Raw genomic sequence first — 230,686 nt, forward strand, 5'->3', positions numbered from 1 at the left:
CAGGAATTCCGTATTGCTGAGCAGAATGGACAATTGGGATATTATGAGGTGTTACATCCTTCCTATGCCTGCTTCCATGAGGATGATAAGACCATGTCCAGCCTATGGACGGAATACGACTCCGATTTCGAGACGTTTTATAGTAACTATATGGAGGATCAAAAGCAATACGCAGGGAATCACGGAATTGTCGCAAAGACCGATCTCCCCGATAACAATTACATGGTCGGTATGTTGCCCTGGACGCAGTTTTCGAGCTATGCTGCCGGTGCCTTATGGCATCGGCAGAAATGCTAGGCATAGAGAGCAGGAACGATAGAATAAAGACCATATCACTGGTGGTACTGACGTCCGAATTATTAGGTAGTGTGAATCATTGTGCCGCACGTTCAAATCTGCGCAACTCAACATTTTTTGCAAGCACGGTTTTAGAAATACTTTCGACCAAAACGGCGGCGGTTCTCAGAACGCCGCCCTTGATTTCCCATGTATCTACATATTTTATTTTGCCCCACTTTACTACCCGTGTTTGAAGTTTACACAGAATCTGGGATACACCCCCTCAAATTTGGCGAGAGTAAGGCCGGCGCGCCCTTGCCGCTTCCAAAAAGCTACTGGATCTCTTGCTGTTCTTTTTCCGCCTGTAACTGCTTTTTCTTTTCCTGAAGCTCCTAAATTTTCTGATTGATATCCAAAATCTGCTCTTCAACCGACTTCCGTACTCTGCGTGGCATACGCATTTTCCCTCCGTATTAATACGCTTCTACCATAACTTTTTTCCCTTTAAAAGCAAGGCTTAGATCGGAGTAATGGTGCTATGATAAAAATAACAAGTTCCATGATATGAGCAAAACGCAACAATGATACCCATCACTTAAAAACATCCAACCATATCCATAAAATTACAAGTATTATTGCTCATAATTGGTAGTGATTGAGCTTACCAAATTTTCCTCCAAATAAAGTTGAGCGGAATAAGCTGCATTTGCACCATCCGACATAGCCGTCATGATTTGGTAAAGCTGCTTCTTTCTCAAATCACCCGCAACAAAAGCGCCCGGAATCTTCGTCGTACCATTTCTATCCGCACCGACATAGCCATCAGGAAGCAAAAGTTCTTTGGGGATAAGTTTTGTGCTTGGGTTCATGCCGATATCAATAAAAACTCCGTCGACGCGGATGTCGTTCTCCGCCCCGGTTTCAGAATCTTTCACCCGAATACGCTCCACCTCGTCAGTGCCCAACATTCGACAGATTTCCTGATGGTAAAGCACGGAAACATTTTGCCTTTCAAGAGTCTGCTTTCTCAAGGAATATATAGCCGACAGGTGCGCCCCGTGATAAACCAAGGAGACATGCCTGCAAATTTCGGAAAGCGCAGCTGTATCTCCCACCGCAGTACTTCCTCCGCCAATCACCGCGACATGTCGATTACGGAAAAAATTCCCGTCGCACGTTGCGCAATAAGAAACGCCCCGACCCGAAAATCCTTTTTCGCCTGGAATTTCCAGCTTTTTACGTTCGGAACCAAGTGCAAGAATCACGGCCTTTGCTTCATACTGATTTGACTTGTGTTGTAACAGTTTTCCGCTCTTCATTCAGACAAAATACGGTTGCTTCTTCCATGACCACCTTTACTCCCGATGCTTTCACATGGGATTCAAAATCAGCCGCGAGTTCCATACCGGAAATGTTTTTAAATCCGGGATAATTGTCGATTTTGTAGGTCATGGCCGCCTGCCCGCCAAGCGACATTTTCTCAATGACCAGCGTAAACAAACCGGCCCTGGAAGTGTAAATTGCCAACGTAAGCTTCCATTGTTTTAAAGATAAAAAAAAGCAACCACACAGATACTGCATGGTTGCTTTTTCTTATAAAAATCAAAGCATACTCTTAATGATTGGATCAAGCTCTTCCGGCGTGACCGTCGGCTCATATCTTCCCTTTACGATTCCGTCGCGACTGATCAGGAATTTCGTGAAATTCCATTTGACCTCGTCGCCTTCCAGATTTTCGGGATAATGTTCCTTTACTACGCTTTGAATTTTCCGTCCGCTTTCTTTTTCCAATTCAAAGCCTTTAAAGGGAGCAGCTTTGGTGAGGAATTTGAAAAGTGGATCGGCATTTTCCCCTCGCACATCAATTTTTGAAAACATTGGAAAAGTAACGCCGTAATTCAGTCTACAAAATGACGAAATTTCCTGATTGTTTCCCGGCTCCTGTGCAAGGAACTGATTGGATGGAAAGCCAAGGATCACGAAGCCACGGTCCCTATATGTCTGATAAAGTTTTTCAAGCCCATCATACTGAGGGGTAAATCCGCATTTGCTGGCTGTGTTCACGATCAGCACGATCTTCCCTTTATACTCGGAGAGCGATACTCTATTCCCTTTGATATCGTTCACCGCAAAATCATAGATACTCATGGTGGTTACTCCTTTCTAACTTAATTTCTAAATTTAATTTTTGAGATACCGAATTCTGGTGAGCCTTTCTCACGCCGAAATCCGTCATTGTCTTAAATGACCAGAGTCGGAGGAGCATAAACCCTCGTGGCCAGTTCGGAGTCAAGCAGATAAAGTCCTTTTGCATCTTTACCAAACAGGTCATACTTTTTAACGACGTCTTCAGTATTCTTTTCCTCTTCGCCTTGTTCCTTTACAAACCAGTCAAGGAACTGCATCGTGCGAAAGTCCTTCTGCTCATAGGCCACAGCATAAATACTATTGATCGATGCTGTAACTTTTTTCTCATGCTCAAATGCAGCGTTGGCCGGTTCACGGAAGTCTTTAAAAATTTTATTCGGTGCTTTTACATCCTGTAAAACGACCTTCTCGTTGTTATTCAACAAATATTTTACAAACAACATGGCATGGTCGCGCTCTTCCTGAGTCTGAACGTAAAACCAATTGCCAAAGCCGTTAAGGTTCTGGTCTGTATAATAGCTGTAAATATCCAAATAAAAGTACGCGGAATACCATTCCATATTAATCTGTTTATTCAATAGGGATACCAATTCTTGATTCAGCATTTTTATCGTCTCCTTTTGTATATGATACTTTGGTACAAAGTTAATTCAAGTAAGAGAAAAGCCGCCGTCCACAAGGATAAATTGACCGGTCGTATAGCTGCAGGCGTCCGATGAAAAAAACAAAATCGGTCCATTCAGCTCTCCCTTGTTGCCGGGTCTGGAAGCAGGACAAAGAGCGCTGTAAGTGTTTAAAAACTCCTGGTGTTTAAACAGTGTATCCTGCGTCATTTCTGAAAGGAAAAGACCGGGTCCCAGAGCGTTAACCGTAATGCCATACTGCGCATAGCTGGCCGCCATGCCTTTGGTCAACCCAACGACTGCCGCTTTGGATGCGTTATATACATGGCGAACCAACGCATCCGCCTTGTCTGCGAGAACCGCGTTGACCGAGGCGATATTGACGATTCTGCCGTATTTGCGCTTTTTCATCTGAGGAACAATATACTTGCTCATCAGATAGATGCCTTTAACGTTAATGTTCATGGAATTATCCCACTGTTGTGTGGTGAGAGATTCCACAGATCCTCCCTGAGCGACACCCGCGTCATTCAACAAAATATCGATTTTTTTATACTGGCTAAGCACGGTATCCACGGACGCTTTCACGCTCTCCTCGTCAGATACATCGCACACTACGGCAATTGCATGATGCCCCGCGTTGGCAATCTTTTTCGTCATGGCGTCCAGCTTTTCTTTTCTGCGCGCCAGTAACGCGACGTCGGCACCTGCTTCGGCATAAGCCATCGCGGCGTCGGCGCCGAGGCCGCTGGAAGCGCCGGTAACAACGGCAACTTTGCCGGATAAATCAAATAAATTTATTTTAAACACCTCGATTAGGCACTATAACTTTCGTTACAGTCTTCAGACTTTTATAGATCGAACCGTTACACTTAAAACTTATGATACATTTCCTTTTTTACACCGCAAACAGGACACTTCTCCGGCGCTTCATCCAAAACGGTGTTGCCGCAGACGGGGCAGACATAAATTGCTTTCAATTCAATATCCTTGCCCGCTTTCACCGCATCCAAAGCCTTTTGAAAGAGCTTTGCATGAAGTTTCTCCGCTTCCCATGCTCCGTGAAAAGAACGTTTCGCGCCAGCTTCGTTCTGAAACTCTGCCGTGTTCAGATAAACCGGATACATCTGTTCCACTTCATGCAGTTCGCCGTTGATTGCGCCCTGCAGGTTATCCGCCGTCTTGCCCATACCGAAAACGCCGCCTGCAGTCACCGTGGCATCTGCAGTGCCTCCGTCGATTTCACGGAAATGATTGGTTGCATGCACTTGCTCAGCATAAGCGATAGCCTTGAACAGTCTTGCCACATTCGGAAAACCTTCTTTTTCCGCCATATCTCCCCAGATCAGGTAACGCATATGTGCCATACTCTCACCGCCGTATGCGGAATGAAGGAAATCAGAAGTCATTGCATTTTTAACAGCCATTTTATAACCCTCCAATTTAAATATAGGATTTAATCAACTGATTCATAAAGTTGGGATCAGTTTTTCTGTCGAGCAAAGGAATACCTTGACTTAAAACCGCGTTTTTCTGATGATAGGTAGCCTTGTCTTCCCGATACAAAAGCCCGATCGGAATTCGGTCATCGAATTCCATCGCCTTCTGCATGGCAGTAATCTTGTTTTTGCAGTCATAAGATTCATCTAACTCATAGACACGCTGATTGTACCACGCGAAAGTATTGGTTTTGTTGAAACTGACACACGGCTGCAGAATATCGACCAAGGCATAACCGTTGTATTCGATCGCCTGTTTCATCAGGGATATCAGATGCTCTTTGTGACCTGTAAATGCGCGCGCAACAAACCCGGCGCCGCATGCGATGGCAAGAAGGACCGGATTGAGCGGCTCGTTAAAGTTTCCGTCAGTCTGAACTCCGGTTATCAATCCCATCATGGAAGTCGGCGATGCCTGGCCTTTTGTCAGTCCGTAGATCTGGTTATCGTGAACAAAATGCGTAATATCGACATTTCGGCGGATATTGTGAATAAAATGGTTTCCGCCTTCTCCATAAGAATCCCCGTCGCCGGTATCAACAATCACCGTCAATCTTTCATTTGCAATTTTGCTCGCTACGGCCGCGGGAAGAGAACGCCCGTGAAGGCCGCAAAATGCATTTGCGCTGATATACTGGGGCGTTTTCGCCGCCTGACCAATACCGGCAGCAATCAATACCTCGGAAGGGTCTTTGCCAAGCTGCTCAAGAGCGGTTTTCAGGCATTCCAAAATGGTAAAATTCCCGCAGCCCGGGCACCATGCCGTTTCATGAGTGCAAAACGTTTCCGCGTTCATTTTGTTTCCCCCTTCCGAATCCGTTCGGCAATCTCCTCGCCGGAAATCTGACGGCCATCGTATTTCAAGATACTACTCTCGCAGACAATGCCGGTTTCTTCGCGAATTAGGCCTGCCAGCTGGCCTGTCGCATTCTGCTCAACATTAATGATACGACGAGCTTTTGCCGCCTTTTCTTTGAGTAACCTCTGCGGCATAGGATAGACATCGCCGAACACAAGAGCGGCATAGCGGCCAACTTTATCGGCGTTCAGCAAGTGAACGGCTTCTTCCATTGGACCCCAGATGGAGCCCCAGCCAATCAAAAGTGTTTCGAAATTGTCGTCACCAATAAATTCCGGCTCCTGCAATTCCTGCTTCAGGCCTTCAAGCTTTTTCATGCGCTTGTCCATCATTTGGGTGCGGACTTCCGCTGATTCCGTAATCCAGCCGCGTTCGTCGTGTTCGTCACTATCGATTGCCACAAGATGTTCCGTTTTTCCCGGAATCAGTCGGGGAGATATGCCATTTTCAGTATACCGGTACCGAAGGTATTCGCCTTTTCCCGAGTACTCCGACTCCGGCTCAACCATTTGGATTTTCTTCGGATCAAATGGTGCGACGGTAGACGTGGCGTCACCAAGATACTGGTCACTCAGCAAAATAACAGGGATCTGGTATTTTTCCGCCAGATTAAAGGCCCGCATGGTCTGATAGAAAGCATCGGAAGGATTCCGCAACGCGATCACCATACGTGGGAACTCGCCCTGCGACGCTGAAATGACAAATTTCAGATCGCTCTGCTCCGTTCTTGTCGGGAGGCCGGTCACCGGCCCCGGACGCTGTACATCAATCACGACAAGAGGAATTTCTGCCATACCGGAAAGGCCGAGCGCTTCCACCATCAGGGAAAAACCGCCGCCGGACGTGCCTGTCATAGCACGAGCACCCGCATAGGAAGCTCCGATTGCCATATTGATCGCGGCAATTTCATCTTCCGCCTGCTCCACTACAATACCCGCTTCATCAGCTTTTGATGCAAGCGTCTCCATAATAACCGTGGAAGGAGACATCGGGTAAGCGGAATAAAACCGGAGACCCGCTGCGATGGCTCCAAGTGCAACCGCTTTGCTGCCGGAGATGAGCATTTGATCGTAATACTTCCCGTTCAGATGTGGAAAGCGCGTTTCCGTTGACTGGTAGCCTTCTTCTACTGCTTTGACATTGATATCGAGGTATTGCTGCTTTACAAATGTGCGAAGGACATCTCCGACATTATCAAGAGATTCTCCAAACAGCTTCAGGACGGCCCCCACCGCGATGCTTCCGGAAACCCGCGGATTGCCGAGAGTCTTTGCCATTGCGTCCATTTGCACGTGGATAAAGCGCGGATCGGATCCGGACAGTTTATCATCGCAGAGAATAAAGCCGTTATCTTTCAGTTGTTCCTTATGTAGTCTGATCGTTTCCTCGTCGAGGGCGACGATACCGTCGAGTCGATTGCTGTGCGAATGTACCGGCTCAATTCCGAAACGTATCAAAGAGAAATTATGGCCGCCTCGAACCCGCGACATAAAGTCCCTTGCTGTAAACACACTGTATCCGGAACGTTTCAGCAGCTTTTCAAGGATTGCCGCCGTGGTGTCAATCCCCTGACCGGCTGCTCCGCCAATCAATAAGTTATACATTAGAGCCTCCTTTCAGATATTTCTTTTTTAGAAGGGAGAGACTCTGCTCAGGCCGGATCTCTCATTTCACAGTTTAAAACTCAGCCTTCCAGAGGCCGTGCAGATTGCAGTACGCATAGACGGTGCCCGCCTTCACTTCAGCAAATTCCGCTTTTGGTTCCTCACCCGGCTTTAGATATTTCAGTTCTACTTTGTCGTCATCGACAAGTGCAATCCACTCGATGTGGTGCTCCGGCAGCATGGGATGCAGCGTGGAGCCAACAACGACATGAATCTTACCGTTTGCTTTGGTAACGACCGGAACATGCTTCTCTTTCGCTGCATCGGTCGAGTTGGCTTCCAATTTTGTCATGGCCTGACCGCAGCAGGTCAACGTCCCGCCGCCTTTTTTGATCAAGGCAACGATATTTCCGCACCTCTCGCAACGATAGAAATCGACGATAGACATTTTCAAGACTCCTTTTAATTATTTTTTATTGACCGGCTGTGATAGGCATACCGGCAATAATCCAAATTTGTTCAAAGAAGGAATTTTCGTTGGCATTTTGCCAATCGGTTAGTCCGGAATAATGCAGCCTTGTTCAAATTCAGCAGAACAGGCTGCTTCACTCGAATTGACGTAATCTTCTTCAGAAGTGAAATCTGTTTTCCAGAGACCGTGTAGGTTGCAGTACGCATAAATGGTGCCCGCCTCCACTTCGGCAAATTCCGCTTTCGGTTCTTCGCCCGGCTTCAGATATTTCAGTTCGACTTTGTCATCAGTGACAAGCGCAATCCACTCGATGTGATGCTCCGGCAGCATGGGATGCAGCGTGGATCCAACGACGACATGAATCTTACCGTTTACTTTGGTAACGACCGGAACATGCTTCTCTTTTGCTGCATCGGTCGAGTTGGCTTCCAGTTTTGTCATGGCCTGACCACAGCAGGTCAACGTCCCGCCACCCTTTTTGATCAGCGCAACAATATTCCCACATTTTTCGCAGCGATAAAAATCGACAATAGACATTTTTAAGACTCCTTTTTATTAAATTTATTTATGAACCCCGTTTCTAAAAACTTTACGATCAATAACCATGAATGTTATAAGTACACCATCCAGATTGTTGTTATGTATCTGCAAGCAACGCATTTCCTTAATTTGCCACACTATTGGCTTTAGCCTTGATAAATTCGGCGTCTCCCAAATAATACTTCTTCACGACTTTCCATTGTTCGTCAAACTCATAGACAAGTGGAACGCCGGTAGGAATGTTGACTTCCATAATTTCATCATTTGAAAGATTTTCTAACGTTTTAACCAAGGCCCTAATCGAGTGCCCGTGTGCTGTAATCAAAATCCGCTTTGCCGAAGCAGTGTTCCGGCATTCCGGGCTTCCGCTTTACCTTTTTCGGTTAAATCAACATCCGTCCAACCGGTGAACAGATCTTTTTGATTCCATTCGCTTTCCCCATGCCTCAGCAAAATAAGTTTCACAACTTCACGTCCTTCCTAAACGTTCTTCGCCCTGATTATAGTCCCAAGTTGTGCATAATACAACATATTCCCAATTTATTTCCCAAAATATTGTAAAATAAATTAAAAAGTCACGGCTTTAAATATGCATATCCTTTATTTTGACATTTTATAAGTTCTAAAACGCCGGATGGAACCGTCTTAACAAACGGTAACAGTTCTTCCCTTTGGATTTCAAATTTCTTTAAGGCATTGCCGCATGCAACAAAACTCACTCCGGCATCGGCAAGTCTCCGCATAATTTCCGTAAAATCCCCGTTTGCCGCCGTCCGATAAAACTCCACCGCTTTACTATTGGCGACAACTTCAACGCTTGAAGCCGTCCTATCAATATCGCGAATCAAGTTTTGCACGTTGGTTAGGAGAATATCCCATTTTGCTACTTCATCAATATGAAAAACAGCCTGAACTTTCATCATCGTTTGCAGTCCTTTCCGCTTTAAATACATATAGTAGGGACCCGGTATCCAACCGGGCTTCCTATCAAGTTTCATCGCTGAAAATACATCCATCGGAAAATTCAGCCGAACAGCACACTTCATTGGGAATGATATAATAATTATTATCTTTTTCTTTTACCCCTGTGCTTTTACTGCTGATTTTTTTAGAATTCGTTTTTTTCATCATGCAAGCCTCCCAGCATTGTGGAACTTTGAGTTCCAGTCATTTGACTTTTTATTATTCAAATTTTCATTTTCTTCATTAGTCTATTTTGTTTTCCACTTAAAGTGTACTAATTTTGTCCACTTATGTCAATACCACTTTCGTAGATTTTAAGTCTGATTTTTCTCTATTTATTATTCAACTTTAAACAAATATGAGGCCACCGCAATGCGATGGCCTCATATTTGTTTAACATTCCGTTATTTCACATTGATTTTACTATTCGAATTCGTCCAGCTGCAACAGCAGGCATACATCGACAAAGACGCTGACAATAATCAGAAAAGAAATAAGCCCCGTTATCTCCATTTAACTACTGTCATGATGACAGCCCCTGTGCAAAAGGCCGCCCGAAGATAAAACCGGATTCCTTCCACATAAACAGGAGAAGCACCATGCCCATCTTGATTTCCCGGTTATTGTAAGCCAACCTTTTTCGCAGCCGCATTCAATTACTTTAGATTATAAAATGACGTGATTCCCCTGTACAGAGCCGCGCTTCCAAGCTCGCGCTCAATCTGAAGAAGGCGGTTGTATTTGGCGACACGCTCGCTTCTTGACGGTGCTCCCGTCTTGATTTGCCCTGCGTTTACGGCGACGGCAAGATCGGCAATCGTAGTGTCTTCCGTTTCACCCGAACGGTGGGAAACCACGGCAGTGTAACCGGCCTGCTGCGCCATTCGGATGGCATCGAGGGTTTCGGTCAGCGTACCGATCTGGTTGAGCTTGATCAGGATGGAATTGGAAACACCCAGATTGATTCCCTTTTTCAACCGCTTTGTATTTGTGACAAATAAATCGTCACCAACAAGCTGCACTTTTTGGCCAAGTTTTTCCGTAAGTTTTTTCCATCCGTTCCAATCTTCCTCGGCAAGGCCATCCTCCAAAGAGACGATTGGATATTTTGCAATCAGCTTATCCCAAAAATCAATCAGTTCGTCAGCAGACATCCTTTTCTGCTTTTTTGTTAACAGATAGCTTCCATCCTTCTGGTACCATTCGCTTGACGCAGGATCCATGGCGATACGGAACTGTTCTCCCGGATGATAGCCGGCTTTTTCAATTCCTTCAAGAATTGCTTTCAGTGCGTCTTCATCGTCTTTCAGATTGGGAGCAAAACCTCCCTCATCGCCGACAGCCGTCGAAAGTCCGCGGTCCGAAAGCACTTTCTTGAGACTGTGAAACACTTCGGCGCACCAGCGCAGTCCCTCTGCAAACGATGGGGCTCCCACCGGCATGATCAGGAATTCCTGAATATCCACATTATTGGAGGCATGTGCTCCCCCGTTCAAGATATTCATCATCGGGACAGGCAACGTTCGCGCACCGCAGCCTCCGATATAGCGGTACAACGGAATTCCAAGAGAAGCGGAAGCCGCTTTCGCCGCGGCAAGAGAAACGGACAGAATAGCGTTCGCACCGAGTTTCGCTTTGTTCTCCGTACCATCCAGTTCCAGCATTGTGCTGTCAACCTCGCACTGCCGGCAGGCATCCATGCCCTTCACCGCGTGGAAAATAGCGGTATTCACATTTTCAACCGCTTTGAGGACGCCTTTTCCCTGATAACGCAGTTTATCCCCATCGCGCAGTTCAACAGCCTCAAATTCTCCTGTTGATGCTCCGGACGGGACGGCGGCGGTACCTGTTATCCCATTTAAAAGCGTTACCTCTGTTCGGATTGTTGGGTTTCCCCGTGAATCAAGGATTTCCATTGCCTCGATTTTTTCTATAGCGGAATCGTTTTTCATCGGTAGATCCTCCTTTATTATTTTTATGATTTTGCACTATTTTATTTAATCAACCCCACATGAATATGTCAAACCTGCACTTGACGAAGCAGTTTCAAGCAACTATACTGAAAATAAATAAAACCTATATTTTACATTTTTTAAAAGAACAGGAGGTACAATTATGAAAGACAGAACAGTAGGAGTATTTGTCGGGAGCCTGCGAAAAGCGTCTTACAGCCGTGCCATTGCCAATTTTGTTTCATCGCTGGCACCGGAAAACTTTAAAATGCGTATGATGGATTTATCCGGCTTACCCATGTACAATCAGGATTTGGACGATGAAGACAGGCCGCCGGAGGCATGGATAAAATTTCGTGAGGATGTTAAACCGCTTGACGGGTGCCTTTTTGTGACACCGGAATACAACCGTTCTTATCCGGCCGTTCTTAAAAACGCATTGGATGTCGGGTCACGGCCTTACGGTAAAAATGCTTGGGATGGAAAAGCCGGCGGCATTATCAGCGTATCGCCCGGCGGTCTGGGTGCTTTCGGCGCGAACCATCATCTCCGTCAGCCCATGGTTTTTCTGAACATTCTGCTTTTGCAGCAGCCGGAAGCCTATCTCGGCAATGTGACCTCTATCTTAAATGAAAATGGCCAGGTGACAAATGAGTCGACAAAACAATATCTAAAGCAGTACATGGACGCTTTCGTCAAATGGGTTGAATTGATTTCTGAAAAGCACTGATTAAAAGCACTGGCTTTTTTGTAGCAACAGCCCCGTCGTTTTCACCGGCGGGGCTGTTGTCATACATTGCCTGACTTATTGCATCAGTTCAAATGCGTCTTTTGCCGCTCCGCATTCCGGGCAAACAAAATCATCAGGAACATCTTCCCATTTTGTACCGGGAGCAATTCCCTGATCGGGGCATCCCTTTTCCTCATCATACACATATCCACAGACGGTGCATTGATACTTTTTCATAGCATTAACCTCCCTTTTTTACTGTATATAGAAACTAATTAAATTTTATCCTATCTTTGATGTTTGTCAACTGTTTTCGTGGTAAAATATAGTTATGTCTTATAAAATGACATAACTGCAGAAATATGAGCATTGCAATGCTTTGTAAAATATGGAAACGGAGCAGGTGATTGCATTTTGAAACTGTTTTCTGATGGAGCTCATTCCAAATCGACCTCAATCGATTTTTTTAAATACATAGGTCCTGGCTTACTTGTTACGGTGGGGTTTATTGACCCAGGCAACTGGGCTTCCAATATTGCGGCTGGCTCTGAGTATGGCTATGCGCTCCTTTGGATGGTTACTCTGTCCACTATTATGTTAATTGCTCTGCAGCATAACGCGGCGCACCTCGGCATTGTAACCGGAAAATGTCTTTCCGAAGCCGCGACGGACAACCTTCGGCCCTGGCTGAAAAACGCCATTCTTTTCACAGCTGTAATCGCAGCCATTTCCACAGCAATCGCCGAAATTCTCGGCGCAGCGATTGCACTTCAGATGCTTTTTCGAATACCGATTAAAATTGGTTCCATTCTTGTTCTTCTTACCGTTCTAATCCTTCAATTTACAAATTCCTACCGAAAAATTGAAAAAGTAATTATCGGGTTTGTGTCTCTGATTGGTCTCTCATTTCTTTTTGAAATCTGCATCGTACATATTGATTGGGGTGCTTCGGCCGTCGGGTGGATCACACCATCTTTTCCAAAGAACTCCATGCCGATTATTATGAGCGTTCTCGGAGCGGTGGTTATGCCGCATAACCTGTTTCTGCATTCCGAAGTAATCCAAAGTCGGCAATGGAATCTGCAGGACGAGAATGTGATTCAAAAGCAGTTGAAATATGAATTCTGTGATACGCTGTTTTCCATGTTGATCGGATGGGCGATTAACAGCGCCATGATTTTAATGGCGGCTGCAACCTTTTTCGTTCATAAAACCACCATTACAGATTTATCCCAAGCGGAATCAATGCTCACCCCTTTACTTGGGAATGCAGCGTCCCTTGTCTTTGCAATTGCCTTGCTGTTTGCTGGCCTTTCTTCCAGCATTACGGCAGGCATGGCAGGTGGGAGTATTTTCGCAGGTATCTTTGCAAAGCCTTATGATATTTCCGACAACCACACCAAAGCTGGAATTTTGATTACCATGGTACCTGCCGCACTGATTATATTTTTGATTGCCTCGCCGTTCGACGGTTTGATTTATTCTCAAATGCTTCTCAGCATACAACTCCCGATTACAATTTTTACTTTAATTTATCTCACTTCCTCGAAAAAAGTTATGGGAAAATACGCAAATTCGAAATGCAACAAAGTTTTGCTTTGGTGCATTTCACTGATCGTCTCATTCCTGAACATAGCACTTCTAGTCAGTTATTTTTAATCCATAACTCCGATGAAAAAAATTGGAATTATAAGCTGATGCCAAGGACATGTTTGACAACATACCCAACTGCAAAAGAAATAACGGCTACACCGATGCTGATGCCCGCCATACTCCAAAATCCCTTCCCAAAAGGTCTGTCCTTTGCAACCGAGATATAAAAATTAAAGCCGGCGATAATCATCAAGGCAATCAGAATCGTCACTGCAAGAGCCCAAAGGTATGCGCCCGCCGGAAAGATGAGATAGGGGAAAATCAGAAAAACGACTGTAATAAAGTAGGAAAGTCCAATGATTATCGTGGACTTGACCGCATTCTTGCTCTTGTCCTCCCTTGCCGATAAATATCCAGATCCTGCCATGGAAAGCGTAGCAGAGATTCCCGTAATCAGGCCTGCCATGGCAATGATCTTGGAATTTTGCATGGCCAGCGTGTAACCTGCAAGCGAGCCGGTCAATTCGACCAGAGCATCATTCATCCCCAGTATGATGTCTCCTATATAATGCAGGCGCTCTTCGTCAAGCAGGTTCATCAGGATTTTTTCGTGTTTTTCTTCATCCGCAAGGATTTGACTGACTTCCGGAATCTGATGAATTTCAGATCGATAAGAATTGATTCCTCTGCTTTCTCCGTATTCCAGCAACTTGATTATGAATGTATACCCCAATAGGTAACGAAAAAGCAGATACAGCCTGATTCGAAAGGAATTCGGTTTGAGCGAAACTATGTTTTAATTATTGATAGAAATATAATGACGAAAATTATTGAATTCTGTCATACAGGAAGGCTTAAGGATGCTTATATACGAAAACTTATTGGCGCTCTCCTATTTTGGGCTGAGTTCAACGATATTTCTATTACAGGGGGCTTAGCGCTTAATGAATATGCAGTTGGACAAAATAAAAAGAATAATGCCAGCATAGAAAACAACATTTTCCATAAATTGTTTAATCAATATTCACCTCAAATATGGCTTGATGTTTTTGAAGGCCGAATTGAAAACATTGAACCTATTAAGTTGAATGACATTCATGAATATTCTTTTGCATTTGAAAATGAACATTATTTAATGCATTTGTCAGAAATAATATATCTATTTAGACTTTATTTGAACAATACAATGGAAAATTGTCAAAAGATAGAAGCATACCTTTCATGGGTAGATGACAATCAACTGTTTTGCGCCTATTCGACTACTTACGCATGCGGGAGCGTTTTTGGATAGGGTAATTTACGGAATCAATTCCAAGTATATTAACACCACGGAGTATGAACGGCAGCACAGTCGTTTCCATTTTAATTCCCCCGGCATTGCCACGCATACTGATGCTTCCGCCATAGAATATTTGTGGAATGAGTGTAGATGCCACATTACCGCCAACCGTATCAAGCACATAATGGAACCGCTGTTTCCCCAAAGGTTTTAACTTCTCAGGTATCACATCTTCCGGGTACAAAACCTCTTTCGCACCAAGCGATAAAAGCAGCTCTTTCTCTTGTTTTTTACGGCTTAGTGTAGTGATTTTTGTGTAGCCGCTTTGCGATAAAAGCCGAATTGCACACTTCCCACGCCGCCAGAAGCTCCAGTTACCAAAATTTCAGGCTGTTCGGATTTCGTCATTCCCATATTTTCCAGAGCATCAATAGAAAGGGCAGCGGTAAAGCCTGCTGTGCCGATTACCATTGTGTCACGCAAAGAAAGTCCTTTTGGCAGTGGGACAATCCATTCTTCGGGAACTTGTACATACTCAGAAAAACCGCCAGTATGTGTCATGCCCATCTCCAAGCCAGTCACCAAAACCTCTTGGCCCACTTGAAATGCGTCTGTGTTGGAAGATACAATGGTTCCGCTAACATCAATTCCCGGTATCATCGGATAATTGCGAATAACCCCACCCTTAGCTTTCACCGCCAACAGTATGGTGTGTTGAATTGCCTTTGGAATCACGGAGAACTCACACCCAAACAAATTGGTGAACTGCTCGTGTTAGAAGCATCTTCTACCTCTGGTATTCTTGACCTTATGCAGAAAAATGATTTAATAAACCGCAGCATACATCCTGATAATAGGCGAGCAATTCTTGTTACTACAACAAAGAAAGCCGACGAATTACACCAACCAGTTGAAAAATTTGTTAAGGATATGAACCATCACTTTATGGCCAATCTTTCAGATGATGAAAAGGACTTGCTTTCAAAGGCTCTTATACACATCATTCAAATAAATAAGCCAGAAAAGCCCTTCCATTGAAGGAGTTATCTGTGATTAAATATATCCCGCAAGAGCCTATATTCATACTCCGGTGATGACCCCAGTCCGTGGTTTCCCAGTCCCAAAAAGGAGTATTGAGGACACCTGGATTTATGTGTCTTTATACAGCAACATACATTTCAAAGTGTGGTATTCTAATAGTCAAATGAGCTTCGTATTATGTTTATTATATGAAACTCAGATTAATTGAAAGATGTTTAAAAGCCAAATATTCTTACTTGAAATCTTTAAAAAATTCTACTGAGTCAGCGGTTGGCATATTTTCATAATTCTAACTTTTCTGGTGATTCCTTTATAACTCGAATTACTCGCGCCATCTAGGCCACGAAACTAAAATGTTTCGTGGCTCTTTTTGATGTGCCTATTTTAATTTTTGTGGGAATGCCTTTTTCAATTTATTTAATTTGAAAATATAAAAGTTTCGGTTTTAAAAATTTCGGACCAAAAAGATGAAACAAATTCAGTACTTGTCAATCATTGTTTAAAATCTGTATTCAAAGAAGCTCAAAACAGTTATTGAGCTGAAACTGAATTTTACCACATGCAATTTAAAGATTAAGATTTCTGGTTCTGTAATAGTCTTAATATAAAAATATAGAAACATTATCTAAAGAAAATTTGCTCGTGAAGTCGCCGACTTGATTGTTTCTACAGAAAAGGGAAATATCACGAACAAGGGTATCCTGAAGACATTTTTGCCCATACAAAAGAAAAACACACTAAACAAATTTTCGAAAGACATAAAAAATAGCCTTTTGAGAGGCAACCTAAAAAGTTGATTCTTTCAGGTGTCTCTTAAGAGGCTAGCTGGTATTATGCCCTTTTAGGGTTTAGCTGAATTCCCGATTTTCCGGAGACTTAATTTATCCAAATGATTGATGTAAAATTTCATTGCCGGTTATTTGTATTTTTTATCTTTTTTTCCCTGGATACCACCAATATAACAGCCACCCCAACGAGAGAGCTTATGCCAAGCACAATCCATAATACACTATCACTGTTATCTCCAGTTTTAGGACTATTGCCGGCCTCAGTGTTATTACTGGTCTCAGGTGATGACCCGTTGCTTATCGGCACAACCGGTTGCGTTGTAGTGCCCGCCGGCTCGCTTCCCGGTGCCGATGGCTCTGCCCCTGTGTCTCTTCCCAAGGAACAGACGAGAGGCGTTGTCAATCGTTGCTATGCCTAAAAGGTATGATTCAACACAGTGTTTTCCATCCCGCCGTTGCAGTTAATACTTTATGGGTTTAAAAAGTTATCTTCTGTTACCATTTTCGTCAAATACTTTACGTAATGCTCTCTCGGTCAATGCAACACAACCAAATAAAACGACGATTTGTAATATAAAAAGGCATGTGCCCAGTTTTTCTACAATTTGGGTATCTTCTTTAATTGCAAATAGCATAACAATAAGAGAAAACACAAGCATAATCCAGCCTGCAATACGCAACAACTTCCCGTCATGATGATGTGCAAACTCCCATGTATCGCGATTTTTCCTTGCCATAGATGTTTTATGTCCGTCGCTACCATTCATATCATCTGGAACTTTTTTTATGTACTTGTTTCCAAGGATAATCATAACGATTGGAAACAATAAATCCATAATCAAAGTAAAAATCCAAACACAACTAATCAATTTAATCCATCTCCGATTCTATTATGCTAACAGATTGCAGGCTTGTTGTAAAGTAGAGATCAATTCCTTTCACCTTTCAATCTTCCGTACAGAATCAGCTTAATTTAAAGCAATAACTGTTTATTTGCCGATTTTTCTTTCTTCAACATAAAGCTATAATACAATAGTGAATATAACCATTTCCTAGATACCAACCAATAGTAAGCAGACGAAGCCACTAAGAACTATAGCCAAAAGAATACCCATAACACCGCTGATTGAAATGAGCCAACCACCAAATCAGCAGGTTTGAAGTCGCGCATCACTGTCTTTTAACATTCAAGATGAGGAAATATTATCTCCGCTATTTTGTTTGTATTTTAGAATATAGTTAGCAATTACAATGTCGCAAATGCCACCCACTATGGCACTTATTTTGTAAAAATCAGGTATAACTTGTGCTTTTGTGAAGCAATAAACCGTGACCAATATCACAATACAAATAATTGAAAGAGTAACAATCGTTATCCAATTAGCGGTTTGATAGATCTTTTCATTTAGGCGATCCGTGAATTTTTTAAGAAACATAAATGACAGCCACAATAGAAGTGCAACGCCTATGATTACAATTGAGGAAATAAGGAGTTCAGTACGGCTTCCATAACGGTCTACATGCCCTGTAAAATTAAAATGTATTGGAATGTTTTCGGAAAATCCGGAAGAAGAATTCCAGTGATAATCAAAGGCAAAAAGGCAAGCACCCAATAGAAATCAATTTTTTCCGTTAAGGTGCATGATTTTTTTGAAATTGACTACCGGTATATTTTTCATTGTGCAAAATTGCACATAGGCTGTTCTTTCCACAGGGTCTTCCTCCCTTCGTTTTTTTGCCCAGAGCATTCAAACGATCGATAATCGAATTATAGCCATAACCATTGCTATACAGAGGCATTACCAATAAGTAACAATTAGCCACTCCATCTTTAGTTACCTAAAAGATGGAGTGGCATTTTTAATAAAGTAAGCAAATTGTGTAATTCGATTTTTAAATTATAATTATCAAAAAATCAATAGGTGAATGCATTTCCGGTCACCGCAATCATTGCCAGCAAAAGGGCTGCAACAAAGGACCCGACATAAACATTTTTGGTCTTCCTATAAAATGCAGTATTAAGTATGGAAGCAAATGTAAACTGAGGAACAATCGTGATTAACTTCATACTAAATACCAAAGAGTTTGGATGCCCTTGAGGGAATGGGCCAAATCCGTAGAAGAATGGCGGATAATGGTTAAACTTTAATCCCATATAATAGATCACTACGATGATTGTAAAGCCCGCTGCACCAATAAGCCAGCCAATCACGTATTGTTTCAAAACTCCCAGTTTGCTGTCATCGTCCGTTGAGAGCCCTGCAAAGCTAACGCTCGCCACATTTAAAATGCCAAATGAAACAAGAAGCAATAACAAATAGCCCAGAATGTAGGCAAGTCTGGCTGTCGTAATCGGCTTAATGGCGAATATCCAGAAGCGGAAGTCTATATTGAACAGAGAATAACAAGAATTCACAATTACATATATAGCAAAGACAATCGCAACCGCAAATCCTGCCGATTTTACAATCTGCTTCCAGTTCACATTATCATTTAAAATGCCGTAACTCTGCAAACTGCCACCATGCTTTTTACCATAAGCAAAATGCCAGATCAGGAACAACACCAAAATAATAGCTGCGTTGATCAAGGTGAGCCATACAAAATAATTACTCCAATCCATTGGGAAGAACTGATTGGACTTTATTGTTGTCAATGGCAGTCCTATGCTATATAACGTTATCATTGGAATCGCTATTAAAAGAATGATACCAACCCATTTTAAGGGCTTGTTCATCTTAACAGAAGACGTTTTTCCTTCGTATACCAACGAACCGAATAATTTTCCGGAGAAAAGCACATAGCCAAAGCTTACTGCAAAGCACAGTAATGCCAAAATTGCCAAAAGGTCAAAGCCCTCTTTAAACTGCCAAATTTGGCTTGTTGAGACCATATTCGTACCGGTTGGCATAGCTGATTCAAAAAAGCTAAGAAGGCAACTAACCGACTCCGAGCAAACTAGATTTCCGATATGGCTTGTGGTTGGAGTATAAATAACACGGGCATCTTTTTGATCAAAAGAACCGTATACCTGACCGGCAACAATGTCTTTATCCGTGTTAAAGAATTTCTTCATGAAATCTTGCTGCATTAATTCGCCGGTGTTATCCAGATGAGTGGAGAATATAATCATTTCATCATTTTTGCCATTTAAGTATCCAACACTGAACTTATAGTCTTCAGACTTGGTTTTCTTAAGTAAATCCAGGAAAGAGCCGGAACCCCAAGGCATAATCGCTTTGATGTGATCGGAATATTGCAGTGCGGCATTGGTAATATAGGATCCACCCATAGAATGGCCAATCAGCCCAATATTGTCCTGATCGACAAAATCGTAAGAAAGCAATTGCTTTAAGCTGGTTGACGCGCCGCCATCCATTGCAGTTGTCTTCGATTTATTCTCTTTGGAGCCTCCTGCTCCTGTTGCGATATTGCCTGTTACATAGTCAGAAAAGCCACTGCCATATTCATCAACGCTGAGTACGACATAACCTCTCCGCGCCAATTCTGAGCTGAAGTTTCCTACGCATTCAAGATTGTCTCCACCGCCGTGCATGTTGAGAATAGCCGGAGCACGCTTGTCTGCAGAAACACCGTTAGGGATAAACAACTGTGCTCTCAGCACATTCCCGTTACTATCCGGATAATAGATATTTCTTACAGAAACCGTACCGCATCCTGAATTAAAGTAAGACGCAATGGACATGAACAGAAATACAAAAATAAGAGAAACTACCATAACAATTTTGCTTTTGTTTTTGCCCTTCATTTTTCTCTCCTCCAATATAGTTTGAATTTTTTACAATTAAAATCTGCAATGGTTACTAAGTAAGTATTATATTCAATATTATAAAATCTCCTTTCCACAAACTAAAACACAATCTGGTACAGCAAGACTTTCATGCACAAAGGCAACAAGATAGTCCGCACATTGATATGAGTTTTAGCTCCGTAAAATATGAAATGCATTCTATTTCATTGCGTCGTAGATACCCTCAGTTTTATCATCACCGTTTACGGTTTCCGATAGACCTGCACCATAGGCTGATACGCTCAGCGCAACAAATCCGCGCCGTGCAAGATATGCCTAGAGCTGGAGCACTGCCGCTTTTTCTATTGAAAGACAATTTTTATACACCTGCAAAAACTGATTGAACCCCCTGACGTCTTCTGCATCGGGCAGAACTGTATTTTTTTCGCTGTTTTGAAAAACACGGGAGTCAAGGTATTCGCTTAGCGACTCGTTCTCCCCTCGTTCGAGACAAAATGCAGCTAGAACTGCCATTCCCCAAGGCCCGCCTTCTCCTGCCGTCTCCAGCACAGTCACAGGCGTATTGAGCGCCGTGGACATAATCCGCTGCCCGACACCAGGAGTTTTGAAAAATCCACCGTGCCCGGTAATACTTTCTATCCGAACATTTTCCTTCGAAAACAAAATATCCATTCCCAGCCGAAGCGTTGCGCAGGCCGAGTACAGCTGTGCCCGCATCAAGTTTGCCAGCGACCAATTCGCGTCCGGGCGTCTTACAAGCAACGGCCTGCCTTCATCCAAGCCAGCAATCGGCTCGCCTGAAAGATAATTGAAAGAAATCACGCCGCCACAGTCGGTGTCGCCTTTCAGCGCTTGATTATAAAGAAGATCATAGATATCGTGCTTGCTGATTGGCTTGCCAGTGCTTTCTGCGAACTCTCGGAACAGCGCCACCCACGCGTCAATGTCGCTGGTACAGTTGTTGCAGTGTACCATAGCCACGCTTTCGCCGGCCGGCGTCGTAACAAGGTCAATTTCGGGGTAAACATTTTTCAATGCTTTTTCCAAAACCACCATGCCAAAGACACTGGTTCCAGCACTGATGTTGCCCGTCTGCTTTTTGACACTGTTAGTAGCCACCATACCTGTTCCGGCATCACCCTCCGGTGGACAGAAAGGAATACCCGGCAAAAGTGTTCCCGTTGGATCGAGCAGTTTGGCACCTTCCGGTGTCAGCATTCCCGCCTTCTGTCCAGCTGTCAGCACTGTAGGCAGAATACCCTGGAGTCTCCACGGATATCCTTTTTCTGATACAAGACTGTCAAACTGCCGTGTCATTTTCGCATAATAATTGCAGGTGGAACTGTCAATCGGAAACATTCCGCTCGCATCGCCGACGCCAATCACCCGGCTGCCGGTCAGCCGCCAATGGATATATCCAGCCAGGGTAGTAAGATAATCAATTTGCGGGACATGCGATTCACCGTTCAACATAGCCTGATACAAATGGGCAATACACCACCGTTGAGGGATATTGTACTCAAACAAGCTGGTGAGCTGCTTTGCTGCCTCATCCGTAATCGTGTTGCGCCATGTGCGGAAAGGAACCATCAGCTCTTCCTTTTTATTGAAAACCATATACCCGTGCATCATTGCTGAAATTCCCATGGCACCGACAGATGTCAGCTTTCTGTTATATCGGTTCCATACATCTGACATAAGACCAGCAAAGCACTTTTGCAGGTTTTTCCAAATACTCTCGAGAGAATATGTCCACATCCCATCGACAAGCTGATTTTGCCAGTCCTGACTTCCTTCGGCAATCGTGTGAAAATGACTGTCTATGAGCGTTGCCTTGATTCGTGTGGACCCCAGTTCAATTCCCAGACAGGTTTGCCCGCCCTCCAGCTCACGTATTATCTGTTCTTTCTCATCCATTGGGATTCCTCCCCAGCGTATCTTGGCCATAATAGGCATGTTCACCGTGTTTTCTGAGGTAGTGTTTATCCAAAAGCTCCTGCTGCATAGCAGGCTGCGCACGATTTAGCAGAAGGTTCTGCCATGCCATACAGGCGACTTCCTCTAGCACAACCGCATTGTGTACTGCATTTTGGGGGTCAGTCCCCCAAGCGAACGGGCCGTGACTGTGAACTAAAACGGCAGGAATCTCTTCATAAGAGCGTTCCCGGAAGGTTTCCACGATCACGTTGCCGGTCTCCCACTCATACCGCCCTCCAATCTCTTTGGCCGTCATCTTTCTTGTACAAGGAATTTCCCCATAAAAATAGTCGCCGTGTGTTGTTCCAAGCGGCGGAACGCCCAGACCACTCTGCGCAAAAGTGGTAGCCCATCGGCTGTGGGTGTGAACAACGCCACCAATGTTAGGAAATTCCCGATAAAGTACCAAATGAGTATCCGTGTCCGACGATGGCTTGTATCGGCCCTCGACGGTTTCGCCGGTACGCAGGCTGACGACTACCATATCCTCCGGTTTCATTGTCTCGTACTCCACCCCGCTGGGCTTAATCACTATATAACCCGACTCCCTGTCGATTCCACTGACATTGCCCCAGGTGAATGTGACAAGACCGTATTTTTGTAGAAGGAGATTGGCTCGGCAGACCTTCTCCTTTAGTTCCTCTAACATTTTAGCCTCCAGGCGAGATCATTGAGGAACAGCTGCTGTTTTAATCCATCGACTGTTGAATCTTTCGTAATATGTACCATTTCAATTTCATTCATTTCTGCCCAGTCCGTCATCATCTCAGCGGTTGCGTCATAGCTGAGAACACTGTGGTGTGCCCCGCCTGCCATAATCCAAAGCTTTGCGCCGGTGCACAAATCGGGTTGTGCTTTCCACATAACACGGGCGACCGGAAGATTCGGCATATCAAAAGGCGGTTTAATGCATTCAATATCCTGAAGGATGAGTCGAAACCGATTACCCATATCCACCAGCGTCATTACAACAGCTTTCCCTGGATGGCCTTCAAAAACCAGACGGGCAGGTGGTTCGCGGTTGCCGATTCCCAACGGGTGTACTTCAATTCTCGGCTTCTGCGCCGCAACCGACGGACAAACCTCCAGCATATGTGCGCCGAGCGAATATTCCCTTCCCTTTTCAAGATTATATGTATAGTCCTCCATAAACGCGGTACCTCCGCCCATGCCGGCGGTCATCATTTTGACAATATACGTCATGGCACTAACTTTCCAGTCACCTTCTCCGCCATAGCCGTAACCGTCTGCCATCAAATTCTGGCTGGCAAGCCCGGGCAGCTGCTTCATTCCATAAAGGTCTTCAAAAGTGTTGCTGAAAGCATGGATGCTTTCCCGTTCGAACAGGCACCGCATGGCGATTTCTTCTTTGGCCTGATAGCGCACCGTATCAATGCTGTCCGTGGCCATTTCATAACGCTCGGCGTATTCTGCCATTTTTTTATCAATATCGGCTTCGCTTACCCGATCGATTTCCTCTGCCAGCTCGCCAACCGGCCAGGTGTTGACCTGCCATCCGAATTTGATTTGCGCCTCGACCTTGTCGCCTTCCGTAACCGCAACCTCGCGCATATTATCGCCAAAGCGCATTACTTTCAGTTCCCTTGAGGCTTTGTATCCGACAGCAGCGCGCATCCAAGTTTCAAGTTCTTTCAAAGGTTTTTCGTCCTGCCAATAGCCCATGACAACCTTGCGCGTCAGTCGCATTCTTGCGCTGATAAATCCATGCTCACGATCGCCGTGTGCCGCCTGGTTGAGATTCATGAAATCCATGTCCATTTCATCATTGGGAATAGACCGGTTATACTGTGTGGCAAAATGACAGTGAGGTTTTTGCAGTAGGCGAAAGCCCTCTATCCACATTTTGCTGGGGCTGAAGGTGTGACACCATGTAACGACACCACAGCAGCTATCATCCCAGTTGGCTTCTTTCATTAACCGAGTTGCTTCCGCAGGATCTTTCACCGTTCCTTTATAAATCAGAGGGAACGGCAGACGCTTTGTCATTTCTTCAGCCATTTCTTTCGCTCTCGCAGCTACTGTATCCAGAACAGTTTGTCCGTACAGAAATTGAGATCCGACGACAAACCAAAATGTTTTTTCGGTCTTTTCTTCCATATTATTACCTCCAAAAAAGATTTTGTTGTTTATAATAATTATAAATAGCAGTCCTATCCGTCTGTATTTCATAGACTAGCATTAATCTGAGCAATTTTCAATGCAAATTATAGTATCCATCACAAATTCATCGTTTATAACATACTATTCGCTATTTAATTATGCAAATTTTGATAATTTGTATTTATAAATTTAAGATTATAAAATTATTTGTATGTTGTGTGCCCTATATATTGTATTTTTTGCAAAGATAACTATAATTAATATAAATGAAAAGATACAGAAAGGTAGTGTGACTTCCATGGATTCGCAGAAGAAGTACATACAGCTTTATCATTCAATTGCCGATCGCATCAAAAAGGGTGATTTTTCTGTCGGAGATAAACTGCCGACCGAGCAAGATTTTGCCCAGGAATATGGTTTCAGCAGACAAACCGTTCGTCAGGCGCTCTCCAAGCTTGAGGCAGACAAAATCATCTACAAGATTCAGGGCAGTGGTTCCTTTATTTCAGATTCTGTCCTTTCGATAAAAAGGACCATGCGCATTGCGGTAATTACCACCTATATCAGCACCTATATTTTTCCTTCCATTCTCCGTGGGATCGAAACTGTGGCAACTTCCGCCGGTTATTCCATTCTGCTGAAAGCCACCAATAACAGCATTGCAAAAGAACACAGCATATTAGAGAATATTTCCGTTCATGATGTCGACGGAGTGATCGTAGAAGGAACAAAAACCGCGCTTCCAAATCCAAACCTGTCTTTCTACCGTTCACTCGCAGACAGCAATGTCCCCCTTGTTTTTGTCAACGGCTATTATCCTGAGCTTCTGGAAACAAAACGGCGCAACATTCTTTATGTTGTAACGGATGATTATCAGGGCAGTTACGACCTGACATCCGATCTCATCCGGAAAGGTCATACTTCTATCGGCGGCATTTTTAAAAGCGACGATATCCAAGGAATACGCCGTTTTTCCGGCTATATTGATGCTTTAGTCAACAATGATATTCCGGTAGACGACAATCATATTCTTTGGTTCAACACCGAGACGAAATTTGGGATTCGACAGCAGCTTTCCGACTCCTGCCTTCCAAAAGAATGCACAGCAATCGTGTGTTATAATGATGAAATCACTCTGCAGGCTCTGGAATCGATAAACTACCAAAATCAAACCGTCACGGCTCTTCGCTCTTTCGACGGCACCATATCTTCGCAACAGTGCAGTCTCAATTTTTTCTCTTTGCCGCATCCGAAGGAAGCACTGGGCCTGCTGGCAACCAAAAAGCTGATCCACCTCATAAACGGTGAAGATGAAAAAAGCGCCGTCCTTCCCTGGGAAGATAACTAATCCGTATTCCCATAAGTACAAAAATCTGTTGTTTCGAGCTGTATTATTTTGACAGAATTGAATTTCATAAACAGAATTTTAGGAGAGCGTGTTTATGATGCAGAACATTTGTCTGGGCAATGTGATGGTCAATTGGGACGATACGCAAAAGTTGTGAAATTTTTACGCGGGACTCCTCCTGTTTTCTGAGACATTTTAAATTTTCATAATAGGCAGCAGCAAACATGCACCTATAATTTCGCTTTTTCTGATGATTCCTTTATCACTCAAATTACTACACCATCTAGGCCACAAAGCCAAACTGTTTCGTGGCTCTTTTTGTGCCATCTATTTTATTTGTAGACTATAAAATAAAAAAGCGCAGCTGCGGAGAGAAAACTCTGTGGCTGCGCTTTCCTACTAAGCATTGACATCACTTTTCTTCAGAACTATATTTAGACTATAAATATTAAAAGGCTTTTCTGCTTTTAGCAGCATCTCATAAACTGAAATAAGTTTTACAGTTTATAATCGAGGGAAAAATGCAATTATACGATGCAGTTAATCTATGTAATAATTCCGAGTTAACTGAATGGGACATGATTCAGTATGTCAATTTCCTTGTCAATAAAAGCATGAAGTATTCCGTTGAAATACCATTTATGCCCTATAAAAAAGCATTTGAGATTGGAAAAGGATATTGCGTTCAACAAGCATTTTGTGTTCGTGATATATTACGTGAATTAGGCTATGATGTTCAGGCTGTCTACTGCCGGAAAGCATTTTTCAAGGATTCAGAAACCATATCCGGTCATACATGGTGTAGAGTATGTATTGATAACATAGAAAAAGATGTATGCCCATGTAATCCTAATAATCGCCCTGGTAAAGTAAACTTTGTTCCAATCTCACAAGTTAAGAAGTATAGCGGGCTAATTGTAGTGGGCGGATATCTTGGATCTATTCTCGTTTGTTTTAAGCGACTGCTGATCACAAAACTGAAAAGCAAATTTACAAAATAAATACACCTGTGATTACTTGTCAAGAACATCTTGAACATTTTTGTAAAACTAATAAATGATTCCCATTCTGTTTAATTAAAATAGTTGTTCATTTACATTCTGCAAAAAAATCAGAATAAATAGTTTAAAGTGAGGTGCAAAAAATGGACGAATCTAGCTATACTGAAATCATTAAAGATGAGTCGAATCGTGCTTTGTGGGAAGTTGAAAATGTCATTGCCTGTATTCCTGATGAGCTTTGGGACAAATGCTATTGCGAAATGCCTTTGTGGAAACACATCTACCACATGCTGCATTCATTGGATCAATGGTATATCAATCCGAGAGTGTATAATCAGCCCTCCTTCCACCAAAAAGATCTTAACAATCTTGATGTACAGAGTAATAAAAGGCTTAGCCGGGAAAAAATCGGTCATTATTTTGATTTCATTAAGAAAAAGATCATCGATTACGATGATACGCTGACTGATGATATTTTGCTGCAAAAACCGGATCAGTGCGAATGGACTCGCTTCACATTGATTTTAGCACAACATCGGCATCTGCATAGCCATATGGGAATATTAATGGGTTTTATCATTGAAGATACCAATATGTGGCCGAAAACACTTGGCTTAGAGCGACCAATTCCAAACGGTGATTTTGGTACATTCTTTTAGCTAACGTAGAAAGAACTATTCGAATTGCCAACCAACTTCACATAATGTTTATGATACTCTTTCATTGTATAATCAAATCAGACTATATGGAGTAGATGTATGAGTAGGAATTATGTTAGAATTATTTTTAAGATAGTCATTTTTTTATTTATCTTGCAATTGCTACGTATTGGAATAAAAAGTGTTTGTTTTCTTGTTGTTGATAGAACGTATTACTCTGATAGAATCGCTTCGCTTTTTGCAATGGTACTGCTATCGGCACTCATTTTGCTTGTTGCCAAATTTAGAAGAATAGATCTGTCTATTTTCCCAAAACACTTTGGGGCTGGTTATATAATCTTTACCGTAATCGCGTTTGCCTTGTTTGTCTCAACACCAATATTGACGAAAAACAATAGCACATCCGAAATCGTCCTGTTGATTTATTCTGCAATTGTGACACCGGTATTCGAAGAGTTAATCTTTAGAGGATTTGTTTGGAATAAGCTTAATACGTTGTTTAAGAAAGAGTGGATTACATATGTTATGTCAACCTTATTGTTTGCCGTTTGGCATTTCGGGTACATTGACACGATCGCTTTTCATGTGGAAACAGGACTGGCGAATGCTATCATATGGAAGGTTATTACGGGCTTTTGTTTCGGCATTGTTTTAGGGGCACTGCGTCTCAAAACTAAAAACTGTTATTCAACAATGCTTCTGCATGGAGTACTTAACATCTTTGGTAGATAAGATATTTGATGATCACAACAGCCAGCCTGAAGCTTTTCCCGAACTTCGCATCATGTTTAGTATCAACGCTAAAGCTTTTTCGTCCTTAGCCCCTGAGGTCACTAATCATAAAAACAGAACTTATATTATATTCGTAAATTGCAAGTGCAAGTTGGACACCCCCGGTAGAATGGTAGCGAGGGTTCATGCAGCGTAGACGCCGTCCAAGAAAGCATCAAAAAGCTCCTCCGGTGTCTGGTATCCAAGCCGCCTGCGTGGGCGCCCATTTAGCTCGTCAGCAAAGGTCAGGACCTGCGCCGGGGAGAACTTTTCAATGGAGGTTCCCTTGGGAATGAAGTCCCGCAGCAGGCCATTGTGGCGCTCGTTTACAGGGCGCTCCCATGACGAATACGGATGTGTAAAGTAAACCATTGTGCCCCACTGTTCAGTCTGAGCGAAGTTCTCAAACTCTGAGCCGTTATCGGCAGTGATGGTTTTGAAAACACTGCTGAAATGGTCGCCAAACTCGGCGTGAAGCGCCTGCATAGCGGCTTGTACATCCTCGCTGGTCTTTCCGGCAATCTGCATGGCAATGTAGTTGTCAGTCACTCTTTCAACGAGAGTAAATACAACCGCTTCTTTGCCGTTTCGTAGGCCAACGACAGTATCGGCTTCCCAGTGACCCGGCACAGTACGGGCAGTGACCTCATCGGGACGTTCCTCAATACTACGACCCTTGGGACGCTTGTTGATTCGGCTCTTTCCTCTGGTGTTACGGCGTTTCAGGGCATCCGGCACCTCAAACAGAGATAATGACAAGCCTCCAGCCCACAGTTCGTTGTAGAGAGTCTTAGTGCTCATCATCTCATTTTCCTTGAATAACATGTGAAGCCTTGCATAACCCACGCAGGCATCCAAAGACCAGCGATGCTCTCTGACCCGCTGCACGACCCAGTCGATGAAAGCAGTGCAGCTATCCACCTTATGGGGCTTATGGCACCGGCTCCTGTTTGACCTGTACACCGCCTGTCCTCGCTTTGCGGAATAGCCCGGCACTCGGCCTTTGTTGCTCTTGCGGGGCGGTGTGCCCCGACGCAGCTCGTTTCCTACAGTGCTTGGTGAGCAGTTAAGCTCTCTGGCGATTGCACGATTTGAGTAGCCAAGGCGGCGCAGCCGCTCAATTGCGCCTCTATCTTCTCGCTGTAAATGCTGTCCCGGCTTGCGTTCTGGCTCCACTGTGATATAATCTGGGCAGTCCATAGTGATTGTCCTCCTCTGGCAGTTTGAGTGTGTGATAACTCCATTCTACCATGTAGGAAAATCACTGTGGATTTTTCTGTTCAAGTGTCCAACTTCATTTTACAACCGACCCTTATATTATATTACAAAAATTTCAAATGAAATATAGAGGGTCAGTGTGAAAAATGTATTTTTAATTGGTGGAACAATGGGAGTGGGAAAAACCACTACCTGCCAAATTATTAAAAACAAACTGAATAACTGTGCTTTTTTGGATGGAGATTGGTGTTGGGATATGCACCCATTTCAAGTGACTGATGAAACGAAACAAATGGTAGTCGAGAATATTTGTTTTCTCCTAAACAACTTTATCAAATGTTCCGCCTACGAAAACATTGTGTTTTGCTGGGTGATGCATGAACAAAGTATTATCGACGATATTATTTCACGTCTTGATACGACGAACTGCAAAACCCATTCGATTTCTTTGGTATGCGATAAACAAGCATTGTTCTCGCATTTAAAAAAGGATGTAGATGCAGGTATTCGTACTGAAGATATAATTCGTAGGAGTATGGACCGTATGCCTTTATACGAAAATCTCAGCACGCATAAAGTGGACGTATCAAAAATTAATGCTGAACAAGCAGCTAATATTATTATTCAGAGCTGCTAAATACAATTTGGAATTCGCAGTTGATCGTATCCGATAAATAGCTAAGAAGGAAGTGATGGTATGCCACCAAAGAATCGTTTGTCCTCTGTGCAAGAATAAAACACAAATTGTACAGAGGTGTATTAAATGATGAGATTAGATAAACCAGCGTTTTCAAGTGAAACCATTAGAGCAATGGAGGATATGTCGTTTTTTACCCATTCGCTTATTTTTGATGACCTACTGATCGTTGCCCAAAGAGAAACAAACTGCTTCGTATTAAAGACGAATGATGGATTGATTATCATTGATGCTATTTGGCCGTCAAAAAAAGCTTTTGACGCTATCGTAGCTGCAATTAAAGATGTAGGATGGAATCCTGACACTATTAAAAAGCTGCTTCTAACACATGGCCATGTTGACCATACAGGATGTGGTAAATGGTTTGTTGAACAATATCATGTGGACACATACCTCTCCAAGGTGGATGATATTTTCTGGCAGGAACATCCGACAAAGCCAGACAGACCTGAAACATGGAAAGATTACGCTATTGATCATTATCTGCAAGATGGAGATACCGTAACATTAGGTGACAAGACAATATTTGTCTACAGCACGCCTGGTCATACCCCTGGCTGCCTGAGTTATATATTTCCCGTAAAAGAAAATGGAGAAAATCACATGGCAGCCCTATGGGGAGGTACTACGCCGCCTTGGAAAAAGGCCGAAGTGAAACAATACCTGAAATCATTGGATTACTTTGTTTGTGAGGCAATGAACAAACATGTGGATGTGGCATTAAGCAACCACACAGCAATTGATAACGGTCTAGAACGTATTGCGTACTCCAGAAAAAGATTAGCCTATATGCCTAACATTTATATCATTGGACTGGATGGATTTCAAAAATACTGTCAAGTTTTTCGTACGATGAGTTCAGAAAGATTATAATGCCATTTAAATCGTCTCCCTTCACTGTGTTCCATTTGAGTTTCACCGCATACCCGTCGATAGAGATTTTGTGAAGATACTCCGCCGATGTGGAAGATTTGTTCCGGGATCATGACCCGATATAGAATAAAATTGGGAAAGTCTTAACTGTCCTCATCGAAATCATGGATAAACCTATCATTCTTCATATGATGGAGCTTTAGCTGTAGAAAAGCAGCTCATTTCCCCCTAAGCAATTATAATTTTTACCAAAATTCAGTGTATCTTCGTCTTCAATGATGAAAAGGGTATATGAATCTTTCGTGCTACCATTAGCATGAATTTTATGTTTAAAGAAAAAGCTCTGTCATCTAAAAGACAAAGCAAAAAAATAAGGCACTGTTTTTCACAGTGCCCAAAGGATGCTGAATGACAAGCTCTGCAGGTATAACACCTGCAGAGCTTGTCATTTTTAAAATCTGCTGAACTTCTATCTATTCTTTTTTCCGAAACTCGAAAAAGCAACTGCACAGATACTGCATAGATACTTTTTCCTTATAAAAATCAAAGCATACTCTCAATGATCGGATCAAGCTCTTCCGGCGTCACAGTCGGCTCATATCTTCCCTTCACAATTCCGTCTTGTCCGATTAGAAATTTAGTGAAATTCCATTTGACCTCGTCACCTTCCAGATTTTCCGGGTAATGTTCTTTCACCACGCTATAAATTTTCTGTCCGCTTGCTTTCTTCAATTCAAAGCCTTTAAAGGGAGCAGCTTTGGTAAGAAATTTGAAAAGTGGATCGGCATTTTCTCCTCGCACATCAATTTTTGAAAACATTGGAAAAGTAACGCCGTAATTCAGTCTACAAAACGATGAAATTTCCTGATTGTTTCCCGGCTCCTGTGCAAGGAATTGATTGGATGGAAAGCCAAGGATCACAAATCCACGATCCTTATATTTCTGATAAAGTTTTTCCAGTCCATCATACTGAGGTGTGAATCCGCATTTGCTGGCTGTGTTCACAATTAACATAATCTTCCCTTTATAATCGGAGAGCGATACTCTATCCCCTTTGATATTGTTCACAGCAAAATCATAGATACTCATGGTGGTTACTCCTTCCTTACTTGATTTCTAAATTTAATTTTTTGAAATATGGCATTCAGTCGAACTTTCCATACTGCCAAAATGCGCTCTTGTCTTAAATGACCAGAGTCGGAGGAGCATAAACCCTCGTGGCCAGTTCCGAGTCAAGCAGATAAAGTCCCTTTGCATCTTTACCAAACAGGTCATACTTTTTAACGACGTCTTCCGTATTTTTTTCCTCTTCGCCTTGTTCCTTTACAAACCAGTCAAGAAACTGCATCGTGCGAAAGTCTTTCTGCTCATAGGCAACAGCATAAATGCTATTGATCGACGCCGTAACTTTTTTCTCATGCTCAAATGCAGCGTTGGCCGGCTCACGGAAATCTTTAAAAATTTTATCCGGTGCTTTTACATCCTGTAAAACGACCTTCTCGTTATTATTCAACAAATATTTTACAAACAACATGGCATGGTCGCGCTCTTCCTGAGTTTGGACGTAAAACCAATTGCCAAAACCGTTAAGGTTCTGGTCTGTATAATAGCTGTAAATATCCAGATAAAAGTATGCGGAATACCATTCCATATTTATCTGGTTATTCAATAGGGATACCAATTCTTGATTCAGCATTTTTATCGTCTCCTTCTTAATATATAATAGACAATGTTACAACACTGTACGAAGTTTCCCTTAACCTAAAAATTCATCAAAGAGAAAACTTACCATCTATAAGAATAAATTGATCAGTCATATAACTTACAAAGTAGCTGATGAAAAATAGAATCGATCAATTCTATTTTTCTCTACCGCCAAATCTCGATGCAATACAAAGACTCTTTAGAACTTATGATACATTTCCTTTTTTGCACCGCAAACAGGACATTTTTCCGGAGCTTCGTCCAGAATAGTATTTCCGCAGATCGGGCAAACATAGATTGCCTTCAACTCAATATCCTTGCCAGCTTTCACCGCATCCAAAGCCTTTTGAAAGAGTTCTGCGTGAAGCTTCTCCGCTTCCCACGCTCCGTGAAAGGAACGTTTTGCGCCAGTTTCATTCTGAAATTCCGCCGCATTCAAATAGACTGGATACATCTGTTCCACTTCATGCAGTTCGCCATTAATTGCACCCTGCAGGTTATCCACTGTTTTGCCTGTGCCGAAAACGCCACCGGCAGTTACCGTAGCATCTGCAGTACTCCCGCCGATTTCACGAAAATGATTGGTTGCATGTACCTGCTCGGCATAGGAGATTGCCTTAAACAGCCTTGCTACATTTGGAAATCCTTCTTTTTCTGCCATCTCCCCCCAGATCAGATAACGCATATGCGCCATGCTTTCACCGCCGTATGCGGAATGCAGAAAATCAGAAGTCATTGCATTTTTAACAGCCATTTTAAAAACCTCCAATAATTAGATTTAAATATAGGACTTGAACAGTTGATTCACATAGTTAAGGTCGTTTTTTCGACGAAATGTAGTCTTGTCTTTCCGATACAAAAGCTCAATCGGAATTCTATCGCCGAATTCCGTGCACTCCTGTATGACGGTGATTTTGTGGTCATAAGATTCATTCAGCTTGCAGACACACTAATTGTACCAAATGAAAGTGCCCGTTTTATTAAAACTGATGCATAACTGCAGAACATCGACCAACACATAACCTTTGTATTCGATTGCCTGTTTCACCAGTGATATCAAATGTTCTTTGTGACCTATAAATGCGTGTACAACAAATCCGGCACCGCACCCAATGGCAAGAAGAACCGGGTTAAACGGTTCGTTAAAGTTTCTGTCCGTCTGGACACCGGTTTTCAACCCCATCATGAAAGTCGGCGATGCTTGTCCTTTGATCAGCCCATAAATCTGGTTGTCATTGACAAAATGCATGATATTGACATTGCGGCGAATATTGTGGATGAAATGATTTCCGCTTTTTCCATATGAATTCCCATCGCCGGTATCAACAATAACAGTGAATCTCTCATTGGCAATTTTGGCCGTTACGGCCACAGGGAGAGAACATCTGTTACCGACAGCAATCAATACCTCCGAATGGCTTTTGCAGTTTAAAACTCAGCTTTCCAGAGGCCATGCAAATTGCAGTATGCATAGACGGTACCCGACTTCACTTCGTTAAACTCTGCTTTTGGCTCTTCGCCTGGCTTTAGATATTTCAGCTCTACTTTGTCATCAGCAACAAGTGCAATCCACTCAATGTGGTGCTCCGGTAGCATGGGATGCGGCGTGGAGCCAACGACGACATGAATTTTACCGTTTTCTTTGGAAACGACCGGAACATGTTTTTCCTTTGCTGCGTCAGTTGAGTTAGCCACAAGTTTTGTCATAGCCTGGTCACAGCAGGTAAGCGTTCCTCCGCCTTTTTTAATCAACGCAACAATATTCCCACATCTCTCACAACGATAGAAATCAACAATAGACATTTTTAAGACTCCTTTTCATTATCTTTTATTGACCGGATGCGATAGGCAATACCGGCAATAATCAAAATTTGTTCAAAGACATTTATCAACTGATTATTCCGGAATAATGCAGCCTTCCCTAAACTCTGCCGAGCAAGCTGCTTCATTCTCGATTACGAAATCCTCTTCAAATTCCACGTCTGCCTTCCAGAGGCCATGCAAATTGCAGTACGCATAGACGGTACCCGACTTCACTTCGTCAAACTCTGCTTTTGGCTCTTCGCCCGGCTTTAGATATTTCAGCTCTACTTTGTCATCAGAGACAAGCGCAATCCATTCGATGTAGTGCTCCGGCAGCATGGGATGCGGCGTGGAACCAACGACAACATGAATCTTACCGTTTTCTTTGGAAATAACCGGAACATGTTTTTCTTTTGCTGCGTCAGTTGAGTTGGCCACAAGTTTTGTCATAGCCTGGTCACAGCAGGTAAGCGTTCCTCCGCCTTTTTTAATTAAAGCAACAATATTTCCACATCTCTCACAACGATAAAAATCAACAATAGACATTTTTAAGACTCCTTTTTTTAAAATTTACTGTACCCCTTGTTTTTAAAATCATCCATATATTTCCTTTTTTGTTTTCCAAACAAAGTATACTGACTTTATTTAAATCAATCAAGCTAAATTTCATTAATTCTTAAGATTATTTTTTGTTTAGTTTTAAAATCATAACAAGAAAGGCCACCTCATTCACATCTGCCTAGGCACCGGGTGGCCAAATGTTCGTAAAATAAAGGTTTTTGGTGTCAGGCAAACGAATTATTATTAAAATCTTTAGGTTATAATTATTTCAGTGCTTAAGACTCAATGAGACTCAGAGATAACTTTTACCCATTTAGAGAACGCATCCATAAATTTTTTCAAGTACGTACGGGTCGATTCATCAACAAGTTCTCCTTTTTCATTCAAAAGAGAAGCCACTTTGCTGATATACATTTCCGGTTGCTGAAGAAGCAAAATATTCAGGAACACCATGGGTTGACGCAGATGGTGATTGGCTCCAAACGCTCCAAGACCGCCTGGAGATACACTGATGATGCCGCCCGGCTTTCCGCTCCAGACGTTATGCCCATATGGGCGGGAACCAACATCCAGTGCATTTTTCATTACGGCTGGAACAGAGCGATTATATTCTGGGGTTACAAAAAGGAACCCGTCGAGATCTGCCACTTCGTTACGGAACTTCTCATAAGATTCGGGTGGCTGCCCATCATCATCAAAGTCCTGATTGTACAGCGGAAGATTTCCAATATCGATGAAACGAAATTCAAGTTCCTCCGGTGAAAGCGATACAGCTGCCTTTGCAATAGAGCGGCTGTAAGAATCTCTGCGAAGGCTTCCCACAAAAATTCCAATCTTTTTCTTGTTCATAATTCATTCTCCTCATATAATAAATTTTGGATACAACTTTGAGTGTTTCCATTTAGTTCACTTATTTGTTTATCGGCAAACTTTATGATATTTTAACCTGCGAAAAGCTATCGAATTTGATATAGGCCACATTAGTGTGGGCAAAGAGGATCGGACGATTGTTAGCTCCTCACTGGTTCTATTCAAACAGGTAACAGGTCATAGATAGTGCCCCCCATCGTACACGAATCGTTAAACACCGTCAATCGATCATTTTCCTGCGACGCGCCTAACACATAGAGAAGCGGCGCAAAATGGTCCGGCGTATAAAATGCCATTTCTGCCGAACGCCCTGCTTTTTTGTAATCGATAACGTCTTTATAGTTTCTTTTTGTGACGCTGTTTTTGATATAAGAATCAAACTCCTGTGCCCACTGGTAACCGCCCTCCATATTCCAATTAACCTGAGAAAGATTATGGACGACATTACCGCTCCCTAAAATCATGATGCCCCTATTGCGAAGTTTCTTTATCTCTTTGCCAATTTCAAATTGAGTTTCAGCATCGGCGTCGGCATCGACACTCATCTGATAAACTGGAATATCGGCTTCCGGATACATATGGCAAAGCACAGACCAAGTACCATAATCGATTCCCCATGTGTTATCCACAGTTACCTGCCTACTAATCAGTTGAATTGTTTCATGCGCCCGTTCCATGTCGCCCGGTGGCTGATAAGCAACGCGGTACAAGGCTTCTGGAAAACCGTACATGTCGTAGATGACTTTGGGTCTTGGCGCATCGGTTATCTTCGTGCCATGTGTAAACCAGTGTGCTGAGATGGAAAGGATTCCCTCGGGCCGTTTCATCTCTTTGGCGACCTGAGTCCACATCGCCGTATAGGAATTGTTTTCTATGGCGTTCATTGGAGACCCATGCCCTATGAAAATCGCCGGCATTTTTTCAGCAATCGGCGCATTCTCCGAAACAAGATAAGAACCATCTTTTATAACCTTAATTCTGCCTTTGTTTCTTGCTTCATTCATAATGTTTCACTTTCTGCTTCGCTTTTCTATATTTTGATAATTTAATCTTAATATGCTATAATTAAATTGTAAAGTAGACAAATTTTTTATACATGATTTCATTTATTAGTCTTGCTTTATATTATAAAGTTACTGGAGAGCTGTTTTTATGAAAAAAAACGAAAGTTGTCTTCAATCAATCGTTGCAGTAATGGATATATTTGGGAACAAATGGTCATTCTTTATTATTCACGAACTTTGTTCTGGTCCAAAGCACTATAATCAGCTACGAAAAGAATTGCATATTAACACAAAATCCTTGTCGGATACACTTAAACATTTGGAAGAAAACGGCATAATAAGCCGATCTGTAACCCCGACGACACCGGTTACCGTTGAATATGATTTGACAGAAAAGGGACACGATTTTGACAGCGTACTCACTGCGATGTATGATTGGCGGAAAAAATGGTCGTGATGAGACGCTGTCCATTTATGTGGGCGGCAGTATGACAGCGTGCCAATGATTTCTCCGTCTGAGATTCACAGCGTCTGTTCATCAGATCATTTAGTGGACAGAAAAGGATTGATTTTTAAAAATAAAGGGAATAAACTGTTGTTGCACAACAACTTGAATAAACTCGTTATTGCACAAAAATTGCCCTACCCCGTCGAAGGAAAAGAGCAAAACAATATTCTGGTGTGCCTGCGAAGAAAATGGATATTCACCTTTTTATGATGAATCGCACAAAAAGACCGATTTCACGTGAAAAGTGTGTACTGGAAAAGTCGTCTTCTCCTATCTGTGATGAAACCCGTTATTTACTTTAAACAATTTTTTATTAGTTCCCCTTTCAGTTATTTCCTGATGAAATTGCAATGTCTAATATCATAATTTAAGGAGGTGTCCGATTTGATTAAACGAAAAATCATCAAGCAAATTCGTGGACAAAAAGCTGTAGATGGCGCTGGAGTCCATCTTGTTCGCGTGCTCGGTAATAACGATGTTAAGGATTTTGATCCGTTTCTAATGTTGGATTCGTTTGATTCTACCAACCCATCCGACTATCTCGCCGGATTTCCCATGCACCCACACAGAGGGATTGAAACCATTACGTACCTGATTTCCGGCAGAATCGATCATGAGGATTCTCTGGGAAATAAAGGCACAATTCACCCAGGAGAGTGCCAATGGATGACAGCAGGCAGTGGCATTTTACATCAGGAGATGCCAAAAGAATCAGGCAGAATGCTGGGATTTCAGCTATGGCTGAATCTTCCTCGAGAAGAAAAGATGGCAACGCCTGCTTATTGTAGCCTTACAAGAGATCTGATCCCCAGAATTAACAATGGAAAAGCGGAGATTGGGATTCTTTCCGGCCATTTTGGGGAAGCAGTCGGGATCACTCCGGCACATATTCCTGCAACGATTTATGATATTGCGCTTCCAATCGGTGAGGACATTACCATCCCAACAAAGGCGAATGAAACAGTGTTCGTTTTTCTCATTGAGGGGGATGCTGTTATAAATGAACAGAAAATATCATCAAAATCAGCGGTTCTATTCGGAAGCGGAGATAGTATCACCGTTTCGGCACAGCCACAATCTGGGCTGCGGTTTATTTTCTTTTCAGGAAAAGCACTTCATGAACCGATTGCGTGGGGCGGACCTATTGTAATGAATACTCAGGAAGAACTGATGACTGCATTCAGAGAGCTTCAAAATGATACCTTTATTAAGCACAGTTGATCTCAAAACTGACCTAAAAAATACTCTCACAAATCTGTTTTGATGATAATAAAAGATCATAGACCATAAAAAAGTTTCTACAGGATTAAGGATTATTCTTCAACCCTAGTAGAAACTTTTTTCGGTATAAAGTAACAGCTCTTGAAAAGTTGATTTTTTAATTGCTAGCGATCTTGTCTGTATGTAACGTAGTTTCTCAATTACATAACACTTTGTCCAATCCGAATATATTGCCGGACATACAGAAAACGCTCTCTGTTGGTCAGATCCCCTTTCGCTTGTGAACGAGGACACCCATTCGATTTTCTGGCGCGAATTGGTGGAGCAAAATCAATTAATGAAATGGAATTCTCGTTCTTTGGGTAGCTTTCTGCCCGCCTTTTGCCTATGCATGCTGTTTATCCTTTATACAATGCTGATCTGGCATATTGATGTGAAACCTATCGGACCAAATGGCTCTGCCGTGGGTTTTGCGTCGATCAATTGGTGGCTTTATTCAATTATTGACTATTTAGGGCTTGTGCCTATCGATATATGAAAACTTAGTTCAAATATATTTTGTTAGGAGAGTATTATATGGAATATAACGACACCGATAAGTTTTTTATGGATTTCTTGGATCATTATAATCAAGCCTTCTATGATAAAGACATAAACAAGCTCAAGAAGTTCTATGATTCTACTAATAATGTCCTCATCTATTTTGACAATCATAAGAACAATGATACCTATCGTTTGGATGAACATTTGCGCCTAATATCTGACTTCTTTGAGAATGGGAAAGCAACGGAGTCCGGAGGCGTAGAGCCCCTTATAATTGAAAATTTACATGTGTTTCATAAAACTGATTCAGCTTGTTTATGTTTTATAGCCAGATATAAAAGCTTCCCTACTCCTGCAATAAGAGCTACCATGTATTTAGAGTACATTGATAACAACTGAAAAATAGTGCATGTCCACTGTTCTTTTGAACCGGAAGAATAGCGAGTCAAGGACTGTGGTCATCAGCACAAGGGGATTGCCTGCAAGCCATTGGCAGTACTGGATTTATCCAAGTCCTATAATTTCACTCAAGAAAAGCGAAAGACCGGTGGTTCAAAATCATCGGTCTTTCGTTTTGCCTGTATTCATGCGGACTCGCGGGATGTAAATGCTGTACAGCTACTCGCGTCCAAAATCTCATCAACATTATTTATGGAAAATCATAACATGTAATGTGGAGAACAAGGTTACTTCATAATTTCTTATTAGTTAGGGGATAAAATATATGCCTAAAATAGATCAATATGATCTTAAACGTAGTCCACAGATTTCTCTACTCGGTACAGAAGAACAAACCGCAAATTTGCAGTTGACTCTAAGCACCGCCTCCACAGCAGGTGTTTTAACTGGTACTGTGACGTCTGGTGGCGAACCATTGCCCGGTGCTACTGTTAAGGTGTTTGATACAAATAACATTCCTTTCGCACACACCATAACCGGTCCATTAGGCCAGTATACAATTGCAAGTGTAGCCGCAGGCTCTTATCGGGTAACTGCTGCAAAGGCTGGTTATCTTACGCCAGATGTTGTTTCTGTATCAATCCTTGCCAATCGGCCGTCTACGTTAAATATAGCGCTTTCACCTAATCCGGATGCGATTTTAAATACCCTTTTCGGTAAAGTAATTCAATCCGCACCATTGGAGCCGATTGAAAATGCAATCGTCAATATTTATTCGGTTTCAGAAGATGTAAGGACTCTGGTTTCGACCACCACCACCAACAGTTCCGGCCAATATCTTGCTCCTTACCTTACCAATGGTGACTATGTTGCTATTGCCAACAAAGAGGGATACTTTCAAACTGAGAGCGCAATTCAAACTTTGGCAAACTCCGAGATAACTCCTTTAAACCTTTTCCTAATTCCAAATCCGGAAACAAATACAGGTACAATAAGCGGACTTATCACCAGCCAGACCACACTTCTTCCAATTGCAAATGCCACGGTAGCGCTTTACCAGATTGTTGGGACTACCGAGACAATTGTTCAGCTTACCAAAACGAACAGCGGTGGAAGATATTTGTTTGGTAACGTGGAGGAAGGCCAATATGTCATAAAATCTTTTGCTCAAATTAACGTTGTTTAAAGCAGGTACGATTATGACCATTATTGATGTCTTACAGCTTGAGAGATCTAAAGCTTTCACAGTCGAACCCAGGCAAGAAGTCTCTGTAGATTTGTCTCTGAAAAAAGTTCCTGCTGTACCTGACACCAAGCTGACAGGGCAAGTAATTGGACATTGTTTACCCATAGCAAGGGCAACCGTTAAAGTCCTCGACAGAAACAATCACCCAATTCATCACACCATAACAGATTCTCAGGGAAACTTTTCATTTTTAAAAGTGCTGCCGGCAGGGGATTATTATGTAATTGCCACTGCTGATCATTATAAAACATCTACAGAGTATCGAATTTCTTTAAAAATTGGCGAAGACCTCTCTATAATCATTGAACTCAAGCCGGATTGCCTTTTGAATTTAGGAACAATCTATGGCACAATCAGAGATAATACGGGAAATAAACTATCTGATGCAAAAGTCATTATACAAAGATATAATAACTCCGGAAAAATCGCAGCAATCACAACATCGAATACCGATGGTGAATATCTCGTATACGGATTAAAACCAGGAAAATACTGGATCTCAGCAATTAAGGATGGATATTCCTTTGATAAAAAAGCATCCTTTGATGTAAAGCCTAAAGATATTATCATTATGAATTTATTTCTATACGAGATTATTGCATGCAGAAACGGCACAATCAGCGGACAAATACTTTACAAAGAGCAACCAGTTTCACACGCTATTGTAGCTCTTTACCGCATAGTTGAAGGCAATCATACCCTGATACAGCTTAAAGAAGCAAATAGTGACGGTATCTATCTGTTTGCAGACATCACTCCCGGTGAGTATTTGATCAAAAGCAAACATGAAGGGTTAGAAAAAATAAATTCAGTGAACATTAATTAACAGTATTAGTAGGAAAGTCCATGCACAAACAAACATTATTTTTGGCTATCCCGTAATCATGGAATGTTCTTTAATAGAGCCCATTTTTTAACTTTTCACTGCCCATAATTCCTTGATACTACTCGATTTTTTGAATAATGCCATAAGAACACTCATACCATTGCAGAGTCGCCAAACTTGACGACTCTGTTTCCTTTTTCTCGCTTTTTGATTTATTCCCTAAATATGATGTAGGTGCTTCATTTCTAGCTCAAATTGATGATCAAAAGCCTTTCATCTCTGGATTTACAATAGTCAGCATAAGCTGCTTTTTTCTTTGCTAAAAGTGCCATGCATTCAGCCTGTAAGCTCTTGATGATGAAAAGTTTATGCGTTATCTTTGCTGATGTAAATTTCATTGGTAACATCGATAAATATATTTCCCTGCACTACAGGTAAAAATGATACAAATTAATTTGTTGACCTATAAAATTCACTATATGCTTATCATGCTATTTTGTTAGAAGATAGCTAAACCTCGCCACGATTGATTTTATTACAATTGCAACTGCTAAAATGATTAAGGCTGTTGTCGGTTCCTCAATGATTGGCAGTTTCCATTTGAATACTTGCGTTAAAAATGTAAGCATCGCAACAGTTCCAAATATATATCCAAGTATGCTCAATGGGCTGGCTGGAGCGACAGATATGAATTTTCCAACACTCATAGTGCACATCAACATTCCAACAATGCCCAAAATAATGACAGCCGATCTTGGACCTTGTAACCCGAAAAGTTTATATCGAGACAGTCCAAATATCGTAATTATCCCTGTAATTATGATCTCGAAAATCAGCAAAGATATATTTTTCATATTCGTTCCTTTCTGTTCAACCGAAACATATGTACAATGGAACTATCCATTATCCTTTCCGCTGTCCGGCAAAAAGAGTTCCAGTTCCCAGTCAATAAGCTCGATAGCCGTACCTTCTTTTGTCAAGTCAATTCCGGTATATCGCATAAATGCATCCGTTCGATAAAAAACCAGTTGTAAAAACGAGATCATCTCATAAGCAATCATTCGGCATTCTGTCTCGCTTCTTCTTGTACCAAAGTGATCTCTAATTTCCGGAAGTATAAGCTGTGGCAAAGTGATTTCATCTTCCAAAAGCAGATGTGGGACATATAACTTTGTGTAGCGCTGGTATTTAACAACAATATGACAAATTTCTATGAAGATATGCCTCAACCGCTCTTTCGGGGATTCCGATGGATTTCCAGAGGTCTGAAAGATACCAGCTGAAACATCCAAAATTCTAGATACAGCTTGAGAAGTAAGAGCCTCTTTTGAACCATAATAATAGTTGATCATGGCAAGGTTTACTCCTGCCCGGCTAGCTATCTGACGTGATGTAACTTTTTCTGGTTGTTCAGCTTCTTCCAGTAGTCCTATTGTTGCTTTTAGTAAAGCAGCCTTTTGATTTTCATCTTTCATTTCATTTCTCCAAAGTTAAACGTGTTTAATACATGTTTAATTATATACAGTTCAAATAGAATTGTCAAGAAAATTTTACTATATGCCATAGATCTGTTCCTATCTAAAATAGCATTAATCATCTATTAGCTGTTATTCTATTTTCTTAGCTTTATTGCTTTCTTATGTGCCCTACTCATTTGCACCAGGGTTATCCTCGACTCCGTACCCCCTCCCCACTTATAGCAAAGGTCTCGCCGCGGGCAATTACAAGGATCTGGAAAACATCGATTGCGGAATCAAGGGTAAACGTGATATAAAATGTTCTCTGGTAAACCAATAGCGGTTGATGCTATCGCTCCGAAAACAGTTTTCTGAGGCTCCAATTTCGGCGAAAGGCCAACTGGAATGAACACACCTTTTGCCATGATTTCAACACGCAAAGCTGTTTTTTACATCAGCATATTATTGTAACAAAAAAGCCAAGACCTGCAAACCACGACCCCGTCGTTACTATAATGTTCGGCTGTAATTATCATGCCTTTAATCAAAGCTTCAAATCATTCCAATATACCTTTAATGCTTTTCCAATAAAATTTGAAGCTCCCTTCCCATACATCTTATCGTTTGCTTCGATGAGTGCATTGTCCAATAAAAAGCCTTCCGTTAATAAATGCCAATCGTTATTCTTCAATCCATTTGTCTCTTCTTTCACTAAATCTACCCATTCCCCCACAATACATTGAATTTCATTTGAAGACACATCTTTTCTCAAATCTAATGTGAGTTTTTTCATTAACTCCGCCGTCTTTGCTATATAATCTCCGCTTATTAAATGATTCAAATTTTGAGCTTTTTTCGGTAACTCATTCAGATACTTTTTCATAGCTGCCGTATAATTATCGATGCTTCCGTAAAATTGAATAGCAGCTTTTGCCGCTCTTTCTTCATTTTCCTTGATCTTGTCTACTGTCTGATCAAACTTGTCCACGCTGCCCCATATTTTTACAATATCCTTCTCATGATTGTTTCTGAATCCTTTTAGCAAGCCAAAGTACTCACTCATGTCGAATTCTTTGAAGCTTATACTTTTTTCTCCTTTTATGAGCTTATTCAGCAAAGCCAAAAGGTCATTTAATCTGTCACGTTTTGCTTCGAGCAGCTTTTGCTGCCGAATAAAGGCATCATTTTTATCATATTGTGGGTCTTGCATGATTGCTTTGATGTCTTTTAATGGAAAGTGGAGTTCTCTAAAAAGCAATATTTGCTGCAAGATTTCTAAAGCAGCAGCATCGTATAATCTGTAGCCTGATACGGTTACTTTAGTCGGCTTAAACAATCCGATTTCATCGTAATATTGCAAAGTCCTTACACTAATTCCAGTCAGTTGCGATACTTGCTTTACAGTCTTCATGCTCTCCTCCTAAATATATAATTTTTCTTATTTTCTAAAGATTTTGGCACAGATATAATGTATTCTATTGTTATTTAATCTTAATAACTTTATTTAAAAAATTCATTTTATTCGTTTGGTGGGGAATCACGATTGATACACCATCATATTTTTTATCCTTTAAAATTTGAATGATCAGATTACAAGTTTCAATATCTACATTCGCAATGGGTTCATCCAGAATGATGATATCTTTATCATCCAACAACGCACGGATAAAAGCAATAATCTGTGACTGACCTCCTGATACACCGGAGGTGTTTTGACTGATTTCGGTATCAAGTCCCTTTGCCATTCGATCAATGTATTCACGTAAACCAAGGCTGTCAATTAGGCTTTGCACATCCTGCCGAGTCTTATTCTCATGGCCATACAAAATATTACTAAGAACAGTCCCACGAAACAAAAAATAGATAGAGATCACAATAGCTTTTGTTGCCAATCAAAACTTTGTCAAGTAAATTTTCTGTGAGGTATGGAATCGGAGTTGAAATTAAAGAGCTAACTGTAATTCCCAAAATTCCAATCAACAAAATAAATCGGTATTTTTTAAAAAACAGCTTAAGCTTTAATATGCTTTTCCATCTTCCCGTCATAATCAGTCCTTTTCATGGATTTTCTCCTTATTAGAATACACTATCACGCAACGTGAGTGTCAACCCCTTTTTCAAATTTCATGGAACGCCTTTAAAACATGGCGAAGTTATTCAACTTTAGCCCACAAGTCTTCGGCATTCCTGACTTTTTTAAATAAATGACTAAGAAAGACCTTGCACCATAAAAAATCCATGTGGCAAGATTTAAACCTGCTACACGGATTTTCTTTGTTAAATGATTTAATCTTTTAAAATCAGAACGTGAAATAGTAAATAAATTTATTTTAGTTACTTTTAAATTATAAGGATAAAAGCATAGTACTCGTGCTTAGTTCCGTTGTTTCTGTTATCAATCCGGAAATCAATCTGATCGGTGTTGTAGTCTGATGCAACAGGGGCCAAAAATTACAACGTAAATTTCACCACACCTTCGCCGATGATACTCATAAGAAGGCCAATTGCTATTGATAGGATAATGGAACATAGAATCTAAGGCAAGGACTCAGAATTACAAGATAATTAGTCATGAATATACGATTCATTTATAGCTCGAATTACCCGCACCATCTAGTCCACGAAATTAAAATGTTTCGTGGCTCTTTTTGTGTCATCTAAATGTGAACTGGAAAATAAAAAAAGTACAACCGTAGAGGAAAGGCTCTGCAGTTTCACTTTCTTACTTAAGTATTGACATCATTTTTCTATGGAACTATATTTAAACTATAAATGTTAAAACGCTTATTTTAGGAAAGAAAATTAATATCAAATTTAAAAGACACTCATGGTCCTGTTATTAAACTTGAGCCTACAAAAGGAAAAAATCGTCCAAAAGATAAAGATAAACCATGGAGAAAGGAGCACAGCGATACGGAAACTTCTTGTAAGTAAGCCAAAAAATCAGAATCACTTTCTATGTACAGTCTCAAGGTATTCTCACCTTGTATAATGGCATAAATACAAGTAAAGAGTCCCGTGACTGTAATACTTTATTGTCAAATAACAACATTTTAAATAATATGGAGGCCAGATGCAATGAACAATTTTGATTACCATATTCCAACCGACGTGTATTTTGGAAAAGGCCAAATCAACAAGCTTGGACAGAGGATGTCCTCTATTGCAAAGAAAGTACTTCTCGTCTATGGCGGTGGAAGTATCAAAAAAATAGGCCTGTATAATCAGATCATGGAACAGCTGAAACAAGCAGGAATCACGGTATTTGAACTTGCCGGTGTTGAACCTAATCCACGGATCCAGACCGTAAAAAAAGGAGTTGCAATCTGCAAACAGGAAGGCATTGAAGGCATTCTTGCGGCTGGCGGCGGCAGTACAATAGACTGTGCCAAAGTTGTTTCGGCAGGCGCCTGCTATGATGGGGACCCATGGGATCTCGTCCTAGACAGCAATAAAATCAAAAAAGTGCTTCCTATTGCCGCCATACTTACTCTAGCGGCCACTGGTTCCGAAATGGACGGTTTTGCAGTTATCTCGGATATGGATAAAAACGAAAAATGGGGTACCGGAAATGAATTAACGAAGCCGGTATTTTCAATTATGGACCCGCAGTACACGTTCAGCGTTTCCAAATATCAAACTGCTGCAGGATCTTCCGATATCATGAGTCATACTTTCGAAAACTATTTTAATAACACAAAAGGAGCTTTTCTCCAAGCACGCATCGCAGAAGGTATTCTTAAGACTGTCATAAAATATGCACCGATTGCAGTCGAACATCCTGATGACTATGAAGCTCGCGCAAATCTCATGTGGGCGTCCAGTTTGGCAATTAACGGTCTGATCAGTTATGGAGAAGGCACAGCATGGACTGTACATCCTATGGAGCATGAACTGAGCGCATTCTATGATATAACTCATGGTGCAGGGCTTGCCCTTTTGACTCCGTATTGGATGGAATATATTCTCAGTGAGAAAACTGTCGGCAAGTTTGCGGAATATGGTGTAAATGTGTGGGGGATTGATTCATCCAAAGAACCAATGGCTATCGCAAAGGAAGCTATCGCGAAAACCAGAGAGTTCTTTAACATGATTGGAATGCCTAGCCACCTCAAAGAACTTGGCATTGATCAGACTCACTTTGACATCATGTCTGAAAAGGCTGCCAATGGTGGACTTGCATATGGATTTGTGCCGCTTTCCAAAAAAGACGTTAAAAAAATATACACCATGGCTTTATAAGAATCAAAAAAATCTCCAGCCATTCTAAAGGACGGCTGGAGATTTTTTTATTGTTAATAACATTCAATTGTTGTTATGTTAAATGGTACAAATCGCGATAAAGTTTCGTACAAAGTGTTTCATTTTATGGAAGTTAAGAGTATTATTAACGCAATAAAGAACTGTTTTACAAGGAGAAAGTTATGCTAAAATATGAAGAAAAGCTTCATTTTGATAAATACTATAATAAATTGCAATCATCCAGCGTACTTCACAAAGTCATAAGTTTAGTTTGCGATGTTGCAGGATATATTGTACTTTATTATTTTATCAAATATATTTTCATCTCTTTACCAGATTTTCGTCCATGGAACAACTTTATGCCCTGGTTTTCTTTGGGCGGAGTATTATTTTCAAAAATTGATTTGATCTATTTTACATACGGACTGATTCTTATCTGTTATGGCACCATGAAGCTTTCAAAAATAACGATGGAGAATCATAGCGTAAGAAACGAAAAAAGTAATACCCCAGAAAGACTACTGGTAACCGGATATTATGCAAAAGTTCGTCATCCGATGTATGGGACTTTCATAATACTGCAAGCTGGTTTTATGCTTTCTCTGCGCTCTTTAGGCGGAATAATCATTGCATGCATTATTTTTGCCTTTCAATATGTGAATGCGGCTGTCGAAGAAAAGAGACTGCTCCTTCCCACTTTTGGTGAAGAATATAAAACTTATGTTCAGAATGTTGGGCGTATGCTTTTAACAAGGTTTGAAGTTGTAGCTCTTTCTTTAATTATGTTACTTAGTGCTGTTGGCTTCCTATTTTGAGCAAAGGAAGCAATTTGGATGACATTTTGAACACTTTGGCTAACAATATACAGTCAACAAATCGTTTGAAATATTTTAGGTGGTGAAAATATATGTATGAACGATTATTAGATAAAAATGTTTCCCCTTCTGAAGATTTTATCAAAAAGTATCTTGGAACAGAAAGCTATCATAATTTACTGGAACTTGAAAAATATCTTAATGCCCATTATGATTTAAAAAAAGAAATAAAATTTCCTTTTGGCAATAGCTATGGTTGGGGCTACAAATATAGTCACAAATCGAGCCATTTATGTTATGCTTTTTTTGAATCGGGAGCATTTACAATAACATTGCAACTTGGTGATTCCTGCGTCGCGGCTGTAAACAAGATACTGCCTGATTTATCAGCAAAGGCAAATGAGTTATGGAAAAATCGCTATCATTGCGGTAAACAGGGTGGCTGGATTCATTACAGAGTTATTAGTCCCGATGAACTAAGCGATATTTTTTCCTTGATTGCGGCAAAGAAGAAAGCAGCCAAGTAATTATCAAAATTTCAATACACATAGCAAAAAAGAAACGGCTGATCATTAATTTTATAAGGTAGTGGGTATTTTGGAAAATGCAAATCGACTTAATATTCTCTGGACAAACGCAGATATTCTGACCTCTGACAAAATGGTAATGATGTATGCGACAAACAGTATATTGGAACATTGGTGGGACGCAGTAACCGTCATTATCTGGGGTGCTACTGCTAAGTTAGTTGCAGAAAATGAGTTTATTCAGAACAAAATCAAAATTGCCCAAAATGTAGGTGTACATTTTTCAGCATGTAAGGCATGTGCAGAACAATTAGGGGTATATGATAAACTTGTTGATCTTGGCATAGATGTCCTCTATTGGGGCGAGGGATTGACGAATATTCTTAAGAATGAAGAAAAATTGATTACAATTTAATAAGTTATTATGACAAAGTCGGGAAAACATGGGATAAAGATTGAGCTTCGGATTATATTTAAACTCAGTAGCGAAAAAAAGATTTGATTATTCAATAATTCATACAGAAAGGTGACTATGATTTGGAACATAAAAGCATTCATTCTGAGAATGGAGATGTACACTACTGGATTCAGAGGAATAAAGACAGTGCTGCAAGATGTATTGTCTTTACACATGGTGTAACTGCCGACCATACCATGTTTGAAAAGCAGATTGATTATTTTGAACGCAAATATACGATAATTACATGGGATATTCCTTTACATGGATTGTCACGGCCATATCAAGATTTTACATATCGGCAAACTGCGATAGAGTTAAAAGCCATACTGGATAAAGAGAAAATTGACACCGCGATTCTGGTTGGAATGTCTTTGGGCGGATATCCATGTCAGATGTTTGCTACTTTGTTTCCAGACATGGTAGCAGGGTTTGTTGCACTGGATACAACCCCTTTTGGACTTGCGTACTACTCAAAAACCGATTTGTGGTGGTTAAAACGAGTTAAACCAATAGCAAAATTGTTTCCCGGTAATGTACTGCGCAAAAGTATGGCCAAATCAGTCTCAAAAACAAAATATTCGTATGAAAAGATGATGGAAATACTAAAATCATCTACAAAAGAACAGATCATTGAACAGATGGATATTGCTTATGGAAAATTTCCTACTGAAAACAGAGATGTGAATTTTTCCTTTCCTGTGTTGATATTGCTGGGTGAAAACGATCATACCGGAAAAGTAAAGCAATACTGTCAGGCGTGGGCAGCCAAAACCGGGTATCCGATGCATATTATCAAAAATGCCAAACATTTTTCAAATGGTGATAACTGCAACCAAGTCAATGCGGAAATCGAAACCTTCATTAACTCATTATAAAAACTCTGTTCGAACTTCGTAGTTTATTTATTAATTTCAATTTTTCAAACCTTAATAAAGACAATAACACTATTCATACAACAAGCGGACACCCATAAAAAATGGGTGTCCGCTTGTCTAAATTAGACTAAAATAATTTAGCGATTGATGTGCAAATGTCTCTTCCGGAAAATCAGGAAAAGCAATACCGCCGCTGATGAAATTACGGCAATCCATGTGAGAAATATCTGCGTACCGCTACCACCCGTTTTAGAATTGGATGCCGCAGAAGACAGCGTCTGAGAGGATAGCATACTTCTGGAAACGGATGTATCATCAAAGGACGAGCTGTTTTTAGAGGATGTGCCATACGGCGATGCAACCTCAGAAGATGAATCATTTGTTCTTGTAGCTTCGGGCAGATCACTTTGTTCTGCAAATGTTGTCATGATCGAACGGTCTTTTGGGACCTCTGAAGAAGTATATAATTTGCTGTTTCCGTCACCATTCGTCAAAACACCGCCTGACGATGTGCTGTCAGGAGATGAACTATTTGTCCTTGTGGCTCCGGGCAGATCGCTCTGTTTTGCAAATGTTACAATAATTGAATGGCTTTTTCCGACTTCTGAAAAAGTATATGATTTGCTGTTTCCATCACCACTCGTCAAAGCACTGTCATCAATCAATACGTCGTCTACGAAAACTTCGTCAACAGCACAGCCTTGGTCCGGGGTCAGGATATAAGTCTGGTTTTCGCCGGGATTAACAGCAGTTGAGCCGGAGGGCGATATACTGCCTCCGCTTCCCGCAGTAGCAAAAATTTTATAATGTGAATCGACATTTACTGTTATCGGAGGACTTGCAAAATCAGACAGATGATCACCGTTGACCTGCTCGGAAAAAAGCTTGAGTTTGTCTCTGCTGCTATCAAAATCGAGAGGAAGCGTAACTTGAACGGTACCTTCGGAGTCGACTGCATTCGGCACCGATTTTAGCCGCCCATAATAAATCAGTTTGCCGCTTTCGTCCATAATCATTGCACTGACATATTGGTTTGCTCCGGTCGTTGCGCCCGAATATCCAATAGAAACGGTGTCTCCGCCCCAACCACTTACGCTGTTTGTTTTAAGCGACAGCTGCTGCGTAGAATTCAAAAATGTAAATTTTAATGTGCCGGCAGCAGGAACTGGCTCTGAAAGTTTCGCTCCCGTTGTGTTTGATTTTCCTCCCACATCAGAAGAAATAAGAAAAACAGAAGATAAATCTAAAATGCATGCGGGCCGAATGTAATTGACGTTACTGTATTTATCTAAATTTATTGTATTTATATAGTCGATAATATCAACGCCCCAGCCAACTTCCGAACGAAGCCACCAGCCGGCACATCCCGTAGTATCTACAGGGATGACCCCATGAATGTTTATATATTCCATTTCGCTTAGCGGCCATAAATACTGATTTACCGCTTTGGGATGTATATCATCTAACGTGCGGCTTTTTATAAACTCTTTTTCACGACTGTCAAAACTGTTCAAAAGTTTAATCAGCCTGGACTGTAGATTGCTTCCGTTATAAGCGAGATTAGAGCCTCTTGGTGTTCCATCGTTATAATACAAATTTCGTCCATCGTCAAAGACTGTGGTTCCCTGCGTCTCTTTTGTCAGCAGCGTCATCGTTTCCTTTTCTGATACCACGCCATCGCCATTGTAGGCAATCACATACCACTCCCTGCCTCCAAATTCGACACTTGTGCATGTTGTATGATCACTTTTCATGATCGAAATAGCTGGCATACCCGATTGAACATACTCTGCGGCCTTGGCCGTAACAGGAAACAGTACCGGAATAGCCACCAAAAAGCAAATTACAAATGTCAGAATTACGATTTTTTTTATTTTGTATTTCATGGTTTATCATCCCTGCCAATTGTTATTAAATAGCTTCCCTACTGGTTTCTTTATCGCACTTTTTGCTCATGGATAACACAATCCATGATTTAAACTATAATAACATCCAATTGCTGGACACTAAATAATGTATTTTCAATTTTTGAAATTCAGTATATAATAATTTAAGATTATTTTTAAAACCAAATTCAGTGACTTTGTTTAGTGACTACAGATAGTATATTCTAATTCAAAATAAAAAGCAAGAAGGGATTTCATGCGAAAAGAAAAGATGACCGCCCGAAAAATTCAGGCAGCTGAATCTAAACAGAAAATATTCAAATGCGCCGACGAGCTTTTTCGCAAATATGGCTTTGAGGATGTGACCGTAGATGACATCATGGAAAAGGCAGGCATGTCAAAAGGGGCATTTTATGTTCATTTTTCTTCTAAAGACGCGTTGCTGACCTCCTATATTTCAGAATATGTCAATCAAGCAGACATGAGTTATGAAACAATCTTAAAATCTTCTTCCGATGATACTGCGGTCTCGGATATTTTACTTAAAATTGTTACGCAAATTGCCGACAATATTACGGAAAATGTCGGGTATGACCGAATCAAGATTGCCTATCGCATTCAGTTGGAAAAAACGGTCGATACCGATATGCTGCTCAACCATGATCGACAGATTTACCGAACGTTTAGCGCTCTAATTGGACGAGGAATGCAGAAGGGAGAATTCAGAACGAACATACCCGCAGAAATCGTTGCCGATCATCTGATCATGGCCATGCGGGGAGCCACTTATGAATGGTGCATCCGGTATCCTGATTTCAATTTAAAAAGTCATTTGCTCCAACATTTTCAAATACTTCTGTGCGGAATTAAAAAAAGGTAGCACTTTTGGTTTCAAGACATCTTTTTTATGTTCCATTCTAAGCCAACAATGCAGCGCTGGCTAATCAAGTTTTAGACATCAGTTTATGTCTAAAAGGACTCATAGAAGCATAACATGCACTTGTCCGACTTGCGTCAAGCAGGCTGCCACAGTAGAAAGCGGCAGCTCTTTGTTCTCTCATTTTTGGTACGGAGCCTATTTATTTTTTAATTCTTAAACTGCTTTTTTGTCGAGTTTCTTTAGGCCGGTATAAACTTAAAATACGGACAATCAACGAATTTTAGCAAAATATAAAACTTACCCATTAACAGGGTTCTTCCCACCAACCAAATGCAACACTTCCAAGAATTTTTTCGCTGTTCGTTTCTGGCGGGATACAGTTTACTAAAAAATTACCGCCTGGAGGACAGATAAACTTTCCGTCTTCCTCAGCCACAATCGTTGTTTCAGCAGGACAACGGCGTCCGTATATAGGCATTCCGGCTAAAGGCTCCGTATCAACGTTTTCCGCATACAGAAAACCAACTTTGGGTTTTGGCGGCGGACATAATGCCGTATTAGACGGACTTTGCATATTTGTTAGCTTTGCCGTTCCAGCAGTTATCGCATTTAACCAAACCTGAATGGAAAAAGGAATCTCACTGACATTGGTAACAGTAAAGACATTGACAAAAAGTAAAACCCCGGAATTCTTTGGGTTAAAAAGTCCTGCCCAAGCATACTTACCGTCGCCGAATTCTTCACGGCTACCACCGACAAAATACTTGCCCTGAATGGATTTGTATAATGACATCGCACATGCTGGCTTACAAGATGAAAAGTTAAACATGAATTTTCTCCTTTTTGTTACATAGTTAGCCATACCACATAATATTAACTATTTCGAAAACTGGTTCACCTGAATCGAAGACTTTTCATCCATACAGCTTTATGGGAAGTTATTAGCAAACTCAGAGAACTAACTTCTGGTACAAACTTCCTAATTTATCTACTTAATTTTACATACCATTATGTAGGCAGAATAAAGATAGAAGTGAATCATAAGATTGAGAGGATTGAAAACAGCCATGAAAATCACAGTCATAAATGGTACGCCGCAAAAAGGTGTTACATATCACATGAAGGAAATGTTTCTTGACCATCTAAGGGACGGAAATGAGATTACAGAGTTCTATCCTGAAGACATACCGCCCTTCTGCGTCGGATGTAAGACTTGTTTTCTTCGGGGAGAGCAACTATGCCCGCACACAGCGAAAACGATGCCAATCTGGGAAGCTATGCTGAAATCCGATCTATTGGTGTTTGCCTATCCTGTATATGCACTTAGAGCTCCAGCATCGATTAAATCACTGCTGGATCATCTCTGTGTCCATTGGATGGTTCACAGACCCGACACTCAAATGTTTTCCAAGACGGCGGTAATTCTCACAAACAGCGTTGGCGCTCCCAATGGCTCAGCGCAAAAGGATGTCAAGACGAGTCTTTCATGGATGGGCGTCTCCAACGTTTACACTTGCGGAGCCGGTATGATGGGCGATGTTATATGGGACAAAATTTCGGATGAACACGTCAAAATGCTGGAAAGAAAAACAGCCAAGATGTATGAAAAGATTAGGGACCTGAAGCCACAGCGTATGAAGTTACGAGAACGGGCTAAATTTTTCGTCTGCAAACAGATCCACAAAATGGCACTCAAAAGTGAAAATACGCCAAGCCTTGACAATCAGCATTATATAGATCACGGATGGATAAAAGCAAAGTAAGTACCAATATGAGTGAGGAATTATATAACTTGCAGCAAGAAAATCTAAATTTTCAAACAATCAGTGAGTTTAAATGGTGTATGAAAGCTCACGGAGAACTTGAATTCATGTGGAAAAATAAATTTTACAGCATTACACATCCTAATGGAAAAATCAGCATTTGCCAAGGGGATCATTATGCTGAAGCCTTTGATGCCGAAACTTCTGATGAGATTTTGGATTTTTTAATTGATGGCGTAAAGCTTCGCGACATTATTACAAAGGTAACGGTAATAGATAGAACGGTTTAAAATATTTTTTAAGTAGCAAATGATAGTTATAAATGGATGATTTATAACTCCAATCACCTCCATCACGCAAAAAACGGCATTACTTTCTTTAAGGAAGTAATGCCGTTTTTCTTATTTGTATGATTGATATAATCCCGTAAGAAAATAATCTGTTACGTAACAGGATAAAAATTTATAATTACGGCTTTTAGTTCTTCAGCTCCACCAGAGGTATAGATATGTTTCGCTGATGCAGTAAAACATATTGTGTCATCTGGATGAAGATCATAAGTTTTATTATTCACGGTAAGTTGTAAATTTCCTTCCAAAACCATAATATATTCTTGGCTTTTTTCCGAGTGTCCTATTGATGTATAGCTGTAACCTGCATCAAGTTCAATTTGAAAAAGCTCGAAATTTCGCTGAGGGTTATTGGGATAATAACAGAATATCCTATAATGTTTATCATCTCCCGTTTGCATAGCAATCTCTGATTTTTTCACAATAATAGTGTCATCTTCCCGTTGCTGGAGAAGCGCAGTATATGGAACTTTCAGACCATTTGCAATTTTCCAGATGGTATTTATTGTTGGATTAGTATCCCCTTTTTCAATTTGGGACAGCATCACCTTACTCACTTGGGAGAGTTCGGCAAGCTGTCCCAAACTGAAATTTCGTTCCAATCGCAGTTTTTTCAAATTTTGGGCAATTATTTGATTGACTTCCATTTTGTACTCCTAAAAGCATTGACAAGTATATTAAACGAACGTAAAATATAAATTACAAAATATATTTTACGATTGTTCAATGTTATAGTACAATATTGAAGCAGGGAGTTCAACAAAAAGATGGAAAAAAGCAAAAGAAAATCTTTTCAAAAGGCGTTTATATCGGCCTTTCCACATACAGTTCCCGTCTTAACAGGTTTTTTGATGTTAGGCATAGCCTACGGTGTTCTGATGCAAACAAAAGGTTACGGAACATTATGGGCAGTCCTAATGAGTGCAATCGCCTATTGCGGAAGTATGCAATTTGTTGCAATTACCCTTCTAACAGTCGCCTTTAACCCCTTTCAGGCATTTATGCTTAGTCTGATGGTCAATGCAAGACAATTATTTTATGGGATTTCGATGTTGGACAAATATAAAGGTCTGGGAAAAGCAAAATGTTTTCTGATCTATACTCTTTGCGATGAAACTTTTTCAATTTCTTCCAGTATAACATTGCCCGACGGAGTGAATCGAAAATATTTCTACCTGTCCATTTCACTTCTAAATTACAGTTATTGGGTACTTGGAACTGCCTTGGGCGGAATTGTGGGAAACTTTATCACCTTTAATACAAACGGTCTTGATTTCGTTTTAACCGCCTTATTCGTTGTTCTTTTTCTGGAACAAATGAAAAAGAAGGAAAACCGAATTTCCGGTTTCATTGGCCTTGCAGGAACAATCATTGGTTTAAGTCTATTTGGGGCTAATAATCTTGTAATACCATCTATGCTGATTATTCTGGCTATCCTGCTGGCAGGGAGGAAAAAGATATGTTGTTAACATCAACACAGACGTTTTTGATGATTATAGCGACTGCCTTGGGAGCGATTGTGACAAGGTTTACCCCATTTCTGCTATTCCCCGAAATGAAAGAGCCGCCCAAAGTGATTACATATTTAGGAAAAATTCTTCCGCCTGCTATGATGGGTCTCCTGGTCATCTATTGTTTAAGAAATGTTTCAGTACAAGATTCAGCGCACGGGATTCCGGAACTGATTTCAATTCTGGCTATTATAGCTCTGCAAAAATGGAAAAGCAATGCACTGTTAAGTATCGGAGTCGGAACCGCTCTATATATGTTCTTTGTACAAGTGGTATTTCATTAAGTCAAACTTTTCACACAAAGTACCAAGTAAACGTGCTCGAATTTTGCGTTGGTAAGTATGACTCCATGTAAAACTCTGGACAAGAGAAAGAAGTCTAACACAAATATTGATTTGTAAGGACGGAAACCGTTTTAAAAATGTGAAGATTGTTCACCATAAATATAATTTACGTTTTATTGTTCATTTTAATAACGTTAATAAATACCTAACTACGAAGCAATATAGATACATAAAACAATCCCCCAGTTATCCTTATTTTTTAGGACAGCTGGGGGATTTTATTGTTAATACGTCTTTCAGAGTGTTGTTAAACGATCGCCTTTGATTTCCTCGGCGCTCCATTTAATTAGTGCAAACTTGCCACCTGCATGTTTATCGACACGGTTAATCCATTCAATTTCATTTGCCGCCTTTGCTGCCAGCATAGGGTTCGTTGTGTTCGTACCATATAAAGACTGATTGATAATCCACCATTTAGCAAAAATATTCGCTCGTTTTAAATCTTCCTCTAAGCGAAGCGACTCATATACAGGGGTCGCTTCCGGCAAAGTTACAATCAAAACTTCGGTTTCATTAGATTTAAGCCTTGGAAGAAGTCGTCTCACTGACTCCGGAATTTCTCCTTTGGTCCGCTTAATTTCGTGGTTATAGCTTTGTGTGGATTCCAGCAACAATAAAGTGTGTCCGGTGGGCGCAGTGTCAATCACAACGACCTGATCGTCAGCTTTTTCCACGATCTCTGCAAAAGCACGGAACACAGCTATTTCTTGTGTGCAAGGAGAACGCAAATCTTCCTGTATATAAGCCATATCTTCATCACTCATCCCCGACTCGCGGGCTTTATTCAGCACTTCAGACTGGTATTTTTTCAGTTCTTTGCTTTCATCAATATGGCTCATAGAAATGCCACTTGTTTCGTCCAGCACAAGTTTTAAGTGTGCCGCTGGATCAGTCGTGGTCAAATGGACTTTTTTTCCGCGCTTTGCAAGACCCAGTGCCACTGCAGCGGCAACTGTAGTTTTTCCTACACCACCTTTGCCCATTGTGAAGATAACGCGCTTGCCCTCTGCCGCCAGCTCATCTATGATATTATCCAACGTAAAAACATGAGAAGCATTCAGTTTTTCCGTACATTTGGTCACATGGTCGGCATTCAACAAAGCACGAACATTTTCAAGCCCAGTCACATTATAAGCCCTCAGCGGCACCATGCTAAGCGGTAACGTCTTCAAACTTTCCGGCATCGCATTAAACGCCGCTTGCTGCTTTTCATACAAGCTGGAAGAAAGCGTGTCACTGTACTCTGTCAATACGCCGTTGACAACTAACATTTGATTACGAATTCCAAGTGTAGAAAGCTCACCAGCGGCCCGTTCAGCTTCTTTAAACGGAGCTGTTTCCGGACGCGTTACAAGAATTAATGTAGTCAGATTTCCATCGGCCAATGTTTCCACTGCCTGCTTATAAACTGCTTTTTTGCTTTCCAATCCGGAAAGCTGACCTAAGCAGGATGCACCATGTGTGCTTTCACTAATAAAATTACTCCATGCAGACGGGAGTTGAAGCATACGTAAAGTGTGGCCAGTAGGGGCAGTGTCAAAAATAATATGGTCGTATTCCTGCTGAATTTTTCCATCTGTAATAAAATTTGAAAATTCGTTGAATGCTGCAATCTCTACGGTACATGAGCCAGAAAGCTGTTCTTCCATATTAGTCAAAACCGCAGCCGGAAGCTTACCGCGGTAAGGAGCGATGACGCTTTCCCGATATTCGGCAGCAGCTTGTGTAGGATCCAGATTTGCTACAACCAAGTTCGGTACATCAGGGATCGGAGTTCCTTTGTTTGTCAATTCCATGGAAAAAACGTCTTGCAAATTTGAAGCAGGATCGGTACTAATTAGCAGTACCTTTTTCCCACTATCTGCCAGTGATACAGCTGTAGCGCAGGCCACGCTGGTTTTTCCTACCCCACCCTTACCCGTATAAAAAAGGTACTTTGTAAGTTTGATAGTTTGAGGATCAAAAATATTCATTTCAGCAACAGCCTCCCTTACAGCAGCAACCACCATTTCTTTTTGGATTTCCCGAAGATTTCCCCAGCAGATCAGAAGGCAGATTCAACCACTTTGTAAATTCTGCATTGGTAGGGTATCTTCCAGTCAGAATAATTTTTCCGTCCAATACAGCAATCGGTAAACCGTCCGGCCCTTTAGCGTTGATAAAGTCATTAACAACCTTATTGTTTACAAACTCCTTCGGAGCATTGTTGAGGTTAAAGCGTCCAATCGTTATGCCATGCTTTTTCAACGTTTCAATCACTGTAGAAATACGGAGCAGTTCCGGGTCAACCCCGACACCGCAAAGTCCGGTAGAACAGCACATGGCAGGTTCAAAAATTTGCATTGTTTTCATAAAAATACACTCCTTATTTATTTGTTTTAATTTCTTGGAAACCAATGTTGTGTTTTATTTGCTATCTTGACTAGTAAAAGCATGACTGGTACTTCTGTTAAAACGCCTACAGTAGTGGCAAGCGCAGCGGCAGAACTCGTTCCAAAAAGAGAGATTGCCACAGCGACAGATAATTCAAAGAAATTTGATGCACCAATCATTCCGGCCGGCGCAGAAATAGAATACGGCAGCTTCAAAAGCCAAGCTGCAAAATAAGCAATGAAAAAGATAAAAAATGTCTGAATAACCAGCGGCACAGCAATTAATACAATATGCAGCGGATTACGAATAATCGTTTCTCCTTGAAATGCGAATACCAATACCAGCGTTAGTAACAGCCCGATTGTTGTTACTCCATCGAATTTTTTAACAAATGTATTATTAAAATAGTCCAAGCCCTTTTTCCTGAGTACCAGTGTCCGGGTTAATACCCCGCCAACCAGAGGAATCACTACAAACAGCACCACTGATAAAAACAATGTATCCCAAGGCACCTCAACATCGGAAACGCCCAGCAGAAATTTCACAATTGGAACAAATGCTACTAAAATAATCAGGTCATTGGTTGCTACCTGCACCACTGTATAAGCTGGGTTCCCTTTCGTGAGCGTACTCCAAACAAATACCATCGCTGTACAGGGAGCCGCACCTAGCAATACAGCCCCCGCCAGATATTCCGTTGCAAGTTCCGGCGCAATAAACGCTTTAAAGACCACAAAGAAAAAGAAGGAAGCAATCGCATACATTGTAAAAGGCTTAATGAGCCAATTTGCAATCCATGTGACAAATAAACCTTTTGGATTTTTACCGATATCTTTAATGCTCTGAAAATCGACTTTCATCATCATAGGATAAATCATCAGCCAAATAAGGACTGCCATCGGAATCGATACCTTGGCATATTCAAATCTGTTGAGAAACGTCGGAATTATGGGAAAAAATTTTCCGATAAAAATTCCCACTGCCATACAAAAGATTACCCACAGCGACAAATACTTCTGAAAAAAACCAATCCCTGATTTTTCTGCAGTTTTCAAAATGACCACGCTCCTATCATATAGAAAATTTTCTATATTTCAACTATTTTTTTGTCGGTGTCTATTCCGTCATGGAACATGGCACCGACAATTGGCAACGCTGACAACATATTATTTATGCGTCACCGCTCTTTTTGATGGCATATACAGTCAGACGTTGAAGAAAATATATTCCCTAACTGTTTATAAAATGCTTGCAAGTTATCATTGTTAAGTGAATAGTTCATCCATTTCCCCTCTGGCCGTGCGTTTACAACACCAGCCTCTATTAACACTTTCATATCATGAGAAAGTGTTGGCTGAGTAATATGAAATTCCTCTAAAATCCTACAGGCACAAAGTTCCCCACAGGAAAGCATATCAACAATACGCAGTCGCTTCGGGTCTGCAAGGGCTTTTAAAACTTTTGTACTTTCAATATATTTTTGTTCCATTTTATGGCCTCACATAGAATATTTTCTATATATTAGTATATGCACCAATGAGAAAAAAATCAATACATTTTTTGAAATTTTTTTAAATGATAATGATATAGTGAATTTGTAACACTCTTGTCTAACGGATTACATCCCTAAAAAGGTTACAGCAAGATTGATCCTGATTGAGTAAAAGTATTCACTTTGCAGCTTGTTTTAGAGGTTTTTTACTCTCGTTACGAACAAGCTCAATAAAATAGGCAAAGTATACACTCATATTGGGTGTACGATCATCCCAATATGGACCGGTCAAACGTTCCGGATGAAATTGGGTCCCTATAATAAGTCCGGATTCATGCTCATATGCCTCGATAAGTCCTTCGGGGGAAAAAGCTGTTGCTTTTAATCCGCGGCCAAGTTTTCTGATTGCCTGATGATGGGTACTGTTCACGTTAAATTCTGTCCCGAACAGTTGTGAAAGTACCGGCCCCTCGCAGGCATGGACAGGGTGTCTTAATTGTGGATCCATATGATAAAGCCCCTTTTGAGCAACTAAATCCTGGTACAAATCGCCGCCAAGTAATACATTGATCAGCTGAAAGCCCCGACAAATAGTCAAAATTGGTTTTTTCCTTTTTAAAAATGCCGTAGCTAGCTTTACTTCAAAAGAATCGCGCAATGCGTTGACTTTTACCGTTTCATTCAGAATATCTTCACCATAGAGACTCGGAGATAAATCAGAGCCTCCAGTTAACATCAGTGCATCACAAAAATTCGCCATCTCCTCCGGGCAGTTTTCATTGCAAAGCAAAGGAAGTCCTCCTGCTTCAGCAATTGCATCGGGGTAACTTTTAGGGCTGGCAATCCAACGCATCGGACTGTTTTTTCTATAAATACCGTCTGTTGAAACACAAATTGAAGGATATGAGTTCATAATGATTACCTCTTTTTGACATATTTTTTGTTTTTCAATGCATAGAACTTAAATTGATTAAAAAATCATATTTTATGGCATGGCTCAATTTTAGTTTTTTGCAAAAAATCATTGACATCTATTCTTCTCTAGTTTACAATTTAGAGCTAATAACAACTAATAACGATGGCGTTGCGGGTATTTTCCTGTAGCGCCTTTTTATGTGTTCTTCTCCGCTGTTCTAAAATCAAAATAAAAAATCTTAAAATTTTATTTTAAGTGTTCTTCAAGTTGCAAAATCATTTTTTATGATTTAAAATCAAGATATGGAAACAATTTCAACAAATATATTTCAAAATCATTTAAAAAACCGGTATTTAATAACATTGGGCATAATAATTGTGTAGCAGGAATTAATATGTGCTTGCAGTTACAAACAATATTTATATAGTAGCAGAGTTTTTGTCCGAACGGAAATAGCATTTTTGCATAAAGTTATGTTGCTTTGAGTCTGCCGAAAAAGCTTCAAAAATGATAATGAGAAATTTCGAACTCAAGGGATTCCCCAAAAATTCAAAAGCGTCCTATCAAAAACATTTTTGAAAACTTTTAAGAACGAACTTGTAACGGAATCCGAGTACAAAAATGCTCGTTTTAAAAGCGTTAACTCATATAAAATGGTAATCATATTTCCAACTGTTTCGTAGGTAGGTGTTTATTTTGGATTTTATAAAATTGCAGTATTTTATCAGTACCGCACGCCATTTGAATTTTACGAAGGCCGCAGCTGAATGTCACGTGGCTCAAACAGTTATCAGTCGGCAAATTGCTAGTCTGGAGAAAGAACTTGGTGTTTCCCTGTTTTTCCGCAATAAGCATAAAGTAGAATTAACTCCTATCGGGTCTGATTTTTATCGCGATGCCGTCTACCTTGTTCAGTATCAAAAGTCCATGGTGGATCGACTGAATGGAAAGAAAAACAGTTGCAAGGGCTTTTTAAAAATTGGTGTCGGCCCCTATGAGGAAGAGCTTATTCAAAAACTTTTATTACGTTTTGTAGAAATTTACCCTGAAATTAGTGTAAGCTGCTGGATGTTCTCCTATGACGTTCTTCCGTTTCGATTCAATCGGGATCTAGTTGATGTCGCATTTACCACAAGCCATTGCGCTCGCTTATTTCAACCAGCTCAGATAAAAACGATATATCCTCCTCACTGGATACTAATGGGAAAAAAAGACTTGCCATTTTGGAGCGATCCAGATTCTAATATTCATTCAGAAAATGTAATTGTCCAAGAGGATATGGCAACCGATGCTTTTTTTCAACAATGTACCGTCTCAGGTTTCAATCCAAAGTGTTTTTTAAAGAGCAACTTCTACAACACGCAGCGTCTTATGGCAGATGCTGGTTGTGGACTTGCATTGATTCCAGAATATTGTCGTTTGTCAGAAGATGAACGCAGTGTTCCTCTTCCTATGAAGGGATACATCCCTGATTTTGTTGTCGCGCATAATCCCGAAAATCATAACCCTGCATTGATGGTTTTCTTAAACTATCTGCAGGAAGATGACTTTAGCACTTATCTTAATAGATAAAGGTATAAACAAGTTAAAACAATAAAAAAGGAACTTGTCCATGACATTCAGGACAAGTTCCTTTCTATTTTATATGAATAAACATAAAAAGTAAGCTCCATTCAAAATAAGAATAAGTTTATGTTAAAAAAGTGTTTCCGTTTTCATAAAAATTCTGTTAATCTTTCCATAGATCAATATAGGCTAGCAGTATCGATCTATGATCTATTTGGGATTTTTGGTCAATTGCATTTAGCGTACAGCCATTTGTAGACGCGCCTGCAAATCGGTTGTATAGAAAAAATTAAGCAAAACAAGGAGGATATCATGAAAGAGAAAGCCTTGCAAAAACCAAAGCAAAAGAAAGCAATGTCTAACTATACAATACTACTGATTATTATTGGATTTGTTTATATCCTTTCTATGCTAGTTCCATCCGGTTCCTTTCAGCGAGTAAATGGCAATGTCGATCCTTCAACTTTTACAATTACCCCAAAAATTATTCTTAATCCAATTGATGTTATACTCCAGACTCCTAAAACAGCGTTATCTGCTAGTGGTTCAACGATTATTGCTATGATCGTTGTAGGTGGTGCAATTGGTGTTATAACTGAAAATGGTGCATTAGACGTTGGTATCAATGTCTTAATGAAAAAGTTTAAAAACAAAGTTCTTATTATTATTCCTTTGTTGTTTGCTTACTTTGGCGCACTTGGTATGGTTGGCGTGATGACAGTTTTGCCCTTTATTCCACTGGGTATTGAACTCGCACGCCGTTTAAAAGTAGATAATATTTTTGCAGTTGCTGTACTAGCATTGGGTGCTTATGGTGGTTTTATGGCTTCTCCAATCAGCACGTTTTCCACTGCTGTTGCCCAGGATATTGCACATCTCCCCATTTTCTCAGGTGCAGGACTTCGTTTTACTCTCACCATCGTTCTATTGGCAACAATGGCTGCCTACCTGACATGGTATGCAGCTCGCGTCCGGAAGAATCCCGCTAACAGTGTACTGGAAAAAATTGATTTTGGTGATTCCGCACCCACTGAATTCACTGAAGAACACTTAAGTAAACGCCAAGCACTGTCTCTCGTATTATTCTTCTCAGGATTTATTCTGTTCTCTATCTGTGCTACAAAATTTAAGTTTGGTACCTCTCAGTTAGCTGGTATCATGTTACCTGTTGGCATACTGTGCGGTCTCGTATCTGGTTTCGATTTTGGCAAAACAATGAATGTCATGGTCAGAGGTGCAGCACGTCAGATGCCTTCTATGATGGTCATGATTTTGGCCGCAGGTATTACTACTATTTTGAGTTCGTCCGGCATTTTGGACTCAATCGTTTATTATCTTTCTCAAACACTGATTCATTTCAACAGTGGACTTGCTGCCGTGGCTATGTTTATTGTCAACTCTATTATCAATTTTGCTATTCCTTCCAGCAGTGCACAGGCCGCAACCGTCATGCCAATTATGACGCCTATGTCAGATGTAATCGGTGTCTCTCGCCAAGTCGCTGTTCTAGCCTATCAGCTTGGTGATGGATATACCAACCTGTTGAATCCTGCTAATGGTGCTTTGGCTGCTTGCTTAGCTTTAACACACACCAACTTCAAAGACTGGTTGAAATTAATTCTTCCTGTTTACGGAATCATGTTTGTTGAGTGCTGTGTTGCTTTGTTAATCGCCGTTGCGATTGGTTGGTGTTAATCGCCGTCACGATTGATATAATCATTCACATTCCAAATTTATTTTTTCAAAAACAGTCAGCCTGCTTTTTAGAGTTTAAACAATCCATTATAATTTAAAAAATACCGATACATGAAAGCATCTAAATTTGTGTGGCGCTGCTAGAGAAAGGCGATGTATATCATTAATGCAATCAGTAACACCTGATTCTTTGTGGCAAATGCAATCGATTGTTGCCCCGCACTTTTCGCCAAACGGTCGTTATCTTGCTTACGCCGCTCAACAATATAACAAAGAAAAAAGTATAACTTCTCCCTGCGTTCGGTTACGAAATACGGAAACCGGTGCTTCTGAAGATATAAATGCTCCCGGTATAAACTTAAGCTATTCCTGGACACCTGATAATAATCTAATGTATGTATTGCACCCAGATAAGCAAAGCACTATTTATAGGATCTGGAATCCATGCAACTATGAAACAAAAGATATAAAAGTAAGTACATTTTGTCATGGAAATAGTTTTTGGGGAAATGACAAGCTGGTAGTTTTTACGCGAATTGAAGACCAAAATGAAAAAGATAATCCGATTATTATTGAAAATTATCCATACACATTTAATGGAAAAGGTTGGATGTATGGGCAAGAAGAACGCTTAAGTTTCATTTCTCTAACCGATGGGACTATAACGCATATTACTCCAAAAGGATTTCGAATTGAGCAGACTGTGTGCTTTGGAAATAAGCTTCTGATTGTCGGGTATCGATCAAACTACGTAGGTCTCTCCAAACCTGGATTATACTGTTATGAAAACCCGAATCAAATCGAAGAGTGGATTGCGCCAGGCCGTTTCTACATTAGGCAGCTCTTCTGTTTAAAAGATCAAATTTATTTTGCCGGCAGTACCGGTGAAAAATATGGACGCTATGAGTACAGTGGTTTTTATCATTTTGATTTCCCTAAAAAAAGCATAGAGTTCTTTGCAGAATACGAGGCCAGTGTCGGTGTAAACACTGTAATGGCTGACAGCTTTCCGGATCCAGGTAAAAAGATATGCGTATCAGATGACATGCTCTACTTTATCAGTGCTATAAACAATCAAAGCGGAATTTGTCGGCTAAGTACGGATGGTACAATTACTCCATTTCTGAGCACGGCAGACTCCGTGGAATCTTTGGATGTTTCGCAAGGGCGCATTGCTTACTGTGGTACGAAAAATTTTCGCTCTGCAGAACTCTACCAAATCACCGAATCTGATGAAACTTGCCTTGCACAAGTAAAGCAGCTGTCGGAACAGTACCGCCTGTCTACCCCTGAAGAGATTACTTTTATTGACGCAGATGGTTTCAAAATTCATGGTTGGGTTCTGAAACCCGACAGTTTCCAGAAAGATAAATCGTACCCTGCGGTTCTATGTATTCATGGCGGGCCACGTTGTGCTTACGCCCCCATCTATTTACACGAATTACAATGTATTGCAGCTCAAGGCCGCTTTGTTCTTTATTGTAACCCGCGTGGCAGCGACACCTATGGAAATGAGTTTGGGAATATCAATGGGCGCTACGGAACGGTAGACATGAAAGATCTACTGCAATTTGTAGATGAAGCAATTAAACGTTATCCTCAAATCAATCCAGATCGTTTGGGGGTTAACGGAGGGTCTTATGGCGGTTTTATGGTTAATTGGCTAATTGGTCATAGCAATCGTTTTAAGGCAGCGGTATCACAGCGTTCCATTTCTAATTGGATTTCTCATGAAGCAATCAGTGATATTGGTATGGATTATGTGCGAGATCAGATGGGCGCAAGTCTTCTCGAGGACAATCGTGACCAGCTATGGGAATGTTCCCCGGTGCGTTTTGCCTGTAACGTTACAACACCAACCTTATTTATTCATGGTGATCAAGATATGCGCTGTTCCTTGGCTGAACCCCGGCAAATGTACTATGCTTTGTATCAGCGTCAGATTCCCACAAAGCTTCTAATTTTCAAGGGTGAAAATCATAATTTACTGCGGTCTGGGAAACCCCAAAATCGTATTCGTGCCTTAGAGGAAATTAATCAATGGTTTGAACGGTATCTTTAAAGAACCGAATTGAACAATTTGTAAAGGAGCAAGGCTTTTTGTATAAATTTATCCCTCACGGTGTCTGCTCTCATGAGATCACCTATGATATAGTGGACGGCGTCGTCCGTAATATTCATTTTATAGGCGGATGTGATGGAAATGCAAAGGGTATTTCTGCATTGGCTGAAGGACGTACCCCGGAAGAACTAATTGATCTTTTGCAAGATATTAAATGTAAATCGAAAGACACCTCTTGTCCTGCTCAATTAGCGAAAGCACTGGAGGAAACCTTGGAGCAAAAGAAAGAATAAAACGAAAGGACCCTATGAACCTATATGGAGCAAAATTCACCTACTTATAAAAAATATATCCAAATTTTAAAAGAAGAACTCATCCCCGCAATGGGTTGTACTGAACCAATTTCCATAGCCTATGGAGCTTCTTATGTCAGAGATTTACTGGAAGATCAACCAGACCGATTGGAGATTGAAGTAAGCGGCAATCTAATCAAGAATGCCAAAAGCGTAGTGGTGCCAAATACCAATGGAATGTGCGGTATTGCTGCAGCAGCCGTTGCCGGTGTAATTGCTGGTGTAACAGAAAAGAAGCTCGAAGTCATTAGTCACGTTTCTAAAGAGCAAAAAAAGCAAATTAAAGAATATTTGCAAACGAAAACGGTCCATGTATCACTCAAAAATACCCCATTGACTTTTGACTATCAGATTACCGCATGGAAAGGTAACCATTCAGCAGTGGTTCGTATTGCCAATTTTCATACAAATGTTGTATACGCAGCTCATGATAAAAAAGTCTTTATTGATCGGCCAATAAAAAATAATGCTAAATCAGGACTGACGGATCGAAGTATCCTGAATGTTCGGGACATTCTGGACTTTGCTAACACCGCGGATTTATCTGATCTAGCTGATTGCTTAGATCAGCAGATCGAATACAATTCTGCAATTTCTGCAGAGGGCTTGTCCGGCAATTACGGTACTGGAATCGGAAAACTTTTGCTTTCACGAAATGATGATTCGCTTGATATTCGTGCTCGAGCTGCAGCAGCTGCTGGAAGCGATGCACGTATGAATGGGTGTGAAATGCCAGTTGTAATTGTTTCCGGCAGCGGAAACCAAGGGATTACTGCCTCAGTTCCTGTCATTCAATATGCACTCGCACAATCAGCAAGTAAAGAACAGCTTTTGCGAGCCCTGGCTGTAGCTGACCTTATCACCATCCACCAGAAAACAAGTATCGGCCGACTATCAGCATTTTGCGGAGCTGTCAGTGCTGGAGCCGGTACTGCCGCAGGAATTTGTTATCTGAATGGAGGAGATTATGCTTTGATATCTGATACCATTATAAATACCTTAGCTGTATCTTCCGGAATGGTATGTGATGGTGCAAAATCGTCTTGTGCAGCAAAAATCGCATTAGCGGTTGAAGCAGGATTAACCGGATATCAGATGGCATTAAATCATCGCCGTTTTCCAGCAGGAGATGGCATGGTCGCTTCTGATTTGGAAACAACAATCCAAAATATCGGCGATCTCGCTCATGATGGTATGAAAGAAACTGATCGAGAAATTCTTCATATTATGACACACTAAAAAATAAAGTTCCCGACATCCTTGTCAAAAGCATGATGCCGGGACTTTTATTATTTATTTTAACTGTCGGAGAGGGAATTATACCAATGAAGCAGCGTTCAAATTTTATAATTGATTTAAGTCAAGGCCCTATTTTGAGCCAGCTTGTTTATTTTTCATTCCCGCTTCTTTTGGGTAATCTGTTTCAGCAACTTTATAATTCTATGGATTTTTTGATTGTCGGCCGAGTATGTGGAAGCACAGCACAGGCCGCAGTCAGTGCATCTACTTCCATCGTGAATTTGCTGATCAGTTTTACTCAAGGTTTTGCCGTTGGTGCTAGTATCGTAATTTCGCTTCATTTTGGAGCAAAATTATACGACCAAATGCGTCGCAGTATCCACACCGCAGTCGTTTTGGGAATAGGATTGGGTATAATTTCAACAACCATGGGCTTCGTATTTAGTCATCCTATTTTAACAATGATACAAACGCCGCCTGAAGCTTTGGAAGAAGCAACTGAATATTTTCAGATCATTTCCATAGGATTGTTCTTTATGGTTATGTATAACATGGGCAGTGGGATTTTCCGCTCCCTTGGTGACAACCGTCACCCTTTATACAGTTTAATTTTATCAGTAATTCTAAATACTGTTCTGGATTTAGTTTTTGTTGCAGGGTTTCATATGGGAGTTCGAGGCGCCGCCGTTGCAACGGTTATTGCACAGGGTGCAAGCGTAACCGGAGAATTTTGGGTGCTTTTCCACACCGACGAATCTTACCGCTTAAATTGGAATGAATTAAAAGTGGATAAAAAGCAACTTCGTGCAATCTTAAAGAACGCATTTCCAAGCGCTTTTCAAAACTGCATTATATCCTTATCAAACGTCGTTGTCCAGGCTAATATAAATCAATTTGGAGAACTGGCTATGGCGGGTTTTGGCTCGTATTCAAAGCTTGCTAGTTTTGCAGTGTTACCCGCTACTAGTATGTCTCTTTCACTAACAACGTTTGTTAGCCAGAACCGTGGGGCAAAACAATATGATCGCACCAAAAAAGGAGTGCATTATGGGCTAATACTGATTAGTGCAATTACCATGGGAATCGGCTTAGGAATGGTCGTATTTGGACGGCCTCTGGTTGGTTTGTTCAATCCTGATTCAGCCGTAATTGAGTATGGAATTATGATGTGCCAACGTGCAGGACCATTCCTGATTCTTTTGGGACTTTCTCATGCGTTGACTGGTGCTTTGCGTGGTGCTGGTTATGCAAAAATCCCTCTGTTTGTGCTCGCAATCAGTTGGTGCCTAATAAGGGTGATCTGGATCCTCGGATTGGGCCTTATTTGGAATGATATTCGAGTTGTTTATTGGGCGTATCCAGTCACCTGGTTATGCAGTACCGTCATTTTATTTATCTTTTACCACAAAATATATGGAGAAATGAAGTCAGATGAGAGCAGCACGGACAGTGAAGTGCCTTCGGGCAATATGCGCCATATCAAACATTTCATATCCTCGTTACAGCACCGCTCTTAAAGAAAACAGTATCTCACTAAATCCCCCCCGAAATAACCTCACCTACTAAGACATAAAATAAAAAGATTTCGGTACATCAGACGAAAAAGCGTCCATAGAATCGTGATTTTGTTAGCCCTATTTTATGGCACTTTTGCTGTTTTCCCTTTGATATAAAAGCTTTTTTATTCTCCTTAATAATCATCAAAGCACTTATTTGTAAACATCAGCTCTCTTCGCCATACTTTTTACAAATGAACTCAGAGTAAAAATTAAAATGATACTAAAAATCCGTATTTATCAATCTAATTAGATAGACCTTACTATTAAAAAATTAAGCGGACACTTCTTTAGTGCCCGCCATTTTTATATCTGTTACTAGACTGAATTTTTGAATTTACTTATTTACTGTCGCCACCTGATTTTGATATTTTTTTAATCGGAAAAAGAATTCCAGTTTCCAATTCTTCTGGTGATTTCACACTGTTTTCGTCTTTTAGATATCGTTCAATCGCAGGCCCACAGATTTTATATTCGGGATGATCAGTAACCCACGAGCACAAAGCGCTGTAAGCATAGTGGATTTCTTCATATGGCCCGACATATGTTGTAGCAGCGCAGAGTTGCGCCGGGATTTCACAGATATCAGGGCCCTCCCCTGCAACTTCAACCTGAGCTTCCACATCCATGTTTTCATAAGAAAATTCTTCTCCATGATAAAGTAACTGGGTTACGCCGACACGTTTTAGCCCGCGCTTTTGCATTTCCTGTTTCAACTCCTGAAACAGCCCATGAACTTCACCAATATTAATTTTCCTTCGAATACCAAAAACCCGCTGCGGCGAAGTCTCCATGATAATAACATCACATTTTTCCTGCATAAATTCCGATTCCTCCATTTTCATCAGATCATCTTCCATATGGCGGAGTGTTTTTCTCATATCATTCAGTTCTTCATAAGCTTTTAACACACGGCAGTGTATCTTCTGCGCTAAAGCTTCCCGCGAAAGTGGAAGCATATCCCGAATTTCGGAGAGAGAGAACCCATACTGCTTTAGGCTTTCAATCTTAAGTAAAGTTTTTAGCTGCTGTGCATCATAGTAACGGTATCCGTTTTCTTTGCCCATGTGAACAGGACAAAGCAGACCCATATTGTCGTAATAGCGCAGCATGCGAGAAGAAACATGAGACAGTTTTGAAAATTCGCCAATTGTAAGCATTTCGATCTCCTATAATTTTGTGAACCGGTTCATTGCTTACAGCATACACCTTAACACTGTGATAAGGTCAACAAGTTTTTTAATTTTTTTATTTTTCCCTTTTTTTGCGCCGTCAGCATGGAATGAAAACTCGTTCGCTACCGCTTATCTTGTTTATACTTATACGGCTTCAAAAACATAGGAATATTCAAGTATTATACTTATCTTATTGTACCCAATCATGCACTTACCATAAAATGTTCAATGATTTTTTTGAAAGAGGCACCAATCAGAAAAAGCAGAAAAGCATAGCACTTCCCTCAGAGCAATCGTTGAATTCTAACTACAGAGTCTGTTCTTATCAAAGTATATGCCAACCACCAAAAGTTTCGTTTCGATAAACAATTATTCATCACGATATTTCCGAGCATTCACACAACGTTTAACCCAATAAACCACACAAGTTATGATCATACAAATAGCCGTTACGATATGTCCTAGTGAATCGGAAAAGGTGCCATTTTTTAAAAGATATTCTTTTCCTATAAAAATTGAAAAGAGTGTTGATCCCAATATAAATAGACCTGCCAGTCCATAGATACTCAAAATAGTTTTTCCGATTGACGAATTTACATTTTCGTAGGCATCCTTTGTTATTAGCAGAATAAAGCAAACAGTGATCGGAATCCAAATTGAAATTAAAAACAGTGAAAATGAGTTGATCGAAACTCCGCACACATCTGTGAGAAGGTATGCAGCACAAGTGGTAATAATCGCAGTCAAAAACCCAACTTGAAATGCCTTTCCTCTATCGAGTATCTGTTTTTCGTCAAACTGACATTTGTTTCTCATCTAATTTTCCTCCCCAAAAAGCCCATCAAGCGATTCATCTAACACTTTGCAGATTGCGCGGCAGAGTTTAATTGTTGGATTATAGGTACCCTGCTCTATTGCATTCATAGTTTGCCTTGATATCCCTACAGCAGCAGCTAATTCGGTTTGCGTCATATCTTTTTTCGCACGTGCAACTTTTATCGATATATTCCTCGCCATATGCTCACCTCATTTCACATGATATAATATAGGTTACTTATTGTCAATTATATGTGACATATTTTAATGTAATTTACTGAAATATAAGAATTACTTTGTAAAATTGAAAACTGATATTGAGCAAAATTGCATGGATAAAAATTTAAAAGAAATCGTTTCACAGTTACTACTTAATTTGAATCGACGATTCATTCATAGCTCAACGTACCCTCATCAATAAAAGAAGCAACATGAAAGGTTTCAAAACCTGCATGTTGCTTCTTGAATAACTTATCGCAAATTATAAATTTATGTATTAGAGACTTTTCGCTCTTTTTTGCTTTCACTACGAACAAGCTCAATAAAATAGGCAAAGTATGGACTCATATTGGGCGTACGGTCATCCCAATAAGGGCCGGTCAAACGTTCCGGATGAAATTGAGTTCCTAAAATAAGTCCAGATTCATGTTCATATGCTTCGATAATTCCTTCTGAGGAAAAAGCAGTCGCTTTTAATCCGCGGCCAAGTTTTCTCACCGCTTGATGATGAGTACTGTTCACATTAAATTCTGTCCCGAACAGTTTTGCAAGTATGGACCCCTCACAGGCATGAACAGGGTGTCGTAATTGAGGATCAAAATGGCAAAGTCCCTTTTGAGCCACTAAATCCTGATACAAATCGCCGCCAAGCAATACATTAATTATCTGAAAGCCCCGACAAATCGCCATAATTGGTTTTTTTCTTTTTAAAAATGACGCAGCTAGCTTCATCTCAAAAGAATCACGCAACGCGTTGACTTTTACTGTTTCATTCAAAACATCCTCACCATAGAACATCGGAGATAAATCATCCCCTCCAATTAACAAAAGAGCATCACAAAAATCCGCCATCTCCTCTGGGCAGTTTTCGCTGCAAAGTAACGGAAGTCCACCCGCTTCAGCAATTGCATCGGGATAACTTTTCGGACTGGCAATCCAACGCAATGGGCTACCTTCCCGATAAATACCATCTGTCGAAACACAAATTGAAGGATATGAGTTCATAATGATTACCTCTTTTTACATATTTCAATATAAAAACTAATATTCAATAACATTGGTATGATTATTTTGTAACAGTAATTAGCGTGTACTTGCAGTCATAAATAATATTTAGTTGGTCATAAAATAAATTCTTAAGCACAAAACCAATAAAAAGCACGGAAATGGAGATAATTCCATAACCGTGCCTTTTGTTATTTTCCGCCTATCAATGCAGTACTCAACTTATTATTTTCTAAGGATTCTCTTCAGGGATTCAACATCCAATAGATTTACCGTCTCAAATTTTCCTTTATAAAAAACTGCCCAATTATTAAAAACGCAGGGCAATTCCTTCGCTTTCTGCAGCGTATCCACTTGAATAAAAGACGCGGAAACATTATTTGTTTCACAATACTGCTTAATCGTTTCAATCTTTTGATAGATATAAGGACATTGCATATCATAATAAATGGTCAAATCTTCACTCTGAATCTTTAGGGTTTTCGCATTTTGCGCAAACCTCGGCGTTGTCCCATCAAAAGAAAGTGCAAGAAGGTTATATCCACTGTTGGTCGTATCCACAATTTCAAAACCAAACTTTTTCGCAAAGGATTGGTCTGAAAGCCAGGCCTTTTGTTTAGCTGCTCCCAGCATGCAAACGCCGGATTTTCCCTTCTGTTTGGCATCAGCCAAACAATATTCCATCAGTGCTCTCCCATACCCTTTTCCCTTGTAACTGCCCAAGACCCATAGGCAATACAGATATTCATAATTATCACCGATAATGGGAACCCAAGCCGTTTCAAGAGGCGCATATTCAATAAAAACAGTCGCCTTGGCATTGAGCTTTCGAAAGACATGGCCTTCCTTAAGTCGCTCAGAAAGCCATTTCCGCTTTGCCTCAACACCCGGATGCAGCTTTTTGCTGCGGATAATACAGCATAAATGCTCACTCGCAAGGTTTTCTGGTGTTAAATTTAAAAAATCCATACTAAAGTTTTCCATTCTTTTCCTCACTGCAAAATTAATTTCGACCAATCTGACTGTTTAAATCCGGCAGAGCTTCCTTGTTTCACAGCTTGCTTTGAAACAGCAGTTTTCGTTTCCACTTAATCATAGTCCTGATGATTTCCACCTTATAAATATCATTCAGTTCCAAGATCCGTGCAAAGACTACTTTCGTATCACTGCACTGTTCATCCAAAGTATAGTCATATTCTATAATCTTTTCTTTTTAAGTGAAAATAAGCTCACTAGAACTCCTATCAGTACTACAAAAAATGCGGAACGGTCACTGACCGCTCCGCATTTGCACATTGTGACTGATTTAAAAGATCTGACCTGATAACTTCAGCTTTTCCTTTTGGGGAAACTTGGCGTCGAAATCTTCGGCTTCTTTTTCATCCACAAAATATCCCTCCGGATCTTTGTAGACACCTGAAACGCCGTTTAAAAAGCCAGGTTTCAGCTCACAGATCAAAAAATAAGGGACCTCGGCCTCACGCGGTTCGGCATAATAATGAATGCCCTTTGTACTTGCAACCGTAAAACCGGATTTGCCATAAAAGTTAATATTGCCGGTAATAGCAAGTGCCCCCACGCCTAACTTCCTGGCCTCATTCATGGAGTAGCGCAACAGAATAGTCCCATAGCCCTTGCGTTTACACTCTGGTGCAATGCTGATAGGTCCAAAGGTCATAATGGGAATGACTCTGCCATCATCAGCGCAAATTTCAGAACGAACATACATTATATGCCCAATCAGCTTTCCGTTCTGTTCCATCACAAAATCCAGCTCGGGGACAAAATCCGGTCTGCTGCGAAAAGTGTGCAAGACATAATGCTCCAAACACCCAGGACGGTAAACATTCCAAAACGCTTCGCGCGTCAGATTTTCGGCATTGTTATAATCGCTTTTGGTTTCCAAACGAATCGTGTACTTATTTTGCATAATTTTTCCTCCTAAAATTGATTGCTTTCAACTCTGGGAGGTTCGAGATATGTTCAGCAAACCTCCCGGTCAGCCGACAATCTCCAAGGTGTTGTTTTTCAAACAGCAGTCTCCTTAAATATTGTATTTGATAAAGCTTCTGCTCTAACACGGTTTATTATAGCGCCATAAAATTTAGAACGCAAGGGGTAATTATTATAATGAAGTATTTACGATTCAATTTATTTGTGCGATCAGCATATCCAATTGGGTTCGACCAGCGCAAGGGCTGTAACGCATCGGACCCGCGAGTCAGGATTCTGAAGAAGCAGCAAAAGAAAGCTCCTGCTGCTTCGCCTGACCGCACACAATGAGATTCATGGCGGAATTTGTTCTACTGTAATGTCGTCATAATAGTCAATTAATCATCTTCCCTCATGCTTCATTTCCCCTCACTTGATATAAAAATTTTAATGCGCTAAAGTGGAGTTTACAAAACAGAGCATCAAAAGCGAGGATTAAAATTTTTTGATGCTATATGATAATCGCAGGAAGGTGAAAAAATGGAATGGCTAAAGAATTTGAGCAAAGCCATCGACTACATCGAAAAGAACTTAGCCGGTAAGATTTCCTATGAAGAAGCTGCCAAAATCGCATGCTGCTCCACCTACTATTTCGAGCGGATATTTTCCTATGTAACTGGTATTTCGTTATCCGAATACATCAGGCGGCGGAGAATGACACAGGCGGCGTTTGACTTGCAGATGACAGACAGCAAAGTCCTTGATGTGGCACTCAAATACGGTTACACTTCCCCCACCTCTTTCAACCGTGCATTTCAGAGTGTGCATGGAATTTCCCCGATCTCTGCAAAAGCACAGGGAAGCGTATTGCATGCATATCCGCCTATTCGCTTTTCAGTCAAAATTACGGGAGGTAATGTTATGCCCTATCGGGTCGAAGAAAAAAAGGCCATGCGCATTGTAGGCATCCGTATTCCGCTCACATTAGATATGGAAGAAAACAAAAGAAACGTCCCGCCTTTCTGGGAAAAAGCATTAAAAAGCAGCCAATTTCTGGAAATCTGCCATCTGTCAAACCAGTCCCCACAAGGTGTGCTGGGAATTACCGCATGTCAAAGCCCCAACAAAATTTATTATTACATAGGGGCCGCAACCGATCAGCCTGTGCCAAAAGAAATGTTTGAGTATGAAATTCCGGCGGCGACATGGGTGATTTTTGAGAGCGACGGGTATTTTAAAGAATCCATTCAAAGCATTTTCAGGCGCTTTCTTACAGAGTGGCTTCCATTTTCAGGTTATACTTATGCAGAACTGCCGGATATTGAAGTCTATCCGATCAGCGAGGAAAGGCCACGGGCAGGGCACTCCGAAGTTTGGATTGCAGTAAAAAAAGAAAAGGAGAATTGAGAAAGTGGATTACCAGATTGAAATTAGAACTATTGAATCGGTTCGTGTTGCGTTCCTGCACTACAAAGGGATTGCCACCGAGGCAAATCAGTTTTTCCCTAGTGTTTTTAAGTCAATTCAGGGGAAATCAAACGGTGCGTCGTTTTTCTGCTACTATGTAATGAACCCAAAAACGAAAATAGGAGAAATGGATTTATGCGTACCAACTAAGGAAACTCCAATCGGCAATGGAATTGAAGTAAAAGAAGTCCCTTCTGTCAAGGCGGTATGCACCACGCATACCGGCCCATATGAAACCTTATCTCATGCTTATGAAGCAATCAGCCAATATGCCGCAGAGCATGAGCTGCAATTACAACCACCGTTCCGTGAGGTTTACATCAAAGGTCCCGGAATGTTTTTGAAAGGGAACCCAAATAAGTACATCACAGAAATTCAGTTTCCGATCAGGGAGGATTAAAATGATCGCTATCAGCGTTAAAGACCTTGTAAAAAAATATAAGAACGGAGTACAGGCGTTGGATGGCCTTACTTTGACGGTGAATGAAGGCGAAATTTTTTCTCTGCTGGGACCAAACGGCGCAGGAAAATCGACTCTTATCAACATACTGACCACTTTTCTGTGTCCTACATCCGGCAGCGTGATTCTATTGGGAAAAGATGCAACCCATGAGGCGGCTGCAATCCGCACACAAATTTCTTGCGTGGCGCAGCGCACTTCCATTGATTCACACCTGTCTCTTACGGAAAACATGATGTTTCAAAGCAGACTTTATCGGATACCGAAGTCGGAAGCGCAAAAGCACATGAAATCGTTAATTTCTCACTTTGGTTTGGAACGGTATTTAAAATATCCGGTTTCGTCTTACTCCGGCGGAGTAAAACGGAGGCTTGATATTGCGCTTAATATGATGTCTAAGCCAAAAATCCTGTTTTTGGACGAACCGACTGTCGGCATGGATATTAGGTCCCGCATGGCAATGTGGGATATGGTAAAGAAAATCAGAAACGACTTTGGCACTACGATTTTTTTAACAACTCACTATCTGGAAGAAGCCAATCAACTAAGCGATACCATCTGCATCATGAAAAGCGGAAAAGAGGTTATAGAGGGTTCTCCGAATACTCTTCGAGAGTACTTACGTCAGGATATGCTGACAATCAACTTTCCATCGAAAGAAGAAGCCAAAAACTGTTTTGGCCCATTAAAAAGCGTGATCAAATTGAAAGAATCGGATTTGCGCCATGATAAAATTATCACCAGTCTAAAAAATGGTCACGTGGATTTGGAAAAAGCAAACCGGTGGTTGCTTAATCATGATATTCCTTTCCTTGGTATTGAAATCACGCAGCCCACTCTGGAAGACGTTTTTATCAGGTTAACCGGTGAAGAGATGTAAAGGAGGCCAGTTGATGGACGTTTTAACTTTACTTAAACGAGATATAAAGTGGCGTTTCCACAACGCCTTCACGATCGTGATTACCATTTTACAGCCTATGCTTTGGCTGGTTTTATACAGTGCTGTCGCCGGACAAGCGATGCAGGGCATTGGAATTCAAAACTATACGGCTTTTATTCTCCCCGGACTGATTCTATTGGTATGCTTCGGAACTTGCAGCAGCAGCGGCATTATGAATTACCTTATGAAAACAGACGGTAGTTTCTACCGGATACTGATTGCTCCAGTTCAAAGAAGTTCGATCGTTCTTGGTCAGGTATTGGAAGCGGTATTATGTACCTTTCTTGAAGTCGCCATTATGTGCGTTGTCAGCCTGTTTTTCTCGGTAAAAATCGCTTCGGGATTTTCTGGACTGCTTATCATTATTTTGCTTGTCTTTTTGACGGCTTTCTTTATGGCAGGATTAACTTATGCAATCAGTCTTTGCCTTCCCAATGAATTCCTTTATGAAACCGTAATGAATGCGATTGTTTTGCCGATCTTTTTTCTCAGCACAGCGCTATTTCCAGAAGATAAATTATCCGGTGGACTTAAAATTGCAGTCAATCTGAACCCGTTTACTCACGTAATCAATGTCTTACGGGATCTAATCTTACAGGGAAATATTGTTATCCATGATGTAATTTTAGCCATTCTTTTACTTGCCATTCTGTGCCTGATCAGCTTTTCATGGGCATTGCACAGATTAAAAAAAGAGACAAGTCTATAGTGCAAACAATCTTCTCAGCAGAAAAGGGTCACTGTTATGGCGGTAAATGTTCAGAAAGCACGGGCTGAAGAATCTTTTCCAATTTTTTCTTGTCTATCTTTTTGAGAAGAAGGGGGCCAACAAAAGCACCGCAAATTGTACCGATCGTCAACAGCCCTACGAGTTGCCAATCGATACTTCCTATCCCAAGATGTGTGATAAAACCAGTAACTGCTATGCCAAATAGCACAAGCACTGAAGTTCCTACAGCTTCAAGGGCCTGACATCCAAGGATCATAAGTCCTGCGATAATAGGACCGCCTCCGCTAAGACCAACAAGTCCAGACATAATTCCACCAAGCAGACCAAAACAAACGGCTTTTATAGTGTTGGATCTCTTATGGAGCTGACTGACATCCTCGCTATTTTCCTTTTTGTGCTTATTCTTTATGCATGAGACAAGCATTTGTACTGCCAGTAACAACAGAATAATTCCGGTCAATTTATTATATAGGTTCTGCGGCAGAAACCCTGAACATAGGGAACCTACAATAGACCCAACCACACCGCCAATTAACATCGTAAGTCCAAAGCGCCAGTTTACATTTCCAGCCTTCCGCAACCAATTACGATTATGTACATATTCCACCTCTGTTATTTCGCTGCAAAAGCATATGATCTTCTGACTTTATATTTCTTCTCGCTTTTGCTCGCATTAAAGACTACCATTATTTTTATAAAGATAGTGTTAAGATCCATAAAGGCAGTATTAATACTTTATAAAGACCGGACAAAACTGATTTTTTATTGGCCTTGAACCGCCTTTTTTCAGTAAAAGACCGACAATCAAAAATTGTCGGTCTTTTACTTTGCTTATCTTTATGAAAATTTGAACGAACAACCACCTATGCTCAAAATATAACCACTTATTCAAAAATATTGGAATTTAAATCATACATTCATTATACTAGAAACGTACGAAAGCGGTGAGCAGATGGAAATAGAAATTAAAGTAGATAACTCCTGCAAAGAACCTAAAATCATCGTTATGACAAATGAGGTAACAGAGGAAATCAATAATCTCGTTAAGAGGATTTCGCAAGTAGCACCACAAATGATGATTGGATTTCGAGAAGGTGGTGCTGAGATCATAGAACAGGAAAAAATCAGCCGAATCTATGCTGAAAATGGAAAGGTCTTTGCCATTGCAGATGGGAATACGTATACCCTGCGATTGCGCTTGTATGAGCTCGAGGAACGACTAAACAAAAACTACTTCGTCCGAATTTCAAATTCGGAAATTATTAATTTGAAAAAGGTCAAGAATTTTGATCTTCGTTTGACTGGCACCATTTGTGTGAAGTTAGACGATGGTACCGTTACCTACGTATCACGTCGATTTGTCACCAAAATCAAACAGATACTTGGAATATGAGGTGAATAAAATGAAGAAAAAAACGAAATTTGCTCTTTCTTGCTTTCTCGGTGCAACGCTCGGTTTAACAATTGCTGTGATTATAACAATCATCATTTCAGTAACTCTTCATGATGGCAAATATTATGCAGTTCCCCCGGAATTAATCAGTACTTGTGGGAACGAAATAAATGCTGTAATAATTCAAACAATTCTTTCGCTGTTTTATGGAGCCGTATGGGGTGGAGCCTCTTGGATTTGGAGTATTGACCACTGGAGCATTCTGCGGCAAACCATTACACATTTGGTTGTCTGTTCAACAGCAACTCTTCCAATTGCATATTTCGCCTACTGGATGCCTCATAATGTCAAAGGGATTTTGATCTATTTTGGTATTTTCTTTGTCATCTATCTGATTATTTGGATTTTTCAGTATTTAAGTACGAAAAAACGATTACAACAGATAAATGAGAAGCTTCATAACAATTATGACAAGAAACACGAAATCTGACAGTCATTTGATCTCTTTAATTTTTAACGTAAATACTACTCTCGATCTACTTTTAATGAAACCTTAATTTTACTAGGTTCGTGTCATAACGCTCACACTGCTGGCAAAGCCGTCCAATTTGACGGCTTTGCTTTTTCTCGGCTTTTTTTCATTTATTTTTTAAGTTCACTTTTTGGCAAATAGAATAATACAAAGGCTACAATGACAGGTCATCCGATTTAATCGATAGAGGGGTAAGTAAGCCCAGCTTGATCTGCTTCTAGATTTAACGAATCATTAATCTGTATCCATTTTTTGTGATATACTCATATTACAATGAAAAATAAAGTCATTTAGAAGGGTCTGATGATATGAAACTAGCCATTGTCACTGCTCCATGCAAAGTTATTTTGGATAGAGACTGCATGGAGTACTAATCTATCCGGGTAACTTTGCGCCTTTTCATTTTAAATTAAGGAGTAAAGTACCATGAAAAATAAAATTTTGATGCTAGGATTTTCTGAAACGGATATCACGCCATCTAAACCGATAGAAACCATAGGCTTTGGCCGCGCAGATGAGCTGTCCCGCGGCATCCTGCATCCGCTTTCGGCACAGGTAGCCGTATGGCAGCTAGGTGAAGAACGATGCTGTGTCGTTACCATCGATCACATTGGTTTTTCAAAACAGCATGCAAATACTCTGCGGGATGAAATGGCAAAAGTTTTGTGCATTTCCCGCGAAAAAATCATGCTTTGCTTTTCTCACTGCCATTGTGCACCGAATGAAAGCGCTTCACCGGAGTATTACCGCTCCGTATGTGACCGTGTAAAAGATGCTGCCGCCTTAGCCCTACAGGACATGGCTCCCGTAAATGCCGTATGGGGAAATGCTTTTACCAATATCGGGCTAAATCGGCGCAAGGACTGTAATGCACTGGATAGGCGGATCGGAATTCTAAAGATCTGTGATTCCAGAAGTGGTAAGCTAAAGCTTCTGCTGCTTCGTTTGACCGCGCATAATAGTGTACTGAAAGCAGATAACTACCTGATTTCCCCAGATTATTTCGGTACTGTCCGGGATGCTCTGAGGAAAGAATTCGGATGTCCGATCATGGTAACCCAAGGGGCATCTGGAAATATTGCACCGCGATACTTTAAATCTGCTATCAATCCGCCTGATGCTAATGATGAACGCTTTATTCGCTCAGATACAGCACTTGAAGACATGGCAAAAACTGTACTGTACGACATAAAACCCGTTGTCATGTCCCTATGTCCACAAAAAATTGATCAGCTTTCCATGTACTCGCGTCAGATCGAATTGAAAGCTGATGTGCCGTCTTATCCGCGTGCCATGGAAATCGCAGACGAAGCCCAAAAGTATTGCGGCATTGACGGTACGGATTGGCTAAAGCAAGTACAGCATTTGCTCCAAAATGATATTCATCAGCAAACGGAGAAAATCGAAGTGCAATACTTTTCCCTCGGAAACGGCTGTCTATGCGGCGTTGCAAACGAGATCATGGTGGAATTTGCTCTGCGTGTTTCAGAATTTCTCCATAACGATTTCTTTTATTTCGGCGGCTATACAAACGGCTGCACCGGCTATTTCCCGACGGAAGAGGAATTCGACAAGGGCGGCTATGAGGTTTACTGGTCCATGCTGATTTATTATGTGTACCATGGCCGAGTGTTTCCCCTTCGCCGTGATTCGGCATCTGAGCTAATCCGATTTGTTACAGAGAACGCCCCCAATATTTAGCACTTTTTTGCGTAATAAGAAACGAGCAGCCTTTACGGGTTGCTCGTTTTTGTTTCACGCTCTATGCAAACTAAAAAAATTTATAGAACCTGCCAAAATAAGATTTAAAAGCATTATAATAAAAACATAAAAAACAAATGATTGAGTCTCTGTAAAACACCGAATAACGAAGTACTTAAATTTGAATTCTACAAATATAAAGGAGAGATTCCTATGATACTAACCGTTGACGAAGATGCAAATCAGTTTAAAAGCCTAAGTGAATTTAAAAGTTGTATGTCAAGAGGCGGAGATGTGGAATTTGAGTGGAAAGGAATCGACTACACTCTCAGTTCAGTCTGGCCGAACGACAAAATGAAATTTTCGATTGGACCGTGCACTCGCGTAGAAAAAGACTGTACCGTTTACGATACCGTCGATGAGCTTTTAGAATACAAAGTGGGCGGCGACAAACTGCGGGATATTATTACGCAGGCAGAAATTATTGACAGGACATTATAACAAAATCCATACAACCTCATTTTTTTGCATTGGGTAAAATTCTCTTCTTCCTTTTTTCTTATAGAAATAGATGTAGTATCAACTAGATATATGATACTACATCTATTTTTCATATCAATATCTTTTAAATCTCTTGACAAGTATCAAGAATTAAACTATAGTGAACATTGTTCATATAAATAAGTTGGAGTGATGATATGGCAAAAATAATTCCGAATGCCCGTGAGCACATCTTAAGTACAGCAAAGGCTATCATAAACACACAGGGCATTGATGCATTAAACATGCGCAGTGTATCCCATGGCTGTGGGATTGCCCTTGGAACCATTTACAACTACTTTCCAACCAAGGCTGATCTTTTGGTGGAATTGATGGCCTCTTACTGGGACGAGTTTTTGATAAAAGTTGAGGACTTTTTACAGGAGGAGCACGACTTTTACACCGCGTTACGCTGCATTTTTAATTTGCAGTCTCAGTATGTGAACGCTTTCCGAGTTGAGTGGCTTGTCCCATCCTTTTATCAAACCCCCGAAGGTGTTCAGAAGGGTGTTACATTAGAGCAACGTTACTTACAAAGATTTGCACAGCAAATTGAATCTCTTATCTCTAAAGCGCATAAGGCAGGCTATATTTCCCCAAAAAGGAGTGAACAAGATACTGCACAATTTATTCTATTCAATTTGGTATCACTTTCTCGGCAGCATACGATTTCTTACGATTTATTTGAAGATTTTTTAAGAGAACTGCTATAAAACAGGAGGATTTTTTATATTGATTCTGTCAATCATCTGCATGTGTCTGGCGCTCCTCTTTTACTCCGTAGGTGTTTGGGGCGAAAAGATTCAGCATCGACTTAAGGCATGGCATCTCGTTATGTTTTGGGTCGGTTTAGTGTTCGATACAACTGGTACAACTATCATGAGCAAGATAGCAAAAAATGGTTTTGTATTAAATTTTCATGGTATTGTAGGTCTTCTTGCTATTTTACTCATGATTTTTCATGCATTTTGGGCTACTACTGTTCTGAAACGAGGCAACAAGAAAAGCTTACAAAATTTCCACAAGTTTAGCATCATCGTATGGGTCATATGGCTTATCCCTTTCTTCTCCGGCATGATTTTTGCCATGTTGAAATAAAGGGGGCTCACAAAAAACAGGTATTCGACTATTTTGACTCAGTTGTAATGTCTTGCTTATGATTTTATGGCTTAATCCATTTTTTATGGTATACTTAATTAAGATTAATGAACTTGTCTTAAAAGGGTGGAAATATTGGCGAATAATCATATAGAAAAATGTTTGACCAGTGGAAAAATCACATCATCAATGTTGCGTTTTGCAGTTCCCATGATTGTTGGGGATCTATTACAGCAATTATACAACATTGTGGACACATTGATCGTTGGACAATTTGTGGGCAAGAATGCGCTCGCAGCAGTAGGCTCATCGTATACTCTTATGACGTTTTTAACTTCCATCATGATGGGGATGTGTATGGGCAGCGGTACTGTTTTTTCTATTAATTTCGGAAAAAACAATGCAGAGCGCCTCAAAAAAAGTATTTACACCTCTTTTTTATTGATTTTAGCATGTACAGCAGTTCTGAACCTTGCCGTGTTTTTGCTGATTGATCCAATTATGCATTTTCTTCGAATTCCTTTAGAAGTATATACTTTGACAAGAAGTTATCTTTGGATTATTTTTTGGGGAATCGGTGCCACCTTTTTTTACAACTTTTATGCCTCACTTTTACGCTCCATAGGGAATTCTGTTACCCCTCTCGTTTTTCTCGGCATTTCGGCAACTCTAAATATTGGCTTGGATTTACTATTGGTCCTTACTTTTCAATGGGGTGTTGCAGGTGCTGCAATTGCAACTGTAATTTCACAAATTGTATCCGGTGTGGGAATTATGATATATACCCTAATTTTCTATCCGGAATTTCATATCCACAAAAACGAGAAATTTTCAGAACCTGGTCTGCTAAAAGAGATCACTCATTTTTCGTTTATGACTTGTATCCAACAATCCATCATGAACTTTGGAATTTTGATGGTTCAAGGGTTAATTAACAGCTTTGGAGTCATCGTAATGGCAGCATTTGCGGCAGCCGTAAAAATCGATTCTTTTGCTTATATGCCGTTACAAGATTTTGGAAACGCTTTCTCGATCTTTATTGCACAAAACTATGGAGCAAAACAATCAAAACGCATTAAGCAGGGAATTCGAAGTGCATTTATTATAACTGTACTATTTAGTATATCTGTCAGTGCTATTGTCTGTATTTTTGCAAAACCGCTCCTGCTGATTTTTGTACAACCACAAGAAACAAACATTTTATCGATCGGGATGCAGTATTTGTGGATTGAGGGCGCCTGCTATTTTGGTATTGGTTTTCTATTTTTGTTTTATGGACTATATCGGGCACTGCGAAAACCAGGCATGTCGGTCATACTGACAATTATCTCTCTTGGAACTCGTGTTACGCTCGCATACCTATTGTCTGCGATCCCTCAAATTGGGATCATTGGAATATGGGTATCGGTACCCATAGGATGGTTTTTAGCAGATCTCGTTGGAACGTTCTACTATCACAAATTAAAAAGCAGACAACAAAAGGAGCAGAACGTTTTGATAAGCTGATTATTTGTTATGAAACTGGACAAGTTTTAATTGAACCTCAAAAGCGGAGATGTCAAATTGGCATCTCCGCTTTTCTAATATACGCTCCATAACCATAAAAAGTAAAAGTACAGAATCAATCCGAATCATACCGCAAAATCATTCCCCATAAAGGAATTGGAAACTTCCTTTTGCCGATGATAATCCATTTTCCAACAAATCCGCCAAAGCAATTTCCTTATTTTTTAATTGCTGCGGTGTCCATATAAAAATCCCCTGATCGTACAAAAAGCAGTAGACCGATACGATAATCTCAGCTGTTTCCTGCGGCTTATCACAACAAAATAATCTTTCCTTCACTCCTTGCCGAATAATATCTGCTACAATTGGCGAAAGAGACAGCAATATTTTGGCAAGCGATTTTTGATGAATGGCTGCATTCTGTTGTTGATGCAGATAAGCATCCACAGCCGGTGAACTAACTGAGCTGCGATAACTTTGAAACAGTAGTTTGAGTTTTAAAATAGCGTCACCCCTACTCTCATGAACCAGTTCTTCACATTTTTGAATGACTTGTCCGTATTCACGTTCAACTAGTGCATCAAATATTTCATCCTTCGATTGAAAATAATAATAGATACTTCCCTTGCCGATTCCTGCCCTTTTTGCAATATCACTAACAGAACAAGCTGCACCTTTCTCTTTTTCCAGCAGGTCCAGCATCGCATCTAATATAAGGTTCCTTTTATCCATTTCATCACCTTCTAATAATAGTATACCGCAAAAACGGGTTATTGACCAGCGGTCGAAAAAATAGTATAATTCTATTATTCGACCGGTGGTCGAATAATAAGACAAAAGAAAAAGGGATAAATATGGACATCTTTTTATTAGTACTGCTCATCATAACCGTTATAAGTTTTCTGGTTTGCCTAGTTTCAATTGCTCAAATTATCATTCGGCGGCGAAAGAAAAGGCCATCGGATACAGCAACCGCTCGTCTTAAGAAAAGTGCCAGATTTTTTTCAGGCTTAGCCCTATTAACGGCTATCCTTGTCCTGTTAAGTCAGTTTACAGCTCATACGCCGTCAATCATGGATCAACAAGGTAATATGCTGAATGGTAGTATCGCTGAACTCCAGAAAGTTGAGCTAAACGGGCACCAGGAATGGATCAGCATCCGTGGAAAAGACTGCCATAACCCAGTTCTTTTATTTTTAGCTGGTGGCCCGGGAGGGTCGCAGATGGCAGCAACGCGCAATGAACTTTCGGGGCTTGAAGAAAATTTTGTCGTCGTAAACTGGGATCAGCCAGGCAGTGGCAAATCATATTCTGCTGTTCCAAATGATAAAATTACGGCTGATACCTATGTAGACGATGGCCTTGCTCTCACTGATTTTTTGCGTCAACGTTTTGAAACTGAAAAGATCTATCTCATGGGAGAATCTTGGGGTAGCGTGCTTGGGATTCTTCTTGCTAGCACATCTCCGGAAAAATATCATGCATTTATTGGTACCGGTCAAATGGTTGATTTTAAAGAAACCGAAATAACAGATTATAAAAAAGCAATGGAGCTTGCAAAAGCAAACAATGATCAAAAAATCATAAATCAGCTCACTTCTAATGGAATGCCCCCTTATTATGGACAAGATATTACCTGGAAATCGGCTGCATACCTAAATTATTTATCTAACTATATGACAAATAATCCAGAAATTACGAATGGAGGCTATCACACACTTAGAGATATGTTTTCGCCGGAATATAGCATAATCGATTCCGTTAATTACTTGAGAGGAATCATTGATACTTTTAATTCAGTATATCCACAGCTTTATGATATTGATTTGCGAAAAAGCCATACAAAGTTGGATATACCAGCTTATTTTTTCATTGGGAGGCACGACGTCAATGCTCCGATACAACTGACTCAGGAATATTATGACTTATTGGAGGCTCCTAAAAAAGGACTCGTATGGTTTGAGCATTCGGGTCATGATCCATGGATAAACGAAAGTGAACTTTTTGTAAAGCAAACGAATCGGGTCTTTCTTGAGAATCCGTAATTTCATAACCATTATTTTTTAGAAAACCATGCATTTTCGCCTAGCCTTTTTTATTTCATGAATAAGAATAAAATTATTTAAAATCCAACCATATTAAGATTGAGCCATGATGGAAAAATCCACTATGGCTTTTTCTATATTATTAGCGTTAACAAGGAGCACAAATAAAAAGCATTTCTCCTTCATTAACAAAAGATTTATTTTTATAACGATAATTTATTGTATAGATAACGTTATAATATTGTATTTATTAACGGTATGAGATATACTGACCTCATTAGATGGAAGAAGGGTTAAAAATGAAACCGGAAAAAATAAAGATGTCAGATATTGCAAAGGCGCTTAATATCTCTACAATTTCCGTCAGCAGAGCACTCGCTGGTCAAAGTGGAGTCAGCGACGAACTAAGGAATACAATTCTGCTTAAAGCAAGCGAAATGGGTTATCTAAAGTCAAAGGACCCAGCAAATTACAAAATTCTTGTGCTCCACCAAAAGCCATTCATTCAGGATAACAGCAACTACAGCCATATGCTGCAGGGAATTAAAAAAGCTCTGCAGAAGGTTGGCTGCAAATATGATACGGAATTTGCAGATAAAGAATGTCAAACCAACCTTATTCTGCCCAATAAAATCGAGTGGGGTTCCCATTATGACGGCGTACTTTATATTGGAAATTTCGAGCGTTCCTATGTCGATTTTCTTTCACAAAAAATTAGAAACCATGTGTATTACACAGGGGATTCCTTTTCAAACGATTCCGACAGCGTCTGGTACAATTTTAGTCACGGAGCGTATAAACAATGCGAATATCTGGTGCAGAATGGACATAGACGGATTGGATATGCTGGAAATACGAAGAGCTATGCAGGCAAAGAAAAGCTTCTAGGCATCATTTCGAATTTGGAAAAGCATGGCTTGCCCGTCAAAAACGAGTTTTTTATCAGCACAGATGAAATTTTTGAAGAAAAAATATGTGAATTAATCCGCAAGGATGAACATCCTTCCGCAGTCATCTGTCAATGGGATTTTACCGCCATTAAATTGATGCATTATCTGCATGAAAAAGGAATTCAAGTACCCAATGACATTTCGATTGTCGGCAGCGGTAATACAGAGATGACATCGGTTTGTATCCCGGCGCTCACCACATTGGAACTGCATATTGATTATGCCTGCGAAACAGCCGTTGACCTTCTTTTAAAACGGCTCCAAAAGCCAGAAAAGCCGTCTGAACACATCCAAATTGATAATACACTGGTCGAACGTGATTCCGTAAAAGCACTCCGATAACTATTTGCACGCGTCCAATAAGACTAAGGAGATTTTTAATGCAAAAGGATATTTTATTTAAATTTTTTAAAGATCATAAGTTTTCCTATATGATCGGTATCTTTTTCATGCTGTTGTCTTCCTATATTCAAACCCTCTTCCCGAAGGTGCTTGGCAATACCGTTGATATTCTCAAAAGCAGTGATTTTGATCGAAATGCCGTCTACACCAATCTCCGTTATATCCTTCTTATTGCCGCCGGAACCTTTGCAACTACCTATGTCTGGCGCAATCTGGTCATCGGTAATGCACGAAAACTAGAGTGCTATCTGCGCGAAAAGCTGTTTGACCATTTTGAGTCTCTGTCTTCCGAATTTTATAACCACAGGAAAACCGGTGACCTAATTGCTTATGCGATTAATGATATCAACGCTGTTCGAATGACTTTTGGACCAGCTACCTCCATGTCGATCAACGGCATTGTCGTATGTATGATCTCGATTTATTCCATGTCGAATGCCATAAACTGGCAGCTGACTTTGCTTTCCTTGTTACCTGTACCGGTCATGGTCTATGTCATGTACACGATCGGGAAAATGGTCAAAAAACGTTTTCGGCATGTGCAGGAAACATTCTCAGAAATTTCTGACCGCGTGAATGAAAACATCAACGGGATTCGCGTTATTAAAGCTTATGTTCAGGAAGACGGTGAAGTTGCAAGGTTTCAAAGTTTAAACAATCAAATGGTCGAAGCAAATCTGAGCATGGTAAAAGCTTCGGCTTTTTTATCCCCTCTCATCGAACTATGTTTTACAGTTAGCTTTGTGTTCAATCTTATCTGGGGCGGAAATATGGTTTTAAATGGCAATATCTCGCTTGGCGATTTTGTCGCTTTCAACGGCTATCTCGCAATGATTTTGGCACCCGTTCTTTCCATTGGCAGAGTGATTACCATTATCCAGCGAGGCATGGCTTCTTTGAGCAGACTCAATGATATTATGAGCATAAAACCAGATATTAAGGACGAAGGTAAAATTGAAAAAGTCCCACAAAACGCTTCCATTGAGATTTGCAATCTTACTTTTGTCTATCCAAAAGCGGACAAAGCGTCGCTTCATGACATCAGCTTAACTGTACCAAATGGTCGATCGCTCGGCATTATTGGAAAGACAGGTTCCGGAAAAAGTACACTGATCAATTTGCTCTTGAAAATGTATAACGTTCCAAACGGGACAATCTTCTTAGGAGGAGAAGATATCAACGAATTTAAGCTTTCTGCACTTCGTGATGGATTTGGCCTTGTGCCACAGGATAATTTTCTTTTCAATGCTTCTATTGCGGATAACATCCGATTTTTTAAGGATATTTATACTGATGAGCAGATCATACAGGCAGCACGAGACAGTTGTATCTACCAAAATATTATGGATTTGCCAAACGGATTCGAAACGATTTTGGGCGAGCGCGGAGTCAATTTATCAGGCGGACAGAAACAACGAATTTCAATTGCCAGGGCCCTGCTAAAAAATCCGGAAATTCTGATTCTAGATGATGCACTTTCCGCCGTAGATACGGTTACTGAATCGGAAATCCTGTCAAATCTCCGCCGAGTACGGCAAGGAAAAACGACAATTATAATCGCGAGCCGGATTTCAGCCGTCATGGATGCCGATGAAATTATTGTGCTCGATCAAGGTGAAATTTGCGAGAGAGGAACGCATGAGCAGCTGCTCGCTAAAGGAGGCACTTATCATGAAATCTACCAATACCAGTTCGGCAAAAACAGCCCAGCGGATTTCTGTGCCTCATAAAGCCAAAACATTCAAAAGGCTTTTAGCACTCAATCTTCCATATTGGAAGCAAATTCTGCTTGCTTTTGCCTGTGTATTGCTCGTAAACGGTGCTATGCTTGCCAAACCATATATTTTAAAAATTGTCATCGACGATTTCTTAACACAACACATTGAACAACATGGGTTTTATTCTCTCACCGGAATGGGCTCCTTATATTTTATTGTGGTAGCACTCAGCGGCTTTTTTAGTATTGCACAAGTGAATTTGATCAACAAATCCGGGCAGGAAATCATGCGAAATCTACGCAGTCGGGTGTTTAAAACCATTCAGCTTCTTCCTTTACGATACCTTGATCAGGCATCATCCGGAAGCCTGATTACTCGTGCCACCAACGACGTTGAAGCACTAAGTGAACTTTACACTGACGTGCTCATCAGTCTTTTTCAGGATGCTTTTTTAATTCTCGGCATCATTGGTGCGATGTTGGTCATGGATGTTCAACTCACGCTCGTTTCCTTCTGTGTAATCCCCGTGATGTTTACCGTTATTTTTCTGCTTCGAAAAAAGATCAAGGAAAATTTTCGAAAAATTAAAAGTCTGATCGGCCACATCAACGGTTTTATGGCCGAAAATATTTCCGGAATGAAGCTGATTCAAATTTTTCACGGAGAAAAAGAGAAAAAAAGGCAATTTACAAAATTAAACGATGAATACTATAAAGTTACATCGTTTCAAGTTTGGATGAATAGTTTTTTAAAACCGGCCTCACTTGTTTTTCAAAATCTGGCGGTTGCCATTCTTATCTGGTATGGCATGGACAAGATTGCAGGCGGGACGTTGCAAATTGGCGTTCTCTATGCCTTTACAACCTATATCAAACAGTTTTTCGACCCAATTTCCGACCTTGCCGACAATTATACCAATATTCAATCTGCCTTTGTATCGGCAGACCGCATTTTTGAGCTTCTCGACCAAGAAGAAAATCTCGAAAACCTCGACGAAGGTCTTTCCATGGAACATATCGGCGGAGATATTGAATTCAACCATGTCTGGTTTTCGTACAATGATCGGGACTGGGTTTTAAAGGATATCAGCTTTACCATTAAGAAGGGACAAACAGCTGCTTTCGTTGGACAGACAGGCGCTGGCAAGACGACAATCATCAGTCTTGTAAGCGGCTTTTATAAAATTCAGAAGGGCGAAATTTTGATCGATGGAGTCAACATCAATGACATCAAGAAGCGGGATTTAAGAAAAAACATCGCTGTTGTGCTGCAGGATGTATTCTTGTTTTCTGAAACAATCGCAAAAAATATTTCTCTGAACGACAATATCGATATAGTTCAAATTCAAGAAGCCGTTAAGGTTTCGCATGCTGATGATTTTATAAACAGCCTGCCCGGCAAAATGAACGAACCCGTTATGGAACGAGGAAATACGCTTTCCGCAGGCCAGCGGCAGTTGATTTCCTTCGCACGGGCAATTGCCCACGATCCATCGATTATCGTACTCGACGAAGCTACCGCCAATATTGACACAAAAACGGAAGTCCTCATCCAACGTGCCATCGTAGATATTGCCCAAAATCGTACCATGCTAATTATTGCGCACCGACTTTCCACGATACGCGACGCTGACCAAATTATTGTGTTAAAACAGGGCAAAATCGTAGAAGCAGGAGACCATGCTGAACTAATGAAAAAGGCCGGCTATTATAAAAGCATGGTTATGGAAGGAATCAACAAGGGTGATAACCTGATCGATTGACTAAACCTCTTTTCATTTTAATTTAGTTTTTCCTCTTTAATAATATATAGCATCGTCGCGTACATATAGGTAAGAATGAACAGCTGAGTGCACTATGCTGATCCGTAAACCTCTAAAATTTTTCCAACATTTTTTATCATAAACTGTAATTCAATTTGTTAACTTACCATTTTATATTTGGTTCACAATAAAAGTGAGCAATTGAAACTTTCGACAATTTATGCTATTCTTTTTATACTGATAAATGTTGATATAATAGGAAGGAGTGCACAATCGGATGGATCTTTCCATAGAGATCAAACAAAAACAAACACTTACCCCGCAGATGATTGAAACCATGAAAATTCTGCAGATGAATGTACAAGATCTTTCTGAATATCTGGAAAAAGCTGCACTCGAAAACCCAGTTTTTGATATAGAATCTTCTGAAAACACACCGCCGGATTCTCAGGAACAAGAAATTCAAAAAAAAATAGAATGGCTGGATCGTACCTCCCCAATTAAAAATTCATACAAAGAGAAAAGCAGTTGGGAACCATCTAATCCATTCGCAGAAGAGCGAAAATTTCAAAATAGTGAAAACGATTTTCCGCGGGATCTTTTTTTTCAGCTGCGTCTTTCCGATTATTCAAAGCCGATAGCGCACGGAATCAAAGAAATTATATTGAATCTGGCTCCTAATGGATATCTGGATGAACCGATCGAACAAGTTGCCAAACGGATCGGAATTTCGAAAGCGGAAATTGATCAGGCTTTAAAAGTCGTTCAATCTCTGGAACCTGCCGGAATTGGCGCACGATCTCTCTCAGAATGTTTGTGTCTGCAATTAAAGCGCCAAAAAAAAGGTGGACTGCCATTGCTGATTGCTGAGCATTATTTAAAAGAAGTTGGCGAGGGACATTTCCACCGCATTATGAAAGAAACACACGCTTCTCCCACCCAAATTCAGGAAGCCTGTTCTATTATTCGTTCCTTAAATCCAAAGCCCTGTTCTAATTATGGGCAGGAAGAAGAAACGCAGTATATTACCCCCGACCTCTTTGTGCTTTGCCAAGATGATAAATTAAGAGTATCTCTCAATGACAACCGCCTACCCTCTCTGCACATCAGCGGTTACTATCAAAAGCTTCTGCAAAAAACAGATGATTCACAGGTAAAATCCTATCTTTCCGGAAAATTCAAGCAGGCACAGTGGCTTGTCCAAAGTATTTCTCAACGTCGGGAAACACTGCTTTCCTGCACCTCTTGTCTCGTACAGGAACAGCAGGATTTTTTTCTCAAAGGCAGCTATCTCAAACCTTTGTCTTTACAGGACATCTCTCAGAAACTCGGAATTCATGAATCAACTGTAAGTCGTGCAATCAAAGGAAAATATCTTCAATGCGATCGTGGAACATATCCCTTATCTTACTTTTTCTCCCATCGATTAAAAGGAGCGGAACAGGAGCAAGATACCTCTTCGGCACAAGCAAAAGCGCTTTTAAAAAAGCTAATTCAAGAGGAAGATAAGAAGAAGCCGCTCTCCGACCAAAAACTATCCCAACTCCTTGGAGCACAAAAAATTACATTATCCAGAAGAACGGTCGCAAAATATCGAGAAGAATTAGAGATTCTTCCCGCTTCCGGCCGCCGAAGATATTAAAAAGACACGGAAGGTATTTAAATACCTTCCGTGTCTTTTTATTTTTCTTTGTGATTATTGCGGGATGGAATTTCATATTCACGAATCTTATATTGCAAATATCTGCGTGAGATTCCCAAATACTCGGCTGCTTTTTCCCGACGGTTTTGGCATGCCGCAAGTGCTTCCAATATCTTTTCTTTGCTTGAACCACCCACTTGCTTTTTTGGTTTTATCTCTTTTTCCGGTTGTATCATGATCGGAACCGCCGGCGCTGTTCTTAAAATCCCATGTGGAATACTGCTAATTTCCCTTGTAGCGCAGGGAGTCATTACAACCATCCGCTCCACAAAATTACGAATTTCACGAACATTCCCCGGCCATTGGTACTGACAAACTTCCTCCAGCACTTCATCAGAAAAACTCTTCTGTAAATTATATTTCTGACAAAAATAATGAAGAAAATGGAGGCAAAGCGGTACGATATCTTCTTTTCTGTTGCGAACGGGCGGAATGATCAACGGAATCACATGAATTCGATAATAAAGATCCTCTCGAAAAGTACCGTTATGCACCATTTCCGAAAGGTTTCCATTTGTTGCAGCAATCAATCGAAAATCAACTTTCTTGGACTTAATTGCTCCAATTCTCTGGATGCTCTTTTCTTCGATCATACGAAGAACTTTTCCCTGAATACTCATCGGCAAAGAATTGATTTCGTCTAGAAAAAGGGTACCGCCGTCGGCCGCCTCTACCAATCCAGTTTTTCCTTCTCGATTCGCCCCCGTAAAGCTGCCCTTTTCATAACCAAACAGCTCTGCTTCAATCAAATTCTCCGGGAAAGCCGCACAGTTTACCGCAATCAACGGTTTATCTTTGCGTTTACTGTGCTCATGAATATAATGTGCAATCACTTCTTTGCCGCTGCCTGACTCTCCATAGAGCAGTACCGTAGAATCCAGCGGCGCTACACTGTCTGCAACGGAAAGCAGCTGCTGAAACTCCGGACTTTTTGCCACAATACAAGTTTTTTCGGTTGTTTTTGGTTTCAGGGTCGTATCATTCAAAATTTTATTTTGTTCCCAAAGGGTATGATGCAAATTCTCAAAATCCTGCACGTCCTGCATCAGCATAACCACATATTTAATATTTCCATGTCCATCAAAGATCGGGGTCCCCGTTACAATTCGCACTCGAGTAGCTCCGTCTACTTTCTGAAAGTCCTGATAATACTGAAGGCGGCTAACTCTTCTCTTATACCGGCAGACGAGGTCAAAAACGCAAACATCGATCACTTTTGTAAAGTCATGAACATTCATTTTTAGATATTCTCGTCTCGGAATATTTCTCCAGTTTACCATCATCGTATTCATAAAAATAAAATTGCCTACAGAATCATAAATTGCAATTCCAGCATCAATATTATCCAATACTTCGGTCAACGACAGTTGCTCAAAAAGGCTTCCAAAAGAAAAAGATTCCTGCAAATTATTCCACCTCCTGAGCGCTTAATTTGTTATTATCTTATCATAAAAATGAGCCATATGAAAGAGTTAAATCAGCTATTTTTCATAAAACAGCAATTATCCGAACTCGATATGTTCCTTTTAACAGAAACTACCAAATTCGGATAACTTGTTGTCTTTTATAAAAGTAAAATTTTGTCAGATCATTTCACTAAATGTCTGAATTCTAGTGCGAATCTGCTCATAGCTGGTATTTTGCTGATCAATTTCGATTGTCAGATAAGGATACCCTGCTTCCCTCAAGTCGGCTTCAAAATACGGCTGATCATATTCCTCAGGATCGCAAAACTTCATCATACAAGTGACGACTCCCCCTGCCCCATTTTCCTTGCAAAGATTTACCAGCATTTTGCCGCGCGGTTTGTTGTCTTCATAAATCAGACTGCATCCGTGACGGCCATTCCACTGCAAAGCCAGGCGTTTTAATCCACCGCCGCCTTTTTCCGGTGTATCCGTACGGTACTGCCGCATTTCCTGTGCAAGATCATCGCCGACAACTGCGATGTGATTTTCCGTAAAGATGTCAAGCAGTTCATCCGGTTCGCAGGTAATTCCCGTAAGGATCACTTTTTTTCCGGTAAACTGATAAACAGGCAGTCTTTTAAGTTCTTCTACAATCTCACGGACAATCGCAGTATGCTCGCTCTTCTCATAGAAGAAGGCACTCTTCATCACTGCATGGCGCACTTTCGGTGTCACAATATCCAAATGGTCATTTGCAACCTTTGCAAATTCACGCATCACAGCATTATGCTCATTATAAATTGCGATCGTCTCTGCAAGCGCTTTTTCGTTCATCATTTTTCCGGTGATGGTCATAAGCATCGTCAATACGTTTTCATACTCGCTGATCAAATACTCAACACTGGCCGGTGATTTCCGATTCTGAGGATAAACAATCGGGATCATTGGAATAGAAGGAACTCCGAAACGCCAGTTCTGCGTCATGCAGCGAAAAGTATCACACAAAACCGGGATAATCACTGCAGAAAGTCCCTGATAGGCGCCGGAAAGTCCCAACTCCATATTGGACTGCATAATCGGGCAAGCAAACGGCGGCAAATAGCTCTTTGCCAGCTTTAATTGTGTCTGGCCGCCCCAAAGTCCTATCGGAATCATGCCGGAAGCATGAATCAGTTCTTCTGGTGTATAAACTGGGAAACAACCAACGACCTTTTTCCCCTGTTTCAGATAATAATCAAGGCGTGCGCGGGGATTTTTACAAGCCTCCTGCAAGAAAGCAATATTGCTCTTTAAATCAGCCATTCACTTTTGCCTCCTTATTTTGTTTCATAACTTCCACAAGCCCTTGAATACGCGTTTCGAATTGGGCTTCACTATAATTTCGATAGTCTGCCTGATCTCCGTCAAAAGAAGTGAATGGGATTCCCGCCTGTGCGGAAATTTGGCGCTGAACCTCCATCATCTGACAATCCATAACCTTGCAGCTACGGTTCACATGATAAATAGTGCCTTCGCAGTCAAATTTCTTGAGTGCTTCCATCCGGCGGGCAATCATAGTCGTCGCATTATCGCCGTTCGTTGAAGCAAAGCAGTAGGCACGAGCCATCCCGTCAAGGTCTTCGTATTCGATCGCCCATGCTTTTCCGTAACTAGAAGCCACCATATTGATTCCGTACTGCTTGAGCGTATGCAGGTTGTGACGCAAATAAGGCCAGCAGGCAATTCCATCCCAAGAAATACGATATTCTTCCTTCACAGGATAAGTAGAGTTTCCTTCCTTAATATGTTCTTCAATTTCCTTATTGAGCTGTTCCAGAACCGCTGTAGAAGAGGTCTTACCACGGTTACAAACCATTGCGGACATGTAGTTGAAAAGCTCAAAGCCGCTCAGCGGTGCCGGCTTACGATCCATGAGATTGTTTGCACGCTCCCAAAGATAACTGTTTCTCTGAGAAATCTTCATGACCTCTTTAAAGCGCTCATCATCCCATGTCTTTCCGGTAAAGGCACAAAGATCCTTAATCAGCTGATCAATCTGCGCACGCACATAGCGCACACGGGTCTCGGTTACATAATCATAGGGATTATAACAAGTATCAATAAAGAAAATCGGAATGTTCATCTGATAAGCAAGATTTTCATACCACTTTGTCAGCTGATTGCAGATATTATTTGTCAAAAGCAGAAAATCCGGTTTTACCATTTTTCCACCATCCGGAAGTTCCACTTCGCTCTCATGATTAAGGACAGAAGCATAAGCGAGATTTACTTTTGCATAGGCACAAAGGTCATTGGAATACCCCAAAGGGCCTTCACATTCCTGCAAAAACGGGTCCGCCTGATGACGGGCAGCAATTCCTGCCGAATGATTTTCTGGATAAAGAACATTTAATCCCAGTGTTTCTGCAATTTCCTGTGGAAAAATAGAAGCAGACCATCCAACCTTTTCCCCGCGCTCTTTTGCAAGTCTAGCGTTTTCAAATAACGCCGTTGTCTGCTCATTCAGCATCTGCATTGATTTTGGTTTTGGACGTTTGGGCTTTTGGGCGGGAGCTGCCGCTGCATTCACCTGAGTCGTTCCATTTTCAATCATATTACCTGACCTTCTCCTTCGTAAATTTTTCCCATGCCAAAATTGCGGCGCCGATGGCTCCGGCGGACTGACACAGGGGGTGTACTAAAACAGGGCATTCCATTTCACGCTCCATTGCGTGGACAACCCCGATATTTAACGCAACACCGCCGCTCATGGCAACATCTGGTGTTTTTCCAATGCGCAGAGCCATTCCAGCAACGCGCTTTGCAACCGATTCATGAATTCCCGCAGCAATATCTTCCAACGGAATATCCGAAGAGAGTTTCGAGATTACTTCTGATTCAGCAAAAACGGTACAAGTATTACTGATGCTGGCTGGGTGATTGGATTTTTCAGACAGAGGCCCAAGATCATTGATATCAACATTTAAAATCTTCGCCATCACATCTAAAAACCTGCCGGTGCCGGCGGCACATTTATCATTCATCTAAAACTGTATGAGGCGTCCCTTATCATCAATTCGCAGCGCTTTTGCATCCTGTCCGCCGATATCAATCACCGTACGGACAGTCGGCAAAAGATAATGAATTCCCTTCGCATGACAGCTCAATTCACTGATTTGTTCATCCGCATAATCACATTTCATGCGGCCATAACCGGTGACAATTGTATAACTGATCTCTTCCGGAGAGATGGAAGCTTCCTCAAAGACTTGTTCTTTTGCTTCCTTTGGCCCAATTGTTCCGGTCCCCAGTGAGATCACCTGATGTGCAATGATTTCTTTTCCATCTTTTAAAATAACCGCTTTACTGGAAGTAGAGCCGATATCGATTCCAAAAGTATACATGTGGAAATTCTGGCCCCTTTCGTTAAGCCTTCGTTAAATTACTTCTCCAGCTTCCTGCATTTTTTTAACTTCTTCTTCTGTGTACCCATTTTCTTTTAAGACTTCATCCGTATCACAGCCGATCTTTCCAGAAGTTTTGCAAGGAATATTAGCCGGATCGATAGAACTAAAATGTACCGGACCATTTGTAAATACGGTCTTTACACCGTCCGAATACTCATGAAAATAAGTATAATGATTTGCGACCACCTGCGGATCATAAGGCACGTCTTTCATATGACGGACAGGCTCATGGGGCAAATCATGTTCGTCTAAAAGCTTATGCCAATATTCTACCGGATGTTTTTTAAACGTCTCATCAAAAATCGTTGTGAGATCTTTTCTGCTCTCTTTTGTGTAAAATTCGGCAATGGTAGAAAAGCGCGGATCCTTTGCAAGTTCCGGTCTTTCAATTACTTCACAAAGTTCGGGAAAACGACGATAATCTATGACTGCAAGATAAATCCATTCCCCGTCTGCACACTTGTAGGCATTGCTGGTCGCATGACTGCAGTCATAATGATCTCGTGGGAATACCCTTCCGTTAAATGCATTCAGCAGTCCTGTAGTCAACATGAAAATGCCCGCCTGCAGCAAAGAGACATCCACTTTTTCGCCCGCTCCGGTCTTGGATTTTTTGTAAAGAGCTGCGGAAATTCCAGCAGCAAGTGCCACTGCCACACTATGATCGCCAACTCCGGCAACCGTCATCAGAGGGGGACCTCCGGCAGGTGCTAAATCTCCTAAAAATCCGCTGCGGGAACAAAATGCAGTATAGTCATAACCAGGACGGTCTTTTTCCGGACCTTCTGAACCATATCCAAGAACGGAAGCATGGATCAATCCCGGATACTGATCTTTTAGCTGCTCATGGGTCAGCCCCATTCCCTTTAATGCCTGCACACGATAATTTGTCAAAAACACATCTGCTGTTGATAAAAGTTTATGAAATGCCTTCATTCCTTCTTTTGTACGCATATTGAGGCATACAAAACGTTTATTGATGTTCTGCTCATCAAAATGGGGATTTGCTACTTCTGTGCAAGGAGAAAGGGAAGTGCCTGCCTGTTTTCTCCATGTATCACCATTCGGAGATTCCACTTTAATAACATCTGCACCCCATTCGGCCAAAATTCGGCTTGTCATCGGGCCTGCCAGCATCGTGGAAAGTTCTATCACTTTTACGCCTTCCAATGGTCTCATAATAAATTTCCTCCTTTGATTCAAATTAAATCTTGTCAGCAGCCTTTAAAATTCGGGGAACGTTTTTCAAGGAATGCTGCTGTTCCTTCTTTGCGGTCTTCGGTACTAAATGCTACCGTTTGTGCCAGACGTTCAATCATCAGTCCGGTATTGATATCGGTTTCGCTTCCCATATTGATTGCGATTTTTCCCATTGTAATTGCAACAGGGCCTTTTGCCATGATCTTTTTTGCCATTTTTTCGGCCGCCACCATCAAAGACTCGCGATCATCTTCCGTTACCTCATTGACGAGTCCAATCGAATGTGCTTCCTCTGCGCCAATAATTCGTCCGGTAAAGATCAATTCCTTTGCTCTTCCGATACCGATAAGACGCGTTAAACGCTGTGTACCGCCCGCTCCCGGGATAATACTCAGATTCACTTCCGGCTGACCAAATTTTGAACGTTTTGTTGCAATTCTCAAATCACATGCCATTGCAAGCTCACAGCCACCGCCCAAAGCATAGCCATTGACTGCGCAAATGACAGGTTTATAAAGATCTTCCAAATCCTTTAATGCGATAGAAGAAGTTCCCTGCAGCATCTTCAAATAAGCGCGGTCATGGATTTCTTTAATATCTGCGCCGCTTGCAAGTGCTTTGTCTCCGGCACCGCTGACAATAACAACCTTTACCTCATCATCTTCCCGCGCACACTGCACTGCTGTGCGGATATCATTCCACATAGCCGGTGTCAGTGCGTTCCTCATCTCTGGACGATTCAAAGTAAGATACAGAATTCCCTCACGATTTTCATAAAGAATGTTTTCGAACTTCATCAGATAATCCCCGCTTTCTTCATTTCGTCTACTTTTGCGGCATCCCAACCTAAATACTCCTCATAGACTTCATGATTGTGCTGCCCCAAAGTAGGCGGAGCAATATGATTTGTCCGGTATCCGGAACCCATTTTAATGGGCGTTCCCATTGTCGGAATTTTTCCAAGCACCGGGTCGTCAATCTCAAAGACGACCCCTTTTTCATCTACATAATCATCATTCGCAAGATCAGCCGGCGACAGGAGCGGCCCATTTGGGACCCCAGCTTTCTCAACCATATCCAATGCTTCTGCTCTCGTCTTATCTTTCAACCACTCTGAAACAATTGCGTCTAATTTTTCCACATTCTGAACCCGTAGGGTGTTATTCGCAAACTCCGGTGAATGCAGCCGCTCATCCCCGATCAGCTCCGAAAGCTTCTCAAACATCTTCTGACTGGCAGCTGCAATATAGATATAGCTGTCCTTTGTCTTATAAAGATTGCACGGCGCTACCGTAGGTCTGCGATTGCCAGTACGCTCCGTTGTTTTTCCTGTGAGCCGATATTCCGGGATTCTCCATTCCAAGCCACAGATCAAAGCATCGGTAATTGCAATATCGACCAACTGTCCTTTTCCGGTACGCTCTCTGCCAAGCAATGCAATTGAGATTCCGAGTGCCGCCTGATATCCGCCAATATAATCCCCGATAATCGTCCCGATCTTTTGTGGATGACCATCCGGATCTCCCGTACAGTCCATCAGTCCGGACATTGACTGCATCACCATATCCAGCGCTTTCTTATCTTTATAGCGTCCGTAAAGTCCGAAGCCACTGATATAACAAGCAATTATTTTTGGATTTCTTTCCTTGATTTTTTCATAGGTCAGACCACATTTTTCCAAAAACGCAACACGGTAATTTGTCAGAAACACATCGGATTTTTCAATCATTTTTAAAATTGTTTCTAACCCTTCCGGTTTTGTAATATCCAAGGTAACCGATCTTTTATCACGATTAAAAACTCTGTAATAAAGACTTTCTCCTTTATAAAAAGGCCCGTTTGTCCTGGTAACATCCCCTACTCCGGCTCGTTCAACATGAATGACATCCGCACCCCATTCACCAAGGATCTGTCCTGCGACCGGACCTGCCACCCAATGGGTCAGTTCGACCACACGAATTCCTTCAAGATTCATACTCAAAATTTGTACTGCTCCTTTCGATCTGCAAATTTCATAACTTCCACTCATTGAAACAAGCAAAAAGCATGCCAATATTCTTTATCACGACAAAATTTTATTTTTGCTTTTTAAAAAAGCCGAATACTTTTCATCTTTTTGGAAAAGTGTTCGGCTAAAAATTTTATTCAAATTACAACTGCAAATCTTATCTTATAAAGATATTTTTTCTAAATCCTAACGTCTTCCTTTTTCGTTCTCTTTTATTGATTGCTCTGTAAAAAAATTTTTAATGTTTTTTATGGCTATTTTTATCAAGCTCTAAAAAGGCGAAAAATCTCTTCATAAAATGTGCATACTTCACTTTTTATGTGAAGCGTGCACGTTGCACATTTCACATTTTATATTTTTATACAATTGTTTTTTAAAATATTGTGTATTTTAACGAATGTTCTTTTTAAAAAAGTGCACAATTATTTTTTAAATTTTTGTATAGTGTAAAAATTTATCTTCCAGGTTTTTTCTAAAAAGCCGCTGTTTTCCCGGATTCTTTCAAAAAACAAATCTTTTTTCTCCCTTTTTCGCAATAATTGGCACGGATATTGCTTGTTCTGTTTAGTGACGTGACCAATTAAGCAGTGATTCGAAAATCCATATTTTTATTTTCTGAAGGGAGTCATCAATAAATGGAAAAAGAAAACGTTTATATCATGGGAGCCGTCCGTACAGCAATCGGTAAATACGGTGGATCTCTCAAAAGTGTTCCTGCTCATCAAATGGGAGCCGCCATTATTAAGGAAGTTTTAAAACGTGCAAATGTTACAGGTGATATGGTCGACGGTGTTGTTTTAGGAGAGGTTCGTCAAAGCACCGAGGCTTCTAATATTGCAAGATGTGCTGCTTTGGAAGCTGGTCTTCCGGAAACAGTCCCTGGATTCACCGTAAATCGGTTGTGTGCTTCTGCAATGCAGGCCATTTACAGCGGCAGTCTTCTCATCTGGCATGGCGATGCAGATGTAATGATTACCGGCGGCACCGAAAACATGAGCCGCGCACCCCATTATCTTAGAAATGAACGCTGGGGAAACGGTCCTCTTACCCTTATTGATTCCAATATTGAGGGCGGCACAACCGACCAGCCTTACAGTATTTATGGTAGCGATCTCAGCATGCCAAAAACTGCTGAAAACGTCGCAGAGCAGTTCCACATCTCCCGTGAGGAGCAGGATAAATTCTCTGTAGAAAGCCAGCGTCGTGCAGCCGTCGCAATTGAAAAGGGATACTTTAAGGATGAAATTCTTCCGCTGGAAATTAAAGAAAAGAAACGTACTTTCATCTTTGATACCGATGAATTCCCCCGCCCTGGAACTACAATGGAAATTCTTTCGAAGCTTCGTCCAATTGTAAAGCCAGACGGAACAGTTACTGCAGGCAACTCCTGCGGACGTAACGATGGTGCAGCTGCTCTGGTTCTTATGTCCGAAAAGAAAGTAAAAGAAACCGGCCTCAAGCCGCTCGCAAGAATCGTTGATATTACAGGTGCTGCGCTTGATCCTAAAATCATGGGATATGGACCGGTCATTTCCACCCGCAAAATCATGAAACGTACCGGCATGACAGTCGATCAGTTTGATCAGATAGAGCTTAACGAAGCATTCGCTTCTCAGTCAGTCGCCTGCATCCGCGATTTGGGACTTGATCCTGAAAAAGTAAATATCAACGGCGGTGCAATTGCTCTTGGTCATCCGCTCGGCTGCACCGGTGCCCGTTTGATTGTCACCCTGCTGCACAACCTGCAGAGAACCAATGGCCGTTATGGTCTTGCTACTCTCTGCATCGGCGGCGGACAGTCCATGGCAACCATCATCGAAAGACTTTAATGAAAGAATATATTAAAAAATAGTGAGGTGTATCCATATGACTATTGATCAGATAAAAACAGTGGTTGTAATTGGTGCAGGCGCCATGGGGCAGCAGATTGCTATGAATACTGCTCTCAATGGACGTGCAAAAAATTATAAGATTATTATCTGTGATTCCTTCCCAAGTGCTGTAGAAAAAGCACAAAAATGGGCCGCAGAATATCTGAAAGGCCGCGTTGCAAAATGTCGTATCACTCAGGAAGAGTGTGATCAAATCAGCGAAAATCTTTCCTTCTCCAATGATGTGAATGCTTCTGCAGCAAAAGCAGATTTCATCATTGAAGCCATCATCGAAGATTTGAAGATTAAGCGCGAACTTTTCCAGAGAATCAGCAAGCTCTGCAAACCCGACACTATTATCGGTACCAACAGTTCCAACATGGTTAGTTCCAAATTTGCCGATGTTACCACCAATCCGGAACGTCTTTTAAATGTTCATTATTTCAATCCCGCTTTGGTCATGAAGCTGGTAGAAATTGTTCGCGGACCACATACTTCTGAAAATACCATTCAAACTGCAAAGGCCTTCGCAGCAAGCACCGGAAAATCTCCGATTATCATTAACAAAGAAATTCCTGGATTTGTTGCAAACCGTATCAACGCAGCTGTTACCCATGAAGCCTGCTCTCTTTTAGAAAAAGGAATTGCTTCTGTTGAAGACATTGACACTGCCTGCGAAAAAGGACTCAACTACCCGATGGGGCCCTTTAAACTGATGGATTTGACCGGCATTGATGTCAACTATTATGTCCGCCGCGATCGCTACGCCGAGAGCGGAGACGAATACGATAAGCCCAGCCCGCTTGTCGTTGAAAAGTTCAAAAAAGGTGAGTTTGGAAGAAAAACCGGAAAAGGCTGGTATGATTACACAAACCAATCAAAAAAATAATTTTATTTTGCAAAAAGGAATTATAATAGTTCCTTATTTACGCTAAGATAAAATGATTTTTAGAATATTCACTTGATAAACTGCCATTCCCAAGATGCTCAAAATGATTCTCATATGATAAGTGCAAAGAAATTCGGACCATCTTTTCTTACATATGAAACATTTTCGCTGTAGACACATTAAAAGCTTAGAATTCAATTTTCAGAATCAAATTGCAATTAATGAATCTCTTATCAACTCCAAAAGTGCTTTTATTAAAAATGCAACAATAAAAATTAATTCCCCATTTTATGAGAGGTGAATGTAAATGGCATCAAGTACTATTGCAATCATTATCACTGTCATTACAATGATCATTTTTATGATCGACAAATTACCTATGAGTGTAACTGCCTGCCTTTGTGCATTGGCAATGGGCATTGCGCTCCCTGAGATGAAACTGTCTCAAATTTATTCCGGATTCGGCGGCAGCTCTATTGTCATGGTTGCCGGCATGATGATTGTCGGCGACGCACTATTTCAAACCGGCATTGCACAACGTCTGGGCGCCAAAATCGGCAAGTTGAAAATTGCTCAGAATGAAAAATGGTTTATCGTTTTGATTGTTATCATTTGCACGATTATGTCCGCATTTATGAGCAACTCCGGCTGTATTGCCATGTGGATGCCGATTATTGCAGCTGTCGCTGCCGGCTCCAACGGAAAAATCCGTTCCAAGATGGTGATTATGCCTGCCGGTATCGCCTGCATCGTCGGCGGCGGTTCCACTCTGACTGGTTCTGTTTCTCAGGTAACTGCAAACTCTATCTTGATGGGAACTGCTGGCTATGAAGCTGGAATGGGCGTCTTTGATATGACCCGTGTCATGTGGTCAGTCTGTATCGTTCAAGTCCTTTTCTGGGCTACTATTGGCTATCCAATTTTGAAAAAAGTTCTCAAACCAGAAAGCCCAGATTTTGACAAAGGCAATTCCTTTGCAGAAGCTTCTGCTAGTCTCGATATGAGCGAGTTTAACAAGATTCCAAAATGGAAGGGAACCATGTCTCTTGTTGTCATGGCGTTTTGTGTTATTGCCTTTATTCTGAGCGGATTTAAGCCTTTCAATAAATATTTGGATATTGCAGATATTGCTATGATTGGCTCTATGATTTTGTTTGTCACAAGAACAATTTCTGTTAAAAAAACACTTGCCAGCATGGATTGGAACATTCTAATTATGGTTGGCGCAATTACCGCTTTAGGTACTGGCCTTGATGTTTCCGGCGGCGGCAAAGTTATTGCAGATGCAATTCTTGGTCTGTTTGGTGGAGCATCTGCTTCTGTCACAATCCTTATGGTAGTTCTAGTCGTTCTCTCCAGTGTCCTTACAAACTTTATGCAGAACGGCGGTGTTGCCGCAATGCTGACTCCTATTTATATTTCTTTGGCTCTAAGCCTTGGAATTAGTCCACTCCCGTTCGTTATTGCAATCGGCATCACCACGAACCTTGCAATCTGCACTCCTATCGGTACTGCTGTGAACATGCAGATCCTGCCGGCAGGCTACAAGTTCAGCGATTATGTAAAGATTGGCGGACCGCTCTTCATTATCATGGTTGCTATGGTTGCCGTTCTTTGTCCTCTGATTTTATTCTAATCTTTCTCCTGATTCTGAAAATAGAAAAAATATTTTTCGAAATTTGTGTCTATAAAAACTCTTTGATTATGTCTTACTGACCGATTAGAAAATCTAAAAGTCCTCACTTTAGCACCTTACACTTCTTTAGCTTTGTTCTCCTCCTACCACAAAAGGGTACAACTGAACGTGTAAAAATTTGATTTTACTTTTTAGAATGGTCAGTGTTTTGTTTTTATTTCTCTCCCTAAAGCAAATGCCATTTTTGCACAATGAAGTGCAAGAATGGCATTTGCTATGTCCTTTTTTACCTCTTATAAGAAATGAAGTCTGCGGCATCAAAATTTGATTCTGCAGACTTCATTTCTTTATTTTGTTTCAAAGGGATCACTTTAACATCTAAAGGCTTTCTAATAAACAAAACAGGATAAAGCAATCACCCCTTATCCCTCTATTAGATCATTCCCATGAGCTTGTAATTCAAAGTGCCTTAATCATGATTATCACAAACAACCAGCGAGTAAAAGCATGGTGTAGCCCCTCTCCTATGTATTCTTATGGGATTCAAAAAAGTGCTATTTGTCTTGCAATACTGATTTACCCAAAACGATCTTACTATGCCTTTAAAATTCATGACACTGTGAACTTCTACTCAAAAACTCGTTGTTCTATTTTTTGAGTTGTTTTTGTCTTTTTAAGCTTTTTTAAGCCTTGACCAATACCATATTTTCTGCGTTATTGGTGTCATAAAAATTCCACAAAACTTTTCAATATTAAAAAAATCCCTTCGGAAATTTTTCCGAAGGGATTTCATGTTTATAAAAGCAAAACGCTCAGAGCAGCTCGATAATGGCCATCTCTGCGGCATCGCCGCGGCGAGGTCCGAGTTTTGTGATCCGGCAATATCCGCCGTTACGCTCCGCATACTTTGGAGCGATCTCGGTGAACAATTTATTCACGACATCCTCCTTGGTCACGAAACCTAATACGAGACGCCGATTATGAAGATTATCTTCCTTGGCGACCGTGATCATTTTTTCTGCCATGGCGCGAACGTCTTTGGCACGGGAGACTGTCGTCTCGATCTTTCCATTTTCTAACAGAAAGGTCACCATTGCGCGCAGCATAGCTGTTCTGCTATCAGTAGCTCTTCCGAGCTTTCTGGTTCCTGGCATCGATTATCACTCCTTTGACACTGTCTAGGGATAAGGACCCTTATTCGTCGTCCTTACGCAGATTGAAACCTAGAGAAGCCATCTTCCAGACGACTTCTTCCAGAGATTTACGTCCGAGGTTGCGCACCTTCATCATGTCCTCTTCGGACTTATTGATCAGGTCGCCGACGGTGTTGATGCCCGCACGCTTCAGGCAATTAAAGGAACGGACGGACAAATCCAATTCCTCGATCGTCATCTCCAGAATCTTCTCTTTGCCCTTATCGTCCTTTTCCACCATGATCTCTGTATTGCTGCCACTGTCGGACAGATTTACAAATAAATTCAGGTGTTCCGTCAGGACTTTTGCGGCCAGAGAAATTGCTTCCTGAGCGCCGATAACGCCGTTGGTCCACACTTCAAGGGTCAGTTTATCGAAATCGATGCTCTGCCCCACACGGGTGGGCTCTACGTTAAAGTTCACCTTAGAAACAGGGGTATAAATAGAATCTACCGGCAATTCGCCGATTGCAATATTCGTCATATTCTGCTTATTCCGCTCTGCAGGCACATAGCCGCGGCCATGATCCAGCGTCAACTCCATCTGAAGTTTAGCGCCTTCTCCCAGAGTAGCAATATGCAGTTCCGGATTCAAAATCTCTACTTCACTGTCACATTTAATAGAATCGGCAGTTACTTCGCAGGGACCTTCTGCAGAAATCTCAACAGTTTTGGATCCATCGCAATGCAGCTTCGCAGTCAAATTCTTGATATTCAGCACGATTTCTGTAACGTCTTCTTTAATGCCCGGAATTGTGGAAAACTCATGAACAACTCCATCAATTTTAATTGACGTACATGCCACACCCGGCAGTGAAGACAAAAGCACTCGCCGAAGGCTATTGCCCAAGGTGGTACCGAAGCCGCGCTCTAACGGCTCTACAACAAATCTGCCATAGGTGCCGTCTTCTTTTAGCTCTTCCGTTTGAATTTTGGGCTTTTCAATCTCGATCATTAGCAACCTCCTTAAGACTCTAGCGGGAAAACTCTGCTATCGTAATACATCCTTCCAGAGGAAACGGATTATTTGGAGTAGAACTCGACGATAAGAGTTTCATCAACAGGAAGGTCGATTTCTTCTCTTGTCGGTTTTGCGATGATCTTTCCGGAGAAATTCTCATTGTTTTTCTCCAACCACTTTGGTGCCGGACGAGAAGCATTATCTTCCAGGTTTGCCTTGATCTTTTCACTCTGACGGCTCTTCTCCTGAATGGAAATTGCATCGCCAGGTTTTACCAGATAAGACGGAATATCTACACGGTGACCATTCACCTGAAAATGACCATGAACGACCAGCTGACGGGCTTCTGCACGGGAATTAGCCCAGCCAAGACGATAGATCACGTTATCAAGGCGAGTCTCCAACAGAGAAAGCATGTTTTCACCGGCTTTACCCTGCATCTTAGTAGCCATCTCATAATAATTGTGGAACTGGCTCTCTAAAACGCCATAATAACGACGGGTTGCCTGCTTTGCACGCAGCTGCATGCCATATTCACTGGTCTTATGGCGGCCCTGACCATGCTGGCCAGGAGCGTAGTTACGGCGATTGATTGCACATTTATCCGTATAGCAGCGCTGGCCTTTCAGAAAAAGCTTTTGGCCCTCTCTGCGGCAAAGCTTGCACACGGAATCGGTATATCTAGCCATGGTATGATTGCACCTCCTGTATTGGTTTTGTTACTAGACGCGTCTTCTTTTCGGCGGACGGCATCCATTATGCGGAATGGGGGTCACGTCTTTGATCATAGTGACCTCAAGTCCGGCGTTCTGAAGCGCACGGATTGCAGCCTCACGACCAGAGCCCGGTCCTTTAACAAAAACCTCTACTGCCTTCATTCCATGTTCCATTGCTGCTTTTGCGGCAGTCTCTGCTGCGGTCTGTGCTGCAAAAGGAGTGGATTTTCTGGAGCCGCGGAAACCCAGTTCTCCGGAGCTGGCCCAAGAAACCGCATTGCCCTGCGGATCGGTAATCGTCACAATTGTATTGTTGAACGTGGACTGAATATGAACACAACCGTGATCAATATTTTTGCGCTCACGGCGTCTGCGAGTCGCTGCAACTTTTTTTGCTGTTGCTTTATTTGCTGCCATCGTTAAAATCCCTCCTTACTTTTTCTTGTTCGCCATGGTCTTGCGGGGACCTTTGCGTGTTCTTGCATTGGTCTTGGAACGCTGACCGCGCACCGGCAAACCTTTGCAGTGACGCTGGCCACGGTAGGAACCAATTTCGATCAAGCGTTTGATGTCAAACGCAACGTCGCGGCGAAGATCGCCTTCCACGCGGCAGTTATGATCAATGTATTCTCTAAGCTTGGCTGCGTCGTCTTCCGTCAGATCGCGGACACGCAAATCGGGGTTCACACCGGTCGCCTTGCAAATATCAGAAGCGGTTTTGCGGCCGATTCCAAAAATGTAAGTCAGGGCGATTTCCACACGCTTATCTCTAGGCAAGTCGATACCTGCTATACGAGCCATACTGGTTGCACCTCCATATTTGATAGAAGCGTCATCTGAGACCGATTTCTAGTCTCTTAGCCCTGACGCTGTTTATGCTTCGGATTTTCGCAAATCACCATTACTTTACCTTTACGTTTGATGATTTTGCATTTTTCACACATTTTTTTGACTGAAGGTCTTACTTTCATCTGGGTAACCTCCCTTTATGCGAAAGTATATCGGTTTCCTTGGCGTCACTTTTATTTTGTACGCCATGTGATCCGGCCCTGTGTAAGATCATAAGGAGACAGTTCGAGAGTCACCTTATCCCCGGGCAGAATACGAATAAAATTCATTCGTAATTTTCCGGAAATATGGGCCAGAATAATGTGGTGGTTCTGTAGTTCCACCTTGAACATCGCGTTCGGTAGGGCTTCCACCACAACGCCTTCGGTTTCAATTACGTCCTGTTTTGACATGAGAGTTAAGCCTCCTCTTTCGATGAGCCGGCACTTTGAAATTTTCTTAATGCCGTCCGGATGGAACGATTCGTCTTCAGCGCTTCCTCTGGGAGGATCGTGCTGGTTGGAAAAAAGTGGATCCTTTTTTTCTTTTTAGGTTTTTCCAACGGACGGCGTTTTCCATCGCACAAAAAAGCGAAGGAGCCATCTATGGAAAGAATCGTACAGAATGTGTCCCGATCATGTCCTGCGGCAGACCGAACCACCATACCTCGCTTGAGCTCCATTCACGGCCTCCTCAGCGATCGGCCACGGTCAAAATTACCGGGCCGTCTGGAGTGATCGCGATTGAATTCTCAAAGTGAGCTGCCAGTTTCCCATCCGCCGTCACGGTAGTCCATCCATCGTCGAGAGTCTTTACCTTGTAAGTACCCTCTGTTATCATGGGCTCAATCGCAATGGTCATGCCCGGCAGCAAGCGTACGCCTCTTCCTGGCGTACCGTAATTTGGGACACTGGGATCTTCATGCATCTTCGCGCCTACTCCGTGGCCGACGAAATCGCGTACCACCGAGTAACCGCGAGCTTCAGCATACCGCTGTACTGCACTGCCCACATCACCCAGCCGATGATTCGGCTGAGCTGCCTTAATACCTTCAAAAAGGCTTTCGCGGGTTGTGTCCATTAGACGCTGGGCTTCCTCACTGACTTTTCCACAAGGAAAAGTCCATGCGTTATCGCCCACATAGCCTTCCAGGGTAGCGCCAACATCAATGGAGACGATGTCGCCTTCCCGGATGATCTGCTTTTTGCTCGGTATGCCATGGATAACTACCTGATTTACTGAAATACAGCAGGTTGCTGGAAATCCGCCGTATCCGAGAAATGTTGGCTCTGCGCCTTCACTCTCAATATACTTTTGGGCTGCGCGGTCAATCTCCCAGGTAGAAACACCCGGCTCGACTACCTCTCCAGCAATCTTCAAGGCGTTGGCCGCTACACGGCCAGCTCTTTTCATAAATTGAAGTTCACGGTTTGTTTTTAATATAATCATTCATTACGCCTCGATCGCCTGTAAAGTCAGTTTTGTGGTATCAGCCACATCTTCCTGACCATCTACGGTATAGAGCTTTCCCTGACGCTTATAGTAACCTTTTAAAGGCTCGGTCTGCTCATGATATACCTTCAGACGTGCTTTAACTGTTTCAGGCAGGTCATCCTTACGCTGAACAAGGGTGCCGCCGCACTTGTCACATTTTTCTTCCACTTTGGGAGGATTATAGAGCAAGTGGTAGCTGGCGCCGCAGCTTTCGCAGACACGGCGTCCGGACATACGCTTGACGATTTTATCGTCAGAGACTTCAAGAGCGATCACACGATCAATCTTGACGCCCATATTGTCCAGAGCCTCGGCCTGAGGGATTGTACGTGGAAAGCCATCCAGCACAAAACCGTTCGCACAGTCTGGCTGTGCAATCCGATCTTTTACAATGCCGATTACGACTTCATCTGGTACAAGGGCACCGGAATCCATATAGGATTTCGCTTTTAAGCCCATCTCAGTACCGCTTTTCAGCGCTTCGCGGATCATATTGCCTGTAGAAATTGCGGGAATATTTAAATGCGCACAAACGGCTTCAGCCTGTGTGCCCTTTCCCGCGCCCGGAGCTCCTAAAAAAATCAACTTCATTTTAATGCGCCTCCTCTATCAATCCAAAAAGCCTTTATAATGACGCATCATCATCTGGCTCTCAAGCTGTTTGACAGTCTCCAGTGCAACACCGACCATAATGATAATGGAAGTGCCGCCCATAGAAAGATTCTGCATTCCCGCAACATTACCAAAAATAATTGGCAGCAGTGCGATAATAGACAGATAAAGAGACCCGATCATGGTAATTTTTGACAGAATCCGGGAAATATAATCAGATGTCGGCTTGCCGGGACGAATTCCCGGAATTGTGCCGTTATTCTGACGGAGATTGTTTGCCATCTCGATTGGATTGTACTGCATCGCTGTATAGAAAAAGCCAAACAGCATAATCAAAAGGAAATACAAAACGCAGTAGAGCAATCCCGTACTACGGAATGCACTGACAAAGCTCGCCCAAAAACCGGTTGCATTACTTCCCATAAACAGCTGAATTGTGCTGGGAATGGAAAGAATCACGCTGGCAAAAATGATTGGCATAACGCCGCCCAAGCCAACTTTAATCGGCAAATGGCTGCTTTGACCACCGTATTGTTTCCGTCCAACCACACGTTTTGCGTACTGGATCGGAATGCGGCGCTCTGATTCGTTCATAAAAGAGATCAGCCAGATAACGCCAAGGAAGAGTACCACAAAGAGCGGAACGGTAAAGAAATACTTACCGGAATTTGTGGGGTCTTCCGATGCGATACTCAAATACTGACCCAGGGTGTTGATCGTATGGGGCAGACGAGCTACGATGCCGGCAAACAGTAAAATAGAAATACCATTGCCAACGCCAAACTGGTTAATCTGCTCGCCCATCCACATCATCAGTGCCGTACCGGCGGTAAAGCAAAGCACGATAACGAAACCGACAAAAATTCCGGTGCCGCCTTGCGTGTATTTTACAATAGAACCACCGTTGCCACTATTGCGAAGGAACATATAATATGCAAGGCCCTGAATCAGACCAAGAATCACTGCCAAATAACGGACAATGGTTTCTAGGCGTTTACGGCCTTCTTCCCCCTCTTTTGCCATACGTTCAAGAGCAGGAATTGCAATCGTCAACAGTTGGATAATAATCTGGCTGTTAATATACGGTGTAACACTCATCGCAAACAGGGTTGCTTGTGAAAAAGCACCGCCGGACAACATATCCAAATATCCAAGTGCTGTTCCGCTGCCGGTTCCGGCAACAGAATCCATAACAGCTTTTAACTGTGCTGCATCCAGAAAAGGTACCGGAATAACGGCGCCTAAGCGGAAAACGATAATCACCAGCACTGTAAAAAGCATCTTTTTGCGAAGTTCAGGAATTTTCCAGGCGTTCTTAATTGTTTTAAACAATTAGATCACCTCAGCCTTCCCACCTGCCGCTTCGATTTTTTCTTTTGCGGACTTGGAATAGCCATTCACCGATACATTCAGCTTCTTTGTCACATTTCCGTTTGCAAGAACTTTCACACCATCAGCAGCCGTCTTAATGATGCCTGCCTTAATCAATGCCTGTGCATCAATCACAGCGTTATCTTCAAACTTTTTGTCCAAAGTACCAACATTGACGGTGACAATTTCTTTTGCAAAAATATTGTTGAATCCACGCTTTGGGATCCGGCGCTGCAAAGGCATTTGTCCGCCTTCAAAGCCGGCTCTCTGGCTGAATCCAGCACGGGCTTTCTGACCTTTTTGACCTTTGCCAGAAGTTTTACCCCAACCGGAACCATGACCACGACCGATCCTCTTCGGATTTTTTGTAGAGCCCGGTACTGCTGTCAGATCATGCAATTTCATAATACTCGCACCTCCTTTTAGTTAAGCGTTCTTTACCTCGATGAGGTGGATAATTTTGGCCACCTTGCCTTTGGTCTGCACATTATCGGGCTGCACAGTGCTGTCGCCGATTTTGCGAAGGCCTAGGGACTGGGCGGTAGCGATCTGGTCTTTCTGAGAACCAATCAGGCTCTTGACCAGTCTAATATTTAAGTTAGCCATCTAAAACGCCCTCCCTTAAAGAATCTCTTTCACGGAACGGCCACGAACCGCAGCCACTTCTTCGGCGGTGCGCAGTTTGCACAGACCATCCAATGTTGCACGGACTACGTTGCAGGGATTATTAGAGCGCAGTGCCTTGGTACGAATATCACGAATTCCAACAGCCTCGATCACAGAACGGACCGGACCGCCGGCAATTACGCCGGTACCAGGGGCAGCCGGTTTCATCAAAACGCGGCCTGCACCGAATTCTCCAATAATCTCGTGCGGAATTGTAGAACCACGCAGAGAAATCTTTTTCAGGTTTTTCTTAGCGTCCTCAATGCCCTTGCGGATTGCATCCGGAACTTCGCCGGACTTACCGATTCCAAAACCGACAGTGCCTTTCCCGTCGCCCACTACTACGAGTGCAGCAAACTTAAAAATACGGCCGCCTTTTACAGTTTTGGAAACACGGTTGATGGCAACTACATGCTCTTTAAACTCGTCGTCTTTTTTTCTTGAGTCGAATCTAGCCAATCGTCTTTCCTCCTTCTTAGAACTTGAGGCCGCCCTCGCGGGCGCCGTCGGCCAGTTCTTTGACACGGCCGTGGAACAGGTATCCGCCGCGGTCGAACTTGACCTCAGTGATGTTCTTCTCTGCAGCACGCTTAGCGATCAGTTCACCGACTTTGCGTGCAGCCTCTTTGTTGCTGCCTTTGCTTTCAAATTCCTTATCCAGCGAAGATGCAGCACACAATGTTACACCTTTTACGTCGTCGATAATCTGGGCGTAGATGTTATTGGCAGAGCGGAACACGTTCAGGCGGGGGCACTCTGCTGTGCCGGAAATTTTGCTGCGCACGCGGACATGGCGGTGCAGTCTTGCGGCATTTCTATCAGCCTTATTCACCATTGGTATTCACTCCTTATTTACTTCTTAGCGCCCTTGCCGGCCTTGCCTTCCTTATGGCGGACATGCTCACCGACATAGCGGATACCCTTGCCCTTATAAGGCTCAGGCAGACGTTTTTCACGAACTTCGGCGGCAAACTGGCCAACTTGCTGCTTATCAGCGCCAAGGATCGTAATTTTGTTTGCAGAGGGAACTTCGATGGTAATTCCATCAACCTCCGGAACAATCACCTGATGGCTGTATCCGAGGTTCATTACCAGATTCTTGCCCTGCTTTTGTACACGATAGCCAACACCGTTGACTTCGAGTTCCTTTTTAAAGCCTTCCGTTACACCAACTACCATATTGTGGAGCAGGGTACGGGTAAGACCATGCAGAGCTTTGTTCTCTTTTTCGTCGTTTGGACGGGTAACGATCAGCTCGTTCCCCTCTACGGAAATAGCCATATTCGGGTGGAAGCTATGCGTCAGCGTGCCCTTAGGCCCTTTTACCGTAACAACACTGCCGTCAACTTTTACATCAACGCCAGTGGGAATATTTATGGGTTTTCTTCCAATTCGCGACATTTCTTTACCACCCTTCTTTACCAGATAAATGCAAGAACTTCGCCGCCGACATTCTCTTTGCGGGCCTGACGGTCAGTCATAACGCCCTTGCTGGTAGAGATGATGGCAACACCAAGGCCTTTCATAACCTTAGGCAGTTCTTCTGCATTGGAATAGATGCGCAGGCCGGGTTTGCTCACACGCTTGAGGCCCATGATAACAGGCCGCTTGCCTTCGCCATATTTCAGGATCACTTTGATCATGCCCTGTTTTCCGTCTTCTGCGACGCTGTAGCTCTTGATATAGCCCTCGTCCTCGAGGATATGGCAGATTGCCTTCTTCATATTAGAAGCAGGAATCTCAACAGTATCATGCTTTGCAGAGCTTGCGTTACGAATCCGGGTGAGCAGGTCAGCGATTGTATCTGTAATCTGCATACCGTTTCCTCCTTTGCTTTACCAGCTCGCCTTTTTCACGCCCGGGATCTCGCCTTTATAAGCGAGTTCACGGAAGCAAATACGGCAAATTCCGAACTTGCGAAGGTAGGCGTGCGGCCGCCCGCAGATCTTACAGCGGTTATATTCCCGGGAAGAATACTTCGCCGGACGGCGCTGCTTGACTTTCATGGATGTTTTGGCCACAAGAATCCCTCCTTATCTCTCAAACGGGGCGCCCATCAACTCTAAGAGTTGGCGGGCTTCCTCGTCGTTCTTTGCGGTAGTGACAAAGGTAATGTCCATGCCGCGTACTTTATCGATCTTGTCATACTCGATCTCCGGGAAGATCAGCTGTTCTTTAACGCCCATATTGTAATTGCCGCGGCCGTCAAAAGAATTGGGGTTAATCCCGCGAAAATCACGTACGCGGGGCAACGCCACATTAAAAAGACGATCCATAAACTCATACATACGGTCGCCGCGCAGTGTTACGCGTACGCCAATCGGCATTCCGGCACGGAGCTTAAAGTTTGCAACGCTCTTTTTAGCCTTGCGAACCTGAGGCTTCTGACCGGTAATTGCGGAGATATCTGTGGTGATGGAATCAATTGCCTTGGAATTTTCCTTGGCCTCACCTGCACCAACATTAATGACAATTTTATTCAGTTTCGGAATCTGCATCACGCTCTTATAACCGAATTTCTTCATCAGAGCTGGTGCGACTTCGGCTTTATAAGTCTCTTTGAGTCTAGCCATGATTGTGTGAAACCTCCCTTACAGCGTTTCGCCGCATTTTTTGCAGACGCGCTCAGAGACGTGCTTGACGCCACCGTTTGGCTTCTGCTCGTCATGGACCTTATGGCCTACGCGGGTCAGCTTTTTGCAGTGGGGGCACACAATCTGAACTTTGCTTGCATAAATAGCGCCCTCGGCTTTAACAATGCCGCCCTCTTCTCCAGCACGGCGGGGTTTCACGTGCTTGGTGACCATGTTGAGTTTCTCAACAATGACCTTGCCCTCTTTGGGGCTAACTGCCATGACCTTGCCCTGCTTGCCGGCATCGCGACCGCTGAGAATTGCAACGGTGTCACCGGTCTTTACATGCATTTTATTTTCCATTGTGACACCTCCTTATAGTACTTCGGGAGCAAGACTCAAAATCTTCATATAGTCCTTGTCGCGCAGTTCTCTTGCGACTGGCCCAAAGATACGAGTGCCCCTGGGGTTTTTATCGTCTTTGATCAAGACTGCAGCGTTTTCATCAAAACGGATGTAGCTGCCGTCATCACGGCGAACTCCGGAAGCCGTGCGAACCACAACTGCCTTAACGACTTCGCCTTTTTTTACAGTTCCGCCTGGTGCAGCTCTTTTTACAGAAGCTACGATGACGTCACCGATATTTGCATACCTTCTGCCCGTACCGCCCAGAACGCGGATGCACATAATCTGCTTCGCGCCGGTGTTGTCGGCAACGTTGAGGTAAGTCTGCTGCTGAATCACAGTGCGTTCCTCCTTTGCTTGGGCGAATTACTTCGCTTTTTCAATAATCTCAACAAGACGCCATCTCTTATCTTTACTCAAGGGACGGGTCTCCATAACACGCACGCGGTCACCGACGTTGCATTCATTGTTCTCGTCATGTGCCTTCAATTTAACGGTACGTTTAATGATCTTGCCATACAGGGGATGTTTTACGCTGTCTTGGACTGCTACAACGATGGTCTTGTCCATCTTGTCGCTGACAACCTTACCAACCTCTACTTTACGATAATTTCTTTCGCTCACGATGGTACCTCCTTCCGTCAGACGTTCGCGTTGTCTTTCAGCTCATTGGCGCGCAAAACAGTCTTTACGCGGGCAATGTCCTTTTTGACAGCGGAGATACGCATCGGGTTGTCGAGTTGGTTAATCGCAAGTTGAAAGCGGAGGTTAAAGAGTTCTTCCTTAAGGTCCTTGAGCTTACTCTGAAGCTCTTCGTTTGTCATTTCACGCACTTCGGATGCCTTCATTATTGCTCAACCTCCTCTTCCTTCTTAACGATCTTTGTCTTAATTGGCAGCTTACTGGCAGCAAGGCGCATAGCCTCTTTTGCTGTATCTTCAGAAACACCGCCGATTTCGAACATAACGCGGCCCGGCTTTACTACAGCTACCCAATATTCCGGAGAACCTTTGCCGGAACCCATTCGAGTTTCTGCTGGTTTCTGGGTAATTGGTTTATCAGGGAAAATTTTAATCCAAACCTGACCGAAACGTTTGCAGTAACGAGTCATTGCGACACGAGCTGCTTCGATCTGGTTGGAGGTGATCCATGCGGGCTCCAAAGCCTGAAGACCGTAATCACCATAAGTGACCTTATTGCCGCGATACGCCTTGCCGGTCATACGGCCACGGTGTACACGGCGATATTTAACGCGCTTAGGCAACAGCATTATTTACTGCCTCCTTCCCGGCGGGGCGGACGGGCGGCGCTGCGGTTATCATGCAGAACCTCGCCCCGGTAAATCCAAACTTTTACACCGATACGGCCATAAGTTGTGGCAGCCTCGGCAAAACCATAATCAATATCCGCGCGCAGAGTCTGCAGCGGAATTGTGCCATCATGATACTGCTCTTTACGAGCAATTTCTGCACCGCCCAAACGACCGGAGCACATGGTTTTGATTCCTTTTGCTCCCATCTTCATTGCGCGGCCGATGCACTGCTTCATTGCGCGGCGGAAGGAAATTCTCTTTTCCAGCTGCTGTGCAATGTTTTCAGCGACGAGCTGTGCGTCCAAGTCGGGGTTCTTAACCTCGATGATATTGATCGACACAGGCTTTCCAAGATCTTTTTCACACTGCTGGCGGAGTTTCTCAATCTCTGATCCCGCTTTGCCGATAACCATGCCCGGCTTTGCGCAGTGAATATGAATGCGAACCTTGGAAGCGTCACGTTCAATTTCAATCTTCGGGACACCGGCAGCATAAAGCTGTTTCTTCAGCTTGCGGCGCAGCTTGTAATCTTCAACCAGCGTATCGCCAAAAACATCGTCTCTGGCGTACCAGCGAGAGTCCCAATCTTTGATAACACCCACACGGAGACCATGTGGATTCACTTTCTGACCCATTTCTATACCTCCTCTGCCTTATTCTTTTTCCTTAAGCACCATGGTTACGTGCGAGGATCTTTTGAGAACCCGATATGCACGACCCTGTGCCCGCGGACGAATGCGCTTGAGGATCGGGCCAGGACATGCGTAGCACTCTGCCACGTAAAGTCTGGAGACGTCCATATTATGGTTATTTTCAGCATTCGCCATGGCCGACTTCAAGAGTTTTACAAGATACTCGGAAGCGGCCTTGGGGGTATTCTGAAGGATAGCCATTGCAAGATCCACTGGCTTATTGCGGATTAAATCCAGCACAATGGACATTTTGCGGGGAGAGATACGGGCGTAATTAAGATAAGCCCTTGCTTCCATGTGATACACTCCTTTCGGCCGTTATTTACCCGGCACTGTGGTGGTTTTTGAGCCGGAATGACCCTTGAAGGTGCGAGTAGGTGCGAACTCGCCAAGGCGATGTCCTACCATATCTTCAGTGATATATACCGGCACGTGTTTGCGGCCGTCATGGACGGCGATTGTATGACCGACAAAGTCGGGGAAAATCTGAGAAGAACGGCTCCAGGTCTTAACAATCTTCTTTTCGCCCTTCTCGTTCATCTCCTGAATCCTTTTCAACAGCACAGGCTGAACATAAGGACCCTTTTTTAAGCTTCTGCCCATATGAATAGCTCCTTTCTGTTTGCCTTATTTGCCGTTTCTGCGCTTCACGATAAATTTATCGGAGCGGTTGTGAGGTTTGCGGGTCTTAAGACCAAGAGCAGGTTTGCCCCAAGGGGTCATTGGGCCAGGATGGCCAACAGGCGCTTTACCTTCGCCGCCGCCGTGCGGATGATCATTCGGGTTCATAACAGAACCACGGACGGTCGGGCGCCAGCCCATATGACGTGTGCGTCCTGCTTTGCCGATCTTGACGTTTTCATGGTCAATATTGCTGACCTGGCCAATGGTCGCCATGCAGGCATCGGGGACATTTCTGAGTTCTCCGGAAGGCAGACGCAAAAGCGCCATGCCGTTTTCCTTCGCCATCAGCTGTGCCATGATACCGGCTGAACGGGCCATCTGTGCGCCCTTACCGGGATAAAGCTCAACGTTGTGGACAAAGGTACCGGATGGGATATTAGCGAGCGGCAATGCGTTGCCGGGCTTAATATCGGAACTTGCACCTGCGACAACTTTATCGCCGACCTTTAGGCCGTTTGGTGCAATGATATAACTTTTTTCACCGTCTTCATACTGAATCAAAGCAATAAAAGCAGAGCGGTTTGGATCATACTCCAGAGCCTGTACGGTTGCTGGCATATCTACCTTCTGGCGTTTAAAATCAATGATACGGTACTTCTGACGGTTGCCGCCGCCGCGATGGCGAACGGTAATTCTTCCGTAACTATTACGGCCGGACTGATGGCTCTGGGAATCCAGCAGACTCTTTTCAGGAGCCTTTTTGGTAAGCCCGGAATAGTCCGTGACGCTCATATTGCGTCGTGAAGCCGTAGTAGGTTTATAACTTTTAATAGACATTTCGGTTTCACACTCCTCATGATGGCTTTGCGGGGTTTGTCACTCCCCATACGTTGCCGGAAAGTTTCCTTAACGGTATTTTCTTGTAAGGAAGCTCTCCTTACATCATGCCCTCGAAGAATTCGATCGTCTTGCTGTCTTGGGTCAAAGTGACGACTGCTTTCTTCCAAGAGGCGGTATATCCTTCGGTGCGGCCCTGGCGACGCAGGTGGCCACGCACGTGCAGAGTGTTGACCTTGCTGACCTTTACGCCAAAGGCTTCTTCCACAGCGCGCTTGACATCGATTTTAGTGGCCTTGTCTGCCACCTGGAAGGTGTAGACCTTATTTCCGATTCCCTGCATTGCTTTTTCAGTGATGATAGGGCGGATAATAATTTCGTGTGCGGTCATTATGCGTACACCTCCTCGATCTGTGCTACGGCATCCTTCAGGACAATAAATTTGTCCGCATTGAGGATATCGTAAACATTCAGGGTATTTACCATTGCGGTTTTTACTCCCGGAAGGTTATTCGCAGAAGCAATTACCTTTTCGTCCTTTTCGGGGAGAACGATCAGAGCCTTTTTATCCGCTCCCAAAGCCTTGAGCATCTCAGCGATGGCCTTGGTCTTGAAATCATCCAGAGTAATTGCGGACAGAACGATCATCTCGTCATCCTTTACCTTGCTGGAGAACGCGGATTTAAGTGCCAGACGTTTCACCTTCTTGTTGAGGGTGTAACTGTAGTCGCGCGGCTTTGGTGCAAAAACAATGCCGCCGTGCGTCCACTGAGGCGCCCGGGTGGAACCCTGACGGGCGTGGCCCGTGCCTTTTTGTTTCCAGGGCTTTCTGCCACCGCCGGAAACCTCGCTGCGGGTCAGCGCAGACTGTGTGCCCTGGCGCTGATTGGCCAGATAATTCTTTACAATGTCATGCATTACGCTGACATTCGGCTCAATGCCGAAAATGGCGTCGGAAAGGTCGATTTTCTCTACTTCCTTGCCGGTCATATCAAGTACTGCTACTGTAGGCATTTCGGTTCCTCCTTTCCTTACGCTTTCACTTTAACGCTGTCATGAATGACAACGATACCGCCATTCGGGCCCGGAACGGCGCCCTTGATAGCGATCAGATTGTTTTCTGCATCGACTTTGGCGACCGTCAGATTCTGTACAGTGGTCGTCTCAGCGCCCATATGGCCAGACATATGCTTGCCTGGGAATACACGGGACGGATCGGAGCAGCAGCCATTGGAACCGGCGTGACGTGCTACCGGGCCGGTGCCATGGGATTCCTTCAGGCGGTGCAGGTTCCAGCGCTTGATGCCGCCGGCCCAGCCCTTGCCTTTGCTGGTGCCCTGTACGTCGACCTTATCTCCGGCAGCGAAAACGTCTGCCTTTACAAGATCGCCGACTTTCAAAGCATCAGCATCGTCCATGCGAAACTCGCGAAGGACTTTTTTCGGAGCGACGTCTGCTTTTTCGAAGTGGCCCTTCATAGGCTTTGTGAGGCGCTGTGCCTTCATTTCGCCATAGCCGAGCTGAACACTCTGGTAGCCGTCGTTCTCTACGGTCTTTTTCTGAGCAACCACGCAAGGGCCTGCTTCAATGACCGTAACGGGAATTACATTTCCCTTTTCGTCGAAAATCTGCGTCATGCCGATTTTCTTGCCAATGATACCTTTTTTCATTGTTCGGATTACCTCCTATGGTTATTGGTTGGCGTTTCTGCCAACATGACCTCGACGCTGGTCGGTTGAAAAATTACTTATAACAGAATCCTGTTACAGTTTAATTTCGATCTCAACACCGGCGGGGAGTTCCAGACCCATCATAGCTTCAACAGTCTTGTTGGAAGGTCTGAGGATGTCGATCAGTCTCTTGTGGGTACGCATTTCAAACTGTTCGCGGCTGTCCTTATACTTATGAACAGCACGCAGAATCGTGATGATCTGCTTTTCGGTCGGCAGCGGGACAGGACCGCTTACGCGGGCGCCTGTACGTTTTGCGGTCTGAACGATCTTTTCACAAGACTGATCGACCAGCTGATGATCGTACCCTTTAATTCTGATCCGGATTTTTTCTTTGACTGCCACTAAAATCGCCTCCTTATTGTAGTTGGCGGACTAGAAAGGCCTTTTTGGCGGAATTTTTCCTACAATGTTCCGGGTGTTTCATCTCGGCCCATTGAAAAACCGGATCTCCCTTTTGGGGCGACCCGGGTCTTGGCAAAAATATCCTGAACAGGAAAAAGTCGCACAAGTACTCTTTCGCTGCACACAATCTTTTCTCGCCCGGTTTAAAATCGGACATACTCCACGGAAAAACCGGCTTAATATAAGCCGCAACCTCCCGCTTCAACGCATATCTGTCGCAGTCGTGCTTGATTATAATACCATAAACAGATTAGGAATGCAAGAATTTCTTTTGTAATAAACAGAAAAATTTAAAGTCTCTTTTTGTTCATTATGCTAGCTCTTCTTTTGGCACTGCTTCTCCCGATATTTTGCAGACTTTGCCTTGGAGGCAGCTGTTGCTGCAGTCCAGCCGCAAACGGTTGCTGCTAATCTTCCAACCGAAATTGGCCCTATTGCGCCGATCGCTGCCGCACCTTTCGGATTTCCCTTTCGGTCATGCAGAATCATTGTAATCCCTTTTGCCTTAGTGCCTGCAATTTGATTACATCCCGATTTTCTGGCAAATGCCGTCCCGACGGCAGCAGCACCTGCAAAAAAAGAAATCTTTCTCCATGTTTTCGCTTTCATAAAATTCTTCCGTCCTTTCCTTTTAATATAGAAAAAATCAGACGAAGATCATTCTTTTCCTAGAATACCCAATTTTTTAGAAAACAACAAGTCTTTCCAAATAAAAATCCGGAAAATTCCGGGTTTTCCCGAAAAATTCCGGATCTGATTTTTTAATACTGACGTCCCCAATAAACCATATGAGTTGCAGGCTTTCCACAGCAGACACAGGTATCGGCTACATGTTCTTCTTCAAATGGAATGCAGCGGGACTTAACGCCGCCGGTTTCATCCTTCAGCTTTTCTTCACAGGCCGCATCTCCGCACCACATTGCTTTGATAAATCCAGGTTTATTTTTGGCAATTTCCAAAAATTCCTCGTGATTATGCGCCACAAATGTTTTAGCGTTCAAATTTGCGAGGGCCTGCTCATACATCTGATCATGTACCTTCTGCAACTGCTCATTGACAGACTCCAAAAGGGTTCCGAGCGGTGTAAAAATCTTTTCGCGGTCCGTTCTGCGCACAAGAACACATTGGTCCTTCTCGATATCCTTCGGCCCGATTTCAAGCCGCAGCGGAACACCCTTCATCTCATATTGGGCAAATTTCCAACCGGGAGACTGCTCAGAATCGTCCAGCTTGACCCGGACTCCAGCTTTTTTGAGCTCTTCAAAAAGTGCATTCGCTTTTTCGAGGACCCCTGGCTTATGCTGTGCAACAGGCACAATAACGACCTGAATCGGAGCGATTGCCGGCGGAAGTTTTAAGCCGCTGTCATCGCCGTGAACCATAATAATCGCACCAATCATTCTGGTGGAAACACCCCAGCTCGTCTGATAGGGATGCTGTAATGTATTGTCACGCCCTGTAAAGGTGATTCCAAAACTCTTTGCGAATCCATCTCCAAAATAATGGCTGGTACCGCCCTGCAGAGCAACGCCATTGTGCATCATCGGTTCGATCGTATAAGTGGCTTCCGCTCCGGCAAACTTTTCTTTCTCCGTTTTCTGTCCGGTCACTGCTGGAATTGCGAGAGAATCACGATAAAAATCCTCATAGCAATGCAGCATCCGCATGGTCTCTTCCTTAGCTTCTTCCGGCGTCTCATGCATCGTATGGCCTTCCTGCCACAAAAATTCACTGCTGCGCAGGAAAGGACGGGTCGTTTTTTCCCAGCGGACAACGCTGCACCACTGATTATAAAGTTTCGGCAGATCTCTCCAGGAATGAATCACTTTCTGATAATGCTCGCAGAAAAGCACTTCGCTGGTGGGACGCACACAAAGGCGTTCTTCCAGCTTTTCTCCGCCGCCCTGCGTAACCCACGCAACTTCGGGCGCAAATCCTTTTACATGTTCCTTTTCCTTATTCAAAAGACTCTCCGGAATAAACATGGGCATATAAACATTTTCATGTCCCAGCTCTTTGAATCTTTTATCCAAAATCTTCTGGATATTCTCCCAGATTGCATATCCGTAAGGTTCAATCACCATACAGCCCTTTACGCTGGAATAATCCATCAGCTCCGCTTTTTTGACGATATCCGTATACCAACGGGTAAAATCCTCATCCATGGGAGTGATTGCTTCCACAAATTTTTTGTCTGCCATAGTTTCTTGACGCTCCTCAGTTCTTTTTTTCTTTTCCGAATTTCGAAAGCACCATAATCAAAAGATACAGCAGCATCATAACGATCAAAATGCCAAGCATCCCTAATCCCATCATTTTAAAGCTTCCGAAAAGGTCGGATTCATGAACAATTCCCAAAACGCTCTGGAAATCTGCCAACATTGTTAACATTTCTATTTTACACCCCCAATAAGTTCCCTGCAAGACTTAAAATGATTCCGCCTGCAACAACCGATCCAATTTGTCCTGCTACATTTGCGCCGACTGCGTGCATCAGCAAATGATTGGTAGGATCTTCTTTCAAAGCCATCTTCTGAATCACGCGCGAGCTCATTGGAAACGCCGAAATTCCGGCGCCGCCTACCATTGGGTTGACTTTTTTACCTTCCGGCAGGAAAATATTCAGAAGCTTTGCAAAAAGGACTCCGCCGATCGTATCGAAAATAAAAGCAAAAAGTCCCAACCCCATAATCAGCAATGTTCCAAAAGTTAGGAACTGCTCCGCCTGCATCTGGAACGCGATTGTAATTCCGAGAAAGATCGTAATCAAATTGGTAAGCGGTCCTTCTGCAGTCTCTTTTAAAGAATCCAACTTATGACATTCCCGAATCAGATTTCCGAACATCAAAAAGCCCACCAAAGCAACCGAATCCGGTGCAATCAGTCCCGCAACAACCGTCACACAAATTGGAAAAAGAATTCTTGTCAGTCTGCTGACCTGCTTCGGATGATAGGGCATCCGGATCTTGCGTTCTTTTTCCGTCGTGACGAGCCGAATCGCAAAAGGCTGAATAATTGGTACCAATGCCATATAGCTATAAGCGGCTACCGAAATGGCACCGATATAATTACTATTAAGTGTTTTTGCAACAAAGATCGAAGTCGGACCATCCGCTGCACCGATCACGCCGGCCGACAACGCGTCTTTTAACGGAAACCCCAAAAGGACTGCCAAAACAACGGTCATAAAGATCCCGAACTGCGCCGCACCGCTGAAAAGCAGCATCCGCGGGTTGGAAAGCAGAGGTCCAAAATCGATCATTGCTCCGATTCCAACAAACAAAAGCAGCGGCATTGCCTCGCTGGCACGAATGCCGACATCATAAAGCCATTGAATAATCCCGGAGTTCCCCAAGACACCGGAATACGGCAGATTCACCAGAATTGCACCAAATCCCATTGGAAGCAGCAAAGCCGGCTCAAAATCCTTTTTAATGGCAAGCCAGATCAAAACGCCGCCGATTATCCACATGATGAATTGTTGTGGAGTAACACTGAGAATCCCCTTGACTAAAAATGAAAAATCTCCCACAAAAATCTACGCTCCTTTTCTTGCTCATAAAGGGAACGATAAACAAAAAAGACTTTTCGGAAAAAGCTGCCCACTGCAATCTTGGACAGTCTCCGAAAAGTCTTGTTACCGATATCGGCACGCATTGCCAGATCTTTTAAAAGATCGTGATGTTGACAAATGCGTTTTCAACTACTCCCTTTTTGTGACTGTTTTCAGTATAGCGATGACTTTCGGAAATGTCAATTCTTATTTTATCCCAAATAAAATTTTTTTCTTCGTAATAAAACAAAATATTGAATGATTTTACAAAGATTCTATTGCACAGTTTTGTGCAGCAGATTACAATAAAAGCAATCTGCAAAAAGAAGAGGGAATTTTATTTGTTTAAATTGGAACAAGTACGCTATAAAACTATTCTCGACATTCCGAATTTTACATTTGACCGACAGATTACCTGCATTGTGGGACCTTCCGGCAGCGGGAAGACTACCCTTCTGCGGCTGCTCAACAAAATGTATCTGCCAACTGCCGGCAATATTTTTTATAACCAAACATCACTCATCGAGATTGACGCTGTAAAGCTGCGTCGAAAAGTCGTCATGCTCGGTCAAACTCCAATCCTTTATCCCGGTACAATTGAAGACAACCTTCAAATCGGACGTCGTTTCTCCGAAGATGAGGACGCCCCACGCAATCTTCTACAGGGCGCATTAGAAAAAGTAGGGCTGCCAAAGTCGCTCAGTGACTCCTGCAATAAGCTTTCCGGCGGAGAAAAACAGCGCCTCTGTATGGCGCGCATCCTTTTAATGAATGCTGAAACTTATCTGATGGATGAACCCTCTGCAGCACTCGACCCTGAGATGGAATATCAAATGACCAAAAATCTGGCAGAATTTGTACGAGAAAAAGGACGCCAGCTCATTTTGATTACCCACTCAAACCAGGTTTCCTCTATGTTCTCAGAAGATATCGTCACATTGGAAAGCGGAAAAATAAAAGAGGGAGAAAGTTTATGAACGCTATCATGGATCTGCCAATCTGGAACCTTGCAATCGCATATGTTTTTGTTCTTCTACTGCTTGTCCTCTCTAAAACGCGGGGGATTGGAAGAGAAAAGTTTATCCTCACTGCCACCGTGCGCATGACTGTTCAGCTGACACTGATGGGATTCATTTTGATGTACGTTTTTGATCATCCAAGCTGGTGGCTAACCAGTCTTATGCTTTGCGTTATGCTAGCATTTGCAATTCGAACCGCCTGCCGCCGAGTTTCCAAAGACCTGCCAAAAGCTTTGCGGCGGCTAATTGGCATCTGCTTAATTTCTTCCTATATTGTTACAGCACTTGTTTTTCTGTTGGCAGTATTACGGGTGACCCCGTGGTTTAATCCACAATACTGTATCCCAATTTCCGGCATGATTATCGGTAATGCTATGACGGGGCTCGCACTCGGTGCAAATAAGCTAAAAAGTGGGATTGAAGAAAACCGAGAAATCATTGAAAACTCTCTGATGTTGGGGTCCACTCCAAAAGCGGCAACTCACAAGATCGTCAATGATGCCTTTGACAGTGCAATCCTTCCCAATATGACGAATATGCTCACGATGGGTATTGTCTCTTTGCCGGGTATGATGACCGGACAAATTCTCTCCGGTACTTTTCCGATGACCGCTATCAAGTACCAAATTGGAATTATGCTGGCAATTTTAGGATGTACCGCACTTGCGAGCGTTCTGCTCGTCACCATCGGATATCAGGCATTCTTTACAAAAGATGCCGCTCTCAAAGACCCAACTTAAATCTTTTGAAAACGGCAAGCTGAATGGTATCCTGTTTTAACCAATCAAATAGCACCAGATTGGAATTGTGATCATCGATAGCAGAGTAGAAAGCACCACACACTTTGTTGCAAACGGTGCATCACTGTGATAGCGCGCTGCAAAAATAGCAGCCGTAGCGCCCGCAGGCATACCAACCATGATTACGCAAACACCGGCAGCTGCATGTTCCAACCCGCAGGCAGTGCTGAGTCCGAACGCAACCATCGGCAGCAGTACAAGACGCAGAAGGCTGATAAAGAGCGTTGATTTATTGACAATGGTGGAGAATTTTACATCGGCAAGAATGGTCCCTACGATCATCATAGTAATTGCAGAATTGCAGTTTCCGATACTTTTAATCGTCAAAGTCATAAACTCCGGCAGCTGCACCTTGGTCACCATGATCAGCAATCCTATGTAAACAGCGACTAAACACGGATGAGTCAGCACATTTCGAATGACTTTTTTGCGGTCTGTAGTTTCCCCGGAAACAAAATAAGAAGTACCGACTGACCAAATCACCATACGCTGTGGAATCAGAAAAATAGAAGAATAAAGCAATCCAATGTTCCCATAAATTCCTTCGGCTACCGGATTCCCTAAAAATGCTCCGTTTGAAACAATCGTGCAGTATTGAAGGACTTTTTTCTGCTGCTCATTAAAACGGTTAAAAAGGAAATGATTGAGGATAATACCGACAAACTGCATCAGTACACTGACAAGAAGAATCCACCAGCAAGCCTGCATTTCAGCCGTGTCAAAATCCACCAGACAAGATTTAATGGTATTACACGGGATAATTACATCCATACAAAGATCTGTTAGACAACGAGTTCCGTTATCATCTATGATTCCCTTTTTCTTAAGGAACAATCCAAGCAGAATCATCAGGAACAACGACCCTTGCAGACTGAATAATTGACCGATATCCACCCACGCATCTCCCTTTTCTATCCAATAAAGTTTCTTTATGTATTCAAAATATATAATGATATATAATATGAATAATTCTAACATAAAGGAAGTGTGTGAAGCAATCTTTTCCCTTGGTTTTTTACAATAAAAATAAAAGGGCCGCAAAACCATAATAAATATGGTCCTGCGGCTCTTTTTATTTCGTCATCTTATCAAACACTCTTAAAAGTTCATCAATTTTAGCTTCCGGGTCACCACTTTCAAAAGCTTCTCTTACACATCCGCGCATATGTGCACGAATAATCTCTTTATTGGCTTTTTGCAGGATCGCCGTTACAGCCAACAGTTGATTGGAAATATCAATGCAGTAACGGTCTTCATCCACCATCTTCTGTACACCCTGCAACTGCCCCATTGCGGTCTTTAAGAGACGATTGATTATCTTTGGATCTGCCTGCATCAGTCAGCCTCTACTTTTCCGGGCTCGTACCCTGCTTCTTTAACCGCTTCCTGCAAAGCCGTATCCGCGACTTCTTCCTTTAGGGTTAAAACGGCATTTTTATTTTCTAAGCTAACCTCTGCCTTTTCTACTCCCGGTACCTTTTCCAGTGCTTCTTTTACATGTGCCTGGCAATGCGCACACATCATACCTTCTACTGCAATTACTTTTTTCATTTCGACTTGCTCTCCTTTATTTGTTTTTTCAAAATCCTTGGAAATGGATTTTTCGACTGCTGTTTGTTTAACCAAATTGGTCTGTTCTTTGGGGTGGAAAAAGCGTAAGCGCAAAGCATTACTTACTACACATACGCTGCTGAGGCTCATGGCTGCCGCTCCGAACATCGGATTTAAAGTCCAGCCGAGTAATGAATAAAACACCCCTGCTGCGAGCGGAATTCCAATGGCATTATAAAAGAACGCCCAAAACAGGTTCATATGAATATTGCGGATCACCGCACGGGAAAGATCAATCGCGGTGACGGCATCCATCAAATCACTTTTCATGAGAACAACATCGGCGCTTTCAATTGCAATATCCGTTCCTGCACCGATTGCAATTCCAACATCAGCACGAGCAAGTGCCGGCGCATCGTTGATTCCATCGCCTACCATGGCGACTTTTCTTCCTTCCTCTTGCAGTTTGCGAATTTCGCGCTCTTTGTCTTGCGGCAGCACCTCCGCCACCGCCTGATCAATTCCAAGACTCTTTCGTACAGCCTCTGCTGTCTTCCGATGATCGCCAGTCAGCATTACAACCTTAAGTCCCATTTGCTGCACCGTGTGAATTGCCTCACGACTATTCTCTTTGGGAAGATCGGCTGCCGCGATTAATCCTAGCAACTGACCGTTTTGGGCAAAATAGAGCGGCGTCTTTCCTTGTGCTGCAAAAGCTTCCGCTTTTGGCTTTAGATTCTCACAAGAAACACCTTCTCCTTCTAAGAAATCCGACGTTCCTGCAAGACAGTCAATCCCATTGAGCCGTGCGCGCAGTCCTCTGCCTGGAACTGCCTCAAACGTTTCCGGCGAGGTCAGTGAAATTTTCTGCTCTTCTGCCTTTCTTAGAATTGCCTGTGCCAGAGGATGCTCACTGCTTTGTTCCAAAGAAGCTGCTAATTTTAGGAATTCGTCTTCCGATAAACTTTGCTCCAAATCCACTAAGAGGTCCGTAATTTCCGGTTTTCCTCTGGTAATCGTTCCTGTCTTATCGAGAACGACGGTATCCACCGAATGTGCATGTTCCAGCGCCTCAGCATTTTTATAGAGAACCCCAAGCTGTGCGCCACGTCCGGTTCCCACCATAATTGCCACCGGCGTTGCCAGTCCTAACGCACAGGGGCAAGAAATGACCAGTACCGCAATTCCGATAGAAAGTGCAAACTCCGGTGTCTGTCCGGAAAGCAGCCAAAAGAATGCCGCAACGATTGCAATTAAAATTACCACTGGCACAAAGACAGCACTGATTCGATCTGCTAATTTGGCGATCGGCGCTTTGGAACTGCCTGCTTCCTCTACTAAATGAATAATCTGACTAAGTGTTGTATCTTCTCCTACACGGGTCGCACGAAAAATCAATCGTCCGGAGCCGTTTACCGAAGCGGCAATCAAAGAATCCCCCGGATGTTTTTCTACCGGAATACTTTCTCCGGTTAGAGCACTCTGATCAACAGCCGAAGTTCCTTCTGTAATTTCACCATCTACCGGAATTCTCGCTCCAGGCTTAACAATCAACAGGTCCCCTTCTTTCACCTGTTCCAACGGAATGATTTTTTCTTTTCCGTTTTCAAAAAGAATAGCTGTCTGCGGACGCAAGTCCATCAATTTTTCTACGGCTTCTCCCGTTTTTCCGCGAGAGCGGGTCTCCAAATATTTTCCCAGCGTAATTAATGTTAAAATAGTTCCCGCCGATTCAAAATAGAGGTCCATATGATACCGCATCACAAGAGCGCTATCGGAAACTCCAAGACCATATCCCATTCGGCAGATTGCAAAAATACCATACACCACAGCCGCCGTACTGCCTACTGCAATGAGCGTATCCATATTCGGCGCGCGGTGCCATAGGGAACGAAATCCCCGCTGATAATAAACCCTATTTAAATACATGATCGGCAATGTAAGAAAGAGCTGTGTCATGCCGTAGCTGATCGAATTTTCGTATCCATTTAAAAAGCCCGGCAGCGGAAGTCCAGCCATATGCCCCATAGAAAGATAAAACAGCGGAACAAAAAACACAAAAGACCACAAAAGCCGATGCTTCATTTCTTTTAACTCAGAAGCAGAACGTTCTTTGATAGACTCCTGTGGCCTTTCTTTTTTCTCCCCATTTTTTACAATCGGAGAAGCTCCATATCCACCCTTTTCCACTGCTTCACAAATCGTTTTGTCATTAAGTTCCTGCTCTTTATAAGTGACCTCCATTCTGCCGGAAAGAAGATTCACATTGCATTTTTCTACTCCCGGGAGCTTGCTGACTGCCTTTTCCACATGCGCTTGACAAGCAGCACAGGTCATTCCAGTAACGTCAAATGTCTGTTTCATTGGTTCCTCCAAATTTTATTAAGCAAGTTTATCCCCCACCCACGGGGGGTGTATTATTATTATACTAATATTGTTTTAAAAATCAACCCTTTGTCATAAAGTTTTTGCATTTCCGTATAAAAAAGCCTGCCGAAGATTTTTATTCAGCAGGTCTTCTTTTATTTATGATTCCCGACATTTAAAAATACATCCGCAAAAAGGCGGAAGATCCACCAAAAGGCATTGTCGCATACCGCGTCGGCAGGAAGATTTTGTGAGATTTTTATGGCCATTTCCATTATAGCGAAATTCGTCTGTTGTAAAAATTTCTTCGTAATCTCCCTGTTCTTCAACAGGAAGAGCATAATCTACCGCCGGACGATCTGAAAAATTCAAAGCAATATAGAGCTTTTCATGAGATTTTCCGTTTACACTTTTGCGCGAATAAGAAAAAATACAGCGGCAGGCATTTGTTAGATCTGCCCAATGAAATCCATCCGGATTAAAATCACTTGATGAAAGAGACGGATGGCTGATATAAAATTTTTGAAGATCTCGGAAAAAATGATGAAATGCGTCATGCTTAGGATAGGTGAGCAAGTTCCAACCAAGTTCTGCATTTTCATCCCATTCTTTAAACTCAGCCAGTTCACAGCCCATAAAGGTGAGCTTTTTCCCAGGATGGGTAAAAAGATAAAGATAGAGAAGCCGAAGCTGCGGAAATTTATTTTCATAGCTTCCATAGATCTTATCAATGATCGTTTTCTTTCCATGGACTACTTCATCATGAGAAAACGGCAGCAAAAAAATATCCTGATAAAAATAACTGATCGAAAAAGTAATCCGCTCCGCAAAATTTTTGCGTTCTGCCGGTGTTTTCATCATGTAATCGAACGTATCGTTCATAAAGCCCAGATCCCATTTATAATCAAATCCGAGTCCCCCATAAACTACGGGAGCCGTCACTTTCGGAAAATTTGAAGAATCCTCTGCAATCAAAAGACAATCCGGATGGCGCTGCTGCATTTCATAATTCGTATTCTTTAAAAACCAAACGCCAGCTTCATTAACACCATGGTCTTCTTGTCCGTTCTGATAAAGCATTCTGGAAACCGCATCATATCGAATCCCGTCAAAATGGAAAACAGTCAGCCAAAAATCAACTGCCGATTTTAAAAAGCTAAGCACATGCGATTTCGTAAAATCAAAAAAGATGGTCCCCCACTCACTGCAGCGCAAATCTTTATTTTCACTCTCGTAAAGATAAGTACCGTCATACTGATGAAGCGCATAAAAATCACTGACAAAATGTGCGGGCACAAAATCCATCAGAACCCCAAGTCCTGCCTGATGACACTGATCAACGAGCTTCATAAGCTGCTGCGGTGTTCCATAGCGGGAAGTTGCGCTGTAATATCCGGTCACCTGATATCCCCAACTTGCATCCAGCGGATATTCAGTCAACGGCAAAAATTCCAAATGGGTGTATCCCTGTTCTTTTGCATAAGGAATCAAGATTTCTGCTAATTCGTCATAATTGTAAAACCGCTCGTCCCCTTTTTTCCCAGTCTTGATTTTCCAAGACCCAGCATGGACTTCATAAATAGAAAGCGGTGCATTATAATATTTTTCCGTCTGTTTCCGCTTTTTTAGCCATTCTTCGTCCTGCCATTTATAGTTTTTTAAATCACAGACAATCGACGCTGTGTTTGGTCGCACCTCACTTTGAAAAGCAAATGGATCAATTCGGTCATATATTTTTCCATCCTGTGTCTCGATTTGATATTTATACATCTGCTTTTCTTTGGCACAATGAGAAAAAAGGCTCCAAAAGCCATAGGAATCCCGCTCCATTAAAATCGGATTCCAATCAGTACATTCTGACAAAAGAGAAACACTCTTTGCACCTGGTGCAAATACTGTAAAGCGAACTCCTTCTTGCCCCTTTTCGTTAACAAGATGTGCACCTAAAGTTCGATAGGCGTCGCAGCTTTCTCCCCGCAGATATTGTTTCAAAGATTCTTTTTCCAATTTTCGGCGCCCCCTTCTTTTTCTTTATCATAACATGCCCGAAAAAAAAGTAAAGCAAATATTTCTACTCAAGAATTTTAAGAAAGACAATACTTTTCCACTGCCTTTGCAACCCCGTCTTCATCATTGGAAAGCGTAACATCATTCGCTACTTCCAATACCGGTTTTTGAGCATTTTTCATTGCGACCCCTAATCCAGCATACTCGATCATTGAAACGTCATTAAATCCATCCCCACAAGCCATCAGTTTCTCACGGTCCCACCCAAGATGGTTTAAAAGTGCCTGAAGGGCTTTTGCTTTATTTCCTCCCAACGGCATAAATTCCATATAATATGGATCGCTTCGATAAACGCTGCACTGCGAAAATTCCTTTTGTGCTTTTGAGATCAATTTTTGAATGACCGGTGGATCTGCCGCCATCAAAAATTTATAGATTGGAAACTGAATTGCAGCCGAAAGCTCTTTACATTCTTTAATCTTCATATGATTGACAGAAGCATCAAACCGTGCATAACGACTTTCCGACTGTTGTGTGATAAGCTGATCTTCGTGATAAACCACCATCGTCACATCATTTTCGACGCCAAAGGCACAAAGCTTTGGAATTAAGTTTTGTGGCAGAAATTCCTCATAAAGATTTTCGCCTGTAGCGCAATCATAAATCCGTCCTCCATTACAGGCAGCAACATATCCACCAAACTGCGGCAGCTTTAAAAGATCTGCAATGGGCCTAACCCCCGGCACCGGTCTTCCGGAAGTAAGCGCAATTCTAACTCCTGCCTCTTGCGCACGCAGAAGAACCTTTTTCGTATAATCCGTCACCTTTTTTTCGGTAGTCATAAGTGTCCCATCTAAATCCAGTGCCAACAATCGATACCGCATAATCTTCTCCTTTTCATTTCTTCTTTCATCTTACAGAATTTATTTCTTCTATGCAATGGAATCATTTCACGAAGGATTCTTTTCTGTGGATTGATTTTTGTGCAAAACTGAAATCCTTTTTCAAAAGTTTGCAGGAAAATTTCTTCTATGTTATAATTGCAAAGATTCTTATTCTTATAAAAAGGAGACGACCAGAAATGCCGCAAAAGCCTCTTTATCATGCCGTAATTCTGGACTTTGACGGCACTGTCTGCGCAACCGGAGAGGGAATTATTTATTCTGTAAAACAGGTACTGAGCACCATGGGATATCCGATTCCATCCCCTGTTGTTCTTCAAAAGTTTATTGGGCCGCCCCCAGTATACAGCTATATGACATTCTGCGGTATGCCAAAAGCAGAAGCAGAAAAGGCACTCCTTCTTTTCCGAAAGATTTACAATGAAGAAGGCTGGCATCGCACAAAAGCTTATCCTAACATGGATGATCTGCTGAAAGATCTCGATCGTTGTGGTGTTAAGATCTGCACTGCCAGCAGCAAGCCAATTCGTCAAATTGAAAGACTTCTACAAAAATTTCATCTGAGACAATATTTCTGCGGAATCGAAGGAGTAGATGAAACAAACGAAACGAAACGTGGTGCGGACAAGCCTACTCTGATTCGCGATGCAATGGCTTGTTGTGGAGTTACAGATCCTCAAAAGGCTGTGATGATCGGCGACACGCACTTTGATGTAGAAGGTGCAAAAGAAGTGGGAATTCCTTTTATTGGTGCTGCTTATGGGTATGGGGGAAGAAAAGAGCTCTTAGACGCCGGCGCCTCTGTACTTGCAGATTCTGTAAAAGCACTTTACCCGCTTCTCTTTTCAGACAACGTTTAAAATTATAATTTTTTGCTTTCAAAATAAATTCTCATACAAAAAAGGTCCAGCTTTCGCTGGACCTTTTTATTATTACTTTTTTATCAAAACTATCCAAACTTCTTCTTGCTCTCATCAGAAACGGTAAAATAAGGGTTGTCATTCAAAGCCTGCATCAAAATTGGCAATGTCTCATGCATACAATATCCATGCGTAGGGTCAAGCGTTCCATCCAATGCCTTAAAGGTATATCCTTCTCCCTGCGCCTCTGGAATAACTCGTTTCAGCGCCTCTATTGTCGCGTCTTTTCCATCGATATTATGCATTAAAATAATATTGCAATCCTTATGAATAGCCCTCATTATATTAGTGTAAAGCGTATCGGCATTTTGAGCTATATCAGCATTCGCATCACCAGAACTGCCATCCCAATCATAATAGATAAATCCACGGCGAATCATTTCCTTAATAATCTTCTGCCGTGTCTCGTTCAACTTACCGCCACCATCACTGCCACCTGGGAACCGAAAGAATCGCGGAGCTACCCCAGTAACGGATTTAATTTTTTCATACATTTGGTTAAAATCATCAAGGTATGCTTCTACTGAAGAATAAATGTTCGCATAGATATGGCTGTACGAATGGATTCCGACCGCATGTCCTTTTTCAACACAGGTTTTCATTAGGTCTTGATAGCCATTCGTAAGCGGCTGAGCAGTATCAAAAAAAGTAACCTTTGCTTGATATTGATCCAATACATCCAGCAGCGGCTGTGTCAGCACGCTGGGACCATCATCAAAAGTCAGGTAGACTGTTTTTGATTCCGGAGCTTTCAGCTTTCCACCATTCAGCGGCATTTGGGCATAAAGATCCGGATATAAAGCCTCATAGCCTGTCAGATTATCTCCCGCAGCAATTTTACCATCTTTTCCTTCAACAGCAGCTGCCGTCTGTATGGTACCATCGGAAGAAGACAATTGTGTTTCAGAAACAGAAACATTTCCACTATCAACACTTGCTACACCATTTTCTCCATTAGGCTGTACGAGTTTATTGATAGCCAAAACGATCCCAATAACTGCAACTATAATTACCACACAAACAACAACAATGACTGTCCTACGGATTAGCAATTTTTTCCGTCTGCGGCCATGGTAATCATGCTGCACTTTGCTTACCATTAAAAGTCCTCCTAAAAATTTGCTAAAAAGTTCTTTTGTAAAATAATTCCTTTTTTAAAGTATAGCCTCTTTTTTGACATGTTTCTACAATCGTATCAAAATTGTATCTATTTTTACACATGAATTCGCGGCCGGTACCGATGAATTTCTTTTTCTGCCACATATCCCACTTTTCCGCGTCCATTTTCAGCTGGTTCAAAAATAATATCAAAAAGGTTTAAAGACCTGACGAACTGTGTCAGTTTTTTAAAGCCATAATTGCGGGAATCAAAGTCCGGATAACGACGGGCGAGCATATTGCCAATATCACTGATCGGCAAACGTCCATCCTCATCTGATGCATCTCTTACCATAGAAAGGATTGCCGCCGCAATCACTTCTTTAGAAGTTACCTCAGCTACTGGCTGTATCTTCGGTGTATTTGCAGAATCATCTCCGTCATCCGTTGCTTCCTGCGCCAAAACCTCCAAATAGCGAAAGCGGTTACAGGCTGCAATAAAGGGTGCCGGTGTTTTCTTTTCTCCCATCCCGATTACTTCCATCCCGCCTTCCCGCAAACGAGAAGCAAGACGAGTAAAATCGCTGTCACTGCTGACAAGACAAAATCCTTCTATATTACCGGAATACAAAATATCCATGGCATCAATGATCATCGCTGAATCCGTGGCATTCTTTCCTGTTGTATAACCATACTGCTGAATCGGCGTAATGGAATAGCTGAGAAGAACACTCTTCCAGGAACCGAGTGAAGGTTTCGTCCAGTCCCCGTAAATTCTTTTATAAGTAGCAATCCCACTATTGGTCACTTCGTCTAAGATATAACGAATATATTTTTCAGATACATTATCAGCATCAATTAATACTGCAAATCGATTTTCCTGGTTCATAATTTCCTTTCTTTGTTATAACAAATTTTTATCTTAATCGTAATTTTCTATTTTTTATTCTTTTTCTTTTAGAAACATTTGGAAAGCACTTGGTAACGCAAATTTTCGGCTGCGTTCATTCGGCGAAGCCCATACCATCATTCCGCAAGTTTGTTCCACAATGATACGGTAGGCAGTCATATGCCATTCCACATGAGTAAAAATATGCTTTGCAGAACCGATCAGAGAAATTCGCAAAGGCTCAACTCCCCATGCACGAGTGGCCTCGATTGCTTCCTCCTGCGTAAGAGTTCCCGGAACATTAGGCAACTCCCACAACCCAGCCAAAAGCCCTTTTGACGGGCGGCGCAAAAGTCCGATTTTATCGTCCCGCTCCAGCAAAAAGACCGTCTTTTCTTCGATTTTGCGCGGTTTCTTCGGCGACTTAAAGGGTAACAATCCTGTTTTCCCCTGCTTTAGTGCCCCACAAATCTTTTTTACCGGACAAATTTCACATTTAGGCAACCCATTAGGAACACAAACAATCGCTCCAAGCTCCATCAACGCCTGATTATAAATACCGCTTTTTTCTCCCGGCATAAATTTTCCCAATGTGTCTTCCCAATCTCTTTTTACTGCTAAATCCGCAATATCCCGCTCATCTGCGCAAATACGGGAAAGCACCCGCAGGACATTGCCATCTACAGCCGGCACTGGTTGACAAAATGCAATTGAAGCAATTGCTCCCGCCGTATAAGAGCCTATTCCCGGCAGATCTAAAAGGCTTTCATATTGCTGCGGCAATTCTCCGTTATAATCTTCCACAATTCTAATCGCGGCTTTTTGAAGGTTACGAACACGACTATAATATCCCAACCCTTCCCAAAGTTTCAGCAACTGATCTTCTTGTACTTTGGCAAGATCATAAACGGTAGGAAGTTCTTTCATAAACCGGATAAAATAATTTTTTACTGCCTCAACACGAGTCTGTTGAAGCATAATTTCACTGACCCAAACGCGATAAGGGGTGATTTCATGGCGCCATGGAAGGTCTCTGGCATTTTTTCCAAACCACGGCAATAAAATCTGTGGCAAAGATTCTATAATTGCATCTTTTGATTTTCTTTCTTCTAAATCCATCCCGGATCGTTTTTCTTCTGAACGATTCATTCTTCTCCTGTTCCCGTCTGTTTTTTAGAAAGGCGCTGCGTACGAATATTGACAAAAAGGCGCATCGTGGAAGAAACTAAAAGCACCCCAATTGCGAGCGAACCTGCAATCCCTAAAGTGTGCATTCCTGTCTCTAAGAATAAGTTTGTATTTCCTGAAATTGCATACTCCATTGTTTGATAGATTCCGCTTCCCGGCACCATCGGCAGCATAGAAATAATCAAGAATCCGGTAACCGGACATTTATTTATGCGCGCCATGAGTTCAGCATATGCCGAAAATGCAACTGTTCCAAAGAAATACTGTAGAAGATCATTGTGAATCGGCTGAAAAAGCAAAAAAACGAACCATCCAAGTGTTCCGCCAAGCGCCGCAAAGAACATATTCTTCCCTTTTAAATGGACTCGATAACAATAAGCAAAGCACATAATAAAGCTATAAAGACAAGGGAGATAATCCATCATGTTGCCTCCTTATAGAAATCTGAAAAAAGCAAGCACTGCACCGGTTCCCAAAGCAATCGCTGTAGCGACCAATAAGCTTTCTACCAAGCGAAGCGTCCCGGAAAGATAATCCCGCGACAGCAAATCCCGCATAAAACTGGTAATGGCAATCCCCGGAACCAGATTCATAATAGCTCCCATAATGATCTTATCCAGATCAAGCTGCGGCAAAATCTGCAGCGCCAAAACCGCTACCAAGGCACTTACCGCACTGGCAATCAGGTTAGCAAAAAAGGAGTTTGCACGATATTTTTCAAAAACAAAAAGCACCCACTGCATGCAAATTCCTGCAACCCCGCTTATAATGGCATCTACAAAATTGCCTCCAAAAAAGAGCGTACTGGCGGAAGCAAGCCCAATAAATCCCAGCATCTGAATTTTATAAGGAAACGCCGGCGTTTCTTCAATCTCTTTAAGCTCTTCCTGCACAGTCTCTAAAGACGGTGTAGTTTCACAAGTCTTACGGCACAGATCATTGAGTTTCTCAACTTTATCCATATCCGTCGTGTAATCATTAATTCTTAAAATCCGCGTAACCGCTTGCCCTTCCGAGTCCTGCAAAGTCACATTAATACAACTCGTCAAGACAAATAAATCGCACTGTGAAACATGATAAGCCTTAAAAAACCGAGACATAGATTCTTCTACCCGATAAATTTCTGCCCCATTTTGCAGAAGCTGGCGCCCTAAATTGCTGCCAACCAAGATCAAAGAATTATAATCAATCTGTTCCACACTCTCTCAGCCCTTTTCTCACATATGCAGTCTTCTATGAAGTTCAGCCAACATCTCTCGACCACGAAAAATCAAAAGTGCCGTCAATAAAACCAAATTCATACAAACGCTTAGCACTGTCGGAAGCGCTACCATTACAAGTCCCATCAGAAGAGAAACAAACATTGCAATATTTAAAAGTAATACCAGGCAAAGATAAATCAAAAAGCTTCCAGGCGCTATACCAAAGATACGTGCTGTTACTGTTAAAGTTGCCATCACCGCCATACAAAGAATCGGTACGGCATAATTAAGGCTCCAACGGTTCCAGCCGGTTGCAAAATCCCATAGTACACACAGAGCAGAAATCAAAAAAAGTTCCCAAACAAAGGTCTTAAAAATGTTTCTTCTTTTATACATGACCAAAACCAGATTTAGCCAAAAGCAGCCAATTCCAGCAATCACAAAGAGAGACCATTTTCCGGATTTCGGAAGCAGAAAATTAACGGCTACACTAACGATTCCAATTGTAATTGTGCACAGAAGCAAGATTCGAAAGAACAGGCTGTTCTTCTGATAAGTTCCCAGCACAAAAGGAAATGGATTTTCGCTGCCTTCCCCTTTCAGAAGGCCTTGACATAACGGACATCTCTCCAGATTTCCACGCACTTTTAGATTGCATCGTTCACAGTATTTCATAATTCCTCCTGCGAAAACGGGACAGCTGCAATTGTTACAGGAAGACCCATACCAGCCAAAGTCCGAAAGAAATTTTTTTGAATATTTGTATTGCGCAATGATGAAGTAAATGTCATTGTCAGAACATTCTTAAAAGAACACAAACAAAGCTGCAATCCATCTTTACTTGCAAAAACATCAAACATTTTTACATGAGAAGCTGCTTTTTCGGGTAAGTCGATCGGCCCTAAATTGGAAATATCGGCGGTCTCGTTCTTACTTGCAACTTGATATCCAAGTCTCATAAAAAAATTTTTCACTGGCAAAATTGTTATTCTGGTAATCGGATTTTGCAGAATCGTCATAAATTGATTCACTCGATAGATCATTTCATCTTCTGAAAGGCCTTTTTTAAACTGTTCTTTTAAAGGGCCTAAAATTTCTTCCACATTCCCATTTTCGGAAGAAAAATCATATCGGACATTCATCAAACTGAAAAAATTCCGTGCGCTTTCCGAGGGAAAATAATGTCTCAAATTGATTGGGACCGAAAGGACTACCGGCCTTTTCTTATCTTTATGAGACATTTCCATTCCAATCGCATTCATCAAAATCGATGCAAGCATGACTGTCAAACTTACTTTTTTCTCTTTGCAGCAAAAAAGCATCTGATCAAGAGGTACTGTTCCCTCAATAACAGAAAAACGATTATCCGGATTTTTCCCTCCGCGGAGCTGATATGCTTTGGGTGCTTTGGGTGGCTTTTGACTGCACTGTTTTCCATAATATTTTTGAAAACTATCTGCCGCCTGCTCAAATCGGCTGGCGTCATATCCCAGATTCGGGATTTCTTCAATATCCTGATATCTCAGATAAAGATAACAAGTCACCAAACTGCGGAAAAATTGAAGAGCACCTGTTCCATCCGTCAGGACATGGTATACTTCCAAATTGATCCGGTTGTGATAATAAGTAACTTCAAATAAAAGCTTTCGCACATCCCGATCATAAATCGGCGAACAAGGGGCTTTGGTTTCCGGCTGAACTTTGGGCTTTAAAGAGCTACTCTCTAGAAAATACCAGAAAAGCCCTCTTTTAAGCACGGAGCCCCACAGTGGGAATTCCTCCAGCGTTTGATCAACTGCTTTTTGCAGAAAATCCGGCTCTACCGGATCCATCAATTCACAGGCAAAGCGAAAAACATTTGGGTCCCGCTTACTGCTGATACATGGAAAAATTCTTGCAGCCTTATCTAATTTTACCCATTGTGTCTGTTTTATCTTCATGGCTGATTCCTTCATTCAAAAAGCGGTTAATGTACTGATAGGATAATTTTTTCTGCTGCAAATATCCTGCGTTTGAAAAAAAGCCATGCAGTCCTTCCGGAATCCGATGAACTTCTGCAAGGTTTCCGGCTTTTAAAAGTGCTGCGCCATACGCTTCTCCTTCGTCCCGAAGCGGATCCAGTTCCGCCGATAGGATCAAGGTATCCGGCTGATTGGAAAAATTCGATTCCAAAAGCGGAGCAAAATAAGGATCTTTTAAATCTTCATCACTGCTCTTATAAAGTTCCAAATAATCATCCACTTGTTTCGCAGTTAAAAGGTTTCCGGTTCCATTCTCTCTGACAGAATCAAAAGGAGAGGTTTCAGGGTGGTGATCATTATAAAGACTTGGATAAAGTAAAATTTGTTTTTGAAACTGAAATTCTCCTAAATCCCTTGCCTTTAAGGAAACTGCAGCTGCTAAATTTCCTCCCGCCGAATCTCCCATTAATACGACTGAATCCTGCTGTGCATGAAAAAAGCTTGCTCGGTGAAAGACCTCTTTCGCTGCTAGATAGCAATCATCCAAGCCCGCCGGAAACCGATATTCCGGCGCCAATCGATAATCAACACTAATCACCCGAAATCCGGTCATTCTAGAAAGCTCAATACAAGTTTCCTGATAGCTTTCGATATCTCCGGTTATCCAGCCGCCCCCATGAAAAAAGAGCAACGTGTTCGGAGTAAGACGATCTTTCTCTGACTCAAAGACACGCGCTGGAACTTCTCTTTTTCCACCTGTAAAATAATAATTCCATGGTTTATAAACGGGATCGACCAACTGGATTCCTTTTACTTTTTCCAGACGCCGAACAATTCGATAAGTCTTTTTTATATCATAATCAGGCTTTGACAGCGCACGAATTGCCGCACGCATCAATTTTGGAATCGCCATGGAAAAGTTCCTCTCTTTCCGAGATTTTACTGATGGCGATGCAGAGGCTGATCATTCGGTCTGGATCTGAGCGGCTTCGGCAAATATTTTTCCAACTCAGGTCTACAAGAATGTTTTCCGGATGACTTAACAACTGCCCGGCCATTTTTATTAAATCTGATGTTTCTGGGAGTCTCCGTCTTTTCAAATGAATGAATTTCTTCTCGATTTTTCTGCCGTCCATTTTGATTCTGCGGTACTTTTTTCTGATCAATTTTTTTGGAAAAAGCTTGTTTTGGATTTTTCTCTAAGCTCTTTTTCTGTTTTAAAAAACCTTTTTGCGATTTCAAACCTTTTTCAGATTTTTCCATTCTAGTTTTTCCGCTTGTCGTAGAAGAATGCTTTTTTTCAAACTTTTTCGATTCTCCAGGTTCTCTGCGTCTTCTGGCTTCCTGTGCAGCTTTTCTATGCAGTTCCTGTCTTTGACGCAACTCTGCTTTTGTAAGCGGTGTTAAATTCTGCATGGGCCATGGATGATTGCTCACCTCCGGCACCTGCTGACGAATCAACTTGAGGATCTGCCGAAAATCTGCTTTCTCATCGATATCACAAAAAGAAATTGCTGAACCGCTGTGTCCCGCACGAGCAGTTCTTCCAATCCGATGAACATAAGTCTCCGGGACCTCTGGAATATCATAATTAATAACGTGAGTCAACTCATCGATATCAATCCCTCGAGCCGCAATATCAGTTGCCACCAATACCCGTACTCTATGGTTTTTAAACTGACTCAGTGCCATCTGACGAGCGCTTTGGCTTTTATTTCCGTGAATTGCCGCTGCCGAAATTTTTGCCCTTGTTAAAAACTTTACGATTTTATCCGCACCATGCTTTGTACGTGAAAACACAAGTGCAGACTTAATTTCCGGATTTTTCAAAAGATAAATCAGTAGATTTTCCTTATTTTGCTTATCCACATAATAAACGCTCTGATTTACTTGTTCTACGGTCGTTGCAGGAGGAGCCACCTCAATTTTAACGGGATCAACCAGGATTTCATTGACTAATCCCAAAATTTCCTTTGGAAGCGTTGCAGAAAACATTAGATTCTGCCGATGCTCCGGAAGTTGTGCAATTACCCTTTTTACATCATAAATAAAGCCCATATCCAGCATACGGTCAGCTTCGTCCAAAACAAAAATTTCTATATGAGAAAGATCAATATATCCCTGATGAAATAAATCATTCAGACGTCCGGGCGTCGCCACCAGGATATCTACGCCTCTTTTTAAAGCTTCCACTTGCGGTGCTTGTCCAACACCGCCAAAGACCACAGCACTTTTAAGAAAAAGCCCTTTGCCGTAATCCTGCAGGTTTTGAAAAATCTGAATGGCCAATTCTCGTGTAGGAGTTAAGATCAGGCATCTGATGCTCCCGCCCTTTTCCTGCTCTAGTAAATGCAGAATTGGGACTGCAAAAGCTGCCGTTTTTCCGGTTCCCGTTTGTGCACAGCCAAATAGATCGCGATGCTTTAATACCTCTGGAATTGCTTTTTGCTGTATTGGAGATGGGCTTACATATCCGATTTGCTCCAAGTTTTTTAAAATAACAGGATTGATTGAAAAATCTGTAAAAGTCATAAATAAATTCTCTTTCCCAAATGATAAAAATTGTTTTTTGTAAAATAATCGATTATTTTATTATAACATGACAAGTGCTTAATTACAATTCAAAAGGTTTTCTCAAGTATTATACCAATTTAAAATACCATCATTACAGATGATAAAAAAATCCATCGTCCTTTAAGACGATGGATTTTGGCTCCCCAAGTTGGACTCGAACCAACGACCCTGCGATTAACAGTCGCATGCTCTACCGGCTGAGCTATTGAGGAATATTAATGTTGGCACTTACCTATTTTCCCGGGCCGTTACCAGCCAAGTATCTTCGGCGCAAATGAGCTTAACTTCTGTGTTCGGAATGGGAACAGGTGGACCCTCATCGCTGTCTGCACCAACAAACTCAAATACAAAAAATTGTATTGGTTGCATTTTTAGTCTATATAAAAAATAAGAAATATTCAAATGGTGACCCGTGCGGGATTCGAACCCACGTTAACGGCGTGAGAGGCCGCTGTCTTAGCCACTTGACCAACGGGCCATAACAACATTTCGCCGCCGGGAAACTCATTTGCCTTCTAACGAAACAGCCTTATTACTATATCAAATTATTGCTTCTTTGTCAAGCACTTTTTTAGCAAAATAAAAAGATAACGGTATTTACAAAAAATGCAGCCTATAAAGTCAAACCAAAATTATCCAAATATTCATATAGTTCCTATTAAATCGGATTGAAGATCTTGATCTTTTTAAATGGAAGCACAAAAAAGAAGGTCGCAGATATATTTTTACCTGCGATCTTCCTTTTTATAAAATTAAGGGAGAAAAATATTATTAAAAAATTTAAAAACAAAACTGAATGATAACTTTATGAAATTAGTCGCCGAGGATTTTCTACCATCATTTGAAATAGTTCTTTTTGACTTAGTCCTTCCTGTAGAAGCAGCCGTGCATACTGTTCCATTCCTTCATCAAAATAGGGGGACTTCGGTTGGCCAAAATCCGTTGAAAGAATTACATTTTCGCAGCCAACCGCATAAATTTGCCGTACAATCTCTTCAATTGGCGTTCGATGCCAATAGGTTGAAAGATAGCTATGTTCCACTATTGCACCCATCCGTACCGCTTCGCGCTGCTCTTCCACAGTATACTGATCGGCAGGATTATCTGCATGGGTCAAAACTATCTGTACTTTTTTGGGGACGGCTTCCCGTACCAATGCCATCCCTTCCGGAGCCCCAATATGACCCGTCCCTACAACCATATGATATTGCGCTGCAATGTCTAAAACATCTATGGCTGCAGGCACAAGGTTTCCTTTTTCATCAAGAATTGATAAAAATCCAGAAAGGTCGGATTCAGGCTCGCCCTGATGATGAAACTTTTGATAGGAAAGTGCTTCCAGGGTCGGAAACCATACAAATTTTCCGCCCATCTGAGCCGCACGTTCCACCGCATAAGGATTGATCCCTCCCGCATAGCGATTCAGAACAATTCCCCCAACAATTTGAAGCTGCGGAAACTGCTGCCTTAAAAGCGCCGCGCGTGCCGATGTATCGCCAAAATGGCATTTTATGGCGCCGCCCTTCATTCCGCAATCGCACATTCTTTGGGCCAATTCCAGATCTGTACATTTTCTCGGCACCACATCAGGAGCCGTATGAACGTGCAGATCATAGATACCCTTGATAAGCTCATTCATAAAAAGCATTTCCTCTCACAACTAATAAGGCATAAAAATCGGGATAAGAATTACAACCACAAGATAAGTAATCAATACCATTGGAATTCCAATCTTAACAAAATCGGAGAATTTATAGCGTGTCCATCCAACTGTCATCATATTTTGTGGAGCTGCAAAAGGAGTCGCATACGAGGCTGCTCCAGCTAGTGTAATGACCATTGCTACAGCGTAAGGACTTACGTTAATGGACTGTGCAATCGAAAATCCGATCGGTAAGAACAGAAGAATGGTAGGAATATTTGACATAACCTGTGTCAGCAGAGCGGCCGCAAAGAAAATAACGGTGGTAATCATAAAAGTATTTGGATGCTCGCCAAGAATATTCAGAATCATCTTAGCCATAGCATCGCCGGCACCGCTGTTCTGTACACCGGTAGAAATTGCTGTAAGGGATCCCACCAAAACGAGGCAGTTCCAGTCGATTGCATGGATAGCATCTTTGACAGACATACATTTGGTTCCGACAACCACTAAAGCACCCACAACAGCCGCAATATGCATTGGTACATTTTTAGGATTCATTGCAATCACGACCAGCACGCACAGCATGGTAACGCTGGCAATAACTGCTTTCTTTTTATTAAGCTCTTTCTTTTCCGTATCGGCAAATTCAGGAATATAGCCGGTATCAGGAATGAATTTTGAGCCAATGAACGTAAAGTAAAGAGTTCCAAGAATGCAAACTGCAATACCAAATGGTGTAATTGTAAAAAATCCAAAAGGCTGATAGCCCATTTGACTCATAACACTAGCAGCAGAAGCGTTAGATCCTACACCCACGAGTGTAAGGAAGCCGCCAAACTGTGCACCAAAAAGCAATGCTAACAAGGATCTTGAAGGACCAACTCCGGCAGAAATACACATTGCCGTCACCAGCGGAGCCATAGCGACCATGACTCCAATATTGCTGCAGACACCACTAATGAGACAAGAGACAATTAAAGTTGCAAGAATAATATTTCGCTCGTTTTTTCCGGTAATCTTAACCATTTTTTGTCCGATTACATCTGTAATGCCGGTATGAAAAAGTGAAGATCCTAAAACCATCATACCAGCTAACAAAATAATAGTGGTACTATTATAACCGGTAAAAACATCAGTAATTTTGATAATTCCAGTATAAGCAAAAGCAAGAGAAGCACCGATAGCAGTAACAACAATGGGAACTGGTTCCCATATAAACAGGACAATCGTAATTGCCAAAATAATCAAGGCAATTATCGGTTGACTCATTACAACCCACTCCTTTTTATCATTTTTATTCCAATATCAAATTTTTCTTCCAATATCAAAAGCTTTTACTCTAAGCTAAAAATTTCAGGGACGATAGATCTCATCGATAATATCAAAGCCCTTTTCTTCAAGACTTTTTTCCACCCAGGCACGGTTAGCAGTACCATTTTTGGCTGCAATCAGTTTCTTTTCGTCAGCTTCCTGGAATTTTTGTGCATCTTTCAGAACAACAGCTGCATCTTTTCTTGGAATGACGATCACACCATCCGGATCAGCAAGAATAATGTCTCCAGGGTTTACACTGATTTCACCGCAGGAGATAGGAACATTGATTTCACCCGGTCCCTCTTTATAAGGACCTCCTGGGGTAGTACCGGTACAATAAACGGGGAAATCCCAATTTCCGATTTCATCAATATCGCGAATAGGGCCATCGAGGATAATTCCGGCAACCTTTTTAGTCTCTTTCAAATAAGCCATCATGACTTCGCCCATCAATGCACGGGTGGAATCCTCTTCATTTGATACGACCAGCACATCCCCTTCGTTACAGAAATTCAAGGCAGCGTGAAGAGTAAGGTTATCACCTGCACGGCATTTAACCGTATAAGCAGGTCCCACCATCATTTGTGCTTTCGGTTTGCTTACCAGCTTGATGCGTGGATTCATGGCACAGCTGCGTCCCATCACATCTGCTGTATTAGAGGCCGGAACTGATTTAAACTGATTCATAATTTCAGGATCGGGCATCTCACGTTTTAGATAAATCCTTTTTCCAACAGGCATTTTTAAGCTCCTCCCTATTATTTCACACGGATTGTTTCAATAATTTCTTTCCATCCGGAAGGTTTCTTGTCCACATAGCGCTTTGCAAAGTCATATTCCTCAAGATCCTGCAAACGTTGTTTTGTGGCTTTTGTCATATCAGAGCTGAGATTTGCTTCGCCCAACATGGCAATAGATCCCTTCAATTCCGCGGCACGCCGAGTGCAGTGAAGAGCTGAACCAGTAACAAGACGGTCAAGATGGCTTGTAAATGGAATTCCATCCATGGATTTTGAAATAGAAGCGATTACTTCTTCGGATACTCCATAGGCATCAGCTGCCTGAAGCATCTCGATCATTAATCCTGCAATTCCTTTCATGTAAATACTGCGCACCAGTTTAATGGCGGACGCCGCCCCGGCCTTTTCTCCAGCCAACGTAATCTTCATACCATAAGGCGTCATAAGTTTTTTAAATTCTTCTGCTCCATTTCCACTGGCAGTAATCGGAACCCGATGCTGATCTTTTGGCAAAGAGCCCAACATTGCGGCATCCGTAAAAAGAACACCTGTATTCTTGACCTGTTCCCAGATTGCCTGCTTTATAGAAGGTGTTGAAGCACTCACATCCACATAAAGCTGACCCGGACGAAGGACACTTTCGACATCTTTACATACATCCATCGTAAAAGAAGAAGGAACTGCTGCAAAAATCAGGTCTGCCCACTGTGCGATTTCTTTGTTGGAAGACACTAAAGTAACTCCTGCTGCTTCTGCACGGGTATGCACCTGTTTTCCCATAACACTGTCATTCATCATAGCATCGGTGGCCCTAATCCCTTTTAGTCCTTCTTTGTTTAATCCAAAAGAGATATTATAGGCGGCCTCTCCATAGCCAATAAAACCGATCTTCATAGAAACCCTCCAAATAGGAATTTTGTCAACAGCCGCGCGACTTGCATATCTGACAGTTACATGTTAATATAAGAGTTAGTACAAATCAAACAGGATATTTTTAAAAAATTCACAAATAATTTTTGTGGAGGAAAACAATATGGATCTTACAAGTCTCTTTTATTTTTCAGAGCTCACAAAGGATCTTAACATGACGCATACCGCAAATCGGCTATTTATTTCTCAGCAAACACTGAGTAATCATATCCAGCGTTTAGAAGATTTCTATGGTGTAAAACTGTTTAATCGTAAGCCAAAACTCACGCTGACCTGCGCAGGCGAATTTGTGCTGGCCTTTGCGAATGTTGTTAATAAAGAACAAACAAATCTAAAAGATATTCTTTCTGATATCAAACAGGAAGAGCGCGGCGTGCTACGTTTTGGTGCCAGTACGCTGCGGATGAATGCATGCTTACCAAATATTCTTCCGAAATTTTCCGCCAGATATCCAAACGTAGAAATTCGGATTACGGATACAATTTCCTCAAAACTTGAGCCCATGGTTCTAGATGGAGAACTAGATTTTGCGATTGTTTTATCGGAAGAAGAAAATTCCAAACTGCTCAATTGGGATCTGATGACTGATCAAATTTACCTCTGCGTAGCTGATTCGCTTTTACAGCAGTATTATAAAGACGAAGCAAACTCACTGAAAGCGGCAGCACTTCACGGAGCCAATATCAGCGATTTTTCGAAGCTGCCATTCTGCATCCTTTCGAATCGAATGGGGCGTAAAATTAAGGAATGCTTTGATAACGCGGGCGTAATGCCAAAAGTATATATGACGAGTTCTTATACGCAGATCAGTTCTATTATTTGCTTTAAAAAACTGGCAGCCTGCTTTGCTTCGCAAATGTGCCTTGTGAATCAACGGAAAGACATTCCAGAAGACATTAATATTTTTCCAGTCTACTGTCAAAGCGAGCCATTAAACCAACACCTATCTCTGATTCGGCATAAAGAGCGGTATTTGTCACATCCCTCAAAATATTTTCTAGAGCTTTTATTTCAATATTTCTCTGAAATTGAACAAATTCATATGAATCGAATTGTTTAATATTTGAAAGCATATAAAATTTAGCCTATCTGTAAAAGCAGATAGGCTAAAAAAGTCCCCGCTGACTTTAATCAGCGGGGAAATAAAATATCAACTTAAAAAAGAAAAACCGGGCAGCCAAGCTGGCAGCCCGGAAGTAGTTTGGTGCACCATCAGGGACTCGAACCCGGGACACCCTGATTAAGAGTCAGGTGCTCTACCAACTGAGCTAATGGTGCATAAAACATGCACATTTTGTACACTGAAAACTGAATAAAGGTAAGTAGAAGAGAGAAAGAGCGCGGACCAAAGAAGGTTAATGGTCAAGCCCTCGACCTATTAGTACTGCCAAGCTACATACGTTACCGTACTTACACACGCAGCCTATCAACCTTGTAGTCTACAAGGGGTCTTACTGACTTACGCCATGGGATATCTAATCTTGGAGTCGGCTTCACGCTTAGATGCTTTCAGCGTTTATCCGATCCGCACATAGTTGCCCAGCTGTGCCATTGGCATGACAACTGGTGCGCCAGCGGTGCGTCCATCCCGGTCCTCTCGTACTAAGGACAGCTCTCCGCAAATATCCTGCGCCCACGACAGATAGGGACCGAACTGTCTCACGACGTTCTGAACCCAGCTCGCGTACCACTTTAATCGGCGAACAGCCGAACCCTTGGGACCGAATACAGCCCCAGGATGTGATGAGCCGACATCGAGGTGCCAAACCTCCCCGTCGATGTGGACTCTTGGGGGAGATCAGCCTGTTATCCCCAGGGTAGCTTTTATCCGTTGAGCGACGGCAATTCCACTCTCATACCGCCGGATCACTAACTCCAACTTTCGTTACTGCTCGGACCGTCATCCTCGCAGTTAGGCTCGCTTTTGCGTTTACACTCGAGAGCACGGTTTCCGTCCGTGCTGAGCGAACCTTTGAGCGCCTCCGTTACTCTTTTGGAGGCGACCGCCCCAGTCAAACTGCCCGTCTAACAATGTCCCCCGGCCGGATTCACGGCCGCAGGTTAGAATTTCAGCAACTTAAGGGTGGTATCCCAAGGGTGACTCCACTCCGGCTAGCGCCGGGGTTTCCAAGTCTCCCACCTATCCTGTACATAAATTACCGAAACCCAATATTAAACTACAGTAAAGCTCCATGGGGTCTTTCCGTCTTGTCGCGGGTAACCGGCATCTTCACCGGTACTACAATTTCGCCGGGCGGGTAATTGAGACAGTGCCCAGATCGTTACACCTTTCGTGCGGGTCGGAACTTACCCGACAAGGAATTTCGCTACCTTAGGACCGTTATAGTTACGGCCGCCGTTTACTGGGGCTTCAATTCAATGCTTGCACATCTCCTCTTAACCTTCCAGCACCGGGCAGGTGTCAGCTCCTATACGTCATCTTACGATTTGGCAGAAACCTGTGTTTTTGCTAAACAGTCGCCTGGGCCTATTCACTGTGGCCACATCTCTGTGGCGTCCCTTATTCCGAAGTTACGGGACCAATTTGCCGAGTTCCTTAACTACCCTTCTCCCGTTGGCCTTAGAATTCTCTTCCTGTCTACCTGTGTCGGTTTGCGGTACGGGCGCCTAAGATATACAATAAGCTTTTCTCGCCCTCGTCTAAGCATGCTTCCCTACTCTAATTTCGGTCCCTTACGCCCGGGTCAACCAACGCCCGGGTCATGCCCTTTCAAGGTGTCACTTATCTTAAATCTTTTGGCGGCTACGGAATATCCACCGTATGTGCATCGGCTACGCCTTTCGGCCTCACCTTAGCTCCCGGCTTACTTGGAGCGGACGAACCTTCCTCCAAAAACCTTAGACTTTCGGCCAATATGATTCTCACACATTTCGCGCTACTCATTCCGGCATTCTCACTTCTATACAGTCCACCATCGCTTCCGCTATGATTTCACCCCGTATAGAACGCTCTCCTACCATGCATTTCTGCATCCCAAGCTTCGGTACACGATTTAGCCCCGTTAAATTTTCGGCGCAGGGTCACTCGACCAGTGAGCTATTACGCACTCTTTTAATGTATGGCTGCTTCTGAGCCAACATCCTGGTTGTCTGTGCAACCCCACATCCTTTTCCACTTAACCGTGTTTTGGGACCTTAGCTGTGGGTCTGGGCTGTTTCCCTTTTGACAATGAAACTTATCTCACACTGTCTGACTCCCGTACATCAATTATCCGGCATTCTGAGTTTGATAGGTTTTGGTAACCTTTCGGTCCCTAGACCATTCAGTGCTTTACCTCCGGTAATCTAATACAAGGCTAGCCCTAAAGCTATTTCGGAGAGAACCAGCTATCTCCGAGTTCGATTGGAATTTCTCCGCTACCCACACCTCATCCGCTACCATTTCAACGGGAGTCGGTTCGGTCCTCCATGGAGTTTTACCTCCACTTCAACCTGGACATGGGTAGGTCACCCGGTTTCGGGTCGAATATAACTGACTTCTTACGCCCTATTCAGACTTGCTCTCGCTGCGGCTCCAGACCTGAAGTCCTTAACCTTGCCAGTCACATTCACTCGCCGGACCATTCTACAAAAGGTACCCGATCACCCTTTGACGGGCTTTCGGTGCTTGTAAGCACAAGGTTTCAGGTTCTTTTTCACTCCCCTTCCGGGGTCCTTTTCACCTTTCCTTCACAGTACTCTTCACTATCGGTCACTGGGTAGTATTTAGGCTTGGAGGGTGGTCCCCCCGTATTCCCACCGGGTTTCTCGTGTCCGGCGGTACTCTGGATACAGCTTGGTGTTTCACCTTTTCACTTACGCGGCTCTCACGCTCTCTGGCCAGCCTTCCCAGGCTGTTCTGTTAAAGTTCCACATCCATTATGCTGTCCGAACCCCAAAGGGATTACTCCCTTCGGTTTGGCCTCTTCCGCGTTCGCTCGCCACTACTTGCGGAATCTCATTTGATGTCTCTTCCTCGCCCTACTTAGATGTTTCAGTTCAGGCGGTTCCCCTCCCGACGCTATGAATTTACGTCGGGATGACTGGACATGTCTCCAGCCGGATTGCTCCATTCGGATATTTCCGGATCAATGCCTACTTACGGCTCCCCGAAACTTTTCGCAGTTTGTTACGTCCTTCATCGGCTCCCAGTGCCAAGGCATTCCCCTTGCGCTCTTTGTAGCTTGACCATGTGTTCTTCTTTGGTTCTCAGCTGACGATGATCTCTCATCGTTGCTTAATGAAATTGTAGATTTGATAATAATTTCTAACAATGATTTCTCATTGTTGCGTTCAATATCTGCTTCTACTTCTTTATTCAGTTTTCAATGTACAACTTGCACCTTTCGGTGCTGGTGGGCTTAAGTGGACTCGAACCACCGACCTCACGCTTATCAGGCGTGCGCTCTAACCGGCTGAGCTATAAGCCCATGTTTCCGGCTTCCGGTTCTCACCGTCTGCCCATCTTTTCTTTTGGCCCCTTTCGGAGCCTTGGTGGAGATAAACGGGATCGAACCGTTGACCTCCTGCTTGCAAAGCAGGCGCTCTCCCAGCTGAGCTATACCCCCATAACTGGTGGCTGTTACCCTTCCACCTTCTGAAGTCCTTTTGCAAGGCCTTCAAAATTAAACAACGATTAGAGACTCAGGAAACCTGACCTTGGAATGTCGTTAAATGCTTCCATTTAACTGTTCTCCATAGAAAGGAGGTGATCCAGCCGCACCTTCCGATACGGCTACCTTGTTACGACTTCACCCCAGTCGCCAATCCTACCTTCGGCAGCGTCCTCATTGCTGTTAGACTACTGACTTCGGGTATTACCGGCTCCCATGGTGTGACGGGCGGTGTGTACAAGGCCCGGGAACGTATTCACCGCGGCATGCTGATCCGCGATTACTAGCAATTCCATCTTCATGTAGGCGAGTTGCAGCCTACAATCCGAACTGAGACCGTTTTTAGAGTTTTGCTCCACCTCGCGGGCTTGCTTCTCTCTGTTAACGACCATTGTAGTACGTGTGTAGCCCAGGTCATAAGGGGCATGATGATTTGACGTCGTCCCCACCTTCCTCCGTTTTGTCAACGGCAGTCCTGCTAGAGTGCTCTTGCGTAGCAACTAACAGTAAGGGTTGCGCTCGTTGCGGGACTTAACCCAACATCTCACGACACGAGCTGACGACAACCATGCACCACCTGTCTTACCGTTCCCCGAAGGGCACGCCCTAATCTCTTAGGGTTTCGATAGATGTCAAGACCTGGTAAGGTTCTTCGCGTTGCTTCGAATTAAACCACATACTCCACTGCTTGTGCGGGCCCCCGTCAATTCCTTTGAGTTTCAACCTTGCGGTCGTACTCCCCAGGTGGATTACTTATTGTGTTAACTCCGGCACGGAAGGGGTCAGACCCCCCACACCTAGTAATCATCGTTTACGGCATGGACTACCAGGGTATCTAATCCTGTTTGCTACCCATGCTTTCGTGCTTCAGCGTCAGTTAAAGCCCAGTAGGCCGCCTTCGCCACTGGTGTTCCTCCCGATCTCTACGCATTTCACCGCTACACCGGGAATTCCACCTACCTCTACTTCACTCAAGTCCCACAGTTTCAATTGCAGGCTATGGGTTAAGCCCATAGTTTTCACAACTGACTTGCAGAACCGCCTACGCACCCTTTACACCCAGTAAATCCGGACAACGCTTGCTCCCTACGTATTACCGCGGCTGCTGGCACGTAGTTAGCCGGAGCTTCCTCTTTAGCTACCGTCATTATCGTCACTAAAGACAGAAGTTTACAATCCGAAGACCTTCTTCCTTCACGCGGCGTTGCTGCATCAGGGTTTCCCCCATTGTGCAATATCCCCCACTGCTGCCTCCCGTAGGAGTCTGGGCCGTGTCTCAGTCCCAATGTGGCCGTTCAACCTCTCAGTCCGGCTACCGATCGTCGCCATGGTGGGCTGTTATCTCACCATCTAGCTAATCGGACGCGAGTCCATCTTTCAGCGGATTGCTCCTTTGATTCCCTCTCCATGCGAAGAGAAAATGTTATGCGGTATTAGCGTCCGTTTCCAGACGTTATCCCCCTCTGAAAGGCAGGTTCCTCACGCGTTACTCACCCGTCCGCCACTAAACTTATCGGATTCCATCCGAAAACTTCATCCTTTAAGTTTCGTTCGACTTGCATGTGTTAGGCACGCCGCCAGCGTTCGTCCTGAGCCAGGATCAAACTCTCTAAAATATTTTATCAAAACGCTTCCGCGCTCTAATCGTATTTCAGAGCTTTCGTTAGCTCATTTCAAAACACTTGCGTGTTTTTCTTTTGTCCGTTTTTTACGAGTTTTTCTTCTCGTTCCGTTCCAATCCCTCTCGGAATCTTTCCGGGTCCCTTTGTCTCTTTTCGTTGTTTAATTTTCAAGGTCCTGCGCCGTCATATTGCACAAAGCTTGTTTTCAAAACTCATCATATTTCGTAGGAGTGTTTGAATTTTTTCGCTCCGTTTTTCGACGGCTTTATTATAATATCATTTTAGTTACTGATTGTCAACAACTTTTTTCATCTTTTTGCAAATTTTATTTCGCCTCTACATGTATGGATCTTTTATATTTAAAAGCACCAGATTCTGTCGCCTTACCCAAGCATCTGCCGTAATTCAGTCAGAATCTTCTTTTCTCTTCTAGAAACCTGCACCTGTGTCATCCCGAGTCTTTGCGCTGTTTGATTTTGTGTCTGATCCTGAAAATAACGAAACCAGACTAATTTTCGATCATTTGCAGGCAAATCTTTTAATGCTTCGCGAAGAGACATAGACTCTGTAATCCGTTCTTCTTCCGACTCAGTCGGTAAATCCAGTTGTCCCTCTTCATCGTTTTCTTCTGTTAAAGAAAGCGGCATTTGGCCTGCGCAGAGAGCTTCGGCTGCTTCTTCTGAAGAAACCCCCAATCCGGCTGCGACTTCGCTTACAGTCGGCTGCCGGCCTTCTTTTACTGCAAATGAGCTGCTCCAACGATTTGCTTTACAGGCAAGGCTCTGCAATGTTCTCCCCATCTTAACAGTATTGCCCTCTCGAAAGAGCTTTTTCATCTCGCCTAAAATAACCGGTACAGCATAAGTTGAAAAGCAGCAGCCACGATTCTCATCAAAGCGATCGGCAGCCTTTACCAATCCTTCACATCCAGCCTGAACAAGATCATCATAATCTGCGCCGCGCCCGAGAAATCGTCTGGCACAGGCATGAACCAGCCCGATATTTTCTTGGGTGGCCTTTTCTCTATCCATGGTGACGCGGACGGGGTGAAAAATCTTTTTCCATAACGACAGTTGTGCCTTTTCCGACCTTGCTGCGCACTTTTAAACGATCGGTAAAACTTTGCATAACTGCAAACCCCAGCCCCGCACGTTCCTCTCCGCCGGTCGTAAACATTGGTTCCATTGCCTGTTTCACATCTTCGATTCCACAGCCGTGATCTTTGATTTTAACCTGGATCGTGTGTTCCCCATAAATCATGCAATCTATGTAGACCATTCCGATCGTATTCCGATACCCGTGTACAATGCAGTTCGTTACAGCTTCTGAAACTGCTGTCCGCAGATCACACAGCTCGTCCACAGTCGGGTCAAGCTGCGAAGCAAAAGCTGCAACTGCAGTACGGGCAAATGCCTCATTGCTGCTAGCGCTTAAAAAGCGCAGGTGCATTTCATTCGTCGGTTTCATTTTCTACACTCACTCCTTCTTCAATATCACATAGTTCTGACAATCCTGCCAGAGAAACAATTCGTTTTAGCTTTTCGGGCACATTTCGAATGGTAACGCGTCCTTTCCATAAATTCATCAGACGGCACCTTCCCAAAATCAGTCCTACCCCCGAACTATCCATAAAGCTAACCCCGGAAAAATCCAAGATCAAACGTCTCGGGCGAATATGTTCCGCCGCTTCATCGATTTCTTCCCGAAGCTTTCTGGCACAATGATGGTCAATTTCCCCATCCAAAAGTGCAGTAAGCTCGTCCTTTTTTAATTTTAGATCGACGCTCAAAAGAAGGCCTCCTTCATAAAAAATTCCTTATTCAAAAGAATAAAGAATTTCCGATGCAAAATTACGGGAACTAGGTCGAACCTCTACTATTAAGAAAACAAAAAAAGAAGAGTACCATTTTTATAATGATACTCTCATAAAAACTTTTCTAATATTACAGCATTGCGCAATCTAAAGAATTACGCCCGAGCAAGTCCAAATTAAAAGGCGTTGTTTGATACACAAAATAGTTAAGCCAATTTGTATAGAGAAGCTGCCCAGTAGCGCGCCATTTATCGATTGGCTTTTTAGAAGGATCGTTATCCGGATAATAATGTTTCGGCATAGAAATCGGCAGACCACGGCTGACATCTCGAAAATATTCCTCTCCGAGAGTACCGACATCATATTCCGAATGTCCCATTACAAAAAATTGCCGGCCCTCTTGATCCCCGACAATGTGGACCCCGGCTTCTTCCGAGACAGACATCAGCTTTAGTTCTGGAACTTTCCGAATATCTTCTGCCGTCACTTCGCTGTGTCGGGAATGTGGGACCCAATACTCATCATCAAATCCGCGGAACAGTCTTGACTTTTTTGTCAGTGCATGATGTTTAAAAACGCCGAATAGCTTTTCCGGCAGAATATGTTTTGGGACCCCATAATGATAATAAAGCGCCGCCTGTGCTCCCCAACAAATATGGAAAGTGGAATGGACATGTGTGGTTGTCCAATCAAAGATTTTGCACAGTTCTGGCCAGTACTCCACCTCTTCATAATCGATCAGTTCTACCGGTGCACCCGTTATAATACAGCCGTCATAGTGACTCTCTTCGATCTCATCAAACGTTTTGTAAAAAGCCAACAGATGATCTTCCGGCGTATTCTTGCTCTTATGAGAAGCCATTTGTACCAAATCGACTTCAATCTGCAAAGGCGTATTTGCCATACAGCGTAAAATCTGTGTTTCTGTTGTAATTTTAATCGGCATCAGGTTCACCAGCGCAATCCGCAAAGGCCTGATATCCTGATGCAGTGCCCGACGTTCGGTCATCACGAAAATATGCTCACCCTGCAAGACACTCCTTGCCGGTAAGTCATCCGGAATTTTAATCGGCATGCTCTACCATTTCCTTCTTTTTTTATTGCTGTGTCTGTAGAGAAAGCAGTTTCTGTTTCAATTCTCCCTCAATCTTACCCAGCTCCTGCTCTGCAGCAGCTCTCTTCTCATGGCCGTCTTTCTGAATCTGCATGACCTCATCCAGTGTTGTAATGAGCTGTTCATTTGTATGCTGCAGCGTCTCCATATCTACAATGCCCCGCTCGCTTTCTTTAGCAGTATTAATAGAGGCCATTTTAAGCGTATCCGCATTTTTCCTGAGTAACTCATTTGTCATGTCTGTTACCTCACGCTGAGCCTTTGCAGCCTGCTGTGAATGTTCCACTCCCAAAGCAAGCACCATCTGGCTCTTCCAAAGTGGGATGGTATTGACCAGCGTTGACTGAATTTTCTCGCTCATCAAAAGATCATTATTCTGTACCAGACGAATCTGCGGTGCCATCTGAATTGAAATTGTGCGCGTCAGTTCCAGATCATACAGCTTTTTTTCAAAGCGATTGCACATGCTGGCAAGATCATTGACTGCTTGAGCATCTTCCGGAAGATTTGATGCTTCTGCTTTTTTCTGCAAAGCAGGCAGCTGCTGCGTCTGCACCTCTTGAAGCTTTTTCTTGCCGGCTAAAATATACATGGTCAGCTCTTTAAAATAGACCTTATTGAGATCATACATCTTATCCAGCATAGCAATATCTTTGAGCATAGTTACCTGATGGCCTTCCAACGCAGATGAAATCTGATCAACGTTGGTTTCTGCCTTAGCATAGCGTGCTTTTAATGCATTAATTTTATTACCGCTGCGTTTAAAGAATCCCATGATCCCTTTTTCATTGTCTTCAACCTGAAAATTCTTGAGTTCACAGACAACTCCGGAAAGCATATCTCCAACTTCTCCGAGATCTTTTGTTTTTACTGAATTTAGAGCGGTTTCCGAAAAATCCGCGACCTTTTTCTGTGCTCCGGAACCATACTGTAAAATAATATTGGAATTTGTCAGTTCAATTTTCTTCGAAAAATCATCCACCATTTTCTGCTCATCCGGTGTCAGATTCATCTTTTCTATGTCTTCCGGTTTCTGGGTAAGTTCGGAAGGCGTTACTGTCTCCAAAGTAGGTGCCGCCGGTGCCTCTTGCGCTCCATCGAGTACCAAAGTCGGCATTTCTGTTTTTTCATTACTCATAAGATCTTTCCTCCTTATTTTCTCTTTACAGCTTTAGTTCCGGTTCTTTCTGTGTTTCTTCTTTTTTAAAATCCTTGCCGGTCAGCCCTGCTTGAGCCAGCATGGTCTCCAAGGCAGAAATGTCGGTTGCCACATCCAATGCATCGTCCTGGAAAAGTGTATCCAACAAATTTTCAAATGCAGTATTAATCGTATCCATCGTTTGTTCAATCTCTTTTTTTGCCTGCAGAATATTTTCTCCCTGCACAGGCTGACAGTCAAATTCTTGATAGGCGTTGACCAATTTTAAAGTGGTCGGCAAATAATATTGCATAAAGCGCCGGATCTCCGGCAGCTTTTTGGGATGCTCCTCTACATAATCAAAAATCTTTTTGCAGACTTCTTCCAAACGATCGAGCTTGCGGCTGATCTCTTCTCCGGGAATTTTATCATTTGCCTCCCGAATAGCCGTGATATATTGACTTCCTTCTGCTTTTGCCTGCGCAAGTGCAGCTGCAGCCGGGTCAGAACGCAGGCGTTCCTCCTCTGCCTCACGTTCCTTGCGCGCTTTTTCCGCCTGCAGATAGCTTTGGTAAGTTTCATCACCCAGCATAAAGGTTGTTCCCTGCTCATCCAAATGGCCGTCTGGGAAAATTCCTTTTGCCATCATTTTTTTAAGATCCTTTGTTACATATTCGGGCGCTTTATGAATTCCATCCGCCAACTGTTTAATTGAACAAAAAGAGCCCCCTTGCATCAGCGCTCGATATTTTCGATACCGCCTGACTCTTCTGAGAAGAGAAGTCCCTTTTCCAAAAAGAAAAGCTCCAACAGCAGACAAAATATAAAGAATAACACCGCCAACTGCAAAGACAGAAGCAGCAATCATTCCCATGCCGGTCATTACTGAGCCGACGATTGCCGTCACCAGGCAGGGAATTCCCACTGCCAATCCTGTTCCCAGCAGCACACCTCCCGAAACTTTTCCAGGAATCATCTCCGATTTAGTTTTTGCTGAACGATAAGGGCGATAATAGGGGGGATAATTCGAAGAGGGCTTTTGATAAGGTGGGGGTGGATAGGCAGACTGATTCTTCTGATGATTGCCAGACATAGAATCACGCACATCTGCTTCTACATCAGCGGTAACATCTCGAACTGTATTACGCACTGTATTGCCAAGATTTTCAAAATTACCGGTACGCATAGCATCCCGAACGGCATGACTAATATCACGACCGATATTGCGATTTCGATGCATTCCCATTATACCCTCCAAAAATACTTAATCAAATTTATTATATCGTATTTTTAAAAAAATGACAATAAAATGCCTTTGAAAATTTGTCCATTTTTATAAAAACAAAATTCACCAAACAATCACTTAAAGTTTACCCAGATTTTACATTTCTCTAAACTAATGCACACATAAAAAGGGTATTCTTAAAATGTTCTTAGGGAAAGAAACCTGTTGATGATAATAAGACTCTTGTGAAAGGGTTTCACATAAATTCACTCTTTTTCATATTTCTCCTTAAAAGCAGGAGCGTGGTTTTTTACCGCGCTCCTGCTTTTACTATTAAGCAAACTTTACTATATACTGCTTTACTATTCCGCAGTTAGAATTTAGGATTGATTTTTGTTTTGAAGGTTTGTTATAATAATAGCATATAGAAAAAGAAAGAGGTGTGAACAAATGTCAGATTCAGCAATCACTAAGCGAGCGTTAGCATCTGCCATGAAAAGCCTGATGGAAAAAATGCCTTTTTCAAAAATCAGCGTCGGCGATATTTGTGAGCACTGCAGCATGAACCGAAAAAGCTTTTATTACCATTTTCGAGATAAATACGATTTGGTAAACTGGATTTTTTACACGGAATTTGTGGGTGCCGTTCATGATAAAAACTACGATGATGGCTGGTCTTTAATTGAAGATATCTGTGATTACTTCTACAAAAACCGCCATTTTTATATGAATGCCCTCGAAGTAACGGGACAAAACTGCTTTCACGATTATTTTCAATCTTTGTTACGGCCGATCGTTTTAAATTATCTGTGGGAAATGATTGATAGCTCTGAAGATTCGGAATTTTTTGCTGTGTTCTTCTCGGACGCCTTTCTCTGCGCAATCGAACGATGGCTTCTTGCAAAAGAATGTATGCGACCGGAAAAATTTGTCTCTCTTCTAAAATCCTCTATGAGCAGCGTCGCACGCAAAATTGTCTCTGATATGGAAGAAGGACCTCACCCTAAAGATCAAACAGATTTAAAATCTCTACATAAAATAAATGGCCCTGAAAATCTCTAATCAGATTTTCAAAGCCATTTTTATTTTATCAAATATTTGCAGTCTCTTGCATGTTTCCGCCCAAAATCTGCTGTAAAAGGGTCCCACACGAATACAGCCCTAAATTTCGTGTCCCATTTTTATCGTACAAAGTTACTTGTCCAGAAGGGGAAAAATGCAAAGAACAGGTATCAGGGGAAAACGCCTGATCAATCGTGATCATATCCATAGAAAATTCCACCGGAATGATGGGATAGTCCTGATAAAAGCGTGTCTTTCTAATATAGCTCCAAACTTCTTTTCTTTCTTCTTGACTGCAGCCTTTTTCTGCGGCCAAAAAAGCCATAGCAGCTCCGGAAGAAGAAATTTCTTTTAGCCATGTGCCTGTTTCAATTTCTGAAACTTGATCACTTGAATATAGGTGGTATGCTCCCACTAACATTTTATTTTCCACTAAATATTTGGCTGTCTCGATGGAATTCGGACAATCTCCGCGCACAAAAATCATCACATTATGCATTTGCCCAAATCGTTCCTGTGCTTCCTTCCCCTTTTGAGGTTCTATAAAAATTAAAAAAGCACAATCCGGCTCCGATTCAACTAATTGAGAGATTTCCTCTAACTGTTCATCACAGCTAAAAAAGAAATATGTGTAGGCTCCCCATGTCTTACCTTGCTCAATAATCTCATAGCTTTGCTCAATTGGGAAAGAAGCATCCCCTTCTTTCATGCAGAAGCACATCGACCATGGTACATGAAATCCATATTTCTCTTCTGCCTGGCGCATCTTTTTAGATCCATTGGCACAGCCGTTATAGCCTAAATTCATTCCGAATGTAAGTAGTGTCTCGTGATCTACATAATATACTAAATTTTTCACCAAAAGATAATAAGCACTGTCTTCGTTTTCTAACATAGACTGTACAATTTGAAAAAAGTTTTTCTGAAATTCGCCTTTCGAAAATCCATGCGCGATTTCTACCAAGTTACGAATGGTACGTTCCGGATCTTTCTCTAAATCATTCAGCGCTTTTCTAACTGTAGTCTCAACGATCATGCGCAGTACTCCCTTAGACTGCTTCATCGGGACCCCGCCTCCCCTTATATCTGCCCGTTCTCATCAATTCAAAAATGACTATTTCTATCATACGTTTTTATTTAGTATGAAGGAAGAGACAATTTTTTTATTTTGTCCAAAAAATATCTTTAAAATGAAAATTACTGTTCACCTTTTGGACTATCAGATAACTCCTCCTCTGATTTTTGCTTTTCTCTTCTTTTTCTGTGAGAATTCAAAAGCTCTGGAAGTGTTTTATCTTCTTTTTTGGGAATATAAAATCCCTCTCCGTTAATTTGTCCCACATCTCCGATAATCATAAACGCATTTTTGTCCAATTCCCGAACGATATCTGTCACCTTATAAACTTCTGTCCGGCTTACCGCGCATAAAAGAGTCATTTGCTCTTGTTCACTGTACGCTCCGCGAGAATGAATTTCGGTAACTCCCCTGTCTAATTCATGTAAAACTCTTTTGGCGATCTCGTCACTTCCTTTGGACATAATAAAAATCAGTTTGCCCGCACGCCCGTCACTGCCATAAAGCAATGCATCAATTACACGGGTCGAAACAAAGACGGTGATCGCTGCATAGAGCGCACTCTCAAGGCTCTGATAAACAATTGCAGAAACCAAAATAACCACGCCGTCTATCGCCATCATCAAATTTCCGATGCTCAAATGGCGAAAATGGCGGGCTAAAAGCTTTGCAATCATATCCGTACCACCGGTTGTACCGCCTCGTCCTAAAACAAGAGAAAGTGAAATCCCCTCCAATACCCCTCCATAAATCGCTGCGAGAAGCGGATTTCCATAATAAGGCGGTATGACAAATCCAATTAAGTCAATTGCAATAGACGAACACAAGGTTGCAAAAATTGTCCTGGAAACCAGCTTATATCCAATTTCAAAAATGCCCCAGATAAAAACGGGCAAATTAAGCAACATGGTCATCGCACCTATCGGCGTGCCAAATATATAATTCAGCATCGTAGAAACACCAGTCAGTCCGCCGGGAGCGATCTCATTTGGCGCTGTAAAGACACGCACGCTGATTGAATAAATAACGCCACTCAATATAAAAAAGATCATGTTTTTTGAAGTATTCAGCAATTTTTCAGTATGTTCCGAACGGCTCACCCTAATCTCCTCCTTTGAAAAAGTCTCTTTACAAGGATTTCCCTACTCTCCTAAAAAATCCTATGGCTTTTTATTTTTATGGTTCAGAGCTGTTTGAAAAAAAGATTCATAGTGCCTAGAAAAAGCACTGCCTTCTTCCCAAAGGAATGTAAAATCATGTGCAATAGAAAAATCTTTAATGGGAATCTTTTTTAGGGTTCCTCTCTGCAGTTCTTCTTCAACTGCCCGCTCGAATAAAAAGGTAATCCCACAACCTCGTTCCGTTAGATGTTTTAAAGCATCCAAATTATTAATTTCCATTTGAGAATGGAAATCCGATATCTGAAGATTTCGGCGCTGCAAACATCTATCTAGAAGTCTTCGGCTGCCAGAACTCTGTTCTCTCAATAAAAGACGTTCTTCCAAAAGATCTTCTAAATAGCAAAAAGAGCCACGCAAAGGATAATCAGCTGCACAAACTCCGATAAAAGGTTCTCTGCTATAAACTCTTGTTTCATATTCATTCTGTGGAACAAGTCCCTCTACAAAAGCAAAATTAATTTCCTTCGCGTCAAGTTTTTTTAACAATTCCTGTGTATTTGCTATAATCAACTGAATCTGCATAGATGGGTTGTCCTGCAAAAAATCCGCAATGATATTCGGAAGCAAATAGATACCAATTGTCAAAGTTGCTCCAATTACGATATGCTCTTTGTTCTTTTTCATTCGCTGAAGAGTCATACGCAGCATAGAATCATGATGTTTCATAGTCAATGCAACAGAACGAACAGCTTGTCCGGCAGGTGTCAAAACCCATTTTTTGTCTTGTAAATCAAACAATTTCATTCCATACTCTTGTTCCAGAGTATGAATGTGATAGGAAACCGCCGGCTGGGTAATATTTAATCTCTGTGCCGCTTTTGTGTAATTCATAAATTCGCAGACTGTTAGAAAAGTCTCTATCCGAATATCCAGCATTTTAGCGCCCCCTATTGTCTATATAAATTATCTTTATAGTCCCATAAATATTTGTTATTTTATTTTTATAGAAAAAAGTGATAAACTAATTCTACTAGTCTATAACATCTCATGATGAGAAAAAAACCGCATAGAAGCCACCTAAGCGACCTTCCATGCGGTTCCAAGTTTGGAGCTACTGATCGGACTCGAACCGATGACCTGCTGATTACGAATCAGCTACTCTACCAACTGAGCCACAGTAGCATGCATAAGACTAAATTAGTATAGCGGAATTTTTGCCCTTCGTCAAGTCCTTCCTTATCAGAAAAAATTCGTCTGGCTAAATTCCTTTTAAAGAAAGGGGAATTATATTGCCCACCAACCACTATCTCGGCCATTTTTCTGTGACTCTCCGCCAGCTTCGCCGTGAAAACGGATTTACGCAGGAACAGATGGCACACGTCTTAGAAATAGACCGAAGCACCTACACTTATTATGAAACCGGAAAAACTTCGCCCAGCATTCATATGCTAAATCAGATTTCGCGAATTTTAAATGTTCCGCTGTCAGCATTTTTGGACTCTGAGTCCATTCCTCCACAGGTAGCAGATTCCGGCAGTCAAAAACCATTTGCAAAAGAAGAAATCAAAAAAATAACAGAACTTTCGTCTGAAGAAAGAGAGCTCATTGCGCTGTATCGGATCTCTTCTACAAAACAACAAAAAGAAATTTTAAAGGTTGCACAATCCTCATCAAAATTCTCTTCAAAAAAGGAAAGTTAACTTCTCATTTTCGTTGCGTATTCCCTTGTCTTTGTGCTAAAATAGGAATGGAACGGGGGGATGAGCCCAATGCCTTATGATGCCTTTACGGCCGGGATAGAACCCGGTGGACTGAGAAGTCAGGAAGAAATTCGAATTCTTTTATGCTATTTGCTAACTTCGGTCAATTCTCCGCTTTCTCAGCAGGAAATATTAGAAAGCCTTCAAGGGGCCGGGCTTGCAAATTATTTTGAACTGAATGACGCTCTGTCCGGTCTGACTGAAAAAGGAATTTTGCTTCGTGATAAAGCCGGAAATTACTCTGCAGGGTCTTCTGCAGTCGGCATTGCACGTCAGCTCGATACTGCTTTACCAACAGCAGTACGGGAAAAAGCAGTGGCTGCTGCTACAGAACTTTTAGCATTTGCCCGCAATGAACGAGAAAATAAAGTAGAAGTTCACAAGCTCGAAAAAGGTTATGAAGTTTGCTGCCATATTTCGGGAGGAACTTCCGACCTGATGAGTTTTACCCTTCTCCTTGCTGATCACCGACAAGCCGAAATGGTGAAGCGCAATTTTCACCGCTCTCCAGAACGAGTCTATCGCATGCTTTTGGCTCTTGTTTCCGGTGATACAGATTTAGCTTCTGACTTATTGAAAAAATAAACATAAAACGGCGCCCAAAGGATTTTACAATTCTTTGAGCGCCGTTTTTTAATCCTCTCTCTATCTTTCTATTTAGAGCGCAGACATCCGCTTGCACATTATACGCTAGATGATCCTATAAAAGTTCTTCACATGGTTTAAATTCCAAAGATCAGCTGCAACAGCAATAAAGTAATAACGCCCGGAAAACTTGCAAAAGCACTTACCCCGATTACAACTGGTGAAAGCGGGAGGGTCACCCCGGTCATCATTCCGGTTAGATTCACGACCGCCAGCGCAAGTATTCCCCAAATTGCATTGATAAACGCACGCAGCAAAGGTTTTTTTGCATTTCCCCATTCCAGCAGAAGCGCTGCCACTAGAATGGAACCAATTAAAGTCATTAAAAAAATCAATGTCCCATACCCCCCTCTCTTTTACATAGATATGCAGGGTATGGGACATACTTTCTTATTTTTTTAAAAAGAAATCAAGCTGGAACAAAATCGATTCTTCCACTGGAAATATCCGCAGCAGCAGCTTTTACACGAATTGGATCTCCGATAGACAGCTTTTCATGTGTTGTTACATCTACTTGAGAAACCATTCCGTCAAATTCAAAATGTTTTCCTTCAAAGCTGATACTGGGGACAAAGCCTTCTACCGTATTAGGTAATTCTACAAAGATTCCCCTCATCGTGCAGCCGCTGATAATTCCATCAAACTCTTCTCCAAGATGCTGCTTCATATATTCTGCAGCATAACAGTCATCTGCATCGCGTTCGCTGGTCATTGCTTTAATTTCCATCCTACTGGACTGTTTAGCAGAAGCTGCCGCAAAATCGCTGTATTTCTTTACGATCATATCATGGTCTTCGCCACTCAGAAAAGCCGTTAAAATGCGATGGATTGATGTATCCGGATAGCGGCGGATCGGTGAAGTAAAGTGGCAGTAATCTGCTAAAGCCAAGCCAAAATGTCCTAATGGAGAGACATCGTATCTCGCTTTTGCCATTGTACGCAGCAGCTGATGGGAAACAATCTTTTCGGCCGGAGTTCCTTCGGCCTGTTCCATAATTGCCGCAAAATCTTTCGTTGTTACATCGCCTGTATGCTTGAGGCTCTTTGCAGAAAGGCCTAAAGCTCCTACTAATTCTGCCAGAGTATCAATGCGGTCAGGGTCCGGCTGCTCATGTACACGATACACAAACGGAAGCTTCTTTGCTTTCGCCAATTTTGCAGCCGCCTGATTCGCAGCAATCATGAGCTGTTCAATCATTCTCTCAGAAGTGCCGCTGTGGCGGGGCATAACATCAATACAAAGGCCATTTTTATCTAATACAAATTCAGATTCACTGGTATCTAAGTCAAAGTTGCCGGCACGCTTTGCACGTTCTCTCAAAATATCCGCAAGTTCCCGACAACATTCAAGGCTTTCTTTGACCGGTGCATACTTTTCTTCTAAAGCTTCATCGGCAGTTCCATCAAAAATGGCATTGACTTCTGTATAAACACCGCGCACCTTGCTGTCGATTACCGATTTATGGAACTCATAATGAACCATTTCTCCTTCGGGATTGATATCCATAACCGCCGAAAAAGTGAGTTTATCGGTTCCCGCATTCAGTGAACAGACTCCATTACTGATTTCTTCCGGCAGCATGGGAACCACCCGATCAGGCAGATAAACGCTGGTTGCACGCAGTGCAGCTTCTTTATCAAGTGCAGAGCCTTCGCGCACATAATGAGAAACGTCTGCAATATGCACTCCTAAACGATATCCTCCCGGAATTTTTATACAGGAAACAGCATCATCCAAATCTTTTGCGCTGGCGCTGTCAATCGTACAAATCGGCCAATCACGAAAATCAGAACGTCCAGAAAGCTCTTCCGGCGTAATTTTCCGATTTTTCATGGCCAATGCTTCCTTTTTCACTTCTTCCGGAAAGGGAATCCGAACAGAATTCTGGTCTAAAATCGAATCCGCACAAATCTTTGCACAGTCTGCGCTACCATATATCTTTGTAACCTTCGCCATAAAACGGGAAGAATGCGGCAGACGGCGGATAATCGTCTGCACTTTATCGCCGATTTTCGCACCACTGTGGAAGAAGTCTTCAATAGGCACGTGAAAACGAATCGCTGCGTCAGGATTCAGTTCTGCAGAGATTTCTCCCTGTACAATGGAACCGTTCACAACAGGTTCTGCCTTCTCCGTAATCTTCATCACTTCGCAGCTAGGTCCTTTTATGGACTGCTTGATATTTCCAAGTTCTACATGATCGCCCAAAAATGCGTCATGCAGATCTTCTGCGCGCAGGAACATATCGTCTCCGCCATCGTCCGGACGCGCAAAAGCAAAGCCTCTCGAAAGAGAAACAATCGTTGCTGGAATATTCTGCTGCTCCTCTTGATGACGAAGCGACAAGATATGGTTCCGATTTACGCTGACCAAATCGTCATGCCGAAGCTGAGTAACTGCCTGATAAAAAATCTTGCTGTATTTTTCTGTGATTCCCATCTGCCGCATCAGATCACGGGAAGCGATTCCGCCGGAAGTATCCTTCAGATACTTTAAGATTTCATTTTTAATATCATCGATCATATTATTCCTCCAAGACAGGATTTTTCCTGTTTGTACGCAGCATCTCATTGCCGGACCCTGCGCTTTTTATCTATTCTACCCCAATTGTATACATAAAAAGCCCCGCTTTCCATAAGCGGGGCTTTTATTTTTTCTTAACCCTTATAGAAATACATAGTTGCATTAATCGCAATTACCACGATAAAAAATCCAACCGCGATAATTTTTGTCCAGCGTGCGAGGAACACATCTACCGTTCGAGCGCGATTTCTACTAAGGAATGTATCTGCTCCGCCATTGATAACTCCTGTATTCTGATCATGTCCTTCCTGCAGAAGAACCACAAAAATAATTGCAACAGAAAATACCAATAAAACGATCCCGAAAGCGATCTCAAATCCAGTCATAATGATCCTCCGACTTCATATCTTCATTTTAAAATAAAGCAATTTTAATACTGAATGACTCAGTTATAGTTTATAATACCATAATGTTTTTTACTTTGCAAGTCTTTCTATCATTTTACCGATTTTCTTAAAAGTAAATGATTTTTGTATAGACTGTGCTCCTGAGACAAATACTACGGATACGACCCAATTGTTTTTTCGCGTTTGCACGATAGGGCCGGAGCCGCAGAACTGTGATCCTCCACTTTTCTGCGGCTCATTTTATTTTTAAAAGGTCAGTTGTTCCCCTGAAAGTTCTTCTTTTGAAGACAGACTACCGATTGCCGGAATTGTTTTTCGATAGCGCTGCGGATTTTTTAGGACTCCAGAAGACTCTACAAAGACTTCCGCTTTCTGCAGTTTAGCACTGCGGCGCAGCGTTATCACCTGCACCCCCTGCGTTGACCGGGTCGTCTTTACCGGGACTGCACCAGTATGCACCAAAAGCATCCTTCCCTGCGTAGAAGTCAGGAGAATTTCAATATCTTCCGGCAAACAGAACATTTTAACGAGCGGAGATTTATCACTATAGGCATTAACCAGTTTTTTGCGGTTCGTTTTCGTCTCATAAGAAGAAAGCTCTACTTTTGCAGCTTTTCCATTTCCAAAGAAAAATACCAAAGTTCCCTGATAATCTTTTGTAGCGACCATAAAAATGGCATTTTCCCCTTCATCCATTTGCAGCTTAGCAGGAATATAGTCGCCCAAAACGCTGGCTTTTGTATCAGAAAAGTCGTTGGTCCTCGCTTTATACACCTGACACCGATCCGTAAAGAACAAAAGATCGCTATTATTGGTTGATTCTATATGTTCGAGAACGGCATCTCCCTCTTTTAACTTTTGGTCGTTACTCATTCGCAAGGACTGTGGAGTGATCTTTTTAAAGTACCCATCCTTTGTAAAAAACAGATTGACTGGATAATCCGGAATTTCTTCCTCTTCCGACTCCTCTTCAATCTGATCGGCATAAAGCAGAATACTGCGCCGAGGCTGGCCGTATAAATCGGCAACATTTTTTAGTTCCTTAATAATGACCGCTTTAATTCTATGATCACTGTCAAGGATTGCATTCAATTCAGCAATTTGTTTTTGAAGTTCGCCGATTTCGTCCGTTCTCTTAAGAATAAATTCCCTATTGAGATGACGAAGTTTAATTTCTGCTACATATTCGGCCTGCGTCTCATCAATGCCGAATCCAATCATCAAATTAGGGACAACTTCGCTCTCTTCTTCTGTCTCGCGAACAATCTTAATTGCTTTGTCAATATCAAGCAAAATCGCTTGCAAGCCCATCAGCAAATGAAGCTTATCCATTTTTTTCTGCAGGTCGTACTCCGTGCGGCGGCGTACGCAATTGATACGGAACTTTGTCCATGCGTCTAAGATCTCGCCGACCCCCATCACTTTTGGGGCACCATCTACCAGAATATTAAAATTGCAGGAGAAACTGTCCTCCAAAGGCGTCATGTGAAAGAGCTTTGTCATCAGCTTTGTCGGATCAGTCCCTCTTTTGAGATCAATTGTAATTTTTAATCCGGCAAGACCTGTTTCATCTCGGATATCCGAAATCTCTTTTGCTTTTCCCTGTTTCACAAGGTCAATTACCTTTTCAACAATCGCCTCAACAGTCGTTGTTGGCGGAATCTGTGTAATATCAATGCAGTTGGCGGTTTTATCATAACTATAGCGGGAGCGAACCCGGATACTTCCGCGCCCCGTACGATAAACTTCTTTCATCTGTTCTCGATCATAAAGGATCTGTCCGCCGCCTGTAAAATCCGGTGCCTGCAAAGTTGACAAAATATCATGATTCGGATTCTGAATTCGTGCGATTGTCGTTTCGCAGACTTCCTTTAAATTAAAGGAACAAACATTACTTGCCATACCAACAGCAATTCCGGTATTTGCATTAACCAAAACAGATGGAAATCTTGCCGGCAGTAAAGTCGGTTCTTCCATCGTATTATCATAGTTTGGTACAAAATCGACCGTATCTTTATCAATATCACTGAAAAGTTCCGCACAGATCGGTGCAAGCTTTGCCTCAGTATATCGGGAAGCCGCCCATGCCATATCTCTGGAATAAAATTTTCCGAAGTTTCCCTTTGACTCCACATACGGGTGAAGCAAAGCTTCATAGCCGCGGGATAAACGCACCATGGTATCATAAATTGCTGCATCGCCATGCGGATTGAGCTTCATCGTTTCTCCAACGATGTTGGCACTCTTCGTTAGGGAGCCTGTTAAAAGCCCCTTTTTATACATGGTATAAAGCAGTTTCCGGTGGCTGGGCTTAAACCCATCGATTTCTGGAATTGCACGAGACATAATTACACTGATCGCATATGGCATATAATTTTTTTCCAGCGTATCTACAATCGGTTGTTCCTGCACCTGTCCGGCGCCTTCAATAACACCATGCATCGCTGATTTTACCGCCGCAGCTGCTCTCCTTTTTTTTGGCATTCTCTATATCCTCCTTTCTAAAAAAATTTCCGATTAAGAAACATCTGCGTCCTGCATATATTCTGCCCCATGAGTCGCAATATGTTTTTTTCTTCCCGAAAGGTTATCTCCTAAAAGCAAATTAAAGACTTCGTCCGTCTTTTTAGCATCAGTAGGCATAACTTTAATCAGCCTTCTGGTCTTGGGGTTCATTGTCGTCAGGTTCATCATATCCGGCTCATTTTCTCCCAATCCTTTACTGCGCTGCAATGTAAATTTTTGCCCGGCAAGTCTCTTTGCAATGCGGTCCTTTTCGGGATCATCATAAGCAAAATACGTCTCGTCCTTACAGCGAATCTCATAAAGGGGGGATTCTGCAATAAAAACTTTTCCAGCAGTAATAAGCTGTGGAGTCAGACGATAGAGCATCGTCAAAATCAAGGTGCGAATTTGGAATCCATCCACATCTGCATCGGTACAGAGAATAATCTTATTCCAACGTAGGTTGTCCATTTCAAAAGAAGAAATTTCTTTGTTTGCTTTGGATTTTACCTGTACTCCACAGCCAAGCACTTTAATCAAATCCGTAATAATATCACTTTTGAAAATTTTATCATAGTCCGCCTTAAGGCAGTTCAAAATTTTGCCGCGAATCGGCATGATCGCCTGAAAATCCGGATCGCGCGCTTGTTTGCAGGCACCCAAAGCGGAATCACCTTCCACAATAAAAATCTCACGCTCTGAAACATCTTTGCTGCGGCAATCAACGAATTTTGCAACCCGATTGGTTAAATCCATCGTGGAAGTCAGCCGCTTTTTAAGATTTAAACGTGTCTTTTCTGCGTCTTCTCTGCTGCGCTTATTGATCAGAACCTGATTGGAAATTTTTTCTGCATCCAGTGGATTTTCAATAAAATAGATTTCCAGCTGATGACGCAGCATTTCCGTCATAGCCTCTTGGATTCCCTTGTTGGTAATTGCCTTTTTCGTCTGATTTTCGTAAGACGTCCGATTGGAAAAAGAAGAAATACAAAGGATCAAACAGTCCTCTACATCTTGAAATGCGATGCGGCTCTCATTCTTATTGTATTTGTTATTTTGTTTTAAATAAGCATCAATCTGATAAACAAAAGCATTATGCGCCGCTTTGTCGGGTGCGCCGCCATGTTCCAGCCAACTGGAATTGTGGTAATATTCCAGCAATTTGTTTCGGTTGGAAAAAGTAACCGCTACATTAATTTTTACTTTGTATTCCGGTTTATCGGCACGATCCCGAACTTTTTTCTCTGTTTGCCAGAACTGCACCGCAGTAAGGGCATCGTCGCCGGCAACTTCCTTTACATGGTCGGCAATTCCGTTTTCATACTGAAATTCCTCGGTTTCAAAGCCGTTTTCCGACTGATTCTTTAAAATAAACCGGATTCCGTCATTGACGATTGCCTGACGTTTTAAAATATCCTGGTAGTATTCTACCGGCACTGCAATATCAGTAAAGACCTGCAGATCAGGCTTCCAATGAATCTTTGTTCCACTTTTTGATTTAGAAGGCTCCTGGTGAAGTCCGCCGACGTTTTCGCCATGTTCAAAATGAAGCGTATATTTGGTTTCACCCGTATGAATTTCCACATCCATATATTCGCTGGAATACTGTGTTGCACAAAGGCCAAGACCGTTTAGCCCCAAAGAATATTCATAGCTCGAATCCGCATCATTATTATATTTTCCGCCCGCATACATTTCGCAGAAAACGAGCTCCCAGTTATAGCGCTGTTCCTTATGGTTAAAATCCACGGGGATTCCACGGCCATGGTCTTCCACCTCAACAGAATCGTCCTCATAACGGGTCACCGTAATCTCACGGCCATATCCCTCACGAGCTTCATCAATTGAATTCGATAAAATTTCAAAAATCGAATGTTCGCACCCTTCGATCCCATCAGAGCCAAAAATGACCGCGGGGCGTAGACGTACGCGGTCGGCTCCCTTGAGCATCGAGATGCTTTCGTTATTATAAGCTGCTTTTCTCGCCATTTTTCCTCCTTTTTCCCTTTTTAAACGGGGAATCCCTGAAATTTTTTCCAACGGGAATTTTTCAAAAAAAGAAGGAGAATGATTTTGTTCATTCCCCTTTCAAATTATTCAGCTGAGGGGTTCTGAGGAGAATCCGGTTTTTGATCACTCGAATTTTCCTGTGCATTTTCCGATTCAGAATCCGCTTTTGAAGTTTCTTCAGAAGATTTTTCCGACTCTTGTTCCGGTTTCTGAGGAGTTTCCCCATCCGGCGGCAAAGCATTCGTATCCTCTGTAGGAAGGGCCTGCATTTTTCCTTCCATTACTAAGCGGAACTCTTCTCCGCTCATCTTTTCATGTTTAAACAGAAACGCTGCGACATCATGCAGCTGATCGAGATGCTGTTCCAAAATTTCATGTGTTCTGGTGTAAGCATCGTTCATAATACTGCGAATCTCTTTATCGATCGCCGATGCAGTCGCTTCGGAATAATCCCGAATATGACCCATATCCCGGCCAAGGAACGGTTCGCCCTGATCCTGCCCATAGGTAATGGGACCCAAAGCTTCCGTCATTCCATACTTCGTGATCATAGCACGTGCAAGTTTTGTCGCACGTTCAATATCATTAGAAGCGCCAGTGGAAATATCATCCAGCGTAATTGCTTCTGCAACACGGCCGCCCAAAAGTACGACCAGATCTTCCTTCATTTCTTTCTTTGTCTTGTAGGAACGATCTTCTGTCGGAACCGACATCGTATAGCCACCGGCCATTCCACGCGGAATAATGGAAATCTGATGAACCGGATCCTGCGTCGGGCAATAATAGGTTGCCACCGCATGACCGCCTTCATGATAAGCTGTCAGTTTCTTTTCTTTATCACTCATGATATGGCTCTTCTTTTCCGTGCCCATCATGACCTTAATTGTAGCCTCTTCGATCTCTAACATCGTAATTGCTTTGAGACCTTTCCTAGCGGAAAGCAGAGCGGCTTCGTTCAAAAGGTTTTCCAAATCTGCGCCGGTAAATCCAGCTGTTGAACCTGCAATCGTTTTCAGATCCACATCCGGCGCCAAAGGTTTTCCGCGGGCGTGAACATGAAGGATTGCCTCTCTGCCTTTAATATCCGGATATCCAACCGTCACCTGACGGTCAAAACGACCCGGACGCATCAAAGCCGGATCCAGAATATCCGGGCGGTTCGTCGCCGCAATCATAATGACGCCTTCATTTGCACCGAAGCCGTCCATCTCGACCAACAACTGATTCAGAGTCTGTTCGCGTTCATCGTGTCCGCCGCCAAGTCCGGCGCCACGCTGACGACCGACCGCATCAATTTCATCAATAAAGATAATGCAGGGACTGTTTTTCTTCGCCTGTTCGAACAAATCACGTACACGTGATGCACCAACACCGACAAACATCTCAACAAAATCAGAACCGGAAATTGAGAAAAATGGAACGCCCGCTTCCCCAGCGACTGCCCGTGCCAGCAATGTTTTACCGGTACCGGGAGGGCCCACTAGCAAAACTCCTTTCGGAATTCTTGCGCCCAGTTCATTATATTTCTGAGGATTCTTAAGGAACTCTACAATTTCAGAAAGCTCTTCTTTTTCCTCATCGGCACCGGCAACATCTGCGAAAGTTGTCTTTCTCTTTTCGTCAGACATCTTTTTAACCTTAGCTTTGCCGAAATTCATCTGTTTGCCCGGTTCGCCCATTCCGGCACTGAGTTTTCTAAAGAAGAAATAGTAGATGACAGCCATGCCGACAATTGCGATCAGCATTGGCGCCAAAGTAGAGAGCCAGCTTACCTCACGGGCACGGATATGCTTCTCCACCATAGGAGCATCCGTATGATCCGCATTGTATTTTTCAACCATCGGATCAATTTTCTGATAAAAAGTAATGACATTCGCTACTACATAATTGATGGTTGTATTGTCTTTGTCGTTGAGCTTCAATACCAGTTGACCGGTACCGTAATCCAACGAATATTCCTCTACCTGCTCCGATTTAAAGTATCCAATAATATCTGAATAATCATATGTTTTCGTCGTATTATTTCCATAAACGGAAGCGATTACAATCATCAGAATAATCGGGATACAAACCACAAGGATCAGGTTGCGCATGCCCTTTTTATTATTCAAGTTTTAATCAACTCCTTAACCACCGTATACTTTCGGCTTTAAAATGCCCACAAAAGGAAGATTACGATATTTTTGAGCATAGTCAAGTCCATATCCTACAATAAATTCATCCGGAACGATTCCGCCCACATAATCAGCCTGTACATTTACGGTTCGGCGTTCCGGTTTATCAAATAACGTGCAAAGCTTAATGCTGTTCGGTTTACGGTCACGCATCATCTCTAAAATATAAGACAATGTCATCCCGCTGTCAAGGATATCTTCAACAACCAAAAGGTCATATCCTTCCAGATTGATATCAAGGTCCTTTGTGATTTTGACAACGCCGGAGGTTTTGGTGCCTGAACCATAACTGGAAACCGACATAAAATCGACTTCACAGGGTACCGTAATCGCACGCATCAGGTCTGCCATAAATACGACAGAACCTTTTAAAACACTTACCAAAAGTAAATTCTTGTCCTGGTAATCCTCACTGATCTGTTTGCCGACTCTCTGTACAATTTTCTGAAGATCTTCTTCACTATACAAAACTTTCTCGATATCATCCATCATATTCTGACTCATAAACCGTTCTCCTTTATGATAATCATCGCATTTTGCCGGTCAAACCCCGGCCGCGCGGATTCGGAAGCTCCAAGGCCTTCGGCCCAGAGAATTTCCCCTTCTCGTTCCAGCAAAATGGAATTTTCCCGCAGATAAGGCGGAATATGTGCTTCATTCATCATTCGGCGCAGCGGTTTTGAAATTCCTCTTCCAGCCGGGCGAAAACGATCGCCCTCCAACCGGGTCCTTACTACAGTATTCTTGCTAATTGTAGCATAATTCAGCAAATTAAAAAAGAACAAATTATGAAATTTCGAATCATTTTTCAGTTCTTTTTGAGAAATTTTCCGCACCAAAAGTCGTCTTCCATCCGGAAGAACCGTTTCAGGAAAAGACAAAGGAATAGAAAACCTTTGTTTTTTAGGTACTCCAAAAAACAGGATACCCTGCTGAACCTCTGCATGAAGTCCTAAAGTCAGTGTGATTTTCCCACCTTGCCCAAGGAGCAGATCCAAATTCAAAAGATGATCGGCAGAAAGTTCTCCTGCACCATTCTTTTTCGCAGCCAAAAAAAGTGCGCGCAGCCGCACGGGTCGAGGCTGTTTCATCAAGCTGGAAGTCTCCCAGCCGGGCCCATGCGCCGCTTGTTCTAAAGAACTTTTTGCCATTTCAAAAAGGCAATCATCATCTTCCCGCAGGCGAAAAGCAGCTCCTGAAATTGCAGTTTCCACCTTTGGATTTAACGTTTTTAAAACTGGAATCACTTGCTGACGAATTTTATTGCGGGAAAAATCGAGATCCCCATTTGTTTCATCCTCACAATAGGACAAATGATACCAATTACAATACGCTTCAATTTCTTTTCTTGTCAAGCACAAAAACGGCCGCACAATCCTCTCGTGAACTGGAGAAATTCCCGAAAGGCCTCTCGCTCCGGCTCCGCGGCAAAGATGCATCAAAACCGTTTCCGCCTGATCCGAAGCCGTATGCGCAGTTGCGATAGCGACCGCACCATTTTCTTCCGCTAAGTGTCTAAAAAACGTATAACGGACATATCGACCGCATGCTTCCAGGCCCTCTTTGCGTTTTTTAGAAAGGCCCGCCACATCTTCATGCAAAACGCGGCAGGGAATTCCCCATTTTTGGCAGCATTCCTTTACAAAAGCTTCATCGTGATCGGCGTTTTCCCCACGCAGTCCATGATTAACATGCGCTGCAATTAAAGAAAGATTCCACTTTTCTGCGTGATTATTTAAAAAATGCAGCAATGCAGTCGAATCCGCTCCTCCTGAAATACCCACAATGACAGTCCCGCCTTTGGAAAACATTTTTTCCGAAATCACCAACTGCTCGGCTTTTTGCTCAATAAGCAAAATCTCCGCTTTTTGAGCGGAGATCAAATCATCATTCATTGCGCACTACCTCCTGCGCGGTAAAGCGCATAAATTCGCCCTGCCAATGCAGAGGAACCGCGCGCGTCTCACCATGACGGTTCTTTGCAACAATACATTCGCCGCTGTTAACATCACTGTCAGGATCGGGAGCTTCAGCATTCTCCTGATTGGCATAATACGCTTCGCGATACAAAAATAGAACAATATCAGCATCCTGTTCAATGGAGCCGGAATCACGCAGATCGGACAGCATCGGCCGATGATCAGTTCGTTTTTCACTGTCACGAGAGAGCTGCGACAGGCAGATAACCGGAACATTGAGTTCCTTTGCCATAATTTTAAGATTTCGGGTAATCTGTGAAATCTCCTGTACTCGGTTATCAATGTGCTTTCCGCCGGACATCAGCTGCAAATAGTCGATGATAACCAGATCAACATCCCGCAGACGACGAAGTTTAGACTTCATTTCGGAAACGGTAATGCCTGCATTATCATCAAAATACATCTGGGTCTTATTGAGAATATCTCCGGCTTCAATAATTCGCACCCATTCATCGTCCGCCAGTTTACCGGTACGCAATTTTACGCCTCCGACCATAGCTTCGGTAGAAAGCAATCGGGAGACCAACTGTTCTTTTGTCATTTCCAAAGAGAAAAAAGCAACTCTTTTTTGACATTTTACTGCCGCGTTACGCGCAATATTAAGTGCAAAGCTGGTTTTGCCCATGCCAGGTCTTGCCGCCAAAAGGATCAGATCGGTTCGGTTGAGCCCGGTAATGGTATCATCCAGCGATTTGATGCCGGTTGGAATCGCACGAAACTGATCTTTATCAGGAGAATTGAGCAAGTCCAGACGATCAAAGGTCTGCATGAGGATTTCACTAATTTTCTGAAGTCCCTGCATATTTTTGCCCTGCCGAATATCAAAAATGCGCTGTTCCGCAGCATCCAGCAAAGTATCTGAATCGGCAATACCAGCCCCCGCCTCTTCCAAAATTTCTCTCGCTGCAATAATCAGAGAGCGAACATCATATTTATCCCGGATAATCTTCGCATAGCTCTCCACATTATTGACGGAAGGCACCAGCTCCATCATCTGCAAAAGATAAGTCTTACCATCCGCCTCATCAAAATTCTCTGTCGTTTTAAGCTTTTCAAGCACCGTTACAAAGTCAATCGACTGCCCTAAAGAAGCCATGTCGAGCATAGCCCCATAAATCAGGGCATTATTAGATTGATAAAAATATTCCGGCTTCGGGAGAAAATCCATCACTCGGTCAAGGCAGGAAGAATCCAGCAGAATCGCACCGAGAACAGACTGTTCTGCTTCGGGACTAAACGGTAGATTCAGCCCATTATAGGAATTTGCAGTCTCTGCCATAGAAATTCTCCCTTTCTCGTATGGAATAAAAGCGACCGCAAACGAAAAGTTCGTCCGCGATCACCTCAGTATCACTTTTGTTTAAGCTTCCGATACAACAACATAAATCTTTGCAGAGACCCCATTATAAAGTTTGATCTCGCAATTATAAGTGCCAAAAGCTTTAATCTCTGTATCGAGGACAATCTTCCTCTTATCAGCAGTTACATTATAATCTTTCTGAAGCTTTTCTGCAATTTCTTTTGCAGTAACCGAACCAAAAAGCCTGCCGCCCTGGCCAGCTTTCGCAGTGATCTTTATGCTTTTTCCATTTAAAAGTTTTGCCGCTGCTTCTGCATTTTCTGTTTCTACCGCAATCTTGTGAGCTTTAGAAGCTTCCGCATTGCGAATTTCATTCATTGCCTCTGCATTTGCCTCTTTCGCTAATTTATGGGGGAAAAGATAATTGCGGGCATAACCGTCGCTTACATTTACGAGTTCCCCTTTTTTTCCGTGAGATTTTATATCTGCCAACAAAACAACCTTCATCAAAAAGCCCTCCTATTTTTTCTGAATCGTTCCGCGGCCGATCCCGGCACGCAAAATTTCTATTAGCTGGCTGCGTACTTGTTCCACCGTTGCATCTTTGATTTGGGCTCCTGCCATGGTAAGGTGACCGCCGCCGCCCATTGCCTCCATCACAAGCTGAACATTCATGTCCCCCATACTACGGGCAGAAACATTCATGACTCCGTCTGAAGGATAGATTACAAATGAAGCCATTACGCCTTCAATCGTCAAAAGCTCATCCGCCGCCTGAGCCGAAGCAATTTTAAGATTTGGCAGTTCCTGCTCCGTATAAGCAACTGCACAGCCATCCAAAAGGTCTGCGCTGGAAACGATCCGATACTTTGTTTTATATGTATCAAAGCTGTCGGAAAATAACCGTTTTACCGTTACCGTATCCGCACCACGTCGGCGCAGATAAGCTGCAGCTTCAAAAGTACGCACCCCTGTTTTGAGAGAAAAGCTCTTGGTATCCAGCATGATGCCTGCCAAAAGTGCTTCCGCCTCTGTGCGGGTCAACACATTCTCCCCAATATACTGTACGAGTTCCGCTACCATTTCAGATGTCGAGCTGGCATATGGTTCATGATAAAAGACCACAGCATTTTCGATATGCTTTACCATCAGGCGGTGATGGTCGATAACCACCACTTTAGAAACCGCCTTCAGTAGTTCGGGACTTTCAACAAATTCCTGACTATGGGTATCCATTACAACCAAAAGAGTACGGGGAGAAACTAATGCCAATGCATCATTCGGGGAAAGGAAGCAGTCCCCTTCTCCATCATCGTTCATCTTTTGAATCAGCGGACCTGCAAGGGTCTGCGCTTCATTAACAACGACGTATGCAGGTCTCTGCAATGCGCGGGTAATGGCACTCCATAATCCGATCGATGAACCGATTGCGTCCAGATCACTAAACTTATGCCCCATAATCAGCACCGTATCGCTTTGTCTGATCCGATCAGAAAGTGTTGCAGCAATTACGCGGGTACGCACCTTATCGTGCTTTTCCACTCCTTTGGAAAGTCCTCCAAAGAATTCATAAGAATCATCTTTCTGTTTTACCGCAACCTGATCGCCGCCACGCCCCAATGCCATATCCAACGCACGGCGAGCCCATTCTTCACTGGCCTGCTGAGAGTTGGCGCCTCTGCCAATTCCAATCGAAACAGTAGCACTCCGGTGATCCGCCGACTTAATATTACGGATCGTATCGAGAATCTGAAAACGATGTTCCATTGCCTCTCGAATATGCATTTCATCGCTTAAAATCAAATAACGCCCATTATTGACACGATAAGAAAATCCACCCATGCTCTGTGCCCAGTTAAAAAGCACATTTTCGACTTCGGAAGCAATTCGGTTATCTTCCGAAGAAGTGATATCTCTCGCTAGCTCTTCCCGATTATCAAAGTATGCAAGGCACACCACCGGATGACGATCCACATATTCTCTGTTGATTTCCTTATAGTAAGTATCATCAATAAAATAAAGCAGGCAGCCCAATTTTGTCTTTGCAGCAAACACGGTATACTGACGTTGATCGATTGTCACATCTGTTCCTGCATTTTTGAGAATCTGCTCCAGAGTATGGGGATAAATAAAGCGCAGAACATTTTCACCCCGGCATTCTTTATGCGGACTGATCGTATTGACAAACGCATCATTTACCCAAACAACATCTCCTGCCGGTCCTGAAAGTGCCACCGGCATTGTAAACTGCTGCAATGCCGACGTTTCATTCAGTGAAAGCACTTTTTCCGCCGCTTTTACAGAAGTTCCCACATAGCTGCGAAAATAGAAGTTAGAGATTAGTACCACCATAACAGCGACGACCGCCAACCCCATCTCTATCGCGAATACTGCGCGGTTCCATGGGAAAGAGAAGCAGGCCATAACCAACATGATGACCGCCAAGACCAAATAAATCGGCGAAGATACCCATACTCTGTGTTTCATAATTCTTTCCTTACCTCTTTTTGCAGACCTTATTTAAGGAAAAGGTCAAACCTCCATAATTACCGGCAAAATCATTGGGCTGCGGCGGGTACGGTCATACAGCAAATGGGAAAGAGCATCCTTAATATGCGTTTTAAGTGTTCCCCAGTCCCGAATACCATTTCCGGCACAATTTTCAAGTACTGAATAAACAAGATCTTTTGCATCATCCATCAGGGATTCATTTTCTCTGACATAAACGAACCCTCTCGAAACAACGTCCGGCCCGGCTACTACATGTCCACTGTCGGCGGAAATTGTACAAACAACAACAATCAGTCCATCTTCAGCCAAATGTTTACGGTCACGCAGGACAATACTTCCTACATCCCCTACGCCAAGCCCATCTACAAGGACGCGTCCTGCGGGGACCGGTGCCAGTTTTTTCATATAGTTTTGGTTGATTTCCACAACATCGCCGATATCCGCAATACACACTTCCTGCGGCGTTTTCCCCATAGAATAGGCAAGGCGCGCATGCTTCTGCAGCATTTTCTGCTCCCCATGCACCGGAATAAAATATTTCGGTTTGACAATGCCCTGCATTAATTTGAGCTCTTCCTGGCAGGCATGACCGGAAACATGAATCTCATACATGGACTCATAAACGACTTCGCAGCCACGTTTCATCAATTCATCGATCACATTTCCGACTGATTTTTCATTGCCGGGAATTGGGCGCGCAGAAATAATGATAAAGTCCCCAGGCCCTACTTCCACCTTGCGGTGGTCGGCAAATGCCATACGGGATAAAGCGCTCATAGGCTCGCCTTGACTGCCGGTTGTAATCAAAACAATCTGCTCCGGCGGATATTTTTTAATCAAATCAATATCGATTAAAACACCTTCCGGCACATGGAGATAGCCTTTTTCCACGCCAATTCCCATCACATTCAGCATACTGCGTCCGGAAAGCGCCACTTTACGGCCATATTTTACCGCACAATCAATAATCTGCTGTACTCTGCCGATATTACTTGCAAAAGTGGCCACAATAATCCGACTTTTGCCCGCACGGCGAAACAGGTTCTCAAAAGAAGTCGCAATTCGGCTTTCCGTCTGCGTAAAACCGGGACGTTCCGCATTGGTAGAATCAGCAAGCAGTGCAAGGACGCCCTCCTTACCAAGCTGTGCAAAACGACCAAGATCGATCATGTCCCCCCAAGTCGGTGTACAGTCGATTTTAAAGTCACCCGTATGGACAACCGTTCCCGCGGGAGAGTGAATTGCAAGTCCTACGGCATCTGGAATTGAATGATTAACGTGAATAAACTCCACTTCCATACAGCCGAGCTTTACCCGGTCTCCGGGCTTTGTTTCATGCATTTTTACTTTATTATTAAGGCCTTGTTCTTTTAATTTTCCTTCGATTAAGGCCAGTGTCAAACGTGTTGCATAAATCGGCAGATTTACCTTCTTGAGTAAATAAGGAAATCCCCCGATATGATCTTCATGTCCGTGCGTTACGACAATTCCCCGGATCTTATCTGCATTGCGCTCCACGAACGTAAAATCCGGAAGGACCAAATCGACGCCCAGCATATCATCATCAGGGAACGCCATCCCACAGTCTACGATCATCATGTCATCGCCGCACTCAAAAAGGGTAAAGTTTTTACCAACCTCATTGAGTCCACCAAGAAAATACACCTTAATAGAAGGTTTCACTGCACGATTCGTGCGTGGCCTTCTGCTGCGCTGTGTATTCTGTTTTGTGTTTTGATTTTGCACATTCTTTGGCTTTTGTGCAGCTTCCGGTGCTCGATGCTCCGAAGGAACAGTTCCCTGTCCATTCACAACCGGTTCAATCTTTTTCTGTGCCGGTCTGCGCGGACGGCGATAATGATATTGCTTTGCTGCCTGATCTTTCGTGGGCGTCTCTGCCTTTTTTGGCGTCTCCGTCTTCGGAGCAGACAGAACAACTCCTCCCCCTAAAAACTGGTCCGCAGGCTTTGCCTGTGCATCCACCTTCCCATAAAGGGGAGTTTGCTTTTGCATATTCTTTTTTTCAATCACAGAAGAAACCTCCATTTGGAGCCTATTTTTTCCTGCATCCGGTGCCAAGAAAAAACAAAGTGCTCCCTATCTTTAATTTTTATAAAATAAAAACGCTTACAAAAAAATCCACTTTTATCAAAGAGGATTTGATATCAAGTTTTAGACAAAATTTCCTTATTTCTCACACAAAATACAATTAAGCCGAACACGTATATCGAAACTATTGTACATGGATTCTAAAACGGTGTCAAGCTGTCGCATTTCTCTTTTTCGAGTATTCCCACAAAACGGGAAAAGTAATCGATTTAATTTGGAATCCATGTTATAATAAAAAAATAAAATTTATGTTTTGATTTATGTTTTGCTAATATTTTGAAAGGAACCTCTTATCTTATGAAAGAAGTCATGATTTTTACAGACGGTGCCTGTTCCGGCAATCCCGGCCCCGGAGGTTGGGGTGCCATCCTTTCTTATAATGGAAAGACAAAAGAGCTCTCCGGCGGTGCAGCTCAAACGACCAATAATCGTATGGAACTGACCGGCGTAATTGAAGCGCTCCACTGTTTAAAAGAGCCTTGTCTTGTAACTCTGACAAGTGACAGCCGATACGTCTGCGATGGAATCAATAAGGGGTGGGCACGTTCTTGGAAGCGGAACGGCTGGCGTAAATCCGATAAAAAGCCGGCTCTCAACGCTGACCTTTGGGAACAGCTTTTGCAGCTTTTAGAGCACCACAAGGTTACTTTCTGCTGGGTAAAAGGACATGCTGGCCATCCGGAAAATGAGCGCTGCGATCAACTGGCAGTTGCACAATCTGTTAAATACCGTTCTCAAAAGGAATAAAGTCAAAAAAATATAGAAAAATACTAAAAAGATGAAATATTTTTCGTCTTTTTTTATTTTTATTTTATATTTCTATTATTTTAGTAGGTTTTTTTGAAAAAGCCCTTGAAATGTACACTAAAATGGTGTACATTAATCTCGTAAAGAATTCAAGTTAGATCTGCAGAAGCAATTCTGCTCAATTTTAAAATGAAGAAGGTAGAAACATGGACAGACTAATTTACGTAGATAATTCCGCAACGACACCGGTTTCTCCTGAGGCTTTAAAAGCCATGGAGCCGTATTTTATTGAAGGATTCGGCAACGCTTCCAGCCTGTATTCCGTAGGCCGCAAGGCAAAGAAAGCTCTGGAAGAGGCTCGTGCATCCATTGCCGCATGCTTTAACGCAGAGCCCGATGAAATTTATTTCACTTCCGGCGGAAGCGAAGCAGACAACTGGGCCATCAAAGGAGTTGCTCACCTGATGGCCAAAAAAGGGAAAAAGCATATTATCACCAGTAAATTTGAGCATCATGCAGTTCTTCATACCTGCGCCGTCCTGGAAAAGGAAGGATTCGAAGTCACCTATTTGAATGTGCATCACAACGGGATTGTGCGCCCGGAAGAGCTGGAAGCAGCCATTCGTCCAGATACCGCCCTTGTCACAATTATGTATGCGAATAACGAGATCGGCACAATTCAGCCGATTCCCGAAATCGGCGCGATCTGCAAAAAGCATGGTGTCCTTTTCCACACGGATGCCGTACAGGCTGCAGGAAATATTCATATCGATGTAAAAGAACAGAATATTGACATGCTCTCCATTTCAGCACATAAATTCCATGGTCCAAAGGGTGTCGGTGCTCTTTATATTAGAAAAGGAATTATTCTGCCGAACTTGATTGAAGGCGGCGCACAGGAAAAAGGGCATCGTGCCGGTACAGAAAATGTTGCTGGAATCGTTGGAATGAGCGTAGCACTCAAGAATGCCTGCGACCATATCGACGAAAAGGCTGTTCGTCTCTCCAAGATGCGTGACCGTTTGATTGACGGTCTGCTCAAAATTGAGCGCAGCCACATCAATGGAGATCGTGAGCACCGGCTGCCCGGCAATGTAAACATGTGCTTTGAAGGTGTCGAAGGAGAAAGCCTTCTGCTGCAGCTTGATCTGCGAGGCGTCTGTGCTTCTTCCGGTTCTGCCTGCACTTCCGGGAGTCTGGATCCGAGCCATGTACTTCTTTCGATCGGTCTTCCGCATGAGATTGCGCATGGCTCTCTGAGAATTTCTCTCGGCGACCAGAATACCGAAGAAGACGTTGATTTTCTACTCCAAGAAATCCCCCAGATTGTCAGCTATCTGCGCAGCTTCTCTCCTCTATGGGAAGAAATGAAAGAAGGAAAAGTACATTTTCCGATCAATTACGATTAATAAAATTATTAGATAAAGTTTCGGTTTACTAAAAATATTTCTAAACGAATTTTAGGAGGAATCAATATGGCATACAGTGAGAAAGTAATGGATCATTTTGCACATCCACGCAATGTTGGCGAAATTCCAGACGCAAACGGTATCGGTGAAGTAGGCAATCCCCGCTGCGGCGATATCATGCGGATGTATATTAAAGTAGAAAACGATGTTATTACCGATGTGAAATTCAAGACCTTTGGTTGTGGAGCAGCAATCGCTACCAGTAGCATGGCAACAGAACTGATCAAAGGAAAAAGCATTGGGGACGCGTTGAAGCTAACAAACAAGGCAGTTATGGAAGCTCTGGATGGACTTCCGCCGGTCAAGGTACACTGTTCTGTTCTCGCGGAGCAAGCAATTAAAGCAGCCGTCAGCGACTACTATAAGCGCAAGGGAGTAGACCCGACCCCATTCGTCGGTGAAATTCCGGAATGCGAGTCCTGTGCTTGTCCGACTTCGGTCCCAACAAAATAACTTAAAAATTAAAAAGCAGCCAATCAGTATCAAAAAACTGATTGGCTGCTTTTTGTTAGCCATACTCATTCTTTGGGCAGTTCCGCTGCTTATCTAAAAAGGAGAACACAGGCAACCACCAAAAATGCAATTCCTGCTCCGCCGCAAATCAGTGCCGAAAGCCGGTAATTTTCTTTTGTTTTTAGCTCTTCCCGCTCTTTTTCCGAAGCCGAAAAATAGGTCAGTGACCACAGCGGTCCTTTTTCCCTTGCGCACATTCCTGCAAAGATCAACAAAACTGCCGCAAGAACCATTAAAATAATTCCGAGCGCCATTTTTAACTTCCCTTCCTTTAAGGTTTCGGATTCTGCTTCCGATAGCAAAAATAAGAATAGACGACCGGGGAAATTAACAAAATTCCCTCACCAACAAACGCCGCTATTTTCCAAAAGGCAGGTAAAAAAGCTGAAAAAATCATCAAAAAACCAGCACAGAAAAAGGCCTTTCCACCAAAACGATGCGTACAATACCAAACCTCTTCATTTGCAAGTGTCCACGGCGTGCGGATGCCGCAAAACCAGTTAGCACGAAATTTTGGCATCAAATTTCCCAAAATGACAAATAAGCATCCTGCAATCAGCATAACAGCTGTTCCCATATCGAATTTCACGCCGCGACACCATAAGATCACATAAATTTCCATCATCAGCATAAACAGGCAAAGTACTAATTGGAGGATGTTATATTGCCGTCCAAATTTTTGATAATTTTCCTTTTTAGGATCAATCTTTGGCAGTATCCGAAGAAAAATCAAAAGTGCCAACATAAGAAGTGGATAAAAAAAGATGGCCCATTTTCCATCTGTTGAATCTACTTCTCCTGTAATACCCCAGTGCATGGGGATCTGTTGGGGCAGGCTGGGGTAAGAAACAGCCGCTATTATGAAACCGATTAAAACAATACTAATCAGTCCAAAAATATCTTTCTCAAAAATTCGTTTCACTTTTTCTCTCCCGTAAATTTGGTTACCCACGCCATCAATTCTTCAAAGACACTTAGATTTAATTCATAATAAACAAATTTTCCTTCTTTTTTATCCCGAACCAAATCAGCCTCTTTTAAAATTGCAAGGTGATGTGAAACCGTAGCGCCTGTCAGATCAAAATGATTTCCAATATCACCAGCTGACCGGCTGCCACTTTTCAACAGCTCCAAAATGTCTCGCCGAGTGGGATCCGACAGCGCTTTAAATATTTTTTGAAACGCCATATTAGACCCTCTCTTTCTAATCATTTAGATAGCCATCTAATAATCAGTATATCAATTTTTGTATAAAAGTCAAGAATGCGCACTCAAATAATCCTGTAAGATAATCGTTGCAGCAACGGCATCAACAACTGCTTTTCGCTTTTTTCCCCGTACATTTGTATCGATAAGATAAGTATGAGCCACCATTGTTGTACACCGTTCATCCTGCAAATGAACAGGAACCGAAATTTGCTTTGAAAGTTTCTGAGCAAAATCTCGTGCGTTCTGAGCGCTTTCGCCCTCTGTCCCATCCATGTTTTTCGGAAGGCCGACCACAACGGCACCGGCACCGGTTTTTTCCACCTGTTCTGCAACTTGAATCAGAAGTTTATCCCAGTTATAAGACGGCAGCACCATCAGAGGAGAAGCTAAGATCTCTCCTTCGTCACAGATCGCAAGGCCTGTGCGGGCATGTCCCAAATCGACTGCAAGAATCTTCATGACGGTTCCTCCATCTGATTTTCTTTTTTCCACCAACCCTGATGTGCAAAGACAGAAACTTCCGGAGTCAAATGAGAAGCATCATTTAAAAGCACAATTTTGGGAAGAGCTTTCGGGGAGGTAAACTTCAAAACGCTGACGGCCGTATTATCGCACCAATCCACATCGTTGATCTGCTCTAGCTTTTTTCCCATTGCATGGCAAAGAAGATTACGGATTGCGCAGCCATGAGAAACGACTGCAATGGTTTTTCCTTGATTTTTATCCACAATGTCTTCCATTGCCTGCCAAGTTCTATCATAAACCTGCCGCATGGTTTCGCCATGAGGCGCCGCAAATTCCCACGGTGTCTGATACCACTCTTGGTTCTGCTGCGGAAAATTCTTGGAAAAATCATTCCATTTGGTTCCTTCACAGTCGCCTCCGTTAATTTCTTCCAAGCGGGGATCTGTCTGAATTTTGAGCTTATGATACCGACCGACAGCCTCTGCTGTACAGTAAGCACGTTTTAGAGGACTCGAATAAATGGCATCCAGCGGCAGATTGCGGCAGCGAATACTAAGCAGATCGAGCTGTACTCTTCCATTTCCGCTGACATCACAGTCTGTATGCCCCTGAAAAGTACCATTCGTATTGCCCTGTGCCTCGCAGTGCCGAATTAGATAAACTGTTGTCACCATGGCTGCACCTTCCCGGTCAGCTCACTGATATTAGAAATTCCGTTTTTACTGAGATATTGTTCGAGTCCTTCCAAAATCTTTATGGGCGCATAAGGATCATGAAACAAAATTGTTCCAATCTGAACCGCGGATGCACCTGCAAGGAACATCTCGACCACATCCTGCCAGGAAGTGATTCCTCCTAGGCCGATTACCGGAATTTTCACTCGAGAAGCCACCTCAAAGACCATTCGCACCGCGATCGGAAAAACAGCCGGGCCGCTTAATCCTCCGGTATTATTGTGCAGAATCGGACGACGGGTCTTTAAATCGATCCGCATTCCGGTAAGGGTGTTGATCAAAGAAATTGCATCAGCGCCGCTTGACTCTGCTGCTGCAGCGATATCTGCAATATTTGAGACGTTAGGTGAAAGCTTTACGATCAGCGGCTTTTTGCAAAACGCTCGCACCGCTTTTGTAATTTTCTCTACACTTTCGCAGGAAGTTCCAAAAGCTGCTCCGCCTTCTTTAACGTTCGGACAGGAAATATTGAGCTCGATCAAATCGACTTCCGTTTGGGAAAGACGCTGTGCCATTTGACAATAATCGTCCACTGTACTCCCCGCAATATTTGCAATGATAACGGTTCCCTGCTGCCTGATCCATGGCAGATCTTCCCGAATAAAATGCTCTACGCCCGGATTCTGAAGTCCGACGGAATTAAGGATTCCGCTGGGCGTTTCCGCAATTCTCGGGGGTAAATTTCCCGCACGTTCCTTTAACGTAAGCCCTTTACAGGAAATTCCTCCAAACGTTTTTAACGGATAAAACTCTGCAAATTCCCGCCCGAACCCGAAAGTGCCGGAAGCTGCAATCAGAGGATTTTCAAAATCAATCCCCGCAATGTTTACATGCAGACGTTCACTCACAGAACCACCTCCTCTGAGGAAAAGACCGGCCCATCTTTACAGACATGACCATAATAGCTTTCTCCGTTTGCTCTCTTAAGCTGGACTGCACAACCAAGACATGCACCTATTCCGCAAGCCATGCGTTCTTCCAAAGAAATCCAGCATGGCTTGTTCATTTGTTTACATAATTCTGATACTGCTTTCAGCATTGGTTTTGGGCCACAAGCATAACAAATATCAAACGAAGTTTCCTTCAAAAAATCAGCAGCAAACCCATGATGACCAAAGCTGCCGTCATCTGTTGCAATTTTGACAGTGCTCCCTGCGGCGGCAAACTCCTTTTCCAGAATCACTGCTTCTTTAGAGCGGAACCCCAAAGCGGCTGTCCCGTTTTTTCCGTATTTCTGTGCAAGTCCCAAAAGTGGAGGAACTCCGATTCCGCCCCCAACGAAGATGGCTTTTTTCTGAAGATCTTCCACCGGAAATCCATTCCCCAACGGAGCCAAAAAGTCGAGCGTATCCCCTACTTGAAAACGGGAAAGGAGTTGGGTCCCTTCTCCACGGATCTGAAAAACGAAGCGCAAAAGGCCATTCTCGGCACTGCAAATTGAGATTGGCCGGCGCAGAATTTTATTCGGCACCAAAATATTTGCAAACTGTCCTGGTTTTACCATAGGGACCAATGTTGGAGCCTTTACGGTAAAATCAAAAATGTCCTGTGTCAGTACTTCTTTCCGAATAACGGTCCCATGCCAAACATCATACTTCATGCTTTGATTTCTCCGATCTGAGAAAGGATATCCTCTTTCATGCGCATCGCTTCCCGTGCCGCTGCTTTTGCAAAATATTGTTCTTCTGCACTGGTCTGCTGCCATGCAGTCATAATGCTTCTGGAAGCGTTGACGATCGCTCCAAGCCCTTTTTCGTCAAAAGCAGGTGCAACGTCTTTGGCCCCGCCGCCTTGCGCACCATATCCCGGGACAAGGAAAAAGGTATGGGGAAGTTTTTTGCGCAGTTCTGAAAGCTGCGCAGGATAAGTCGCGCCCACAACGCCGCCAACTCTGCTATAACCATACTTTCCAATCGTTTCAGCACCCCATTTTTCACAGAGCGTTCCAACTGTCAAATAGAGGGTCTTCCCTGTTTCCAGTTTTTGATCCTGCAACTCACCAGAGGAAGGATTACTGGTTTTAATCAGGACAAAGACGTCACGATCACGCTCCTCACAGACCGACAGAAGTGGCTTGATTCCGTCCGCACCCAAATAGGGGTTCACTGTCAAAGCGTCGCTGTCAAAGGCTGGAACCAATTCTCCCTCTACCCCGACAACCCCAAGATGTGCTTTTGCATACGCTTCCATGGTTGTTCCGATATCATTCCTTTTTCCGTCTGTAATAACAAACAAACCTTTTCCCTGCGCATATCGAATGGTCTCATAAAGTGCTCTCATTCCCTGCCAGCCATATTGTTCATAATAGGCACACTGAGGCTTGACCGCCGGAACAATCGGAGAAATTGCATCAATCAATCCGCGATTAAACTGCAGAATTGCATCTGCCGCTCCCTCTAAATTCTTTCCGTATTTGGAAAAAGAGGCAACTTTAATAAAATCCGGAATATAGCTCAATTTAGGATCAAGCCCTGCTACCGTCGGATTTTGTTTTGCAACGATTGCGTCGATCAGTCTATCCATTATTATCGCTCCTTTGAATTTTCCGATTTCGGGAAAAATAATTTCTTATGAATTTATAAATACACATTTTCCATTCAAAAAAGTACACTGTACCTTTCCAAAAAGCGTTTTTCCTTTAAATACCGCATTTCGGCTTTTCCCGTGCAGGAAATTCGGATCTACCTGCCAGCAAAAATCCGGATCGAAAAGGGTCAGGTCGGCAGGCGCTCCAACTGCCAGAGTCCCCGCAGGCAAATGCAGAATTTTTGCCGGAATCGTACTCATCTTCTCCAAAAGCTGCATCATGGAAAGAAATCCCGGTCTCACAAGATAAGTGATCCCGGCTGCAAGACTCGTTTCCATCCCGACCGCTCCATTGGGCGCCTTTAAAAAGTCCGCTTTCTCCTGCGGAGTATGTGGTGCATGATCGGTTGCAATGACTGCAATTGTTCCATCTTGCAACCCCTTTATAATTGCCAGACGGTCCTTTTCTGTTCGAAGCGGCGGACTCATCCGCGCATCTGCATCTTTTTTTAGGAGTTCCTCCTCGGTCAGTGCAAAATAATGCGGTGCCGTTTCGCAGGTAACGGGAATTCCCCTTCTTTGATAATCCCGAATCAGAGAAACGCTCTCCTTGGTACTGACATGACAGATATGCACACCGACTTCATAAGCAGCTGCCAGTGCTAATTCCCTTGCAGTTCCACAGTCTTCTGCTGCACGTGGGATTCCCGGAACGCCCAGTTCTTTTGAAACAGTCCCCTCATTGATTTTCCCATTTTTCGTAACATCGAGATCTTCACAATGTGCTAAAATAGGGACTCTGAGCTTTTTAGCCTCCTGCATGGCAGACGCCATCATCGAAGTATGAAGGACAGGCCTTCCATCATCAGAAAATGCGATTGCTCCGGCCTTTTTTAAAGCTGCAAGATCGGTTGGAAGCTCTCCTTTCAGTCCTTGGCTGATTGCGCCCGCCGGATAAACATGCGCATCTGCTTTTTCTGCTTTCTGCAAAACATATTGAATCGTTTCCGGTGAATCAAGTGCCGGATTTGTATTGGGCATACATAAAAGACTCGTTACCCCACCCGCTGCAGCAGCATGGCAGCCGGACAAAATATCTTCTTTCTCCGTAAATCCGGGATCTCTCAAATGAACATGCATATCAACTAGTCCCGGAGAAAGAATCAGTCCTTTGCAATCAATTCGTTCTGCCTTTTCTGAGGCCGTCTGATCAGCTTCTTTACAGAGCGCGGCAATCCTGCCGTCCCTACAGAGAAGACTCCCTATTTGATCCAATCCGGCAGCAGGATCCATCAAGTGTGCATTGATAAAAAGCAGTTCCATGAGATTCTCCTGTTCTAACTTAAAACTTCTCTTGAATTTTCTTTTTATTATACTATATTTGTAGCTTTTTTTACAGAGATTTTTCTATGAAATTCCTTCCTACTTTAAAGTACCTCACTCTTCAAAAATTTATTTTTGTGAGTTTGTCATATTGCCTATAAATTTCTTTTATTGTTTATAATTTATTACAAATATTATACTTTCCTCTTGACAAAAAGATATTGCAGAACAATAATAAAGCCATCTTAGCAATCGGCTGCTTCATTTAATAAACGCCATAAGGTTACTCTTATGTTTCAAAAATGAAAACCAGCAAAGAAAAAGTCTTCCTGCTTTTTCTTTGCTGGTTTTTTATTTTTATTTCAGAAAAGAGAGAAATGCATATGGAAGCTGTCACGAACATTTTAACACAAATTCAATCCATTGTTTGGGGGCCGCCTACCCTGATTTTACTAATCGGAACAGGACTGTATTTTACAATCCGATTACATCTTCTGCAAATTATAAAGCTTCCGCGTGCGATGAAAGCCATTTTTGAAAAAGAAGAGGGCGCAGGGGATGTTTCTGCTTTTGGCTCTCTCTGCACCACGCTGGCAGCCACCATCGGCACCGGCAGTATTGTTGGGGTAGCAACAGCGCTGCGAATCGGAGGGCCGGGTGCCATGTTCTGGATGTGGGTCTCTGCTTTCGTCGGAATGGCCACTAAATATGCAGAGGGATTGCTTGCAGTCAAATACCGTTCTCTTGATGAAAACGGGCACATTGCCGGCGGACCAATGTATTACATTCAAAACGGGCTTGGAGAAAAGTGGATTTGGCTTGCAAAAATGTTTGCATTATTTGGATCAATTACCGCTCTATTAGGCTGCGGCACCTTTCCGCAGGTTAACGCCATCACGGAATCCGTGCATGATTCATTCGGAACTCCGGTTTGGATCAGCGGTCTTATTATTACCATAGCAGTCGCCGCCGTTATTCTAGGCGGTATCGGTTCTATTTCGAAAGTAGCAGAATTTGTAGTGCCGTTTATGGCCGGGTTCTATATTTTCGGATCTTTGATTATAATCATATTGAATCGAGAAATGATTCCGCAAACTTTTTCCAATATTTTTTACAGTGCATTCCACCCGACTGCTATGCTTGGCGGTGCGGCAGGCACCGGCATTATTTCGGTCATGACTTCAATGCGTACTGGTGTCGCGCGCGGCGTCTATACCAATGAAGCCGGCCTTGGTTCTTCTCCTATTGTAATTGCAGCGGCTAAAAGCAATTCCTGTGTACGCCAAGGACTGATCGCCATGACCAGTGTGTTTTTTACGACGATTATTACCTGCACAATGACAGGCATTGTAATTTTAACAAGCGGAATGCTTAACAGCACGGATCTAAGTGGAAGTCCGCTTGCCAATGCAGCCTATAACAGCAGCCTTCCTGCGGGGATCGGAACATATCTCATTACAATTGGCATTATCTTCTTCTCCTTTACTACAATTATCGGCTGGTCTTATTACGGGGAACGCTGTATGGTTTATCTGACAAACAGCGTTAAATGTATCCGTCCTTTCAAAGCAGCTTATCTAATTGCGATTGCACTGGCTCCTTTTCTTTCTTTGGAACCCATCTGGCTTTTAGCCGATATTACAAACGCCTTGATGGCTTTTCCAAATTTAATAGGTCTTTTGGGGCTGAGAAATATTGTAATCGACGAAACGCATACCTTTTTCCACCAAAGAACGCCTCACACGGCAATTTCTTTAGAAAAATCAGAATCAGAGAGCGAAACCGTGATATGTAATGGATAGAGTGCACAAATCATACAATATGAAGTTGACTTTATGATCTATTTTAGATATAATTTAAAAAAGGAGGTCAGCAAAAGGCTATGGAAAAACAGTCTCTTTTTATTGTAGGAGAAGCCAGAACCAATGTAGAAAATGCCATTACCAAAATATATGGTTCTTTTTACATGGTGTTTGAAATTGACCCTCTAACTGATAAAATTATTGATATGAACTGTACACATTCTCTGGATTTGACAGAACGTTTTATTCAAAAAATTTTTATTGGCAAATCGATTACCGCCGACTTGCCTGTTCTTGAAAAAGAACTAACCAGGCGATATTATGGTTCCTCAGAAAAAGCCATAGTGGCCTCGATGAAAGATGCCAGTAAAAAATATCTAGCTGCAAAAGCAAAACTCTAAATACATCATTTAAAAAATTAAATTAAAAAAATTTGATTTTTGCTGCTTCATTTTGCGGATATGCTTCGCACACATATTAGAAACTTTTTGAAAACCAGCAAAGACAGAACTCTTTTGCTCTGTCTTGCTGGTTTTCATTTTTATTTTTAGGAGGAAATTATCATGAATATAAACAATTGGATTGACTCTCAAAAAGATACTCTCACCAAAGATCTGCAAAAATGTATTCAGATCCGCAGCGTATACGAAGATGATAAAAGTGGATATCCATATGGGGAAAAAGTGCAGGAATGTCTACAGTACGTACTGAATCTTGCAAAGGATATGGGCTTTTCGATACAAAACTGGGAAAATCGCATCGGTTGGTGTGAATATGGAAACGGCCCAAAGATGGTAGCTGTTCTAGGACACCTCGATGTAGTCCCAGAAGGAGAAGGTTGGAGCATTCCCCCTTATGAAGGTCGGGTAACAAATGGAAAGATTTACGGCAGAGGTTCTATGGACGATAAAGGCCCCACGATAGCAGCACTCTATGCACTCAAAGCAATCAAAGCATCCGGTCTTCCCCTCAAGCACCGCATCCGAATTTTATTTGGTGCAAATGAAGAAACCGGCAGTGCCGATATGAAGTTCTACATCAAAAACGGTGGAGAAATCCCGGTAATGGGATTTACTCCTGACGGTGAATATCCTGTAATTAACGGCGAAAAGGGATTAATTACCGAAGAATATACAAAAAAGCTCACGCAAAGCGGTAATATCAAACTTCTCCATCTGCAGGGCGGCACCGCACACAATATTGTTCCTAATCATGCAGTGGCTGAATTTACATGTTCTCCTATACTTACCCAAAAAGCATTGGCTTTAAAAGAAGAGAAGGTGACTGTCTTCCGCACTGATACCGGATTTAGAATAGAAGCTGCCGGAATCGGTGCCCACGGCGGCACTCCATGGGAAGGAGAAAATGCGATCGGTCGACTCATGCTTTCGTTAAGCCATCTTCCTCTTACTGGGGATATCGCGCAAGCAATTCAGTTTCTCGCTAAAAAGATTGGCATGGAATGCGATGGAAAATCCCTCAAAATTGCAATGGAAGATCAGGATTCCGGTCCGCTCACCTTTAATTTAGGCATTGTTTCAGGAGACGAGCATAAAATTTATGTAAAAATCAATTATCGTTATCCGGTCTCAAAGAGTTTCGATGACTGCGGTCCAATTGTAGAAAAAGCTTTCGCAGAAGCAGGTTTTGAGCGCACTTCTCTTGTCCATAAAAAGAGTCTTTACATGGCGCCGGATTCAGAACTAGTTCAGAAACTTTTGAAAGTCTATCGGCAGCAAACCGGGCAGGATGCAAAACCAAAATGTATCGGCGGCGGTACCTATGCAAAAACGATCCCAAATACACTTGCCTTTGGTCCGATCTTCCCGGGAGATGAAGTGCGGGAACATAAGCCCGATGAATTTATGGAAATCAGCCGCCTCGTTCAAAACTGTAAAATCATCGCAGCAGCGATGTATGAATTAGCCAAATAAGGAAGGAGAATTTATATGAAAATTACCGAAGTGAAATTAGGCATTCTTTCTGTTCCCCTGCGGGTCCCATTTAAAACCGCACTGCGTTCCGTCAACAGTGTAGAAGACGTCATTATGGAGATTCACACCGATACCGGTGCTGTAGGATATGGCGAAGCACCACCGACAGGCGTCATCACGGGCGACACGACCGGAGCAATCATTGGGGCTATGAAAGATCACATCATTAAAACGCTGATGGGCCGTGATATTGACAATCTGGAGGATAACTTAAAGGCACTAAACGGCTGCATTGTAAAAAACACCGGTGCAAAAGCCGCCGCCGATATGGCACTGTGGGACCTTTACGGGCAGCTTTACAAGATTCCCGTTTATAAGCTTCTGGGCGGCAGCCGGAACAAGCTCATAACCGATATTACTATCAGCGTAAACGATCCGGAAGAAATGGCAAGAGATGCGATAAATGCCATTGAGCGCGGCTACGATACCTTAAAAATCAAAGTAGGCTCCAATCCTTCTCTCGATGTGGAGCGTCTAATGGCTGTCCGAAAAGCGGTTGGAAATAAAACCTGCATTCGTATCGATGCAAATCAGGCATGGAGTCCAAAACAGGCTGTACGGATTTTAAATGAAATGCAGGATAAAGGGTTGGATATCGAATTTGTAGAACAGCCGGTGAAAGCACTTGATTTTGAAGGTCTTAAATATGTGACAGACCGTTCCTATGTACCGGTTTTGGCAGATGAAAGCGTCTTTTCTCCCGCAGATGCGCTTAAGATCATGCAGATGGGAGCTGCCGATCTTGTCAATATTAAACTGATGAAATGCGGCGGCATCTATAACGCGCTAAAAATTGTTTCGGCAGCCGAAGTATATGGCGTAGAGTGCATGATCGGCTGCATGCTGGAAGCAAAGATCAGTGTAAACGCCGCGATTCATCTTGCCTGTGCAAAGAAAATTATCACTAAGATTGACCTCGACGGTCCTGTTCTCTGCAGCGAAGATCCTATTATTGGCGGCGCTGTATTTGATGAAAAAGAAATCACTGTCTCTAATGAGCCGGGACTGGGAATCAAAGGAATTCACGGTCTGCGCTATCTTAATGAAAGAACCAATTGATTTTGAACTGCATGAGACTAACAAAATTACGAAAGGAGGAGCATCTTAGAATGTTAAAATCATGGAAAGTCTCAATGCTTTGTTCAAAATCCTGTGCGTATGGTTCGATAGCTAAACCATATTCGCTTTTTATTCCTAAACTAAAACGATTATAAAGGGGAGAAAAAAATGATTACAGACGGCTTTACTTACATAGCATTTTTAATGTTTATTGCTGGTGCTTTATTGGCTGCGGAAAAATACGGCAAATGGAAAGTCTTTAATTACGTCCCGCCGCTTGTTTGGATTTACGTGCTCAACATGGTATTCTGCACCATGGGACTTTATAAATCCGATGCTTGTACCGCAACCTATTCGGCTTTAAAGAACAATTTGCTGTATGCTATGATTTTCGTCATGCTGCTGCGCTGTGACTTCCGTAAGCTTGCAAAACTCGGTGGTCGCATGGTGGCCATATTCTTTGGCTGCTCCATAACTTTGTTCGTCGGCTTTGTTGTCGGCTACCCAATCTTTAAAGGCACACTTGGCAGTGACACATGGGGTGCTGTTGCGTCACTGTATGCTTCCTGGGTTGGCGGTTCTGCAAACATGGCGGCTATGCAGGCCGCTTTGCCGGTAGATGCAGGTGCTTACAGCTGTGCTCTGGCTCTGGATACGGTCTGCTATTCCGTATGGATTGCACTTCTTTTGCTGGCCGTTCGTTATGCAAGTAAGTGGAACAATACAGTTAAAGCAGATACTTCCAAACTTCAGGCTGTTGCTGATGCCGCTAATGCTGAAGTTGCAAAAGGCAAAAAAAGTGCTAATGCCAATGATTGGATCTTCCTAATCGGCTTATCTCTAATGGTCTCCGCACTCTCTCAGGTAGTCGGTACCTCACTGAATGGCGCTCTAAAATCCGTAGGGTTGGGGATGTTCGACAAAGGTACCCTGACAACTGTATTCGTCACAATTTTGGGCCTTATTTGTGCCCTCACCCCACTTGGCAAGCTGCCAGCTGTGGAAGAACTCTCGAATGTTTATCTGTATGCAGTTGTTTCCCTTCTAGCTTCTACTGCTTCAGTTGTAGATCTGCTTTCCGCTCCAATGTGGGTCGTCTATGGCGTTTTCATTCTGGTTGTGCATGTGGTTCTCATGTTCCTGCTTTCCAAAGCATTTCATTGGGACCTGTGCATGGTTTCTACAGCCTCACTTGCAAACATCGGCGGCGCCGCTTCCGCTCCGATTGTCGCCTCTGCATATAATCCGTCCTATGCAGGCATCGGTGTTTTAATGGGTGTTCTCGGCGCTGCAGTCGGCAATTTCTGTGGCTTGGGTGCCGGCGCAGTTCTGCATCTTATGGCTTAACGTTTTTAGCAAGATACCATTTGATTTTGTAATAAGAAATGCCCTTTACGGTTCACTCAGTAAAGGGTATTTCTTTGTTTTGCAAAAGCTTTATAAAAATTTTACAGAAAGGAGGAATTGCGCAAATGACTGCACAGGAAATACTTAAAAAGGAAATCGAAGCTTTTATCAAAACGCAAAGTGGAAACATTGCGGTTTCCTTTTACGACTTGAATGAAAAATCTGGTTTTTCAATCGACGGAGAAAAAAAGATGCTTTCTGCGAGCACAATCAAGCTGGTAATCATGGCAGAACTTATGCGCCGCATTCATTTAGGGGATCTCTCTCTGGAAAACAAAATCAAAGTAACCGCTCAAATGAAAACAGGCGGTGACGGCATTTTAAAAGCATTAGAACCTGGGCACTCCTTTACCCTTAAAGAACTCCTCACATTAATGATTATTATCAGCGACAATGAAGCAACGAATATTCTAATCGATTTTCTTAGCATGGCATCCATCAATCAAATGGCACAGACCATGCACCTCAAACAAGCACACTTAGGACGTAAAATGATGGACAGCAAAGCCCAAAAAGCCGGTTCTGACAATTATATCTGTGCCGAAGACATTAAGGATATTTTTAAAAGTATTTATGAGGGCACCTGCATCGACAAGGAATCTTCTAAAATGATGCTGGATATTTTAAAACAGCAGCAGCAGTCTAATCGGCTGCAGCTTTATCTTCCGGAAGAATTAGAAATCGCCCATAAATGCGGAGATCTTGATTGTTTGGAAAACGATGGTGGAATCTTTCTTCTCCCCAAACATCCCTACATATTAGTTGTGCTGACAAATGAAATGCCTACCAACAAAGACGGCAGAGAAGCAATCGGCAAAATTTCGTGGATCGTTTACCAAGCGATTTGCTGAAAACCATCCTCTAGTTGCAGTTACTTTTATTTATACAACTCTTTTATTCGGAATTATGTAAACTGTCCTTCCTTTTAAGCCCCATAAAAAACCAGTGAGAAGATTCCAAATGGAACTTCTCACTGGTTTAATCTTTATAAATTTTATAACAAATGAGTCCGAATGATTCTCAATTAGAATTCATTCCCTGGAAACTGGGGAATTCTGGAGAATCCCTCCTGCAGGTCTTGATCCGTAGGAATCGAATCGCCCATTTTGCCGTCATTAAACTGCTCATAAGCAACCATATCAAAATATCCGGTACCAGTGAGGCCAAAAAGAATCGTTTTTTCTTCGCCGGTTTCTTTGCATTTTAACGCTTCGTCAATAGCTACCTTAATTGCATGACTGGATTCCGGCGCAGGTAAAATCCCTTCAACGCGGGCAAATTGTTCCGCCGCTTCAAAGACAGATGTCTGTTCAACCGTTCGCGCCTTAATCAATCCCTCATGATACAACTCTGAAAGGATCGGGCTCATTCCATGATACCGAAGACCGCCTGCATGATTTGGGCTCGGAATAAAATTACTGCCCAGCGTATACATTTTGGCAAGCGGACATACCATTCCGGTATCGCAGAAATCATAGGCAAACTTTCCTCTGGTAAAAGAAGGACAGGAAGCAGGTTCCACCGCAATAAACTGATAATCTTTTTCTCCGCGGAGTTTTTCTCCCATAAAGGGCGAAATAAGGCCTCCCAAGTTTGAACCGCCGCCTGCGCAGCCAATAATGACATCCGGAACAATTCCATACTCATCCATCGCTGTTTTTGTCTCCAAGCCAATCACCGACTGATGGAGCAGTACCTGATTCAGCACTGAACCGAGCACATAGCGGTAGCCTTCATGAGTTGTCGCATATTCGACCGCTTCGGAAATTGCACAGCCAAGGCTTCCGGTTGTTCCTGGGTGTTCCTGTAAAATTTTTCTGCCCACCGCTGTATCCATAGAAGGACTGGGGGTCACCGACGCGCCATAAGTTCTCATGACTTCTCTGCGGAATGGCTTCTGCTCATAGCTGACCTTTACCATATAGACTTTACAGTCAAGGCCAAGATAAGCACAAGCCATTGAAAGAGCAGTGCCCCACTGCCCGGCTCCGGTTTCTGTCGTAACACCCTTTAAGCCCTGCTTTTTTGCATAGTAAGCCTGTGCGATTGCAGAATTCAGTTTGTGGGAACCGGAAGTATTGTTCCCTTCAAATTTATAATAGATTTTTGCCGGCGTCTGAAGTTTTTCTTCCAGGCAATAAGCACGTACCAGAGGCGACGGACGATACATCTTGTAAAAGTCCTGAATTTCCTGCGGAATCGGAATATAGGAATCATCATTATCAAGTTCCTGAGAAACCAGATCTTTGCAGAAAACATGTTCCAATTCTTCCGCTTTCATCGGCTGGTGCGTTCCCGGATTCAAAAGCGGGGCGGGCTTATTCTTCATATCTGCCCGCACGTTATACCAAGCCTTCGGGATTTGATCTTCCTTTAAATAAATTTTGTAGGGAATCTTTTGCTCTTTCATGACATTTGCTCCTTTCAAATTTTTCTGCAGGGACAGATAGATATAATATAAAAAAGCACTCTCCACCCCTGCAAATTTTGCAGGGACAGAAAGTGCTTAGATCATCACTTCTGCGGTACCACCCAGCTTGGTATTTTTCAATACCCACTCAACGCATACAAAAAATATGCTGAATTTTTTTAACGGAGATTCTGACTCCGGCTCCCCTACTATTTTGTTCGGTTTGCCCTCAGAAGGCCATTCAGTGCTTATGATCCGTACCGCATTCCCATCATCAGCGGCTTTCTGAAACAAGATCTTAATAAGGCTTACTTACCCTTCCTCATCGGTTTATTGGCATCAGTTTAGCACTGTAAAGCAGTCGTGTCAAGAATTATTTTTAAATTCTTAAAACTATCCAAGCATAAAATATTTTGTCACTGCAAATAGTTCTCTTGCAAAGAGTGCCGGAAAAACCAAAGGTGGAGTAGAAACGCTGATTCCCCATGCCGTAAGCTCATTTTGTTTTGCAATCAAAAGTGCACGATATAGATGATAATCATCGGTAAGAAGCAAAACTTCTTTATTAGGAAGATTGTTTTCTAAAAGTACTTTTTGGGCATAAAAAAGATTCTGCTCCGTATTAACCGATCGATTTTCCAAAAGAATTCGATCCGGCTCTATTTCCTTTTTAAGTAATTTCTCTCTGATCACTTCGGCTTCCGTAACTTCTTCTCCAGTTCCCTTCCCACCGCAGGCAACTGCAATCGAGTTTGGATGAGATAAAAGCCAGTCTGCCGCTGTATCAATGCGCTTTTGCAAATCTGCGCTCGGTTCTGTCCCGTCAACTTTACTGCCAAGAATCAGAACCGGTAAATTTTCTTTTTCCGCCGGGATCTCCGGTTTTGCCCTGCTAATAAAAAAGCTTAGTGCGATACACCAGCAGATTCCGGTAGCAAAGAGCCCGAGCAATCCATAAAATAGGATACGTCTTTTTCTTTTGGCACAGACAAATCGAAGCACTTTTTTCCAAAAAATACAAACTGTTAGTCCAAAAATTCCAAGTGTCAGGAAGAACAGACTTCCTGCATTCCATGTGCGAAAGAAAAGCGGGATTACCATCAAAACTGCAAGCGCTGCAAAAACGATTTCTAATCCCAAGCGAGTAATTCGTCCAAGTTTATTCTTTTTCATTTGGTTCACATAAATTCCTTTTTAAGTTTATTATTTTGTTTAATATTTAGTATAATACAGCAATTATAATAAAAAAGAGCATCTGTACTCCCATTTTTCTTCAAAAAAATACGCTGCAGCAACTTGCTATTCATAGACAAAACCAGTATAATTGAGTTTATCGCATTTATGTGCGAAAATCTTTATTTTGACACATTGGAGGTAGACAAAGACATGAAACGCGTGTATAACTTTTCCGCTGGTCCTTCCATGCTCCCTGAGGAAGTTCTCCGCCGTGCAGCCGATGAAATGATGGATTACAAGGGCTGTGGCCAGTCAGTGATGGAGATGTCCCATCGATCTAAAATCTTCCAGAGCATCATCGACAGTGCGGAGAGTCTCCTCCGTGAAGTCATGAATATTCCGGACAATTATAAGGTGCTGTTCCTACAGGGCGGCGGTTCCACACAGTTTGCTATGATTCCTTTTAACCTGATGACAGGTTCTGGAAAAGCAGATTATGTTCTGACCGGCCAGTGGGCTACAAAAGCTTATAAAGAAGCTGCCCGTTATGGTGATGCAAAGGCGATTGCAAGTTCCAAGGATAAAACTTTCACCTATATTCCGAAGTTGGATCCTTCTACTTTCACCCCCGATGCGGATTATTTTTATATCTGCATGAACAACACCATTTACGGTACAAAATATCATACACTGCCTGCTACCGGTTCTGTTCCGCTGGTCGCCGATATCTCCTCCTGCATCTGCAGTGAGCCGATTGACATCAGCAAATTCGGTCTGGTTTTTGCGGGCGCACAGAAGAATCTTGCTCCTGCAGGCCTTACAATTGTGATTGTCCGCGAAGACCTCGTCGGACACGCGATGGAAAAGACCCCAACCATGCTTAATTACAAGACACATGTAGATGGCGGAAGTATGTTTAATACTCCTCCCTGCTACACAATTTATATCTGTGAACTTGTCCTTGAATGGATTAAAAATACGATTGGCGGCCTTGAAAACATGAAGGCTCTGAACGAAAAGAAAGCAAAACTGCTCTATGATTTTCTCGACAGCAGCAAGCTTTTCCACGGCACTGTTGTTCCAGAAGACCGCAGCCTGATGAATGTTCCATTCGTAACGGGCAGTGACGATCTTAATGCTAAATTTGTCGCTCAAGCAACTGATGCTGGTATGGTTAACCTCAAAGGTCACCGCACAGTTGGCGGTATGCGTGCTTCCATTTATAATGCAATGCCTTATGAAGGCGTTGAGACGCTGGTCGATTTCATGAAAAAATTTGAAAAGGCAAACGGCTAATTACAAATAACAACGAAGGCGCCTTCCTGTTTCAGAAAGGGCGCCTTCTTAAATGAAATAAAAAATCAGGAGCTGTGATTTTCTTATGTATCAGATTCAATATCTTAATAAAATTTCGAAAGCCGGAACTGAACGCTTTACCGACAACTATACCGTCGGCGAAGAAGTTCAGAACCCGGACGCTATTATGGTTCGTTCCGCTAATATGCTGGAAATGGAACTGCCCCAAAAACTTTTGGCAATTGCCCGTGCAGGAGCCGGCGTCAATAATATTCCACTCGATAAATGCAGTGAAAAAGGAATTGTCGTCTTCAATACTCCTGGCGCAAACGCTAACGCAGTAAAAGAGCTGGTCCTCTGCGGACTGCTTCTTTCTTCCCGTCGGATTGTTCCTGCCGCCGAATGGTGCAAAACGCTCAAAGGAAAGGGTGCTGAAGTCCCGAAGTTAATTGAAAAAGGCAAGTCCCAGTTTGTTGGCCCCGAAATTAAAGGGAAAGCGCTCGGAGTGATTGGGCTCGGTGCAATTGGTGTGCTTGTTGCCAACGCTGCCAAATCATTGGGGATGGAAGTCTATGGTTATGATCCTTATCTTTCGGTAGATGCCGCATGGGGACTTTCCCGCTCCATTCATCATGCACAGACCCTCGATGACATCTGGGCAAATTGTGATTATATTACCATTCATGTTCCTCAGACGCCGGACACCAAAGGCATGATCTGCAAAGAAGCGATCTCCAAAATGAAAGACCATGTTCGGATTTTGAACTTTGCCCGCGGCGGACTTGTTGATTCCGATTCTATTTTAGAAGGCATAAAATCCGGAAAAGTTGCTTCTTATGCTACAGACTTTCCAAATGATGAGATGATTGGTGTCGATGGAATTATTGCAATTCCGCACTTAGGAGCTTCCACACCAGAGAGCGAAGACAACTGCGCACGTATGGCAGCAAACGAACTCCGTGATTATCTGGAAAACGGAAATATCCGCAACAGTGTCAACATGCCGATGGTTTCCATGGCACGGGATAAGAGCACACAGCGCATTTGCGTTCTGCACCGCAATATGCCAAATACGATCAGCCGTTTTTCCGGGATTTTGGCCGATATGGGAATTAATATTGAGAACATGCAGTCCAAATCCAGAAAAGAATATGCTTACACGATTGTCGATGTTACCGGTGATATTGCTAATGAAGCTGCACAAAAACTACAGTCTTTGGATGAAGTCATTCGCGCACGGGTAATTAAATAAAAATTAAAAAAATTATTTTTTGAATCCGCAGAATCTTCTCTACAGAAAATTCTGCGGATTTTTTATGTATGAAAGGAATGGGCTACAATATTCCCATTACAAATGGTGTACGCAAGTGAAAATCCCGCCTTCTTCAGAATCGTAAAATCAGCACGTTTTCCAATTTGAATACTGCCGCGTGTCTGATCTTCTCCAAGTACAGAAGCCGGATTAAGTGTCACACTTCGAATAATCCGAGAAAGCGGAATTCCAAACCGAATTAGATTCTGCACTTCTTCCAATAAATTTGTAACGGAACCTGCTAAAGTTCCATCCAAAAGCACCGCTTTATGTTCTTTTACGATCACCTGCTGCCCGCCGAATTCATAAATTCCATCGGGCATACCCGCTGCACACATACCGTCGCTGACCACACAGATTTGCTCTTTTCCGAAAAGGCGAAATGCCGCTCGTAATGCAGAAGGATGAATGTGAATGCCATCACAAATCAATTCCGCTGTAATGTTGGGAGTGTCCCACACCGCACCGACCACTCCGGGCGCCCTGTGATGGAATTCATTCATTCCATTAAAAAGGTGTGTCACATGATGAATCCCCCATGAGAACGCTTCTTGCGCCTGTTCATAATTTGCCGCCGAATGTGCAATACTGAGTGAACAAAAATTTTGTGCAAAAGCAGCAAACTGTTCGGCACCCGGCTCTTCCGGCGCAAGACAAGCAATTCGAATCGAGTGGCCGGAAGACTCCCAGTATTCTCTAAAAAGCGAAAAGTCTGGTCTCTTAATATTTTCTTCTTGCTGCATCCCTTTTTTCTTGGGGCTAATAAAGGGTCCTTCCAAATAGGCGCCCAAAATTTGGGCACTATCTTTCTGCGGCAAATCCATTGCTCTTTTAATTTTCTGCAAAGCATTTAAAATCGATGAATGCGACATCGTCATGGTAGCAGGACAAAAAGCAACAATCCCATGCTGAGCCAGCCAATGTGCCATTTTTGTTACACTCTGAGAATCCTTATCACACACATCATAACCGCCGCAGCCGTGAACATGCAGATCAATAAATCCAGGGGCAATCAAGCAACCACTGCAGTCTATCTGCTCTCCTTCCAACGACTTTCCAATGTTTGTGATCATTCCATTTTGAAACTCGATATCCCCTTTCACAATTGAAAAATCTTCTGCAAAGAACTCCCCATTTTTTAAGACCATTTTCCTGTACCCTTTCTTTTTTCTTCTATTTTATCATAAAAATTACTTTTTTGAATTTTTTAGTACAAAAGTTCCATCTTTCCTTTTGCTTTTACATGATACCAAAATTGGTGGTATAATGTATTTTATGTTTTCTAAATTGATTTCTCTCTACCTCGGAGCTATAATGAAATTAAGTAAAGGTTGTGGAGTTTGATCGAAAAGGGGTAACCAGTCATATGAAAGAAATATCTGATTCCTCACTGCGGATATTAAATGAATTAGATGAAATTATTTACCTCTGTGACCCAGACACTTTTGAAATTGAATTTATGAATTCTTACAGTTGCAAAATTTTCCATGTCTCAGAGAAAGAATATCATCTCAAAAAATGCTATGAGGTCTTTGCGGGACGCACAAGTCCCTGCACTCTCTGTGCGCATATGCACTCAGAAAATGAACCTTTTTCTGTCTGGAAATATGATAATGAATACCTTGGTCACCACTTTTTGATGCAAGACCAGATTGTATCCTTTAAAGGAAAGCCTTATCGTCTGATGATAACCTTGAGCCTTTCAAAGTCAAACTCCTTAGAAACTGTGCTTGATACACAAACAAATTCCAAAAATGAGATTATATCATACATTGACCATGTGAACAAGCAGAAAGATATCGATTCTACTTCTACAATCCAACAGCTTTTAAAAGCACTGAAACGCTACTATAAAGCTGATTTTAGTTTTACTGGCGAAATTGATAAAAAGACAGGCAATGTTTTACAGTCTTACCTTTGGGGAAAAGAGGAACTGCGGGAAAATCATATTCATCACATTTTTTCCCTAAAAACATACCAAAAAATTATTTTGTGTCAAAAACAAGTATTCGCAATTTCAAATATTGACTCTATGAACAATCTTTTGCCAAGCGAAATTGCTGCTCTTAAAAAATGGCACGTTCACAGCTTAGTTTTCGCATTCTTTATTTTGGATAACCAAAACTATGGCTTCCTTTGTGTGATAAATCCTAAGAACCTTCATGAAGGCTCGCATCTGTTTTCGAATTTTTCGTATTTGTCTAAAATCATTTTAAATAAATTAAATATGACAGATGATCTCTTTAAAGCCAACGCTATTCTTTCAGTTTGCCCTAGCTCTTATTTTCAATTTAAAGCAAAAATGCCTTTTCGGCTGATTTACGCGAATGATCAGTTTTTTACACTTCGAAATTGTACCAGAGGACAGGCAAAATCCGAATATCATAATGAAATTTCTGGATTTATTGAGCCAAACGACCTAAAAAAAGTTGAGTCCATCATCACGGATTTGGATCCAGTGAAGCATCCTTGTGCAACCTTTTCTCTTCGGATTATCACAAGAGATGAAAAAATTCTCTGGCTTTTCTGCAGCTGCGGGATCTCTCTAAGCAAAGGAGAAAATATTATTAGCTGCATTGAATATGATATCACAAAGCAGAAATTAGCAGAAAATCAATTAAAAATCAGCGAAGAGCAGCTTCGTATTGCTTTAAATCAGATCGATGCCACAATTTGGGATTACGATCTTGCAAGCAAGTCCATTATGCTGATTGACCTGTCCATTTCTGGGCAATCACATCCGAAAAAGATTGAAAATGTTCCCGAACAGCAAATCAAAAACGGCTATATTCATCCGGATAGTATTAAAACTGTGCGACGGCTCTATCATGACGTTCATTCCGGTAAAAAAACAGTCACAGCTACTTACCGCACTCTTGAAGAAAACGGAACTTATCAATGGAAAAAAGTTACATATACCAATATTTTTGATGATTCTGGGAAGCCGGTTCATGCGATTGCTATTTCAGAAAACGTGTCTGACCAAATGGATACCTTACAGCAATACCACCGGGAAGAAATTTATCGTGGTATGATTAACCGTAATCGATTTGTCTCTTACCGAATCAATTTGACTCAAAATCAGGTCACCAACTATCAGGTTGAAGACACCATGATCAATGAACTGAGCCATGCCAAGACTTACGACGAGCTAATTGCAGATAGTGCCTCTCGTGCCTTGACCTCAGACGGACGCCAACAAATTTCTCAAACTTTCAGCCAAGAATCCCTTCGAAAACTTTTCAGCACCGGAGCAACCGCCGTTTCTTGCGAATACCAGCGTGTAAATTCCGATGGAAAAATTATTTGGGCAAAAATCACAATCAATTTAGCAAAAAATGAGCATTCAAATGATCTTTTGGGATTTTTTTATGTTGAAAATATTGATGAAAATAAAAAAGCAGAACTTGCACTTCGTGAGCGTGCAGAACACGATGTGATGACTGGATTCTATTTAAAAGATACAGCCATTGCTCTAATTGAAGAATCCCTCAACTCAAAGCACCACAATCGTCTCTGCGCCCTGATGATGATAGATCTGGATAATTTTAAAAATATTAATGATACATTAGGCCACCTTTATGGAGATAAGGTTTTAACAGAAATTTCGCGCTCCATCCGCTCCAATTTTGAACCACAAACAATTTTAGGGAGATTTGGCGGAGACGAATTTATCATCTTTTTTCGGGAGATCGATTCTACCCAAACAGTCTGCAAAAAAGCAGAACTCTTCTGCAGACTATTGAACAAAGCGCCCGAAGGCAAAAGCAAAAAAAAGCATCTTTATATTTCGTGTTCTGTTGGAATTGCAATCTCTATGTCTCAAGAAGTAAATTTTGAAACACTATTTGAGCATGCAGATATTGCAATGTATCATGCAAAACGCAATGGAAAAAACGGATACCACCTATATACTCCCCAAGATTCGATGAAAAAAGATTTGTCTTCTTATGGACGAGAAAATCCACTGCATGAAGCTATTGTTGAAGATATGGGGCTTCCTGCAATTATTATTAATCCTGAATCCTACCAAATTCTTTTTCTCAACACAAAAGCAAAATCTCTTTTTAATAAACAATCTCTTAATTTTTCCCATTGTACCTGTTACGAATTTTTTCATGGCCGCAAAAATCCATGTACTCCTTGTCTGCTACAAGAAAAAAAAGAGGATCAAAACGCTATTACAAAATGTCTAATTGGAAAAATTCAGCGACAGTTTTATATTCACTTTAAACCAATTACATGGAATGGTCAAACAGCTTATCTATGTCTGATGAGTGCACGCAAAAATGATTTTCAGATTTTATCCGATTTTAATCCCGGACAAAATACTATTTTCAAAATTGCAAAAGAATTTCAAGAAATTGAACCTCTTTCTAAAGCAATTCGTACGGTTTTAAAAGACCTTGCAACCTATTACTGCGCAATGCATACCTGTTATCTGGAAATTTCTGAAGAAAATTTTCAGATTTCTAACTTTATTGAATGGTTCCCCAATGATCAGTCTTCTTATTCCAATATCTTTTCTCCTCAACAAACTACAAGTTTGATCAAATGGCTCTCTGGACTGGAAAAATCAGTTTCTTACTGTATGAATGATCTGACAAGGCTTTACGCACAATCTCCAGAATGCTATGCTTCTTTTCATCAATTAGGAATCCATTTTATTTATATTCTTCCTTTTCGACTGAACCAATCAAAAATTATCTCTTATCTCTGTATTTTAAACCCTTCTGCTCATTTATTAAACTTCAACTTGGTACAATCTTTGATTTCATTTTTTAACTACCGGCTTTTTTGCAACCGTATTCAGAAGAATCGTGACTATGCTATGTATCATGATGCGGTTACTGGATTTTCAAATTGGGATGACTATTATCGCTATCTTTTATCCATTGACCAAGAAACTCTTTCTTCTGTAGGAATTGTCTGCATTATCATCAAAGATCTAAAACAGTATTACATCCAATGCGGCATTTCTCTTGGCGATCGTCTCGTTAAAAAGGTTTCTGAAAAAATCTCAGAATGCTTTAAAGAATCTAAAATTTTTCGTCTTTCTAAGGATGAATTTTTAGTCTTGTATGAAGATATTTCCAATGATCGTTTTACCAAAATTTCTTCGTGCGCTGAGAACATTTTTCAAAAAAATTTTTCTTGCTTTGTAAATATGGGATCTATTTGGGAAAGCTATAATATTCATATTGAAAATCTTGTTTCAACTGCAGAAGATCAAATCGTTTCTAAACAGAGCCAACCTTATCATCCGGTACAAACGGAAGAAAAAGCCACGTTCCATTCATCATTAGCTTATCAATGGCTTCAAAAAGCACTTGAAAAAAAGATGTTTCATGTTTTTCTTCAGCCACAGGCAACCCTTTCTGATGGCATGATCTGCGGAGCCGAAGCGTTGATTCGCTATATTCACCCTAAATTTGGAGTAATTCCCCCAAATAAATTTATTCCTCTTCTGGAAAAAAGTCATTTAGTTCACTACATTGACTTTTATGTATTTCGTACAGTCTGTGAAACATTAAGACAGTGGAAAGAAAAAGGGCGCCGTTTAATCGGAATTTCTCTCAATTTTTCGCGCACCACACTGCTACAGATGGATTTGATTCCTACTCTTAAAAATATTTGTAAAGAATATGGAGTCAATCCACAACAAATTATGATTGAGATAACAGAATCATTTGGGAACATTAATTCCAGCACAATCACCGAAATCAGTAAAAATTTGCAAAAAGAAGGATTTCGGATTGCGCTTGACGATTTTGGAGCGAAATATTCCGGTATTGCAATGTTATCAACGGTAAAATTAGACGAGCTCAAATTTGATCGCGGCTTTATTAATACACTCAGTAACAATCCATCTGCACAGTCTTTAACTAAATTTATTATTAGCTTCTGCGAAAGTCTTAAAATAGACAGCGTCGCTGAGGGAGTTGAACATTTAGAACAGGCACGAATTCTCAAAAGCCTTGGCTGCCAAAAAATACAGGGGTATCTACTAAATAAGCCAATTCCTATTGATTTGTTTGAACAAAAATATTCTTAAAAGTCAAGAAAAATTCTATGTAAAAAAAATAACTCCGCTAAAGAAAAAGTGTTCTTGACAAGTGCCCTTTTCATTCTTATAATAGTGGATGGAAAGTGTGTGGAATTTCTACACGGAGTCTTTCCCCGCAAATGTTTTTGACCACTTTTCCATTAGAAAAGGTAGGCATACGGACAGCCGGGTCAAATTGCCGATTGGCAACTTTCGTTGCCTTATTGATTGCGTTAAGAGCGCAAATTTTATAAGTTGGTTCCTTAAAACCAAATGTGTGAGCGACACATCAAAACTTGTGAAACGATCAATAAGAGTAGTAAAAGTAACTATTTGCTATATAGACTCTGAAGGTTCCATTCTTTCTAAAAAAGCAGTTGCTTGTCCCCTTTAAAGGACCGCAATCCTGCTTAATATCATTAAGACTGGATTTTTATTGAACCGCAAGTTTTGAGCGCGTCTGTGCTCGAAACCTGCGGTTTTTTATGTATTCCCACATTTTGCAAAAAGGATGGATTGATATGGCTGAAAAAATCACTTTATATGGATTTAACAATCTTACAAAATCTTTAAGCTTCAATATCTATGATGTTTGTTATGCGAAAAGCCCCAGAGAACAAAAAGATTATATTTCTTATATTAATGAACAATATAATTCAGAGCGCTTAACAAAAATTTTAATGCATTTAACAGAAATGATCGGTGCACATGTACTGAGTCTGTCCAAGCAGGATTATAAGCCACAGGGAGCAAGTGTAACCCTGCTGATTGCCGAAGAAACCATGATTCCCGCGAGTGACACCGTTGTTGCTCACCTTGATAAAAGCCATGTGACTGTCCATACCTATCCCGAATACCATCCGGAATCCTGTCTTGCAACTTTTCGAGTTGATATTGATGTTGCCACCTGTGGAACGATTACACCGCTTTCTACTTTGGATTATCTGATTGGTTCTTTTGATTCCGATATTATCACAATGGATTACCGGGTACGCGGTTTTACAAGAGATGTAACCGGGAAAAAACTCTTTATGGATCACCCCATGACTTCCATTCAAAACTATATCGATCCAAAGACCCTGCTGCGATATGATGCAATTGATATTAATGTATATGAAGCAAATCTTTTTCACACAAAGATGCTAATTAAAGACATCGACCTGCAAAATTATCTTTTCAACACCGATGTCTATGAACTTCCTCCGAAAGAACGCCTCTCCATCATGAGTCGGCTTCGTCGGGAAATGATCGAAATCTTCAGCGGGCGCAATATTTACTGAAAGGGGAACCAAAATGCAGCTTGATCAAACCCAAGCCCCACTTTATGAGGCTTTACAGCGCTTTAAAAAAATGCGCGTAGTCCCCTTTGATGTGCCCGGGCATAAAAGAGGCCGTGGAAATCCGGAGCTCCTCAATTTTTTGGGAAAAGACTGTGTTGGCATCGATGTCAATTCCATGAAACCGCTGGATAATCTTTGCCACCCGGTTTCGGTAATTCGGGATGCGGAAGCTCTTGCCGCAGATGCTTTTCATGCGGCACATGCCTTTTTTCTGGTGAACGGTACAACGAGCGCCGTCCAAAGTATGATTCTGACTGCCTGCAAGCGCGGAGATAAAATCATTTTGCCGCGCAATGTTCACCGCAGCAGTATTAATGCACTGGTCCTTTGTGGAGCTATTCCAATTTATGTAAACCCAGAAGTGAATCATCAGCTTGGCATTGCTCTTGGGATGTCAGTTAAACAGGTAGAAAAAGCGATTCATGAAAATCCGGATGCAAAAGCGGTGTTTGTCAATAACCCAACCTACTATGGAATCTGTTCTGATTTAACCGCCATCGTAAAACTTGCGCATGCTCACGGCATGATGGTTCTGGTTGATGAAGCTCATGGAACTCATTTTTATTTTGGGCGCAGAATGCCTGTCTCCGCCATGGAAGCTGGTGCCGATATGGCAGCTGTCAGCATGCACAAATCCGGCGGCAGCCTAACGCAGAGCTCTCTGTTATTAATCGGTCCAAATGTCAGTCCGGGTTATGTCAACCAAATCATTAATCTCACACAGACAACAAGTGCTTCCTATCTTCTGATGGTCAGCCTTGATATTTCCAGAAGAAATCTGGCACTTTCCGGAAGAGAAATCTTCCGAAAGGTACAGGATCTTGCCCAGTATGGCCGAGAAGAAATCAACCGCATCGGCGGCTATTATGCTTATTCTGAAGAACTGATAAACGGGGACAGTATTTTTGATTTTGATACCACAAAGCTTTCCATCTATACTTTAGGAATTGGTCTTGCCGGGATCGAAGTTTATGATATTTTACGGGATGAGTACGATATTCAGGTAGAATTCGGAGATCTCGGAAATATCTTAGCCTATATCTCCATGGGGGACCGTGTCCAGGATCTGGAACGTCTTGTCAGTGCACTCTCCGAAATTGCTCGTCGATATCGCCGGGAAAAAACAGGATTGTTAACACAGGAGTATCTTCCCCCGCAGGTCGTCCTCTCTCCACAGGAAGCCTTTTATGCGGATAAAATTTCTCTTCCTCTGATGGAAACAAAAGGCCGAGTCTGCAGTGAGTTTGTCATGTGCTATCCCCCCGGAATTCCGATTCTGGCGCCAGGTGAGCGCATTACTGAAGATATTCTGCAATATATTTGCTATGCCAAAGAAAAGGGCTGTTCCATGACCGGCCCGGAAGATCCAAAAGTTGATCACCTCAATGTGATTGAATAGACAACCGAAAGGAGACAAAAATGGAACTTTGGTTTACTGAAGCGCATACCCCATTTGTTGATTTCTCGATCAAAGTAGATCGTCAGCTTTTTAGTGGACAAAGCGATTTTCAGAGGATCGATGTGTTTGATTCTAAAGAATTCGGCCGCTTTTTAACGTTGGACGGTTATATGATGCTGACCGAAAAAGACGAATTTATCTACCACGAAATGATTACCCACGTACCGATGGCAGTTCATCCTCATGTAAAAAATGTTCTGGTGATCGGCGGAGGTGACGGCGGAGTGGTACGGGAATTGACCCGCTATCCGGACATTAAATCAATCGATCTTGTGGAAATCGATGAATTGGTTGTAGAAGTCTGCAAAAAATATCTTCCGCAGACCGCGTGCCGTCTTTCTGACCCGCGGGTTCATATTTTCTATGAAGACGGGCTCAAATTTATCCGCTCCTGCAATGATCAATACGATTTGATTATTGTAGATTCCACTGATCCTTTTGGTCCGGGAGAAGGACTTTTTACGAGAGAATTTTATGGCAACTGCTATAAAGCACTTCATGAAGATGGAATTCTCGTCAATCAGCATGAAAGTCCTTTTTATGATGGTGATGCTGCTGCTATGCAGCGTGCACATAAGCGAATTGTCGAGAGTTTTCCCATCAGCCGAATCTACCAGGCACAAATTCCTACTTACCCTTCCGGTTACTGGCTGTTTGGGTTTGCCTCTAAAAAATATCACCCCGTACACGATCTGAATGCAGCTGCATGGAATCTTCTTGGAATTCCTACTCGCTATTACAATACAAAACTACATGCAGGTGCTTTCGCCCTGCCCACTTATGTAGAGGAGCTTTTACACGATGTTGAATAAAAATGTAGAAACGTTTCTGGCATGCGACAGTCCTTATAAAAATGCCAAAGTTGTGCTCTATGGAGCGCCATTTGATTCCACCACTTCTTTTCGTCCGGGTGCACGCTTCGGCAGCAGTGCAATCCGACACGAATCCTTCGGGCTTGAAACATACAGTCCTTATCAAGAAAAAGATCTGCTTGACTGTTCCGTATTTGACAGCGGTGACCTGGAACTCTGCTTTGGTGATCCCGAGCTTGCCCTTGGAGGAATCGAAAACCGCGCCAAAATTATTTTGGAAGACGGAAAACTTCCCTTTTTGCTGGGTGGAGAACATCTGGTGACGCTTGGTGCTATACGCGCCGTAGCACAAAAATATCCTGACGTTTGTATGGTGCACTTCGATGCACACACAGATCTGCGGGATGATTATCTAGGTTCTAAACTTTCTCACGCCTGTGTTTTGCGCCGGTGTTGGGAAATCTTAGGGAACAATCGTATTTTTCAGTTTGGGATTCGTTCCGGCGACCGCAGCGAATTTTTATGGGGCGCTTCTCATGTAGAAACCCATAAGTTTAACTTAGATGGCCTTAAGGAAACGCTCCAGCAACTAAAGGGGCGTCCTATTTACTTTACTCTGGATTTAGACGTTCTTGATCCGGCTTGCTTCCCGGGAACAGGAACCCCGGAAGCCGGGGGAATCTTTTTCCCTGAATTGCTTCATGCTATCGAAGAAATTGGACAAGATGCTAATGTCGTCGCCTGTGATGTAAATGAGCTTTGTCCAAGTCTGGACCAAAGCGGTGCTTCTACTGCGCTTGCCTGCAAAATTGTACGTGAGCTATTGTTGGCTCTCTCTTGAGCATAAATTATTTTTATAAATTTTAGGAGGGTAAAATGAAAAAAGCTTTAATTATCGGCTGCGGAGGTGTTGCAAGTGTTGCAATCCATAAATGCTGCCAAAACAGCGATGTATTTGAAGAAATCTGCATTGCAAGCCGTACAAAGTCAAAATGCGATACATTGAAAGAAAAACTTCAAAATACCACAAAGACAAAGATTACGACTGCACAGGTAGACGCTAATGACGTCGACGCACTGGTTGCACTCATTAAGAAAGTACAGCCGGGAGTTGTGATGAACCTAGCGTTACCCTATCAAGATTTAAAAATTATGGATGCCTGTCTTGCCACCAAGACCAATTATATGGATACTGCTAACTATGAGCCCGAAGATACCGCTAAATTCGAATATAGCTGGCAATGGGCCTACCGTAAAAAATTTGAAGAAGCAGGCATCACTGCTCTTTTGGGCAGCGGATTTGACCCCGGCGTCACCGGCGTTTTTTCCGCCTATGCGCTAAAACATCAGTTTGATGAAATCAACTATATTGATATTTTGGACTGCAATGCCGGTGACCACGGCTATCCGTTTGCAACCAACTTCAACCCCGAAATCAATATCCGTGAAGTCTCCGCAAAGGGCAGCTACTGGGAAAATGGCCATTGGATAGAAACAGAGCCGATGGAAATCAAGCGTGTTTATGATTTTCCACAAATTGGCCCTAAAGATATGTATCTTCTGCATCACGAGGAATTGGAATCCTTAGCGCTTAACATGCCTGGAATTCATCGGATTCGCTTTTTCATGACCTTTGGGCAAAGTTATTTGACTCATTTAAAATGTCTGGAAGACGTCGGTATGACCTCTATCAAGCCAATCAATTTCGAGGGCAAAGAGATCGTTCCACTTCAGTTCCTAAAAGCTGTTCTGCCGGATCCCTCTTCTCTGGGGCCGCGTACCAAAGGAAAAACAAATATTGGTTGTATTTTCCGCGGAAAGAAAAATGGAAAAGATAAAAATTATTATCTTTATAATGTCTCTGACCATCAGGAATGCTATCGCGAAGTTGGTTCTCAAGCGGTTGCCTATACGACCGGAGTTCCTGCCATGATCGGCGGCATGATGCTTTTAACCGAAACCTGGAAAAAGCCCGGCGTTCACAATATTGAAGAATTTGACCCGGATCCTTTCATGGATGCTTTAAACCGCTGGGGACTTCCATGGCAGGAAAGTTTTCACCCCGACTTGGTGGAGTAAGCTATGAATTTTTCCGAATTGCCTACTCCCTGTTATGTAATTGACGAAACACTTCTGGAGCAGAATCTCAAGATTTTAAAAGGGGTAATAGACCGCACCGGCTGTAAAATTCTCTTAGCACAAAAAGCATTTTCCTGCTATGCGCTTTATCCGCTTTGCCGCCAGTATCTATCGGGAACCAGCTCTAGCGGTCTTTATGAAGTACGCCTTGGAAAAGAAGAATTTGGGAAAGAGAATCACGTCTTTTCTCCTGCCTATCGAGAAGAGGAATTCCCAGAATTATTAAATGACTGCGACCATATTGTTTTTAACTCGTTTTCACAGCTTGAACGATTTGGAGGCCGTGCATTTGCTGCCGGAAAAGAGATCGGGCTGCGTCTAAATCCTCAGTATTCCACCCAAAAAGGGCATGAAATCTATGATCCCTGCGCCAAAAATTCTCGTCTTGGAATTACACTCCAGAATTTTCGGGAGGATCTTTTAGAGCATGTTTCCGGATTTCATTTTCATACCCTTTGTGAACAGAATTCTGATGCTTTAGAGGCTACCGTTTCCGCGGTAGAACAGCAGTTTTCTCCATGGTTTTCCCAGATTAAGTGGCTCAATTTAGGCGGCGGCCATCACATCACCCGCCCCGGCTATGATATTCCTCGTTTGGAGCGTTGTATCCACCATTTAAAGGATACTTATCACCTGGAAATTTATTTGGAACCCGGAGAAGCAGTGGCTTTAAATGCCGGTTTTCTGGTAACTTCTGTGTTGGATACACTTCAAAACGGCATGCCGATCGCAATTTTAGATACTTCAGCTGCATGTCATATGCCGGATGTTTTGGAAATGCCTTATCGGCCGCCGCTGATGAATGCGGGACTACCGGGTGAAAAAGCCATCACCTATCGGCTGGGTGGCCCCACCTGTCTTTCCGGGGACATCATTGGAGATTACAGTTTTTCTTCTCCTTTAAAACCCGGTGACCGACTGGCTTTTGAGGATATGGCAATTTACTCTATGGTCAAAAATAATACCTTCAATGGAATGCCTCTGCCTGCGATTGTGGTAAAAGAAAAGAATGGAAACTACAGAATTTTACACAAATTTGGATATGAGGACTTTAAAATGCGTCTTAGTTAAAAATCAGAAAAATTAAACTTTACTGATGATAAAAAGGAATGGCACATTCGGCTATCATTTTTGCCGAATGTGCCACTCTTTTTTTGAATTAATGAGAACAATATAGTAGTATAAGAAACTTTCTTTTACCATAAATGCATGACATGCTGCATAAGAAGGCTAACTCCGGTAATTCCAATCCAGCAGCATAGTCCCATCAAAAGAGGTTTCCCGCCGGTTTTGATCAACTTAACAATATTCGAATTGAGTCCGATTGCTGCCATCGCCAAAACAATAAAAAATTTACTCAATTCTTTCATCGGCATAAAGCTGCTTGCGGGAATTCCAAAGTTTAAAGCAACCGTTGTGATCACAGAAGCGGCAATAAAATACAAAATAAAAAATGGAAAAATATCTTTTAGGTGAAACACAGACTTCGAAGTTCCATCCGTATGAATGGCCATTTTAGCTTTTCGGGATTCTATAAAAGCTAAGACGAGTGTGATCGGAATGATCGCCAAGGTACGGGTTAATTTGACTGTAACCGCTTTATCCAAAGTTGCAGAACCAAGGCCCCACATGCTATCCCAAGTAGATGCCGCAGCCGTAACGGAAGAAGTATCATTGACGGCCGTCCCTGCAAAAATTCCAAAAGCTTCTCCGCTGGATGTACTAAACCCCATGACTTGTCCAAGCATCGGGAAAAAGATTGCAGCTAACACATTAAAGAAGAAGATTACAGAAATGGACTGCGCAACTTCGTCATCATCTGCACCAATGACAGGCGCCGTTGCCGCAATCGCAGAACCTCCACAAATAGAAGACCCTACTCCAATTAAAGTAGAAGTTTTTGATGGGGTATGCAAAACTTTATGCATCACATAAGCTATGATCAATGAGGTCGAAATCGTACATAAAATAATCGGAAGAGATTGTTTTCCAGTCGTTACCACTACGTTTAAATTGAGCCCAAATCCAAGTAATATAACGGCCCACTGCAAAACTTTTTTTGAAATAAATTTAATCCCACTATCGAATCTGGATTTATCCCGAATCAGCAGTGTAATAATCATGCCCGCTAAAATGGCAATGACAGCTCCCCCTATAATTGGAAACACTTTTCCTAAAAACCAAGACGGGATCGCAATTGCCAAAGACAATAAAATTCCCAATCCATTTTTCCTCATAAAATTCACATCTAAAACTCCCTTTTATCATTTTTATCTAAAATGATTGAATGCGTTTATTATATCACTGCATTTTTATAATTTCCAATTATGATTTATTATGATATAATAATCTATACTTATCGTTAAGGGAGGTCATTGATAGATGGAATACCGACTCACTACATTCCTAGCAGTCTGCAAAAAAATGAATTTTACGCGTGCTGCAGAAGATCTTCATATTACACAGCCAGCAGTATCACAGCATATCAGGCTTTTAGAAGAAGAATATGGAACAAAGTTATTTATACATGAAGGAAAACGAATTCACCTTACTCCTGCAGGCAAATTCCTTCGCGATACTGTGATTAAAATGCAAAACGATGAAAATGTACTGCATGGAAAACTTGCTTTTTTTGAAACAGGAAAACAAGTTTTTAAACTAGGTGCGACCCGAACGATTGGAGAATTTAGTCTTGAAACAAAACTCTCAAGCTATATAAAAGCACATCCTGAAATTGAGCTGCACTTTATCGTTGACAATACAGAAAATCTATTGCACCAAATCGATGAAGGATCTCTTCCATGTGCATTTGTAGAAGGATTTTTTGATTTAAATCAATATGATTTTGCACCCTTTCGCACTGAAAACTTTCTGGCGGTCTGCTCCAAAAATCATTTATTTCACCATAAAATCAAAACCGTCTATGATTTGACCGATGAAACTCTACTGCTGCGAGAGCCAGGCTCTGGGACTAGAGAAATATTAAAACAGTTCTTATATTTTCAAAATATGAGGATTGAAAATTTCCATAACATTGTACAGATAGACAGCATGCATGTCATTCTGAAATTGTTGGAACAAGACGCCGGCATTAGCTTTATGTATCAAATGGCAGCTCAAAAAAGAATTCAGCAAGATATTTTACGTTCCATTCCGCTCAGAGGCCTTCCCGTACAGCATGAACTCTCTCTTGTTTGGAAACGGGGAAGTCAATACTCGAAAGAATATAAAGCTTTATGCCAAGATTTCTCAAAAGAATAAATTATTGATCATTCAAAAAAACCTCCTGCTTTTTATCGCAGGAGGCCTCTTTTTTAATTATCCAAGGGCTTTTCCGTCCCATCTGGGATCCGCTGCTCCCTCTAAAACGCCGTCGAGCCTAAAAAGGATTCCCTGGAACTCGCCGGTAGCTTTATCCCAAGAGTCCGATTTTGTCATCTGATAGCCAAGAGCCGACAATGTCTGTACCACATCATCCGAAAAACGATCTTCATAAGTAATTTTACTCTCTCCAATTGCAGAAGGATCTATCCTGGGAGAATTCACAGCTTCCTGCAACCCTTTTTGGTGATCGATCACTTTCGTCAGAATCTGTGCCGCCAAAGACGGTATCTGCGTCCGATCTGCAATTCCGAAGGATAGAAGTGGGGTTCCATCTTGGTTCAACACAATGGTTGGGCTCATCGTCGAAAGCGGACGTTTACTGCTGGATACGCAATTTAAACTTGTACTATCCGTAGAAAAATCCCCCATCACGCTGTTGAGCATAAATCCATATCCATCTGCGCAGATGCTAGATCCAAATGAATCATTCACAGTCTGCGTCACCGTAACAACATTCCCCATTTTATCTGTAACAGAATAGCATGACGTATCGCTTTCCGTCTCAATTACCTGAACGGAAGACTTCGGCAAAGTAACCTGAACATTTGGATTTTGGGTCATCCAGTATGCCAGATCTTGTGCGTGATTGGAGCTCAAAATATTTTGAAAGCTTGAAGAAGAAGTCTTACTTGAAGATTGCAGATATTTTTGTAAATCCAGATTTACCACCTGAAATGTTTTTGAAAATAGTGACAGCTCCTCCGGACTTTCTTCGCCAATTTGAGAAAGATTAAAATTCTCTAAAACCTTTAATGTTTGTGTAAGAGCGGCACCTCCTGTATAAGGAGAAGGAGCAGAAAGGATCTGGTATCCACGATAAGAACTAACCAATGGAGTGGTGTCTTTTACTTTGTAATTTTTTAAATCTTCCAAAGTTAGGTTTCCACCATACAGGTTGACCATATTCACGATCTTTTCTGCGACTTCTCCCTCATAAAAACCTTTTACTCCATTCTTTTCGATCAAACCAAGTGTATCGGCATAGTCTTGATTTGTAAAAATATCACCGGTCTCATAGGCAGACCCATCCGAGCGAAGAAACAGCTTCCCAAATTCGGGATATCCGTCCATTCTTACTTTACTGTCAGAAAGTTCCTGTGTAAAAGTCGGCGTGACCGTAAATCCTGTATTTGCAAGTTGAATCACCGGATCTAAAATGGCTTTAGAGCTTTGGGTTCCATATTTTTGCAATGCATAAAGCATTCCAGCGACTTCTCCGGGAACCCCTACCGCCTTAGCACCAATATGATTTGCCAGATTCTGAACATTCTTTTCCTGATGCGTATTTTGTGAAGACTGATTTGCCTGTTTGGATTCTTCATCAAAGGTCCACATAGAAGAAGTAGCTGCAGCCGGAGCACAGCTTTCAAAATCAATAAAACGATTTGTCCCGTTTGCCAGATGAATTGTCATAAATCCGCCGCCGCCTAATCCGGAAGCGTTAGGCTCTACCAGCCCCAATGCAAACCCGATCGCTGCTGCGGCATCGATCGCATTTCCACCATTTTCGAGAATCTGCAGACCGATTTTTGTCGCCTCATATTTCCCTGTGGAAACCATTGTTTTATCTTCACTTTCAGCGTTTCTTCCGCTTCTCAAAAGCGTTCCGTTTTCATCATACAGCTGAAAATTATCCAAAGAATTATACAATGTATGATTATCGTTTGTTGTATCAGAAACAGAAGCTGACGAAACCGAAGATGACGACGTTCCGGTGCCGCAGCCCGCTACTGATACAGTGATTCCCACTGCCAGAAGCAAAGCGATTGCTTTTCGTAATTTTCCCATCTTTCCTCCTGATGAACGCTCCGCAAAACTTTGGAAGCCAAAATATAAAAACATTGCGTAAAATTTTATAATTTTTTTCAGTATAGCACAATTTTTTACAAAAATCATTCTTTCTTATTTTGAAAGTTTCTGATTAACCGCTAAAAAGGAATTATCATTGCGAAAAGCTTTAAAACGGCGTATACTAATTTAATTAAAAATAAACGGAGGAACAGCTTATGAGCAATCCAATTGTAACTTTTAAGACCAATCAGGGTACCTTTAAAGCAGAACTTTATCCGGAAATTGCCCCAAATACAGTTTATAATTTTATCAGTCTTGTCCAAAAAGGATTTTATAATGGAACCATTTTTCATCGTGTCATTCCTGGATTTATGATTCAAGGCGGCGACCCGGAAGGTTCTGGAATGGGTGGCCCTGGATATTCGATTGCAGGTGAATTTTCTCAAAACGGATTTCAGAACGATCTGAAACACACCCCCGGTGTCCTGAGCATGGCACGCAGCATGATGCCTAATTCTGCCGGAAGTCAGTTCTTTGTCATGGTAGCAGATGCTCCTCATCTGGACGGACAGTATGCGGCCTTCGGAAAAGTGATCGAAGGGATGGAAATTCCTCAGAAAATTGTTGCTTCCAAACGCGATTACAGCGACCGTCCCTATGAAGATCAGGTCATGGAAGAAGTGACTGTCGAAACCTTCGGCACCTCCTATCCGCAGCCTGAAAAATCCGGAAAACGATAAGAAAAAAGCAATCTCATCGGATTACTTTACGATCAAAGTGATTGCAAAGTTTTCTGCTAATAGCTAATATAAAAAGCGAGCTGCAACTTCTCTAAAAGGAGAGTTACAGACTCGCTTTTTTAATGGTCATTTAAAGCTCTTTTACAAGCCTCTCTTATCAGGATTTTTGAAATTTTTCAATTCCATTTTTCGAGATGCGCGCGAAAACCATCGGCTGTGGAGAAGGTTTCTTTGTTTCGATCGTGATAGCCTTACGGAAAAGCAGTTCCGCTGTATGACATTTTTCCATTGTCTCTGCAGAAAGGACTGCCAGCGTTTCCCCTTGTTTAACCGCTTCTCCTACTGTTTTACAAAGGGTAATCCCTGCACTGTAATCAATCGCATCTTCTTTCTTTTCACGGCCGGCTCCCAACTCTACGCAGGCTTCTCCCACCTGTTCCGTCTGTATTTTAGAAAGATAGCCGCTTTGAGGCGCACAAACTTTAAGAGACACTTTTGGTTTCGGAAATTTCTCCGGATTTTTAAGAAAGCGGCTGTCTCCACCCTGCGCTTCTACCATCTTACAAAGCGCATCGAAAGCCTGTCCGTTTTGGATCTGTTTTTGGGCCATTTCACGGCATTCTTCCACGCTGCCTTTTCTCGCCAAAAAAAGCATATTGGCCGATAACGCAAGACAAATTTCTTTTAAATCTTCAGGGCCGTTCCCATGAAGAGTCTCACAAGCTTCCATCACTTCTAAAGCATTCCCGATTTTTCTTCCCAATGGCCGATCCATATTTGTAATCAATGCCACCGTACGTTTACCGGCATTTTCGCCGATTTTTACCATAGTCTCTGCTAAAGCCAGTGAATCTTCTTTGGTCTTCATAAATGCACCGGAACCTGTTTTGACATCCAAAAGGATGCAATCGCTTCCGGCGGCCAGCTTTTTACTCATGATAGAGCTTGCAATTAAAGGAATGCTCTCTACCGTACCGGTGACGTCTCTAAGTGCATATAATTTTTTATCTGCCGGAACCAGATTGCCGGACTGTCCAATCACACTGAATCCTGCTGTATTCACTGTGTGAAAAAATTCCTCCCGGTTAAGGTCAATCCGAAATCCCGGGATGCTCTCCAACTTATCAAGAGTTCCTCCGGTATGTCCCAATCCACGGCCGCTCATTTTTGCCACATGGACTCCCAATGACGCTACAATGGGTGCGATAATCAGCGTCGTTTTATCGCCGACTCCGCCGGTGGAATGCTTATCCACCTTAATCCCTTGAATTGGAGAAAGATCCACCTGATCGCCTGATTCTGCCATTGCTAAAGTCAAGTCCGTGATTTCCCGTGGATTCATCCCGCGAATGCAGATTGCCATACAGAGAGCACTTGCCTGATAATCCGGAATATCCCCACAGACATATCCTTTAATAAACCAGCGAATCTCTTCCGTTGATAATTCTTTTCCGTCACGCTTTTTGAAAAGAATATCATACATCCTCATTCTTTTTTGCCCCCTAAAGACGATTCCCGAAAAGCAACCGGTAAAAGTTCCTTTAATAAATAGGTTTTCACTTCGCCTTTCTCGCCTTGCAGATAAATTGGAAAATCCGGCCCACAAAACTCACTGAGGACCTGAAGGCAAATTCCACACGGGGGGCATGGAGCAGAAAGTTCCTTTTCTGCCGGGCCCCCTACGATTGCGATGGCACAAAAGCTTCTTGCACCACTACTGACTGCACTCGCGATTGCTGCGCGCTCTGCACAAATCGTTGCGCCATAGGAAGCACTTTCAATATTCCCACCCAAAAAAACACGTCCATCACAAGTGAGAAGCGCTGCACCTACCCGAAAGTTGGAATAGGGTGCATAAGATTTCGTACGAGCCTGCTGCGCTGCTTTTAACAACTCCTCAGGTTTCATTTAAATACCTCCTTTTTAATCTGTATTTTTGTCTTGAATCAGACGAACAATACGACTGGTTCCCAAACGATCTGCTCCCAGCTCTAAAAAGCGGCGTGCATCTTCCAAGGTGGAAATCCCCCCTGCAGCTTTTACGCGCACCTCTGGTGCCACCTCTTTTCTAAGAAGTGCAACGTCTTCAAAAGTGGCGCCGCCGCTGGAAAACCCGGTACTAGTCTTAATAAAATCGGCTCCTGCCATACTCACCGTTTTGCACATTTTGATTTTTTCTTCTCTTGTAAGAAGACAGGTTTCAATGATCACCTTTAAAATTTTTCCATGGCATGCTTCTTTTACCCTGCGGATCTCCTCTTCTTCCAAATCAAAACGGCCTTCTTTGATCCAGCCAAGATTCACAACCATATCAATTTCTTCCGCGCCATTTTGAACCGCCTCAGAGGCCTCAAAGCATTTAACCGAAGTCGTATGGTAACCATTTGGAAATCCAATAACCGTACAGACGGGAATCTTTCCATGAAGATATTCTGAAGCACGCTTTACAAAGCTCGGCGGAATGCAGACGCTGGCAGTCGAAAAAGAAACCGCTTCCTCACAGAGCTTTTTAATTTGCTCCCAAGAAGTTTCTGGTTTTAACAATGTATGATCCACATGGGATAAAAGGATCTGATCTTCTTTTGAAAGCATCTGATACCCCTCCTATTTATTAATCAAAAGTTTTTCTGAGCATATTATAAACTAATTTTAGTCTTTGGTCTATTCTTTTTAAAATTAGCACTCTTTATATTAAAGTGCTAATTATTTACAATTAGTTCATATTTAGTGCGCAAATTCGTTACAATTAACAGGTAATATAAGAATTGTTCAAAGGAGCAAAGCTCCCGAGGGCAAAAATCAAAATTCAAATTCTTAATTGGAGGTATGTATTATGTTTGACTTGATTCCTTTTGAACATCGTGGTAAGGCTTTAAACAACTTCTGGGATCCCTTCGATGGAGAATTTTTCCCGGATCTTTCAAAGGCCGCATTCCCCTGCCGCACCGATATCCGCGATGAGGGAAACAAATACGTTTTGGAGGCAGAAATGCCCGGTTTCAAAAAAGAAGATATCCAAATTAACGTTGAGGGCGATCGAATGACCCTTTCCGCAAATCATCAAGAACAGAATGAAGAAAAAGATGAAAACAACCATTACATCCGCCGTGAACGCAGCTGGGGCAGCGTAAGCCGCTCATTCGACATCAGCGGCATTGATGCGCAGAGGATCGAAGCTTCCTACCAAAACGGGGTTCTGCATCTGGATCTGCCAAAAGTTCATGAGCAGAAATCCGATTCTCGCTCCATTCAAATTCGCTAATTAATTATAAAGCAGCGATGTTTTTCATAGTTTTGCGAGCATAATCCTACAATAAAAAATCAGGCACCACAAAGAGCACAAACTCTTTTATGGTGCCTGATTTTTATTTAATAAGGTTAAAAACGGGACATGGGCAGCAAAAGCTTCAAGCAGAAACATGCATCCTTCTTCGTCCCAAAAAGAAGCTGACAAAGAAGATCACCGCTGCAACCAAAACAATGGTGCCGCCAGCGGCAGTCCCAGCGTAATAGCTGATGATCAGCCCCGAAATTCCCGAAACTACGGAGAAAATAACCGATAATCCGTGATAGCTGCGCATAGATTTTGCAACATTTCTGGCTGCTGCCGCCGGCAAAACCAATAAAGAATTGATGATCAGTACCCCAACCCATTTAATTGATACCGTAACAAGAACAGCAACGATCATCATAAAGACCTGCTGAATGACACCGACCGGAATATTTTTACTAGCCGCCAAATCCCCATTCACACTGGTAAGCAAAAATGGATTAAAAAACAACACCCAAGCGATTAAAATCACCAAAAGCAAAATTCCAAGCATTCCGATTTCTTCCGGCTGAACCGTAAGAATATCTCCGATTAAATAGGAGGAATACTTTGCGAATCCTCCGGCAGCCGAAAGCAAAACCACTCCCAGAGCAAGACCGGTAGAAGCAAAAACTCCGATAATAGTATCTGCTGAAGAAGAAGCCTTCCGCATCACCGCAGAAATTCCCAGTGCAAACAAAAGTGCAAAACCCATCATCGAAATCAGATAATTATCAATTCCGAGCATGACACCGATCGCAATTCCAGTCAATGCAGAATGACCCAAGGCATCGCTAAAAAATGCCATTTTATTATTGACAATCATCGTCCCCACAAGTCCAAAAAGCGGGGTAATCAGAATGATTGCCAAAAGTGCATTCTTCATGTAACCAAATTCGGTCCATTGAAACGGCAGAAGTGTATCAACCAGACGATAAAACCATTCCATGCTCATCTTCCCCCTGCCAACTTTAATCCAAACGCTTCCTTAACAGCATTTGTCTGCATGACCTGATGAACCAGGCCACTCACTATGATTGTTTTGTCCAAAAGCGCTGCGCAGGTCGCGTATTTTTCTACATGTGCAAGATCATGGCTCACCAGCAAAATCGGCATGGCATGTTCCTTTCGCATCGCTGTTACCAAGTCATAAAAAGTCTCAATGCCCATGCGGTCAACTGCCGAAACCGGCTCATCTAAAAGGAGCAGGTCCGGTTTTGGATAGAGTGCGAAAGCAAGCAATACCCGCTGCATTTCACCACCAGAGAGCGTTCCCAGCCGTTTATCTAAAAGATTTTCCCTTGCACCAACTCTTTTGAGTATCTCCAATGCCTTTTGGCGCTGTTGCTTTCGATGTCCCAGCCAGACTGGAAACCGTGTCAAATTTGCGCAAAGCATATCTAAAACCGTCATTGGTGTATCTCTGTCAAACAGCATATTCTGCGGCACATATCCAATATGCGGGTGAGAGAGCAATTTCCCTTCCGGATTATGAAATGTAATCGAGCCTGTATAAGGAATACGCCCCAAAAGAGCTTTTAAAAGGGTCGTCTTTCCCGCTCCGTTTCTACCAATCAGCGCAAGAATTTCTCCATGATGAATATCAAGATTGACATCATGCAATAAAATCCCATCCCGCTTCGTCACACTTAAGTTTCGAATCTCTGTGCTGCATTTGCAGGTGGTTCTCTTCACCTCGTTCACGATAGGGCCTCCTTTAAAACTTCCATATTAGACCGCATCGCATCGAGATACGCATCTGGATCATTTGCGCCTGTCACGGCCGGATCTAAAGAATAGACTTTGATCCCACTTTCCTTTGCAACAATATCCGCAGCAGATTTTGGATACTGAGGCTCCGCAAAGACTGCTTTTACGCCGCTCTCTTCCACGATATGAATTGTTTCTGCCAGCTCTTTAGCACTTGGCTGACTATCCGGTTCACGGTTGACAACTTTTGCAATCGTCAAGCCGAATTCTTCCGCAAAATAAGGAAATGCCTCATGAAAGGTCACAATCGCTTTATTGGGAAGCGGGTCAACTGCTTGATGCATTTCTTCCCGCAGTGTTTTCAGTTTTTCTTCATACGCATGTGCATTTTCGCTATACTGCGCTGCATGCTCCGGATCTGCCTTTTGCAGCCCCTGTGAGAGGTTTTCCACCTGTAAAATTGCATTTGAAATGCTTACCCAAATATGTGGATTGGCCTCTTCATTCCCTTCTCCGGGAATCGTCTGAATCCCCTTGCTGCTGTTAATAATTTCAAGATTCGGCAGCTGCTGCGCAACTTTTTCGAGAAAGCTTTCCATCCCGTCTCCATTAATCAAAAAAACATCTGCACTGGAAAGATTCTGCATATCGGAAGACTGCAGTTGATAGTCATGCAGACACCCCGTCTGTTGACCAGCCATATTATCGACCGCAACATCCGGAATATTCTCTGTTAAGTTTAACGCCATAATATAAATCGGATAAAATGACGCTACAATTCGAAATTTTGCCGAATGTTCTTCCCTTCTTCCACATCCTGTCATTGTAAAAATCAGAAGTGCAGAAAGCAAAAAAGCTAATAACCGTTTCAAATGGAGCCTCCTAAATGCAAACTATTCGCATTTAATATCATAACATCCAATATTAAAAAAGTCAAGCAGCGAAAGCTTGTGTAAAAAATCCGCTCTGCATCTTTTGCAGAACGGATTTTGAATTAATTTGCTTGTTTCATCAAATCCCAAATCTGAGGGAGTTTCTTTTTAGCATCCTGAACGCCAAGCTGATAAATACTTTCCAATTTTTGAGGATCTTTTTCATAGCGGCTGATGTCAATGGGACGGCTCGGGCGGATTGCCAGTACATTTCCGGCCTGTTCCTGCCGGCGAACTACCTGCAGCTCGCTGTTATAAGTTTCTGCTCGCACCATCATCGTAGAAATCATTCCCGGGTACTGTCCGTAAACTGTACGCAGCATTGCAGGGGAAAAATCCGGTTTTAAATCTTTGCGATAAGAATAATCACGCGTCAAAACAACGACATGAAACTGATTTCCATCAAAGATCGAACGTTCCAACGGAATCGGAGCCGCGATTCCTCCATCAAGTAAAAACTTTCCATCCAATTTTACAACCTGTGATAGGAACGGCAATGAACTGGAAGCTTTTACTGCGGTAAATGATTCATCCAATGATTCTTTCGGATAATAAACTTCCATCCCGCTCATCAGATCCGTTGCACCCACAAAAAGCTGCATGGAAGAATGATAGAAAGTCTGATAATCAAATGGAATAAGCTCATGAAAAAGCTCACCGAAAAGAAAATCAAAATCGAAAAGGGAACCTTTTTCCTGCAGATTCTTTACGCTCACATATCGGTCATCTGTCGCATATTTCGAAAAGATTTGGTGATTTCGTCCTTTTTGTCGGGAAACATAGCTCAGTGCGTTACAAGCTCCTGCTGAAACGCCATAGACCTTTGGGAAAAAAATTTCTTCGTCCAAAAGGACATCCAAAACGCCACTGGTATAAGCGCCACGCATTCCGCCACCTTCCAGCACTAATCCGATTGACACGGTCGATTCCTCCAATTCCTGAATGTTTTGATTTTTTCCTATTATACCGAATTTTCCGCCAGAATACAAGCAATCAATCCTCGATTTTCTCAAAATAGGACTTGCATTTTTTCATCTAATCATATATAATAGATAAGCATTCAATTTTTGGACGTTTAGCTCAGCTGGCTAGAGCATCCGCTTGACGTGCGGAAGGTCATAGGTTCGAGTCCTATAACGTCCACCATATTAAAAGCCCCGAAGGATGGCGACAGAAAGCCATTTTCGGGGCTTTATTTTGCTGATTTTTAATAAATAATATGAGATATTCCTTTCTCAAAAAGTCCTAACTTCAATAGGAATGCAGTTTCTTAAGAGACTATGGATTTTCTAGTTGCTGACTGTTCGCACTTTAAAGCAGTTATTGAATGATCATTTTTGGGCTTTTTCCTTGCTGTGATTGACTTTTTTCTTATTGTAGTATATCATA

The 230,686-nt window shown here is 42.4% G+C and carries 234 protein-coding genes, 7 tRNA genes, 3 rRNA genes and 4 pseudogenes (1 of these 248 only partly in view); 81 read left to right on the forward strand and 167 right to left on the reverse strand.

Annotated elements, in window-relative coordinates:
* Positions 1 to 297, forward strand: partial view of a CatA-like O-acetyltransferase gene (locus OP489_RS09450; RefSeq protein ID WP_266161732.1) — the 3' portion only. The gene continues 201 nt to the left of window position 1, outside the view; only the last 297 of its 498 coding nucleotides appear in the window; its start codon lies beyond the left edge, outside the window; its stop codon occupies positions 295 to 297.
* A gap of 614 nt (positions 298 to 911) precedes the next feature.
* Here OP489_RS09450 and OP489_RS09455 read toward each other — a convergent pair.
* From OP489_RS09455 to eno, 15 genes and pseudogenes are all read right to left on the reverse strand, one after another.
* Positions 912 to 1,544 (reverse strand): NAD(P)/FAD-dependent oxidoreductase, encoded by a 633-nt coding sequence (locus OP489_RS09455; protein ID WP_266161733.1) that lies wholly within the window; start codon positions 1,542 to 1,544, stop codon positions 912 to 914.
* Positions 1,545 to 1,554: 10 nt separating this feature from the next.
* Positions 1,555 to 1,806 (reverse strand): NAD(P)/FAD-dependent oxidoreductase, encoded by a 252-nt coding sequence (locus OP489_RS09460; RefSeq protein ID WP_266161734.1) that lies wholly within the window; start codon positions 1,804 to 1,806, stop codon positions 1,555 to 1,557.
* Between the two features lie 75 nt (positions 1,807 to 1,881).
* On the reverse strand, positions 1,882 to 2,427 hold the full coding sequence (locus OP489_RS09465) for a glutathione peroxidase (RefSeq protein WP_266161735.1): 546 nt from the start codon (positions 2,425 to 2,427) through the stop codon (positions 1,882 to 1,884).
* Positions 2,428 to 2,519: 92 nt separating this feature from the next.
* Positions 2,520 to 3,032, reverse strand: coding sequence for a ferritin (locus OP489_RS09470; RefSeq protein WP_266161736.1), 513 nt, complete (start codon positions 3,030 to 3,032; stop codon positions 2,520 to 2,522).
* A 45-nt stretch (positions 3,033 to 3,077) separates the two neighbouring features.
* Positions 3,078 to 3,851 carry an SDR family NAD(P)-dependent oxidoreductase gene (locus OP489_RS09475; RefSeq protein WP_266163521.1) on the reverse strand — a complete coding sequence of 258 codons (774 nt, stop codon included), beginning with the start codon at positions 3,849 to 3,851 and terminating at the stop codon, positions 3,078 to 3,080.
* Positions 3,852 to 3,922: 71 nt separating this feature from the next.
* Positions 3,923 to 4,477, reverse strand: a complete 555-nt coding sequence (locus tag OP489_RS09480; protein ID WP_266161737.1) for a rubrerythrin family protein — start codon at positions 4,475 to 4,477, stop codon at positions 3,923 to 3,925.
* 16 nt (positions 4,478 to 4,493) lie between these two features.
* Positions 4,494 to 5,345, reverse strand: a complete 852-nt coding sequence (locus tag OP489_RS09485) for a thiamine pyrophosphate-dependent enzyme (RefSeq protein WP_266161739.1) — start codon at positions 5,343 to 5,345, stop codon at positions 4,494 to 4,496.
* Positions 5,342 to 7,012, reverse strand: coding sequence for a 2-oxoacid:acceptor oxidoreductase subunit alpha (locus OP489_RS09490; RefSeq protein ID WP_266161740.1), 1,671 nt, complete (start codon positions 7,010 to 7,012; stop codon positions 5,342 to 5,344). Before OP489_RS09490 ends, OP489_RS09485 begins: the two co-directional genes overlap by 4 nt.
* Before the next feature lie 73 nt (positions 7,013 to 7,085).
* Entirely contained in the window at positions 7,086 to 7,460 is a 375-nt protein-coding gene (locus OP489_RS09495; protein ID WP_266161741.1) for a desulfoferrodoxin, read from the reverse strand.
* A 198-nt stretch (positions 7,461 to 7,658) separates the two neighbouring features.
* A pseudogene (locus tag OP489_RS09500) lies at positions 7,659 to 8,021 on the reverse strand (desulfoferrodoxin); the annotation flags it as partial.
* 127 nt (positions 8,022 to 8,148) lie between these two features.
* Positions 8,149 to 8,316, reverse strand: coding sequence for a hypothetical protein (locus tag OP489_RS12360; RefSeq protein WP_416232447.1), 168 nt, complete (start codon positions 8,314 to 8,316; stop codon positions 8,149 to 8,151).
* Between the two features lie 32 nt (positions 8,317 to 8,348).
* Positions 8,349 to 8,489: pseudogene (locus OP489_RS12365) on the reverse strand (histidine phosphatase family protein); the annotation flags it as partial.
* Positions 8,490 to 8,599: 110 nt separating this feature from the next.
* Positions 8,600 to 9,022 (reverse strand): DsrE family protein, encoded by a 423-nt coding sequence (locus tag OP489_RS09510; RefSeq protein WP_266161743.1) that lies wholly within the window; start codon positions 9,020 to 9,022, stop codon positions 8,600 to 8,602.
* Entirely contained in the window at positions 9,012 to 9,152 is a 141-nt protein-coding gene (locus tag OP489_RS09515; protein WP_266161744.1) for a hypothetical protein, read from the reverse strand. Before OP489_RS09515 ends, OP489_RS09510 begins: the two co-directional genes overlap by 11 nt.
* Before the next feature lie 491 nt (positions 9,153 to 9,643).
* Positions 9,644 to 10,939, reverse strand: a complete 1,296-nt coding sequence (eno, locus tag OP489_RS09520) for a phosphopyruvate hydratase (RefSeq protein ID WP_266161746.1) — start codon at positions 10,937 to 10,939, stop codon at positions 9,644 to 9,646.
* Between the two features lie 163 nt (positions 10,940 to 11,102).
* Between eno and OP489_RS09525 the strand changes: the two genes are divergently transcribed.
* Positions 11,103 to 11,669, forward strand: a complete 567-nt coding sequence (locus OP489_RS09525; RefSeq protein WP_266161747.1) for an NADPH-dependent FMN reductase — start codon at positions 11,103 to 11,105, stop codon at positions 11,667 to 11,669.
* Between the two features lie 75 nt (positions 11,670 to 11,744).
* On the opposite strand, the gene OP489_RS09530 is transcribed toward OP489_RS09525, so the two are convergent.
* Positions 11,745 to 11,906 carry a rubredoxin gene (locus OP489_RS09530; protein WP_266161749.1) on the reverse strand — a complete coding sequence of 54 codons (162 nt, stop codon included), beginning with the start codon at positions 11,904 to 11,906 and terminating at the stop codon, positions 11,745 to 11,747.
* Positions 11,907 to 12,083: 177 nt separating this feature from the next.
* On the opposite strand from OP489_RS09530, the gene OP489_RS09535 reads away from it, so the two are divergent.
* On the forward strand, positions 12,084 to 13,328 hold the full coding sequence (locus OP489_RS09535; RefSeq protein WP_266161750.1) for an Nramp family divalent metal transporter: 1,245 nt from the start codon (positions 12,084 to 12,086) through the stop codon (positions 13,326 to 13,328).
* Between the two features lie 28 nt (positions 13,329 to 13,356).
* Here OP489_RS09535 and OP489_RS09540 read toward each other — a convergent pair whose 3' ends face one another.
* Complete coding sequence (locus OP489_RS09540) at positions 13,357 to 13,971, reverse strand: VIT1/CCC1 transporter family protein (RefSeq protein ID WP_266161751.1); 615 nt, start codon at positions 13,969 to 13,971, stop codon at positions 13,357 to 13,359.
* A gap of 108 nt (positions 13,972 to 14,079) precedes the next feature.
* Between OP489_RS09540 and OP489_RS09545 the strand changes: the two genes are divergently transcribed.
* Complete coding sequence (locus tag OP489_RS09545; RefSeq protein WP_266161753.1) at positions 14,080 to 14,553, forward strand: hypothetical protein; 474 nt, start codon at positions 14,080 to 14,082, stop codon at positions 14,551 to 14,553.
* On the opposite strand, the gene OP489_RS09550 is transcribed toward OP489_RS09545, so the two are convergent.
* Positions 14,522 to 14,884, reverse strand: a complete 363-nt coding sequence (locus OP489_RS09550) for a zinc-binding dehydrogenase (RefSeq protein ID WP_323135435.1) — start codon at positions 14,882 to 14,884, stop codon at positions 14,522 to 14,524. The genes OP489_RS09545 and OP489_RS09550 overlap by 32 nt on opposite strands.
* Complete coding sequence (locus tag OP489_RS09555; protein WP_266161755.1) at positions 14,839 to 15,276, reverse strand: alcohol dehydrogenase catalytic domain-containing protein; 438 nt, start codon at positions 15,274 to 15,276, stop codon at positions 14,839 to 14,841. Before OP489_RS09555 ends, OP489_RS09550 begins: the two co-directional genes overlap by 46 nt.
* Between OP489_RS09555 and OP489_RS09560 the strand changes: the two genes are divergently transcribed.
* Positions 15,253 to 15,579 (forward strand): MarR family winged helix-turn-helix transcriptional regulator, encoded by a 327-nt coding sequence (locus tag OP489_RS09560; RefSeq protein ID WP_266161756.1) that lies wholly within the window; start codon positions 15,253 to 15,255, stop codon positions 15,577 to 15,579. The two genes, OP489_RS09555 and OP489_RS09560, sit on opposite strands and share 24 nt — an antisense overlap.
* 909 nt (positions 15,580 to 16,488) lie before the next feature.
* On the opposite strand, the gene OP489_RS12370 is transcribed toward OP489_RS09560, so the two are convergent.
* Positions 16,489 to 16,677: an LPXTG cell wall anchor domain-containing protein gene (locus OP489_RS12370; protein WP_416232476.1), complete on the reverse strand. Its 189-nt coding sequence runs from the start codon at positions 16,675 to 16,677 to the stop codon at positions 16,489 to 16,491.
* Here OP489_RS12370 and OP489_RS09565 point away from each other — a divergent pair.
* Complete coding sequence (locus OP489_RS09565) at positions 16,664 to 16,789, forward strand: hypothetical protein (RefSeq protein WP_266161757.1); 126 nt, start codon at positions 16,664 to 16,666, stop codon at positions 16,787 to 16,789. The genes OP489_RS12370 and OP489_RS09565 overlap by 14 nt on opposite strands.
* 66 nt (positions 16,790 to 16,855) lie before the next feature.
* On the opposite strand, the gene OP489_RS09570 is transcribed toward OP489_RS09565, so the two are convergent.
* The 7 genes from OP489_RS09570 to araA all read right to left on the reverse strand — a co-directional run bounded on the left by OP489_RS09570 (position 16,856) and on the right by araA (position 24,237).
* Positions 16,856 to 17,239 (reverse strand): SdpI family protein, encoded by a 384-nt coding sequence (locus tag OP489_RS09570; protein ID WP_266161758.1) that lies wholly within the window; start codon positions 17,237 to 17,239, stop codon positions 16,856 to 16,858.
* A 318-nt stretch (positions 17,240 to 17,557) separates the two neighbouring features.
* On the reverse strand, positions 17,558 to 17,983 hold the full coding sequence (locus OP489_RS12375) for a DUF1648 domain-containing protein (protein ID WP_416232448.1): 426 nt from the start codon (positions 17,981 to 17,983) through the stop codon (positions 17,558 to 17,560).
* 19 nt (positions 17,984 to 18,002) lie between these two features.
* On the reverse strand, positions 18,003 to 18,170 hold the full coding sequence (locus OP489_RS09575; protein ID WP_266163523.1) for a recombinase family protein: 168 nt from the start codon (positions 18,168 to 18,170) through the stop codon (positions 18,003 to 18,005).
* 115 nt (positions 18,171 to 18,285) lie between these two features.
* On the reverse strand, positions 18,286 to 20,139 hold the full coding sequence (locus tag OP489_RS09580; RefSeq protein ID WP_266161759.1) for an alpha/beta fold hydrolase: 1,854 nt from the start codon (positions 20,137 to 20,139) through the stop codon (positions 18,286 to 18,288).
* 318 nt (positions 20,140 to 20,457) lie between these two features.
* The gene (locus tag OP489_RS09585) at positions 20,458 to 22,059 is read right to left on the reverse strand and encodes a xylulokinase (protein WP_266161760.1); all 1,602 of its coding nucleotides are present in this window, start codon (positions 22,057 to 22,059) and stop codon (positions 20,458 to 20,460) included.
* Complete coding sequence (araD, locus tag OP489_RS09590; protein ID WP_266161761.1) at positions 22,052 to 22,768, reverse strand: L-ribulose-5-phosphate 4-epimerase; 717 nt, start codon at positions 22,766 to 22,768, stop codon at positions 22,052 to 22,054. Before araD ends, OP489_RS09585 begins: the two co-directional genes overlap by 8 nt.
* Positions 22,762 to 24,237: an L-arabinose isomerase gene (gene araA, locus OP489_RS09595; protein WP_266161762.1), complete on the reverse strand. Its 1,476-nt coding sequence runs from the start codon at positions 24,235 to 24,237 to the stop codon at positions 22,762 to 22,764. Before araA ends, araD begins: the two co-directional genes overlap by 7 nt.
* Positions 24,238 to 24,538: 301 nt before the next feature.
* Here araA and OP489_RS09600 point away from each other — a divergent pair, with 301 nt between their 5' ends.
* The 4 genes from OP489_RS09600 to OP489_RS09615 all read left to right on the forward strand — a co-directional run bounded on the left by OP489_RS09600 (position 24,539) and on the right by OP489_RS09615 (position 27,980).
* A complete protein-coding gene (locus OP489_RS09600) occupies positions 24,539 to 25,588 on the forward strand; it encodes a GntR family transcriptional regulator (protein ID WP_266161763.1) in 1,050 nt (349 codons plus the stop codon).
* A gap of 521 nt (positions 25,589 to 26,109) precedes the next feature.
* On the forward strand, positions 26,110 to 26,589 hold the full coding sequence (locus tag OP489_RS09605; RefSeq protein ID WP_266161764.1) for a hypothetical protein: 480 nt from the start codon (positions 26,110 to 26,112) through the stop codon (positions 26,587 to 26,589).
* A 143-nt stretch (positions 26,590 to 26,732) separates the two neighbouring features.
* Positions 26,733 to 27,248: a hypothetical protein gene (locus OP489_RS09610; protein ID WP_266161765.1), complete on the forward strand. Its 516-nt coding sequence runs from the start codon at positions 26,733 to 26,735 to the stop codon at positions 27,246 to 27,248.
* A 99-nt stretch (positions 27,249 to 27,347) separates the two neighbouring features.
* Positions 27,348 to 27,980, forward strand: coding sequence for a CPBP family intramembrane glutamic endopeptidase (locus tag OP489_RS09615; protein WP_266161767.1), 633 nt, complete (start codon positions 27,348 to 27,350; stop codon positions 27,978 to 27,980).
* A gap of 183 nt (positions 27,981 to 28,163) precedes the next feature.
* Here OP489_RS09615 and OP489_RS09620 read toward each other — a convergent pair whose 3' ends face one another.
* Entirely contained in the window at positions 28,164 to 29,219 is a 1,056-nt protein-coding gene (locus tag OP489_RS09620) for an IS30 family transposase (RefSeq protein WP_266161768.1), read from the reverse strand.
* Positions 29,220 to 29,376: 157 nt separating this feature from the next.
* On the opposite strand from OP489_RS09620, the gene OP489_RS09625 reads away from it, so the two are divergent.
* Together OP489_RS09625 and OP489_RS09630 are read left to right on the forward strand one after the other, a co-directional pair.
* Positions 29,377 to 29,874 carry an AAA family ATPase gene (locus tag OP489_RS09625; protein ID WP_266161769.1) on the forward strand — a complete coding sequence of 166 codons (498 nt, stop codon included), beginning with the start codon at positions 29,377 to 29,379 and terminating at the stop codon, positions 29,872 to 29,874.
* A 126-nt stretch (positions 29,875 to 30,000) separates the two neighbouring features.
* Entirely contained in the window at positions 30,001 to 30,807 is an 807-nt protein-coding gene (locus tag OP489_RS09630) for an MBL fold metallo-hydrolase (RefSeq protein ID WP_266161770.1), read from the forward strand.
* Between the two features lie 543 nt (positions 30,808 to 31,350).
* Here OP489_RS09630 and OP489_RS09635 read toward each other — a convergent pair.
* The 8 genes and pseudogenes from OP489_RS09635 to ygiD form a co-directional block, all read right to left on the reverse strand.
* A complete protein-coding gene (locus OP489_RS09635) occupies positions 31,351 to 31,896 on the reverse strand; it encodes a glutathione peroxidase (protein ID WP_266161772.1) in 546 nt (181 codons plus the stop codon).
* 94 nt (positions 31,897 to 31,990) lie between these two features.
* Positions 31,991 to 32,503, reverse strand: a complete 513-nt coding sequence (locus OP489_RS09640) for a ferritin (RefSeq protein ID WP_266161773.1) — start codon at positions 32,501 to 32,503, stop codon at positions 31,991 to 31,993.
* A 207-nt stretch (positions 32,504 to 32,710) separates the two neighbouring features.
* The gene (locus tag OP489_RS09645; protein WP_266161774.1) at positions 32,711 to 33,265 is read right to left on the reverse strand and encodes a rubrerythrin family protein; all 555 of its coding nucleotides are present in this window, start codon (positions 33,263 to 33,265) and stop codon (positions 32,711 to 32,713) included.
* Between the two features lie 195 nt (positions 33,266 to 33,460).
* On the reverse strand, positions 33,461 to 33,916 hold the full coding sequence (locus OP489_RS09650) for a thiamine pyrophosphate-dependent enzyme (RefSeq protein ID WP_266161775.1): 456 nt from the start codon (positions 33,914 to 33,916) through the stop codon (positions 33,461 to 33,463).
* A gap of 23 nt (positions 33,917 to 33,939) precedes the next feature.
* Positions 33,940 to 34,314 (reverse strand): desulfoferrodoxin, encoded by a 375-nt coding sequence (locus OP489_RS09655; protein ID WP_266161776.1) that lies wholly within the window; start codon positions 34,312 to 34,314, stop codon positions 33,940 to 33,942.
* A 174-nt stretch (positions 34,315 to 34,488) separates the two neighbouring features.
* A pseudogene (locus OP489_RS09660) lies at positions 34,489 to 34,860 on the reverse strand (desulfoferrodoxin); the annotation flags it as partial.
* 297 nt (positions 34,861 to 35,157) lie between these two features.
* A complete protein-coding gene (locus OP489_RS09665) occupies positions 35,158 to 35,724 on the reverse strand; it encodes an NADPH-dependent FMN reductase (protein WP_266161777.1) in 567 nt (188 codons plus the stop codon).
* Between the two features lie 182 nt (positions 35,725 to 35,906).
* Entirely contained in the window at positions 35,907 to 36,749 is an 843-nt protein-coding gene (gene ygiD / locus OP489_RS09670) for a 4,5-DOPA dioxygenase extradiol (RefSeq protein WP_323135407.1), read from the reverse strand.
* 148 nt (positions 36,750 to 36,897) lie between these two features.
* Between ygiD and OP489_RS09675 the strand changes: the two genes are divergently transcribed.
* From OP489_RS09675 to OP489_RS09695, 5 genes are all read left to right on the forward strand, one after another.
* Positions 36,898 to 37,206 (forward strand): winged helix-turn-helix transcriptional regulator, encoded by a 309-nt coding sequence (locus OP489_RS09675; protein ID WP_266161778.1) that lies wholly within the window; start codon positions 36,898 to 36,900, stop codon positions 37,204 to 37,206.
* Positions 37,207 to 37,641: 435 nt separating this feature from the next.
* The gene (locus OP489_RS09680; RefSeq protein ID WP_266161779.1) at positions 37,642 to 38,478 is read left to right on the forward strand and encodes a pirin family protein; all 837 of its coding nucleotides are present in this window, start codon (positions 37,642 to 37,644) and stop codon (positions 38,476 to 38,478) included.
* Positions 38,479 to 39,054: 576 nt separating this feature from the next.
* Positions 39,055 to 39,420, forward strand: a complete 366-nt coding sequence (locus tag OP489_RS09685; protein ID WP_266161780.1) for a hypothetical protein — start codon at positions 39,055 to 39,057, stop codon at positions 39,418 to 39,420.
* 325 nt (positions 39,421 to 39,745) lie between these two features.
* Positions 39,746 to 40,606: a carboxypeptidase regulatory-like domain-containing protein gene (locus tag OP489_RS09690; RefSeq protein WP_266161781.1), complete on the forward strand. Its 861-nt coding sequence runs from the start codon at positions 39,746 to 39,748 to the stop codon at positions 40,604 to 40,606.
* Positions 40,607 to 40,619: 13 nt separating this feature from the next.
* Positions 40,620 to 41,492 carry an MSCRAMM family protein gene (locus OP489_RS09695; RefSeq protein WP_266161782.1) on the forward strand — a complete coding sequence of 291 codons (873 nt, stop codon included), beginning with the start codon at positions 40,620 to 40,622 and terminating at the stop codon, positions 41,490 to 41,492.
* 896 nt (positions 41,493 to 42,388) lie between these two features.
* Here the strand turns inward: OP489_RS09695 and OP489_RS09700 are convergent.
* The 3 genes from OP489_RS09700 to OP489_RS09710 form a co-directional block, all read right to left on the reverse strand.
* A complete protein-coding gene (locus OP489_RS09700; protein WP_266161783.1) occupies positions 42,389 to 42,967 on the reverse strand; it encodes a TetR/AcrR family transcriptional regulator in 579 nt (192 codons plus the stop codon).
* A gap of 526 nt (positions 42,968 to 43,493) precedes the next feature.
* On the reverse strand, positions 43,494 to 44,360 hold the full coding sequence (locus OP489_RS09705) for a MerR family transcriptional regulator (RefSeq protein ID WP_266161784.1): 867 nt from the start codon (positions 44,358 to 44,360) through the stop codon (positions 43,494 to 43,496).
* A gap of 70 nt (positions 44,361 to 44,430) precedes the next feature.
* The gene (locus OP489_RS09710) at positions 44,431 to 44,841 is read right to left on the reverse strand and encodes an ATP-binding cassette domain-containing protein (RefSeq protein ID WP_266161785.1); all 411 of its coding nucleotides are present in this window, start codon (positions 44,839 to 44,841) and stop codon (positions 44,431 to 44,433) included.
* A gap of 1,186 nt (positions 44,842 to 46,027) precedes the next feature.
* Between OP489_RS09710 and OP489_RS09715 the strand changes: the two genes are divergently transcribed.
* From OP489_RS09715 to OP489_RS09735, 5 genes are all read left to right on the forward strand, one after another.
* On the forward strand, positions 46,028 to 47,191 hold the full coding sequence (locus tag OP489_RS09715; protein ID WP_266161786.1) for an iron-containing alcohol dehydrogenase: 1,164 nt from the start codon (positions 46,028 to 46,030) through the stop codon (positions 47,189 to 47,191).
* A gap of 182 nt (positions 47,192 to 47,373) precedes the next feature.
* Positions 47,374 to 48,006: a methyltransferase family protein gene (locus OP489_RS09720; protein WP_266161787.1), complete on the forward strand. Its 633-nt coding sequence runs from the start codon at positions 47,374 to 47,376 to the stop codon at positions 48,004 to 48,006.
* 92 nt (positions 48,007 to 48,098) lie between these two features.
* On the forward strand, positions 48,099 to 48,533 hold the full coding sequence (locus tag OP489_RS09725) for a DUF3788 family protein (RefSeq protein ID WP_266161789.1): 435 nt from the start codon (positions 48,099 to 48,101) through the stop codon (positions 48,531 to 48,533).
* A gap of 70 nt (positions 48,534 to 48,603) precedes the next feature.
* Positions 48,604 to 48,948: a DsrE family protein gene (locus OP489_RS09730; protein WP_266161790.1), complete on the forward strand. Its 345-nt coding sequence runs from the start codon at positions 48,604 to 48,606 to the stop codon at positions 48,946 to 48,948.
* Between the two features lie 122 nt (positions 48,949 to 49,070).
* Positions 49,071 to 49,868 (forward strand): alpha/beta fold hydrolase, encoded by a 798-nt coding sequence (locus tag OP489_RS09735; RefSeq protein ID WP_266161791.1) that lies wholly within the window; start codon positions 49,071 to 49,073, stop codon positions 49,866 to 49,868.
* Between the two features lie 137 nt (positions 49,869 to 50,005).
* On the opposite strand, the gene OP489_RS09740 is transcribed toward OP489_RS09735, so the two are convergent.
* Complete coding sequence (locus OP489_RS09740; protein ID WP_266161792.1) at positions 50,006 to 51,754, reverse strand: hypothetical protein; 1,749 nt, start codon at positions 51,752 to 51,754, stop codon at positions 50,006 to 50,008.
* A gap of 256 nt (positions 51,755 to 52,010) precedes the next feature.
* On the opposite strand from OP489_RS09740, the gene OP489_RS09745 reads away from it, so the two are divergent.
* Positions 52,011 to 52,634 (forward strand): TetR/AcrR family transcriptional regulator, encoded by a 624-nt coding sequence (locus OP489_RS09745; RefSeq protein WP_266161793.1) that lies wholly within the window; start codon positions 52,011 to 52,013, stop codon positions 52,632 to 52,634.
* Positions 52,635 to 52,938: 304 nt separating this feature from the next.
* On the opposite strand, the gene OP489_RS09750 is transcribed toward OP489_RS09745, so the two are convergent.
* Positions 52,939 to 53,463, reverse strand: coding sequence for a DUF6143 family protein (locus OP489_RS09750; protein WP_266161794.1), 525 nt, complete (start codon positions 53,461 to 53,463; stop codon positions 52,939 to 52,941).
* 238 nt (positions 53,464 to 53,701) lie between these two features.
* On the opposite strand from OP489_RS09750, the gene OP489_RS09755 reads away from it, so the two are divergent.
* Positions 53,702 to 54,397 (forward strand): flavodoxin family protein, encoded by a 696-nt coding sequence (locus OP489_RS09755; RefSeq protein ID WP_266161795.1) that lies wholly within the window; start codon positions 53,702 to 53,704, stop codon positions 54,395 to 54,397.
* Positions 54,398 to 54,426: 29 nt separating this feature from the next.
* On the forward strand, positions 54,427 to 54,687 hold the full coding sequence (locus OP489_RS09760) for a hypothetical protein (protein ID WP_266161796.1): 261 nt from the start codon (positions 54,427 to 54,429) through the stop codon (positions 54,685 to 54,687).
* Between the two features lie 152 nt (positions 54,688 to 54,839).
* On the opposite strand, the gene OP489_RS09765 is transcribed toward OP489_RS09760, so the two are convergent.
* Positions 54,840 to 55,394 (reverse strand): helix-turn-helix domain-containing protein, encoded by a 555-nt coding sequence (locus tag OP489_RS09765; RefSeq protein WP_266161797.1) that lies wholly within the window; start codon positions 55,392 to 55,394, stop codon positions 54,840 to 54,842.
* A gap of 120 nt (positions 55,395 to 55,514) precedes the next feature.
* Between OP489_RS09765 and OP489_RS09770 the strand changes: the two genes are divergently transcribed.
* Together OP489_RS09770 and OP489_RS09775 are read left to right on the forward strand one after the other, a co-directional pair.
* Entirely contained in the window at positions 55,515 to 56,216 is a 702-nt protein-coding gene (locus OP489_RS09770) for an AzlC family ABC transporter permease (protein WP_416232449.1), read from the forward strand.
* A complete protein-coding gene (locus OP489_RS09775) occupies positions 56,207 to 56,542 on the forward strand; it encodes a branched-chain amino acid transporter permease (protein WP_266161799.1) in 336 nt (111 codons plus the stop codon). Before OP489_RS09770 ends, OP489_RS09775 begins: the two co-directional genes overlap by 10 nt.
* Before the next feature lie 296 nt (positions 56,543 to 56,838).
* Here OP489_RS09775 and arsA read toward each other — a convergent pair whose 3' ends face one another.
* The 5 genes from arsA to OP489_RS09800 all read right to left on the reverse strand — a co-directional run bounded on the left by arsA (position 56,839) and on the right by OP489_RS09800 (position 61,380).
* Positions 56,839 to 58,575, reverse strand: coding sequence for an arsenical pump-driving ATPase (arsA, locus tag OP489_RS09780; protein WP_266161800.1), 1,737 nt, complete (start codon positions 58,573 to 58,575; stop codon positions 56,839 to 56,841).
* Between the two features lies 1 nt (position 58,576).
* Entirely contained in the window at positions 58,577 to 58,954 is a 378-nt protein-coding gene (gene arsD, locus OP489_RS09785; protein ID WP_266161801.1) for an arsenite efflux transporter metallochaperone ArsD, read from the reverse strand.
* A 26-nt stretch (positions 58,955 to 58,980) separates the two neighbouring features.
* On the reverse strand, positions 58,981 to 60,030 hold the full coding sequence (gene arsB, locus OP489_RS09790; RefSeq protein ID WP_323135408.1) for an ACR3 family arsenite efflux transporter: 1,050 nt from the start codon (positions 60,028 to 60,030) through the stop codon (positions 58,981 to 58,983).
* A gap of 122 nt (positions 60,031 to 60,152) precedes the next feature.
* A complete protein-coding gene (locus OP489_RS09795; protein WP_266161803.1) occupies positions 60,153 to 60,464 on the reverse strand; it encodes an ArsR/SmtB family transcription factor in 312 nt (103 codons plus the stop codon).
* Positions 60,465 to 60,645: 181 nt separating this feature from the next.
* On the reverse strand, positions 60,646 to 61,380 hold the full coding sequence (locus OP489_RS09800) for a gamma-glutamyl-gamma-aminobutyrate hydrolase family protein (protein WP_266161804.1): 735 nt from the start codon (positions 61,378 to 61,380) through the stop codon (positions 60,646 to 60,648).
* 699 nt (positions 61,381 to 62,079) lie between these two features.
* On the opposite strand from OP489_RS09800, the gene OP489_RS09805 reads away from it, so the two are divergent.
* From OP489_RS09805 to OP489_RS09830, 6 genes are all read left to right on the forward strand, one after another.
* Complete coding sequence (locus tag OP489_RS09805; RefSeq protein ID WP_266161805.1) at positions 62,080 to 62,955, forward strand: LysR family transcriptional regulator; 876 nt, start codon at positions 62,080 to 62,082, stop codon at positions 62,953 to 62,955.
* 306 nt (positions 62,956 to 63,261) lie between these two features.
* The gene (locus tag OP489_RS09810; RefSeq protein ID WP_266161806.1) at positions 63,262 to 64,644 is read left to right on the forward strand and encodes a YfcC family protein; all 1,383 of its coding nucleotides are present in this window, start codon (positions 63,262 to 63,264) and stop codon (positions 64,642 to 64,644) included.
* A gap of 166 nt (positions 64,645 to 64,810) precedes the next feature.
* Positions 64,811 to 66,706: an alpha/beta hydrolase family protein gene (locus tag OP489_RS09815; protein ID WP_266161807.1), complete on the forward strand. Its 1,896-nt coding sequence runs from the start codon at positions 64,811 to 64,813 to the stop codon at positions 66,704 to 66,706.
* A gap of 38 nt (positions 66,707 to 66,744) precedes the next feature.
* Entirely contained in the window at positions 66,745 to 66,999 is a 255-nt protein-coding gene (locus OP489_RS09820) for a TIGR03905 family TSCPD domain-containing protein (protein WP_180340155.1), read from the forward strand.
* Between the two features lie 24 nt (positions 67,000 to 67,023).
* On the forward strand, positions 67,024 to 68,298 hold the full coding sequence (locus tag OP489_RS09825; RefSeq protein WP_266161808.1) for a serine dehydratase subunit alpha family protein: 1,275 nt from the start codon (positions 67,024 to 67,026) through the stop codon (positions 68,296 to 68,298).
* A gap of 86 nt (positions 68,299 to 68,384) precedes the next feature.
* A complete protein-coding gene (locus OP489_RS09830; protein ID WP_266161809.1) occupies positions 68,385 to 69,815 on the forward strand; it encodes an MATE family efflux transporter in 1,431 nt (476 codons plus the stop codon).
* A 380-nt stretch (positions 69,816 to 70,195) separates the two neighbouring features.
* Here OP489_RS09830 and OP489_RS09835 read toward each other — a convergent pair whose 3' ends face one another.
* The 6 genes from OP489_RS09835 to OP489_RS09860 form a co-directional block, all read right to left on the reverse strand.
* Positions 70,196 to 71,014, reverse strand: a complete 819-nt coding sequence (locus OP489_RS09835; protein ID WP_266161810.1) for a MerR family transcriptional regulator — start codon at positions 71,012 to 71,014, stop codon at positions 70,196 to 70,198.
* A 384-nt stretch (positions 71,015 to 71,398) separates the two neighbouring features.
* The gene (locus OP489_RS09840; RefSeq protein WP_266161812.1) at positions 71,399 to 71,845 is read right to left on the reverse strand and encodes a hypothetical protein; all 447 of its coding nucleotides are present in this window, start codon (positions 71,843 to 71,845) and stop codon (positions 71,399 to 71,401) included.
* Positions 71,846 to 72,046 carry a helix-turn-helix transcriptional regulator gene (locus OP489_RS09845; protein WP_266161813.1) on the reverse strand — a complete coding sequence of 67 codons (201 nt, stop codon included), beginning with the start codon at positions 72,044 to 72,046 and terminating at the stop codon, positions 71,846 to 71,848.
* 288 nt (positions 72,047 to 72,334) lie between these two features.
* On the reverse strand, positions 72,335 to 73,069 hold the full coding sequence (locus OP489_RS09850; RefSeq protein WP_266161814.1) for a gamma-glutamyl-gamma-aminobutyrate hydrolase family protein: 735 nt from the start codon (positions 73,067 to 73,069) through the stop codon (positions 72,335 to 72,337).
* 225 nt (positions 73,070 to 73,294) lie between these two features.
* Positions 73,295 to 74,053: a GNAT family N-acetyltransferase gene (locus OP489_RS09855; RefSeq protein ID WP_266161815.1), complete on the reverse strand. Its 759-nt coding sequence runs from the start codon at positions 74,051 to 74,053 to the stop codon at positions 73,295 to 73,297.
* Between the two features lie 322 nt (positions 74,054 to 74,375).
* Positions 74,376 to 74,999: a GNAT family N-acetyltransferase gene (locus tag OP489_RS09860; RefSeq protein ID WP_266161816.1), complete on the reverse strand. Its 624-nt coding sequence runs from the start codon at positions 74,997 to 74,999 to the stop codon at positions 74,376 to 74,378.
* A 542-nt stretch (positions 75,000 to 75,541) separates the two neighbouring features.
* On the opposite strand from OP489_RS09860, the gene OP489_RS09865 reads away from it, so the two are divergent.
* From OP489_RS09865 to OP489_RS09880, 4 genes are read left to right on the forward strand one after another with little or no spacing between them, the layout of a single operon-like run.
* A complete protein-coding gene (locus tag OP489_RS09865) occupies positions 75,542 to 76,408 on the forward strand; it encodes an AraC family transcriptional regulator (protein WP_266161817.1) in 867 nt (288 codons plus the stop codon).
* 4 nt (positions 76,409 to 76,412) lie between these two features.
* Entirely contained in the window at positions 76,413 to 76,868 is a 456-nt protein-coding gene (locus tag OP489_RS09870; RefSeq protein ID WP_266161818.1) for a GyrI-like domain-containing protein, read from the forward strand.
* 1 nt (position 76,869) lies between these two features.
* Positions 76,870 to 77,808 carry an ABC transporter ATP-binding protein gene (locus OP489_RS09875; protein ID WP_266161819.1) on the forward strand — a complete coding sequence of 313 codons (939 nt, stop codon included), beginning with the start codon at positions 76,870 to 76,872 and terminating at the stop codon, positions 77,806 to 77,808.
* A 13-nt stretch (positions 77,809 to 77,821) separates the two neighbouring features.
* Positions 77,822 to 78,577 carry an ABC transporter permease gene (locus OP489_RS09880; protein WP_266161820.1) on the forward strand — a complete coding sequence of 252 codons (756 nt, stop codon included), beginning with the start codon at positions 77,822 to 77,824 and terminating at the stop codon, positions 78,575 to 78,577.
* Positions 78,578 to 78,611: 34 nt separating this feature from the next.
* On the opposite strand, the gene OP489_RS09885 is transcribed toward OP489_RS09880, so the two are convergent.
* The gene (locus OP489_RS09885; RefSeq protein WP_266161821.1) at positions 78,612 to 79,205 is read right to left on the reverse strand and encodes a sulfite exporter TauE/SafE family protein; all 594 of its coding nucleotides are present in this window, start codon (positions 79,203 to 79,205) and stop codon (positions 78,612 to 78,614) included.
* Positions 79,206 to 79,550: 345 nt separating this feature from the next.
* Between OP489_RS09885 and OP489_RS09890 the strand changes: the two genes are divergently transcribed.
* The 7 genes from OP489_RS09890 (at position 79,551) to OP489_RS09920 (ending at position 85,368) form a co-directional block, all read left to right on the forward strand.
* Positions 79,551 to 79,991 carry a LytTR family DNA-binding domain-containing protein gene (locus tag OP489_RS09890; RefSeq protein ID WP_266161822.1) on the forward strand — a complete coding sequence of 147 codons (441 nt, stop codon included), beginning with the start codon at positions 79,551 to 79,553 and terminating at the stop codon, positions 79,989 to 79,991.
* A gap of 10 nt (positions 79,992 to 80,001) precedes the next feature.
* Positions 80,002 to 80,481, forward strand: a complete 480-nt coding sequence (locus tag OP489_RS09895; RefSeq protein ID WP_266161823.1) for a DUF3021 domain-containing protein — start codon at positions 80,002 to 80,004, stop codon at positions 80,479 to 80,481.
* Positions 80,482 to 80,949: 468 nt separating this feature from the next.
* The gene (locus tag OP489_RS09900) at positions 80,950 to 82,224 is read left to right on the forward strand and encodes an alkaline ceramidase (RefSeq protein WP_266161825.1); all 1,275 of its coding nucleotides are present in this window, start codon (positions 80,950 to 80,952) and stop codon (positions 82,222 to 82,224) included.
* A gap of 213 nt (positions 82,225 to 82,437) precedes the next feature.
* Positions 82,438 to 82,725 (forward strand): hypothetical protein, encoded by a 288-nt coding sequence (locus tag OP489_RS09905; protein WP_266161826.1) that lies wholly within the window; start codon positions 82,438 to 82,440, stop codon positions 82,723 to 82,725.
* Positions 82,726 to 82,922: 197 nt separating this feature from the next.
* Positions 82,923 to 83,477 (forward strand): TetR/AcrR family transcriptional regulator, encoded by a 555-nt coding sequence (locus tag OP489_RS09910; RefSeq protein WP_266161827.1) that lies wholly within the window; start codon positions 82,923 to 82,925, stop codon positions 83,475 to 83,477.
* Between the two features lie 16 nt (positions 83,478 to 83,493).
* On the forward strand, positions 83,494 to 83,862 hold the full coding sequence (locus tag OP489_RS09915) for an HsmA family protein (protein ID WP_266163524.1): 369 nt from the start codon (positions 83,494 to 83,496) through the stop codon (positions 83,860 to 83,862).
* A 189-nt stretch (positions 83,863 to 84,051) separates the two neighbouring features.
* Positions 84,052 to 85,368, forward strand: a complete 1,317-nt coding sequence (locus tag OP489_RS09920; protein ID WP_416232477.1) for an MATE family efflux transporter — start codon at positions 84,052 to 84,054, stop codon at positions 85,366 to 85,368.
* 138 nt (positions 85,369 to 85,506) lie between these two features.
* Here OP489_RS09920 and OP489_RS09925 read toward each other — a convergent pair whose 3' ends face one another.
* Entirely contained in the window at positions 85,507 to 86,100 is a 594-nt protein-coding gene (locus OP489_RS09925; RefSeq protein WP_266161828.1) for a TetR/AcrR family transcriptional regulator, read from the reverse strand.
* Between the two features lie 122 nt (positions 86,101 to 86,222).
* On the opposite strand from OP489_RS09925, the gene OP489_RS09930 reads away from it, so the two are divergent.
* The 5 genes from OP489_RS09930 (at position 86,223) to rpoN (ending at position 93,887) form a co-directional block, all read left to right on the forward strand.
* On the forward strand, positions 86,223 to 87,413 hold the full coding sequence (locus OP489_RS09930) for an alpha/beta fold hydrolase (protein WP_266161829.1): 1,191 nt from the start codon (positions 86,223 to 86,225) through the stop codon (positions 87,411 to 87,413).
* A 299-nt stretch (positions 87,414 to 87,712) separates the two neighbouring features.
* Positions 87,713 to 88,705, forward strand: a complete 993-nt coding sequence (locus OP489_RS09935; protein ID WP_266161831.1) for a LacI family DNA-binding transcriptional regulator — start codon at positions 87,713 to 87,715, stop codon at positions 88,703 to 88,705.
* Positions 88,706 to 88,743: 38 nt separating this feature from the next.
* The gene (locus OP489_RS09940) at positions 88,744 to 90,495 is read left to right on the forward strand and encodes an ABC transporter ATP-binding protein (protein ID WP_266161834.1); all 1,752 of its coding nucleotides are present in this window, start codon (positions 88,744 to 88,746) and stop codon (positions 90,493 to 90,495) included.
* On the forward strand, positions 90,437 to 92,245 hold the full coding sequence (locus OP489_RS09945; protein WP_266161835.1) for an ABC transporter ATP-binding protein: 1,809 nt from the start codon (positions 90,437 to 90,439) through the stop codon (positions 92,243 to 92,245). The genes OP489_RS09940 and OP489_RS09945 overlap by 59 nt, the downstream gene beginning before the upstream one ends.
* Before the next feature lie 277 nt (positions 92,246 to 92,522).
* Positions 92,523 to 93,887, forward strand: coding sequence for an RNA polymerase factor sigma-54 (gene rpoN / locus OP489_RS09950; RefSeq protein ID WP_266161836.1), 1,365 nt, complete (start codon positions 92,523 to 92,525; stop codon positions 93,885 to 93,887).
* A 38-nt stretch (positions 93,888 to 93,925) separates the two neighbouring features.
* Here the strand turns inward: rpoN and OP489_RS09955 are convergent, their stop codons facing one another.
* The 7 genes and pseudogenes from OP489_RS09955 to OP489_RS09985 form a co-directional block, all read right to left on the reverse strand.
* Positions 93,926 to 95,353: a sigma-54 interaction domain-containing protein gene (locus tag OP489_RS09955; RefSeq protein ID WP_266161837.1), complete on the reverse strand. Its 1,428-nt coding sequence runs from the start codon at positions 95,351 to 95,353 to the stop codon at positions 93,926 to 93,928.
* A 177-nt stretch (positions 95,354 to 95,530) separates the two neighbouring features.
* Positions 95,531 to 96,658 (reverse strand): 2-hydroxyacyl-CoA dehydratase subunit D, encoded by a 1,128-nt coding sequence (locus OP489_RS09960; RefSeq protein ID WP_266161838.1) that lies wholly within the window; start codon positions 96,656 to 96,658, stop codon positions 95,531 to 95,533.
* On the reverse strand, positions 96,651 to 97,949 hold the full coding sequence (locus OP489_RS09965) for a 2-hydroxyacyl-CoA dehydratase subunit D (RefSeq protein WP_266161839.1): 1,299 nt from the start codon (positions 97,947 to 97,949) through the stop codon (positions 96,651 to 96,653). Before OP489_RS09965 ends, OP489_RS09960 begins: the two co-directional genes overlap by 8 nt.
* A 1-nt stretch (position 97,950) precedes the next feature.
* Positions 97,951 to 98,739, reverse strand: a pseudogene (locus tag OP489_RS09970) (acyl-CoA dehydratase activase).
* Positions 98,740 to 98,772: 33 nt separating this feature from the next.
* The gene (locus OP489_RS09975) at positions 98,773 to 99,981 is read right to left on the reverse strand and encodes a CaiB/BaiF CoA transferase family protein (RefSeq protein WP_266161840.1); all 1,209 of its coding nucleotides are present in this window, start codon (positions 99,979 to 99,981) and stop codon (positions 98,773 to 98,775) included.
* A gap of 35 nt (positions 99,982 to 100,016) precedes the next feature.
* The gene (locus OP489_RS09980; protein WP_266161841.1) at positions 100,017 to 100,799 is read right to left on the reverse strand and encodes an enoyl-CoA hydratase/isomerase family protein; all 783 of its coding nucleotides are present in this window, start codon (positions 100,797 to 100,799) and stop codon (positions 100,017 to 100,019) included.
* Positions 100,799 to 101,977 carry a CaiB/BaiF CoA transferase family protein gene (locus OP489_RS09985; protein WP_266163526.1) on the reverse strand — a complete coding sequence of 393 codons (1,179 nt, stop codon included), beginning with the start codon at positions 101,975 to 101,977 and terminating at the stop codon, positions 100,799 to 100,801. Before OP489_RS09985 ends, OP489_RS09980 begins: the two co-directional genes overlap by 1 nt.
* Positions 101,978 to 102,645: 668 nt before the next feature.
* Between OP489_RS09985 and OP489_RS09990 the strand changes: the two genes are divergently transcribed.
* The 3 genes from OP489_RS09990 to OP489_RS10000 all read left to right on the forward strand — a co-directional run bounded on the left by OP489_RS09990 (position 102,646) and on the right by OP489_RS10000 (position 106,406).
* Positions 102,646 to 103,839, forward strand: a complete 1,194-nt coding sequence (locus OP489_RS09990; protein ID WP_266161843.1) for a thiolase family protein — start codon at positions 102,646 to 102,648, stop codon at positions 103,837 to 103,839.
* 37 nt (positions 103,840 to 103,876) lie between these two features.
* The gene (locus tag OP489_RS09995; RefSeq protein ID WP_266161844.1) at positions 103,877 to 104,770 is read left to right on the forward strand and encodes a 3-hydroxyacyl-CoA dehydrogenase family protein; all 894 of its coding nucleotides are present in this window, start codon (positions 103,877 to 103,879) and stop codon (positions 104,768 to 104,770) included.
* A 307-nt stretch (positions 104,771 to 105,077) separates the two neighbouring features.
* Positions 105,078 to 106,406 (forward strand): SLC13 family permease, encoded by a 1,329-nt coding sequence (locus tag OP489_RS10000; protein ID WP_266161845.1) that lies wholly within the window; start codon positions 105,078 to 105,080, stop codon positions 106,404 to 106,406.
* 812 nt (positions 106,407 to 107,218) lie between these two features.
* Here OP489_RS10000 and rplQ read toward each other — a convergent pair.
* From rplQ to OP489_RS10180, 36 genes are all read right to left on the reverse strand, one after another.
* Positions 107,219 to 107,560, reverse strand: a complete 342-nt coding sequence (gene rplQ / locus OP489_RS10005) for a 50S ribosomal protein L17 (RefSeq protein ID WP_180340123.1) — start codon at positions 107,558 to 107,560, stop codon at positions 107,219 to 107,221.
* A 40-nt stretch (positions 107,561 to 107,600) separates the two neighbouring features.
* On the reverse strand, positions 107,601 to 108,554 hold the full coding sequence (locus OP489_RS10010) for a DNA-directed RNA polymerase subunit alpha (RefSeq protein WP_266161846.1): 954 nt from the start codon (positions 108,552 to 108,554) through the stop codon (positions 107,601 to 107,603).
* A 68-nt stretch (positions 108,555 to 108,622) separates the two neighbouring features.
* Positions 108,623 to 109,249, reverse strand: a complete 627-nt coding sequence (rpsD, locus tag OP489_RS10015) for a 30S ribosomal protein S4 (protein WP_266161847.1) — start codon at positions 109,247 to 109,249, stop codon at positions 108,623 to 108,625.
* A gap of 33 nt (positions 109,250 to 109,282) precedes the next feature.
* Positions 109,283 to 109,693 (reverse strand): 30S ribosomal protein S11, encoded by a 411-nt coding sequence (gene rpsK, locus OP489_RS10020; protein WP_266161848.1) that lies wholly within the window; start codon positions 109,691 to 109,693, stop codon positions 109,283 to 109,285.
* Positions 109,694 to 109,708: 15 nt separating this feature from the next.
* Positions 109,709 to 110,077, reverse strand: a complete 369-nt coding sequence (gene rpsM, locus OP489_RS10025) for a 30S ribosomal protein S13 (RefSeq protein WP_266161849.1) — start codon at positions 110,075 to 110,077, stop codon at positions 109,709 to 109,711.
* A 56-nt stretch (positions 110,078 to 110,133) separates the two neighbouring features.
* Positions 110,134 to 110,247, reverse strand: a complete 114-nt coding sequence (gene rpmJ, locus OP489_RS10030) for a 50S ribosomal protein L36 (RefSeq protein WP_004824776.1) — start codon at positions 110,245 to 110,247, stop codon at positions 110,134 to 110,136.
* Positions 110,248 to 110,298: 51 nt separating this feature from the next.
* Positions 110,299 to 110,517, reverse strand: coding sequence for a translation initiation factor IF-1 (gene infA / locus OP489_RS10035; RefSeq protein ID WP_180340118.1), 219 nt, complete (start codon positions 110,515 to 110,517; stop codon positions 110,299 to 110,301).
* Between the two features lie 5 nt (positions 110,518 to 110,522).
* The gene (locus tag OP489_RS10040; protein WP_266161852.1) at positions 110,523 to 110,786 is read right to left on the reverse strand and encodes a KOW domain-containing RNA-binding protein; all 264 of its coding nucleotides are present in this window, start codon (positions 110,784 to 110,786) and stop codon (positions 110,523 to 110,525) included.
* Between the two features lie 11 nt (positions 110,787 to 110,797).
* Positions 110,798 to 111,553 (reverse strand): type I methionyl aminopeptidase, encoded by a 756-nt coding sequence (map, locus tag OP489_RS10045; RefSeq protein WP_266161853.1) that lies wholly within the window; start codon positions 111,551 to 111,553, stop codon positions 110,798 to 110,800.
* Positions 111,554 to 111,556: 3 nt separating this feature from the next.
* Positions 111,557 to 112,189, reverse strand: a complete 633-nt coding sequence (locus OP489_RS10050) for an adenylate kinase (RefSeq protein ID WP_180340116.1) — start codon at positions 112,187 to 112,189, stop codon at positions 111,557 to 111,559.
* An 18-nt stretch (positions 112,190 to 112,207) separates the two neighbouring features.
* Positions 112,208 to 113,542 carry a preprotein translocase subunit SecY gene (gene secY, locus OP489_RS10055; protein WP_266161854.1) on the reverse strand — a complete coding sequence of 445 codons (1,335 nt, stop codon included), beginning with the start codon at positions 113,540 to 113,542 and terminating at the stop codon, positions 112,208 to 112,210.
* Positions 113,543 to 113,986, reverse strand: coding sequence for a 50S ribosomal protein L15 (gene rplO / locus OP489_RS10060; RefSeq protein WP_266161855.1), 444 nt, complete (start codon positions 113,984 to 113,986; stop codon positions 113,543 to 113,545).
* A gap of 21 nt (positions 113,987 to 114,007) precedes the next feature.
* Positions 114,008 to 114,187, reverse strand: coding sequence for a 50S ribosomal protein L30 (gene rpmD / locus OP489_RS10065; RefSeq protein WP_266161856.1), 180 nt, complete (start codon positions 114,185 to 114,187; stop codon positions 114,008 to 114,010).
* A gap of 15 nt (positions 114,188 to 114,202) precedes the next feature.
* Positions 114,203 to 114,706 (reverse strand): 30S ribosomal protein S5, encoded by a 504-nt coding sequence (gene rpsE / locus OP489_RS10070; protein ID WP_180340112.1) that lies wholly within the window; start codon positions 114,704 to 114,706, stop codon positions 114,203 to 114,205.
* Positions 114,707 to 114,722: 16 nt separating this feature from the next.
* Positions 114,723 to 115,082, reverse strand: coding sequence for a 50S ribosomal protein L18 (gene rplR / locus OP489_RS10075; protein ID WP_266161857.1), 360 nt, complete (start codon positions 115,080 to 115,082; stop codon positions 114,723 to 114,725).
* 17 nt (positions 115,083 to 115,099) lie between these two features.
* Entirely contained in the window at positions 115,100 to 115,648 is a 549-nt protein-coding gene (gene rplF / locus OP489_RS10080) for a 50S ribosomal protein L6 (RefSeq protein ID WP_180342180.1), read from the reverse strand.
* Positions 115,649 to 115,665: 17 nt separating this feature from the next.
* A complete protein-coding gene (gene rpsH, locus OP489_RS10085; RefSeq protein ID WP_266161858.1) occupies positions 115,666 to 116,064 on the reverse strand; it encodes a 30S ribosomal protein S8 in 399 nt (132 codons plus the stop codon).
* A gap of 18 nt (positions 116,065 to 116,082) precedes the next feature.
* Positions 116,083 to 116,268, reverse strand: a complete 186-nt coding sequence (locus OP489_RS10090; RefSeq protein ID WP_180342178.1) for a type Z 30S ribosomal protein S14 — start codon at positions 116,266 to 116,268, stop codon at positions 116,083 to 116,085.
* 12 nt (positions 116,269 to 116,280) lie between these two features.
* Positions 116,281 to 116,820: a 50S ribosomal protein L5 gene (gene rplE, locus OP489_RS10095; RefSeq protein WP_180342177.1), complete on the reverse strand. Its 540-nt coding sequence runs from the start codon at positions 116,818 to 116,820 to the stop codon at positions 116,281 to 116,283.
* An 18-nt stretch (positions 116,821 to 116,838) separates the two neighbouring features.
* Positions 116,839 to 117,183 carry a 50S ribosomal protein L24 gene (gene rplX, locus OP489_RS10100; RefSeq protein WP_180342176.1) on the reverse strand — a complete coding sequence of 115 codons (345 nt, stop codon included), beginning with the start codon at positions 117,181 to 117,183 and terminating at the stop codon, positions 116,839 to 116,841.
* 12 nt (positions 117,184 to 117,195) lie between these two features.
* Positions 117,196 to 117,564, reverse strand: a complete 369-nt coding sequence (gene rplN / locus OP489_RS10105) for a 50S ribosomal protein L14 (RefSeq protein ID WP_180342175.1) — start codon at positions 117,562 to 117,564, stop codon at positions 117,196 to 117,198.
* A 27-nt stretch (positions 117,565 to 117,591) separates the two neighbouring features.
* A complete protein-coding gene (gene rpsQ, locus OP489_RS10110; RefSeq protein ID WP_180342174.1) occupies positions 117,592 to 117,849 on the reverse strand; it encodes a 30S ribosomal protein S17 in 258 nt (85 codons plus the stop codon).
* A gap of 17 nt (positions 117,850 to 117,866) precedes the next feature.
* Complete coding sequence (gene rpmC, locus OP489_RS10115) at positions 117,867 to 118,073, reverse strand: 50S ribosomal protein L29 (protein WP_266161860.1); 207 nt, start codon at positions 118,071 to 118,073, stop codon at positions 117,867 to 117,869.
* A complete protein-coding gene (rplP, locus tag OP489_RS10120) occupies positions 118,073 to 118,495 on the reverse strand; it encodes a 50S ribosomal protein L16 (RefSeq protein WP_180342172.1) in 423 nt (140 codons plus the stop codon). The genes rpmC and rplP overlap by 1 nt, the downstream gene beginning before the upstream one ends.
* Positions 118,495 to 119,172, reverse strand: coding sequence for a 30S ribosomal protein S3 (gene rpsC / locus OP489_RS10125; protein ID WP_266161861.1), 678 nt, complete (start codon positions 119,170 to 119,172; stop codon positions 118,495 to 118,497). Before rpsC ends, rplP begins: the two co-directional genes overlap by 1 nt.
* 18 nt (positions 119,173 to 119,190) lie before the next feature.
* Entirely contained in the window at positions 119,191 to 119,526 is a 336-nt protein-coding gene (gene rplV / locus OP489_RS10130) for a 50S ribosomal protein L22 (RefSeq protein ID WP_180342170.1), read from the reverse strand.
* 21 nt (positions 119,527 to 119,547) lie between these two features.
* Complete coding sequence (gene rpsS / locus OP489_RS10135) at positions 119,548 to 119,832, reverse strand: 30S ribosomal protein S19 (RefSeq protein ID WP_266161862.1); 285 nt, start codon at positions 119,830 to 119,832, stop codon at positions 119,548 to 119,550.
* A gap of 24 nt (positions 119,833 to 119,856) precedes the next feature.
* Positions 119,857 to 120,690 (reverse strand): 50S ribosomal protein L2, encoded by an 834-nt coding sequence (gene rplB / locus OP489_RS10140; RefSeq protein ID WP_266161863.1) that lies wholly within the window; start codon positions 120,688 to 120,690, stop codon positions 119,857 to 119,859.
* Positions 120,691 to 120,790: 100 nt separating this feature from the next.
* On the reverse strand, positions 120,791 to 121,081 hold the full coding sequence (gene rplW, locus OP489_RS10145; protein ID WP_180342167.1) for a 50S ribosomal protein L23: 291 nt from the start codon (positions 121,079 to 121,081) through the stop codon (positions 120,791 to 120,793).
* Entirely contained in the window at positions 121,081 to 121,704 is a 624-nt protein-coding gene (gene rplD / locus OP489_RS10150; RefSeq protein ID WP_266161865.1) for a 50S ribosomal protein L4, read from the reverse strand. The genes rplW and rplD overlap by 1 nt, the downstream gene beginning before the upstream one ends.
* A gap of 17 nt (positions 121,705 to 121,721) precedes the next feature.
* Positions 121,722 to 122,360: a 50S ribosomal protein L3 gene (gene rplC, locus OP489_RS10155; protein WP_266161866.1), complete on the reverse strand. Its 639-nt coding sequence runs from the start codon at positions 122,358 to 122,360 to the stop codon at positions 121,722 to 121,724.
* A 93-nt stretch (positions 122,361 to 122,453) separates the two neighbouring features.
* Complete coding sequence (rpsJ, locus tag OP489_RS10160) at positions 122,454 to 122,765, reverse strand: 30S ribosomal protein S10 (RefSeq protein WP_180342164.1); 312 nt, start codon at positions 122,763 to 122,765, stop codon at positions 122,454 to 122,456.
* A gap of 375 nt (positions 122,766 to 123,140) precedes the next feature.
* Positions 123,141 to 123,434, reverse strand: a complete 294-nt coding sequence (locus tag OP489_RS10165) for a hypothetical protein (RefSeq protein WP_266161867.1) — start codon at positions 123,432 to 123,434, stop codon at positions 123,141 to 123,143.
* A 152-nt stretch (positions 123,435 to 123,586) separates the two neighbouring features.
* Complete coding sequence (gene proS, locus OP489_RS10170; RefSeq protein ID WP_266161868.1) at positions 123,587 to 125,026, reverse strand: proline--tRNA ligase; 1,440 nt, start codon at positions 125,024 to 125,026, stop codon at positions 123,587 to 123,589.
* Positions 125,027 to 125,042: 16 nt separating this feature from the next.
* Positions 125,043 to 125,216: an OadG-related small transporter subunit gene (locus OP489_RS10175; RefSeq protein WP_266161869.1), complete on the reverse strand. Its 174-nt coding sequence runs from the start codon at positions 125,214 to 125,216 to the stop codon at positions 125,043 to 125,045.
* 7 nt (positions 125,217 to 125,223) lie between these two features.
* Entirely contained in the window at positions 125,224 to 126,297 is a 1,074-nt protein-coding gene (locus OP489_RS10180) for a sodium ion-translocating decarboxylase subunit beta (RefSeq protein ID WP_266163527.1), read from the reverse strand.
* 422 nt (positions 126,298 to 126,719) lie between these two features.
* On the opposite strand from OP489_RS10180, the gene OP489_RS10185 reads away from it, so the two are divergent.
* The gene (locus OP489_RS10185) at positions 126,720 to 127,355 is read left to right on the forward strand and encodes an ABC transporter ATP-binding protein (RefSeq protein ID WP_266161870.1); all 636 of its coding nucleotides are present in this window, start codon (positions 126,720 to 126,722) and stop codon (positions 127,353 to 127,355) included.
* Positions 127,352 to 128,137: an ABC transporter permease gene (locus OP489_RS10190; protein WP_266161871.1), complete on the forward strand. Its 786-nt coding sequence runs from the start codon at positions 127,352 to 127,354 to the stop codon at positions 128,135 to 128,137. The genes OP489_RS10185 and OP489_RS10190 overlap by 4 nt, the downstream gene beginning before the upstream one ends.
* 36 nt (positions 128,138 to 128,173) lie before the next feature.
* Here OP489_RS10190 and OP489_RS10195 read toward each other — a convergent pair whose 3' ends face one another.
* The 5 genes from OP489_RS10195 to OP489_RS10215 form a co-directional block, all read right to left on the reverse strand.
* Positions 128,174 to 129,091 carry an AEC family transporter gene (locus OP489_RS10195; RefSeq protein WP_266161872.1) on the reverse strand — a complete coding sequence of 306 codons (918 nt, stop codon included), beginning with the start codon at positions 129,089 to 129,091 and terminating at the stop codon, positions 128,174 to 128,176.
* Between the two features lie 178 nt (positions 129,092 to 129,269).
* Positions 129,270 to 129,533, reverse strand: coding sequence for a metal-sensing transcriptional repressor (locus OP489_RS10200; protein WP_266161873.1), 264 nt, complete (start codon positions 129,531 to 129,533; stop codon positions 129,270 to 129,272).
* Positions 129,533 to 132,112: a heavy metal translocating P-type ATPase gene (locus OP489_RS10205; protein WP_266161874.1), complete on the reverse strand. Its 2,580-nt coding sequence runs from the start codon at positions 132,110 to 132,112 to the stop codon at positions 129,533 to 129,535. Before OP489_RS10205 ends, OP489_RS10200 begins: the two co-directional genes overlap by 1 nt.
* Before the next feature lie 162 nt (positions 132,113 to 132,274).
* Entirely contained in the window at positions 132,275 to 134,122 is a 1,848-nt protein-coding gene (gene glgB / locus OP489_RS10210) for a 1,4-alpha-glucan branching protein GlgB (protein WP_266161875.1), read from the reverse strand.
* A gap of 77 nt (positions 134,123 to 134,199) precedes the next feature.
* The gene (locus OP489_RS10215) at positions 134,200 to 135,006 is read right to left on the reverse strand and encodes a Cof-type HAD-IIB family hydrolase (RefSeq protein WP_266161876.1); all 807 of its coding nucleotides are present in this window, start codon (positions 135,004 to 135,006) and stop codon (positions 134,200 to 134,202) included.
* A 197-nt stretch (positions 135,007 to 135,203) separates the two neighbouring features.
* Between OP489_RS10215 and OP489_RS10220 the strand changes: the two genes are divergently transcribed.
* Complete coding sequence (locus tag OP489_RS10220; protein ID WP_266161877.1) at positions 135,204 to 135,884, forward strand: HAD hydrolase-like protein; 681 nt, start codon at positions 135,204 to 135,206, stop codon at positions 135,882 to 135,884.
* 89 nt (positions 135,885 to 135,973) lie between these two features.
* Here OP489_RS10220 and OP489_RS10225 read toward each other — a convergent pair whose 3' ends face one another.
* The 16 genes from OP489_RS10225 to OP489_RS10300 all read right to left on the reverse strand — a co-directional run bounded on the left by OP489_RS10225 (position 135,974) and on the right by OP489_RS10300 (position 149,449).
* A complete protein-coding gene (locus tag OP489_RS10225; RefSeq protein ID WP_266161879.1) occupies positions 135,974 to 137,044 on the reverse strand; it encodes a polysaccharide deacetylase family protein in 1,071 nt (356 codons plus the stop codon).
* A gap of 113 nt (positions 137,045 to 137,157) precedes the next feature.
* Positions 137,158 to 137,931, reverse strand: a complete 774-nt coding sequence (locus OP489_RS10230; RefSeq protein ID WP_266161880.1) for an NYN domain-containing protein — start codon at positions 137,929 to 137,931, stop codon at positions 137,158 to 137,160.
* Positions 137,932 to 137,985: 54 nt separating this feature from the next.
* Entirely contained in the window at positions 137,986 to 139,080 is a 1,095-nt protein-coding gene (gene mutY, locus OP489_RS10235; RefSeq protein WP_266161881.1) for an A/G-specific adenine glycosylase, read from the reverse strand.
* A complete protein-coding gene (locus OP489_RS10240; RefSeq protein WP_266161882.1) occupies positions 139,077 to 139,544 on the reverse strand; it encodes a threonine/serine exporter family protein in 468 nt (155 codons plus the stop codon). Before OP489_RS10240 ends, mutY begins: the two co-directional genes overlap by 4 nt.
* Positions 139,545 to 139,553: 9 nt before the next feature.
* On the reverse strand, positions 139,554 to 140,318 hold the full coding sequence (locus tag OP489_RS10245) for a threonine/serine exporter family protein (protein WP_266161883.1): 765 nt from the start codon (positions 140,316 to 140,318) through the stop codon (positions 139,554 to 139,556).
* An 18-nt stretch (positions 140,319 to 140,336) separates the two neighbouring features.
* The gene (locus OP489_RS10250) at positions 140,337 to 140,996 is read right to left on the reverse strand and encodes a DUF6320 domain-containing protein (protein WP_266161884.1); all 660 of its coding nucleotides are present in this window, start codon (positions 140,994 to 140,996) and stop codon (positions 140,337 to 140,339) included.
* Entirely contained in the window at positions 140,993 to 142,261 is a 1,269-nt protein-coding gene (locus OP489_RS10255) for a hypothetical protein (protein ID WP_266161885.1), read from the reverse strand. The genes OP489_RS10250 and OP489_RS10255 overlap by 4 nt, the downstream gene beginning before the upstream one ends.
* Complete coding sequence (locus OP489_RS10260; RefSeq protein WP_266161886.1) at positions 142,224 to 143,195, reverse strand: alpha/beta hydrolase; 972 nt, start codon at positions 143,193 to 143,195, stop codon at positions 142,224 to 142,226. Before OP489_RS10260 ends, OP489_RS10255 begins: the two co-directional genes overlap by 38 nt.
* A gap of 26 nt (positions 143,196 to 143,221) precedes the next feature.
* Complete coding sequence (locus tag OP489_RS10265; RefSeq protein WP_266161887.1) at positions 143,222 to 144,814, reverse strand: DEAD/DEAH box helicase; 1,593 nt, start codon at positions 144,812 to 144,814, stop codon at positions 143,222 to 143,224.
* A gap of 178 nt (positions 144,815 to 144,992) precedes the next feature.
* A tRNA-Asn gene (locus tag OP489_RS10270) sits at positions 144,993 to 145,068 on the reverse strand.
* Between the two features lie 7 nt (positions 145,069 to 145,075).
* A 5S ribosomal RNA gene (gene rrf, locus OP489_RS10275) occupies positions 145,076 to 145,192 on the reverse strand.
* A gap of 67 nt (positions 145,193 to 145,259) precedes the next feature.
* Positions 145,260 to 145,334: transfer RNA gene (locus tag OP489_RS10280), tRNA-Glu, on the reverse strand.
* 327 nt (positions 145,335 to 145,661) lie between these two features.
* Complete coding sequence (locus tag OP489_RS10285; RefSeq protein WP_266161888.1) at positions 145,662 to 146,495, reverse strand: DUF6282 family protein; 834 nt, start codon at positions 146,493 to 146,495, stop codon at positions 145,662 to 145,664.
* Between the two features lie 21 nt (positions 146,496 to 146,516).
* Entirely contained in the window at positions 146,517 to 147,770 is a 1,254-nt protein-coding gene (locus tag OP489_RS10290) for an SLC13 family permease (RefSeq protein ID WP_266161889.1), read from the reverse strand.
* Positions 147,771 to 147,854: 84 nt separating this feature from the next.
* Positions 147,855 to 148,556: an RraA family protein gene (locus OP489_RS10295; RefSeq protein WP_266161890.1), complete on the reverse strand. Its 702-nt coding sequence runs from the start codon at positions 148,554 to 148,556 to the stop codon at positions 147,855 to 147,857.
* A gap of 17 nt (positions 148,557 to 148,573) precedes the next feature.
* Positions 148,574 to 149,449: a DUF1932 domain-containing protein gene (locus OP489_RS10300; protein WP_266161891.1), complete on the reverse strand. Its 876-nt coding sequence runs from the start codon at positions 149,447 to 149,449 to the stop codon at positions 148,574 to 148,576.
* A 139-nt stretch (positions 149,450 to 149,588) separates the two neighbouring features.
* On the opposite strand from OP489_RS10300, the gene OP489_RS10305 reads away from it, so the two are divergent.
* A complete protein-coding gene (locus OP489_RS10305) occupies positions 149,589 to 150,545 on the forward strand; it encodes a LysR family transcriptional regulator (RefSeq protein WP_266161892.1) in 957 nt (318 codons plus the stop codon).
* A gap of 142 nt (positions 150,546 to 150,687) precedes the next feature.
* On the opposite strand, the gene OP489_RS10310 is transcribed toward OP489_RS10305, so the two are convergent.
* From OP489_RS10310 to OP489_RS10360, 11 genes are all read right to left on the reverse strand, one after another.
* Positions 150,688 to 150,763: transfer RNA gene (locus OP489_RS10310), tRNA-Lys, on the reverse strand.
* A gap of 80 nt (positions 150,764 to 150,843) precedes the next feature.
* Positions 150,844 to 153,675, reverse strand: a 23S ribosomal RNA gene (locus tag OP489_RS10315).
* A gap of 163 nt (positions 153,676 to 153,838) precedes the next feature.
* A tRNA-Ile gene (locus OP489_RS10320) sits at positions 153,839 to 153,915 on the reverse strand.
* Between the two features lie 62 nt (positions 153,916 to 153,977).
* Positions 153,978 to 154,053, reverse strand: a tRNA-Ala gene (locus tag OP489_RS10325).
* Positions 154,054 to 154,186: 133 nt separating this feature from the next.
* Positions 154,187 to 155,714 (reverse strand): 16S ribosomal RNA (locus tag OP489_RS10330).
* The 16S and 23S rRNA genes sit together here with 3 tRNA genes alongside, the layout of an rRNA operon.
* A 389-nt stretch (positions 155,715 to 156,103) precedes the next feature.
* Entirely contained in the window at positions 156,104 to 156,751 is a 648-nt protein-coding gene (locus OP489_RS10335; RefSeq protein ID WP_266161893.1) for a sigma-70 family RNA polymerase sigma factor, read from the reverse strand.
* Positions 156,744 to 157,187 (reverse strand): anti-sigma F factor, encoded by a 444-nt coding sequence (gene spoIIAB / locus OP489_RS10340; protein WP_266161894.1) that lies wholly within the window; start codon positions 157,185 to 157,187, stop codon positions 156,744 to 156,746. Before spoIIAB ends, OP489_RS10335 begins: the two co-directional genes overlap by 8 nt.
* Positions 157,171 to 157,509, reverse strand: a complete 339-nt coding sequence (locus OP489_RS10345) for an anti-sigma factor antagonist (RefSeq protein ID WP_180342135.1) — start codon at positions 157,507 to 157,509, stop codon at positions 157,171 to 157,173. The genes spoIIAB and OP489_RS10345 overlap by 17 nt, the downstream gene beginning before the upstream one ends.
* Positions 157,510 to 157,663: 154 nt before the next feature.
* Positions 157,664 to 158,608, reverse strand: coding sequence for a homoserine O-acetyltransferase MetA (gene metA, locus OP489_RS10350; protein ID WP_266161895.1), 945 nt, complete (start codon positions 158,606 to 158,608; stop codon positions 157,664 to 157,666).
* Between the two features lie 22 nt (positions 158,609 to 158,630).
* Positions 158,631 to 159,785 (reverse strand): toxic anion resistance protein, encoded by a 1,155-nt coding sequence (locus OP489_RS10355; protein ID WP_180342133.1) that lies wholly within the window; start codon positions 159,783 to 159,785, stop codon positions 158,631 to 158,633.
* Positions 159,786 to 159,810: 25 nt separating this feature from the next.
* Complete coding sequence (locus tag OP489_RS10360; RefSeq protein ID WP_266161896.1) at positions 159,811 to 161,031, reverse strand: 5-bromo-4-chloroindolyl phosphate hydrolysis family protein; 1,221 nt, start codon at positions 161,029 to 161,031, stop codon at positions 159,811 to 159,813.
* A 429-nt stretch (positions 161,032 to 161,460) separates the two neighbouring features.
* On the opposite strand from OP489_RS10360, the gene dhaS reads away from it, so the two are divergent.
* Positions 161,461 to 162,072 carry a dihydroxyacetone kinase transcriptional activator DhaS gene (dhaS, locus tag OP489_RS10365; RefSeq protein ID WP_266161898.1) on the forward strand — a complete coding sequence of 204 codons (612 nt, stop codon included), beginning with the start codon at positions 161,461 to 161,463 and terminating at the stop codon, positions 162,070 to 162,072.
* Between the two features lie 28 nt (positions 162,073 to 162,100).
* Here the strand turns inward: dhaS and OP489_RS10370 are convergent, their stop codons facing one another.
* From OP489_RS10370 to OP489_RS10385, 4 genes are all read right to left on the reverse strand, one after another.
* Positions 162,101 to 163,135: a hypothetical protein gene (locus OP489_RS10370; protein WP_266161899.1), complete on the reverse strand. Its 1,035-nt coding sequence runs from the start codon at positions 163,133 to 163,135 to the stop codon at positions 162,101 to 162,103.
* 134 nt (positions 163,136 to 163,269) lie between these two features.
* On the reverse strand, positions 163,270 to 164,247 hold the full coding sequence (locus OP489_RS10375) for a YitT family protein (protein WP_266161900.1): 978 nt from the start codon (positions 164,245 to 164,247) through the stop codon (positions 163,270 to 163,272).
* A gap of 60 nt (positions 164,248 to 164,307) precedes the next feature.
* Positions 164,308 to 165,204 carry a LysR family transcriptional regulator gene (locus OP489_RS10380; protein WP_266161901.1) on the reverse strand — a complete coding sequence of 299 codons (897 nt, stop codon included), beginning with the start codon at positions 165,202 to 165,204 and terminating at the stop codon, positions 164,308 to 164,310.
* Between the two features lie 170 nt (positions 165,205 to 165,374).
* Positions 165,375 to 165,450: transfer RNA gene (locus OP489_RS10385), tRNA-Thr, on the reverse strand.
* Between the two features lie 107 nt (positions 165,451 to 165,557).
* Between OP489_RS10385 and OP489_RS10390 the strand changes: the two genes are divergently transcribed.
* On the forward strand, positions 165,558 to 165,968 hold the full coding sequence (locus OP489_RS10390) for a helix-turn-helix domain-containing protein (RefSeq protein WP_266161902.1): 411 nt from the start codon (positions 165,558 to 165,560) through the stop codon (positions 165,966 to 165,968).
* A gap of 69 nt (positions 165,969 to 166,037) precedes the next feature.
* Positions 166,038 to 166,613 (forward strand): DUF4364 family protein, encoded by a 576-nt coding sequence (locus OP489_RS10395; protein WP_266161904.1) that lies wholly within the window; start codon positions 166,038 to 166,040, stop codon positions 166,611 to 166,613.
* Between the two features lie 137 nt (positions 166,614 to 166,750).
* On the opposite strand, the gene OP489_RS10400 is transcribed toward OP489_RS10395, so the two are convergent.
* The 12 genes from OP489_RS10400 to OP489_RS10455 form a co-directional block, all read right to left on the reverse strand.
* Complete coding sequence (locus tag OP489_RS10400; protein WP_180342126.1) at positions 166,751 to 167,008, reverse strand: pro-sigmaK processing inhibitor BofA family protein; 258 nt, start codon at positions 167,006 to 167,008, stop codon at positions 166,751 to 166,753.
* A 74-nt stretch (positions 167,009 to 167,082) separates the two neighbouring features.
* The gene (gene rnr / locus OP489_RS10405; RefSeq protein ID WP_266161905.1) at positions 167,083 to 169,197 is read right to left on the reverse strand and encodes a ribonuclease R; all 2,115 of its coding nucleotides are present in this window, start codon (positions 169,195 to 169,197) and stop codon (positions 167,083 to 167,085) included.
* 134 nt (positions 169,198 to 169,331) lie between these two features.
* Positions 169,332 to 169,583 carry a preprotein translocase subunit SecG gene (gene secG, locus OP489_RS10410; RefSeq protein WP_180342124.1) on the reverse strand — a complete coding sequence of 84 codons (252 nt, stop codon included), beginning with the start codon at positions 169,581 to 169,583 and terminating at the stop codon, positions 169,332 to 169,334.
* 267 nt (positions 169,584 to 169,850) lie between these two features.
* Entirely contained in the window at positions 169,851 to 172,088 is a 2,238-nt protein-coding gene (locus OP489_RS10415; protein ID WP_266161907.1) for a DNA gyrase/topoisomerase IV subunit A, read from the reverse strand.
* 33 nt (positions 172,089 to 172,121) lie between these two features.
* Positions 172,122 to 174,098 carry a DNA gyrase/topoisomerase IV subunit B gene (locus tag OP489_RS10420; protein WP_266161908.1) on the reverse strand — a complete coding sequence of 659 codons (1,977 nt, stop codon included), beginning with the start codon at positions 174,096 to 174,098 and terminating at the stop codon, positions 172,122 to 172,124.
* A 104-nt stretch (positions 174,099 to 174,202) separates the two neighbouring features.
* On the reverse strand, positions 174,203 to 176,212 hold the full coding sequence (gene ftsH / locus OP489_RS10425) for an ATP-dependent zinc metalloprotease FtsH (RefSeq protein ID WP_416232478.1): 2,010 nt from the start codon (positions 176,210 to 176,212) through the stop codon (positions 174,203 to 174,205).
* A 33-nt stretch (positions 176,213 to 176,245) separates the two neighbouring features.
* On the reverse strand, positions 176,246 to 176,785 hold the full coding sequence (hpt, locus tag OP489_RS10430) for a hypoxanthine phosphoribosyltransferase (RefSeq protein ID WP_266163528.1): 540 nt from the start codon (positions 176,783 to 176,785) through the stop codon (positions 176,246 to 176,248).
* 8 nt (positions 176,786 to 176,793) lie between these two features.
* Positions 176,794 to 178,188 (reverse strand): tRNA lysidine(34) synthetase TilS, encoded by a 1,395-nt coding sequence (tilS, locus tag OP489_RS10435; RefSeq protein ID WP_266161910.1) that lies wholly within the window; start codon positions 178,186 to 178,188, stop codon positions 176,794 to 176,796.
* Positions 178,181 to 179,551 carry a replicative DNA helicase gene (dnaB, locus tag OP489_RS10440; protein WP_266161911.1) on the reverse strand — a complete coding sequence of 457 codons (1,371 nt, stop codon included), beginning with the start codon at positions 179,549 to 179,551 and terminating at the stop codon, positions 178,181 to 178,183. Before dnaB ends, tilS begins: the two co-directional genes overlap by 8 nt.
* An 81-nt stretch (positions 179,552 to 179,632) precedes the next feature.
* Complete coding sequence (gene rplI / locus OP489_RS10445; RefSeq protein WP_266161912.1) at positions 179,633 to 180,079, reverse strand: 50S ribosomal protein L9; 447 nt, start codon at positions 180,077 to 180,079, stop codon at positions 179,633 to 179,635.
* 12 nt (positions 180,080 to 180,091) lie between these two features.
* Entirely contained in the window at positions 180,092 to 182,059 is a 1,968-nt protein-coding gene (locus OP489_RS10450; protein ID WP_266161914.1) for a DHH family phosphoesterase, read from the reverse strand.
* 45 nt (positions 182,060 to 182,104) lie between these two features.
* A complete protein-coding gene (locus OP489_RS10455) occupies positions 182,105 to 184,096 on the reverse strand; it encodes a ribonuclease J (protein ID WP_416232479.1) in 1,992 nt (663 codons plus the stop codon).
* A gap of 393 nt (positions 184,097 to 184,489) precedes the next feature.
* Between OP489_RS10455 and rnhA the strand changes: the two genes are divergently transcribed.
* The 3 genes from rnhA to nifU all read left to right on the forward strand — a co-directional run bounded on the left by rnhA (position 184,490) and on the right by nifU (position 186,861).
* Complete coding sequence (gene rnhA, locus OP489_RS10460) at positions 184,490 to 184,939, forward strand: ribonuclease HI (RefSeq protein ID WP_266161916.1); 450 nt, start codon at positions 184,490 to 184,492, stop codon at positions 184,937 to 184,939.
* A 206-nt stretch (positions 184,940 to 185,145) separates the two neighbouring features.
* Positions 185,146 to 186,348 carry a cysteine desulfurase NifS gene (nifS, locus tag OP489_RS10465; protein ID WP_266161918.1) on the forward strand — a complete coding sequence of 401 codons (1,203 nt, stop codon included), beginning with the start codon at positions 185,146 to 185,148 and terminating at the stop codon, positions 186,346 to 186,348.
* 66 nt (positions 186,349 to 186,414) lie between these two features.
* Positions 186,415 to 186,861 (forward strand): Fe-S cluster assembly scaffold protein NifU, encoded by a 447-nt coding sequence (gene nifU, locus OP489_RS10470; RefSeq protein WP_266161919.1) that lies wholly within the window; start codon positions 186,415 to 186,417, stop codon positions 186,859 to 186,861.
* A gap of 89 nt (positions 186,862 to 186,950) precedes the next feature.
* Here the strand turns inward: nifU and OP489_RS10475 are convergent, their stop codons facing one another.
* The 9 genes from OP489_RS10475 to OP489_RS10515 form a co-directional block, all read right to left on the reverse strand.
* Positions 186,951 to 187,175, reverse strand: coding sequence for a hypothetical protein (locus tag OP489_RS10475; RefSeq protein ID WP_266161921.1), 225 nt, complete (start codon positions 187,173 to 187,175; stop codon positions 186,951 to 186,953).
* A 17-nt stretch (positions 187,176 to 187,192) separates the two neighbouring features.
* Complete coding sequence (locus OP489_RS10480) at positions 187,193 to 187,843, reverse strand: SdpI family protein (RefSeq protein ID WP_266161922.1); 651 nt, start codon at positions 187,841 to 187,843, stop codon at positions 187,193 to 187,195.
* Positions 187,840 to 188,109 carry an autorepressor SdpR family transcription factor gene (locus OP489_RS10485; protein WP_266161923.1) on the reverse strand — a complete coding sequence of 90 codons (270 nt, stop codon included), beginning with the start codon at positions 188,107 to 188,109 and terminating at the stop codon, positions 187,840 to 187,842. The genes OP489_RS10480 and OP489_RS10485 overlap by 4 nt, the downstream gene beginning before the upstream one ends.
* 69 nt (positions 188,110 to 188,178) lie before the next feature.
* Entirely contained in the window at positions 188,179 to 188,589 is a 411-nt protein-coding gene (ruvX, locus tag OP489_RS10490; RefSeq protein WP_266161924.1) for a Holliday junction resolvase RuvX, read from the reverse strand.
* Positions 188,586 to 189,269 carry a histidine phosphatase family protein gene (locus tag OP489_RS10495; RefSeq protein ID WP_266161925.1) on the reverse strand — a complete coding sequence of 228 codons (684 nt, stop codon included), beginning with the start codon at positions 189,267 to 189,269 and terminating at the stop codon, positions 188,586 to 188,588. The genes ruvX and OP489_RS10495 overlap by 4 nt, the downstream gene beginning before the upstream one ends.
* Positions 189,263 to 190,177 carry a dihydroorotate dehydrogenase gene (locus OP489_RS10500; RefSeq protein ID WP_266161926.1) on the reverse strand — a complete coding sequence of 305 codons (915 nt, stop codon included), beginning with the start codon at positions 190,175 to 190,177 and terminating at the stop codon, positions 189,263 to 189,265. The genes OP489_RS10495 and OP489_RS10500 overlap by 7 nt, the downstream gene beginning before the upstream one ends.
* A complete protein-coding gene (locus tag OP489_RS10505; protein WP_266161927.1) occupies positions 190,174 to 190,929 on the reverse strand; it encodes a dihydroorotate dehydrogenase electron transfer subunit in 756 nt (251 codons plus the stop codon). The genes OP489_RS10500 and OP489_RS10505 overlap by 4 nt, the downstream gene beginning before the upstream one ends.
* Positions 190,926 to 191,858, reverse strand: a complete 933-nt coding sequence (pyrF, locus tag OP489_RS10510; RefSeq protein WP_266163529.1) for an orotidine-5'-phosphate decarboxylase — start codon at positions 191,856 to 191,858, stop codon at positions 190,926 to 190,928. Before pyrF ends, OP489_RS10505 begins: the two co-directional genes overlap by 4 nt.
* A 39-nt stretch (positions 191,859 to 191,897) precedes the next feature.
* Positions 191,898 to 193,178, reverse strand: coding sequence for a dihydroorotase (locus OP489_RS10515; protein ID WP_266161928.1), 1,281 nt, complete (start codon positions 193,176 to 193,178; stop codon positions 191,898 to 191,900).
* A gap of 383 nt (positions 193,179 to 193,561) precedes the next feature.
* On the opposite strand from OP489_RS10515, the gene OP489_RS10520 reads away from it, so the two are divergent.
* The 6 genes from OP489_RS10520 to OP489_RS10545 all read left to right on the forward strand — a co-directional run bounded on the left by OP489_RS10520 (position 193,562) and on the right by OP489_RS10545 (position 200,291).
* Positions 193,562 to 194,980 (forward strand): alanine/glycine:cation symporter family protein, encoded by a 1,419-nt coding sequence (locus OP489_RS10520; RefSeq protein WP_266161929.1) that lies wholly within the window; start codon positions 193,562 to 193,564, stop codon positions 194,978 to 194,980.
* 80 nt (positions 194,981 to 195,060) lie between these two features.
* Positions 195,061 to 195,381: a DUF3870 domain-containing protein gene (locus OP489_RS10525; protein WP_266161930.1), complete on the forward strand. Its 321-nt coding sequence runs from the start codon at positions 195,061 to 195,063 to the stop codon at positions 195,379 to 195,381.
* Positions 195,382 to 195,543: 162 nt separating this feature from the next.
* Positions 195,544 to 196,914 (forward strand): dipeptidase PepV, encoded by a 1,371-nt coding sequence (gene pepV / locus OP489_RS10530; protein WP_266161931.1) that lies wholly within the window; start codon positions 195,544 to 195,546, stop codon positions 196,912 to 196,914.
* A 15-nt stretch (positions 196,915 to 196,929) separates the two neighbouring features.
* On the forward strand, positions 196,930 to 198,033 hold the full coding sequence (locus OP489_RS10535) for a dipeptide epimerase (protein ID WP_266161932.1): 1,104 nt from the start codon (positions 196,930 to 196,932) through the stop codon (positions 198,031 to 198,033).
* Positions 198,034 to 198,201: 168 nt separating this feature from the next.
* Positions 198,202 to 199,380, forward strand: coding sequence for a DUF819 family protein (locus tag OP489_RS10540; RefSeq protein ID WP_266161933.1), 1,179 nt, complete (start codon positions 198,202 to 198,204; stop codon positions 199,378 to 199,380).
* Between the two features lie 125 nt (positions 199,381 to 199,505).
* Positions 199,506 to 200,291, forward strand: coding sequence for a serine hydrolase (locus OP489_RS10545; protein WP_266161934.1), 786 nt, complete (start codon positions 199,506 to 199,508; stop codon positions 200,289 to 200,291).
* 173 nt (positions 200,292 to 200,464) lie between these two features.
* Here OP489_RS10545 and OP489_RS10550 read toward each other — a convergent pair whose 3' ends face one another.
* Positions 200,465 to 201,850, reverse strand: a complete 1,386-nt coding sequence (locus OP489_RS10550) for a TrpB-like pyridoxal phosphate-dependent enzyme (RefSeq protein ID WP_266161935.1) — start codon at positions 201,848 to 201,850, stop codon at positions 200,465 to 200,467.
* Positions 201,851 to 202,243: 393 nt separating this feature from the next.
* On the reverse strand, positions 202,244 to 203,023 hold the full coding sequence (locus tag OP489_RS10555) for a YdcF family protein (RefSeq protein ID WP_266161937.1): 780 nt from the start codon (positions 203,021 to 203,023) through the stop codon (positions 202,244 to 202,246).
* Positions 203,024 to 203,236: 213 nt separating this feature from the next.
* Here OP489_RS10555 and serC point away from each other — a divergent pair, with 213 nt between their 5' ends.
* Together serC and OP489_RS10565 are read left to right on the forward strand one after the other, a co-directional pair.
* Entirely contained in the window at positions 203,237 to 204,322 is a 1,086-nt protein-coding gene (serC, locus tag OP489_RS10560) for a 3-phosphoserine/phosphohydroxythreonine transaminase (protein WP_266161938.1), read from the forward strand.
* An 85-nt stretch (positions 204,323 to 204,407) separates the two neighbouring features.
* Positions 204,408 to 205,574, forward strand: a complete 1,167-nt coding sequence (locus OP489_RS10565) for a phosphoglycerate dehydrogenase (RefSeq protein WP_266161939.1) — start codon at positions 204,408 to 204,410, stop codon at positions 205,572 to 205,574.
* 62 nt (positions 205,575 to 205,636) lie between these two features.
* Here OP489_RS10565 and nagA read toward each other — a convergent pair whose 3' ends face one another.
* A complete protein-coding gene (gene nagA / locus OP489_RS10570; protein ID WP_266161941.1) occupies positions 205,637 to 206,782 on the reverse strand; it encodes an N-acetylglucosamine-6-phosphate deacetylase in 1,146 nt (381 codons plus the stop codon).
* 218 nt (positions 206,783 to 207,000) lie between these two features.
* Between nagA and OP489_RS10575 the strand changes: the two genes are divergently transcribed.
* The 7 genes from OP489_RS10575 to nspC all read left to right on the forward strand — a co-directional run bounded on the left by OP489_RS10575 (position 207,001) and on the right by nspC (position 218,501).
* On the forward strand, positions 207,001 to 211,689 hold the full coding sequence (locus OP489_RS10575; RefSeq protein ID WP_266161942.1) for an EAL domain-containing protein: 4,689 nt from the start codon (positions 207,001 to 207,003) through the stop codon (positions 211,687 to 211,689).
* 512 nt (positions 211,690 to 212,201) lie between these two features.
* Complete coding sequence (gene speD, locus OP489_RS10580) at positions 212,202 to 212,960, forward strand: adenosylmethionine decarboxylase (protein ID WP_266161943.1); 759 nt, start codon at positions 212,202 to 212,204, stop codon at positions 212,958 to 212,960.
* Positions 212,961 to 212,973: 13 nt separating this feature from the next.
* Positions 212,974 to 214,419 carry an aminotransferase class I/II-fold pyridoxal phosphate-dependent enzyme gene (locus OP489_RS10585; protein ID WP_266161944.1) on the forward strand — a complete coding sequence of 482 codons (1,446 nt, stop codon included), beginning with the start codon at positions 212,974 to 212,976 and terminating at the stop codon, positions 214,417 to 214,419.
* 20 nt (positions 214,420 to 214,439) lie between these two features.
* Complete coding sequence (speE, locus tag OP489_RS10590) at positions 214,440 to 215,291, forward strand: polyamine aminopropyltransferase (RefSeq protein ID WP_266161945.1); 852 nt, start codon at positions 214,440 to 214,442, stop codon at positions 215,289 to 215,291.
* A complete protein-coding gene (gene speB, locus OP489_RS10595) occupies positions 215,281 to 216,132 on the forward strand; it encodes an agmatinase (RefSeq protein ID WP_266161947.1) in 852 nt (283 codons plus the stop codon). Before speE ends, speB begins: the two co-directional genes overlap by 11 nt.
* Positions 216,133 to 216,167: 35 nt before the next feature.
* Positions 216,168 to 217,370, forward strand: a complete 1,203-nt coding sequence (locus OP489_RS10600) for a saccharopine dehydrogenase family protein (RefSeq protein ID WP_266161948.1) — start codon at positions 216,168 to 216,170, stop codon at positions 217,368 to 217,370.
* 3 nt (positions 217,371 to 217,373) lie between these two features.
* Positions 217,374 to 218,501, forward strand: a complete 1,128-nt coding sequence (gene nspC, locus OP489_RS10605; RefSeq protein ID WP_266161949.1) for a carboxynorspermidine decarboxylase — start codon at positions 217,374 to 217,376, stop codon at positions 218,499 to 218,501.
* A gap of 125 nt (positions 218,502 to 218,626) precedes the next feature.
* Here the strand turns inward: nspC and OP489_RS10610 are convergent, their stop codons facing one another.
* Positions 218,627 to 219,676 (reverse strand): YeiH family protein, encoded by a 1,050-nt coding sequence (locus OP489_RS10610; protein WP_416232450.1) that lies wholly within the window; start codon positions 219,674 to 219,676, stop codon positions 218,627 to 218,629.
* Positions 219,677 to 219,812: 136 nt separating this feature from the next.
* On the opposite strand from OP489_RS10610, the gene OP489_RS10615 reads away from it, so the two are divergent.
* Positions 219,813 to 220,691, forward strand: coding sequence for a LysR family transcriptional regulator (locus tag OP489_RS10615; protein ID WP_266161950.1), 879 nt, complete (start codon positions 219,813 to 219,815; stop codon positions 220,689 to 220,691).
* Positions 220,692 to 220,748: 57 nt separating this feature from the next.
* Here OP489_RS10615 and ggt read toward each other — a convergent pair whose 3' ends face one another.
* On the reverse strand, positions 220,749 to 222,602 hold the full coding sequence (ggt, locus tag OP489_RS10620; RefSeq protein ID WP_266161951.1) for a gamma-glutamyltransferase: 1,854 nt from the start codon (positions 222,600 to 222,602) through the stop codon (positions 220,749 to 220,751).
* 218 nt (positions 222,603 to 222,820) lie between these two features.
* Here ggt and OP489_RS10625 point away from each other — a divergent pair, with 218 nt between their 5' ends.
* Positions 222,821 to 223,345: a peptidylprolyl isomerase gene (locus OP489_RS10625; RefSeq protein ID WP_266161952.1), complete on the forward strand. Its 525-nt coding sequence runs from the start codon at positions 222,821 to 222,823 to the stop codon at positions 223,343 to 223,345.
* 157 nt (positions 223,346 to 223,502) lie between these two features.
* Here OP489_RS10625 and OP489_RS10630 read toward each other — a convergent pair whose 3' ends face one another.
* From OP489_RS10630 to deoC, 3 genes are read right to left on the reverse strand one after another with little or no spacing between them, the layout of a single operon-like run.
* Positions 223,503 to 224,834 (reverse strand): pyrimidine-nucleoside phosphorylase, encoded by a 1,332-nt coding sequence (locus OP489_RS10630; RefSeq protein ID WP_266161953.1) that lies wholly within the window; start codon positions 224,832 to 224,834, stop codon positions 223,503 to 223,505.
* Entirely contained in the window at positions 224,831 to 225,253 is a 423-nt protein-coding gene (gene cdd, locus OP489_RS10635; RefSeq protein ID WP_266161954.1) for a cytidine deaminase, read from the reverse strand. The genes OP489_RS10630 and cdd overlap by 4 nt, the downstream gene beginning before the upstream one ends.
* A gap of 15 nt (positions 225,254 to 225,268) precedes the next feature.
* Positions 225,269 to 225,937 carry a deoxyribose-phosphate aldolase gene (gene deoC / locus OP489_RS10640; protein WP_266161956.1) on the reverse strand — a complete coding sequence of 223 codons (669 nt, stop codon included), beginning with the start codon at positions 225,935 to 225,937 and terminating at the stop codon, positions 225,269 to 225,271.
* Between the two features lie 241 nt (positions 225,938 to 226,178).
* Between deoC and OP489_RS10645 the strand changes: the two genes are divergently transcribed.
* On the forward strand, positions 226,179 to 226,607 hold the full coding sequence (locus tag OP489_RS10645; protein WP_266161958.1) for an Hsp20/alpha crystallin family protein: 429 nt from the start codon (positions 226,179 to 226,181) through the stop codon (positions 226,605 to 226,607).
* A gap of 145 nt (positions 226,608 to 226,752) precedes the next feature.
* Here the strand turns inward: OP489_RS10645 and OP489_RS10650 are convergent, their stop codons facing one another.
* The 4 genes from OP489_RS10650 to OP489_RS10665 form a co-directional block, all read right to left on the reverse strand.
* Positions 226,753 to 227,604 (reverse strand): metal ABC transporter permease, encoded by an 852-nt coding sequence (locus OP489_RS10650; RefSeq protein WP_266161961.1) that lies wholly within the window; start codon positions 227,602 to 227,604, stop codon positions 226,753 to 226,755.
* 2 nt (positions 227,605 to 227,606) lie between these two features.
* Complete coding sequence (locus OP489_RS10655) at positions 227,607 to 228,359, reverse strand: metal ABC transporter ATP-binding protein (RefSeq protein WP_266161962.1); 753 nt, start codon at positions 228,357 to 228,359, stop codon at positions 227,607 to 227,609.
* Positions 228,356 to 229,237 (reverse strand): metal ABC transporter substrate-binding protein, encoded by an 882-nt coding sequence (locus OP489_RS10660; protein ID WP_266161963.1) that lies wholly within the window; start codon positions 229,235 to 229,237, stop codon positions 228,356 to 228,358. The genes OP489_RS10655 and OP489_RS10660 overlap by 4 nt, the downstream gene beginning before the upstream one ends.
* Positions 229,238 to 229,359: 122 nt before the next feature.
* Complete coding sequence (locus OP489_RS10665; protein ID WP_266161964.1) at positions 229,360 to 230,217, reverse strand: patatin-like phospholipase family protein; 858 nt, start codon at positions 230,215 to 230,217, stop codon at positions 229,360 to 229,362.
* Positions 230,218 to 230,366: 149 nt separating this feature from the next.
* On the opposite strand from OP489_RS10665, the gene OP489_RS10670 reads away from it, so the two are divergent.
* Positions 230,367 to 230,443 (forward strand) — tRNA-Val (locus tag OP489_RS10670).
* The last annotated feature ends 243 nt before the right edge of the window (positions 230,444 to 230,686 follow it).

It is taken from the genome of Caproicibacterium sp. BJN0003, from assembly GCF_026314295.1.
Lineage (GTDB): Bacteria > Bacillota > Clostridia > Oscillospirales > Acutalibacteraceae > Caproicibacterium.

Bases quoted from the DNA above. Each gene is read 5' to 3' on its own strand.
- OP489_RS09985 (WP_266163526.1), bottom strand. From the start codon at position 101,977: ATGAATCTTGAAGGAATTCGTGTGGTCGAACTGACCCATTGGGTGGCA.
- OP489_RS10240 (WP_266161882.1), bottom strand. From the start codon at position 139,544: ATGATGGATTATCTCCCTTGTCTTTATAGCTTTATTATGTGCTTTGCT.
- OP489_RS10415 (WP_266161907.1), bottom strand. From the start codon at position 172,088: ATGCCAAAAAAAAGGAGAGCAGCTGCGGCGGTAAAATCAGCGATGCAT.
- rplB (WP_266161863.1), bottom strand. From the start codon at position 120,690: ATGTCTATTAAAAGTTATAAACCTACTACGGCTTCACGACGCAATATG.
- OP489_RS10190 (WP_266161871.1), top strand. From the start codon at position 127,352: ATGAACGCTATCATGGATCTGCCAATCTGGAACCTTGCAATCGCATAT.
- OP489_RS10165 (WP_266161867.1), bottom strand. From the start codon at position 123,434: ATGAAAGCGAAAACATGGAGAAAGATTTCTTTTTTTGCAGGTGCTGCT.
- OP489_RS09575 (WP_266163523.1), bottom strand. From the start codon at position 18,170: ATGCCTCTGTATAGCAATGGTTATGGCTATAATTCGATTATCGATCGT.
- ruvX (WP_266161924.1), bottom strand. From the start codon at position 188,589: ATGAAGATTCTTGCAGTCGATTTGGGACATGCCCGCACAGGCCTTGCG.
- OP489_RS09585 (WP_266161760.1), bottom strand. From the start codon at position 22,059: ATGGATGAGAAAGAACAGATAATACGTGAGCTGGAGGGCGGGCAAACC.
- OP489_RS09720 (WP_266161787.1), top strand. From the start codon at position 47,374: ATGCTAAAATATGAAGAAAAGCTTCATTTTGATAAATACTATAATAAA.
- OP489_RS09800 (WP_266161804.1), bottom strand. From the start codon at position 61,380: ATGAACTCATATCCTTCAATTTGTGTTTCAACAGACGGTATTTATAGA.
- OP489_RS10625 (WP_266161952.1), top strand. From the start codon at position 222,821: ATGAGCAATCCAATTGTAACTTTTAAGACCAATCAGGGTACCTTTAAA.
- infA (WP_180340118.1), bottom strand. From the start codon at position 110,517: ATGTCAAAACAGGACGTAATTGAAACCGAAGGCGTTGTGGTGGAAGCC.
- OP489_RS10565 (WP_266161939.1), top strand. From the start codon at position 204,408: ATGTATCAGATTCAATATCTTAATAAAATTTCGAAAGCCGGAACTGAA.
- OP489_RS09895 (WP_266161823.1), top strand. From the start codon at position 80,002: ATGAAGAAAAAAACGAAATTTGCTCTTTCTTGCTTTCTCGGTGCAACG.
- ygiD (WP_323135407.1), bottom strand. From the start codon at position 36,749: ATGAATGAAGCAAGAAACAAAGGCAGAATTAAGGTTATAAAAGATGGT.
- OP489_RS10515 (WP_266161928.1), bottom strand. From the start codon at position 193,178: ATGGAACTGCTTTTTATCAATGCACACTTGATGGATCCTGCTGCCGGA.
- OP489_RS09675 (WP_266161778.1), top strand. From the start codon at position 36,898: ATGAAAAAAAACGAAAGTTGTCTTCAATCAATCGTTGCAGTAATGGAT.
- araA (WP_266161762.1), bottom strand. From the start codon at position 24,237: ATGGAAGAAAAGACCGAAAAAACATTTTGGTTTGTCGTCGGATCTCAA.
- OP489_RS10485 (WP_266161923.1), bottom strand. From the start codon at position 188,109: ATGGCGTTTCAAAAAATATTTAAAGCGCTGTCGGATCCCACTCGGCGA.
- speE (WP_266161945.1), top strand. From the start codon at position 214,440: ATGGAACTTTGGTTTACTGAAGCGCATACCCCATTTGTTGATTTCTCG.
- OP489_RS10520 (WP_266161929.1), top strand. From the start codon at position 193,562: ATGGAAGCTGTCACGAACATTTTAACACAAATTCAATCCATTGTTTGG.
- OP489_RS10180 (WP_266163527.1), bottom strand. From the start codon at position 126,297: ATGTGGATAATCGGCGGCGTTTTGATCTGGCTTGCCATTAAAAAGGAT.
- OP489_RS10200 (WP_266161873.1), bottom strand. From the start codon at position 129,533: ATGCAGGCAGATCCAAAGATAATCAATCGTCTCTTAAAGACCGCAATG.
- rplX (WP_180342176.1), bottom strand. From the start codon at position 117,183: ATGGAAAATAAAATGCATGTAAAGACCGGTGACACCGTTGCAATTCTC.
- OP489_RS09490 (WP_266161740.1), bottom strand. From the start codon at position 7,012: ATGTATAACTTATTGATTGGCGGAGCAGCCGGTCAGGGGATTGACACC.
- OP489_RS09975 (WP_266161840.1), bottom strand. From the start codon at position 99,981: ATGAGACCATTGGAAGGCGTAAAAGTGATAGAACTTTCCACGATGCTG.
- rplV (WP_180342170.1), bottom strand. From the start codon at position 119,526: ATGGAAGCAAGGGCTTATCTTAATTACGCCCGTATCTCTCCCCGCAAA.
- OP489_RS09485 (WP_266161739.1), bottom strand. From the start codon at position 5,345: ATGAACGCGGAAACGTTTTGCACTCATGAAACGGCATGGTGCCCGGGC.
- rpsK (WP_266161848.1), bottom strand. From the start codon at position 109,693: ATGGCAGCAAATAAAGCAACAGCAAAAAAAGTTGCAGCGACTCGCAGA.
- rpmD (WP_266161856.1), bottom strand. From the start codon at position 114,187: ATGGCTAACTTAAATATTAGACTGGTCAAGAGCCTGATTGGTTCTCAG.
- OP489_RS09690 (WP_266161781.1), top strand. From the start codon at position 39,746: ATGCCTAAAATAGATCAATATGATCTTAAACGTAGTCCACAGATTTCT.
- OP489_RS09645 (WP_266161774.1), bottom strand. From the start codon at position 33,265: ATGGCTGTTAAAAATGCAATGACTTCTGATTTTCTGCATTCCGCATAC.
- ftsH (WP_416232478.1), bottom strand. From the start codon at position 176,212: ATGCGCAACCTGATCCTTGTGGTTTGTATCCCGATTATTCTGATGATT.
- OP489_RS10335 (WP_266161893.1), bottom strand. From the start codon at position 156,751: ATGGATAGAGAAAAGGCCACCCAAGAAAATATCGGGCTGGTTCATGCC.
- OP489_RS09850 (WP_266161814.1), bottom strand. From the start codon at position 73,069: ATGAACTCATATCCTTCAATTTGTGTTTCGACAGATGGTATTTATCGG.
- OP489_RS09990 (WP_266161843.1), top strand. From the start codon at position 102,646: ATGGAAAAAGAAAACGTTTATATCATGGGAGCCGTCCGTACAGCAATC.
- OP489_RS09715 (WP_266161786.1), top strand. From the start codon at position 46,028: ATGAACAATTTTGATTACCATATTCCAACCGACGTGTATTTTGGAAAA.
- dnaB (WP_266161911.1), bottom strand. From the start codon at position 179,551: ATGGCAGAGACTGCAAATTCCTATAATGGGCTGAATCTACCGTTTAGT.
- secG (WP_180342124.1), bottom strand. From the start codon at position 169,583: ATGACTGGATTTGAGATCGCTTTCGGGATCGTTTTATTGGTATTTTCT.
- OP489_RS09815 (WP_266161807.1), top strand. From the start codon at position 64,811: ATGCAATCAGTAACACCTGATTCTTTGTGGCAAATGCAATCGATTGTT.
- rplD (WP_266161865.1), bottom strand. From the start codon at position 121,704: ATGCCTACAGTAGCAGTACTTGATATGACCGGCAAGGAAGTAGAGAAA.
- OP489_RS09890 (WP_266161822.1), top strand. From the start codon at position 79,551: ATGGAAATAGAAATTAAAGTAGATAACTCCTGCAAAGAACCTAAAATC.
- OP489_RS09880 (WP_266161820.1), top strand. From the start codon at position 77,822: ATGGACGTTTTAACTTTACTTAAACGAGATATAAAGTGGCGTTTCCAC.
- OP489_RS09580 (WP_266161759.1), bottom strand. From the start codon at position 20,139: ATGAAGGGCAAAAACAAAAGCAAAATTGTTATGGTAGTTTCTCTTATT.
- OP489_RS09465 (WP_266161735.1), bottom strand. From the start codon at position 2,427: ATGAGTATCTATGATTTTGCGGTGAACGATATCAAAGGGAATAGAGTA.
- OP489_RS09765 (WP_266161797.1), bottom strand. From the start codon at position 55,394: ATGGAAGTCAATCAAATAATTGCCCAAAATTTGAAAAAACTGCGATTG.
- nspC (WP_266161949.1), top strand. From the start codon at position 217,374: ATGAATTTTTCCGAATTGCCTACTCCCTGTTATGTAATTGACGAAACA.
- OP489_RS09705 (WP_266161784.1), bottom strand. From the start codon at position 44,360: ATGAAGACTGTAAAGCAAGTATCGCAACTGACTGGAATTAGTGTAAGG.
- OP489_RS09930 (WP_266161829.1), top strand. From the start codon at position 86,223: ATGGACATCTTTTTATTAGTACTGCTCATCATAACCGTTATAAGTTTT.
- OP489_RS10265 (WP_266161887.1), bottom strand. From the start codon at position 144,814: ATGACTTTTACAGATTTTTCAATCAATCCTGTTATTTTAAAAAACTTG.
- OP489_RS09830 (WP_266161809.1), top strand. From the start codon at position 68,385: ATGAAGCAGCGTTCAAATTTTATAATTGATTTAAGTCAAGGCCCTATT.
- OP489_RS10645 (WP_266161958.1), top strand. From the start codon at position 226,179: ATGTTTGACTTGATTCCTTTTGAACATCGTGGTAAGGCTTTAAACAAC.
- rplQ (WP_180340123.1), bottom strand. From the start codon at position 107,560: ATGCCAGGAACCAGAAAGCTCGGAAGAGCTACTGATAGCAGAACAGCT.
- rpsC (WP_266161861.1), bottom strand. From the start codon at position 119,172: ATGGGTCAGAAAGTGAATCCACATGGTCTCCGTGTGGGTGTTATCAAA.
- rplW (WP_180342167.1), bottom strand. From the start codon at position 121,081: ATGACCGCACACGAAATTATTATCCGCCCTATCATCACTGAAAAAGCA.
- hpt (WP_266163528.1), bottom strand. From the start codon at position 176,785: ATGATGGATGATATCGAGAAAGTTTTGTATAGTGAAGAAGATCTTCAG.
- araD (WP_266161761.1), bottom strand. From the start codon at position 22,768: ATGTTAGAGGAACTAAAGGAGAAGGTCTGCCGAGCCAATCTCCTTCTA.
- OP489_RS10615 (WP_266161950.1), top strand. From the start codon at position 219,813: ATGGAATACCGACTCACTACATTCCTAGCAGTCTGCAAAAAAATGAAT.
- OP489_RS09855 (WP_266161815.1), bottom strand. From the start codon at position 74,053: ATGGAAAACTTTAGTATGGATTTTTTAAATTTAACACCAGAAAACCTT.
- OP489_RS09515 (WP_266161744.1), bottom strand. From the start codon at position 9,152: ATGAAAAAAACGAATTCTAAAAAAATCAGCAGTAAAAGCACAGGGGTA.
- rplI (WP_266161912.1), bottom strand. From the start codon at position 180,079: ATGAAGGTTGTTTTGTTGGCAGATATAAAATCTCACGGAAAAAAAGGG.
- OP489_RS10220 (WP_266161877.1), top strand. From the start codon at position 135,204: ATGCCGCAAAAGCCTCTTTATCATGCCGTAATTCTGGACTTTGACGGC.
- rpsS (WP_266161862.1), bottom strand. From the start codon at position 119,832: ATGGGCAGAAGCTTAAAAAAGGGTCCTTATGTTCAGCCTGTGCTGTTG.
- OP489_RS10420 (WP_266161908.1), bottom strand. From the start codon at position 174,098: ATGGCGAGAAAAGCAGCTTATAATAACGAAAGCATCTCGATGCTCAAG.
- rpsH (WP_266161858.1), bottom strand. From the start codon at position 116,064: ATGCAGATTACAGATACAATCGCTGACCTGCTCACCCGGATTCGTAAC.
- rpoN (WP_266161836.1), top strand. From the start codon at position 92,523: ATGGATCTTTCCATAGAGATCAAACAAAAACAAACACTTACCCCGCAG.
- OP489_RS10355 (WP_180342133.1), bottom strand. From the start codon at position 159,785: ATGAGTAATGAAAAAACAGAAATGCCGACTTTGGTACTCGATGGAGCG.
- OP489_RS09750 (WP_266161794.1), bottom strand. From the start codon at position 53,463: ATGTTTAACTTTTCATCTTGTAAGCCAGCATGTGCGATGTCATTATAC.
- OP489_RS09510 (WP_266161743.1), bottom strand. From the start codon at position 9,022: ATGAAACTTGATAGGAAGCCCGGTTGGATACCGGGTCCCTACTATATG.
- ggt (WP_266161951.1), bottom strand. From the start codon at position 222,602: ATGGGAAAATTACGAAAAGCAATCGCTTTGCTTCTGGCAGTGGGAATC.
- OP489_RS09700 (WP_266161783.1), bottom strand. From the start codon at position 42,967: ATGAAAGATGAAAATCAAAAGGCTGCTTTACTAAAAGCAACAATAGGA.
- OP489_RS09845 (WP_266161813.1), bottom strand. From the start codon at position 72,046: ATGGCGAGGAATATATCGATAAAAGTTGCACGTGCGAAAAAAGATATG.
- OP489_RS09920 (WP_416232477.1), top strand. From the start codon at position 84,052: ATGTTGCGTTTTGCAGTTCCCATGATTGTTGGGGATCTATTACAGCAA.
- OP489_RS10255 (WP_266161885.1), bottom strand. From the start codon at position 142,261: ATGAAGATAAAACAGACACAATGGGTAAAATTAGATAAGGCTGCAAGA.
- rpsM (WP_266161849.1), bottom strand. From the start codon at position 110,077: ATGGCTCGTATAGCAGGTATCGACTTGCCTAGAGATAAGCGTGTGGAA.
- nagA (WP_266161941.1), bottom strand. From the start codon at position 206,782: ATGGTCTTAAAAAATGGGGAGTTCTTTGCAGAAGATTTTTCAATTGTG.
- proS (WP_266161868.1), bottom strand. From the start codon at position 125,026: ATGGCAGACAAAAAATTTGTGGAAGCAATCACTCCCATGGATGAGGAT.
- OP489_RS09530 (WP_266161749.1), bottom strand. From the start codon at position 11,906: ATGAAAAAGTATCAATGCACCGTCTGTGGATATGTGTATGATGAGGAA.
- spoIIAB (WP_266161894.1), bottom strand. From the start codon at position 157,187: ATGAAACCGACGAATGAAATGCACCTGCGCTTTTTAAGCGCTAGCAGC.
- eno (WP_266161746.1), bottom strand. From the start codon at position 10,939: ATGAAAAACGATTCCGCTATAGAAAAAATCGAGGCAATGGAAATCCTT.
- rplE (WP_180342177.1), bottom strand. From the start codon at position 116,820: ATGGCTAGACTCAAAGAGACTTATAAAGCCGAAGTCGCACCAGCTCTG.
- OP489_RS09980 (WP_266161841.1), bottom strand. From the start codon at position 100,799: ATGAAGTTCGAAAACATTCTTTATGAAAATCGTGAGGGAATTCTGTAT.
- OP489_RS10305 (WP_266161892.1), top strand. From the start codon at position 149,589: ATGGATCTTACAAGTCTCTTTTATTTTTCAGAGCTCACAAAGGATCTT.
- serC (WP_266161938.1), top strand. From the start codon at position 203,237: ATGAAACGCGTGTATAACTTTTCCGCTGGTCCTTCCATGCTCCCTGAG.
- OP489_RS09900 (WP_266161825.1), top strand. From the start codon at position 80,950: ATGAAAAATAAAATTTTGATGCTAGGATTTTCTGAAACGGATATCACG.
- OP489_RS09810 (WP_266161806.1), top strand. From the start codon at position 63,262: ATGAAAGAGAAAGCCTTGCAAAAACCAAAGCAAAAGAAAGCAATGTCT.
- OP489_RS09685 (WP_266161780.1), top strand. From the start codon at position 39,055: ATGGAATATAACGACACCGATAAGTTTTTTATGGATTTCTTGGATCAT.
- OP489_RS10585 (WP_266161944.1), top strand. From the start codon at position 212,974: ATGCAGCTTGATCAAACCCAAGCCCCACTTTATGAGGCTTTACAGCGC.
- OP489_RS09615 (WP_266161767.1), top strand. From the start codon at position 27,348: ATGAGTAGGAATTATGTTAGAATTATTTTTAAGATAGTCATTTTTTTA.
- mutY (WP_266161881.1), bottom strand. From the start codon at position 139,080: ATGAATCGTTCAGAAGAAAAACGATCCGGGATGGATTTAGAAGAAAGA.
- OP489_RS10050 (WP_180340116.1), bottom strand. From the start codon at position 112,189: ATGAAGTTGATTTTTTTAGGAGCTCCGGGCGCGGGAAAGGGCACACAG.
- OP489_RS10505 (WP_266161927.1), bottom strand. From the start codon at position 190,929: ATGAAGTATGATGTTTGGCATGGGACCGTTATTCGGAAAGAAGTACTG.
- OP489_RS10450 (WP_266161914.1), bottom strand. From the start codon at position 182,059: ATGAAACACAGAGTATGGGTATCTTCGCCGATTTATTTGGTCTTGGCG.
- OP489_RS10545 (WP_266161934.1), top strand. From the start codon at position 199,506: ATGACTGCACAGGAAATACTTAAAAAGGAAATCGAAGCTTTTATCAAA.
- OP489_RS09525 (WP_266161747.1), top strand. From the start codon at position 11,103: ATGAAAGACAGAACAGTAGGAGTATTTGTCGGGAGCCTGCGAAAAGCG.
- OP489_RS09695 (WP_266161782.1), top strand. From the start codon at position 40,620: ATGACCATTATTGATGTCTTACAGCTTGAGAGATCTAAAGCTTTCACA.
- rplC (WP_266161866.1), bottom strand. From the start codon at position 122,360: ATGAAAAAAGGTATCATTGGCAAGAAAATCGGCATGACGCAGATTTTC.
- OP489_RS10550 (WP_266161935.1), bottom strand. From the start codon at position 201,850: ATGAAAGAGCAAAAGATTCCCTACAAAATTTATTTAAAGGAAGATCAA.
- OP489_RS09620 (WP_266161768.1), bottom strand. From the start codon at position 29,219: ATGGACTGCCCAGATTATATCACAGTGGAGCCAGAACGCAAGCCGGGA.
- rpmJ (WP_004824776.1), bottom strand. From the start codon at position 110,247: ATGAAAGTAAGACCTTCAGTCAAAAAAATGTGTGAAAAATGCAAAATC.
- OP489_RS10285 (WP_266161888.1), bottom strand. From the start codon at position 146,495: ATGAATGAGCTTATCAAGGGTATCTATGATCTGCACGTTCATACGGCT.
- OP489_RS10650 (WP_266161961.1), bottom strand. From the start codon at position 227,604: ATGGAATGGTTTTATCGTCTGGTTGATACACTTCTGCCGTTTCAATGG.
- tilS (WP_266161910.1), bottom strand. From the start codon at position 178,188: ATGAATGATGATTTGATCTCCGCTCAAAAAGCGGAGATTTTGCTTATT.
- rpsD (WP_266161847.1), bottom strand. From the start codon at position 109,249: ATGGCTAGATATACCGATTCCGTGTGCAAGCTTTGCCGCAGAGAGGGC.
- OP489_RS10300 (WP_266161891.1), bottom strand. From the start codon at position 149,449: ATGAAGATCGGTTTTATTGGCTATGGAGAGGCCGCCTATAATATCTCT.
- OP489_RS10630 (WP_266161953.1), bottom strand. From the start codon at position 224,834: ATGAGGATGTATGATATTCTTTTCAAAAAGCGTGACGGAAAAGAATTA.
- arsD (WP_266161801.1), bottom strand. From the start codon at position 58,954: ATGAAAACAATGCAAATTTTTGAACCTGCCATGTGCTGTTCTACCGGA.
- OP489_RS10360 (WP_266161896.1), bottom strand. From the start codon at position 161,031: ATGGGAATGCATCGAAATCGCAATATCGGTCGTGATATTAGTCATGCC.
- OP489_RS09935 (WP_266161831.1), top strand. From the start codon at position 87,713: ATGAAACCGGAAAAAATAAAGATGTCAGATATTGCAAAGGCGCTTAAT.
- OP489_RS09875 (WP_266161819.1), top strand. From the start codon at position 76,870: ATGATCGCTATCAGCGTTAAAGACCTTGTAAAAAAATATAAGAACGGA.
- OP489_RS09775 (WP_266161799.1), top strand. From the start codon at position 56,207: ATGTTGTTAACATCAACACAGACGTTTTTGATGATTATAGCGACTGCC.
- OP489_RS09995 (WP_266161844.1), top strand. From the start codon at position 103,877: ATGACTATTGATCAGATAAAAACAGTGGTTGTAATTGGTGCAGGCGCC.
- OP489_RS10205 (WP_266161874.1), bottom strand. From the start codon at position 132,112: ATGAAACAGACATTTGACGTTACTGGAATGACCTGTGCTGCTTGTCAA.
- OP489_RS09545 (WP_266161753.1), top strand. From the start codon at position 14,080: ATGACGAAAATTATTGAATTCTGTCATACAGGAAGGCTTAAGGATGCT.
- OP489_RS09610 (WP_266161765.1), top strand. From the start codon at position 26,733: ATGGACGAATCTAGCTATACTGAAATCATTAAAGATGAGTCGAATCGT.
- OP489_RS10370 (WP_266161899.1), bottom strand. From the start codon at position 163,135: ATGAAGCAGTCTAAGGGAGTACTGCGCATGATCGTTGAGACTACAGTT.
- OP489_RS09860 (WP_266161816.1), bottom strand. From the start codon at position 74,999: ATGCAAAATAAGTACACGATTCGTTTGGAAACCAAAAGCGATTATAAC.
- OP489_RS09745 (WP_266161793.1), top strand. From the start codon at position 52,011: ATGCGAAAAGAAAAGATGACCGCCCGAAAAATTCAGGCAGCTGAATCT.
- rplP (WP_180342172.1), bottom strand. From the start codon at position 118,495: ATGCTGTTGCCTAAGCGCGTTAAATATCGCCGTGTACACCGTGGCCGT.
- OP489_RS10215 (WP_266161876.1), bottom strand. From the start codon at position 135,006: ATGCGGTATCGATTGTTGGCACTGGATTTAGATGGGACACTTATGACT.
- OP489_RS09770 (WP_416232449.1), top strand. From the start codon at position 55,515: ATGGAAAAAAGCAAAAGAAAATCTTTTCAAAAGGCGTTTATATCGGCC.
- OP489_RS10225 (WP_266161879.1), bottom strand. From the start codon at position 137,044: ATGGTAAGCAAAGTGCAGCATGATTACCATGGCCGCAGACGGAAAAAA.
- OP489_RS10495 (WP_266161925.1), bottom strand. From the start codon at position 189,269: ATGGTGACAACAGTTTATCTAATTCGGCACTGCGAGGCACAGGGCAAT.
- OP489_RS09480 (WP_266161737.1), bottom strand. From the start codon at position 4,477: ATGGCTGTTAAAAATGCAATGACTTCTGATTTCCTTCATTCCGCATAC.
- deoC (WP_266161956.1), bottom strand. From the start codon at position 225,937: ATGCTTTCAAAAGAAGATCAGATCCTTTTATCCCATGTGGATCATACA.
- OP489_RS09725 (WP_266161789.1), top strand. From the start codon at position 48,099: ATGTATGAACGATTATTAGATAAAAATGTTTCCCCTTCTGAAGATTTT.
- OP489_RS09630 (WP_266161770.1), top strand. From the start codon at position 30,001: ATGATGAGATTAGATAAACCAGCGTTTTCAAGTGAAACCATTAGAGCA.
- OP489_RS09825 (WP_266161808.1), top strand. From the start codon at position 67,024: ATGGAGCAAAATTCACCTACTTATAAAAAATATATCCAAATTTTAAAA.
- OP489_RS10380 (WP_266161901.1), bottom strand. From the start codon at position 165,204: ATGCTGGATATTCGGATAGAGACTTTTCTAACAGTCTGCGAATTTATG.
- OP489_RS10535 (WP_266161932.1), top strand. From the start codon at position 196,930: ATGAAAATTACCGAAGTGAAATTAGGCATTCTTTCTGTTCCCCTGCGG.
- OP489_RS10600 (WP_266161948.1), top strand. From the start codon at position 216,168: ATGAAAAAAGCTTTAATTATCGGCTGCGGAGGTGTTGCAAGTGTTGCA.
- OP489_RS09940 (WP_266161834.1), top strand. From the start codon at position 88,744: ATGCAAAAGGATATTTTATTTAAATTTTTTAAAGATCATAAGTTTTCC.
- nifU (WP_266161919.1), top strand. From the start codon at position 186,415: ATGGCATACAGTGAGAAAGTAATGGATCATTTTGCACATCCACGCAAT.
- OP489_RS09655 (WP_266161776.1), bottom strand. From the start codon at position 34,314: ATGTCTATTGTTGATTTCTATCGTTGTGAGAGATGTGGGAATATTGTT.
- OP489_RS09925 (WP_266161828.1), bottom strand. From the start codon at position 86,100: ATGGATAAAAGGAACCTTATATTAGATGCGATGCTGGACCTGCTGGAA.
- OP489_RS10040 (WP_266161852.1), bottom strand. From the start codon at position 110,786: ATGGAGCTCAAGCGAGGTATGGTGGTTCGGTCTGCCGCAGGACATGAT.
- pepV (WP_266161931.1), top strand. From the start codon at position 195,544: ATGAATATAAACAATTGGATTGACTCTCAAAAAGATACTCTCACCAAA.
- OP489_RS10295 (WP_266161890.1), bottom strand. From the start codon at position 148,556: ATGCCTGTTGGAAAAAGGATTTATCTAAAACGTGAGATGCCCGATCCT.
- OP489_RS09605 (WP_266161764.1), top strand. From the start codon at position 26,110: ATGCAATTATACGATGCAGTTAATCTATGTAATAATTCCGAGTTAACT.
- OP489_RS10175 (WP_266161869.1), bottom strand. From the start codon at position 125,216: ATGTTAACAATGTTGGCAGATTTCCAGAGCGTTTTGGGAATTGTTCAT.
- OP489_RS09600 (WP_266161763.1), top strand. From the start codon at position 24,539: ATGGATTCGCAGAAGAAGTACATACAGCTTTATCATTCAATTGCCGAT.
- OP489_RS10260 (WP_266161886.1), bottom strand. From the start codon at position 143,195: ATGGCGATTCCAAAATTGATGCGTGCGGCAATTCGTGCGCTGTCAAAG.
- OP489_RS10455 (WP_416232479.1), bottom strand. From the start codon at position 184,096: ATGCAAAAGCAAACTCCCCTTTATGGGAAGGTGGATGCACAGGCAAAG.
- OP489_RS09840 (WP_266161812.1), bottom strand. From the start codon at position 71,845: ATGAGAAACAAATGTCAGTTTGACGAAAAACAGATACTCGATAGAGGA.
- OP489_RS09965 (WP_266161839.1), bottom strand. From the start codon at position 97,949: ATGATTGAAAATGGAACGACTCAGGTGAATGCAGCGGCAGCTCCCGCC.
- OP489_RS09945 (WP_266161835.1), top strand. From the start codon at position 90,437: ATGAAATCTACCAATACCAGTTCGGCAAAAACAGCCCAGCGGATTTCT.
- map (WP_266161853.1), bottom strand. From the start codon at position 111,553: ATGATTATATTAAAAACAAACCGTGAACTTCAATTTATGAAAAGAGCT.
- rplO (WP_266161855.1), bottom strand. From the start codon at position 113,986: ATGAAATTGCATGATCTGACAGCAGTACCGGGCTCTACAAAAAATCCG.
- rnhA (WP_266161916.1), top strand. From the start codon at position 184,490: ATGAAAGAAGTCATGATTTTTACAGACGGTGCCTGTTCCGGCAATCCC.
- OP489_RS10525 (WP_266161930.1), top strand. From the start codon at position 195,061: ATGGAAAAACAGTCTCTTTTTATTGTAGGAGAAGCCAGAACCAATGTA.
- OP489_RS10230 (WP_266161880.1), bottom strand. From the start codon at position 137,931: ATGAACCAGGAAAATCGATTTGCAGTATTAATTGATGCTGATAATGTA.
- OP489_RS09960 (WP_266161838.1), bottom strand. From the start codon at position 96,658: ATGGCTGATTTAAAGAGCAATATTGCTTTCTTGCAGGAGGCTTGTAAA.
- OP489_RS10395 (WP_266161904.1), top strand. From the start codon at position 166,038: ATGCCTTATGATGCCTTTACGGCCGGGATAGAACCCGGTGGACTGAGA.
- OP489_RS09865 (WP_266161817.1), top strand. From the start codon at position 75,542: ATGGAATGGCTAAAGAATTTGAGCAAAGCCATCGACTACATCGAAAAG.
- OP489_RS09470 (WP_266161736.1), bottom strand. From the start codon at position 3,032: ATGCTGAATCAAGAATTGGTATCCCTATTGAATAAACAGATTAATATG.
- OP489_RS09740 (WP_266161792.1), bottom strand. From the start codon at position 51,754: ATGAAATACAAAATAAAAAAAATCGTAATTCTGACATTTGTAATTTGC.
- rnr (WP_266161905.1), bottom strand. From the start codon at position 169,197: ATGATCGATGATATTAAAAATGAAATCTTAAAGTATCTGAAGGATACT.
- speB (WP_266161947.1), top strand. From the start codon at position 215,281: ATGTTGAATAAAAATGTAGAAACGTTTCTGGCATGCGACAGTCCTTAT.
- OP489_RS10475 (WP_266161921.1), bottom strand. From the start codon at position 187,175: ATGGCGCTCGGAATTATTTTAATGGTTCTTGCGGCAGTTTTGTTGATC.
- nifS (WP_266161918.1), top strand. From the start codon at position 185,146: ATGGACAGACTAATTTACGTAGATAATTCCGCAACGACACCGGTTTCT.
- OP489_RS09755 (WP_266161795.1), top strand. From the start codon at position 53,702: ATGAAAATCACAGTCATAAATGGTACGCCGCAAAAAGGTGTTACATAT.
- rplF (WP_180342180.1), bottom strand. From the start codon at position 115,648: ATGTCGCGAATTGGAAGAAAACCCATAAATATTCCCACTGGCGTTGAT.
- OP489_RS09665 (WP_266161777.1), bottom strand. From the start codon at position 35,724: ATGAACAAGAAAAAGATTGGAATTTTTGTGGGAAGCCTTCGCAGAGAT.
- arsA (WP_266161800.1), bottom strand. From the start codon at position 58,575: ATGAATATTTTTGATCCTCAAACTATCAAACTTACAAAGTACCTTTTT.
- OP489_RS09640 (WP_266161773.1), bottom strand. From the start codon at position 32,503: ATGCTGAATCAAGAATTGGTATCCCTATTGAATAACCAGATAAATATG.
- OP489_RS10250 (WP_266161884.1), bottom strand. From the start codon at position 140,996: ATGAAATACTGTGAACGATGCAATCTAAAAGTGCGTGGAAATCTGGAG.
- OP489_RS10540 (WP_266161933.1), top strand. From the start codon at position 198,202: ATGATTACAGACGGCTTTACTTACATAGCATTTTTAATGTTTATTGCT.
- OP489_RS09495 (WP_266161741.1), bottom strand. From the start codon at position 7,460: ATGTCTATCGTCGATTTCTATCGTTGCGAGAGGTGCGGAAATATCGTT.
- OP489_RS10575 (WP_266161942.1), top strand. From the start codon at position 207,001: ATGAAAGAAATATCTGATTCCTCACTGCGGATATTAAATGAATTAGAT.
- rplR (WP_266161857.1), bottom strand. From the start codon at position 115,082: ATGGTGAATAAGGCTGATAGAAATGCCGCAAGACTGCACCGCCATGTC.
- OP489_RS09835 (WP_266161810.1), bottom strand. From the start codon at position 71,014: ATGCTTACAATTGGCGAATTTTCAAAACTGTCTCATGTTTCTTCTCGC.
- OP489_RS09910 (WP_266161827.1), top strand. From the start codon at position 82,923: ATGGCAAAAATAATTCCGAATGCCCGTGAGCACATCTTAAGTACAGCA.
- speD (WP_266161943.1), top strand. From the start codon at position 212,202: ATGGCTGAAAAAATCACTTTATATGGATTTAACAATCTTACAAAATCT.
- metA (WP_266161895.1), bottom strand. From the start codon at position 158,608: ATGCCGATTAAAATTCCGGATGACTTACCGGCAAGGAGTGTCTTGCAG.
- cdd (WP_266161954.1), bottom strand. From the start codon at position 225,253: ATGAAACCTGAGGAGTTGTTAAAAGCAGCGCAGCAGGCTCGTACGAAA.
- OP489_RS09635 (WP_266161772.1), bottom strand. From the start codon at position 31,896: ATGAGTATCTATGATTTTGCTGTGAACAATATCAAAGGGGATAGAGTA.
- OP489_RS10010 (WP_266161846.1), bottom strand. From the start codon at position 108,554: ATGATCGAGATTGAAAAGCCCAAAATTCAAACGGAAGAGCTAAAAGAA.
- rpmC (WP_266161860.1), bottom strand. From the start codon at position 118,073: ATGAAGGCATCCGAAGTGCGTGAAATGACAAACGAAGAGCTTCAGAGT.
- OP489_RS10555 (WP_266161937.1), bottom strand. From the start codon at position 203,023: ATGAAAAAGAATAAACTTGGACGAATTACTCGCTTGGGATTAGAAATC.
- OP489_RS10000 (WP_266161845.1), top strand. From the start codon at position 105,078: ATGGCATCAAGTACTATTGCAATCATTATCACTGTCATTACAATGATC.
- dhaS (WP_266161898.1), top strand. From the start codon at position 161,461: ATGTCAGATTCAGCAATCACTAAGCGAGCGTTAGCATCTGCCATGAAA.
- OP489_RS10290 (WP_266161889.1), bottom strand. From the start codon at position 147,770: ATGAGTCAACCGATAATTGCCTTGATTATTTTGGCAATTACGATTGTC.
- OP489_RS09905 (WP_266161826.1), top strand. From the start codon at position 82,438: ATGATACTAACCGTTGACGAAGATGCAAATCAGTTTAAAAGCCTAAGT.
- OP489_RS09795 (WP_266161803.1), bottom strand. From the start codon at position 60,464: ATGGAACAAAAATATATTGAAAGTACAAAAGTTTTAAAAGCCCTTGCA.